The organism is Vibrio limimangrovi, from assembly GCF_054064025.1.
Genome location: NZ_JBSUGF010000005.1, coordinates 173,015 through 334,738, shown reverse-complemented (window position 1 = coordinate 334,738; position 161,724 = coordinate 173,015). Strand labels below are relative to the sequence as shown.

Below are 161,724 nucleotides of genomic sequence, written 5' to 3'. Positions count from 1 at the left end.
GTTGTACGTCTTGTACAATATCAATACGTTTAGTTGATGGCTCACCTTGGGCAATCGGTACAGGTGCTACGTAGGCTCCACCTTTTGTAGACTTCTTAGCAACTGCTGGGGCAGGTTCACCCTGAGCTTTAATCGTCGGAGTAGCTCTTGGAGTAACTACTTGTTCAGGAGTTTGTGCAACCACCTGTGGATTAGCTGTAGGAATGGCATTTGGCTCACCTTGTGGTTTCAAAGTCGGAGTAGCCATAGGCTTATCGAAGTGCTTAGGTGTTTGAGCCGTTACTTCAGGATTAGCCACTGGGATTGCATTAGGCTGACCTTGACCAATTTGGTCAGGAACAACATAAGCACTACCTTTTGTAGACTTCTTAGCAACTGCTGGTGTAGGTTCACCTTGGGCAACCTGTTTAGGTACTGCGTAGGCTTCACCTTTTACAGTTTTCTTAGTAATAGCAGGTGTTGGAGTGCCTTGAGCTATTTCAACCGGAGTTTCAGGTATCATTAATTGAGGATGTAAACCTGAAGGATTAGCCTTGTTAGGATCATGTTGGTTGCCATTAGGAGCAATTACTTTAGTACCTACTGATGTATTAGTAACAGACATCACCACACCAGAACGTTCATGTGTTACTGTAGCAGTACGTTGTATATCCTTCTTCTCAGACTTAGGAAGTATAGTATCCTGTGGTGTTTCAGTTGATACAGCAGTTGTATCCTCTGTAGGTGGAAGAACTTGATTATCACTACCACCTTCATCTCCTCCACCACAACCAGATAGGATTGCTGTAATCGCAGCTGCTACTAACAAATTTCTTTTTTTCATTTCAGTCATACCTTTGTAGAACCACCATGCAAGAAATAGCTAACGAAGTTTACTTGCCTGGTCGTTTGGGTTAATTCGTATTCTCTGAATGAAAAGTACCTAAGTGTTTAAAATTAAATGATTAATTAAATTTAATAATCGATTATGAATGTTAATTTTGGTCAAAGTGTGGATTGAACGCCGGTTATTTCAGATTCGTCATTGTGCCAAAGTCATCTGGTGAGAGGGTTTGTTATGTAGTAGCGTTAATTCTAGTGGTGTTGAATTAAATTATGCAGTAGCGGGATTTCTGATAGCGTCCGGTATCGTTAGAGTGAAATATGTGAAGTAAGTTGTATACTTGTCAGGTTTGTTTTTATTTTCTGGTTTATAACTATATGAAATGTATAAGAGAGATGAGACTGATATGGATAACGATATCAAGGTAAGTTGTGGCGAAGAAGGAGGAAGCTACTTCATTACTGTCGATGACGTCAGATATAAATGTTCGTATGCTGAATCAGCGATTCTGAATAAGCTGTTGCAGAACAAAGGTAATTTTTACTCCAAAGAGGAATTGGCGACAGTTGGTTGGCCTGGAAAATTGGTGTCAAAAAACTCTGTTCCTGTTTCTATGGCTAACCTTAGGAAGATCTTTAAGAATCATACGAAATTAGACGTTATCACGAATGAAAAGAATAAGGGCTATGTCATAATCGTCGATAAAGTCAAACTAACAGAAACAACCATAACCGAAATACAACATGAACAACCTTCCGTACCTAACGTTAATATTGCTCCTCCGGCACTAATAGATAGTGTTAATAAATCAAAGCTAAGTAACATTAAACCTTTTATATCAAAAGGTTTGGCGTATCCACTTCTTGTTGTAAACATTGCTTTTCTTTTATTCGTGCTTTTCTACAACGAACGTGATTTAGAGCCTTTCCAGGTAAATGTAATAAAGAGTGATAACTATATTGCTGTTTCTACGAACGATAGCAATTTTCTGACACGATTAAACAAAGATAAGATTCATCAAGAAGCTGAGCACGATAATTTTACCAGCATTGAGAACGATCTGATGATGGCAAAACAAGAAAGTAAAAATATCCTTTTTATCAATTCATTGGGTGATAGAGTAGTGATCGATTGCCTTGTCGAAGATAAGTTAGTTTCCTATTCCGGAGACGATATTGACGCGATAATCAGTGAGCTGAACGAAAAAGGATGTGAGATATGAAGTACTTTAAATGGTTCAATGCACTTTGTTTTATCATCCTGATTATCTATGTGATCTATCCTCATGATGAAAACGTATCCCCTGTTGATGGTTACTTTAAAAGAAATGAAGTTATTATCACTAAGGGAGAAGACCGAATCGCGCTTGAAACTAACGCAGATTTTCTTGCGAAAGAAAAAAAGTATACGTCGATTGTCACTGTGACTGATGTGGACAAAGTGGAACAATACAGCACGTTCTCTATAGATGGTGATATGTATAGTAAAAATGGTCTTATTATATCTAAGACAAATAAAGTAGAAGAAACCGATCAGATCAATAAGGAGGTTGTCTTTACTGCATCTTCATCACCTATCGTCAGTCAAATTCAAAAGTCATTTTTAGGTATTGATATATACAAAGAGCGACGGTATCAATACATACTCATCAACGACTTTTTTTGCTACTACGATATCGATAAACACATAGCGCGTTGTATGGAGTAAGCTTTCTTCACTGTAATAACAGTAATTGGGATAAGTGATATGGTGGTTGGTATCCGTTGTTTGTCGACGAATGTATTAATCATACTCTTGCGCTTGTACAGGAGTGACGTAAGCGCCTCATAACCCCCAAATTCTAATCAATATCGGTACGTTCTAAGATCAAATCTCGCAACCTCAAGGAGATCTGAAATGGCAAAACGGCGTACCGACCAATAATGGCAAACCCTGTTCAAGAAATACGAATCCAGTCAAATATCTCAGCGTGTTTGCTGCGAGAGCCTGTCCTGTGGGCGTCTTGGGTGACAACTCTGGCTACCTGAAAAGTGATGGGTACGATGCTTATGGCGGATTAACGAAAGTCACCAATGCAGCTGCTTCGCTCACAATTTATTTATGCTTAGTTTCGTTTTTGTTTATCTTCAATTTCTTCAAGTAACTGACTTAGTTGCCAGCATGTGTAACCAACTTCATCCAGCTTGTACTTCATGTAGAATCCACCTAATTGCTCATCGGTAGTATTCTCGAATGTTTTATTCGCATCAAGCATGTATTGTATAACTTCTTCCGTAGCTTCTGCTTTACTCATTCCAAAGTTCGACATATTGATGTTCACCGCAGCTTGGAGAGAACTCACCGCAGTCTCACTGAAATTTTCTGCAACTTCAGTCTCTCCAGCAATCCCAGCTCGCTTACTGATAAGATTGGCTACAATACTGCAATTAGCTAGGGCATATACCATAGCAAAAGCAGATGAATCCTCAGGTGGCACGGTATCCGTTTGGTTGTTTGCAACTGGTAATGTTTGGGTAGTAGATTTTGTCGATTGACAGCCAGCTAACGAACTCGTTACAAAAACTGTTGCTAGTGTGAGTGTTATTAGTTTCTTCATTATGATTACTCATGTTTTATTTGTGGATCGATTGTTATCAATGCTTCTATTTCTGCCAGAATCCAATCTAATTACTTGCGTTTGTTACGCGTACGATGTTCAGCACATTTAGCTGCTTGGTTAGAAGTCACAGTGCCTTGTGGATTAGCGGCAAAGACTGTGTATGAACCGTTGTAGTTACCACCTTTCATAGTTAGTTACCTTGCTTAGATAGTTGTTTTCAGTGCTTTGATATGAGCATCAATGATAGCGCGTCTAACTTCTTGGTTACGTAGCATGTTAAGTGGTAACCGATAACAAAGAAGACAACGAAACCTACCGCGATGATTACGATAGCAGTTAGCATTATTAACTCCTTAAAAGTTATGTGTGATTGGACAGAGTTGCGTTGCACCTATGTATAGCTCTCTGCGTGAGCCTAGTACGTTGTAGATACAGACTCTATCAAAGCCATCTACATAAGATGTCTTGAGATAACCTTGCGCGGCATGAGCCGCACCTGACAGTAAGATAGTTAGCAAGATAATGACTGGTAGTACGATTGATGTGATTGATAGTTTCATGGTGCTATTCCTCTAGGTTGGTAGAAAAGAATTTTCCGTTTATCCAACCTTTAAATCCTCTAATTAAAATTAATAATCGAGTCAGAATAAGGAATTATCACTTTGTACAGCCTGAGTTTGTTGTGTAATGCTTTGAATACTGGGGGAGAGGGATTGCAGTGGCCTAGTGATATTGTCCACCTGATTAGAAGCGTTAAGATGCTCCTGATAGCATGACAGTTAAACTATGACCAACCAAGCGTACCAGACGTTAATACATCAAAAGCTAATTTAGCAAAGTTACTAACTCAGAAAATGTCTAGCGTTACATCTTAAAAATAAACTAGCCGCTCAATAAATAAACGAATGAACGGTGATCACAAACAAAGCGCTTTGATTTGAATCAAATTGTTATATTATAACGTTCAAGTTTGTTTCATTGTCTGTATCGTGTATTACTTCCATCATCTTAAGCTAAAGAAATTGCTGCTCCTTGCGATGCTCTTGATCCCTCTGGGATTGAGTGCGATTTCGCTTGCGCATGCGATGGAGATGGATCAAAACGTTCACGAACATCATAGCTGTGAAGTTTATGAAGCAATTTGTCACGCTTTAAGCTCGCAATCGACGATGGCCTCGCACTCTGATAAAGCGCAATGCTATCAGAGATTCGATATCCTGTTTACGACACTGGTTTCTTCAGAGCTTCCTCGAACTCGCTCTCCACCTCAACTCGTCTAACTCCCTCTCCGTTAGGAGAACCCATCATTTTTCATATTTTTACCCAAATAGCCTCTAAATCTTTGGTTTAGCGAGGTTGCGTCGGCTTGTGCTTGTAAAACGGATTTCAAGCAATATGGGCAAGAGCTTAAGCCGGACAAAGAGAGAGACTGGCTCGATGCAACCCGTTATTTGGGGAAATAGCGTTTTAAAAATACGTTAGGGATTGTTATGACCGAAATTTCTTATGCTTCTGTCGCAAGAACGAAGAAGCTTATTCGTGGCCTGGGCTTGGCTACCTTACTTGCAGCAGGTGCTGCTATCGCATTCATCAGTAATCAAGAGACTTCACCGGAGCAAGTTACGCCAAACAAGAACAATACATTATCTATTAGTGGCCCTTGGGAGATCTCCAGTTTAGATCCTTCGAAACAGGGATATATGTTGATCCGAATGCAGGTAATAGAAACGCTGCTTAATGTTAGTGAGAACGGAGTAATCACCTCTGGGCTCGCGACCAAATGGCAAAGCAGCGAAGATGGTTTATTGTGGAAGTTTTCACTTCGCGACAACGTAACTTTTCATGATGGTTCTAAATTGGATGCAGCAGCGGTCGTTCGCAGCCTTGCTTTTGCTCAACGCAAACACGGCGCACTCAACAAGGCAGATATACGCAGTATTTCCGCGATTAGTGACAATGAGATTCTAATCGAATTGAGTAAACCTTACGCTGCATTTGCCTCTTTATTGACCAACTATGCCAACGCTATTTTGTCGCCGGAATCTTATGAACCTAGCGGTACAGTAAAAACACTTTATGGCACGGGACCATACCAAATGGAGAGCTTCGCACCTCCTCACAAGTTTACGGTTAAGAAGTTTGAAGGTTACTGGGGTGATGAAGCAAAAATCAACTTTGCCACTTACTTAACGGGCCACCGTTCAGAAAGTCGATTGCTACAGGCGAAGTCTGGTGAAGCCGATATTGTCTTTAACCTTGAACCATCAATGTTAGATCAGCTAAAAAGTGGTAGTGAGGTTAAAGTTCACAGTGATCTGATCCCAAGAACCATGTTTGTAAAAGTGAATGCTGGTCACCCGTATCTGAATGACGCGAGAGCCAGACAGGCATTGAGCATGGCAATTGATCGTGCGTCGATAGCAAAAAATGTACTAGGTGTGGCGGGCTCAGAAACTTCCCAGCTTATGCCAAACTCAATGTCTCAATGGTTTATTGCAGGTGTTAAAGACATTGATTTTAATCTAGAACAGGCGAATGCAATATTAACTGATCTCGGCTGGAAGCGTGGTGAAACTGGCGTTCTGGAGCGTGATGGGGTGCCATTCAAACTTACGATGATGACGTACGCGGATCGTCCGGAACTCACTACGGTTGCGACGGCGATTCAGGCACAATGGGCAAAGCTTGGCGTTGAACTCAAAGTTGATGTAACAAACTCAAGCATGATTCCTGCAAGTCACCAAGACGGCTCTCTACAATTGGCGTTGATTGCTCGCAACTTTGGTATTAACGCCGATCCTCTGCCTATCATCAGTTCTGATTTTGCCAATGGTGGTGGTGACTGGGGGACGATGAACTGGAATAACGTTATCGTTGATGATGCGATAGCGGAGCTTCTTCATAGTCAGGATAAAGAACGTGCTTTTGAACTTAGCCAACAAGTCGCGAAAGAGATTTATCAGGACACTCCGGTCATTGCGATATCGAGTTACAGCCAACATACGTCAGTGAATGAACGCGTTAAAAACTTCAAGTTTGATCCGTTTGAGCGTAACTATTTCATCTATCAGATGGAAATCAACTGATGCTGTGGGGTCTTCTAAAAAAGCGCTTTTACCAACTCGTTTTGGTGGCCTGGGGAGTAGGTACACTCACATTTGTACTTATGCGCAGCTTACCGGGAGATATAGCATATCGAATTGCAGCGAGTCGTTATGGTCAGGATAACGTAGATTCCGCAGCGGCTGAGCTGGTTCGCCAGGAACTCAATTTGGATCAAGGATGGTTCAGTAGTTATGTAAGCTGGCTGGTTGATCTGCTGCAACTCAATTTAGGTCATTCGCTTGTGAGTGGTTTGCCTGTCAGTGAAGCCGTTGTGCATCAGCTAGGCCACTCTTTGCTTCTGGCTGGATTTGGTATCGCTCTATCGGTTTTGCTTGCGCTCCCACTTGGAGTCTGGTCTGCAAAGAAGGGTGGGTTGGTCAACTCTCTCGCTGTGTGGTTTTCGACTTTTACGCGAGCAATGCCAGTGTTTGTACTTGGGTTATTAATGATCCTCATTTTTGCAATAAGCTGGAAATGGCTACCCGTTGCGGGGTTCGGTACCTGGCAACATTTGGTGTTGCCAGGTCTTACATTAGCCATCAGCTTAGCCGCAGTGTCGAACCGTGTTGTTCATAGCAGCGTCAGAAACGTTTTGAGATCTCCGTTCTACACGTTTTCGCGAGTCAAAGGCTTGAGTGAAAGACAAACTTTCTTTCGCCATGGCATAAGAAACATGGCAGTGCCCATTGTGGCATTTGTCGGCATTCAGTTAGTCAGTGTGATTGAAGGCATTGTGATGATTGAATCTCTTTTCTCATGGCCGGGTGTTGGCCATGGTCTCGCACACGCGATTTTTGCCCGTGACATTCCCGTTATTCAAGGGTGCGCGCTCACGATGGGTATTCTATTTGTGCTCCTCAATAGCATTATTGATGTGCTGTGCTATTGGATTGATCCAAGAGGTCAGCAAGAGAAATGATGAAACAATTTAGATTAAATCAAAAGCTCGGATTACTAATCTTACTGGGCTTGTTTAGTTTTTCACTTTTTGTCGGGTGGCTGTCTCCTTACTCTATTGATGAGCAAAATCTTGCTATTCGATTATTGCCGCCAAACGGTGAGCACTGGTTTGGTACCGATCATTTTGGTCGAGATATGATGACGCGTCTTGCTAGCGCCATTGGCCTGTCATTTACCTTGAGTGTGTTGTGTGTCATCAGCTCTTCGACGTTAGGCGTTACCCTTGGCGTTTGTTCTGCATGGGCAGGAGGGCGTGTTGAGCAGGGGCTCGATGTTGTCGTTAATATCCTATTAGCGCTGCCTGGACTTGTTTTAGTTCTGCTGTTGTCCGCTATTGCACCGGGATCGTTTTTGGTTATGTATCTGGCGATTTCATTGGTTCAGTGGGTTGAATACTACCGGGTTAGCCGTGCTATCACACGTACCGTCATCAATAGCCCTGAGCGACAAGTATCCGTGATGATGGGATTCGGCAAATGGTATCAGTTCAAACGACATATCTGGCCGGCAATTTCTTCTTCTGTCTTTACTATGTCGGCCTTTGGCGGAGCAAATGCCATTTTGATGATGGCTTCTCTCGGATTTGTTTCGGTGGGTATACAGCCACCACTAGCAGAGCTTGGCCTGATGAGTGTCGAACTGTTCCCGTTCTATGTTGATGCGCCTTGGGTCTTAGCTCAACCACTACTGGTCGTAGCGTTGTTGGTATTGGGCTTTCATTTATTAGCAGGAGCGAGCCGTGAATCTCTTAATTCAACTGACTGATTTGTCGATCAACGCAAAAGAAGTCGAACTTCTGCAGCCTTTGTCTCTTAAGCTTTACCAAGACAAACCTGTCACCATTCTTGGCCAGACAGGATCGGGTAAAAGCTTATTAGCTCAGGCAGTAATAGGTCTTCTGCCAAGTGCACTCACACAAAACGGAACAGTGGAAGTCTTCGGTAAAAGCCATAATAAACGCTCTCTGATAAAACTTTGGGGAAGAAAAATTACCATGCTTCCTCAGGAGCCCTGGCGCGCGCTTGATCCACTCATGCCCGCATACAAACAGGTGGCTGAGGTTTATGAGTGCGTTCACGGATTAGACGAAGAGTCTGCTTTTAACCGAGCAATCGATGATCTAGATAAGATTGGACTTAAAAGCAGTGCTTATAAACGTCCGGGACAGCTTTCAGGCGGTATGGCTCAGCGCTTAGCCGTATCAGCGGCGACATCGGCAGGAGCTATGCTTATTTTGGCAGATGAGCCGACAAAAGGTCTCGACGTAAGCCGCCGGGACGACATCATTCGTTTGCTGTTGGAAAGTGCTCAGGGTGGCGGCTTGCTGACTATCACTCACGATATTGAAGTTGCGCGCCAAATAGGTGGTGACATCATTGTGATGAAAGAAGGTGTTGTTGTTGAGCAGGGATCGGCGGACCAAGTGTTGAATCACCCTCAGCACGCCTATACGCAAGCTTTGATTGCCGCCGATCCAAAACACTGGGTTGCAAGGGCAAAGTACTTGAGTGAGCCGACGCCCGTGTTAAACGTTGAGAATCTTGCCATAGGACGAAACCGTAAAGCTTTATCACGAGAGATTAACTTTACGATACATACGGGTGAAGTGATTGGTGTTGTTGGTGACAGTGGCTGTGGTAAGAGCACGCTGGGGGATACATTACTTGGTTTATTACCACCCGTTGAGGGGAAAGTTGCCAAGCTGTCTCCGAATACAAAGCCGTATCAATGGTTGAAGCTATTTCAAGATCCTCCGGCTGCGTTTACTTCTAGTGTGACGCTTGGTGTGCTATTGGATGATTTGGTCAAGCTGCATAAGATAGATAGGGACAAAATCACGCCATTAATGAAAAAGCTAAAGCTCGTTCCCGAGTTGTTAGAGAGAAAAAGTACTGAAGTCTCTGGCGGAGAACTGCAGCGCTTTGCCATTCTCAGGGCTTTATTATTGGATCCGGTGTTTTTGTTCGCAGATGAGCCAACATCAAGGCTCGACCCAATTATTGCTCAAGAGGTGACCGACTTGTTGGTTGATCTGGCAAAAGAGCAGGGCTGCGCCTTGTTACTCGTCAGTCATGATCCAAACCTGATTGAAAAGTGCTGTGATACCGTTATTCGCTTAAGTTAAGCTTGGGAATATAAAAAACGCCTTTGATTGATTAAATCAAAGGCGTTGTTAAAGTGTCGTACTTCTTCGATTAATTTAACTCAATTTTACGAATTGTATTGGCTTCAATGTCCTCATTTGTATAGAGCACGTTTCGCCACTCTAACTCACTATAAAGTTGAGTCTGGTCGTCAAAGAAATCTGACTCTGGGTCATGGGACTGACTGTAGCTCAAAAACATTTGCGCATTTGGACCCGTTTCATTGAACTCCAGTGCAAAAACAAAGCTGGAACCGTAATTGATGCGATAGCGTGCAGTCGAACCACTTCCGTCTTCATCTAAATCCGTCAGTGGGGAGTCGCTACGAGGCGCACCAACTACGACGGTTGCTAACTCAGAGGTCGAACGGGAAGGCACACTACTTTCAGCCATATTAAACACGCCTTCGTAACTGTTTCCTCCGGTAATAGGAACCGCAGTTTTGCCTTGCGCTTTAATCACGTATTGGATTGACCCTAGTGGCGCATCTAACGCAATGCCAGCGTCTGATAAGCGTTTAGTGGCTGTGGCTAATGCCTGAAGAATCGGGTCATTGTCCACATCATTTGTGTCTATCGCTTTTAAACCTGAAGGGGTTGTTGAAGGCGTTAGTGGGTTAAAAGGTACTTCAAACAATTCGTCGTTTAGCGATCGATGTCCTGACACAATGAAACTTGCTAAAAACTCTCTCATGACTTGCGCGCCAGTACTTTGCAAATTATACGTGCCATCCCAAACGCTAAGTGAGTTACATGCTGGGGTGAGATTAAATGGTTGACCATCTACCTGAATACTTGGGTAGAGTGTACATCTCGAAACTAACTCGTTACGGAATTCGCTGGAAAATAGTGAGCCATTATGAGTCGCTACGGATTTAAGCTCTTCTAAAGAGAATCGACCGTCTGCACCAGATAAGCCAGTTCCTGAATCATCACTAATGAGCTGAGCATTGTAGCGAGTACGAGGGCTGCGGATAGTTTGGTCTGGGCCATACATCAAACTGAATCCTTCTAACGGCGCATCCAGATTACTTAGCCAATAGCTGCTGTTAGCGTTGTATTCGTAATCCGTTCTGGTTTGTTGAGGAGCATTGGCGAATGGAACTAATCCCGGAGCACCGGCATTACCACTATCTACCCACTCATAAACCGAGCTGTTTCCGGGTAAAAGAACGTTGCCGGAGCCATCTTGCCAAATAGGTGCCAATTGAGGGCTCTGTGATGCGAGCGCCCAATAGCCCTCAGCTGTCGGACTTAACTGAGGAACTTGGGTTCCATCGATGTAAGACGCGGTACCATCGTCGGTTATCATCAATGTATTAACCCATGGAATTCCCTGATTGTTAGCAAAAGCATCAAAGAACTCTTGTTTTGATTTCGCTTTTCCCATGGCCAACCATTGAGACAACATACGTGTATTGGCTGAGTTTGCATCGCGGTAAGTAATCGCACTAGAACTCGTCCACCCTAATGCAGGTGAGATCGACGCCAAATTAACAATCGGCCCAAAGTGACTGTAATAAACGGTATGAGGGACCTCGACTAAGGAACCATCAGCTTGCTTCACTGTAACATTGAATGTTTTGGACGTGATGTCTCTGTATTCGCCATCATAGCTGTAACGGAGCGGATCTTGTGGGTGAAGATCAAGTTGGTATAGAGTAAATCGCTTGGATTGTGAAACCGTATGCGTCCACCCCAAGTTCTGATTAAATCCGATAACAACGGCAGGCAAACCAATCATCCCAACGCCAGTCACGTCCATTTCGCCAGGGATCGTCAGATGCTGTTCATAAAAGCGTAACTCGCCATCCCAGGGGAAATGAGGATTTCCAAGTAGGGCAGATTTAGCGTTCTCCACTTTATCTTCTCCCAAAGCCCAGCCGTTACTTCCGATACCCTCTGAAGTGAATACTGTCTTCGCGTCCAGCTGTAGATTAAAGTTCGTGTTAATCTGCGTGCTGGCCTGTGCGGTTACTGGCGGTGTCGCCGCTGCTATGGCTGATATGAAGTTTCGGGAACTGGCTAAAGCGGCTATATCAAGTTGATAGGCGAGCAAATCCTGAGGGGTAATTGGTGTCACCCATTCAGCGTCACGGCAGGGAGAAGGGTAGTTACTTGGATCTGAGCGCTCACTGAGTAATTGGTTAAACCCTTTTGCGTATCCTTCTAGCAACGCCTTTTCATCGGCAGGAATATCGGTGTAAAGAGTATTTGCTTGTTCTGGATAACCTAGTGCTAAGTAACCCGCATCGGATAAAAAGTTTGAATAGTTTTCACCAACACCCAAATAGCGGGATTTCTGAGATTTTAACTTCATCAATTGCTCGGAAAGCGTGCAGAGATTCTCTTCAGCTTGTGCGTAGCCAATTCCATATCCTAAGCCAGCATAGCTATCTGCCTTAATGTGAGGAACGTTATGATCCGTGTAAGTAATGGTTGCCTCATACGAGTTCTTTGAAGAACTGTCGTCGTTACAGGCTGATAATATCAACAGGCTCACGATCCCCAGTGTGGCCTTATTCAGTTTTGAAACTCTACATTTGTGACTCATTTATGCTCCATTCATAAATTAGTATAACAACTCTATAACATTATAGAGTCATCAAGAGCTGTCAATTCTCCTTAAAGAGATTCATGATGGAACGCAAGGTTCTAAAAGTTAATCTTAATTTCCTTGAACGTATTTGGATTATCACTCCCGTCTATCTTAGAGACGATTTAGCGCTTTATTGTCACTCAGCGCTCTTCCCATTCTAAGTTGATGCGCCTTGGGTTTAACTCAGCCATTGCTGGTCGTAGCGTTGTTCGCAGATGAGCCAACATCAAGGCCCGACCCAATTATTGCTCAAGAAGTGACAGACCTGTTGGTTGGCCTAGCAAAGCCGCAGGGATGCGCATTGTTACTCGTCAGTCATGATTCAAACCTGATTGAAAAGTGCTGTGATACCGTCCTTCGCTTAAGTTAAGCATTGGCATACAGAAGCAAAATCGCCTTTGTATGCATAGTCAAAGGCGTTTTGTGATGTTAACTAGCAGTTCGGATGATAAATAGAATCATCAAAGTTATTTCATACAACGTACTATTTATTTGTGTAAATGGTAATAACAAAAGAAATTATCGACCTTTATTGGTTGGTAGAACCTTTCATTGAAGACGTTAACACCAAGCAAAGATTTTTGAACCTGGCTAACAATAGAAGATGAAGAAGCAAAAAAATAACAGGCTTATTGACGGAATCTATTTCCTCAACTTTGTTAGTTTTAGAGATCAGAAAGCAATTCTTACTATACATATCACCATCGATAGAGAATGAATTGTATTTATTTTCGGTATCTACGTCAATGATATTAATAATTGATGTGTGCTTATTTTCATCAGAGAAAACATCAATATTAGTGGTCAACTCTATTTTTATTCACCTTTAGTCATAATGATCCCTGTTCTCTTGTAATCATCATCGACAGGTTGTTTATCTTTGGTATTACTGGTAAAAAACAAAGAGAAGAGAGTGATGAAAACGACGATGTTTACATTCTTTAAATATTTAATATCTCACTTGCTTCTAAGTTTTTCTACTTCAGTTAACAAAAATAATACTATAAAAACCGTAAATTATCCTGAGTGAAACTGGTAGTGATAGGCTTCGTTTCATATATTTTATAGGTGGTTATTTAGCCTGAGTGTATTTCCTCAGTGTACGCTGCCCAACAAGATTCAACCAAGCTGATACCTGTCAAAACGAACATAGCCTGAATGTGATTATTGGTCTTGTTCCATGCCTAATGCTAAACCTACTTCGTCAAATTTTCTAGATTATTAATTATTTACATTTACTTAAGTTATTGAAATATATGAACATTAGTATTATTAATTTTAATTAATCCACTAATTTTTACCTATAGATAAAGTAGCAACTGTTGATTGAAGCATCGTTCAACACCAAACGAACTGTAGATATTGTCGTTATAGATAAATTAAATGTAAGTGAAATTGTTTGATTTCTCTTTTTTTATTTATGGTTAATGACCAATTTATAATTTTGATAAAATCATTCTTACAATGGAAATATAGTAATGAAAAAATTTGTTATAGCAGCGATAGTTACTGCTGTATTAGCAGGCTGTAATGCCAAAGATGCGGAAGATGCACTTTCGACCGGATTGAATAGTTCAGAAGCTAGAGATGCAGCCGATGATATTTTAGAGGCGACGAGTATATTAGTGGATGACATTTTAAATAAATGTAATGTTTCTTCTAATTTGAGTGACTGTGCTATGAATTATTCTCCGGAGTCTCTTGGCGATTTTGAAGATAATGATGCGGATTTAAAGATTACGACTAAAAATAGTGTGATAACGATCTATTCAGATGATTCAGGTAAATATTTTCAATTTAAGCCAGAAAATTTACGTATCTCTTACTCTAGTGGAGGAAGCTTAGAGCATGCTCTTAAAATTGATATAAGTAATTATCCGGATATTACAGTGGATTTTGATGCTCATATAATAAATAACGATGGTAACTTTGGAACAAGCGCAACAAAGTTAGAATATATAATAAATGGGAAGGGTTTTCTTAGTGGTACTGTCGAGGTGTCTGAAGATGAGTTCACCTGTACCTTTAATGAATGCTAATTATCTAGAAATAAATAACTGGGAGATAGTAGTCTCCCAAGTTATTCCTTATATATAAAGTCACTTTATATATAAAATGGGTTGCTACGAGTAGAAGGATATAAGTAACACCACATACGGATATGATTATTTATTACTGTCTAATGAGAAGGTTTTTAATGAAGACTATCCTGAATATACTCGTTCTTATGTTTGTGGCGATACAATTTTCTAATAATGCATATGCTGATTCAACGATATTTATGAAGAGTAATGTTATTGCTGGGGCCATAAATGGTCGGCGTGGTGACGGCGAAGGACTACCTAAATATGATGCTTCTACTCGTTACAATAATGTTCAGCAAAGTACAAATGAGACAATGCGAGAGTTCTCTTTTGCAACGAAACGAGCTAAAAAAAAGCGCTTAAAAAGCTTTCATGATTTTGCTCTCGATATCGCGATAACTCACCTTCGTGCGTACGGTACGAACTACATGTCTGATTCTGAAATAGAGGTGCTTTTTATTGAACGCCCAGATGTTCTTAGTTCGGTTGCTTCAGAGCAAGTCACACTTTCGGAATATCAGGTAGCGTTGTACAAATGCCATGACCAATGGATCCGAAGTGACAAATACAAGCGTGGCTACATCGAGTACATTAATGCGCTGTGAGTAAGTGTCGCTATCAATCTGCTTACTTATCCTTTTTTACTCCTTAATTCCCTCACATTGACTGGTTATGTTGGTTTGCAATACGTAACAAACAAGACGTCATCACGGAGGTCAATGTGATGATGTTTAAGTTTAATTAAGGGTGTTTCAAACGAACATGCTGATTAAATTTACCCCAAATTGGTAAGTTAAATTAAATATGAAAGCGGTAAAAATCTCTTGTATTAGTTATTTTTTGTTAACGGCTGCCCAATCTCAGGCTGCCTTATATCAGGTGATAGAAGTGACGCCTGATACAAGTTATAGCTACGGCAGTGCTTATGGCGTTGCGATACAACCAGCTACAGTCACAGGTGAAAGTGATAACTGTTTTGAGTCATCTTATGTTGAAGGGGACGGGATCTCTTGTTCCGCCTTTACACTGGCGGGAGAAACCCGATTAAGTGAATCAAGCGAAGGCAAGGCCGTCGATGGTTTGAGTTATCGTGAAGAAACGCCATTTGGCATCGATAACCGCTTTATGTATGTTCAAGATCAAGATGATTTTGAAAATTACTGTGACGCCCAGTTATTGTACGGAACCTGTGAATCTTGGGCAGCACTGCACTGGGAGCAATGGAGTGATGAGATAAATGGCAGCACTGATCCAAACTCAATAGCGTTTCTTGGTGAATCTGATACCGGCACTGCGTATGACGAAAGCTATAACATTGTGATCAACTCACTGACGTCCGACGCTCAACCCGTAGGGATTTTGCATGGGTTAGGGGATGTGACAAGTTATCTAAGAAACTATACCCAAGCCCTTGATGATGCCAATCCAATTACAGATTCTTACCTACAGTCGAGAGCCTGGAAAACCGATGGTGAGTACACCATAGGCAGCGTATCGACAAGTGCATCGAATGACTATGGTGATTTCTATTCTTCTAAAGCGGCAATATGGAGCTCGTCTCAGGGTTCATTAGTCGAACTAGGCTGGGGAAGTTCGGTTTCTGATACCGCTGTCTATAACGACAGAACGGCGCAAGGAAGCCTGAGAGATTTTGTTATCGTCGACAATAAGCTTTACAGCGTTGGCTATAACACCTATCTCCATGACTCTTACTACTTTATGGAAGCGACGGTCTTTTCTGTTGATTTAGAGAGTGATGTTTTTGACGCTGATAACTGGGAAACTAAGAAAGTGTCTGGTGCAGAGGTAGAAAGTGATGACGACTACATTTACAGCAATACACTTTTAACTGGCGTAAACAGCAATCTGGTAGCAATCGGTGAAGCAAAACGTTCCGGCAGTTACCCATACGAAAATGCCGCATCAAATAGAATGTATGTTATCGATGATATATCAGAGAATTCCCTATCGGCGGACTACTTAAGTGATGGTATCTTCTTCGACGGTGTTGGCGGCAAAGTTCGTTCTATAAACAACTTTAATGAAATTGTTGGTCAAGTAGATGCTGAAAATACCAACGAAAGTAGTGGTAAGCCAAGGAGAAAACGCGGGTTTATCTATCCATACGATGGAACTGGTACGAGCGAGACACGTCGTTCAAGATTCAGTGATCAGGCTTGGTGGTTGGATGATTTGACCAATGGTGGCGATTATTCGGAAGCTAATAACCAGTATCGAATTATTGATGCATCAGGGATCAATGATGCAGGTGTGATTTCCGCTACTGCGTTGAAATGTGAATCCGGCTATGACGACACCAGTCACTTTGCGACATGTGGTAATGAAGAAGAGGACGAACAGGTTGTCGCCGTTAAGCTAGTGCCTATCGTTGGTGCTACCTCTGACGATATTGAGGAACGAAATGATGAAGAAGACGAGACGACCACAAGCCGTTCAGGTGCAAGCTTAAACTATTTCTTATTGTTTACTTTAAATGTTCTGTTCGGACTTCGAATCTTCTCAAGAAGGCAGGTTCGAAGAAATAAAGACCAGTAAACATAGAACCGTCTTGTTGCCCCGGCTAAATAATTAGTTTGTTTAAACTATAGACTTTAGCCATTTAAAGCGAACTCATAACATGGGTTCGCTCTTTTTCATTTTTCTAATCTATTTGCACATTCTTACCGATTCGTTGAGCTGTGCTGACTATTGCTAAAACCTACCAATCCTACCTTTCTCCATAATCTGCTCACATTGTTTCGTTACATTGAGGGTCGGTTAAAGAGGGCAGTCGTGCGTATAAATCGCGAGACTGTTTTAATGGAGAAAAGAGATGAAAAAAATTGTATTAGTCGCAACCACATTAATGTTGGCATTCAGTTCTATGTCCGTATTCGCAGATGATCGACCTGCTCCACCACCTAATGGTGATCGACCAGAACCACCTTCATTTAGTGATATTGATACAAACGGCGATGGTGTGTTGACTAAAGACGAGTTGAAAGGCCCTTTCCTTCAAGACTTCGATAAACTTGATGTCGATGGTAGTGGCTCACTGACTGAAGATGAACTACCACAACCACCTGAGCCTCGATAAACACAAATAGTCCATTTGATCTAAGAACGGCTAAGGGGGAATTCAGTCTGTGAGGTTAAAGACACTTGCTTATACAGAAAAATTAAAGCAGCATCACTTTAATTCAGTCCTGGTGAAAGAACGCTAAGCGCTGTAATTCTCCCGTTTGTTAGAAACGTTATCATTGTATCCTATAGGTCTTCCGTGCGTATTTCTCTGTTTCAAAAGCTGTTTTCTGCGTTATTACTTAGTAGTGCTCTTGTTATCGTGATCATGGCGCTGCAAATTAATGCGAGCTTTAAAGATGGCTTCCAACAGTATTTGAATCAAGAAGAAATCGCCAAAGTTCGTTTATTGTCTGAAAGAGCAAGTCAATATTATTCCCAGTCAAAAGACTGGTCGCGATATGAAGACTCTCCACACTGGTGGGAAGATTTTCTGATGCTGTCTGGAGAAATGCCTCCTCCCAGAGACGACATGCTTCCGCCAAATGAAAGAAAACCCTCGTGGCGCGGAAAACCACTTAAAGAGCCGATTATGATGCCGCTGAGTGGAAGGTTGAACCTATTAGATGTGAACGGAAATGTATTGTTCGGCCACGCAGAAAACCTCGACGTGAAAGAAGGGATGCATTTGCATAAAGTGGAGATTCTTTTTGAAGGTGACGTGATCGGCTATCTTTCTATTTTGCAGAGCGATTCATTTAATAATCATTTAGCCGATCAGTTCTTAAAATCGCAAACAAAGAACCTGTTGATCATCAGTGTTGCGGCAATTTGCGTGAGCTTGCTCTTTGCTCTTGTCTTTGTGCGTTACTTGTTGACGCCGTTACGAGCACTTCACCAAGGTGCGAATGCGGTACGTGATGGAAACCTCGATTATCAGATTGAGTATGACAGTAATGATGAAATCGCCGATGTGACCCAGGCCTTTAACCATTTGGTTGAATCCTTGAAATATCAGGAGGAGATGCGCGAACGGTGGCTGTCGGATATTTCGCATGAGTTACGAACACCATTAGCCGTGCTTAGAGGGGAGCTCGAAGCGCTTCAAGATGGTATTCGGCGTCCTGAGCCTGCTTATATTCAATCCTTACATCAACAAGTGTTAACGCTTGCTCAGTTGGTGGAGGATTTACGCGCTTCTGCAAAAGCAGACATCAAGTTGCATCTGAAAAAAGAGATCGTGAATGTACGGAATGGGGTTGAAAATGTTCTGGTCAGTCATTTAAACCGCTTTGAAAAAAAATCGCTGAACTTGAATGTTGATTTTGATATCGACCCGAATGCGACGGTGTATGTGGACAGGCAGAAACTGAGTCAGGTGCTGAATAACTTATTGGAGAACAGCTTCCGATACACAGACGAAGGTGGAAAAGTTAACGTCTATTTAGAGCAGGAGCAAAACTCAGTGCTACTCTCCATAGAAGATAGCTCACCAGGCGTGCCGAATGATGCGTTACCAAAGCTTTGCGACCGATTATACCGGGTCGATCAGTCCCGGAGTCGAGCTTTTGGTGGTTCGGGACTGGGACTGTCAATTTGTAATAACATCATCCAAGCTCATAAGGGTGAGCTGAAACTGGAGCATTCTGAGTTGGGTGGTTTGAAAGTTTCTGTTCGTTTGCCCATCGAATAGGGCACAAGCTTCAGTTACGAGTAATTAGGATAAGTAAAAAAAGCCATGATATTAATTGTCGAAGATGAGCCGTCACTGGCAAACGTTGTTTCGGATTATTTGATCCACAATGGTTTTGAAACCCATATTATCGGCGATGGTAATGATGTGATTGATTGGGTTAAGAACAATAACCCAGAACTGATTTTGCTGGATTTGATGCTACCAAACCGGAGCGGATTAAGTCTCTATCGGGAACTCAGAACCTTCAGTGATATTCCTACCATTATGGCGACTGCGAAGGTTGAAGAAATCGACCGATTATTAGGTCTGGAACTGGGAGCTGATGATTACGTTTGTAAGCCATACAGCCCACGAGAATTGGTTGTGCGTGTGCGAAACATTCTACGCAGATACAACTCGACCAATAAACCAGTGACCGAAAATGAGAGCGCTCCGGTTCTGATCGATCAAAGCCAGATGAAAGTATGGGTAGATGGTGAGTTGGTCACGCTTACATCAGTGGAGTTTAAGTTGCTGACTCATTTTCATAAACACGAGGGGCAAGTATTCAGTCGTGAGCAGTTGATGAATAAGATCTACAGTGATGAAAGAGTTGTTACGGATCGAACCATCGACACTCATATAAAAAATCTACGCAAAAAGATCTTTGCCGCTAACGCGGATTATGACTGGATAAAAGCCGTGTATGGCGTGGGTTATCGTTTCGAGATGGAATAAGCCAAACTCAATTGTTGCTTAGACCATGCCAGTACAGTTTATTCGTAATTCTCGTTCGTTAGGCTATCGTCAGCATTTGGTGAAATCATATTGCTTTAGTGGGGTTAGACTATTGCTATCTGACTCATGCGTATAGAATCGTTTTTGTATGCAATGAATAAGTAAGAGCTAGCAATTGAAGACAAAAATTAAAGCAAAAATCTTTGCCGTTTCTGCCGCAGCGTTGCTGATTAATGGCTGCGCTAGCTACAGCATCACTGAGCGGGATATGAATCAATATCTCCAAGATAAAGCGACCATTAACCAATCCGTCGGGGTTGAAAATGTCATGTATGCACAAGTTTCCGTTGATGATCTTGAAGTAAAAATTGGCCGTGTTAATGATGACCGTATATCGGTGTTTGCTAATACAACGGCGAATGTACAGTTTTTTACTCAACGCACTCTAGGGTTGGATCTCGATCTGGAATTTAGCGCTATTCCTAGGTATGACCAAAAGACCGGTGAAGTGTTTCTGCAGTCGCTGCGTTTGGAAAGGTTTGAAGATAAAAGTAATTTGCTGACACCGGAAATCACCAACTTAATTAAACCTGCTGTTTCGATGATCGGTTACGCTCTATCAAATCAACCTGTTTATAAGCTTGAAAGTGATAAAGTTCAGTCAATTCTGCTGAAGTCGACGAATCCAATCTTAGTTATCAAAAACAACAAATTAGTGATTGAGCTCTTCAACTAACCGACCTCTCATTCGTGATCCGCTGCTGACTTAGCTGCTCAGTCACAGCGGATGCTATAGCAACAACTTCTATTCGCTTCGGCGTAAATTATTGTCTAATTCGAGACACAATACTCGTAACGCTTCAATGCTCTCTGCCGACATGCTCGAGCGTGACTCAAGCTTTGCGGTCAACTCTTGAGCATCTTCCTGCAACTGACTGCCTTTTGGTGTCAACGAGATGACTTTCTTACGTTCATCCAAATCGGAGACTTTCCGAGTAAGTAAGTTTTTTAATTCCAATCGCTTAACAATAGGCGTCAGCGTACCTGAATCTAAATGGGTATCTTGAGAAAGTTCTTTCAGACTAACGTCGCTTTTGCACCAAAGCGAGTGCATCACAATGTACTGTGGGTAGGTTAGATCGTATTCGTCAAGCAGTGGTCGAAACGCACGCACCAGCGAATTGGTCGCGGTGTACAAAGCAAAACACACGTTATCTGATAATTTCTTGGCCATTAGTGAATCCAGTTTTAAACAAGACGACAATGTTAACAAATTTTATGCCATTTAAAAAACATTGCGCGCAAAATAATTTTAAGCAAAATCGGTGGGTTTGTTGAGTAAGTGGGGCAGTGGATTTAACGTGTTAAGTTAGCAGTAAAGGTGGGCAAAAGCTCACCTTTTTGTATGAATGTCGCCAAGCATTGAGGTTCTGGATCATGGAGAAAGGACGGACTAAGAGGAAATAGCTAGCCTAACTGCTCGATATAGTCTTGCTACGGTAATATTGAACACCCATTTTATAAATTTGTATGAAAGGTCGGTAATTTCATTGACGACTTTTCCGGCAAAAACGAGCATATGACCAAGTAAGCCTTTGGTTTGCTCCGCCAACTTCTTCGAAGATTTGCATACTTTTTCCAATGCTCTAGCTATGAGATCGTAGAAGCTCATACCTGCTATCGCTATGCCTTGTGCTGTGATCAAAGATCCATACCCGGCATCTTTTAGCAATGTAATAATGGCCGAGGCTATCTTGTCGGACCAACGTTGGCTAAAGGTGACTTGATTACGGTTATGGAAGCGAAAACGTTCAGGGCGGCTTAACGTTTTGAATGACACTTTATTTAAGTGGCTCCAGCTGTCAGACTTTAAAGTTTTGAAGTAACCTATGTCTGAATGCAATTTATGCGTTTTAAAGTTGATGCCAATAGAATTGTCCAACCTGTACTCGGGCTTGTCTATGGGCGCATGCGTAAAAGGCCATAGTGGCACCATAGGAACAGGATCAGAACCGTTAGTGCAACGAAAGATCTTTACATTTGAATGAGAGGATTTGATTGCATAAGGTCTTAAACCCACTCTTGGAGATCCAAATGTATAGAGAAATACTTGAATTTTATATGTGGCCCGAAGCCAATCTGCACAAATTGAGGCAATAGCTCCGCCTAAGCTATGGCCGACACAATGAATAACTTTTATTCTTCCAATTGATTTTGACATATAGCTTGATAGCTGGCTTTTCACGCTATTTAATACATTTACGAAGCCAGCATGTGCTAGTGAACCATTTGGGCTACCTTTCAAATCTACATGAAAATCAGTTAGGACATCAGCTGCATAGCCAAAGTTAGTGCCACGAAAAGCTAAAACTAAACTGCTTTCATGTTTACTCTTTGGTTTCCCTTCAGCTGCTAACACAAACTTTGATTTACGACCTTTGAAACTTACTCCAGTTTCGGCATCGAAGTAGGTCTGAGGAAAATCGAATAGATTATTTAGCCTGGGTACCGGTTTAAAAAATCTAGATTTGAACTCAGTTTCATATGCTTGGTCAGCAAAATCAAGCGCACATTTTGGAGAAAGTGAGTTCATTAATAAAGCCCTTTATATTCTAGGTCGTTTAAATTACATATACTGTATACCGCACTCTCAATAGAGTTATTTGTTCCATAATTTATAGAATATACTTTAAGCGGAGAGTTTATATCGCATCGGAGCGTATTTAGATTTTCGGAGATTTTCTCTAGCGGAGATAGTGAGAAGATAACTGAGTGCCAAATTTTTTTATCTTCACCGTCAATATTTGTACATATATAAGTAATAACTCGTTGCTCGTCCAATGGGTGTAGAGGCTTTCTGGTTTCATATTCATGAGCTGAAAAATGAAAGTATCCGTTTGGATCGGTGACAGTTGTTTCCTCATACATCTGACCATAAGCGATCCCTCGCTCTACTGTCACACCACTAAGAGGCTTATCGCCATCCATCAATCGCCCGTTTATTTCCGGGCACAAATGTACCAGTCTTTTCTTAAACATATTTATCGAGTCCGCTTTAGCTAGTATAGGAAAAGTCAAAATAGAAATGAGGACGTGAATTAATAGTATTATTTTCACCAAGGCCTCTTGATTCACAACTCATGTCACCTAAATTACTATGTGGATTTTTTAATGAAAATACTCAATAAGATTGAAGGATTAATAGCTAGTATAAGCTCGAAAAATTAAGAAATTGATAAGTTTATAGATTGTTATTTTATTAAGCGCCATCGAAAAAAGGCGAACCAATTTGGTTCGCCTTTGAATTTTGTTTCGTGCTTAGCTTTATACGAAATTAGTCTTCGTAATTATCGATGCTTGGGCACGAGCAGATTAGGTTACGGTCGCCGTAAACGTTATCTACGCGGTTTACTGTTGGCCAGTATTTCCAAATCTTAGTTGCTTTCGATGGGAAACAGCCAAGTTCACGAGAGTATGGGCGATCCCATTCTGCTGCTGCAAGATCCACTTGAGTGTGCGGTGCGTTTACCAGAGGGTTGTTCTCTAGTGGCCATTCACCGTTTTTCACTTTCGACATCTCTTCACGGATTGAGATCATCGCATCGCAGAAACGGTTTAGTTCTTCTAAATCTTCTGATTCAGTAGGTTCAACCATTAGCGTGCCAGCAACAGGGAATGACATAGTCGGAGCGTGGAAACCGTAGTCCATTAGACGCTTCGCGATGTCTTCTTCGCTGATGCCTGTCTCTTCTTTAAGCGGACGAATATCAATAATACATTCGTGTGCTACGCGGCCGTTTTTACCACGGTACAGAATCGGGTAGTGCGGACGCAGACGCTCCATCACGTAGTTAGCGTTAAGGATTGCAACTTTTGTTGCTTCTTGCAGGCCAGCTTCACCCATCATCGCGATGTAAGCCCATGAGATAGGCAGGATAGATGCGCTACCCATATCCGCTGCAGAAACTGCGAAGTCTTTGCCTTCAACACCGTTCTCGATGTGACCCGGTAGGAACGGAGCCAGGTGAGATTTAACACCGATAGGACCCATACCTGGACCGCCACCACCGTGTGGGATACAGAAGGTTTTGTGTAAGTTCAGGTGAGATACGTCAGAACCAATGAAACCTGGAGACGTTAGGGCAACCTGTGCGTTCATGTTAGCGCCGTCCAGGTAAACCTGACCACCAGCTGCGTGAACCATTTCACATACTTCTTTCACTTGCTCTTCGTATACGCCGTGCGTAGAAGGGTAAGTGATCATGATGCTTGATAGGTTATCTTTGTGCTTCTCGATCTTATCAGCAAGATCACCCATGTCGATGTTACCGTCTTCATCACACTTAACGACAACCACTTTCATTGACACCATTGACGCTGTCGCAGGGTTAGTACCGTGCGCAGAGCTTGGGATCAAACATACGTTGCGGTGACCTTCGCCACGGCTGTCGTGGTAGCGTTGAATCGCGATAAGACCAGCGTACTCACCAGATGCGCCAGAGTTCGGCTGTAGTGAGAACTCATCGTAACCAGTGATTTCACATAGCTTCTCTTTTAGATCTTTCGCTAACGCTGCGTAACCAGCAGCTTGCTCCAGAGGAGCGAACGGGTGAATAGAACCAAACTCAGGCCACGTCACCGGAATCATTTCTGCGGCTGCGTTCAGTTTCATCGTACAGCTACCCAGTGGGATCATACCGTGAGTCAGCGAGAAATCTTTGTTCTCTAGCTGTTTCAGGTAACGCATCATTTGCGTTTCGCTGTGGTGCGTGTTGAATACTGGGTGAGTCAGGAACTTAGAAGTACGGCGTAGCGCCTCTGGAATTGAAGCAAACTCGTTACTTGCGATTTCTGAAGACAGCGCGTTAACGTCTTGTTGTACGCCAAATACTGCGAATAGTGCTTCGATATCATCAATGGTGGTTGTTTCGTCGAAGCTGATACCTAGTTTGCCATTTAGCTTACGTAGGTTGATGTCTGCAGCTTGTGCTTTTGCATAAAGCTCTTCAGTTTTACCTTCAGTGTTGATTGTGATGGTATCGAAGAAGCTATTGTGAGCAAGCTCGTAGCCAGACTTAGTCAGACCAGCAGCCAGAATAGCAGTCATGTGGTGAGTACGACGAGCGATAGTGCGTAGGCCTTCTGCACCGTGGAATACAGCGTAGAAAGACGCCATGTTTGCTAGCAGTGCTTGCGCAGTACAGATGTTCGATGTCGCTTTTTCACGGCGGATGTGTTGCTCACGAGTCTGCATTGCCATGCGTAGTGCCTGGTTGCCGTTTACATCAATAGAAACACCGATTACACGACCTGGCATTGTACGTTTGTGCGCATCACGAGTTGCCATGAATGCTGCGTGTGGACCGCCGTAGCCCATAGGTACGCCGAAGCGCTGAGCAGAACCGATAACAACATCAGCACCCATCTCACCTGCTGGTTTAAGCAGAGTTGAAGCAAGTAGGTCAGTTGCAACCGTCACTACTGTTTTGTTTGCTTGTGCTTTTGCGATGATGTCTGTTAGATCACGAACTTCACCAGTTGTACCTGGATATTGAACTAGAGCACCAAATACGTCTTGTTGTGGTAGTGATTCAAGTGAACCAACTAGAACTTCAAAGCCGATGTACTTCGCACGAGTTTTTACAACTTCTAATGTTTGTGGGTGAACATCGTCAGCCACGAAGAATACGTTACTTTTGCTCTTACCCGCACGCTTACATAGCGTCATCGCTTCTGCTGCTGCAGTTGCTTCATCAAGTAGAGAAGCGTTCGCGATTTCCATACCAGTCAGGTCCATAACCATTTGCTGGTAGTTTAGTAGCGATTCAAGACGACCTTGAGAAATCTCTGGCTGGTAAGGTGTGTATGCTGTGTACCAACCTGGGTTTTCTAGTACGTTACGTAGAATAACATTTGGCGTGAAGGTGTTGTAGTAACCCTGACCGATGAATGTACGTTTGATTTGGTTTTGATCTGCAAATTTGCGCATCGCGACAAGCATGTCTGCTTCGCTTTTCGCTTCTGCTAGCGCTAGCGGTTTTTCCAGACGAATTTGTGCAGGAACCGTTTCTTTGATCAGTGCGTCAAGGTTAGCAACGTTGATCGCTTCCAACATTTTTTGTTGGTCAGATTTATTTGGGCCGTTGTGGCGAGCAACGAACTCATTTTGTGTGCTGAGGCTTTGAAGTAATTCAGTCATTGTCCTTTACCTACTCCATAGTTCGGGTAACGTATCGGGTCGCTACTAAGGTCCGAACATTGAAAAAAAGCTGCCTTCCGGGCGGGGGCAGCTTTGCAAATCTTCCTAATTACTCTTCTTCAATTGAGTTTAGGTATTCTTCTGCGTCTTTCAGATTGTCTAGTTCTGATGGGTCAGACATCTTAACTTTAACGATCCAGCCGCCTTCGTATGGTTCTTCGTTGATTAGCTCTGGGCTATCTTCAAGGTCTTCGTTGATTTCTACGATTTCACCGCTGATTGGTGCATAGATATCTGAAGCCGCTTTTACAGACTCAACTAGAGAGAAGCTATCGCCAGCTTCAATTTCGTCTTCCACTTCTGGTAGGTCAACGAATACTACGTCACCTAGCATTTCTTGTGCGTGCTCAGAAATACCGATAGTTACTGTGCCATCGCCATTATCGCGTACCCACTCGTGGCTATCTGCAAACTTCAATGTGTTGTCCATTGCTTAATCTCCAAAAAATAACTGCGTTTAATTTAAATTGTTTATTGGTAAAGAGGGAAGCGACCACACAGTGCTTTCACTTCTTTGCGAACGCGCTGTTCTACTTCTGCGTTACCTTCAGGGCTTTCGACTAGCCCATCCAATACATCGCCAATCCAATTACCGATGAGCTTGAATTCTTCTGCGCCAAAGCCGCGGCTTGTGCCTGCTGGTGTACCCAAACGGATCCCAGATGTAATCATAGGCTTCTCTGAGTCAAATGGGATGCCATTTTTATTACATGTGATTCCCGCACGCTCGAGAGCCTCTTCTGCTTTGTTACCTTTCAAACCCTTAGGGCGAAGGTCAACCAGCATCAGATGAGTATCAGTTCCGCCAGTCACAATGTCGCAACCGCGAGTCTGCAATACTTCAGCTAACACTTTTGCGTTATTGATCACTGAATTGATATAAGTCTTAAACTCAGGGCCAAGCGCTTCACCAAATGCGACGGCTTTTGCAGCAATCACGTGCATTAACGGGCCGCCTTGAAGGCCAGGGAATACCGCTGAGTTGATTTTCTTAATGATTTCTTCGTGGTTAGTTAAGATCATGCCGCCACGTGGACCACGCAGTGTTTTGTGTGTTGTTGTAGTCACAACGTGCGCGTGTGGTAGTGGGCTTGGATGAGCGCCAGTCGCGATAAGGCCTGCGATGTGCGCCATATCAACCATTAGAATTGCATTAACTTCGTCTGCGATTTCGCGGAATTTAGCGAAATCGATAGTACGCGGAATTGCACTACCGCCAGCGATGATCATTTTTGGCTTGTGTTCTAGTGCCAGAGCACGAACATCTTCGTAATTAATTTCTAGTGTTTCACGGTCAACACCGTACTGTACCGCGTTGAACCATTTACCAGAAAGAGCAGGGCGAGCTCCGTGTGTCAGGTGACCACCCGCGTCCAGTGACATACCTAAAATTGTGCCACCAGGCTGAAGAAGTGCCAGCTTCACTGCGCCGTTTGCCTGAGCGCCTGAGTGAGGTTGAACGTTTGCGTATTCACAATTAAAAAGTTTTTTCGCACGTTCGATAGCGATTGCTTCTACGGTATCAACATGCTCACAACCACCGTAGTAACGACGGCCAGGGTAACCTTCAGCGTATTTATTTGTTAGGCAAGTGCCTTGAGCTTGCATTACCGCTTTAGAAACAATGTTCTCAGAAGCGATAAGTTCGATTTGTTCGTTTTGGCGAGCGAATTCCGCCTGAATTCCGGCAAAGACAGCATCATCTGTCGCAGAGAGGTTGGTAGAGAAAAAGTTTTCCAAGCTGTGGTTAGGGTAACTCTTATTCATGGTAGTTGACCTTCCAAATCTGAAAATGAACCCGCAATAGATTGAATTATTGGTTTGCGGTTAGGTTCATTTGTCCTCAAAACAGCTGTACTGCGTAGCAGAACAGAGCGAACATCCAGCCCTAAATGTGGGCAAAAACTCCGTCGGATTTTGCGTTACTATTCCAATCTCTCACGCCTAATCGTTTACGGAAAAGTGCATCTCTACATCTAACAAGGCTGTAACATAGCGCTTGAGAAAGGAACAATCAACAAAAAATTTCCTATAGGAAACACGACTTCGTTTTTTGTTAACAAGCGCACACTTTAATTAACCTGGTGGACTTTTATCCATTATATGGTTCATGCACAATGCGTATAAGGAGAGAGATAAGAACATTTAAAGAGGGAATTATGGCAGGAAGTATTTATGATGAATACCCATCGATGACGTTAACGAAAGATAACTATGATGAGAACATAGAGCCACTTAAGCTCGGTCAGCGCATTAAAGACATTCGCTCGAAGTTGGGTATTACACTCGAAGAGGCGAGTCAAAGAACTGGCCTTGCGCGCTCTACACTTAGTAAAATTGAGAACGAGCAGATTTCACCTACGTTTCAGGCGATGCAAAAACTGGCTCTTGGTTTACAGATTGATATGCCGCAACTGTTTGAACCACCTAGAAAAAAGGTTGCTACTGGCCGTAGGGATGTCACCAGAAAGAGTGAAGGAAAGCCGCATCCAACCCAAACCTATGAGCACGAACTTCTTGCTACTCAACTTTCCAATAAGAAAATGATGCCGTTCAAAAGTCAGATTCGTGCGCGTAGCTTTGATGAATACAAAGATTGGATTCGCCACGACGGTGAAGAGTTTTTACTTATCTTATCTGGTGAGGTGCGATTCTACTCAGAGTTTTACGAACCAGTGGTATTGGGCGAAGGTGATAGTGTTTACTACGATGCAAACATGGGTCATATGTTGACCAGTGTTAGTGAGGAAGATGCACAGATCCTTTGGGTCACTGCCAAATAATGATAAAAAATTGTAAATTTCCTATAGTGAAGGCAAACGATTGCCATTGGTTTTAAATTCGTTAAAATGGCGCTCTATTGACGATTCATCACTCAATGTAGCGCCTTTTTTCAGCATTTTGTTGTGATTAAAATGTTAAAAGTCACACTTTTGAAAGCCAACAGTCGTCTTGTTCGTGCAAAATGGAATCAAGCGTGTTTATTATTGGAAACATAGAAAGCGAATGCCGACAGCATTCTCGGGTCTATCTAAATGGAGACGAACATGACTCAAGAACTTCTGAAAACACCTCTGCATGCACTTCATATTGAAGTTGGCGCAAAAATGGTCCCGTTCGCGGGTTACGATATGCCTGTTCAGTACCCACTAGGCGTAAAAAAGGAACACTTACACACTCGCGATGCCGCAGGTCTGTTCGATGTTTCTCACATGGGTCAACTTCGTTTGTTTGGAGAAGGTGCGGCGGCATTCCTGGAAACATTGGTTCCAGTTGATATCATCGACCTGCCACAAGGTAACCAACGCTACGCTTTCTTCACGAACGAACAAGGCGGAATCATGGATGACCTGATGGTGGCTAACATGGGTGATCACTTATTCGTGGTTGTTAACGCGGCGTGTAAAGAGCAGGACATCAATCACCTAAAAGCTCACCTTCCTGCTGACGTAGAGTTAGAAGTCATTGAAGATCGCGCGTTACTTGCTCTTCAAGGACCAAAAGCAGCACAAGTACTTAACCGCTTTAATGCTGAAGCTGCAGATATACTATTTATGGACGTGAAGAAACTAGAGATTCTGGGCGTTGAATGCATCGTGAGTCGCAGTGGTTATACGGGTGAAGATGGTTACGAAATCTCAGTTCCTAACACTCATGCTGAAGAGTTGGCACGTAAACTAACCGCAGAAGTTGAAGTTGAGTGGATTGGTCTGGGTGCTCGAGACTCACTGCGTCTGGAGTGTGGTCTGTGTCTATACGGCCACGATTTGGATACAACTACAACGCCAGTTGAAGCAAGCCTTCTATGGGGTATTCAGAAAGTTCGCCGTACTGGTGGTGAGCGCGAAGGCGGCTTTCCAGGTGCTGACGTTATTCTAAAGCAGATCGAGACTAAAGATGTTGCGCGTAAGCGTGTTGGTTTAGTTGGTCAGACGAAAGCGCCAGTTCGTGAAGGTGCGGAACTGTTTGATGCTGAAGGTACGTTGATTGGCGTAGTAACTAGTGGTACTGCTGGTCCTAATGCTGGTAAGCCTGTTTCAATGGGTTATGTAAGAGCAGATTTAGCAGAAATCGGTACAGAGTTATTTGCTGAAGTACGTGGCAAAATGCTACCTATGACGGTTGAGAAAATGCCGTTCGTTCCTCAACGCTACTACCGTGGCTAATTGGATTAGATGAAAAAATGCCGAGCTAGTGAGCTCGGCATTTTTTATTTTTGACTGGAATACTAAAGTTCTTCGCCTACAGCTTGATCAATCGCACAACACATATCAATAACTATATCTTCCACCTTAACAGGGTGGAGCATGTCTTCTTTTTTGATACTGAATTGACTCGCAATGATTGTGTTAAACAGTTCCCAGTGTCTTAACAGCATCTTTTCACGATCATCAGCAATATCAGGCCATGTTTGCTGCATCAACGGTGCTAATGTCACTGCCCCATGAGCAAACAGGATCATTTGCCATTTTGATTCCCAATGATCCACTGGCGCGTCAGGGAACTCAAGGTTGTACTCTTCAAAGATGTGAGCAAAGATTGATTCAAATTCCCTCTTCGTTCGCAGGAAGTAATCAAACAGAGCGTTGTCATCCTGACGAATAGAGTCCGCAATCATCTGTACGGGGTGCGGATTGACTAAGGTAAACGCCAGCATACGAACGATAAATAGATAAATTTTATTATTAGATGGTGTGCCTTCTGGCATTTGGTTGATCAATTCGGCCATGTAGTCTTGCATGTACTCGTCCATTGCATCGCTGACCGCTTGCCAAATCTTCTCTTTGCTTCCGAAGTGATGTCTGATCAAACTATGTGAAACACCAGCTTTTTCGCTGATATTTCTTAGCGAGACGCGCTCGTAACCAAGCTCAGAAAACATATCTGCTGCAACTTTTAGGATTACGCATTTAGTGTGTTCTGCTGCTTCTGCACTTCGTCGGCCTTGCTTTCTTTCATTCATACTTCGAATTTCCCGAATATTAATCAACGCGTTACTTTTTACCAGAATCAGGCCTATTTGACTAATTAATTTACTATACAAATGGAAAATATGTTGATCTAACTCAATTTGTGAATATACTGCACATCTGTGTAGTAAAATAGCTTATGGAGATAACGGGTGCGTAAACAAAATCTAAAACGCACTTTGGTTGGCGCTGTTGTGACATTGAGTCTCTCCGGTGCGCTGACCGGGTGTAACAAAGCAATATCTGAACCTGCCGAGCCTCTGATCAAACCCGTAAAACTACTTGCGGTGAAAGATTTGTCTGTAGCAGATTCTGATGCGTTCCTAGCACGCATCGACGCAACACATCGAGCACAGCTTTCATTTCAAGTTGATGGTGAAGTGGACCAACTGTTAGTCAGAATGGGTCATGAAGTCAAAAAGGGTGATGTTTTAGCTACGCTTGACCCGAAAGATCTCCAATTAGCTCTTGACTCATCTCAAGCTCAATACGCACTGGCTAAAACTCAGTGGCAACGTGCAAAGAGTTTGTACGGCAAAAAACTGATAAGCACTGACCAATATGATCAGCAAGAAACCCAATATAAAGCGGCTTTAGCCAACTTCGAACAAGCAAAAACGGATCTGAGCTACACCAAAATTCATGCGCCATTTGATGGCGTGGTTTCTTACACGTATGTGAAACCATTTCAAGTGGTTGGTGAAAAGCAGGAAATTTTGAATCTTATTGATAACAGCACTTTGGATGTTTCATTCACATTGCCAGTGACTTATGCCGAGTCTGTTTCCCTTGCTTCACTGCGAAATGCAGACATGTGGGTGACGATGGATAGCGCGCCAGATGAGCGTCTAGCGGGCAAATTCAAAGAGATTTCTACTCAGCCTAATAAAGACACCAATAGCTACGAAGCTATTGTGACTATCACTCGTCCTGCTGACCGTAATTTGCTCACAGGAATGACGGGACAAGTTCATATCGCGAAACAGAATTTATCTCCTGCTATGACGTTGCCTGAAACTGCGTGGCTAAATAGAGACACGCGTCAAGGAGAGGTCTGGGTGATGGACGGTGCTACTCAACAAGTTCAAAAGGTGACATTGTCACTTAATGATAGTGGTAGTGTGGAAGCCGGATTAGATACCGACGATTACGTCGTCATAGCAGGTGTTGAGCGTTTGGTCGAAGGCCAAGTTGTTAAGGCTTGGGTGCGTGAGGGAGGCATTTAATGAAACGTTCTTTATTTACAATCTCAGCTATTGCTATTGCTGTACTTACCGGATGTCAGGCTGATAACCAAAATGTTTCCGAGCATCCCCTCTACGTTTCAACTGTATCGGTTGATGCTCCGGTAAAAAGTCAGTTTCGCGCTTTTAAAGGCATCGTGGTCCCGGCAGAGCAGACGCCCATCGCATTTCGACGAGCGGGTGAAGTGCGTCATGTCCTCGTGCAAGAGGGAGATGTGGTTAAGCAAGGCCAAATGATCGCAAAGCTAGATTACAGTAAAGAGAAGCAAGCGGTAAACGATGCGGAAGCACAATATACCTTGGCAATTCGTCAGTTGAAGCGTGGTGAGGAACTGCATCAACGTCAGATGATTTCTAAAGCGGAACTTGATGAACTGACAGCAAACAAAGAGCTTTCGGAAGCGAACTTCTATAGCGCGACCAACCAGCTGAACTACACGCGTTTATTTGCCCCATTTGCAGGTAAAGTTTCTGACGTCTTAAAAGAGCGTTTTGAGCGTGTCGCCGCTGGTGAGACCGTACTTAATCTGTATCAAAATGATTTGGTCTACGTGCGTATCGAACTCTCAGATAACGTTCTTGCACAAGTTAACCCAAATACAGAGAACATGAGCTACAAGCCTAGAGCTACTTTTTCCGGTGATACCAATTCGTATTCGTTGGACTACTTGGAGCACACAAGTGAACCCAATTCAGAAACTCAGACTTATGAAATGTATCTGACCATGCCACAACCAGAAAAAGAGATTTTGCCCGGAACTAGCGTCAGCGTGATGGTTGACATGGTTGAAGCGGGTATCACATCAATTGACGGCTACAACATTCCCGTCACGGCTCTTCAGGCGGAGAGTGGGAGTAATGCATTCTCTGTTTGGAAACTTAATGGTGACGTTGTCACCAAAGTGCCTGTGAATATTTCGCAAGTTAATGGTGAAGGCGCAATTATCTCATCTGGCGTTAATCAAGGAGATGTTTTGGTTAACTCTAATTTACGTAAATTGCGTGAAGGAAAACAAGTGGAAGCTGTGGAGAAGATCCAATAATGAACATTGCTGAGTATTCTATAAAAAATAAAGTCATCAGTTGGCTGTTCATTGCTATTCTTGCCGTTGGTGGTGTTACTTCATTTCTTGAACTCGGCCGATTGGAAGACCCAGCGTTTACCATCAAAGACGCAATGATCGTTGCGACTTATCCCGGTGCGACTTCAAAAGAAGTGGAAGAAGAGTTGACGTATCCGCTTGAAAAAGAGATCCGGAAACTTCCTTATATCGATAATATTACGTCAACGTCTTCAGACGGCATGTCGCAGATTATGGTGAGCATGAAGATGGACTACGGTCCTGATGAGTTGCCACAAATCTGGGACGAAATGCGCCGGAAGATAAATGATCTGCGACCAAATTTACCTCAGGGTGTGCAATCTCTTCAGATCATTGATGACTTCGGTGACGTTTACGGTGTGATGCTGATGCTGACAGGGGATGATTATAACTACGTCGAGCTCAAGCGTTATGCTGATCACCTGACTCGCGAATTGGAGTTAGTCGATGGTGTCGGAAAAGTCGATGTGGCTGGCGATCAACAAGAAATGCTGTTCGTCGAGATTTCATTGGATCGTCTTGCTGCACTCAACATGGACATGAACGTAATTTCTAACTTGTTAAACCAGCAAAATAATGTGGTTTCAGCGGGTGAGGTCATGGTGAATGGCGAAAGCCTTATCATTCGCCCAAGCGGTACGCTTAATACTATCGAGGCACTGGGCAACCTGATCATTCACGGACGTGATACTGGTAACCTGATCCGCTTAAAGGACGTGGCGACCATCTCTCGTGGTATTCAGGAAAAGCCAGGCAACGTCATTCTGTATAATGGCAAAAAAGCGATCAACATTGGTATCTCATTCGCGTCAGGCGTAAACGTGGTCGAAGTCGGAGAGCGTCTAGATGCTGAGCTTAAAAGCCTAGAATCAATCAAGCCTGCGGGCATCGATTTAAGCTATTTCTATAATCAGGCGAATGAAGTTGATGAGTCTGTAAAAGCGTTTGTTGTTAGTCTGAGTGAAGCCGTTGCTATCGTAATCATTGTTCTTCTGTTCACGATGGGCTTACGAAGCGGGGTGATCATCGGTGTTGTTCTCTTGTTGACGGTATTCGGTACCTTCATCTTAATGAACTACAACAATATAGAACTGCACCGAATTTCTCTTGGTGCTTTAATCATTGCCCTGGGTATGTTGGTTGATAACGCGATTGTCGTTGTCGAAGGGATACTCGTCGGGCTGAAGAAAGGGCGCACGAAGCTACAAGCTGCCGTTGATATTGTTAAACAGACTCAGTGGCCATTGTTGGGCGCTACAATAATCGCGATTACCGCTTTTGCTCCAATTGGGCTTTCACAAGATGCGACAGGCGAATTCATGGGCTCTCTGTTCTGGGTTCTATGCTTTTCGCTGTTCTTGAGCTGGGTTACAGCAATTACACTGACCCCGTTCCTTGCTGACCTGCTTTTAAAAGAAGAGGACAAAGATTCGGGCTCAGACGACGAAGACCCTTATAAAGGTTGGTTGTTCGTTGTGTTTGGCGCATTTCTTAAGTTTGCTTTACGATTCCGTTGGTTAACGGTGATTAGCATGGTTGCAATGTTAGCGGCTGCGGTGGTGGCATTTGGAAGCGTAAAACAGCAGTTCTTCCCGCCATCAAATACACCAATGTTCTACGTAGATATGTGGATGCCGGAAGGGACTGATATCCGTGAAACGGTCAAAGAAGCAGAATCAGTTGAAAACTATATCAGACAGCAGGACGATATTGATTTTGTCTCGGTATCGATTGGTCAAGGTATGCAACGTTTTGTGCTGACCTATCAACCAGAGAAAAGCTACGAAGCCTATGCTCAGTTCCAGGTTAGGACGACTGACCGTGAAAACATGTTTAAGCTTCTCCATAAGTTGGATGAACACTTAGCGAAGGAATTCAACGAACCGACATTCCAATTTAAGCTGATGGAGTTTGGTCCGTCACCAGCATCGAAGATTGAAGCTCGAATTACCGGCCCTGATCCTCAAGTACTACGCGACTTGGCGGTAAAAGTGGAAGATATTCTACATACTGATCCTGGCGCGAGAAACATTCGTCACGATTGGCGCGAACGCACTAAAGAGTTGGTTCCGGTATTTAACGAATCGAAGGCTCGTCGTCTGGGGATTTCGAAAGAAGATCTCTCTAGTACATTGCAGATGTCATTTGGCGGTAGCACGCTAGGTGTATTGCGTGATGGTACACATACGCTGCCAATCATGACGCGTCTTCCTGAATCGGAACGTGTGGATTTCGAATCGCTACAAAACGTGACTATCTGGAGCCCGTCACTTCAAACCTATATCCCTGTGGATCAGGTAATAGATGGTGTGAATCTGGATTGGAGCGAACCGCTTATTCAGCGCCGAGATAGAAAACGTACGCTGACGGTTTTGGCTGACCACGATGTACTGAGTGAAGATACTGCAGCTAGCCTGTTTGCACGTGTTCAACCAAAAGTGATGGCATTACACCTTCCTGATGGTTACGAAATTACATGGGGTGGCGAATATGAATCTTCAAAAGATGCGCAAGAAGGTCTGTTCGGTTCACTGCCGATGGGTTACTTGTTGATGTTCATCATTACCATCTTGTTGTTTAACTCCATCAAAAAGCCACTGGTTATTTGGTTCACCGTGCCATTGGCTATCATTGGTGTGTCATTTGGTTTATTGGCGACAAATATGCCATTTAGCTTCACCGCTTTCTTAGGCTTATTGAGTTTGAGCGGGATGATTTTGAAAAACGGTATTGTGCTACTCGATCAAATAAACCTCGAATTGGAGTCAGGCAAAGATCCATACATCGCGATTGTAGATAGTGCGATAAGCCGTGTTCGTCCGGTAAGTATGGCGGCGTTAACAACAATTTTAGGAATGATTCCACTCGTTTTTGATGCCTTCTTTGGCTCAATGGCGATTACGATTATGGCAGGACTTGGTTTTGCAACAGTATTGACACTCATAGTTGTGCCAGTAATGTTTGCGATTCTGTATAGGATTAAACCGACCACTGCATAAGGACTCCTGACTTTTTTAAAGTCAGTTTCCTGCCTGGCCCTGAAGGATTTCTTCAGGGCTTTTTTGTTTTAAGAACCAGTGAATACGCATCGATAAGTTACTTAGTCTATTGTGTTGATTGTCTTTGTTGATTTCTAGCTCCGGTTATTTCTGTATACTTGTCAACTACACACATAACAAAGCGAGAAAGTATGAACAATCGCGTATTAAAAGGGATTTACCTTCTTGGCTCATTATCACTGGTTGGCTGTTCATCTTGGGATAGTACGTCGACTGAAACACAATTGAGCGAAGCGGGAGTGAACCAAGCGTCTCCTGAGATGATTTCGTCATGGGTTGAAACTCAAATTTTATCTCCAGCCGGTTTGTCGTTGGAGGAAGACAACATTCGCTATTTAACGGGTAACGCCGATCTAAACAGTGATGGAAGTGCCGAGCACATCGTTCTTATGCAAGGTCGCTATTTCTGTGGAAGTGGCGGTTGTACCGGATTCCTTTTCGATAACAACGGTAAATTGATTAACAATATGAGCGTTGTCAAAACGCCGGTTGTATTAGCGAACAGCTACAGTCATGGCTGGCAGGATTTTATGGTGTGGAGTAATGGCTCATACCGACTAATGAGTTTTAACGGTGAAGCTTATCCAAGCAATCCATCACTTGAGCCAGCAGTGAATCGTGACGCAGATATGCAAGCCGCGATTGCCAACGTAATGGCGTCGGAACTGTATCAGGAAGATGGTTATGACATTCAGCCTGCGCAGGAGAGTGAGTTGTGGACACCTGCGAATGTGTATTTCTTTACGTTCAAACATTCTGGCGATTCAGACCGTATTTATCGCGCCAGGGTAGACATGAACAGTGGGGATGTGAAAATCGAAGCTGAGCCAGACGCGAAATAAAAAAACGCCTCTCTCAACCGGAATTTGAGAGAGGCGTTGGATGCCAAAGTGGAGGGTGGCGTTTTTTAAATTGTTTAAATCAGATTAAGCAGTAACTTCTTGTTTTGCTTCTGCTTTGCTTTTTAGGAAAGCGTACGAGAAACCTGTTACCGCTGTACCAGCAGCAATCGCCACTAAGTACATCAATACAGGAGTGATTGCGTTAGGGATAAGTAGCACGAACAGACCACCGTGTGGTGCCATCAGTTTTGCACCGAACAGCATCGAAAGCGCACCTGTTAACGCGCCACCTGCCATACAGGCTGGGATAACACGCATTGGGTCTTTTGCTGCGAATGGGATAGCACCTTCAGAGATGAAGCACAGACCCAGTACAAATGATGCTTTACCCGCTTCACGCTCGTTCTCTTCAAATTTGTTCTTAGCAATGAACGTTGCCAGACCCATACCCAACGCCGGAACCATACCTGCCGCCATGATTGCAGCCATTGGCGCGTAAGTTTGAGAAGCCAACAGACCAACACCGAACGCGTAAGCCGCTTTGTTTACCGGACCACCCAAGTCGAAGCACATCATCGCGCCCAGAATAATACCTAGTAGAACCGCACGATCTGAACCCATGTTGTTCAGGAACTCAGTCAAGCCGTTCATAATGCCTGCAACCGGACCACCAACGATGTAAATCATTACCAAGCCAGTGAACAGAGTTGCGATGAATGGAATGATCAGAATTGGTTTAAGTGCTTCCATTGACTGAGGAAGTTTCACTTTATCAGCGAGGAATTTCGCCGAGTAACCCGCAATGAAACCTGCTGCGATGCCGCCTAAGAAACCTGAACCGATAGAACTAGCCAGCATACCGCCAACTAAACCTGGAGCCAGACCTGGACGGTCAGCAATAGAGAATGCAATGAACCCAGCTAGAACAGGAATCATCAGAGCAAATGCAGAGCCACCCCCGATATTCATTAGAGCTGCAGCTAAAGTGCCTTCTTCTTTAAAGGCTTCGATACCAAATACGAAGGATAGGGCGATAATCAAACCACCAGCAACCACAACAGGAAGCATGTGCGATACACCAGTCATCAGGTGTTTGTATACGCCTTTCTTCTCTTCGGTTGCAGACGTAGCAGCAGAACCCGAGTGTTGATACACGGTAGCTTGCTCAAACGCTTTGTCCATCTCTTCCGCTGTTTTTTTAAGCGCAGGACCAGTCTTGGTACGGTACATTTTCTTACCGTTGAAGCGATCAAGTGGTACTTCGATGTCAGCTGCAATGATAACTAAATCCGCTTCTGCAATTTCTTGCTCGGTCAACTGGTTCTTCGCGCCTACTGAGCCACGAGTTTCAACCTTAATTTGGTGACCACGACGTTTGCCTTCTTCGTCAAGTGCTTCTGCTGCCATAAACGTATGTGCAACACCTGTAGGGCAGGCTGTGATTGCGACAATTTTTTTAACAGAAGAAGAAGCCGTGCTTTCTGCTGGCGCTGAAACGGTTGTTGCTTGATCGAGAGTAACGGCACTCTCTACAGCAGTCTGAAGAAATGCTGTGGCATCTTTTGCTACAGCGCTAATCTCTGCTTGATAAACCTTTTTACCAACGAAACGAGAGGTATCTACAGGAGTATTCGCTGCGATGACGATAGCTTCAGCCTGCTCGATGTCGGCGTCGGTTAGCAATGTCGGTTCAATGATACTTGATTGGCATTCAATTTTTGCGTTCCAACCAAGTTTAGCGATCGCTTGTTCTAATAGTCCTGCTGCCAGGATGCTATTTGCTACACCGCTTGGACAGGCTGTAATAATGGCAATATTCATACTGATAACCTTCTGTTCCTTAGTTGTTTTCTAAGTTTGTATTGGTATTAAGCTCGTTAACCTGAGTTTGTAACTTAATGTTCTCCAGTTCTTCCTGACTGGTAAGTCCTACACCGACCTGACTAACTGCGAGTGCAGATAGTGCGGTGGCGAAGCGTAATAAATCGATTTTTGGCATTACTTGCATGTGACCCCAGCACAAACCAGCAACCAATGTATCTCCGGCACCTACGGTACTGACGACATTCATTCTTGGTGGTTGAGCACGTAACCATTCACCCTGGTTGAGCCACATCACACCGTCGGCTCCCATCGAGACCACGATGTTTTCGATACCTTTGTCGCTAAGTGTCTGCGCTGCTTTTTGGCACTGCTCTGGTGTTTCCAGATGCTCGCCAACAAAATCACTCAACTCTTCATCGTTGGGTTTGATAAGCCAAGGGTGCGCTGCTATACCTGCGCTTAGCGCGGCTTTACTGCTATCAAACAGAACCTTTTTGCCAAGTTGGTGCAGTTTTTCAATCCATGCAGCGCATAACTCTGGTGTCACACCACCCGGAAGGCTACCAGCAAGAACAAAATACTCGTGTGTTTCTGCCAGACGGAAAAGGGTTTCTTCAAAACGGGCAATGTCTGAAGCGGTAACCTGCACACCCGGGAAGTTGATGTCGCTGACTTCACCGTTCGATTCAACAAGTTTTACGTTGATGCGAGTAGAGCCTGCAACTTCAACAAATTCGTCTTTTACGCCAAGTTCTTCAAACAACTGATGGAAGAGCTCAGGGTTATCTTTACCCAAGAATCCTGTAACCGTAACGTCTGCACCCAAATCACTAAGGACTTTCGCTACGTTCACGCCTTTACCAGCGGCATGCAGATTGCTTTGCTTAACCAGGCTTACTGAACCGACTTTTAACGCCTCTACTGAGCCGGTAAGATCCAGCGCAGGATTCAGCGTAATCGTGACGACTTTGCTTGTTTTTGTGCTAGTCATATTCACCCCTTAACCTTCGCCAAGGCCAGAAGCAATAGCGTTACCGATGGACTCAAGCGCTTGAGCTGCATCAGGGCCTTCAGCGGAAAACTGAAGTTGGTGACCGTGTTTAACACCCAGAGCAATCACTTTCATTAAGCTTTTCGCGTTTACGACTTTACCGTCACCATCTAGGTTGGAAACGCGAATCGTGGATTCAAATTTCTTCGCTTCTGCGACCAGCATTGCTCCCGGACGAGCGTGCAGACCGTGCGAGTTTTTGATTTTGAATACAGCGGTGTTGCCATCTTCAGATGCGGCAGGTGCCATCTCTTCCCCTTTAAACAGGGCAAGAATTTGTTCCGCAGAGGCATCCAACAATTTGCTGTGCTGTTTGTTAAACACAATATTTGAGATGGTATTCAAGATAGACTGGTGTGCGTTGTTACATGCTGCAAAAGCGATAAGCGCGCGTACTGGCTGACCTTCGTATTCACAATCATTTGCAGTTGAAACAAAAGAAACACCAGTGCGAGATACTTGTTTGTTACTGCCTACCAGCCATAAGCCATTACCAAGATCGGTTGGCGCTTTAGTCACTAGGTCTGCAACAAATTGTTTGTCTGCACATCCAGTGTTAGTCAGTAGACCTCCCGCAACTGCACTCATTTGAATCATGTCGCTTGCAGGGAATTTCAGTTGGATAAGCGATGCATCAAAATCAGCTTCTAGCTGAACATCACCGTGAAGTAGGGCGATAATGTCATCTTCGCTCTTAGCATTTCGCAGACGTTCTTCAACACCGTCAGCACCAAGAACTTTGGTCAGTTGTTTTAGAATACCAAGGTGTTCGTCAGACTTGGCTGCAATGCCAATAGCAACGAATACTTTGTTGTCATCTCCCCAGTCAACGCCTTCAGGGAAATGATGAACAGCAACACCTGTGGTTTTTACCATCGAGCGTGTATCAGTTGTTCCGTGAGGAATTGCAATGCCGTTGCCCAAAAAGGTTGAGTTTTGGTTTTCACGGTTAAGCATTCCTTCTACATAACCAGCTTCGACCAAACCTTTTTCCGTCAGGCTTTGGGCAATGCTTTTAATTGCTTGAAACTTATCTGTCGCGGATTGTGATAGGGTAATGTCGTTCTTACTTAGCTTAAGCATGGTGCTTCTCCAGCCTTAACTTATCAATTTAAAATATGTTTCGGTTGAGCGGCTAAGCGTCGCCTTTGTAGACAACTGTGCCAGCGATCAACGTCTATAATTTTGCTTTCGTTCTTTGTCTCTATACATGAAGCTGAAACGATTCAGCTTTACGATAAATTTTTTAAGCTACTCAGCAAAATATCTTCTCATCAAACGGTAGCCATCGCTTTTAATCCTAGACTAAGTCTTTGACGACTTCCGCTTTTTGGTGATTTAGGTCAATTTTTAAGTTTTTGCTGAATCCTTTCAGCTTTTATACTGAATCGGTTCAGCATATAATTCAACTTATCGTAGGATCATTGATGTATTAATATGATCGCGCGCACAGAATAAGGTGAAGAATATGACACTGGATGAAATAGCTAAATTAGCAGGCGTTTCCAAGACCACTGCAAGCTATGTAATAAACGGGAAAGCACAGAAATACCGCATCAGTGAAAAGACGCAAAAAAGAGTGATGGAAGTGGTAGATGAATATAACTATCAGCCCGATCATGCTGCTTCGGCATTGCGTGCAGGAAACTCGCGTTCATTTGGGCTTATCATTCCAGACTTAGAAAACACCAGTTACGCACGTTTAGCAAAACTTATCGAACAAAATTCTCGCAAAGCGGGATATCAAATTTTGATCGGTTGCTCAGACGACGACCCGGATACTGAGCAAAAAGTTGCGGAAGCGTTGATCAGTCGTCGAGTTGATGCGCTGTTCGTTGCCAGCGGTATGCCATCGGCAAATGAGTTCTATCTAAAATTACAAAACTCAGGGACACCGGTAATTGCTCTCGACCGTCCGATGGATGATGAACATTTTAGCTGTGTGATCAGTGAAGATTTTGATGCCGCATTAGAACTGACGGAATCGGTGCTTTCACAGGAGATAACTTCAATCGGTTTGATTGGAGCATTAAAAGATCTACAGATTTCTAAGGAGCGTGAACTCGGCTTCCGCTCTGCTTGTGAGAAAGGCGATAGAGTCATTATGGTCGGTTATGGTCAACACTTCTCTCGAGAAGAAGGGAAAAAGGTAATCGCGAAATGGCTGGCTGAAGATAATCTTCCCGATGCTATTGTCACCACTTCCTACACTTTGCTTGAAGGCGTGTTGGACATGATGTTAGAGAAACCTGATTTGATGAGCAAAGTGCGTTTAGCGACATTTGGTGATAATCGATTGCTGGATTTTCTGCCCGTCAAAATTAACTCACTACCTCAGCAATTCGAAGTGATTGCGGACAGCGCAATGGAATTAGCCTTGAATGCTTCGGCAAAGCGTTATAAACCGGGTGTTGAGTTAATCCCACGTAAGATAGTGAAGCGACAATAATACCGTTACTACAAAGCGTGTTTAGATAGCCGATGGAAATGGAATTCTTATAGTTTTATTTCCACGGTCAGTGCCACAAACGCGTGGTCGCTGGCATACTTGTCTCGTTGATAGGATGGATTAATCAAATGCTCGTCCAGCACTTCATAGTCGACCACTTCAGCGACAGAAACCTCTGAATGAGCATCAAACTCCTGTGAAAGAAGGATGTAGTCGAGCACATTTCCTTGTGAAAAATGGTAGTGAGTCGCAGGACGATCAGCCAAGGCTGGGGTGACCTGTAAATCCCATCCATCTCGCAGCTGTAGTTCAGTGACGCTGTCACCAAAAGGTTCGGTTAATACACTGTTCACGCCATTTCGTGTAATGGGTTGATTCATGTCGCCCATTAATACCGTTGGCATGGGTTTGTCTTTATATTGATTCTGCATCGAATCCCTCAGCATTGCAGCTTCCCACCCTCGTTGTTGTGTCGATAGCCAACGAGCCATGACAGGGCTCGCATATTCGGTATTGTTTGAATCTGCAGGGCGTTGAGACTTCAAATGGGTGACATAAACGGCAATGTGACCAAGCGTTGGGTGAATGACCTGCGCATAAATCGGCTTACGGCTAAATGCTGGTGCGGTATTCAGTCCGAATGGAGCGAGGGAATCACTATTGAATGTGACGGGTTGTACTTGCTCTATCGGATATCGAGATACAATAGCAACGACAGGATGTGTGTAAATATACTCGTCTTCCACATGTGGATTGTCTACAGTTGCAAAGTAAGGATACCCCAGTTCATGAAAGTAAGATCTGGCTTGTTCAATGCTGAATACTTCTTGTAGACCGATAATGTCAGGCTCGAGCTTTTCAAGTTGATTTTGAGTCCAGCTTAGTTTTCCTTGCCACTGCTCACCTGAGTAGATATTTTCAAAATCATAGTAAGCGTCAGGTGGTGCAATAAAATTAAATAGATTTGCAGTAACAAAGGTTATCTGGCTCGGTCTGGACAAAATGTGTTCTCGTTTTAGAAATTATTTGGACAGTATATACCTAAATAACCTCAAGATGTTTGGTTCAGCGAGAATGACTTGGCTAACAGAAACAACACGTTAAACTTTAGTCTGTGACTCGTCTAAAATTACGCTTAGGTATCTATTTACCTGCAATCCGTTTAAACTCCCGTGCAACAAGTTAAATGAGTAAAGAACATGACCCAAGATTACGACCATGAAGCCCATTTAGATAACGAAGAGCTAGAAGGCGAAGAGATTGAAATCGAAGCAATAGGTATCGAGGTCGATGCGCATCCGATCGAGTTGTATAAGCTTTTTAAAATCGCAAACTTGGTTAGCGGTGGTGGTGAAGCAAAACATATTATCGATGAAGGTTATGTTGCCGTAAACGGAGAAGTTGAAACCCGTAAGCGCCGTAAAATGTACGATGGTGACTTTTTTGAGTTTAACCAGGAGTACTATGTTGTTGTCTGTGATGCCCCTGTGACTGAGCCTGAAGCAAAAGAGGCGAAACCTAACCAACAAGCAGCGAAAAAACAGCAGAATAAATCTCAGCCTTCGTCTAAGAAACAAAAGCCAGCTAGCAAGTCAAATAAAGGCAACCCAGATAAAGGTCATAAGGCGGCTAAGTCAAAGAACAATAAAAAGAACGCAGCGGAAAACAAACCAAAGCCGAGTCGCGATCCAAAAAGCGGACGTAATTCTATCGACTTCTTCTGATACTTCTCTCAGAGCACAAGAATCAAAAAAATAGGCGCCGACATTATGCTCGGCGCTTTTTATTTCTGTCATTGAAATCAGAAAGAGTAAGACTTCGATTTTTTCTCGACATAGCGAAAAAAGAGCGAGAGTCCAAAACAGACTAAGAAGTAGGTTAACCCTACAAACAACCAAATTTCAAAAATATAACCTGATGAATTCGCAATTTCTGTTCCGACGAAAGTCATCTCCTGGATAGAAATCAGAGAGACGATCGAGGTGTCTTTGACTAGAGAAATAGTCTGTCCAGCGAGTGCGGGCGTAATCGCTTTCAGAACTTGCGGGGCGATAATAAATCGATACTTGACCCAACGTGGGAGTCCTAAGGAATCCGCCGCTTCCCACTGGCCTTGAGCAATACTCTGTAATCCGGCTCGGATGACTTCTGCAATGTAAGCTGATGACAATAAACCAACACAGAGCACGCCTGAAGCGAGGTTTTCCCATAATTGAGCGGGACCAAACAAAAAGTTCTGGAAGGTGTTTGGTTCACCTCGGTAATTTCGCAGCAATGCTTCAAGTCCGAGTAGCGGGATTATTTGGTTTGAGATAAAAAAGTAAAAAATGAAGACGAACACCAACGGGGGGACATTACGTACCAATTGGATAAACGCATTAGCAGGTGTTTTCAGCCATACCGATTCGGAGAAGCGGGCTAATCCAAGCAGAGTCCCTAAAACCAATGCAAAGGCGAGTCCCCAAAGGCTTAATCTTAGCGTGGAAATTAAGCCCTGAAAAAAATAAGGGAGGCTGCCGTCCGCTCTTGGCGTAAACAACAATGCAAATGCTTCTGACCAGTGCCAAATGTAATTAACTCCAACCGTCGAGCGGTAGTAAAGCCAAAATACAAATACTGCACAGAGAACAATCAACACCATATCGAGTAGATTAAGCCGTGTCAGTAACGAGCTTGACTTATCTCTGCTAGGTGAGAGTCGAGTTCCGGTTTGTCCGCTCAAACTATCTGATTCCGATTTTATTAACATTGGCTTTGGCTCGCATTTAAGCGAGCCACGTAATGCTATTGCCCTTGAGCGACTTGATCTTGCCAGTCTAGCGTCGAGAACCAGTATTCATAACGATCTTTTAACCAACCATCTTGAGTACGGGCTTCAATCCACTTATTGAAGAACTCTTTCTTATCTTCTTCGCCTAAACGTACAGCAAAGGCCTCATTGCCTTTTGAAAGACGCTCAGAAAATGGCAGGAATAGCTTATCACTGTGTTTAACCGTCTCATGCTCTGGCTTAGGGCTTGAGGCGATAACCGCGTATGCATTTCCGTTTAGCACTTCCTGAAACGCTTGAGCATCATCATCGAACTGTAGCATCTTCGCTTTCGGGAAAGTTTCTCTGGCCACCTGAACGGTAAACGCGCCGCGACGAACAGCGATATTTACTCGGCGAGAATCAAAGTCTGACAACTGAGTAAAGCCTGAAGCTAGCTCTTTATTTGCCGCTACCTGAACGCCAGAATGGGAATACGGATCGGTGAATAACACGCTTTTTGAGCGCTCTGGCGTGATAGACATACCACCGATAATGACATCAAATTTCTTAGCAAGAAGAGCAGGGATAATGCCATCCCATGCAGTAGGAACAAACTCGACTTTCAGATCAGAATCTGCCGCCAAGCGTTTTGCAACGTCAATTTCAAAGCCAATCAGTTCTCCTTGCTTGTTGCGCATTGCCCAAGGAACAAAAGTCGACATACCAACGCGTAGCGTGCCTCGCTCCTTGATTTGGTCTAAATTTGGTGTTGCTGGTTCTTCACTTGCTAACGATGGTACAGAGAGAGCAAGCCCTAATATTGCAGTAATGGTCGCTTTGAATAACTTCATGTTATCTCCTTATAATTTGCGCCAACTGGCTCCTAATTTGTGTTCCAGCAAAGCAGATAAGCCGGACAATGAGAGTGTGAGAGCAAGGTAAATCGCTGCCACAGTAAACCAAATTTCAAACGGCATCGCCGTTTCTGAAACAATATTTCTCGCTTCGGTTGTCAGGTCGAAGATGGCCATCACGCTGACGATCGAAGAGTTTTTTATCAGCGAAACAACTTCGTTTGTTAACGGAGGCAGTGTACGTTGTAAGACCTGAGGCAAGATGACGTCTTTATAACTATAGAATGGTGAGAGACCGAGTGTTTTGGCTGCTTCAAATTGCCCTTTAGGGATACTGTTTAAACCCGCACGAAATATTTCTGCGGTATAGGCACCCTGAAAAAGTGATAGCGCCAATACGGCGGTGGAGAATCTGTCGAGTCCGATGACAGGACCAAATACGAAGTAAAGTAAGTAGATTTGCACCAACAGTGGTGTGTTACGGATTAACTCAACGTAAGCGCTGCCAATGGCTTGACCGATTTTTGAATCGCTTAGTCTAAGTAGTGCGGTGACCAAACCGAATACTAAAGTGAAAACTAAACTAATGGCGGATATCTTGACTGTTACTAGCAAACCGCTTATCAGTTCTGCAGACCACCATTCGCCATCTTCATAAAACGCGATGTAATCAGGCACACGTTCCCACTGCCACTGATAACCCATGGATTGTGCGCCGGAGTCAAGTAGCCAAGCAATGGCTGCAAACAGGACCACTATTTGCGTCAGGGCTTGGAATGCTGGTTTGAATACTCGTCTTATCATCAATAGCTTAAAATCTGGTTTAAAAACGCGCGTGTTCTGGGGTGCTGAGGTGTATCGAATAAGGCAGCAGGGGAATTGATTTCCACGATTTGACCTTCATCCATAAACACGACACGGTGTGCTACTTTTTTCGCGAAGCCCATTTCGTGGGTTACGCAAATCATTGTCATACCGGTTTGAGCAAGCTCAACCATGACATCAAGCACTTCATTGATCATCTCTGGATCAAGCGCAGAGGTCGGCTCATCAAATAATAGCAGGTCTGGTTCCATGCATAAGGAACGGGCTATCGCGACGCGCTGCTGTTGCCCTCCAGAAAGCTGAATAGGGTATTTGTTTGCTTGTTCTTCAATGTCCACGCGTTTGAGGTAGTGACGTGCTTTTTTCTCGGCTTCTTGCTTGGATAATTTTAGTGTTCGCATTGGCGCAAGGGTGAGGTTGTCGAGCACGGTCAGATGGGGGAAAAGGTTGAAGTGTTGGAACACCATGCCAATTTTTCCGGGTTTGATTGCTTTTCTATTCGAAGGTTGGCCAAAGATATAAAGTTGTCCCTCTTGTATCGACTCCAAAGCGTTGATGCAGCGGATCAGCGTTGATTTACCTGAACCTGATGGGCCACATACTACAACGATTTCACCAGAGTGAATCGATAAGTTGATATCTTTGAGAGCGTGGTAATCACCATACCATTTGTTTACGTTGCTAAACTCAACGATGGGCGTATTCTCTTTCAAAAGTTCGCGCTTTTAGGATAACGATTACCTAAACATAGCAAGTGATGAACTTGATTTCAGTTAGTACGAACACATATTCGAACTAAAAGCGGAACAATGAAAAAGGACCTGCCAGATGGCAGGTCAATTCCCTGTGGAGCAATTATCGGGGGGAGAAATTCAAGATCGATCTTGAATAAGGGTGATAGGGTATGGGCTTGTCTAGGCGGCTACGGGTTGTTTAACTTTGGGTGCCGCACATAATTTAAGTAGGCGACAGGCGTTAATCTCTCCCATGCCTTCAATTGAGTCTAACTGAGTCATCAAAATCGAAGAAATACTCGCGTTTTCAGCCTTTTGGCGTAAACACTCGACAAGTTGTGGAGCAATGTCGGCAGTCTCTTCTGTCACTTTGAAATACAGAGGCTCAACACCACGCAGTATCGTAAGCTGAGCGAGTAGCGAAGGGTTATCACTGAGCGCCCAAATCTGCGTTTTACTTTGACAACGAGACATCAACAGAGGCGTTTCACCATCCTTAGTTAAAATGGCGACACCAAGATCTTTATGAACTCGCGATGCGGAAATCATAGAAGATAGGGCGAAGCTTTTACCCGGCTCAGAACACAAATGGTGCAGTGTATCCCAACAGCCATTGTTGAATTCGAGTTCTTGCTCTGCGCCACTGGCAATGCGTACCATGGCTTCTACGGCTTCTATAGGATATTTACCTGCAGCAGACTCAGCAGATAGCATGACTGCATCAGTGCCATCAATAATCGCGTTTGCTACATCTAACACTTCAGCTCGAGTTGGAAGTGGGTTTTCTATCATCGACTCCAGCATCTGAGTGGCTGTAATTACGGGTTTTCCCCAGTATTTTGAGCGATCGATAAGCGATTTTTGTACCATTGGTAATCGTGCGTCACCAATTTCTACGCCCAAATCACCTCGCGCAACCATGATGATGTCTGATGCTTGAATGACATCGTCCATTGCGGCTTTTGTCTCAACAACTTCAGCGCGTTCAACCTTTGCGACAATTTTTGCATTGCAGCCCGCTTTTAACGCCAGACTGCGAGCGTAGTTGATATCTTGAGCGTTGCGAGGGAAGGAGATAGCGAGAAAGTCGGCACGTAGTTTAGCTGCGGTCTCGATATCCTGAATATCTTTTTGAGTTAGTGCAGGAGCTGATAAACCACCACCTAATAGGTTGATGCCTTTACGATTTGAGAGTTTTCCACTATTCAGAACCGTTGTTTTAATCGCTTGATTATGGCGCTCTACACTGGTTACTTTAAGTTGAATACGACCATCGTCAAGTAGAAGAATGTCACCCTTAGCGACGTCGTTAATGAGTTCTGGATAGTCAAGGCCAACCATTTCCTGGTGACCTGATTGTGCATCTAACGTGCCGCTTAATGTGAACTCGTCACCTTGCTTCAGTTGAATTGCACCTTGCTCAAAACAAGATATGCGGATCTTTGGTCCCTGAAGATCAACCAGTACACCGACATGCGTATTTAGCTCTGCAGCAATTTCACGCACCATGTTAGCCCGAGCAATATGCTCTTTTGCTGTGCCGTGTGAAAAGTTCAGTCTGACCACATTTGCGCCGGCTTGTATCAGCTTCGTTAGTGTCTCTCTGCTTTCACTAGCAGGGCCTAAAGTCGCCACAATTTTTGTTTTACACATTTTTCACCTCAATCGACACGTAAAATAGAAATTAAACTAGGGGTAATTTCAATCTCATAAATGCACTTTACGAGCGCACTTATGGCATTGAAGTTATGGCTTTAGGCGTTGTAATGTGAGCCTCATTTGCGTCGAGAAAAGGCGGAAGTGTTACCTCCCGCCAAGAGAGTCATTAGTGACTAGGACGAGCTTCTAGCTCTTTATCTTCAACTGGATCGATGTCTACAACTTTCTTAGCATTCCAAACCGTGAGTGCAAGAAGTAGTGAAACAACACCAGCTGCTAACCAGAAGTACTGAGCTTGCGCGAAGTCGTACTTAGTTACGCCATCAACTTCAGTGATCTTGATAAGTGATGCAGAGATAAGCTCCTGACCTGAAGCGGCAATGTAAGAGAACAGACCGATAAAGCCTTTCACAGCGCCAACGGCGTTCTTCGGCATCAGGTCACAAGCAGTCAGACCTGCTAGGAATACCACTAGGCCACCAATTGCAAAGCCAATTAGACCTAGCGCAACAGCGTCGATAATACGGTTGTCAGGACCAAAGAACATCAAGCACATACCTGCGATGTTCGCCAATCCGTAAAGTAGCGTAGGAATGTGGCGGTTAGAGTTAAACAGTTTGTCCGAAACAATACCCGATAGGATTGCGCCCGCCAGACCCGCGATAGGGTATGTAGACATAGCGAAACCTGCGTCAATCAATGAGTAACCTTTTGCTTCCTGAAGGTAAAGTACAGCCCAAGAAGACATCGCGTAGCGAGAGATGTACATTGCTGCACACGCAGCTGCAATTAGCCAAACGACAGGTTGCTTAAGGATAAACATTTGCGCACGGCGAGTTGCTTTTGGATCGTTCTTTTTCTTGAACTCTGGCTCTTCGCCGAATGCTGTTGCTGAATCAGGCAGGCCGTATGTTTGTGGACGATCTTTCAAAACAAAGAACATACAAAGAGCTGCCGCAATTGCCGCGATACCAGCACCGATGAAACCTGCACGCCAGCCGAAGTAGCTCACTAGAGAAGCAGTCAGAATCCAAGTGATACCTTCACCGATGTTACGTGAACCACCCCAGATTGAGTAACGGCTACCACGTTGCTTTGGTGAGAACCACTGGAATAAAGACACACAAGAAGGTGCTGAACCGACAGATTGGAACCAACCGTTCAAACCCCATAACAGTACAAAGAAGAACGCAGTGGTATTAAGACCCATAAAAACGGCAGTAACACCTGACAGAAGTAAGGAGAACGACATAAATCGGCCAATGTTGGCATAGTCAGAGAGGAAACCGTTCGAGAACTTACCAAAGGCATAAGTAAAGAAGAAAGCCGAACCCATGATACCGAGTTCTTCAATAGTCACGATACCAGCATCCAGCATAGGCTTTTTAACTACACCTAAACTCATACGTACTACGTAGAATACGGCGTAACCAAAAACCAGTCCTAAGAAAACTTGCCATTGATAACTTTTGAAACGCGATTGCATTTCGCTTTTAGACCGATCCGAAAGCGGGAGGTCTGGGCGTGTTTTAAAGAAATTAAACATCTTGCACTCCAAGTTTTAATCACAAATGTGTTGTTGCATCGCTATCTTGGAGTGACAGGTAGAACAGTACAAAAGCACAGATTTGAGACACAATTGACCCATATTGATATTTTTGTTGGGTCAAAAATGGGAATTTAGAACGTCGGAGCGTAACGAGTTACTGATAGAATACACAAAGTTTCCGTTGAAGTGCGTCAATAGTGACTCAAAGCCACAGAGTAGAAATTGTTTACTATCTGCCATAGATTTGAGTTACCGCACATTATTTATGGTTTTTGGTGGTTTTGATGGTTGGTTTTCACAAATTTGGACTGAGCTTACTATTTTGTATCGCGCTTTATTCGCCGCTGACAAAAGCAACGGATAACGAGCTGGTGATACTCACGACATTCTCTCAGGCACCAGTCACGGCCTTGGTGAATGACTTTGCTGAACATTATCCGCAAGTGGCAGTTCGAGTTGTTCACCGACGTACACATTCTAGCCTTCAGCTGTTAAGTAAGAGCTACATGCAGGATATTGATCTAGTCCTTAGCTCATCACCGTTTTTGATGCAGGAGTTGGCAAATCAGCACCGCTTGGCGGATATGCCCTCTCTTGTGCAAGTTCCAGAATGGTTGTCTTCATACTTATTGCCGAACAAAAATCAGGTGGTCGCATTTGGTTATTCGGGGGCGGGAATTGTATGGAATAAAGACTATTTGGCAGCCAATCATCTACCAGAACCTACCCGTTTTCAGGACCTGATTAGCCCAGTCTACTTTGGCCACGTCACCATGAGTACGCCAAGTCGTTCGGGAACGACGCAGTTGATGGTGGAAAGTGTGCTCAGCCAGTACGGATGGCAAGAAGGATGGCGAATTCTGCTCAATGTTGGGGCAAATCTGGCGACCGTCTCTTCGCGTAGTTTTGGGGTTGCGGATTACATTGCCAAAGGGAAGCTAGGCTTAGGACCGACTATCGATAGCTATGCGTTAATAGCCCAGCGAAAATTCGATTACGTCGGCTTTTCATACGATAAAGATTTTACACTCATGCCGACATACATTGCGCAAATTAACCGAGGCGAAAGAGATAAATTGGCTGAATCTTTTGTCTCCCACTTGCTTTCTTCAAGGGTGCAGGAACAGATGGAAGCGAGCACATTTTCCAAAACGGCCTTAAGTGATTCTGCACGATACTACGGGGAAAACCCAGTTCTCGATATGGAGCAAGTGCTACCAAGAGAAGCACTAATCAATCAGATCTTTGATACTGCCATTACCAAGCGACTTCCAGAGCTTCAGGATGCCTGGCTTACTCTAATCAAATTGAATCAACAAGTGGCAGGAAATCCGAAGAAACAGCAAGCGCTTAAAGAGATTGAGATAAAGTTATTTGAATTACCGATGAGTATCGAAGAAGTCACCTCAACGGCAAAGAAGTTAAGTTCCTTAGATAAAAACTCAGAAGTCGGTATGACACACTACCAGGCATTGCTTGCTGAGTTTTCCCACGAGTTGGGCCGTGCGATTTCCAATAAGCTGGATTCAGTGAATAATGAACTTGCTCAATGGCGAGGAAAAGAGAAACAGTGATAGACCCTAAGTACAAGACCATTGGTGCGCGTTTAGTTGCCGCGTTTACCTGCAGTACTCTCTTACTGACTATTGTGTGTTTAGTGGCATGGGCAACATGGAATAGTTTAGATAATCAGGTACATACTTTGTTAGAAGATAGCGTGCCTAAATATAACGCCAGCTTTTTTCTAGAAAGTAAAACAAGTGAGATTAATCGCCGAGTTGAGGCATTACAGACGGTCGGCAATAAAGTTCAGCTAGGAGAGCAGGCAATGCAGATAAATGCGCTATTGGCATCTATCTCTGCCGCCCTCAATAGCAACAAGATGAGTTCGGAATTTTATCAGCTCTTGGATTCGGAAGCCGGACTGGCGTCTTTGTTAGAGACCTATGTTGATATGATCTCTAAGCGAATTGACCAAACTCGCCGTATTGATCAGCTCATGGAACAAATTGATTGGCTACATCAAGATATTCGCTCAGAGCTAAAACCTGTTCGTCAGGAAGTGCATTGGCAAATTGAACGAATGAGCGATTCAAAAGGGATACAGAAGCTACTGGCTCAGCTTAGTACGCTGCAGCGTGTGATTGATATCGAGTCTGCGGTATATGACATGGTACTTGATGTTGCGGACGCATCCATGCCTGAGCAGGTGGATAATGGCATGAAAGTTATTCATTTTCGTTTGATTGATCTTCAGGAAAGTAGCCAAAGCTTGATGAATCAACCAGCTTCTATTGCTTATCAGCAGTTACTACAAGAACTGGTGGCCGTGCTTGGTACGAATGGTGACTTCGAGAATCAACTTATGTCATTGGTTACTTTGAACGGTGATATCCAGCAGATGCAAGATCAAATTTCTCACAGTATGGAGGCGATTCACCAACAAATTGGCGAGTTGGTTTCAACTGCCGATGAAACGTTTAGACAGGTCAAGAGTGAAACGGCAGAGCGGGTGTCTTATGGCAACCATGTACTTATCGTCTGTTTTAGTCTTTCCATACTCACAAGCTTGTTTTTGACGTATTACTTTATCAACCGACGAATTGTCTCGCGCTTGATTGGGTTGGGGGACAGCATTGATGCGATCATTAAAAATGATCACTCGCATCCCGTCGTAGTTGACGGTAATGACGAGATTGGCCGTTTAAGTGAAAAACTCATTGAATACGGCGAAAAGGTCCAAGAAATTCAGCGAACCAACGCGCTCAGTCTGATAAACAACACGACTGCAAGCCTTATCACGAGCGACTTAAACGGCGTGGTTGAATCCGCAAACCTAAGTGCCCGTAAACTGTTAAAACTCGGCGACGTAACCGAAAGCCATCCTATCTGGGAATATTTTCCCGAGCACTGTCGCGACCAACTTATCAAGGTATTTGACCGCTCACACTCATGGATTGAATTGGGGAAAATGCATGTAACTTTGTCCCTTGGCGACGAAAAACCAAAATACGTGCGCTTTGATATACGTCCGTTCACCCATGGCGTCGATAACAAATTGATTATGACGATTACGGATGTGACGTTACAAGAGGTGACTACCCGCACTCTGGAAAGTCGAGTGTTAGAAAAGACACAAGATTTGTTGATCAAAAACCAGCAATTAGAGAATGAAATCGAAGAGCGAATTCGTACAGAAGAAAGCCTTAAGAAAACGCAAAACGAGTTAATACAAGCAGCAAAAATGGCTGTGGTTGGCCAAACAATGACGAGCCTGGCACATGAACTTAATCAACCTCTTAACGCGATGTCGACATACTTGTACAGCGCTCGAATGTTTTTAGACCAGCAGTCGACAGACAAAGTGAGTGAGTCGATTACGCACATAGAAGGTTTAGCTGCACGTATGAGCAAGATCATTAATAGCTTGCGTCAATTTGCTCGCAAACCTGAGGGAGAGAGAAAAGTAAGCCCGGTCTCTATTCATGAAGTGGCGGAACAAGCGGCTACTATCGTCAATACACGTGCTAAACGTCAACAAATTAAGATTGAAAACCAACTGCCAAATGGGGTGATGGTGCAAGGCGAGATGTTGGCGTTGGAACAAATATTTATCAACCTGCTGGTTAATAGTTGTGATGCGTTAATGGAAAGCACCCGAGAAGAGCACAAGAGGGTGGCGATTGAACTGCTGGAGGAGACGAGTGGATTAACTATGATTGCCATTAGTGATAACGGTACTGGTTTTGGAGAAGACATCGTACAACGTATTTTCCAACCTTTTGTTTCTACTAAAGAGGTCGGTCTGGGTTTGGGTATGAATATTTGTAAGTCGTTGATAGAAAAACATAATGGAAGTATTTACCTCGCATCTTCGTTAGAGAAAGGTGCGATGGTTGTGTTGGAGTTACCAAATGAGCAATAACTCATATTCAGTATTGTTGGTCGATGATGACCAGGATGTACTGGACTCATATTCTTATTTGATGAATATATCCTCGATTAAGTCAAAAGCGATCAACGACCCGACACAAGCGACACAGTACCTCACACCTAAATGGGCGGGGGTGGTTATTCTCGATATGTATATGCCTCAAATGCACGGCTTAGATTTACTCAGAATGATCAAAAACATCGACGAGAGAATCCCCGTAATTGTGATTACGGGACACGGTGATATTCCAATGGCAGTGGATGCCGTCAAGCAGGGGGCGTGTGAGTTTCTCGAAAAGCCAATTAGTCCTCCAGAATTATTAGCGTTAGTAAAACAACAGCTTGAAACTCGTACTAGCCAAGTTGAAAGTCTACTTCAAGCCGAGAAATCGATCTCACGTTCTTTGATTGGCAAGTCTGCCCATATGGAACAGATCCGTAAGCTGGTGGCACAGTATGCGCTATTGGATACGCACGTTGTCGTTTATGGTGAGGCGGGTACCGGGCGCCATAGTGTCGCTGGGTTGATCAAAGATATGATGTCTCAAAATAAAGAGACTGAGTTTAAAACACTTTCGTTAAGCAGTGCTTCAACGAAACAGTGTATCGATGAAGCAACGAATACTCAGAGCACGAAGGTTCTTGTCCTAGAAAATTTACCTGAACTGGCTGAGGTAGAGCAGAGGCACTTGGCACAGACGCTGTTAACTCGTGAACGTAATGGTAAAAAGAATCTGCGTGTCATGACTATTTTTGATGCAGAGCCAGAAGAATACATCACGAAGAACCAATTATTACCAGAACTATACTATTTGCTTAACCAAGGTGTCGTTCATGTTCCTCCTCTAAGACACCGTCCTGATGACATCGTGACAATATTCCACTATTTCCTGAAGTTGAGCTGTAAGAAATTAGGCAAGCCGTTACCAAGTGTGGACACAAGTTATCTTTCATTACTGAGAAACTATCCTTGGCCTGGAAACATCCGAGAATTAAGAAACATTGCTGAGCTTTATGCGATAGGGATAGTCAAGCTTACAGGGAAGGAACGCATCTATTCTCAGAACGAAATTCAACTTCCGCTTGATGAACTGGTGGATGACTTTGAAAAACAGCTGATTGAAGACGCGCTCTTTTTACATTCTGGACGTATCAGCGATGCTGCGAGTCACCTGCAAATACCGCGTAAAAAGCTCTATTTGAGAATGAAAAAGCATGGTATCGAGAAAGGCAATTACAAGCCTCGATAACATAAGGTTTTATGCATTAACAACCGTTAGATCGGGCGTACGAATCTCAATGGCTATTACCGACATCGAAATATTAGATTGCGTTAAGTAGTAAAGTCACCATGACCAGATGGTTTGGCACGAAAGCTCAGAACCATTTTTTGTGACATAAAACCCACTTTTTTGATTTGATAATATTGCTATTTTTAGCTTTTTTGAATGGGTTTTTCAGCGCTCTTTTAAATTAGAGTATGAATTAACCATTTGTATTTTAAGGATAAAAAATAATTCATTTTGGGTTTTACATTGATGTGCTTAACCGAACTATGCTAAAAATGAATGATGTTCACCTAAATTGGAATGGAAAATGAGTTAGGTATGTAAATAATGTGAACACTTGTTCATTATTGGTTAAAAATTGGTAATAAGATAACCAACTAAATGAGTTGAAAGGGAAAATCTAGCCGCACGTTGCACAGAGCCCATTTTGGCTTGTTTAATTTAGCAGTTTAAATACTTGTAATTAGTAAAAAGATAACCTTAACAAGGACGTGAAAATGAGAAGCACATTTAGCAAATCTATTATCGCATTGTCGACACTATGTGTAAGCATGGTAGTGAATGCAGCCGAATACCCATCAAAAAATATCCAAGGTATTATTCAGTGGGGCGCTGGAGGTTCAACAGATACCGTTATGCGTGCAGTAACGCCAGAAGCGGAAAAGCTGCTTGGCCGTGATGTGATTCTGACCAACCGCAATGGTGGTGTAGGTGCAATCGCGACTAAGTATGTGAACGCCAGACCTGCGGACGGTTACACCCTGCTAATGGGTGCCGAAAACCCACAGATGTATAAAGTACTGGGCTTGGGTGATATTGATTATAGCGATATGATCCCTATTTCTGTACTTGCTCAAGGTCTATCCATTTTCGTCGCTCAAAATGATGCGCCGTACAACAACCTTCAAGAAATGGTTGAATACGCAAAAGCTAACCCAAATGATGTAAAAGTTGGTTCGACTGGCCCTGGAGGCTTGCCTTCTGTTCTACTCGCGATTTTACAATCAGCTGATAAGTTTGATGTTACTTCAGTCCCATACCAAGGTGATGGCCCAGCCCTAACGGCGTTACTTGGTGGCGCAATTGATGTGATGCCAGCTGTGTATGGTGCCGCACAAGAATACATTCGTGCAGGAAAAATCAAAGTAATCGGCCTAATGGATACAAAACCGAATACGCACCTCCCTGATGTCAAACCGGTTACCGATTTCTACCCACAATTAGCGCCACAACTACCATACAGCCCATTTTTCGGCATTTGGGTGAAGAAAGGTACACCTGATGACGCGGTTCAAAAACTAACTGAAGCTTTCAACACCTCTGCAGCTCAAGATGAATTTAAAGGTCTGCTTGATAAGCGTGGGTATGTTTTCTTAGGCCTGAAAGGTGATGAAGCGAATGAATTCCTTGAAAAGTTCCGTTCTGTTTCATCTTGGATTGCTTATGACTCGGGTGTGGCGAAATTCTCTCCTGAAAAATTTGGTATTAAGAAAATTGATTAATAATTTGCTTTAAATTAGCTGTTTATTCAACCACAGGGATATGAATAAATTTTAATTATTATCATATCATTTGGCGCTATGGTTATTTTCTATAGCGCCAAAAATGAAGTATCTGTAGTTTTAAAAAGGAGTATTTACATGGCTGAGATAAAAACCGAAACTAAAATCGCAGACAAAAAGCCAGGTGAAGTCGTTTTTAATGGACTAATGCTGTTGTTAAGCGTTGTACTGTTATGGAAAGCGATTGATATATCTGGATTTAGCGGTTTTAGTGAACCGGGTACGTTTCCCATGAGTGCAGCATTAATTATGTTAGTATTTTCTAGCATTACATTGATGAAATCCATAAGAAAAAATAATATAGGGCACGAGATAACTCTATTTTTTAAACAAATTTTACCACCACGCATTCTAGTTATGATGGTAATGGTTGTGGTGTTTTCTCTTACTATTGAAAATATTGGATTTTTAATTAGCTCATTCATTTTGTTAACACTTTCATTTTTTATTTATTATAAGAGAAATATTTTACTTGCCATGTGCATCTCTATTGCTGCACTCATTGTAGTGTATGTTATTTTTCGCTTGGTGTTTTTGGTTATATTGCCGGAAGGGGTTATTCCGGAATCAGAAATATTGGCTTATTTTTCAGATTTAATTTCTTGAGGAATAATTATGGAAGCAATTAATTATTTTCTTAGCTCGTGGTTATCAATAGAGTTATTAGCACTAACTGCACTCGGCACATTTTTAGGTGTTTACATTGGCGCGATTCCAGGGCTATCTGTCACCATGGCAGTGTCCATTTTGATTTCTTTTACCTTTCCCTGGGAACTTCATAACGCACTATGCCTGATGGTTGGCGTGTATATGGGTGGCGTCTATGGTGGGTCGCGTACTGCTATTTTGCTAAACATACCTGGTGCACCTTCTGCAATTGCAACTGCATTAGATGGTTTCCCGATGGCTCAGAAAGGCGAAGCGGGACGCGCGATTGGTCTGTCAACAGTCATGTCAGTCATTGGTGGTTTTGTCGGCATTTTTGTGCTGTCATTTGCTGCGCCAGTAGTGAGTACTTTCGCTATAAACTTCCAGCCGCGTGATTATCTGATGATCGGGATGCTCGGAATTATGCTGATTAGCTCCCTTTCTCAAGGCAGTTTTTCGAAAGGGATGTTTACCGGTGCTTTAGGTATTTTAGTTGGTACAGTGGGGCTAGATTCTTTAACTGCACAAGAACGTTTTACTTTCGGTGTTGTTGAATTATGGGATGGCATTAGCCCAGTTGCAGTGATGATAGGGATGTTTGGTCTATCTGAAGTCTTAAACCAACTTCATCACTTAGATAAAGCGGTTGTTAAGCAAAATCTGACTAAAATTATGCCAGCATGGATGGATGTTCGCCGTTATTTACCATTGAGTATTAAGTCATCTTTAATCGGTGTTACAGTTGGTGCGTTACCTGGAACTGGGGGCGATATTGCATCACTCATGGCTTATGATTACGCCAAGCGAACCACTAAAAATCCTGAAGTGCCGTTTGGTGAAGGAGCAAAAGAAGGGCTTATCGCGCCAGAGTCAGCGAACAATGCTGCTGTCGGTGGTGCATACATTCCAATGCTTACTCTAGGTATTCCAGGAGACGCAGTTACAGCGGTATTTATCGGGGCTCTCTTCATTCACGGTCTAAACCCTGGTCCGCTATTATTGGCAGAAAATCCAAGTATGTTTTGGTTTACTGTTGGTAATTTAACATTAGCCAATATCTTCGTGCTGATATTTGGTTTAACTGGTATCAAGATATTTAGTAAATTAGTGAGTTGCCCGAAAGGCATATTAATGCCGCTCATTGTTATTTTGTCTGTCGTGGGTGCTTATGCCATAAATAACTCAATCACGGATGTATGGTGGATGATAGCCTTTGGCGTAATTGGTTATTTCATGCGTATGTACAATTATCCAATTGCTCCTGTTATTCTGGGTGTAATTCTAAGTGATTTAATGGATCAAAACTGGCGTCGCGCCATGATTTCAGAACAAGACAGTATTATTGGTTTGTTGCAAGGAATTTTCACTAGTCCATTATCTATTGTTTTATTTTTCTTAATTATCTTTATTTACCTATCTCAAACCCCAATTTGGGGGAAATGCAAAACTAAATTTAAATCTGCAAAAGTAAATTAATAAATAATGTGGCGGCCAATGTCGCCACTTATTTAAATTCCCAAAAATTTAAAAAATTCACCAAGCCCAAAAAACCAAAGTTTCAAGGAGTAGATATGAAATTAGGATTAATCGGTCATCATATTCAAAAAAGCCGTTCTCCAGAGTTGCACATTTGGTTAGGTAAACATAATAAACAAGAAACTACATACGAACTATTTGATTGCGAACTGGAAAATGAAGCAGCCTTACTGGAGTTATTATTAGAGCTCAAAGCGAAAGGATATCGTGGGGTCAACGTGACACATCCATACAAAGTTTGGGCGTGGAACCTTATTCAAAATAAAGAGCGTACAGATAAAACGCTTGGTGCGTTGAATACTGTTGTGTTGAATAAAGACGAATTAGTAGGAATGAACTCTGACTGCACGGGTTTTAAACGTGCTTACCAAGATCATTTTGCACAACAAGCGCCGAAAAAAGTATTGTTGAAAGGGGCCGGAGGTGTCGGGCGTGCGATTGCTTTTGGCTTGGCGCAGTTGAATGTTGAGCATATCTACATTTTTGACTCTTTTAAAGATAGCCAACAATCACTAATTGACGATTTAACTGCTATTGGTGTTTCGGCAAGCGGCATAGACGAATCGCAAATTAAAAACTGTTCAAAAGAATGTGAAGGCTTAGTGAATGCAACGCCTGTTGGCCATTACGCTACACCAGGTGCGTCTTATACTGCCGAAGAAATCTTCTCGCCAACATGGATTTTTGACGCAGTTTACACGCCAGTTGAAACGGAATTTGTGCAACTCGCACAGCAGAAACAGGCAGAAGTAATCAGTGGTTACGAGTTGTTTACTAACCAAGGGATTGATGCTTACGAAATGTTCGTTGGGCACGATATTGATAGCACAGGTGTTTATGACGCTGTTCCTATTGACGGCCCTAAAGCATAGTTTTTTATAAGGATATATTAATATGAAAACAGGCATTGCCACAGTTAGTCTAGCTGGTTCTCTCTCTGAAAAAATGCATGCCGCGGCAGAGGCAGGTTTCGATGGCATTGAAATTTTTGAAAATGATTTAACGCAATCGAACTTATCTCCAAAACAAGTAAAACAATTAGCGGAAAGCCTTGGACTTGAAATCATTACGTTACAGCCATTACGAAATTTTGAAGCGATGCCTGATGCGCTTAGGAAAAAAAACTTTTACCGGGCACAGAAAAAATTTGAATTGATGCATGAGCTGGGTACCAAGCGCTTAATGATTTGCTCGAATGTGTCGCCACATGCGATAAACGATCCATCTCGAGCTGCTGCTGATTTGCATGAACTTGCAGAAATGGCAAGTAAAGAAGGCTTTAATATTGGTTATGAAGCGCTCGCATTCGGGCGTCATGTCTATGACTACGATCAAGCGTGGGATATTGTCAAACAAGCCTCGCATCCAAACTTGGGCATTTTGCTTGATAGCTTTCATCAATACGCACGCGGTAATACTTTAGATGTACTGCGTGATGAGATTCCAGTGGAAAAAATTGCTTTTGTACAAGTGGCCGACGCGCCGAGCTTACAAATGGATATTTTAAATTTTAGCCGTCATTTTCGCTGCTATCCCGGTCAGGGTGACATGCCAATAGTTGAGTTTATGCAATGCTTACTCGATAAAGGTTACGACGGCTATGTGTCGCATGAAATATTCAATGATGGCTTCCGCGCATCCTCTCCGAAAGAAAAAGCAATTGATGGTATGCGTTCGTTAATTTGGCTTGGAGAAAAAACGCAGCAGGCAATGTCACCAAATCCTGTACCGACTATTGATGCCGCACCTAGCATCGATGAACTGGCTTTCATTGAATTTGCGATAGCGGACGAAGAAACGGCAGCGCTAGTCAAAGTGCTTGAGCAGCTTGGTTTTTCAAACACGCATAAGCATAAATCGAAGAACGTCACTTTGATGCGTCAAGGTAATATTAATCTTGTATTGAATCATGAGGATGAAAGCCAAGCGCATCACTACCATCAGAAACACGGTGCTTCAATTTGTGCGATGGCCTTTGCCACCAATGACGTAACTAAGATGATTCGCCGTACTCGCCATTACAATTGTCCGCGTTTTAACAATCAGGCTGGTGAAGGCGAACTGAATATTCCTGCTATAAAAAGTGTCGGTGATCAATTGATTTATTTTGTCGATAGCCTCGCTGATACACCATTTTATAATATTGATTTTGTTGAAGTTGCCGAGAATCAAAAGAAAAAGTCGATTGGTTTGAAACAGTTTGATCATATTGGGCAAACGGTGCTTGATACAGATGTGCTATCGGCAACATTTTTCTATAAATCACTATTTGATTTCTCAATTGAACCTAGCCAAGATTTGTCAGATATCAACGGACTAGTAACAAGTCGAGTCGCAGAAAATCAGCAACGTAATGTTCGTATTGCGATAAACACGTCGTCGGCGAGAGACTCTGCAGCGCAACGATTTGTGAATATGCGCAAAGGTGCTGGTATTCATCAAGTTGCTTTTAGCTGTGACGATATTTTTGCGACGGCAAAAGGGGTAGATATGGATTGTATTTTACCGATCCCTGATAATTACTACCGTGATTTAGATGCTCAGTACCAGTTGGATCCAAAACTGATAGCGCAATTTAAAGCGTACAATATTCTTTATGATGAATCAGAAGAGGGGCAATTTTTCCACTTCTACACAAAAGAAGTACATGGCGTGTTCTTTGAAGTACTTCAACGTGTCGGAGGTTATCAAGGATTTGGTGAAGCCAATGCACATATCCGTTTAGCCGCCCAAGCGAGAGAAAATAGTAAAGCGGTGTGATAAAACCTGGGAAAAGGGAAGCGTCAAGGAGTATCAATGGCGACAGTCTTTGCTGTTATATCACCGATTTTTATCGTGATTTTACTGGGCTTTCTTTGCGTGAAAGCAAATATGCTCAGCGCAACCAGTATTTCACAAATGGGGAAATATGTACTGTATATTGCGATGCCTTCGGTCATTGTCTCCACCATTTCAAAGCTTAACTTTGAACAGGTTTTTAACCTAACCTTACTGGCGGCGTATATGATACCTGGCTTATTGATGCTCAGCCTGGGTTCTGTGCTCTATGCCAAAGTGCTGGGTATCCCTAAACTGGACACCGCGATAATGATGACTGGGTCTGTTGTTCCGAACAGCGCATTTATTGGTTTTCCGATTTTAATGCAGATGATGGATAACCCCAAAGTCAGCACGTTTGCCATTGCGTTACTGGTAGAAAACATTGTAATTTTCCCGGTTTGTTTATTGCTCCTTGACTGGTTCAATCATAAATCGCAAAAAAATGCGTCTTTGAAAGAGCAGCTTGGTATGATTGGACGGCGGGTGATGAAAAACCCAATGTTGATTGCGATTGTCATAGCGCTATTCATTAATGTTATGTCGATCCCAATCCCTTATGTGTTTGAGCGGGTGCTTGATATTTTCGCACCTTCAGCGGTTGCGATTGCATTGTTCTGTATTGGTGGTTCGCTTGCGCAAGTAAAGTTGGCTCAAACCAATTGGAAGTGGGTTGGTATGACGGCATTGAGCAAATTGCTCATTCATCCGTTATTGGTGGGTGTCAGTTTATATTTTTTCATACCGGAGGATAAAGTGTTGGCAACGAGCTTAATGTTGATTGTTTCGGTACCTATGCTGAGCATGTATACGTTGATAGGCGATATGTATAATCGGCAAGAGTATTGCGCTTCAACCCAACTCATTACCAGTATGTTGGCAATTTTTACTATTCCAGTTGTGTATATTACGTTCGATTTATTGTTTTAATTAACGGATATAAAAAGCGCGTTCAATATGAGTATTGGACGCGCTTTTTGTTGTTCCAGAACGACTGATTTCAGACTATAGCTCGGTAATTTTTTCTAACTTTTGGCTCTGACAGGCTTTTTGAATGGCATCAATCACCAGTAAATTTTGCAACCCATCATGCATGCTCACAGTTGGGGCAATGTCGTTTTGAATGAGATCACAAAAATGGCTTAACTGTAAGTAAAGTGGATCCTGACGTTGAAGATGGTGCTGTTCATTGATCGTCGGATTCCACCAAGAAGGCTTGATGTCACTGGTAAAGTACTTCAAGCGCATGGTTGGAATGGACAAACTGCCTTGAGTCCCCGCAATATGGTAGCAATCTTCATCGTTATAAGTGGTGTAACTTGGGTTTTCCTGTGATGTCTGTTCCCAGCTTTTGGGGCTTACACAAGTGTCTGAAACCACAAAGCTCCCCAACGCACCGTTTTTAAATTGCAGATTGATGATTGCGGTATCTTCGACTTCAAATCCTCTGGTATGGTTAGTTGAAATTGCCTGTACCGACTCTATATCACCCATAAGAAAGCGCATATTGCCAATTTCATGAATCATATTGATAAGAACTGGTCCTCCACCACTTTTTGTCCGCCATTCTGCTTCATTAAAATAGGAATCGGGTTTAAAAAATTGGGCAGAACCTTGAATGGACACTAACTGACCGAGTTTTCCGCTTTCTATAAGGGCTTTTGATTGGCTTAAAATCGGACTGTAAGCTCGATGGTGGCCAACCAAGACCTTGGCTTGTTTTTCTACGCTGAGTCGATATAACTCAATTGCTGATTGAATGGAATCGGTGACAGGTTTTTTTACTATCACAGGCACGTTGGCAAGGATACACTGTGCTGCTTGTTCGGCGTGCAGAAAATTGGGTGAAGCGAGGATTACACCATCTAATTTGTCCTCTTGCAGGATATCTTTAAGCTGTTCAAACAGGGGAGCTTGATATTGTTCTGCCACGTTTTTTGCTTGCGGGCTTGGATCGACGATGGCAAACAGTTGGCAATTAGGATGATTGTTAATTAGCTCAATATGGGTTTTACCTATTACACCTGCGCCAACGACCGCAATGTTTAAGATTGAATTGTTCATTTTGGGTCTCATTTTCTTACTATCTGCACGATTGGTATTAACGCGTGAGGTGCGTATTACGTTGTTCACAAATGTTTTTTGCACCTTGGTAGCAGCGAGCGATCCAAGAATCCATCTGTGCATTGGATAATACGCCACTTGGAGCAGAAGGGACTTCAACACCGATACCAATATGCGGTTCGACGCGGTTAAGAATGCTGATTAAATCAATGCTACCTTGACCCGGAACGCAACGATCTTCTCGGGCAGTATGTAACAATTGTTCTGTGGTGTAATGAGCTTGTACCAGTGCGTCACAGAGATGAACCATGCCAATAGAGCCCTTAGGGGCAGTTTCAATATCGGCCAGGCTCGAATTTGAGCGGTTGAAATGCAATACATCTAACAAGACTTTTGCCTGTGTGCCTTGAATCAGGTCGAGGGAAGAGGGCAAGTCGGGTAGGCATGTCCATGGGAAAAACTCTATCAGGGTTTCTAGTTGATATTGCAGCCCGACTTCGGCAATTTTGCCTAAATTAGCTTTTAAACGTGATAAATCATCGTCATAGGGAGCAGTGATCAACTGTTTGGCCCCCAACTGTTGGCCCATTTCCAGATAGGGTTTGATATCGTTAATGTCAAAGTCTGGGGTGATTTTAAAAAACTCAATGTCATTAACCACGACGCCAGTATCTTGTAATGCTTGCAGGGTTTGCTTTAATTCTAGGCTACCTTGGGGCAACGGATAACCAGGCGACGTTTCTGTTACTTTGACTAAACGTAGTCCAACAGCATCATATCCAGCGTGGGCAGCAGAATGAATCAGTTCTGGTGGTGTAAGATCTACGGCGGTCAAATGTGCAAGAGAAATTGTCATGTCGTCATTCCTTTGAGGTAGTTGTTTCTCGTATTTATTCTTACTGGCCAAGTATCTTGACGATATTTGGCAGAGGCCGCCTTATTCGTCTTCTTTTTCAAAACGCCATGACGTTTCCCATTCTTTAACCTCGGCTGCATGTCTTGCAGCAATATAGCCAAAGGTGAGTGCAGGGCCGAGATTGATACCACCTGCCGGGTATTGACCGCCCATTATGCTGGCTAAATCACAACCTGCTGCATACAGGCCGGGAATAGGTTGGTTGCCTTCATTAAGTACTTGAGCGTGCTCGTTTGTCTTAAGTCCGGCAAACGTACCAAAGCTGCCTGCCTGTACGCGTACGGCATAAAATGGTGGTTTGCTTATTGGCGCCACACAAGGATTGGATAAATTACGGGTAGGGTCACCTTGATAGCGAGTGTATTTCGTTGAGCCACGATGAAACTCAGGATCGTCTCCGTGAGCTGCATGTTGATTCCAATTGTTAATGGTTTCGTGCAAACCACTAGGATCTATACCTGTTTTGGAAGCCAATTCTTCAATGGTATTGGCTTTGGTTAAATAACCTGACCGTATAACACCCCATGTTGGAACTGGGGTTGGACGGGCAATACCTAAGCCATATCTGCGTTGAAAGGTATGATCACAAATCAACCAGGACTCTAGTGTCGTTCCTTCCGGCGTTGCTTGATACATGTTAGTGACGTAGTCGTGATATCCCAGTCCTTCATTGCAAAATCGCTTGCCGTTTTTTAGCACACCAATGATGCCAGGTTTTCCTCGTTCGATAATATGTGGGAACTGTCCCGCTGCTTGATGCCGATAAGGAACGAAAGAAACCGGACACCAGGCGCCTGCATGCGGATAGTCTGTTTCTACCTGTGCTCCAATCGCTTCGGCGGCCGTCAAGCCTCCGCCAGTGGCTTCTGGCACAGCAAGCGTTAAATGGTCCTCCTGGTCACGAAACATTGCTTGTCGACGTGCAGTATCGTGGGCAAATCCACCAGTGGCTAATACCACTCCTTTCTTTGCGAATATGGTTTGTCGTCCCGTTGGAGTATCAAATACTGCTCCGGTCACTGTTCCTTCTTCTTCAATGAGTGAAATCAGGTTGTATTGGGTTTGAATGGTTACGCCAAGTTGTGTTGCTGATGCCAGCAGCCGAGCAGCGAGCGCCAAGCCGTTTCTCATCGACATGCCACGCTGGTAACGGACGAGGTCCCATGTATGTTTCATGACTCGTTTGGTGGCGTAAGCAAAGTTGGAAAGGCTACGAGTCATGTTCATAAAAGCTCTGAGGTCAGGGCCAGCTTGAATCGTCATGCCATGAAAGGTCGTTTCTTTTGCGGGTTTGCGTAAAATCGACAGCTTGTCTCCGAGTTGACGTCCATCAAATGGTTTTGCGATCACTGAGCGACCACCTGTACCCGCGTTCGGTTGTTGGCTGTAGGTGTCTGGAATGGTGAGGCCACCATCAAATTGCAATTGGGTGTGCTCGTTAAAAAACGAAACCATATGAGGTGCATGGTTTAGAAATGACATCACACGTTGTTCGTTGAATTTATCTCCGACAACGGCTTTCAAATATTCCGCGACATGGGTTGGCGTTTCTTTAATGTCATTTTCATAAGCGATATGATTGCACGGTGCCCAGATCCAACCACCCGACCATGCGGTAGTACCGCCAACGACATTCGATTTTTCTGCGACGATGACATTTAAACCATGAAATGCGGCCGTTGTGGCGGCAGAAAGTCCAGCCGCGCCAGATCCAACAATAAGAAAATCACATTCTTTAAATGTGTCGTGAGTTGAATGCGAAGAATGCTCGGCTTTCATTAACCTATCCTTGGTTTTTTATATGACGTTATTAGCTTGTTTTCGAAAAGATAGCTGTGTGTCTATTATTGTGAGCAGGCTATTTCAAAGCTAATTCAAAAAAAGATCATCGTATTCAAAAATGATAAAAAAGGTGTTGGTAGGGCATTAAATACTTGCTATCTCCATCTGTTTTAAGCGTTTAGTCATGACGTTATTTAGGAATATAATTTACTTTTTTTAACTTTCTTATTAATTTGCGACGCACTTATTTATTTGCTCCACGAAATTAGTCCTTAGTGCCAAATGTTGAGTGTTATGTTGCAATATTGTAATGAATTATTGAGAGGTGGCAGCGAAAACACGTAAGTTGATAGTGTGAAATTTCAAACTTGAACTTAAGTTATTTTACGTCGAAATAAAAGTGTAAACGCGTTGAATAACCGCGTTTATTATTGTTTTAACAATAACTTAAGGAAAAGCGACTATGCACCTTAAAAGCGGTAAAGCAGTAAAAAGTGTCTTTACATTAAGCACATTAACTGCGTCTTGTCTTATGGCATTCAATAGTTATGCGGCTGTTGATTGTGCCTCTTTAGCGGTTTGGGAATCATCAAAAGTCTATACTGGTGGTGATCAGGTTCAGTATGAAGGTAATGCTTACAAAGCGCGTTACTGGACTCAAAATAGCAATCCAGCTCAATCTGGCCAATGGGGGGAGTGGGAAAGTCTCGGTGCGTGTGATGGCACTGGTCCTATCGACCCGCCACAAAATGAAGCTCCAACCGTTGCGTTAATTTCACCTGCTGCATCAGACACAGTTACCGCGGGAGAGGTGGTTAGGTTAGCCGCTGATGCATCTGACTCAGACGGTACCATCAGTAAAGTAGAATTCCTTGTTGATGGGGTTATCGTTGGTCAAGCGACTTCAGAACCTTTCTCAGCACCGTGGACTGCGACAGAAGGTCTGCATGAATTTTCAACTTTAGCGTATGACAATGCTGGAGCGGTAAGTACAGCAAGTAGTGTAACGCTCACGGTGGGCGCTACTCAACCTGCTAATGAAGCGCCAACTGTCGATGTCGCTCTGTCGGCAGCATCCATTGAGTTAGGTGGTTCTGTAACGCTTACTGCAAACGCTGCAGATGCCGATGGCACAGTGGCAAAAGTGGACTTCTATGTAGCAGGTGCATTAGCGGGTACAACAACAAGCGCGCCATACACTTTGGAATTTACTCCTTCAAAAGCGGGCTCTTTGGCTGTCTACGCGAAAGCAACGGATGACGCTGGCGCAACGACAGATTCTGCACTTGTTACTCTGATTGTGAATGGTAGCGCAGTAGCATCTAACTGTCGCCCTGACGGTTTATATCAAACTTCTGGTTTAGATGTGCCTTACTGTACGATTTATGACGAAGAAGGCCGTGAGAAGATGGGGGCAGACCACCCTCGTCGTGTGATTGGTTACTTCACAAGCTGGCGTAGTGGTGATGATCCACAAGCCACTTACCTGGTGAAAGACATTCCTTGGGAGCAGTTAACACACATCAACTATGCCTTCGTGAGTATTGGTTCCGACGGAAAGGTTAACGTTGGTGATGTGAACGATCCAAACAACCCTGCAACAGGTAAGACGTGGCCAGGCGTAGAAGTTGATCCAACATTAGGCTTCCAGGGGCATTTTGGTGCGCTGGCAACTTACAAGCAAAAACACGATGTTAAAACCCTCATCTCTATCGGTGGATGGGCTGAAACAGGCGGGCACTTTGGTACGAACGGTGATCGTGTTGCTGATGGTGGTTTCTACACGATGACGACCAATGCTGATGGTTCAGTCAATCATGCTGGTATTGACAAGTTTGCGGCTTCTGCTGTTGAAATGATGCGTAAGTACAAATTCGATGGTCTGGATATCGACTACGAATATCCAACCTCAATGGCTGGTGCGGGCAACCCTTACGATAAAGACTTCATGGAGCCTCGCCGAGCTTACCTTTGGGCGTCTTACCAAGAGTTGATGAAAGTACTGCGTGAGAAGTTAGATGCGGCTTCGGCACAAGATGGCGTTCACTATATGTTGACCATTGCCGCTCCATCGTCAGGTTACCTATTGCGTGGTATGGAAACCTTCGACGTAACTAAGTACTTGGACTATGTAAACATCATGTCTTACGACTTGCATGGTGCCTGGAACGATCACGTTGGACATAACGCAGCGCTTTTTGACACCGGTAAAGATTCTGAGCTTGCTCAGTGGAACGTGTATGGTACGGCTGCTTACGGCGGCATTGGTTACTTGAACACGGATTGGGCTTACCATTACTTCCGCGGTTCTATGCCAGCAGGTCGTATCAATATTGGTGTTCCTTACTACACTCGTGGTTGGCAAGGTGTGACTGGCGGAGATAACGGCTTATGGGGCCGAGCTGCATTACCAAATCAGTCTGAATGTGCGGCAGGTACTGGTGAAGGCGAGAAAAACAACTGTGGTCACGGTGCAATGGGCATCGACAACATGTGGCATGACTTAGACCCTGCTGGAAATGAAATGGGTGCGGGCTCTAACCCAATGTGGCATGCGAAGAACCTGGAGAAAGGCATTTGGGGTTCTTACGCTGATGCCTACGGCCTGGATCCTGTTAATGATCCTAGTGATCAACTAGTGGGTGCGTACACGCGTCATTATGATTCAGTTGCGGTTGCGCCTTGGTTGTGGAACTCTGACAAGAGCGTGTTCCTGTCTACAGAAGATAAAGCCTCTATCGAAGTCAAAGCGGACTACGTTATCGACCAGGAAATCGGTGGCATCATGTTCTGGGAGCTGGCAGGAGACTACAACTGCTACGTACTAGATGCAAACGGCAACCGTACGACTGTTGATACAACTGAACAGGCGTGTGCGGCAGGGAATGGTGAATATCACATGGGTAATACCATGACCAAAGCAATTTACGACAAGTTTATGTCTGCGACACCATACGGCAATAAAGTGGCGACGGGTGCAATTCCGACAGAAGCTGTCAATATTACAGTGAGTGTTGGCGGGTTTAAAATTGGTGACCAAAACTACCCGATTAACCCAAAAATCACGTTTACCAACAATACTGGTCAAGCGATTCCAGGAGGTACAGAGTTCCAGTTTGATATTCCTGTATCAGCACCGGATAACGCGAAAGATCAGTCTGGCGGTGGTTTAAAAGTAATTGCGTCTGGCCATACTCGTGCAAATAACATTGGTGGTTTGGATGGTGTAATGCACCGTGTATCCTTCTCTCTACCTGCTTGGAAAGATCTTCCTGCTGGCGGAACGTACGAACTGGATATGGTTTACTACCTGCCTATCTCTGGACCAGCAAACTATTCGGTAATCTCTGGTGGTAAAGAGTTTGCCTTTAAGTTTGAACAACCTGATCTACCAATCGGTGATTTAACTTCAGGTACTGGCGACACGACAGAACCAGGCTCTTGTAACAAAGCTGGGTTGGTAACGTACCCTGATCTTCCTCAAACGGACTGGGCTGGGAATCCAAGCCACGCTAATCAAGGCGATAAGGTCATTTACAATGGCGTGGTTTATCAAGCTAATTGGTGGACTTCTTCCGTGCCGGGTAGTGATGGAAGTTGGTCTACGGTATGTAACATCTAAGTTTTAGCTGTACCAATTCAATGTAAAAGCGCACGATGACTATCGTGCGCTTTTTAATTGGGTGCTTATTGAAAACGTTTAGAATTCGTAACTTTCAGGAATAACGACAATGCCTTTTTCCGAAATATGGAAGCGTTTCGCATCTTCAACTTTATTGATACCGATTTGAGTATTCGGAGGAATACGAACGTGTTTATCGATGATACAGTTCACCAACTGACATCCTTCACCAACTTCCACATCATCAAAAAGAATACTGTCGGCAACAGTTGCGCTGTCATGGATTCGGACATTGCAGAAGATAATTGAGTGGTGAACGGAACCGCCTGAATTGATTACGCCATTCGCAATAATAGAGTTAATAAAGATACCTTCATTGCCAGTTGCCGAAGAAACCGTTCTGGCTGGTGGAAATTGGGGTTCGTAAGTGCGAATCGCCCAGTTAGACTGATACAAGTTCATCGGTGGGACAGGTTCGAGCAAATCCATATTCGCTTCATAGAAAGAGTCTATCGTACCTACATCACGCCAGTAGCAGTCTTTATCAACACGACCTTTACTTCCACAGAACTTATAAGCGTAAACCGACTCGGTATCGATTAATTTAGGGATAATGTCTTTGCCAAAGTCGTGACTAGATCCTTCTTGTTGTGCATCTTCACGTAAAGCTGCTTTAAGGACATCCATATCAAAAATGTAAATGCCCATCGACGCGAGGCTTTTAGAAGGATCATCAGGCAGAGTAGGTGGGTTTTTTGGCTTTTCTATAAAGGATTTTACTAGTCCGTTTTCTGCTATTCCCATAACACCAAATGCTGTTGCTTCTTCTACAGGGACATCCATACACGCGACCGTGAGTTTTGCACCTTTCTCTTTATGTTCTTCAAGCATTGCCGCGTAATCCATTCGATAGATATGGTCGCCGGATAATACGACAACGTACTTTGCATCATTTCGGGACAACAGCCATAAGTTATGATAGATGGCGTCTGCGGTACCTTCATACCATGCACCACCTTTGCGCATTTGCGGAGGAACGGCTGTGATATATTCACCAAGTTCGGGATTGAAGATAGACCAACCATCACGAAGGTGTTTTTGTAGCGAGTGCGATTTGTATTGTGTGAGGACTAAGATTTTACGTAAACCTGAGTTCAGACAGTTGGTCAACGTGAAATCGATGATGCGATATTTGCCGCCGAATGGCACAGCAGGTTTGGCACGGTCATCAGTAAGTGGACTAAGTCTGGAGCCCATACCTCCAGCTAGAATAACAGCGAGTGCGTCTTGCATAGTGTTCCCTTTCCCTTTTTTAACATGACCCAAAATAGTGCTTAACCGGGGAGAATAGGTTAAAGAAAGCGATACTTTGAATGTCATTTACTTGTGTGTTGATGTTCTACTGCAAACTTTAGTACAAGAATCGCGCCATAGAATTAATTTTTAAAAATCAAAGACATTAGTTTAAGTAATGAAGTGTGTTGCACTAAATCAGGGAAAGGGTATTGTAGGAAGCACTAATTAGGTGCGTATTTATTGGTTAAAAAAATGTGACTGAAATTTACAATGTAAAGTAGCGAAGAAACAATAAGATAAAGAGAGCACATTGCTCCCTTTATCATTAATGCTTTAATCAATTCAACGTGAAGTTATTGTCCTAAGAAAGACCGATAATGTTGCCATCGTCGTCTAAGTCTAGGTTCATAAATGCAGGCTTATCAGGCAGTCCCGGCATCGTCATTACACTACCAGTCAGTGCATAGACAAATCCCGCGCCAGCACATAAGCGTAATTCACGAATCGGTACCGTAAAGCCTTTAGGTGCTCCCTTGACGCTTGAATCGGTCGTAATTGAAAGCGGTGTTTTTGCTACGCACACCGCCAAGTTATCGAACCCAAGTCTTTCGAATCGTTTCAGTTGCGATGCCGCTAACTCACTCAGTTCTATATTAGCTGCGCCATAGCCCACTTCACAAACAGACATTATCTTCTCTTTAAGGCTTTGCTCTTTAGTGTAAAGCGGTCGGAAACTCGTTGGAATGTTGCACGCGTCAACGACAAATTGAGACAGTTCTCGAGTACCTTCGCCACCTTTTGCAAAAGCGTTACTGAGGGCGACTTTTACACTCGGATTAAACTCATGGATTAGCTTCTTAAGTGTTGACAACTCATCTGCACAGTCTTGTGGGAACTGGTTGATGGCGACTACGGCAGGGATACCATATTTGTGGACGTTGTTAATGTGCCATTTCAGGTTTTCGAATCCAGCTTTTAACGCAGACTCATCTGGATTAAATAGGGAATCAGGGATAGGCGTACCCGGACGAAGATCATAATGTCCTGAGTTTGCTTTTAGTCCACGAAGCGTTGCAACGATCACTACACAGTCGGGAGCAAGGTTTGCTGCAGCGGCTTTTATATTGCACGCTTTTTCGAACCCCATATCAGATCCAAAACCCGCTTCTGTGACAGTGTAACTAGCTAGTTTTAGGGCGATTTCATCAGCGATGATAGAGGAATTGCCATGGGCAATATTAGCGAAAGGGCCTGCGTGAATTAGAGTCGGAACGCCTTCTAACGTTTGCATCAGTGTAGGAGCAATCGCTTCTTTTAAAGTCACAGCCATCGCTCCGGCGACTTGAAGATCTTCCGTTGTAACTGGTTGCCCATTCACATCATAAGCGACAACAATCCGTCCAATTCGTTGGCGTAGATCTTTTAAATCTTTAGCCAGAGCGATGATAGCCATCAATTCGGACGCAGCAGAAATATCGAAACCTTCATCACGTTCATTTCCATTGATGCTCTTGCCTGGCTCATTTAAACCGATTTTTACCATTCGTAAAGCGCGGTCGTTATGATCCATAACGCGCTTCCAGGTTATGCTGTTAAGGTCTATTTTTAGTGCTTTTAAACCTGTGCGAGTTTCAAATGCGTCATAGCCTTCACGTTGCTCGTGGTAAAGACGTGCATCAAGTGCAGCTGAAGCAAGGTTATGTGCCGCAGTCACGGCGTGAATATCGCCCGTTAAGTGTAAGTTAAGCTCGTCCATTGGTGCTACCTGGGAGTAGCCACCGCCTGCTGCGCCACCTTTGATACCAAAAACTGGTCCCATAGATGGCTGCCTGATACAAGCAATTACAGATTGATTCAGTTTTGCCAGCCCTTGAGCAAGACCAATAGTGGTCACGGTTTTCCCTTCGCCAAGTGGAGTGGGAGTGATAGCAGTAACCAGTACTAATTTACCATCTTCATTGTCTTTTAAGCGATTGAGACAATTGGGGTGCACTTTGGCTTTGTATTTGCCGTGTGTGTCATATTCATGAGGCTCCAGACCCGCATTGGATGCGATAGTCTTAATGGATGATAAAGGTGTGTTTCGGCAAATTTCAATATCAGACTGCATGGATACTCCCAAAAAGTGGCTAACACGTGGTGTTTAACTTCAATCTATCTGAAAAGCTTACGATGTTTTGCGCAAACGTTTGCGCGAGAATAATACTGGTAAGAAAAAGAGTGTAAAGAATTTAATGCGACCTAATGTGCTACACAATAGCAAATTCAACCAAACAATGCGCTAGATCAAAACAAAAAGGCCACCAACCGATGGCCTAAGTATCCTTTTTATTCTAAGGTTCAGAATTTAGCGATCCCAGTAGGTCTCTTCTAAACTGTCTTCGCGTTCCGGTAGTGCTCGTGACAGTCGAGGTGAATGCTGAGTTAATACTTCATAGCTCACTCGATTCGAGTATTTACAAATTTGTGATAGTGATGAGTAAGTCAAACAACGAACTTGATGTTTCTCTGAATTTGGAACTTCTTTATGATGGAAAGAGTTTGCTGCCATGTCATGAAGAAGGGCAGAGAGCGCAGCATCGCCGGCACCGTTGGTATTCTTGATTTTTAGTGGGCCACCCAGATATGGTCCAATATGAGAATAGACTTTTATTGGGTTCTCACAGTCATCTTTACGCATAGCACGGCTGAATTCAAACTTGTTAAAGGCTTCAATCGAACCTTCTAGCATGTCGTGAGTCGTTTCGCGTTTTACCTTGTCGTCCGTGTAACCCGCCATGTAAAGGCCATTTGGACCTGCAGTGCACAGTACTAGGTCAACCCAATCGAGTGCTTTATCTGCAGCTGCAAGTGGATCTGACAGTCCTGTAAGAGCCGCACCTTCCTCTTCATTCATCGCAACAACAGAAACATTCTCACGAATATACTCCTGCCACCACTTTGCATTACCTTCGATGACGTATTTAGTGCCTAGTGTAAGTACAACAGGAACATCGTGCTTCTTGGCAAAATCTATCGCTCTTTGAACGGCCTTTGGCATTGGATCTTGTTCTTTTCCACGCATTAGGTACGAAGAAACCACAAGAGCAGACGCTTTGCTGAATATGTCTTCAGGAATACTTTCAGGCAGAAGTTGGTTCATGTGACCTTCATTGATTGCGAAGGTACGCTCACCATCTTGTGTAATAAGGGTATAACAACGACCAATAGGGCCGTCTACCGTCTGTAGATGATTGAGATTCATGCGAGAAGATGTGCGGCAGAGGTAACGATATGCGAATGAACCGACTTGAATATTCTTCGACATCACACCAAGCAGGACTGATTTACTATCAGCTAGCACAGAGTAGTTGTGCAGCGTGTTCCCGATTGTATCCCCTGGATATTGGTGAGTAATCAGGCCTTGTTCAACGAGGTCTTCGTACAGGGCATCTGCTTTGGTCTCTTCAAGAACAAGCGAGTGCCCTTTACTTAAGTTGTACTTTTCTAAAAATGCGTCATCTACCCGAGCTTCGATATCTACGATGGTCTGACCGACACCAATAATGGTTGGGCGGTATAGCTTCGGAGCTTGACGAATTTGATTAACTAATGGATCTCTGGCGTGAGTGGGGAAGTAGTGTTTAGATTTACGCTGACCAGGAAACTTCATGCTTGTTCTTGAGTGAGAAAAAAAAGAGGCGGGATTCTATCACAAAAAAATGAAATTAAATGGATTATGTTGCAATAAAACGTGCCCACCAACACATTTGGTGGGCTAGATAGGAGCAGAAATCAGATGAGGCTAATTTATTTTTGCTTCTGTTGGCTGAACGTATGCTTTTGTACCCCATAGTGGTACTGTCGATAAACTATGCTTAAAGCTACCTGAGGTCTCTTTGGTTGAGTACGAAAGGTACATCAAGGTTTGATTTTCGGGATCATAAATTCGACGAATTTTCATCGACTTAAAGAAGACACTTTTGGACTTCTTAAACACGACTTCACCAGACTTACTTTTATCGATGTTAGTGATCATCTCAGAGGTGATTTCACCAGTTTGACGGCATGAGATTGAGCTGTCACTTGGATCGGCCAGACTAAAATCCGCTTCAATACTGGCAACGTGACAAGTTACGCCTGGTACTTCTGGGTCGACAAGTGTATTCAACTTGATGTCTTTCAAAGTAAACATACCAAGTGACACATCTCCGACTTCATCACTACCACACCCAGCGAGCAAGGTAAGTAAACTTAAAGCAAGTAAGCGTTTTTTCATTATTTGGTCCTTAACGAGAAAAGTTTATTGGCTCAATCTATCAGACGATCGCATGTAAAACAAAATTTGGCGTTACCTCAGGACTTTAGCTAGGTTTGTTATAGGCTTCATGCTAAGGTACCGCCTTAAACGAATGGCTTCTTTAACGTTTCCCAACTACAGAGATCAGTGGGGGCCCAGTTAGCACTCGTTTTTAACTCGCTAGCGTTTTCTAGCCTGTGACAGTTAAGGTATTTAAATGAATGAACAACAGTTAGTCAGCGTAGAGCGAAAAAATGCATGGCTGCATGATCTGGTCGAAGTTGAGTTTCCCACTCCTGAAAGTTTGAAAGGGCGAGAGATCTACTTTCAGGCTTTAGATCATCAGACCTACCAAGTAGTTGATAAAGACACGTTGTTAAAGGGCGACCCGGAGTGCAAAGCTGAAAATATTTTCCTGGTTGACTTTCACCGACTCACCGTCATGTTTTCTATTCTTCAATCACAGCGCTGGGATGCTCAGTATGACAAAGACATGATTGTCGAATATCTTACGCAGATCATTTTGACGCCAGATTTTGAACTGTATGTTGGATTCCTGGATGGTAATCCAGTTGGAGCGGCTATCGTCAGTCAATTTGGCGGTAATACATTGATTTCTGATGTTGCTGTGTCAGGTTCACTGGAAAAAAGTCAATTTATCTCTGATGTTGCAAAACGATTAGACGTTGAACAAAAACTGCGTGAATCCGTTGTCTGCGAATGTTAACCCAAGCTCGTCTCATTCTTTGAGTGGGACGTGATTGTTGCGATGGTTCCATCGTTTACCGACTTCTCCTCGCACAAAGTATCAAGGAAGTACCTCAATTTTCCCGGTGCCGGGCATCTCATTGAAAAGAACACGGTTTCACTGCTATATAGAGAGAAATCGGTGATCTTGCTTTAAAAATAGATAATTGTTCGATGCCATTTATGTGAAATGCCAAGCCCATCGTTTAAACAATCCTAAACTCAAATATTATTAACCTACAAAATAAAATAGGTCAGCGACATTTTTGAGGCGTTCGGGGGAGTTCTATGGCTACTAACAATATAAAATGCGTGATTTTTGATTGTGATGGAACACTGGTTGATAGTGAGCGTTTGTGTTGCCAAGCGTTGGTCAATGTATTTCGCCAGCACGGCGCTCAGTTGACTATGCAAGAATGCTTAGAGCATTTTAAAGGTGGTAAACTTGCCGATATTCTTCTTGAGACTAAAAAGTTAATCAATATTCCTGTTTCTATTGATGTTTTAGAGCCCCAGTACCGCCTAGAGGTACAAAATCTATTTGTGCGTCACTTACAACCCATGGATGGTGCCGTCCGTCTGCTTGAATTTTTTGATGTAAACAACATTGAATATTGTGTCGTATCTAATGGACCAAGAGATAAAATTGAGTACGCCCTTGAGCTAACAGGTCTGTCAGAATCCTTTAAAGGAAAGGTGTTTTCTGCTTTTGAGGCAAATAGCTGGAAGCCTGAGCCTGATTTGCTCATGTATTGTGCGATGAATATGGGATTCCTGCCTGGCGACTGTCTTTATATTGACGATACGCCAAAGGGAGTGGAGGCAGGGCTGAATGCTGGTATTAAAACCGTACAGTTATTTAACGGCTCGGAGGTTAATCGTGTTGATGACGAACGAGTTATCCAAATCCAGCATTTAGACGAATTAAAAGAGCAACTTGTAAGCTGCTCAATTTAAGATTTAGTGGTGAATTCGGCTCAAGCTATGAATGTACTTCAGTTTAGATTGTAAGTACGGTGTTTGATGTAAGCACTGAATTGAAGAAAAGTTTTTGGTATGGAATCCGCAAGCCGCGCATGTGAATTTTTCTCCATCCGCAGATATCAAATATTCGTCACATTGGCATAGCGGGCAGTTTAGGTTTTCATTGTCTTTTGTATCGTTGTAATTATTCATATTATTTTTCCAGCAGCAAATTGGAATTGGTATGTTCAAGCATAGCGGAACAAAATCTTGTTGAACATTATTTCATCAGATACAAGTGTTTCTTTCGATTCACTTCAAAAAATTGATTTAGGTCAACTGGTTGTACTGTTCAAAAATAGTTGAGTGAATATTTGGGATTAATTTCCGTCTCTCTGAATAGTGCAATCGATTACTTTTGGTTTTGTGCAAAGGATTAAAAATCTTTACTTCTCACTGTCATAAATATGTCTTATAAAGACTATAAAAAGGAATCGCTGATACAAAATTGGAAAGATAAGTGTCAGTTGGAAGAAGCAAGAACGCTTCATAATTAAGTAAAGGAGGTCACAATGAGCGACCAATACCAAAATGATGAGAGTCTGGAGCTGCTTGATGCGCTTGAAATTGGCATTCTCTTATCTGAGTACTTCGGCTCAGAAAACGAAGCCGAATAGTACTGCACGTATTCTCAATTCATCATCGTAGACGTTATACTAAGTTCATGTCGCATCAGTCTTAAAAGCGAACATGGCATCGAATGAACTTTCTAGCCCATTTACACATCGCAGACCACTGCAATAGTCATTTATTAGGAAACTTGCTTGGAGACTTCGTGAAAGGAGATCCAAGCAAGCAGTACCAATCTGATATCTCTAATGGCATCAAACTCCACCGTTTTGTTGATCGCATCACCGATCAACATCCAATCGTTGACGAGTGCAAACCACACTTTACTGGTGTAGCTCGCAGATTCGCTCCTATTGCTCTGGATATGTTTTGGGATCACTGTTTAGCCAAGCATTGGGAGCTCTACTATCAGGAACCACTTAATCGGTTTGTTGATTATGCTTACCAACAGGTCGACCAAGAAGTAATTGATGGCTTACCGCCTCGATTTCTATTGCTGCACAGCAGGATGTGGAGTGGTGGATGGCTTCAGTCCTATCAGGATCTGGAAAATATAGAATTTGCACTGCACAGAATGTCTCAGAGAAGTCCGAGAATGGCGGATCTTACGACTACCTTTTCGGTGTTAGAGGAAGAGTATGAGGTTTTAGACGCAAAATTTCCTGTCCTCTACCAAGATATTCTTGTTCAGGCACTTGAGTATCACAAGCAAATAATCAATGCATAGAGTCAAAAGGTAGTATGGTCAGGAGCGCTCTGGTAAACTCTGCGCTCCAAAAATTATGAGGTTTATCATGTCCGTTAATTTTGCTGACCTTGGCATTGAACAAAAATTGGTAGAAACCCTGAGCAATTTAAATATTGTCACGCCAACACCAGTACAAGAAAAGTCGATTCCCCATGTACTTGAAGGTAAAAACCTTCTTGCTGCGGCGCAAACTGGTACAGGTAAAACGGCTGCGTTTGGTCTGCCTATTATCCAAAGGGTTCAGCAAGAGAAATTAAACGGAACACCTCAAGCATTGATTTTGGTGCCTACGCGCGAGCTGGCGCAGCAAGTCTTTGACAGCCTGACTCAGTACGCATCAAAAACTGAGCTACGAATTGTATGTGTTTATGGTGGTACGAGTATTGGTGTACAGAAGAACAAACTCGAAGAGGGTGCAGATATTCTGGTTGCCACGCCAGGTCGTTTGTTGGATCACTTGTTTAACGGCAATGTAAACATTTCAAAAACGACCACGCTTGTTTTGGATGAAGCAGACAGAATGCTGGATATGGGGTTCTGGCCAGATTTACAACGCATACTGCGTCGTTTGCCGGCAGAGAAACAGATCATGCTATTTTCTGCTACATTCGAAAAGCGTATTAAAACTATCGCTTATAAGCTGATGGAGTCTCCGGTGGAAGTCGAAGTGACACCGCCAAATACGACTGCCGAAACGGTTAAACAGATGGTTTATCCCGTAGATAAAAAGCGTAAGCGTGAATTACTGGCTTACTTAATCGGTTCACGCAACTGGCAACAAGTTCTCGTTTTCACGAAAACCAAGCAAGGAAGTGATGAACTTGCAAAAGAGTTAAAGTTGGATGGCATCAAAGCGGTGTCGATCAACGGAGACAAATCTCAAGGTGCTCGCCAGCGCGCTTTAGACGAATTTAAACAAGGTAAAATTCGTGCATTAATCGCGACTGATGTCGCAGCTCGTGGATTGGATATTCAGGAGCTGGAGCAAGTTGTCAACTTTGATATGCCGTTTAAAGCAGAAGATTATGTTCACCGAATTGGTCGTACCGGACGCGCTGGAAATTCTGGGTTTGCTGTGTCTCTGATGAGCCGAGACGAAGAATATTTGCTGCATGCGATAGAAAACCTGCTGGACCAACGATTGCCTCAAGAGTGGTTAGCTGGATTTGAACCAAGCTTAATCGAAGATGCAGAACCTGAGAACAACGGTGGTGGGCGTCGTAAAAGTCGCTCTTCAGAAAAGCGTAAGTTAAAAGCCAAACTCGCTATTCACAAGAACCGTGGCAAAAATCGTCGCTAACTAAATGGTTATTCCTTAGCCCACTTGGCCTTTCAGCTGCTAAGTCATCAGGCTGTTTTTACTTGATCATAGACCTCTAGGGGCTGTGGGAGCGCAAGAAAATAACCTTGATACATATCAAAACCGAGTTTTTTCATTAAATTAAATTGATGCTCGGTTTCAATTCCTTCAATAACGGTTTTAGAGCGTAAATGCTTTGCAAGCAAGAGAGCGCTCATTAAAGCAGTGAAGTCACCATCTTCGTATTTGAGCAACAGCGATCTATCCATCTTAATGATGTCAGGTCGGACGCACTTCACTCGCTCAACCGTTGAAGCGTTTATTCCAAAGTCGTCAACGGCGAGATTAAATCCTCTCCGACTGAGTTCATTCGTAGCTTTGCAAAGAAATGATTCTTCGCTCGCATCTAATTCTACCAGTTCCATCACAATCTGGGTTGCTGTAAAGCTTGATTGGCGGATCGTTTGCTTAAGCAGATGACTATACGATAAATCCTTAACCATCATTTCGGCGGCTTTGGGGAGGACGTTAAGAAACAGCTTTTTATTATAGAAGCGCGATTGCCCAAAGTTTTTTACGTGAATTAGGCGGCTTAAACGATCGACATTTAATAACTCTGAGGCAGGAATCGTCTGCGAATGGAAAAACTGATCTGGTCGAAGCGTTAAGCCGTTAATGTCATTGATCCGGACAAGAGCCTCAAGACCCACAATGGTGAGGTCATTATTATATATAGGCTGGTATACACTTCTAAGCGTCAAATTTTGGTAGTGCGCGATGTACTGTCCATCATCTTGTGTCGAGATGCAGCCAATTAGCTGCGATGAGCTCATCATTATTACAACCTGGTTCAATGCATATCAACGATGTGACTACATCAATGTGACTTGAATTAGGAGAATCTAATCGTTTAGCACTAGATGTGGCAAGTGAGTTAGAACCAGTTCGCCTAATTTATCGAGCTGTATCAAACTAATAGTCTTGATTCGTTTATGTTTACCTTTTGATGCTACCACTGAAGTACTGCGTATAGTTGCAGGTATCTACGTACCAATTGCTGCTTGTTTGCACGACGTAAAGGATGACCAAATTTTATGTAGCAGGGGTTGATATCAAAACGTGTATTTAGGGATTGAGTCAGTTGCGATTCACTTGTATACAGGGTAATGCCTTGATTTGTGTATTCGTTGATCGGCTCTGGCAGCTCGCCCATCCACCAATGCAACAGTTCTCGGCTTGTTTTACTTCTGCTTAACCAATGATCACACACCAAAAAAAGCAGATCGTTCGGCTGTAATGCGTATCCGTATTCACTTTGCCATTCGGTAATAGAAGAGAGCATCTTTTCACGACAAGATTTACCCGCGCTGACCATGTGGTAGCTTAACACCCAGACCGTCCCAATCTCAGAGGTAATTCGATAATGGTGTGGCAAGTCGGGGCCATTGAGTACTTCGATTGGTTTGATGACGCTACTGTGGCCAAAATGGTGAAGCGTCCGTTCCATACGTCTTGAGAAAGCCAGCCCCAGATGGTGTTCGCTCATACCCTGATTGTGAACGGCAGGATAATGCTTTTCACAGATTTTAAGGCAGTCTTCTTGAAAGTCATTAACACTTTGTATTACTAAGTCGAGTAGCAAAGATTATCCCTTAACGATTATTGAAACGAACGGCAAAAGGTTAGCATAGCCTTTTTAGCATAGACTAATTTCGTTCGGCAACTTCTTGATCTAAACATCAAAATTCGGAATGCTACCTATCAACGTAAGAAAACGCCGCAGCGACGATATGTTTAAAAATAAATTTCAAAGACACAAAATAATTGAACTCCAATATGCAGAGGGCAACCAATGATTAAACTCGATAGGGTGCAAAAAGAAACGCTAGCTACAGCGATTCAAGACTATATGCAAGATGAATTGAGTCTTGAAATTGGTCAGTTTGACAGCGAATTTTTGATTGATTTCATAACAGATAAACTTGGTGCAGTGTACTACAACAAAGGGGTCGAAGATGCTAAGGCAGTTATCGAACGCCGTATGCTTGAATTATCTGATGAACTCTATGAAATAGAAAAAGAAGTGAAACTATAAAATTCAAAAATTCTTACATTTTAGTTGTTCTAAATTTTCGAACAGGTTGGTAGATAAGGTGCAATTGGCTGGATGTAAATAATGGTAAATAATCTGTTTCATATACGGCAAATAGGTTAATGTGATGTTTATTGCTCAACATTAACATAGAAAACTTCTGGGAATTGAGATGGGCACATCTGTAAAGAACTACAACGCTTTTACTCGCGTACTGCATTGGTTATCTGCCATATGTATTGTTGGCTTGTTCGCCGTCGGTTTATGGATGGTCGATCTAAGTTACTACAGTGAGTGGTATCGTACAGCGCCTGACTATCATCGCTCTATCGGTATTTTGCTAGCGATAACTACTCTGGTGAGAATTATATGGAAACATCTTAGCGCATCACCTCAACCAGAAGGTAAGACTTACGAAGTTGTTGCCGCTAAGTTGGCGCATAGCTTGATGTATTTACTGCTAATCACCATTTTTGTATCCGGCTACCTGATATCAACATCTGACGGTCGTGGTATCGAAGTATTTAATTGGTTTACAGTACCAGGAGCAGGTGAATTATTCCCTAATCAATCAGACCTTGCTGGTGCAATCCATTTTTACGCAGCGTGGGCAGTTATCCTGATCGCAGGCTTGCATGCTCTTGCTGCACTAAAACACCACTATATCGATAAAGACAACACATTACGAAAAATGTTAGGAGTTTCAAAATGAAAAAGTCACTATTTGCTACAGGATTAGCGTTGGCGATGGCACTACCTCTAGGTGCGCAAGCTGCGGATTATGTTATCGATACTAAAGGGGCACACGCTTCTATCAACTTTAAAGTTAACCACCTTGGTTACAGCTTCATCAAAGGTCGTTTTAATACATTTTCTGGTGACTTTTCTTTTGATGAAAACAACATCGCTGATTCTAAAGTGAACGTTGTTGTTGATACAACGAGTCTGGACTCTAACCACGCGGAGCGTGATAAGCACATTCGTAGCGGTGATTTCATTGACGCAGGCAAATTTGGTCAAGCGACTTTTACGAGCACAAAAGTGACTGACAAAGGCGATGGTAAACTGGACGTTGCGGGTGACTTAACACTGCACGGCGTAACTAAACCTATCACTATCGAAGCTGAATTTGTTGGTGCAGGTAACGACCCATGGGGTGGAGAGCGTGCAGGTTTCATTGGCCAAACTCGACTAGAACTTGCTGACTTTGATATTCCTGTAATGGGCGCTTCAAGCTACGTAGATATGGAACTTCATATTGAAGGTGTTAAGAAGTAATTTATTGTTTTAACGGCATAAGTTTAAATAAAAACAAACAAAGCGCTCTTCTGGTGAAGAGCGCTTTTTTCGTGCCAAATGGCTATATTTATCAACTGACGATGTTAGCGTTTTATTTTTATGCTGATTCTAGTTCGTCTTGCTCAACGAGATTGAGTCGCTCACCGTAAACAGGGCGTAACGCATTAAGCACTTCACTACGCGTTACTACACCAACCATTTGTCCATTCTTCAGCACTGGTAATACTTGCGGCTTACTCACTCTCATACTCTTTGCTCGCTCCTCTAAAGAGAGAGAAGTGAAACGTGTCGCAATGCCCATATCGCTTGTTGGAAATAGCTTGTCTTTATCAATACAAAGGAACTCTACAACATCCACTAATCGATCATCCGCATCAATCGCTACAACGTCACGACTCATTAAATCAACCACTTTCTGCCCTTTAACTGGAATGTAATCTTCACACCATAGATCTACCATTACATCGTGCGCAGAGAAGAAACCAACCAAACGATTGTGGACATCAACAACAGGAGCACTGGAAAGGTGGTTATCAAGCAAGGTATCAAGTGCTGTTACAATCGGCATTTCTGCATTGATAGTGATTGGGCTAGGATTCATGATGTCCTTAACAAATGAACTATTTTTCATGTTGGATTCCTTAACTGACATGAGTGGTGTTGTATGTGTAATAGATAAAACGTTGGCTGCTTTTAGCTCTGGTCGACGGAAAATACACCAGTTAGCTAAGCCAACTAATACCGCGCCGCCGACGATATTTCCGAGAGTGACTGGTATTAAGTTTGCCGTAATAAAATGGGCGACATTTAAGTCTGCATATTGCGAAGCCGGAACGCCGACTGAAGCCCAAAATGATTCCGGAGCAAAGTTTGCGATCACGATACCTAGTGGCACCATAAACATGTTGGCGACACAGTGCTCAAAGCCGCTGCTAACAAACATTGCTACAGGTAAGATAGTCATCACTGCTTTTGTCATAGCGTTAGCTGAGCTAAATGTTAGCCAAATGGCCAGACAAACCAGTAGGTTACATAAAATACCAAGTGCAAATGCCTCAACTAGTGTGTGATGGAGTTTATGCTGAGCGATATTGAGTGCGTTCAATCCCCACTGCCCACCATCCATCTGATACAAGCCTGCTGCAGTGACTAGAGCAAGAAGAAGCATTGCTCCAATAAAGTTACCAACATAAACTTTGCCCCAGATTGATAGCATCTTGCTGAACGTGATCTGTTTGTTTGCCCATGAGATGCTTGAAAGCACAGAGCTGGTAAACAGTTCACCGCCACAGATGACGATAAGAATCAACCCCATACTGAAAGCAATACCTCCAGCAAGGCGGCTTAATCCCCATCCAGCACCTGCGCTGCCTGTTGTAACAGTGATATAGAACAAGAATGCTAAGCCGATAAATGCACCTGCCATCGCGGCAAGGCTCAGCGTCATACTGCTGGTTTTTTGGGATTTACTTAGAGCAAATTTTTCCGCTTCAGCCATCATTTCTTTCGGAGAAAAATACTGGTGATTATTTACGCTACTCATCGCCATACTGACCCCTTAGGTTTTGATGCCATAAAAACTCCTTGATTTATAAACTCAAAATTTAAATTATTGTTTTTCTTCCTACGGCGTTCCTGAGCCGCACACTCAGGCTAATCGGAAATGTCCTACAGGGAAAATTGATATTGTTTAAGGTGTTTATCAATTCAATTGATAACTGGCCAAAGAAGAGTAAAATGAATTCCGTTGCGTATATGTGGCTAACCAGATGAGTAGTAAAAGGCTCAAGAAATGGGTTGTTTTGAAGGATTGCAAACCGCTTAGTCTCGCTTTATGACACAATTCAGTTGTAATAATTTGTTTTAAAAAATAGTGGAGTATGAATACTCACTCGTAAAGGAGGACACGTTGCGCTATTCACTTAAGCAGTTGGCAGTTTTTAATGCAGTAGCCGATTCCGGTAGCGTAAGTCAGGCTGCAGATAAACTGGCACTTACACAGTCCGCGACAAGTATGTCACTGGCTCAGTTGGAAAAAATGTTGGGAAGGCCTTTATTCGAAAGGCAGGGAAAACAAATGGCTTTAACCCATTGGGGAATGTGGTTGAGGCCAAAAGCGAAACGATTATTACAAGACGCTTTGCAGATTGAAATGGGGTTCTATGAACAACATTTATTAAGCGGTGAAGTCCGTCTTTGCGCAAGTCAAACCCCAGCAGAACACTTAGTGCCCGACCTTATAAGTATTATTGATAATGACTTTCCTGAAATGAGGATATCTCTCGATGTAAAAAGCACAAAAGGTGTGCTTGAAGGTGTCCTGGATTACAAGTATGACTTAGGAATCATTGAAGGCCGTTGTGACGATAACCGTTTAAACCAAGAAGTCTGGTGCCGTGATCACCTTACTGTTGTGGCGGCATCCCATCATCCGTTTGCTAAAATTAAAACGGTCAGTTTGGCTCAGCTAGAGCATGCAAAATGGGTTCTGCGTGAACAAGGATCGGGAACACGTAAAACTTTTGATAGCTCGATTTTTCAACACATCGAAGAGCTTGATGTATGGCGTGAATATGAACACGTACCGGTACTTCGCAGTTTGGTTGCGAATGGACAGTATTTAACCTGCTTACCTTACTTAGATGTCGAGCGCTACATTAAATCTGGTTGTCTTGTCGCATTAGATGTGCCCGAATTGAAAATGGAGCGTACGCTTTCATTTATATGGCGTGCTGATATGGCAGAAAATCCACTCGTAGAGTGCATTAAGCGCGAAGGGTTACGAATGATGAAAGGTAAGCCGTCCGTGTTCTAGTGCTTGCCACCGCTAGGTTTGTTACTCAATCGCAAATCGTTAAGAAAGATTTGTGAGGCAAAATTCAGACTGAAGATATTTACTAAATCTGTTGTTTTATCGTTTGCGTATAACTTTTAGTGCAATTAATGTAATTTTCAGTGGTATCATTGTGATCAATGTCACCGATAATGCGGGGAGATCTCCTTAGTATCGGTTATTGATTTCAATGTATGAAGGCTGTTATCAAACCGGAAAGGTCTGATACAAGCTGAACAGGTACCAATACCATGACGACACTTTTAGCTATTTCAATTACGACTGGGATTTTGTCTGGCATTTGGGGTTGGATTGCAATCTCCCTTGGCCTTTTATCTTGGGCCGGATTCTTAGGTTGTACTAGCTTTTTTGCTTCTCCGACGAGTGGGCTGAAAGGGCTGGCGACGAGCCTGATTACCAATTTAACTGGCGTGTTCTGGGCAATGGTCATTATCTATGGCTCAACTTACGCTGGACTAGAGCTCCTTGGCTATGTAATCACAGCTGTTGTGGCATTTTTCATGTGTATTCAAGCTAAGCAAGCTTGGTTGTCGTACATTCCTGGTACTTTTATTGGTTCATGCGCGACTTTTGCTGCAGATGGTAACTGGCAACTTGTTGTTCCATCACTAATATTAGGTGGTGTATTTGGCTATCTGATGAAAACGACTGGTCTTTGGCTGCACTCGAAATCAACCGCTACTTCTGCTTCGCTTACCGAGCAAGTACAGTAGGGCTTTTCCGATCTTTTTGGCATCTGATAAATACGGGCTATTATCCCGCTCAATACCATTAATCAAAAATATTGATATTAGATAGAAGCACGCTTTAATAATGTACTTGGTTTTACTTAAAATTTTCCCGTATTAAGTATTTCCACTGGCCATGGACACGATGCGTTTCAGTGTCCAGCGCAAAAGTACCGGTATGCATTCCACGCCATTTTCTTCACAATGAGAAACGATCGCTAAGGCTAAGTCCGGTTTGGCATGTTTTTTCAGTACCCGGTTTACGACTTTCTTGGCCGGAATCTGATGATCGTGAGGCACTTTGATCATGTCCTTAAAGAAAAGCTCGAAGCCATGATTGTAAAGGAAATGCTCAATATCCCGGTCAGGCAACTCGGTTAGGCGATGACGCTCCTGATCGTGTTCTAACTGTGAACGAACGGTGTGAGCGTATTTTTTACCTGCCGCATCGCCATCGGTTACAACGTGCCAGTCGATCCCAAACTCTTTAGCGACTTTGATAATTGATCGCAGTCCGGATTGTGCGAACTCTACGATGTGAACACCTTCTGCAGCCAAGTCGTAACCGCATTGCCGAGCTAACTCATTAAAGAGCCATACCTCTGTTTCACCTTCAACCAGCAACCAGCAACGTGCAAATAGAGAACCGGCGCGATGGAATCGAATATGAAATCCGATGCGTCTAAGTTCATCGCTCCCAAATTTAGAGGTATTCAGGCTCTTAGCGATGGTTCGATCGGAAAGACGATACAAGCGTCGTATAGAATACAGAGGTACAGAGCTGAGTAAACTGCCACTATTGGTGGTCAGAATCTTTTGCATGGGTAACAGTTGAAGTAGCGCCCAGGCTCTTGCTAAATGAGTCGGATGCAAGCGACCTTCTGGGTCTTCGATGATCAATATTGGTCGCGAACAGCGTCTTAAATCCGTGGGGCCCTTTGCTTGAAGATAAGCATTGAGCATCCCCATTAAAAGCAGTCGACTCTGTTTGTCATTCGTTTCTTTTAGGTATTGGCTTAAGCTTTTATCAGAAGGATGGCTGTTGTAAAACAGACCATCTCTGGGTTTTCTTGGATTACCTCTGTTAGTACTGCCAAACGCAAAATAGTGATCGACCAGGGTTTGCATCGAAGACAGGCTACTGCGAATTTCACCTTTGTTTACTTGACCTGGCATTGCCGATAATCGTCGGCAGGTGTTATCAATACGTTTTTCAATCCGTGCGTTTTTACTGTCACCATTAACATGAGAAAAGTGAGGGAAGCGACGGGAGTCCCTCAATCGGATAACAGGATGCAGTGTCATCAATTCGATAGCGAGTTTCTCGGAGTGATGAATTTGCTTTGATTGCCCATTTTCATCAAGAAAACTGTATTGTGTCGTAATGTCATGGTCAATTCGTGATCCACTGATTCGGTAGTAGATAACATGTTCGCCATTATTTTTTGTGCACCAGGCAGGCTTGATACGCCGATAACGACCAGCCTTCAGTTCTTGCTTATCTTGTGATTTAAAACAAAGGATAATTTCAATATGTTGCGATTGTGGGTGAGCAATGGAGTAATCAACGTGAAAATCTCTTAGTTCAAACTCGTAGAGTTTTCCATCTGTTGGTAATGCGATAGATAAGGCATCAAGTAATGAAGACTTACCCCATGTATTTTCACCAATCAGCGTTGTGATTTCATCAAAAGAGAGCGAAAGGCGCTTAATGCCTCTAAACCCGGAGATTTCGATGCGTTCTAGTTTCATCTCAATCCTCCTTGCAATTATTTGAATTATCGAGAGTTATATTGTTTCTAAGCATATATTAATTCTACGATGTTGCTATAAACTCCGCTCACAAATTTACGAAAGCCCATGTAACAAGTAAGCTGGCACATTTTTAAATGTGGCTGTAGATCTTTGCAAGGTCACGTAAATATGAAATGGAAATTCACTGTTTCATAAAATTCATGATTCTGTCATCATTCACTTCTTATTATTATAAGGAATGAAAAGAGAGAAGATGAAAATGAATAAAAATCATAAGCCAGTACGAATTAAACTGGCACACATCAATGACACTCATTCCTATTTTGAGCCAACGTCATTACAGCTAAAACTAAAAATCAATAACGAAGTCACCCTAGATCCTTATGTCAGTGCAGGCGGCTTTTCACGCATCGCGACTCGTGTGGAACAACTGCGTGATGACGCACAACGTCAAGGGCATGGCATGCTATTCCTTCATGCTGGTGATTGTTTTCAGGGCACCCTATATTTTTCTCTGTTTAAGGGTAAAGCCAATGCAGATCTTCTTAACGCGTTGAAGATAGATGCGATGGCATTAGGAAACCACGAACTCGACATGGGTAACGAGCCTGTGGCACGGTTTTGCCAGCGAGCAAACTTTCCTTTACTCGCAGGCAACTGGGACTTATCCAACGAGTCAGATGCTAAGGCTCATCGAGTCAGTGATTGTGGCAATGTATTGAGTTATCAGCCTGAAACTCAAACCGCTCAATATTTGGTGAAAGAGTTCGATGGGCAAAAGGTCGCGATTTTTGGTCTATCAATAGACAAAATGAGTGATATCGCCAATCCTGATGCTGACACACCGTTTGTGACGGCGATTGAAACCGCTCAGGCGACGGTTGAACACATCCATTCTACAGGGATAAAAAACATCATTTTACTTAGCCACCTTGGATATGAAGGTGACATAGAGCTCGCAGAGAGAGTGGAAGGTATTGGTATTATCGTAGGCGGGCACAGTCATCGATTACAAGGCGATTTTTCAGCAATAGGCTTAGGCAAAGATGATCACTACGGTGTGCAGATTAATGGTACCTATGTCGTACAAGCCGGTTATCACGCGTTAACGATGGGGCATTGTTTGCTTGAATTCGACCAAGAAGGCAGAGCGACAATGTTAAATGGCCAAAATGAGCTATTACTCGGCCGCCGTATATTCTGGGATTCATCGCTAAACCAGCAGTTGGACCAGGGCATGTTCGAAACGGCTTGTGACTTCATTCATGGACAACCCAATGTCGTCGTATGTAAAAAGCACCCGGAAACTCAAGCGATTTTGACTGAAAAGTACATTCCACGAGTGCGAGCATTGCAGTCACAAGTGATAGCCAAAGTAGAGAATAAGAAGCGACATGTGCGTATTCCCGATGAATTTGGTGGAAGCGAGCTTGCTTCCGCCGTTGCTCGTTCATTTCTGCACAGTTTAAATCAGCGTGGGCACGATATTCAGTTTGCGATACATAATGCTGGCGGTGTTCGCACATCATTGAATCCAGGCAATATTACCATTGCCGACATTGCCGGACGATTATTGCCATTCGCCGTTCCAATCGGATTTTATGACGTTCAGGGCAGTGTTATTCGCAGAGCGTTGGAAGGGGCGATAAACAACGCACTGAACAATGGAGTAGAAGGAACGGGATCGGGAAGTTACCCATACACGTACAACCTAAACTTTGAGTACGACGCGGACCTTCCTAAAGGAAAACGCATCACGGTATTAGAAATCTTTAGCGGTAGTCATTGGATTAACGTTGACGAAGATGCTTGGTATCGTGGTACATCATCGGCGTACACGATGAAAGGCAAAGAAGGATATGACGCATTACTCGATATGGCAGGAGAAGGTAGTGTGAGCAACTTATCTATGGCGGATTGCTTCATAGAATTACTTACTGATGAGCCTAACTGTTTGAACCTAAGTCACAAATTTTACTCACAGCAGCAACGATAGCTATGTGCTGTATTGCCTGGATAGTCGCTGGGTTGCTTACATAGGTAATCTCAGTGATTAAGCAAAAGTCGAGTCAATATTACTAATCAAAAATAGGGAGGGTTTTGTTGATTGAAGAAGATTTAAATTAATTTTAGTTAATGAAATGTTGCAGTATGCATATTTTTATTCCACCTAAATACAAGTTATTCAACCAAAAATCGACATAAGTGAATTAATATTCACACGGTGTGCATTTTTACCTTTCCTCAGTGTAAATAGATTGTTTCATTAGAAAAACTAATTTTAGTCGCTAAATTTTGTCATTTTTTAAACCAAAGCTAAGTGACTAATATACAAGCAACAAAACATACAACTGCTTGAAAGAGAGGCAATCATGGCACAAGCAATGCAGATGACAAATGTAGCTTTACCAACCTCTATGGATAAGAAGACCTATACGGTTAACTTCAAAGGACTGATTGCTCACTTATTAGACATTCTTTTCGTAGATAACTCTGCTCCTCGCAGCTACTATGCAGAAGATTTGTCATCTCACATTCAGAGAGATATCGGTATGTACCGTTAATCTGAATTCAGTAAGATAAGAAATAATGCCAGCGTAATCGCTGGCATTTTTGTATTTTCTTGACTTTAACGCTTTGACATCGCAGTTAGTAATCTTTACCTTGCCTCAAATAAAAACAGGGTCCCGCCTGGAACCCTGCTTGATATCTAATCAGTCTGAACGTATACAGTACTGGGTATTACTTCTTACGGCAGTATTCAGCGATCACGTACATAGACTGGCCGCCATTTGCCTTACCTGAAATCAGTTTTGGATCGCTACCAAGGCTGATACCGCGGATAACCGTACCTTGCTTGATTACTTGGTTAGTCCCTTTAACTGGCAGGTCTTTAATAACCGTTACATCGTCACCTTTTTTCAGTTCAGTGCCGTTGCAGTCAAGAGTTTTGTCGTCAGCAGACATTCCAGTCATTGCCCAAGTCTTTTGCTCTTCTTCCATGTACATCATATCAAGAGCGTCTTGAGCCCAGTTTTCTGAGTTTAGGCGAGTTAGTTGGCGCCATGCAGTAACTTGTACTGCTGGAACCTGACTCCACATGCTGTCGTTTAGGCAACGCCAGTGATTAATGTCTTTAGGTTCTTCGATCTCGCTCAGGCATTTGTCACAAACCATAATAGCGGTATCAACCGTTACGTGGCCGTGTGGTGGTACAGCGTAAGCAGTTAATGGAGATTCGGATGAACATAGTTCACATTTTGACTCGCAGCGTGCAAGCAAAGTAGCTTCGATAGACATAAGGACTCACCTTAGTAAAGTTATTTTGTGGCGGTATTATCCACTTTATCCTGACAAATAAAAGGGTGTTAGGGAATTAAGTCCAGATTTTTACAACATTGCAACCTGAATAATTGAAATGGGTAATAAAAATAGTATTTGAAATATAGAAGCTTTGTTTAATTACTTTGAGTGATTAATCGGTCACTAGCTGGCTGATGCAAACCGCAGAGTTTGGGGAGCAGTTGAATCTGTGGATGGCTTAAAAATGGGAAACAGCTAAAAAGCCCAGCCGAAGCTGGGCGTGGAATGTAAGACGAACTAAGTAAGGTTTACTTCAGAACTGACGTGTTAGACACGGCGGATAACTCATTATCCATTAAGAAGTCTACGTTCTCTGTTTGCATCTCAATGTGGTGATCCAGGTCAGCCAAGGTACCATTCGGTGAAGCAAAGGTGCTGTGTGTTGCCGTCGAGTTAAACTGAACGAAGCTTGCGGTTGGTGACACCTGGGTGTTGGAAAGGTTTACTGCCATTAAGCCTAGCTTTGCAGCCAATGGCTCTGTACCTGCAAACGGTGCATTGGTCACATTGTTTGGAACAGTATCATCACCATCAGCTTCTGTCATAAAGAACGGTGTAGATAGTGTGCCGGAAGACATCAAATCACTTGCGTTGGTGAATGGGTCAACGGTATCCAGCGTTGTTTGTGCTGCATAGATGAATTGAGAGAAGCCTGAATTTAGCACGGCAAGTTGTTCTGACGTCGCCAGCCCTTCAAAGGTCTCATAACAGGTTTTGGTATCTAATTCGCTACATTGTGCGTCAGCATATGACATGTAATCCGCTGACGCCGAATAAGCCACGCTATGCTTTATCTGAGGTCCGAATTTTGGAGAACCCAATAACAAATTTCCAATTTGGCCACCTGAGTTCTGGATCGAAGCCGCACTAAATGAATAGAGCGCATCTGCCGTCGGGCTGCCTAGTGTATTGTTTGCTGCGGCAACTGCTGATGTACCAACGATGCCACCAAGAGAGTGCCCCAGCATTTTAACCTGCGACCCTGCCATTGGATTGAATCCCTGAAGAGGCCCTTCAGCTAACAAACCACCTTGTGCAGACACAACCAGGCTGGCACGAAGACCTAAAACATCCAGAACACTTTGACGAAGGTTGTCGCGTGCCACTGCTAAGTTCGACAGGTTCAAATAAGCAAGCACGTTTGCGTTCGCAGAACGTTGTTGATCCAGACTACGAGTGCCATGCAACGGCAAGTCTATCGCAATAACGGCGACACCAGCTTTGACCATGTTGTATGCGAATGCATACGCGTTTTCTTTAGATGACGTAATACCGTGTTGGTAAACGACAACATCCGTTGCGACACCTGATTGCGGCGTGAACAGAAGGAACTCAACGTCTTCAAGCGACTTGACTGCTGGTACAGGCGAGTAGCGTGTAATAACCCGTTCACTATCTAACTGGCTGCCGTCTGATAGATACAGGGTAGAACCAACCAACTTTATTTGTTCGGTAGGATCACTTGCTAGCTTAGTTACATCCACCGGGTTTTCAGCAAAAGAGCCTGTGGAAAGCTGTTGAACCATATTGGCTTGTTCAGTCGGATCTGCAAGTGCAGCGCTAAGCTTAGCCAGACTCGGCATCGCAGAAACCATTGGTTGCATATTCCAGTCAGCACCTTTTTCAAGGTAGTAAGGCAACTTTACCGAACCTTGTGTGACATTTACGCTAGCACCAGACGCATTGTAAAGGCCTTGAATCGCGGTCTTAGCCGCGTCTAGGTCACTTACGTATTGATTGAAGTCTAGGTCACTATCCAGAGCTGTTACAAAATCCTGCGTAGTGCCAAAGGTCATGGTATAAGCGGTAGAAAGATCAACTGAGTTGTCGTTTGAACCCATTTTGTACACATCATTTAGCGTGTTTGCACCGGTAGAGAAGCCCGTTGCGGTAACACCTTTAACGGCCGCTAGCGTATCACCAACAGATTGAGTGCTGAACCAAGATGAATAAACAATATCATCCGGGTTAACACTTGCTAAGCCAAAAATACCTTCCACGGCAGTCGTAACTGCTTGCACAGACGCCAAATCGCCAGTTTCGTACACGACTTCCTTACTTTTCGCGATGGCATAGTTTGAAGAGGTACCGATTGGATCACCGTTAACGTCAGTGATGTCTTGTGTTACCGCAAAAATATATTCACTTGATTCGTCCAATGCATCCATAAATTGAATGTAAAGCGAGTTGCCCTTTGTTTGCACGACGTAATCTGTGCCGAGTGTAAGAACTTCTTCAATTGGATTAGATTGACCGTCCCATTCCGTCAAGCGTGTATTGATTTTGATGACTTTGACACCCGACGTCACCATGCCAGAAGAAAAACCCACGCCATCAAAGTTCAACACGATAGGCATTGAAGTTGACCAACCATCCATAGTGTTCATTGAAGCTCTTGGGTTGCTAAGCGCGTTGTCACCACCAGTCGGCAAACCCAAAGTCCCATCAGTGGAATCCATCAGTAGGTAAGATGGTGCAGGAACCACGGCATTCGCGCCCTGAAGGGTAAATTGAATCGAAGTCTGGCGGTCAAGCAGTGCCTGAACCGCTGGTTCAAAGCCTACTTGTTCCGATGTTCCAAGACTTTCGGATTCGTCACCACAACCAGCCAGGAGAATCGCAGAACAAAGCAGAGATAATTTAAAAGTATGTTTCATTGGTTTACTCCGTTAAACCTACTAGTTGAAGGTGTAATTCATTTGGATTGAACTAATATACGCAGCGCCCTCTGCATCAAACGTGAGTTCTTGACCAGACGCGTTAGTTTCGGTGAAAGAATTATCGTCAAATTGTATTAAAGCGAAACCAGCATCGAAAGACAGGTTGTCGCTCCACGCATAGGTTAAACCAGCGGTGTACCAGTAGCGATCGGTATCTGGGATACTCAATGTTGGCTTACCTGCTTGTTCGTCGTAAGCAACACCTGCTCGGAATGTCCAATTCTTATTCAGCGTGTAAGTAGCACCAAGTGCATAACGGCTATTATCTTCGTACTTTTCTGGTTTAGAGAAACATACTCCGTCGTTACATTGATCACTGGTCGCGCGCAGTTCCGTAAATTGACTCCATGTGGTGTACATCCAGCTATAATGAAACGCCCATTGTTCATTAACCTGATGAAAACCAGACAGTTCCAGGATAGAAGGAAGCTTCATTTTAATGCGTCCGTCGACTTTTGCTGCAGTCGCAATACCAGAATCGTAACTACGGAATTCACCTTCTTCAAAATCAAGGTCTATTTCTGAACGATAGCCAATACCAAAGCGGTTGTTATCATTCACTTCATAGAGAGCTCCGAGGTTCCAGCCCCAGGCAAACGTATCATCATCCATACCAATAAGCTTGTCAGATTTCTCGCTTCCTGGTCCAAATAGCGGTGCTAATGACCCTTTGTGGCGAGTTAATTCTGCCTCTGCATAGATCAGGCTAATACCACCAGCGATGCTAAATGAATCATTGAGACGATACGCAAGGTTTGGGTTTATGCTAACCGACATTAACGACGTGTAACCAGCGAGATCGCCCGCAGAGATGTCATCCGGGTAGTCCGTTGCAACACCATACGCTGAAAACATGCCTATACCCCAAGCAAACTGTTCGTTGATTGGACTCACATAGTAAGCGGCAGGTACAGCAGCTACCGGTGCTATATCGTTAGAGTGTTCATCATAGAAACTGTCGTAAATGTCCACTTCAGGATCAACGATGCTTATAGCGCCTGAAAATTGTGCTTGTTTAAAAAGTGTCATTGCGGCTGGGTTTCGTGCCAGAACGGCAGCATTGTCTGCAACAGCAGCTTCTCCTGCAAAAGCTCGTCCAAGACCAGATGCTGAATGTTCAACAACCTGAAAACCCGCTGAATGGGCATTACACGCAAACAATATTGAAATTGTAAGCAGAGAGCAGCGCTTCTTGTTCATCCTTGACCCTCCTAGGGTATCCTTATGTAGACTGAAGTCTTTGTAATTATTGTGTAGTAGTACGACCAATTAGTTTGTTATTAAACGTGTATATAATGTAAATGCAATGTTAAACGAGTGTTTAATAAATTGTCAAAGATTGTGTAAGTGTGGAAGTTTAAATTTGATGCATTGGTCAAACGCCGAAGGATAACACTATGTATTAATGTTATATTTTTTTAATGAATGGTTAGACCAGAAGTATTTGGTAACACTAATGGTTAAATATTGTTCAAATGGTCGTCATTAAGGCTTTACGATAGTGATACGACCTCTGATAAACTTGGTATTCTGAATTTAAGGTCACTTAGGCTCGCTAACGCATTAGGAATTGCATTGGAATTACTATATATCGAATTTTTAGGACGTCCGCTACGCTTAGAAGGCTCAATGGCGGGATGGCAGCAGTTGTATTGGGGGGACTCGTTAGTCTCTCAGATTGATGCCAGCAGTAAAGAGTCCAAGGTAAGCACACACCAGTTTAAACTGATGGCGGGTGATGATACTTTGCTATGTGAGTTACGTTGTGAAGTGCATTGGCAGCCGTTTATGTTGTCATACCGTGTAAAAGTGAACGACGAATTAGTAACAGAAGGTTCGCGAAACGAGAAAGACATAGAACGCCAGACACCACAAATCGCGCCACCAAGTGAAAAACGTTTGAGCTTAATCGGTATTGTTTCATTAGGTATGAAGGCGTTAAAAAGCGCTAAAGTAATTAAAGTGGCTTTAGCGTCTGCGAGTTTGGCAGCCTATTCTTGGCTATTTTCTGTCGAATTTGCTCTTGCTTTGATTGCTTGTCTTGTGTTCCATGAATGGGGCCACATTAAAGCGATGAAATACTTTGGTATGAAAACGAAAGGTATCTATCTGATTCCATTTCTGGGTGGGCTTGCTTTAAGCGATGAAAAAATCAACACACGCTGGCAAGACGTGGTTATCTCAATCATGGGACCATTTTTTGGCTTGGTGTTGAGTATTATGTTTACCATTCTGTATTGGATGACCGGAGAGGTGACGTTTGCTGGTCTCGCAGTGTTTAACGCGTTATTAAACTTATTTAATTTATTACCAATTTTGCCTTTAGACGGTGGTCATGTACTTAAAAGCATCACGTTCTCAATGAACACCTGGGTTGGATTGGCTGGCAGTGTAGTGACGGCGATACTCGGTATCGTATTGAGTTATTCGCTAGGTTTAACGCTACTGGGCTTTTTATTGATTATGGGGATGCTGGAAGTGGTGATGGAATGGCGAACCCGTCATCATAGTCACTTGTTACCGTTGACACGCTATGGCCAGTTATTCTCTTTTGTATGGTATATCGCATCCGTCGGCGGCTTCGTGACCATTATCTGGTATTTCGCAGGGCTGGGAGATAGCTTACTCAGTCTGCCGATGCAGATTTTAGGAACGTAACACTCTCTCCCAAACTGTAAAAACCCAAATTGTAAAAAGCTCCAAAATGGAGCTTTTTTATTCTCACTGAAAGGGAACGATTTCTCAGTGACCGTTAGCCACATTTTGGCGCTTTAACGTTATAATTCGGCAGTTTATTTATCGTTGATTGTAGCTCTTTAATCCGCGAGCTGTGTGAAGGGTGAGTCGAGAAAAACTCAGGCGGTTGAGCGCCACCCGATGCCGCACTCATGTTTTTCCACAAAGCGATACTCTGGTTTGGATCGAAACCAGCTTTTGCCATGTAATCTAAACCCACAACGTCAGCTTCCGACTCCTGAGTACGTCCATATGGCAAAATCACACCGTATTGAACACCGGCCCCTAATGCCGCCATGGTCATATCTTGATATTGGCTATATTCTGAAGAGCCAATAAAAATATTCGCGAGTGATAGTCCCGTGTTTGCCAATTGGCTTTGGGACAAGCGTTCATTACTGTGATCAGCTAATACGTGCGCCACTTCGTGACCAATCACCGTCGCCAGTTGATCCTGGTTTTTTGCAACGCCCAGAAGACCGGTATACACACCAATTTTTCCGCCCGGAAGAGCAAAGGCGTTGACCTGTTTACTGTCAAACACGACGACTTCCCAGCTTTGGAACCCTGGTTGGGAAGGAATAACATCGGTCACGTATTTAGCAACACATTGAACATAGGTGTTCAACTTTTTATCTTTACTGATAGGCGTGTCTTTCTTCATTTGCTCAAAAGATTTCGCCCCGAGAGACGACATCTCTTGATCAGAAAACATTAAGATTTGGTTACGACCAGTAGGAGAAGCGCTACACGCTGTCAAACCTGCGATGGTCAAAAGAGCAGAAGCTTTAATCCATACCTTCATATTGGGTTCCACGTATTTATTTCTATGTTGTTCAACAGTATATACGGAATTATCGCTTATTAAAGCGCATCTTGCCTTTGGACTTAAACCTTGAAGTCAAGATGTAATAACGACTATGCTAGTCAACTCCTAATCCATAACTACCCATATTTAAAAATAAGAGCAAAAAATGAGCATTTGGAAAAAGCCAATCAGTGTAGAGATACTTAATGCGACATCAAAGAATACAATGATGGAGCACCTGCAAATTGAATATACCGGCTTCACAGACGAGTCGATTAGCGCAACGATGCCAGTGTGCAGCTTTACACATCAACCATTAGGGATGCTTCACGGAGGCGCGTCAGTTGTACTTGCAGAAACACTGGGGTCCGTTGCCGCGAACTTTTGTGTCAACGAAGGAAGCTACTGCGTAGGTTTGGATATTAATGCCAATCACGTCAGAGCAATGCGCAGTGGTTACGTGATCGGCACGGCTAAGCCGTTGCACTTGGGCGTATCAACTCAGGTTTGGCAAATTAATATTACTGACGAGCGCGATCGTTTAGTTTGCACCAGTCGTTTGACAATCGCTGTGAAACAGCAAAAAGCGAAATGAGTTCAGGCTAAGATGGTGATTGAGTTTTCGCTGGGTAAAATCATAGCGACCCAGCATGAAATTGTTATTAAATTATCCGGAGCCTCCATGGCCACGCTACAGGCACAGACTGATGCGGTCCAACTTCTTGGTCGGGGAGCCAATGTTGTGTTGAGTCATGGTGCTGAATGTAAGTGGTCTATTAAGTTGGATAACGAAGAACAACTTATTCAGATTGCACAAGAAATTGGTATAGATATTCAATAAATTACCTATCTATATTTGCACTTTCTTATAAAAATGAGGAAACTTGGTTTATCGACTTTTAAACAAGATTTTCCTCTTTATGAGTAGTCCACGCCTACGTGTTCAATTTGAAACACTATTTGAAAAGTTTTCTGGAAACGATACGGAAGTCCAGCTCGAAGATATTACTGAAACGCTCTTTTGTACGCGCCGTAATGCTCGTATTGTTCTCAATAAATTAGAAGAAGAGGGTTGGATCGAGTGGCACCCTGCCGCTGGTCGAGGAAAGCTATCCAGGCTGGTATTTAAGCGCAATCGCAGTGATGTCAGTGAAAATCTGGCGAGACGATATTTAGACGAAGGCAAAATTGGTCAGGCACTGGAAGCGTTAGATAACGATGCGACCAGATTAACTCAGGTGATTCAAGGCTATCTTGGGCTTCAACACCGCCAAGGTGAACAGGTCATTCGTCTGCCTTATTACCGTCCACTGGCGATGCTCAATCCACAAAAACCCATGCGTCGTTCAGAACAACACATTGCAAGGCAAGTTTTTAGTGGACTCACACGTCTTGATGAAAACGAGCAGCTAAAATCAGATTTAGCCCATACGTGGGAATCACTAAGTGATACACACTGGCGCTTTTATTTGCGTCGAGGCGTGCGCTTTCACAATGGAGAACCTCTGACAACAGATTGTGTGCTGGAGAGTATTCGGTCTCTGAGTAATTTAAATTTGTTTGCACACATTTCGAACGTATCGTCGCCACTGCCCTGGACAATCGATATTGAACTCATGCGCCCGGATCGCTACTTACCGCTGGCATTAAGTGAATCTCAGGCAAAGATATTACTACCAAAGGCGTTGCGAGCTGAAAACTTTGACAGAGAACCCGTCGGCACAGGGCCGTTTCAAGTTAAAGTGAATGACGATAAACGCCTTATTTTGACAGCGTTCGATGGATACTTCGGATTCAGACCGTTATTGGACCAAGTTGAAGTTTGGGTGGTAGATGAGGCCTATTCATCGATGGTTTATCCAAGTCTGTCAAAGCCTCAAATGGACAAACATTCATCATCAGATGAGGTGGAACTCGACCCAGGTTGTACCTTCTTGTTGCTGAACAAAAAAACGGGTCTTGCCAACGATCCTCGTTGGGCTGAATTTTTAAGCCAAACGTTAAACAGTCACCAGATATACGGCCATGTACCTCAAGATAAAGTCATGGACCTTGGCGTTTTGCAGGCGTTTGGAATTAAACCTGGTTGGATTGATTTGAGACCCACTCTGGCTGGCTCGGTACCCCAGCAAGGGAAAACCATATCGGTCGCGTATCAAAAGAAGCATCCGATGTTTCCTGTGATTGCTAAAGCCATTAAGAACCTGATTAGAGCACATGGAATCGAGGTCGAATTTATTCGCTATGACAGTCAGCCACCGGATCCCACAGAGGTCGATATCTGGATTAAAGCGATGGGCATCGCAACAAACCGCGATGATGCACTTGCTGGTTGGCTACTGGACTACAGTGATATAGAGACTTTCAGTTCTGGCAATGATTTTTCTGACTGGTCGGCATTAGTTGACCAGTGGAGGGCAGGTGTATACCAAGAGTTTCCGGCTCGTGAGCTTGGGCGACAATTGGTGAAAAGTTGCCAGGTCGTTCCTATGTTTCACTGTTGGCTTGGCGTAAATAAAGACCATAGTGGTGCTTTACAAAATGCAAAATGTAACGCATTGGGCTGGTTTGATTTTAGTAATGTATGGGTAAAACCTGATATAAACGACGATGGCGAAACCGAATAAGAAACCACCGACGAAAACCGTCGGGATCTATTGCGCGAAATGCAAAACTCAGCTGTTTAAATATCGTAAAGGCGGTAAAGGAGCACTGGTTAAATGCTTTAAAGAACGTATCACCGAAGATTTCACATTGACACCTTGCATCTGTCCCGGTTGCCAACAAGAGTTTGCAAGAGACACATTGGTGAGAGGCACTCCCGCTTATAAAATGATTGGCGGCAAAGTAACAATGAAGTAAGGACATATGATGACGGTAAAGAACGATTACTGCATAGTGTTAAGTACCACAGGCAATGAGCTAAACCGAGATCAAATCATAAAAGGGCTTTTAGACGCGGAGCTGGCAGCATGCATTCAAACCATGCCAATTGAAAGTCATTACGTATGGAAAGGAGAAATCTGTACCGACACTGAGTGGCTTTTAATTATTAAAACTCGCCGTGAACTGTATGAATTAGTTGAAGAGAAAATCGAGAGCTTGCACGAATATGAGGTTGCTCAGATCGTGCAAGTACCGATTGTTGACGGCTTTAATCCGTACCTAGAATGGCTTCGCGAGTCGACGTTGAGTCGTCATTAAAACCAAAGACACAATTGCTCCTAAAGTGTCACATAATATGTCTTTCTGGGCGTCCCAGATGTCTCCTTGTGAGCCCAGAAATGCGATTCCTTCTTCACCACCAGCAAGCACTGCATACCACCATTCAATGATTTCATAACCTGCCGCCAACGACATAATTGCAAACAAAGCAAACCAACAAGAAAACTTTACGTTGAATTTTTTCTTATAAATTAAATATTCAGCGATTGGGTAGGCGTACAGACCAATAGAAAAGTGTGCTACGCGGTCAAAATTGTTCCTTTCAGATCCGATCAAGTTGTTAAACCAGTCAAATGGGACTTCTGCAAAGGTATATTTAGCCCCGACTGTGTGAAGGCACAGCCAGACAAACATCAGGATATAAGAGGTGTTACTAAACTGGTAACGAATCGAAATGACCCATATAGAAATAAGGATACAAATCGCGGGGAAAATTTCAGCAAACCAAACGGCTCTTGAGTTCGGTTCTAACGCTGAGAACAAAAAAACGATGGCATAAATAATCGTCAACCCCAAAAGTGTAGAAGTGCTTTTCATAAATTTTTCGATCCTTCACATGGTTTCTTACGAAAAGTCGAACTGAGGGAGCATCGTTCAACTTACGCGACATATAATTACATCGAATTGAACGCTGTGCAATTGTTTGTTTTTAGGTGCGAATTGATCACGATAATTGTTGAATAGTACATATGAAGCTCAACAATGAACCGTTTGTGCATACACATTTCATTAAAGTTTGATTTACAACATATCCATCCATAGAATCCGAGATCCAATCTAATAAAAAAGAAGTAAAGTCATGAAACTGGAAACTGTCGATTACCTTGCTGATGATGCTGCCCAACAATTTGTTGCATCGCTACGCGAAACCGGATTTGGTGTGTTAAAAAACCACCCGATTCCTCAAGAGTTGGTGGAATCAATTTATACAAATTGGCATGAGTTTTTCTGCTCAGAGCAAAAAAATGATTTTCACTTTAACGTAGAAACTCAAGATGGTTACTTTCCTCCTTCGGTGTCTGAAGTGGCAAAAGGGCATAGCGTAAAAGATATCAAAGAATATTTTCATGTTTATCCCTGGGGACAGATTCCAGAGCAGTTGAAAGCTGAGATCCTAGAATACTACGAACGTGCTAATGCATTTGCGCAAGAGCTTTTAGGCTGGGTTGAGCAATACGCGCCGAAAGAGGTTCAAGAAAAGTTTTCAATCGAGTTGTCAGAAATGATTAACAATAGCCAGAAAACACTACTTCGAGTACTGCATTACCCACCGATGACTGGCGAAGAAGAACCAGGGGCTATCCGTGCTGCTGCGCATGAAGACATCAACTTACTTACTGTACTACCTGCTGCGAATGAGCCGGGTCTACAGGTTAAGAGCCGAGAAGGTGATTGGATTGATGTACCTTGTGATTTCGGTAACTTGATCATCAATATTGGTGACATGCTACAAGAAGCGTCGGGTGGGTATTTCCCATCGACAACGCACCGAGTGATTAATCCGACTGGCGGACGTCAAGATAAGTCTCGCATTTCATTACCATTGTTTTTACATCCTAAACCAGACGTCGTTCTATCAGAACGTTACACCGCGCACAGTTACTTAATGGAACGTTTGCGCGAGCTTGGTGTTATTTAATACCCAATTTGAAGCAAAAAATAAGGCAGCTCTCATGGCTGCCTTTTGATTAAACGCATCGTGTCGTTTAATGAGATGGTTTGAACTGAGATTTACGCATGCGGTTTAGAGCCGCCATCACATCCAAAGTACGAGGTTTTGCTAAGTCACCCTGTTTTGGTAATGGTGCATGCCATTCACCAGATAGCATTTCTTCGATTTCTTTCGCAGGATTGTTACACCAGCCAGGAAGTTGTGCTAACTGGAACCACAGCCAACCAATGGTATTCACTTCGTCTGCGGATTCTAACTGCTCTAACGCGCTTAGATCGGTAAATTCTTTGCCGAATCGAAGTGAATCTTTTCCTTTTGCATTAATGCGGAATTTTCCATCAGTGAGAATGTTCATTAACGCCACACGGTTAAGAGCTCGAGGGCGGAACGTTTTCAATGCTTCTTCACATTCGTTGTGACGTTGAGTAGGGTGCTGGTCGATAACCTGCTTAGCTTTCTCTGTCACGTCAACTGCTTGGTAGTCATGCATTTGAATCACAGTGTTGGCAACATCAAGGTAGTCACCAGAGCCACCCATTACGATGATTGTTGAAACATCCAGTTCATCACGTAGCTGACCAATACGGTCAACAAGTGGTGTAATTGGTTCATCGCCTTTTGCAACCAGCGCCTGCATGCGTTCATCACGAATCATAAAGTTCGTTGCTGAAGTATCTTCGTCGATCAGTAGCGACGTTGCCCCAGCTTCAATCGATTCTTGCAGCCACGCAGCTTGAGAAGTAGAGCCAGATGCATCTTGGGTAGCGAAATCAGCGGTGTCTTTCCCCATCGGAAGATGGTTGATGTAATTCGACAAATTCAGATGATGGACACAGCGACCGTCTTCAGCACGAATCTTCATCGCTTTGTTGTCTGTGACAATATACTCGCGACCATCGCCTGGGATGTGATCGTAAATCGAGCGCTCAATGGCATTCAGTAAGGTCGACTTACCATGGAAACCGCCGCCAACGATCAAAGAGATACCTTTAGGAACACCCAAACCGGTCACATAACCCTTATTGGGAGCATGCAATGTAACTTGTAGCGATTCTGGCGCTCTGAATTCAACGGCATCTTTCATCGGTAAATCGCAGTTACCAGCGACACGAGGTAGAATACTTCCATTAGCAACAAACGCGACTAAGTTGTGCGCTTCTAATTGCTCTCTAAGTGCTTCCTGATCTTCTACTACCTGGCAGTGCTTTAACATCGCTTCTTTATCTAACTCGCGTTCTAGCGTTGCGCGACGAATGAATTTAGGCAAATGGAACGTCAGTATGTTGTTGGCTTTTTTGCCTAGTACAGAACGGCCTTCTGCTGGAAGGTCGACTCTAAAACGTAATTCAATACCTTCTTCAGTAAATAGAACGGCGGTACTATCCAACACGGTTTGGCCACTTAGCGCGATCGAAACGGCATTCTCCTGCTTGGCGAACTGCTCAAAACTTCGAGCAATAAAATCGCGAGCAGCACGTTGGAAAGCTGGTGATTCATCTTTCAGCCACTCTAGGCCAGTTAAAGACCACGCTCTGGTTGCTCTTAGACGAGATGCTGACGCGTAAGGGTCACCTTGAACATGATCGATAAACAGCGTGAAATCAGTAAAGTCATATTGACCTTTGATTTGCTGGTAAGCACGGTAGTTCTGCTTTTCGATTTTCTTTAGTGCGGCAGTTAACTGATCCATGAAAATATTGGCCTTTTAATTAGAAGCGGGCGGCGATTATAGGAATCACCGCCAAGAGAGTAAAGCAGTATACCCGATTGACTTAATTATGGGATATCAATGGCACAAACCGATACAGATAAGCGGGACTTTGAACTTATTTCGGCAGAAGCTCTGGTGGATAAGTATACTCTCCACCTAAAGGTCGTTGATTAAGCAAACCTTGTTCAAACTCATTACAAGCCATGGGTTTACCATAGAGAAAACCTTGTGCAACATCGCAACCTTCCTGAATCAAAAACTGTTCCTGTGAAGTTGACTCAACACCTTCTACAACAACTTGCAAATCGAGCTTTTTGGCGATGTGAATAATAGAGCAAATGATAGCGCGATCATTGTCCGACTTTTCCATTTGCTGGACAAAACTCTTGTCGATTTTTATCGCATCGAACGGATACTTTTTCAAATAGCTAAAAGAAGCAAAGCCTGTACCGAAATCATCTAGTGACAGCGTCACTCCAATCTTATGCAATTTATCCAATGTGGTAAGAGCGACGATTTCATCTGCGATTAAGGCACTTTCCGTTATTTCTAATTCAAGGAAGTGAGCGGGAAGATGATAGGTTTCTAAAAGGTGTTCCACTTGCTCGGCGAAGTTAACATTTTGTAGCTGAACCGGTGATACATTCACCGCGACTTTGAAGTTATTGACCAGTTCTGACCACTGTTTTGCTTTTGCAATCGCGGTGCGAAGCACAAATAAACCAACTTCAAATATCAGCCCGTTCTGTTCTGCCATTCGTATTAAGGCTTCATTAGATACATCACCTAATACAGGGTGACGCCAACGCAATAATGCTTCAGTGCCAATCCACTTGTGCGTCTGCAGGTTAACTTTTGGTTGAAAATAGAGCATCAGGTCATCGTTGCGAACCGCTTGCAACAAGTAACCTTCCAATTCACTGTGGTTGTTAAGTTCGTTTGAGTGACCCTCAAAAAAGTATCGGTACGCTTCTCCTGATTCTTTACAAAGCAACATGGCATAGCAGGCATTTTGGAGCAGTTGTTTAGCGTCACTTTTTCGATGAGCCTTAACCACACCAATGTAAGAGTGCAGGTGAATTTCAGTCGCGTTGATGTGAAAATCGCCTAAACTGACGTGGGTAATTTCTTCGAGTAACTTGTGTAGTTTAGTATCTACATCGTCTCCCCAAATTAATAACACCAGATCATTTGAACTAGGGCGACCAGTGACAAAACTGGAATCATGTTGGCTTAGTCGGGAATGAAATTCTTTGAGTATTTCATCGAAGGCTTCGAATCCGAATCGCGTTTGTATACTGCGTGCGTTACTAAAACCTACATTAATAACGATGAGTGATTGTTGATCGTCTTCAAGTGTACATAGCATGTTTTCAACAACCCTCTCTAATGCTGATCTGTTTAAAAATCCTGTCCCTTGATCGTGTGTCTTTTGATAATCGACTTGTTTCTCGGCCGCTTTACGTCGGTCGATTTCTTTACTTAGTGAATAACTGAGCTGGGCAAGGTCTGTGGTGCGATTATCGACACGATTCTGCAACTCATGATTCAATCTTAATAACTTGTGTTGCTGGAATACTACGGAGAGTTGCGCTTCAACGGAGTCTTTAAATTTGGTTAACAATTGACGATAAGTATCGTTGAAATCATTTGCCTTTGAATCAAGCATACAAATGGTTCCGAAAACTTCGCCATTTGGCCAGAGTAAAGGCAGACCCGAATATGAAATCATGCCAAATTTTATATCTGGGTTGTTACTCCAATTTTCATCTGACAGGGCGTTGGGGACGTTGAGTTCACATTTGTTGTTGATGACATATTCGCAATACAAACCACTACCCAGGTTCTCTTTATCACCGGACTTAAATGGATTGTCAGGCGACTCACTCGACGTATTGACTTCAAGGTACTCATCGTGGGCTCTCATAATGAGCGCTGTCGGTACTTCACCGATTTGACCAAGCAGATTGACAATATCCTGCCAGCTTTTCTGCATGGAGTCGGGGATTTGATAATCCAGAGTCTGAATTCTCCTCATAAGTTCGTCCTTTAAAATGAGTACACATCCTGTGAATCGAGGCTTGGTTCAGTTTTTTGTTTTTTATAACACTACTTGTACTTGTTAAGTATAGAGGTGGGTCATCGCGAAACAAAAAAAAGTCCTGAAATCGATTCAGGACTCTTAATTGTTGCAAGCGTTCTCAAAGATGAAACATTAAGGTGAAGTTTAAGGTTCAAGTGACTTTAGATCTTCTAACGAAATATCTTGCGAGTAATCAACGTTGTCAAAGTTAAAGCCATTGAGTTTCATAAACTCATCTTTAAAACCTTGGTAGTCGCCAATCTGTTTGAAATTTTCGCCGTTCATTTGCTCGACAAGCTGTTTCACTTCTTGTTGTACTTGCGGATCAAGCTCCAGATCGTCTATACGAATCAGTCTCTCACCATCCAAAGGTACTTTTGACTCAGTGTATAACTTCGTTGTGAACAAACGCTGCATCTGTTCTATGCATCGCTCATGCGTACCTTTGGCCTTCATGACTCGATAAAGCGCAATCATATATGGGGACATCGCCGGAATGAAAACACTCGCTTTCGTTACCAACGCCTTACACACGGTTGCGTAAGCGCCACCATCAAAGTTTGCCATTTTAAGGTTTAATGCATGGCTGGTTTGGTGTAAGTCGATTTTTGCTCGCCCTAGCGTTCCGTCTAAATAGATCGGGTGGGTAAGTTCAGGACCCATGTACGAAAATGCAATAGTTTTACAACCTTCGGCAAGGGATTCCGCATTAATCAACGCATCAATCCAGCTTTCCCAGTCTTCACCACCCATCACTTTGATGGTTGCCGCTGCTTCGTCCTCTGTCGCAGGCTGTAGAGTGGTCTCTACCCACTGGTCATTTTCGAGCAAGATAGAAGACCCCGTTACAGGTTCGCCTATCGGATTAATAACACTACGCCAGAAGTCATCGCTATGTGGCTTTGGTCGAACACCTGTCGCTATGCTGTAGATGACTAAATCTACCTCACCTTCAAAATAGGTTTCTATTGCTTCGATAACGTCGTTGCGTACCGATTCTGAAAATGCATCGCCAACGATGTTGATCGCCGTGCGACCAGCGTTATTTGCTTCTTGCTTAAAAAAAACATTGTTGTACCAGCCTGCGCTGCCACCCCCTTTTTCTGATGGACCGTGCTCGAAAGAAACGCCAATGGTGTCAGCGTTTGCGCCACCAAAGGTAAGGGCAATACGAGCCGCTAGCCCGAATCCAGAGGATGCACCAATAATTAATACTCGCTTTGGACCATTTTTGATCTGTGGCGCTTGTTTTACGTAATCAATTTGCTCTTTTATCGATGCATGACATCCATATGGATGCGCAGAACGAGCAACAACACCTTGAATTAAAGGTTCTATTCGCATGTTGTTATCTAACCTCGATGAATGAAATCTTGACTAGAATAACGTAAAGTAAGATACCACTTATTGAGCTAGACCATTAAAACTATAAATGTTTGATCAATTCTTGAGCGACGAAATCGGCGATCCAAGGCTGTGCTTCTTGTTTTGGGTGTAGTCCGTCGTCCATCATCCATTCCGGCTTAGTGACTAAATGTTCTAAGAAGAAGGGCATTAATTTTACTTGCTGATTTTCTGCCAATTGCGGGTAGATGTCGTAAAACATATCACTATAGCGGGTACCATAGTTTGGTGGAACACGGATTTGCATCATGATGACTTGCGCGCCAAATTCTTTGACCATAGTAATCATTTGTGAAAGGTTTGCCGTAATAAGATTTGGTGGGAATCCACGTAGTCCATCATTTGCACCCAGTTCAATCAAGACGATGTCTGGAGCATGTTGTTCAAGAAGCTGTGGGAGGCGAGCCAAACCGTTACCTGTAGTATCTCCAGAGATACTACCATTAATAACTGTTACATTTTGACCATGTTCTAACAGCACTGCGGGGAGTAAGCTAGGCCAACTATTCTCAATTGGCATATTGTAGCCAGCACTCAGGCTATCACCCAACACAAGCAGTTTTTCGTTCGCGTGTGCGGTAATAGAAAGACAGAAAAAGAGAGCTAAGGAAAGTAATCGAATCATGCAAACACCTGTACTTAAAGCACCTATTGTTCAAGCGAATTTAGTTTCTAAACAAGTCTCTACTAATAACGAACGTTTAACAATCCTTAAAGATGTAAATATTGACATCAGGAAGGGTGAAAAAATAGCGATAGTTGGCACCTCTGGTGCTGGAAAGTCGACATTGATGACGCTGCTTGCTGGGCTTGATACACCGACATCTGGTGAAATTACCTTACTTGGCAACGAACTGTCGAAATTGGACGATGAAGCTCGTGCGAGGATTCGGGCAGACTCGCTGGGCTTCGTTTTTCAAAGTTTCTTACTGATTCCAAGTCTGACGGCGCTACGTAACGTTACTTTGCCTTGCTTATTGAGAGGCGAAGTCGAAGATGAAACGAGGGCAACAGAGTTATTAAAGGCGGTTGGATTAGAAAAGCGACTAGACCATCTACCTAGCCAGCTATCTGGCGGAGAGCAACAGCGAGTTGCATTGGCGCGCGCATTTATGACTCAACCAGAGCTGCTATTTGCCGATGAGCCCACCGGCAATCTTGATCACCAGACGGCCGATAGAGTCATTGAGTTACTCTTTGATCTCAATGAGCAGCATGACACAACTCTCATTTTGGTCACTCATGATAGCCATTTAGCAAGTCGATGTGATCGCATTTATCGCATGGAGGCGGGTGAGCTTAAGGAGGCGGTGTAATGTCAGTAGTATCTTCAAGTGACCAGAGCTCGACTGAGCAAGGCATAAGTCAAAAGCATTCTCCAAATAAAAGCCTGATTCGTTGGAGTTTTAGTGAAATAAAACAGGGGAGCCTTTGGCCGATAAGCGTGGCTCTCGTGTTGGTGATTGCGAGTATTTTTGCGTTGTCTGCTTTAGCTTCTCGGATGGAGCAGGTGATCGTTAAGCAGGGCAAAGATGCTTTGACCGCTGACGCGGTATTTGTGTCGGCTAATCCAATCCCAGAAAAGTTGCTCACATCGACAGACAAACTTGAACGTTCCACTATGACTCGTTTTCCAACAATGGCTTTCAGTGAAAAAGGCATGCAGTTGATATCGGTACGAGCGGTGGACGATTACTATCCACTGATGGGCGAATTAGCCCTAGATGACAACCCATCAGGCCGGGTGAAACCTGGTCAGTTATGGCTTGATGAACGAATCATGGCTCAATTGGAAGTTCACAAGGGTGACACTGTCACTGTTGGAGATGCAGATTTTACCGTTTCGGGCGCAGTGATACTGGAACCTGGTTTAAGCTTTAATCCCTTCCAGCAGATGCCTTCTGCTTATATACATCAAAGTGATGTTGCTAAAACGGGAGCGATACAAGTTGGAAGCCGCGTACAATACCGTTTGTTCTTAAAAGCTGATGACAATACATTAAAGCAACTGCAAGAAACAACAGAGCTATCGCCAAGTGATCGCTGGCGTACGCAAGACAGTGCAAATCGCAGCAATGAAATCTTTGAAAGAACGACACAATATCTGTCGTTAACTGTTGCGATTGTCATCATTATGGCGTCAACAACCTTGGTGCTAACGTGTCAAAACTATGTGAATAGCCGCACTCAAACAATCGCGATGCTAAAGAGTTTGGGGGCCAGTCGCCGTTGGATAGAGAAATGGCTGTTTATTCAGGTGGCAATACTGCTCCTGAGCGCAAGTGTTATTGGCTTACTTTTAGGAAGTGGGCTTGAGTATCTGCTACGTATTCCATTAAAAGATCTGTTACCTAACCCATTACCTGGTTATGGTGTCACTCCATTTTTGGTTGCTTTCACCTCCGCTGTGCTGATTACTGTTCCTGCATTGGGAATTCCATTACTCGGGTTAATTAAAACGCCAGCATTGGAAGTATTGCAGCAAGGCAATGCACAACGATCCTGGAAACGGATGCTGCTCGTTTTGGTTCCCGTAGTCCCATTGTTAGTTCTATATGCAAGCAACATATTAGTTTGGATTGTTCTCACTGGTATTGCTGTGTTGTTCGTTGTCTTGGCGGCATTGAGCGTTACTCTGACAAAATTGGTCGCACGCTTTTCAACACAACCCGCAATAAAATTGGCACTAAGCAGAATCAACCGGACGCCAGTGACTAGTGGCTTGCAATTTGGTGCTCTGTCACTGTCTTTAATGTTGTTATCTATCATTTGGTTAGTGAGAAGCGATATTCTTGCGGATTGGGAGAGAACGCTACCAGCAGATGCTCCAAATGTATTTGCCTTAAATATTGCGGAGTATGAGCTTGCTAACTACCTAGAAACACTGGATAAAAATGGTGTTACGCGGTCACAACCATTCCCTATAATTCGGGGGCGATTAACCGAAATCAATGGTGAAGATGTCAAAGAGATGGACCATGAAGGAGAGGGCTCAGACGCCATTCGTCGCGAACTCAACTTAACGTGGGGTGACCATCTGCCAGAGTACAATGAGGTACTTTCCGGTGTTTGGACGAATAAAGAAAGTGTCTCTGTAGAGGCTGATGTTGCGCGGGATTTGGGAATAAAGATTGGTGACACGCTAAGGTTTGTTATTAATAGTCAAAATTTTGATGCTACCGTCGATACTATTCGCCATGTAGAGTGGCGCGACATGAAACCAAACTTTTACTTCATATTTTCTTCTGATGTGATGGCAAGTATGCCGGGCTCATACCTTATCAGTTACCGGATAAAAGAAGAAAACCAACAATTACTAACCACGATGTCACGCGCGCACCCAACTGTATCTGTATTAGACATCCGAACAATGGGGCAAAAAATTCAAGCGCTGATCCAGCAAATCGTCTCTGCGATTACGATTCTTGCCTTATTAGGGGTAGTGGCCGGCTTACTTCTGATTTTTACACTATTGCGATTGAGTTTGTCGCAGCGCCAGCAAGAAATTCGTTTGTATCGCACTTTAGGGGCGAGCAAAAGGCGGATTAATACCACCTTGTGGGTTGAGTATGGGATTATGGCGTTGGTAGCCAGTAGCGTTGCTGTATTGGCATCAGAACTATGTGTAGCTGCTGTCATGTTGTATGGACTTGACCTAAGTTCCCAAATTCACCCTGAACTATGGTTAGCTTTACCGCTAGCCACCTTTATAACACTGGCACTTGTGGTCATGAGTTTGCTTAAAAGATTGTTAACACCAATACACAATTAATGTGTATAGATCTAAAAGAGTTATAGCTGCTCCATGACACTTTTATTTTAGTTATCCACAAAAACAGTGGATAACTTTTTGGATAACTGAGAAGGACTAAAAGGGCAGGAATTCGAGAGGCTTTATGCCGTGGGTCTTGTAGTCAATATCTTATACACAAAGGCAGAAAAAACGCCGCCATACATAAGGCCGTCAAGTACTTTTTCTTAATTTTTTTTCTTTTAAAAAACAAGTTTTGGGGCTAATGCAAACCCATGAACTTTTTGTGATTTTAATCATGCTCAAAGACGAGTAGAATAAACCGATAGTAAAGAATTTTCCTTATAAAGTAATCAGTGAAGCAATGAAGTCTGAGTTTTCAAGTTACAAACAAAAACACATCGTTGTCGTTGGCGGCGGAGTTGCCGGTGCAACAGCGGCGATTCATTTTGCAGAACTAGGTTTTAAAGTATCCGTAATAGAAAAAGGCGTGTCACTGGTGAATGGTCCTCCCATCTGTCACCTGCATGCTGGCGGCAACTTATACCGAGAGATCTCTGAGCAACAGTGTTTAGACTTGCTTTCTCAATCTATAGATACCATTCGTTTATATCCGCGTTCGCTGAATATTCGCCCGACAATCATAGCGGTTCCCCACTCAGATGGCGGAGATCCTGCAGCGCTAATCCCTCGCCTGGAGGTAATAAAAAAAGCTTACCAATTACTGGTTAATAAAGATGCCAGCAACAAAGTGCTAGGCGAACCTGACGAGTATTACAAGCTTTACTCAAAAGAAGAGTTGATGGAATTGGCGAAGTGTACTCAACCAATTGAGCCATCTACCTTTGATGACTGGTGCATTCCCTTTGCCCAACACACAGACTTAGACGAATTAAAATACCCTGTCGCGGTTGTGCAAGAATATGGCTGGAGCGTTTTTCGCCTTGCAGCCATTGCCAATCTGACACTAGGGGAACTACCGAATGCCGATGTATTTACCCAAGCAGAGCTTAAACAAGCGGAATGGAAGGGCGATCATTGGCAACTAAGTTATGATCACAACGGAACCCTACATATTTTAACGGGTGACTATTTAGTCAATGCTTGCGGTTTCGAAACGGGTTCTGTTGACAATGTTGTTGGTGCTAAGCGCGAACGTTTGGTTGAGTTTAAAGCAGCCTACATTACGCACTGGAAAGATTGTGACCAGCAATGGCCCGAAGTCATTTTCCACGGTCCTCGCGGAACTGAAAAAGGAATGGCACAGTTAACGCCTTATGGTGACGGCTATTTCCAACTACATGGTATGACAAAAGGAATTACCTTGTTTGACGATGGTTTGGTTGCGAGCACGAGCGAATCTGCTCAACCCGAGCTCCCTAAGCTTTTATTGTCCAAGATTCGTGTTGGCTGGAAAGAAGAAGCATTAGAAGAGCGAACGTATAATGCCATTCAGCATATGGCGCAGTTTATCCCTGACTACCGATCTGCTGTAAAAGGTGGGAAAGCACTCTTCGGTGCACAACAGATCCCGGGAAGTGATCCGGTTTTAAGAGCCGCGGATGTCACTTTCGAGCCAAATAACTATGCTCGTATTGAAATCGTAAAAGCGTCTTCTACATTAGTCGCAGCACAAAAGATGCTGCAACATTGGTTTGATATTGAGCCTCAGCGTAATGTCGAATTACAACATCCGGTTGCCGTGCATTGGAGCGAAGAGGAAGTCGAGCAATACGCGATACAACTTACACAAGAGCGCGACTATCCGAGATCTTTAGCGGAGCGTTACGGTATGTAACTCTTTTTGGCTTAATGTTATTCCCGAGATGGGCTTAGTATCCGAAAAACTGAGCCCATTGGCACCACAAGTCTTGCAGTTTCCATCTGTCACCTTTAACAAAGTGTACCTTTTGACCAGGTTTCGCCTGCGCCAACCTAGGTAAGTCAATCCTCGCAACGCACCCAAGTTTTGGATATCCACCGATAGTTTGATGGTCGTTAAGCAAAACTATCGGATTGCCGTCATTTGGAACCTGAATTGCACCAAGCGCAATGCCCTCCGAAAGCACACCATTATACGGAGGATTAATGGTATTGCCCTCCAAGCGATACCCCATACGGTTTGAGTCTGGCGAGATGGAAAACTCATTTGAGTAAAAAGTGTCTACTACTTCTGAATCAAAATCTTCATATTGGTAGCTTTCTATTACGCGTAGCTTTATCGGTAAATTGTAATCAGGCTTGAAACGGAAGGTCATTTGTCTTGGTTTATGCTGAGGCAGATGATGAGCTGTAAACCTCAGAACATCGCCAGATTTCAGTGAGCTTCCGTTAGTATCGAGTCCACCAAGTGATTCTCGCGTTACGGTCGATGAGCTTCCAAGATGTTGTGGAACATCGAACCCACCTTTAACTGCAAGATAAGCACGCAACCCGTTTTTAGGCATTCCAAAGTGAAGCTTTTGGCCTTTCCTTAATGAAAAATCAGACCAATTTGAGACAGGAGTACCATCAACCGTCGCGTTTAAGTCACCACCACAGATAGCGAGGTGACAATTGTGCAATGCGACAAAGCTAGCATTTCCTAAAGTAATTTCTATTGCAGAGCAATTTACAGGGTTCCCCAAAAGATAATTTGCCCAATTATAAGCGTACCCATCAACAGGGCCACCTTGCGTAATACCAAGATGCGCTAGACCAAAACGACCAAAGTCTTGGATCAGTGAGAGTGGACCAGGTTTCTCGACCAATAATCCCGCATCACTCATAAAACGCCTCCTAATTCAATAAACTCTGGTTTAGATATAGAAGTAAATGTCACCCTGTCACCAACCTCAAATGGAATGAAAGGTGGAATATCAGAAAATAAAGCCACTGGACTTCGACCAATAATGTTCCAGCCGCCAGGGCTGTCAGAAGGATAGACGGCAGTTTTACTGTCTGCGATTCCAACACTGCCAGCAGGAACACTGATTCTTGGGGTAGTCAGCCTTGGCATGTTTAGTTCATCACTTACGTCTGAAAGAAACGCAAATCCCGGAGCAAACCCAATAGCGGAAACAGTATAAACCGTTTGGGTATGGAGATTGATGATATCTTGCAACGACAAACCACGCTCGTTGAATCGCGTTAAGTCCAAGGCAGTTTCTTCTGCATAGTAAACAGGGATAGCAATAGTTTTAGGCACAGGGCAATTATGCATTTCAGGGTCAAACTGACTGATAATCTTGTTTAATGTCTCTATCAGAGTCGTCTCATCAATTCTAAAGGGCAAGTAATCAATCAAAATCGTTCTGTAGGACGGAACGACATTCATGATACAACTTTCCAACTGCTCCCTTATTCGGTGTGCCACTTCGCCAACGACATTCTCCGGATAGCTCTCGTTAAATTTGATAAATACACTGCATTCTGAAACAAGTGAAAGACTAAATTTTTCCTGATGCATCAATTCCCTCCAGTGTATAAGCTCTGACGGATTTTCTTGATCAAAGCAATGGATTCTTCATTGTCTCCATGTACACAAATCGTGTCTGCTTCGAGAAGGATATAATTGCCAGATGCCGTTTTGACTCGGCCAGACTCCGCAAGCGTTCTCACTTGTTCAAGGATTGCGTGTTCTGATTTTAGCACGGCATTAGGCTGAGCCCTTGGAGTCAGCATTCCATCATCCTGATACAATCTGTCAGCAAACGCTTCAAATAGTAACGGAACATCGAAATCGTCTGCGATTTCTAAATATTTTTCATTTTCCTGTGACGCTAGGATCATCAGCGGCACTTTAAATAGCGCAGCGGCTTTTACAACTGCTCTAAACACCGAATCACTTTTCATCATGTCGTTATACAGCGCTCCATGAGGCTTGATATAACCGATGTCCGTATATTGTGCGCGACAGAGCGCTTGTAACGCACCAACCTGATAAACAACCATATTGGTAATTTCATCACTTGCCATGCTCAACGAGCGTCTTCCAAAACCCTGCAGATCGGGATAGCCTGGATGAGCACCGATTTCCACATCATTTATATTGGCCAGAGTGATCGTGTCATGCATGACGTTCGGGTCTGACGCATGGAAACCGCAGGCGATATTAGCTAAATCCACATGAGGCATAACTTCTTCATCAGAGCCCATTCTCCAGGAACCAAAGCTCTCGCCCATATCGCAGTTTAATGTAAGTTGTTGTTTATTCAATGTCATAGGTCTGCTTTTACCCAAGTTGTTACATCACAGCTGGAAACATCCTTGGGTTTAGTCAATGAGTTCATTATTCCCAAATTAGTGTGCGTTTAGCGAGTTTAGTCTCGATACACTAATAAGTTATCCAATTTTCGATCTTTTTCGAAGTTTAACTTAATTCATTCAAATTCAACCTATTTTTTTCTGAGGTTGGCAATGATTTGTATGTCAGTTAGGTAAGTCTGGTGCCCTTGAAGCTGATAATCGCATAACAATCGTCTACACGGCCACACATTAATCGTTGCGGCTAAAGCTCATTCGAGAAACACGACGTTTTACGCGCAACATCTCTCATTTAATTAAAGTTGCGCTTGTCGCGAACAACAAGCAAAAGCAGAAACTATTGTGGATAAAATCACGTATCAAACTAAAGAATCAGGGGAAGAACGCGTGACATAATCGGGATACGAATAATAAGAGAGTGTTTAATTTCAATCAGTAAAGCTTTAAACTCATTCTATTCGCGTCAGAAGGAAATAACAAAATGAAAGTACTTGTTACAGGTGGTATGGGATATATCGGAAGCCATACTTGTATCCAAATGATTGAAGCTGGTATGACACCAGTCATTTTAGATAATCTATATAACAGTAAACTTGCTGTGTTAGAGCGAATAGAGAAAGTATGCGGGGTACGCCCAGTTTTCATTCAGGCAGACATCCGAGACAAAGCTACTTTAGTGGATGTACTTAAATCAAATGATATAGAAGCTGTTATTCATTTCGCTGGCCTCAAAGCGGTCGGAGAATCTGTCGCTAAGCCTTTAGAGTACTACGACAATAACGTAAACGGCACATTGGTATTAGTCGACGCGATGCGAGAAGCTGGTGTTAAATCACTGGTGTTCAGCTCTTCGGCAACGGTTTACGGTGATCCAGCTTCAGTGCCTATTACTGAAGATTTTCCAACGAGCGCCACAAATCCTTACGGACGCAGTAAATTGATGGTCGAAGAGTGCTTAACCGACTTCCAAAAAGCAAATCCGGATTGGAGCATCACACTTCTGCGATATTTCAATCCTGTAGGTTCTCATCCAACCGGAGAACTGGGTGAAGATCCACAGGGTATACCGAATAACCTGATGCCATTCATCTCACAGGTTGCTGTTGGTCGCAGAGAATTTCTATCAGTATTTGGCAGTGATTATCCAACAAAGGATGGAACTGGAGTACGTGATTATATTCACGTAATGGATTTGTCTGACGGGCACGTTGCTGCATTAGATAAAGTAGGCCGTAAATCTGGTTTACACGTTTATAACCTAGGTACTGGTAATGGTTATAGTGTTCTGGAGATGGTCGAAGCATTCAAAAATGCCAGTGGTAAGGACGTACCTTACCAATTGGTTGAACGTCGACCTGGAGATATTGCAGAATGCTGGGCTGACCCTAATAAGGCAGCTACTGAATTAGGCTGGAAAGCATCACGCACACTTGAAGAGATGACTGCCGATACATGGAGATGGCAGTCTAATAATCCACAAGGATATCCTGACTTCAATTAATGCATTTCACATATTAATAACAAAAAAGGCGCATTATTGTGCCTTTTTTGATCTGAATCGTAAAAATCGTAAATTTGAAGTTAAAAGGTAGCAACGAATATTAGACCTGCTAGAATATGCACGACTTTTAAATTTGGTCTTTAGTTTTATCTTCATTATTGGAGTTGTTTATGGAGTTAGGTCTAATCATCGTATTCATCGTTGCGGCAGCAGTAATGGTGAAAAAAGAGATGGCACAGCAGTAAGTTTTCATTTTTCATACTTTTATCTACCTTTTAAAAGTGAAAACCGTTAGAAAAGCCAGCTTTATGCTGGCTTTGTTGTATCAAAAGCTCAAACAACCATTAAAATTTAAGTCATCGCCTTAGAATTGATAGTCTACTGCCTCGCGATTGCGACCTTGCCGAAAGTAGAAATCTGTATTCTCCCGAGCTATCCTCAATGAATCAATCTGTTATATTATTTACTCCAGTTTTTGACAAAGTTGTCCAAATACCATCAATGCGATTCGATTCACATAAAGGGAGCAAATGTGCATAGCCCGATCACTTTAGAGGCACTCCATATACTGGATGCAATCGACCGAAGAGGAAGTTTTGCTGCTGCAGCCAATGAATTAGACAGAGCGCCTTCATCGCTCAGCTACCAAATTCAGAAGCTTGAACAAGATTTAGATATCATTATCTTTGACCGCTCAGGTCACAAAGCTCACTTTACTGAAGCTGGCAAACTTATCCTTGAAAGAGGAAGAGATATCCTTAAAGCCAGCGAAAAGTTAGTCAACGATGCAACCGTATTGGCAAACGGGTGGGAACTCGATATTACCATCGCATTCGATGGGATTATTCCAATCTCAAATTTTTTCCCGATGGTGGATGCGCTCGCTGAGGTCAGCTCTACCAGAGTTAGACTACAGGAAGAAATATTAGCGGGTAGCTGGGAAGCCTTGAACACCGGTCGTGCCGATCTTTTGATTTGCCCGTCTTTAGACACACTTCCACAGGAAGTTAAGTCAGAAAAAATCGGTAAAATGACCATGTATTGGGTAGCGGCTGCAAATCACTACGTGCATAAGCGTAGTGGGGAGTTTGATGATGCTGCGCGCGAAAAATATCGGATCATTGCGATTGCAGATACTGCACGAGAACAGCCAGCACTTTCTATCAATATAATTCAGAAACAACCAAGATTAACGGTTACCAATTTTACCGCTAAAGTTGATGCACTAACTGCAGGATTAGGCATTGGCACGCTTCCAAGTCAAATCGCCCAACCTATGATTGATAGTGGTGTGTTGAAGAGAATAGAGGGTACTGAGCCTATACCTATGGATATCATTCTTGCATGGCGAAGAAACACCATGGGAGAGGCAAAGTCCTGGTGTATTCAGTATTTAAAGAAAAATTGGGCATTGAAGTGACATCATCACTTAAAGAGTGCGAATACCTATTTATTCGCACTCTTTTTAATCGTTGGCCCTCTGCTTGTAAGGCTTCAGTCTTGCTTCGATGCTTCGATGCTTCTAGTTCAGAGGTAAAACCATATCCGCAGTGCCATCCTCAAACTGCACATCAATCTTAAAACCAAGGCTCTGGGCAAGCATCAACATTCCACGGTTAGTTGGCATCGTCATGCCTGAGATTTGTTTGGTTCCTTTTACTTTGCAATAGCTGATGATTTTTTGCATAAGAACTTTGCCTAACCCTTTGCCTTTAAGATCTGAACGGATAAGGATCGCAAACTCGGCATCACTATTATCTGGTGTAATCAGTGCTCGAGCCACACCTATAATTGATGGACCGTTACTATCAAATGCGACCGCTACAAATGCCATTTCCCGGTCATAATCTATTTGTGTAAAGTTCGCCAGAGCTTCATGGTTGAACTCTCCGACTTCAGAGAAAAATCGTTTATAGAGATCTTCTCTTGAAACGCTATTTATAAATTGCGCATGAAGTGGTTCATCTTCGGGCAATATAGGGCGAAGTAATACGGGCTGGCCGTCGCGTAACGTTATGGTTTCGACAAACTCGGCAGGGAAAGGGCGAATAGCCAGGCGCTTTTGTGCATCGCCTTCGTACTTCGTTAACGTAACGTCAGCATCAATGATTGTTAGGTCACTGCCAGATACTAAAACTGGATGGATATCCAGTCTTTGTATTTCAGGTAACTCAACCGCCATTTGCGAGATACGAACTAAGAATTTCGAAAGCTCGGTAATATCGAGGGCATCTTTATGCTTCTGTAAGCGAATTTTCCCTGATTTCAGTGCGACGACAACCAAATATCGAGCAAGTGTCATATTCAGAGGAGGTAAGGCAGCAACAGCATCTTGAGCAATGTTCCATTCAGACCCGCCTTGTCCAAGTAAAATCACTGGCCCAAATACTTTATCAACGGCAATACTAATTCGTATCTCTTCTGCGCTACCTAGTTTTGCCATGCCTTGCACTAGCAGGCCATGGACGTTTGCAGATGGATAACTGAGTTTCACTGAGTCTAAAATAGAATCAGAGGCTGCTGAGACTTCACTGCTGTTTCGCAAGTTCAACGCAACCCCATGTACATCCGACTTATGTGGGATGTCGGGAGAGCGAAGCTTTACCGCTACCGGGTAGCCGATATTTTCCGCCATATGAACTGCTTCTATAGGGTCTGAAGCAATCCAGGTTGGTAGCACTTTAAAACCAAAGTACTTAAACAGAGGGCTAGTTTGGTGTGTATCTAAAGAAACTGTATCTTTATCCAGTAGTCGTTCATTTACCCATTCAATTGCAGAATTCACGCTACCTGAGTGTAATGGTTCTGCTGTTGTCGGCGTCTCCATTAATTGCTTTTGGTTTCTTCTGTATTCCACAAGGTGCATGTAAGCAACGACGGAACTTTCGGGTGTTCGATAAGTAGGAATCCCCGCCTGTGTAAAAGCCAGACGAGCTTCACGAGACGTTTGTTCACCCGACCAGTTAGTCAAGATGTTGAAATGTTTGTGTCTTGGGTGTGATTTTATCGCTTCAATCACGGCGTGAGCCGTTTCTAAAGGATCGGAAACTGCAGACGGGCTATGCATAATCAATATTGCGTCTGCACAGTCGTTGTTCATCAAAGCATTTACGGTGTCGACATAGCGTTTTTTTGTCGCGTCGCCGGCAAGGTCTATAGGGTTAGATTCCCGCCAATTTAAAGGTAAGACGGATCTCAATTGTCCGGTTGTTGCTTCATCAAGTATCGCTAAATTACCGCCGCGCTCGAATAGTGTATCCACCGCCATCACAGCGGGTCCGCCACCATTAGTGATGATCGCCAAACGTTCTCCACGTAGTGGCACAGAATGAGTTAGGGTCTCTACCGCAGCGAAAAGCTCATGGGTGTTACTTACACGCAACATACCTGTTCTTCGAATCGCCGTATCATAGATAATGTCTAAAGGGTCTCCATCTTGCTGTTCGATCGTATTCTTTGCCTTAGAACGGCCCGCTTTTAATACGAGAATTCGGCGGTTTCGAGAAGCGGCTCTGGCTGCAGACAAGAAGCGACGGGCATCTCGAATCGAATCGACGTAGAGCAAAATGGCCTCCGTATGACCATCCATACTCAAATGATCTAGCAGATCTGCGAAATCGATATCCTGACCGCGTCCAATGGAAATAAATGAAGAAAAACCAATGTTTTTGTCGTTTGCCCAATCGAGTACCGTGGTACAGACAGCAGCCGACTGAGAAATAAAGGCTATCTTGCCTGGTTTGGCTGCTACAGGAGAGAATGTACAGTTAAAGTGATGCCAAGGCAGAATGATTCCCAAACTATTCGAGCCTAAAACTCGAATATTGAGAGACGAAACATCAATAACTCGTGCATCGTCGGAGATAACGATGGCAAATTGCGTCCCACGTTCATCTAACTCTTTTAACAATTGTTCGTTGCGTGAAGCATTGGTACAAAGAATTGCAATATCAGGCGTATAGGGCAGGGAGGCAATGTCTGGATAAGCGATAACCCCTAACACACTTTTGTATTTTGGCGTCACTGGCATAATCGCTCCACCAAAACCACTTTGAAGCAGATTACGCATAACCACATGACCAGCGCGTAATTCTCTTTGTGATGCGCCTACTACCGCAACTGAATCAGGTTTAAAAAGCTTATGTAGTTTATTCATGCAGATTCCTTGCCTTTAACACGAGACTGGGCAGAGCTTTATTGTCCGGACATCAATAATCATAAACGAATAACTCGTAGATAAAACACGCTCACAATGAACATTGAAGAAAATCTGTACCAAGCTTGCGTAGTTTGTGTCACTCATCACATCAAATAGGTAGATTATTGTATTTGATGCTTGATAATCGAGTCTGCTATCGGCATGATTTATCTTAATATTTATTCAGAGCGTTTGTAAATTCATGAAAAAGACCGCAATCATCGGCTTAACCCTTATTCTGTCCGCTTGTGCATCTGAAACTTACATTACCGATGTGAGCTCAGAGAGTTATCAAGAGGAGTTCACTCCAGACGTAATATCGAAACCTATCATGACATCAGAGAATGCCGTGGTTGAGAAAGACGTTGCGCCAAAAGTGGTTAAAATGACGGCTAAGCCTGAAGAGAAAAGAGTCGTAAAACTTTCCCCGAAAGAGCAGGTAAAACCAGTTAAGATCTTGCCGCCAAGCAGTGAACAGTCGGGCATTCAACGTTTCGGATATACAATTCAGGTTGTGGCGGTAGGTAGTGAATCAAAAGTAACTGAATTTGCAAATAAATTACCGAAGAACGACCAGCCAGTCTGGGAAAATTACAAGATGGTTAATGGCACTAAATGGTACTCCATCTTATACGGTGATTATGCGACAAGTGCAGAGGCTCAGCAGGCTATCTCAACACTTCCAACTCAGTTCCGTCAGCTAAAGCCTTTTGTTAAAAGTATTGATACGATTAAAAATTCAGCGTACCCGACACTTAACAAGCTGAACTGATCAAACGAAACCGGGGGCGTTTTGCTCCCTTTTTTATTTGTTTAAATCGTACCCGAACGAAACACCTCACAGTAAAATAACTGTACGTTACTCCTCAAAGGGTTATCATAACGGCTAGTATCTTTTGTAGGTCACGGAAAGATTGATTCATGATTAAAAATATTCTTCTATTATGCGGTGGTGGTTCTTCAGAGCATGAGATTTCATTGCTGTCTGCTAATTTTGTTGAACAACAATTAAACCTTATTGAGAACATCAGCGTAACGCGCGTAGAAATCAAAAACGAAGGTTGGATGACTAACCAAGGCGAACTGGTTTATTTAGATCTTAATACCAAACGCTTATGTTCTGACACTACTAATCAGGCAATCGACTTCATCGTACCATGCATCCACGGTTTTCCTGGAGAAACCGGAGATATTCAGTCACTGTTTGAAATTGCCGGTATTCCTTATCTAGGTTGTGGACCTGAAGCTAGCAGCAACAGCTTCAACAAAATCACATCGAAGCTTTGGTACGATGCTTTAGGAATCCCGAACACGCCATATTTATTCTTAACCAAAAATGATGAACAGGCACATATCAAAGCACAGCAAGCTTTTGATAAATGGGGCAAAGTGTTTGTAAAAGCTGCCAGACAAGGCTCATCCGTAGGGTGTTACAGCGTCACTCAAAAAGAAGCGATTTCCGATGCAGTTAATGCAGCCTTTGGGTACTCAGAACAAGTTTTGGTAGAAAAGTCCGTTAGACCTAGAGAGCTAGAAGTGGCTGCTTATGAAATGAATGGTCAACTGCATATCACCAAACCAGGCGAAATCATTGCACCTGATGGAGCATTTTACTCATATGATGAGAAATACAGCAGCACTAGCCATTCACTAACAGAAGTAGAAGCAAAAAACCTTTCGCAAGAGCAAATCGACACGATTAAACAAGAGTCAGAGACTGTGTTTAAACAGATGAATCTTCGTCATCTGTCTCGTATCGACTTCTTCCTGACTGAAGATGGGGAAATCTACTTAAACGAAGTCAATACGTTCCCAGGCATGACGCCAATATCAATGTTTCCGAAAATGCTTCAAAATAATGGCCATAAATTCCACGAGTTTCTTGAAGACTGTATCAATAGCACAATGTAATTAACGTCACTTAGAAATACACTGTATTAAGACGTACAACAAAAGAAATGACAATATGACATTAGTATATTCAACGGAAACAGGTCGAATCAAACCGGAAGAAGAGAAAACCTCTCGTCCTAAAGGTGACGGCATCGTGCGCATTCAACGCCAAACAAAAGGCCGCAAAGGCAAAGGCGTTTGTATTGTCACGGGTTTAGATCTCGATGATGCGCCACTTAAGTTACTTGCCGCAGAACTCAAGAAAGTTTGTGGCTGTGGTGGTTCAGTTAAAGACGGCAACATTGAAATTCAAGGTGACGCTCGAGATAAAATTAAAGCGCACCTGGAAAAGAAAGGCATGACCGTAAAGCTCGCTGGCGGATAAGCAATTAGAATGAACAAAAGCGTCGATACCGACGCTTTTTCTTTCTGCATCTACGGTAAGTGTCACAGACAGCACACGTTAAGTTTGGTGCTTTTGGAAAGCTAATTGAAGATTGAGCAATCGCAGATTGATAGATCGATATTAGCTATTTTATGGTAAATAGCCGTTATGTTTAATCAAGCCCCCAACGCCATACAGTTTGGATGAGCACAAATTTAAATTTAAAATCTGAGAGGGATAGGAGACTTAACTGAACAAGTTTTCACGTAGCGTAACATTATATTTAACATAATATACATAATGCGAACTTAAGGTACGAGCTATTTTAAAATGTCCTCTTATACTTTTGGAAATACATTCTTTTGAGGACATCAACCGAATGCTGATTGCTATGAGTGAACGTGATATTCAGCGATTTAAAGTGCTTAATGATCTACTTGGCCTTCTGAAATGACACAACAACAGTAAGAGACGAATTGCTTTCAATCATTAAGCTAAACTTTATTGAGCTTGCTACTCATCATGAAGGTATACAACTAATAAGTCAGCTTCTACAGCATTGGCAACTTTGGGTACAGAGGAGAAAAATCGGCTCAGTAGATTGTGGTGATGGCCACACACGACCAAATCTATTTCGTCCTTTTTAACTATTCCTTGCAACTTAATGTGGAGATCTCCGATCACTACAGCAATGTCAGCGACTGGATAACCGCATTCGTCTGCAAGAGTTTGTAGATTTTCATGTAACTTTTGTTCTTCTCTTGCCTCGAAGATTACTCTGTCAACATCGACGTATACGAAGGAAAGCTTACTGTTTGATTCTTTTGCCTGGCTAATTGCTTTATCTATAACGGTTTTGCTAGATTGAGATAAATCGACAGCGACTAGTATATGCTTGTAGCTCATAATTTTCCCCCGATTTGTAGTCATATACGTACCCTAAGTCTAGTTCACTTAGACCAAGCCGTTATATACGAAACCCTACAATTACCAATTATCTGAGCAGTATCTCAGAAGCCTGTATCTTTCACAGCGACGCAGTTTTACTACGTAACTTTTCGCTACCAATCAAATCTCTATGACTTCACTCATAAGATCAGGTGCAAGTGCTCACTGTTTCTAATCCTACTGGTCTTACGACGAATATACTTTAACTCTAGGTTATTACGGTGTAGCATTTCTCAAGATGCAGAATAATCCACTACCACAAATCAACCTTGGCATTCAGCATGTAATTAAATTACAAAATGCTTTTTGGTTAAAATCAACAACAGAACATTAGCCTACATTAAGTTACTGTTATTTATGGTTTATTATTTATTTCGCTCGGATTTAAAGATTAAAATTATAACTGGATAGAAAGCTGGAATAGACTGAAGTAGGCAAACTTTAATTCGAACGCAACTAGTGATCGTTACTGTTTTGAACTTACATCTTAAAAAGTATGTGACATTGTCACTCGTGTGTATTTGGAAGGTTTATGAAGGTGGATTGAATAATCAAATTGTTGTGGCATTAAAAAAGCAGGGTCTGTGCCCTGCTTCTTTGATTAATTCTGTTTCTGTTTTTCGGCGTATTTGGCTCGAATCTGTCCAGCAACAATTTTTATGGCTTCTGCGGTACTTGTGCCTTTCGCCATTAATTCTTGAATCTGCTCTACAGCTTGCTGCTGTTCTTCGTGCGATAGAGGGGGTAAATCGTCAAACATAAAAAAGCTCCTCATAATGAGGAGCAGACTATAACGATTCGTTTAATGGCTCGCAAGGAAATTCATCTTAGCCAGCAAGCTGTTTTCGATGGTTGATATCGCAACACTGTCTCCGGTATATCTTTAGCTATTCATCTTGAGAAAGGTCGTAAGTACGGCTAATAGTCTGAGATTGCTCAACGATAATGTCTCCCTGCCAACGACGACTATTTATACTAACGGCTAGAACATATCTGTCGTTAGGAACACCTGCAAGTTCTAGCGAGTCTGGATAATTTGATTCATAAGTCTTATTCCACATTTGCTCATACTGTCCATCAACGTAATCAAAAAGCCCGACTTCAAGTTGAGGTAATGGACAATGCGGGTTTCTTAATGCGCTCTTTTCAACTTTCCAGTTCTCTTTTGAGGTCCAGCGCACGTATTGGCTTGAATTACTATCACCAAGAATTACCCACGTTCGGTATTCCTGTTTATCCTTGGCGACAACGGATAAATGATACAAACCAGATTCCAGGTTTCCTGTGAGATTGTAACGCTTTAAAAAACTACGCTCATTGGCAATTTCGGTATCTTCTGGCATTTCTTCGATTCCAAAAGAACTATCAGCTGAGATCGAAGTATCGACCCAACGATTAAAAGTAATCTGCTCAATGTCTTTAGTAGCTCTGAGTTTAATAACCAGTCTAAAAGTATCTCTTCCTGGACTTTGAATAGTTTGGCGAATAACGTTCACCCCACTGATCCAGTCAGGTAAAGTGACGCCTGTAAGAGACTTGCCACAGTCTTTCGTCAGAGACTGACTGAACAAATCATTCAAGTGAGTGGTCAATTCTCTACTTGGCTCAGTTTGCCAAAGTTCCACTAACGTGTTGAACATTGAGGCAAGGTCATCTTCAAGAAGGTGCTGATGTGCCTGTGTTAAAGGGGTATTAGTTTGAAACCAATCCATTGCCTGGACTGGTTTCACTAACACTAATGACAAAACTACCGGGAGTAGTATTTTCATTATTCTTTATGCTTTCATTTTGTAGCCGACGCCACGGAGTGTCTCTATTTCCAACCCAGGAAGCTTCTGACGGAGTTGGAGTACATGAGTGTCTACGGTACGAGTTGTCGGGAAATGATTGTAACCCCATACATGGTCAAGCAATTCATCTCGGGTGAATACTCGACCTAGGTTTGATGCTAAGAACAGCAACAAATCGAACTCTGTACGCGTTAATGTAATCAACTCACCTTTAAAAACGACTTCACGGGTGGCACGATCAATCTCTAGATCTTTTGTGACTACTTTGTCAGCACCCCCCTGCTCTCCTGCATCTGGAGAACGCAGTTGAGCACGAATTCGAGCAAAGAGTTCGGCTTCCGCAAAAGGTTTCGTTAGATAATCATTTGCACCGGAGTCAAGTCCAGCCACCTTATCTTTTACAGTAACAAGTGCCGTTAACAAGATAACAGGCACGTCTTTGATCTTTTTCCATTCCGGGAGATATTGTACTGAGTCGCCATCAGGCAACTGGCGATCCAGTATGACTAAATCGGCTTTTTTCCATTGCGGTTCAACGTCGGCAATACGCTCCACATGTAAACACTCATATCCTGCTTGTTCCAGGCTTACTAACAGGCCGTCAGCCAAGTTTTTATCGTCCTCAACGAGAAGCAGTGTCTGTTTCACAAGGTATCTCCAATATAAAGGTTGTAGGTGGTCCAATAAGGGACATTTTTCCGCCCATGCGGCCTACCATAGATTCAACGATTGTCAGTCCAAGTCCTAGCCCGCTCTTACTTACGAACGGTTTTTTTAAATTAGTCCAGTCTTTTGCGGTCAAACCACCGGCATCACGGACTTGGAAAACGATTTTATCTTCACTGGTTTGAACATTAAGCTCAACCGGTGGAACACCATACTTAAGGGCGTTACGAAGCAGATTATCAATGCAGGTCCCAAGCCAATATACATTAACTTTAGCAGCAACATCTTCGTTTATGTTTAAAAGTACAGCGTTATCAAACTCTTCTTCAATCTTATATTCTAACCACTCCACAACCGACGGCACCCAGTCGGTTGCAAGCATTTGGTTATCAGATTGCAAATAATCTTTACTTGCCTCCGCTAACTGACGCAAACGTCGAGTATCTTCGCATAGTCTACGAAATTCATCATATACACTCTCTGGTAAGTGTTCGAATTCTCGACGAAAACCTTCAACCGTTAATGAAAGAGACGCAATTGGTGTTCTTAATTCGTGAGTAAGTATTTGTAATACCAACATACGGCTGCGTAGATCTTCACGTTTACTGTTCCATCGATATACTGCCCACCCAATCACAAGAAGAATGTTCGCTATGACCAAGATGATCATACTTATGCGTAGAATTTGTGAATGATCTTCTACATCCCAGCAAATATTACCGCGTTTAACAAAGCAACTCTTGTTTTCTGACGCTAAAGTATAAGACAGACCTGCCTTAGCGACATTTTCTTGCCATATCTCTTTCTCGAACAAGAAATAACGGTCACCGCGACGAAGCCAAAACTCGTTTCCTTCGATGAACATATTCGCACCAGAAATTAACGCATTGATGGCGTCGTCGTTCATGTTTTGCAAGCTTGCAAGTAATTCATCACCCTCTTCGTTGTCACGCTCTTTAATGTGCATGTACTGAGCCAACTTGGCTTTGAATTCTGGGTATTTATCTACATAGCGTGCGGCATAAGTACCACCACCAGGGTGAATTAATCCACTACGAGAAAACCAACGTGGTGTAAGAGCTGTACCTTTACAGATAGCTCGTGTGAATACAAGTGGTTCAGTGATCAAAGGGCTAAGTGGAAGCTTACCTCGACAAGTTTTATCTAAACTATAAAGCTGTTGTATGTCTTTTAGCGGGTAGTCTGCCGTTTGCGGAAGAAGTGAATCAGGCGCAAGTAACTTTGTAGGATAATTTGATTGCAGAATACGAATATCATACGACTTCAGAGCTGTTTCATAGTTAAACAGCTCAGTGAACGTATCTATTCTTTCTGGTAATGAATCGGCTGATGCATCTGCCGAAAAAATAGGCAGTACCAATGCAAAACCGAGCAAAATCTTGTTAATCAAACTGTTACCGTTACTTATTAGATTAAGGCAAACTATACAGCAAACCAGATTCAATTGACATCTGGTAACTTCAGGATTTGCATTACTATTACATTGATGCGAAATAAAAAAGGGCCAGCAATTGCTGACCCTATATCATTTTAAAACAGTAAATTGTTACAATGCTTTAAAAATGTTCTCCACGCTTTCTTTCGCGTCACCAAATAACATCGATGTATTTTCTTTAAAGAACAACGGGTTTTGAACGCCAGCATAGCCAGTATTCATTGAACGCTTGAATACAACCACGTTTTTCGCATTCCATACTTCCAGTACAGGCATACCTGCGATTGGGCTGTTTGGATCTTCGAGCGCGGCTGGGTTTACTGTATCGTTCGCACCAATGACAAGCACTGTGTCAGTCTCAGGGAAGTCATCATTGATCTCGTCCATTTCTAGAACGATATCATATGGAACTTTCGCTTCTGCTAACAACACGTTCATGTGGCCTGGTAGACGTCCAGCAACTGGGTGAATACCAAAGCGTACTTCGATACCTTGTGAACGCAGTGCGTCAGTGATTTCATGTACCGGATATTGTGCTTGCGCTACAGCCATGCCGTATCCTGGAGTGATAATCACTGATTTTGAGTTCTTCAACATTTCAGCAACTTCTTCAGCCGTAGTTTCACGGTGTTCACCCTGCTCTTCATCACCTGAAATGATGATCTCCTGACCAAAGCCGCCAGCGATAACACTGATGAAAGAGCGGTTCATTGCTTTACACATGATGTAAGACAGAATCGCACCTGACGAACCAACCAAAGCACCTGTTACGATAAGTAGATCGTTTGCCAGCATGAAACCTGCCGCCGCCGCCGCCCAACCAGAGTATGAGTTCAGCATCGAAACCACTACTGGCATGTCTGCACCACCGATTGACGCCACTAAGTGGTAACCAAACGCAAATGCAATCAAGGTCATTACGATCAAGGCGAACATGCTGCCGTCTGCTTTAACGAAATAAATCATTAGAAGCGCAGAAACAACAACCGCTGCCAGGTTCATTTTATGCTTATGAGGAAGGTTAAGCGGTGAAGAAGAAATTACACCACGTAACTTACCAAATGCAACAATAGAACCGGTAAAGGTTACAGCACCGATAAATACACCAAGGAATACTTCTACAAGGTGGATAACATGCTCAGCGTGAGTTGCAGCTTCAGGTGCGTCCAGGTAGCTGTTGTAACCTACTAAAACGGCAGCCAAACCTACAAAGCTGTGTAGAATCGCAACCAGTTCTGGCATCTCAGTCATTTCTACTTTCTTGGCGTAGAAAATACCGATCGCACCGCCGATTGCCATTGCAATAATGATCCAACCGAATCCTTGCGCATCTGGGCCAAAGATCGTTGCGATCAGCGCAATCGCCATACCAGCGATACCGTAGTAGTTACCGTTACGTGCAGACTCTTGCTTAGAAAGTCCCGCCAAACTCATGATGAAAAATAATGCAGCAACAATGTAAGCTGCTTGTACTAATCCTGCAGACATTGTGACCCCTTATTTATCTTTACGGAACATTTCAAGCATACGCTTGGTGACGGTGAAACCACCGAAGATGTTGATACTCGCGATCAACACAGCAATAAACGACAGGAAGGAAACAACACCATTCCCTTGCCCAATCTGAAGTAACGCACCAACGACAATAATGCCTGAGATGGCGTTAGTCACGGACATCAGCGGCGTATGCAGAGCATGAGTTACGTTCCAAACTACGTAGTAACCCACCACACACGCCAACACAAATACAGTAAAGTGAGATAAGAATGCAGCCGGAGCAACCGATGCAATCCATGCGAAAGCGCCAACAGCAACTACCAAACCAACCAGTTTTTTCGTTGGTGAAGTTGGTTCTTTGACTTTTGGTTCTCTCTTCGCAACAGGTTCTTGCTTCGTTTGAGGTTGAGCAGAAACTTGGATTGGTGGAGCAGGCCAAGTGATTTCACCTTCTTTAACGACAGTCACACCACGTAGAACTACGTCTTCAAAGTCGATATCAATGTTGCCGTCTTTCTCTTTACAAAGCAGTTTCAGAAGGTTTACAAGGTTTGTTGCGTATAGCTGAGAAGATTGCGTTGGTAAACGACCTACCATGTCAGTGTAGCCGACAATTTTAACGCCGTTATCTGTCATGAAAACCTGGTCTTTCACTGTGTATTCGCAGTTTCCGCCATTCGCCGCCGCCAGGTCAACAATCACGCTACCTGCTTTCATGCTGTCGACCATTTCTTTGGTGATAAGCTTCGGTGCAGGTTTTCCTGGGATCAATGCCGTTGTAATGATGATATCAACGTCTTTTGCTTGCTCAGCATACAGCTCAGCGGCTTTTTTGTTGAATGCATCAGACATTTCTTTCGCGTAGCCGTCGCCTGAACCTGAGTCTTCCTGGAAGTCTACTGTCAGGAACTCTGCTCCCATTGACTCCACTTGCTCTTTAACCTCAGGGCGAACGTCAAATGCACGAACAATCGCACCAAGACTACCTGCAGCACCGATAGCAGCCAGACCAGCAACCCCAGCACCAGCAACCAATACTTTTGCAGGTGGGACTTTTCCTGCTGCAGTAATTTGCCCAGTGAAGAAACGGCCAAACTCATGAGCAGCTTCAACGACCGCACGATAACCCGCAATGTTTGCCATAGAAGAAAGTGCATCCAATGCTTGAGCTCTAGAGATACGTGGTACCGAATCCATCGCCAGAACGTTAATATTCTTGCTTGAAAGCTGTCCCATTAGTTCTTCATTTTGAGCAGGCCAGATAAAGCTTATTAGCGTCGCACCGTCTTGTAGTAACGCAATCTCGTCGATGTTTTTTTCGTCATCTACGATTGGTGCGTTCACTTTTAGGATAAGACCAGATTTCCAAACTTCATCACTAGAAACGATTTTCGCTCCTGACGCTTCATAAGCGGCATCATCGAAACTCGCTAGCACCCCCGCTTGAGATTCGATAGCGACATCGAACCCCAATTTAATTAACTGCTCAACCGAACTTGGCGACGCAGCCACTCGCGATTCACCCGCGAGTATCTCTCTAGGTACACCGATTTGCAAAACGCATACTCCTTGTATACATATCAATTAATGAGCCCCAAAAAGAGCTTTGCTCTACTCTATTTCTTTTTTATTTCTATCTGTTTAAGACGCAAGACAATTGCAAATAAAACAACGATGTTTTGGGTTCACCCATTTGCACAGTAATACCTTGACAAACAGTCCTGCTATATTCATTTTGTATCTAACGCGTCACTCGACTTCAAGTGTTTTGTTATATAAATACAAAATTTCATTACATATAACACTAAGTAATCAATAATTCTCTCTATGACCATGGCAAATTCGGGAATTTAAAATAGCAACTCAGAGGTCTAACCAGGTTATTTCTAATTCTTTAATTAACAGTTGTTTAAGTCTTAAAAAAAGAAGAGCCATCAGCATATATACTAATGGCTCTGATAAAGATGATTCGTATCAAGTTACAGCGATTTGTTAATCGAAGATTCTGTCACCCATTTGATCAATAAACATTTGCGATTTTTTCAGCATCAATTCGTTGGCATCGTCTTGCATGCCTAGTAAATCTGAACGAATAAAGCGATGGCTTTTTATCTCACCATCCACATTTTTTTCTATTCGACCTGCAATTCGAAATTGTCCACCTTCAGCGATACTTTCCTGATAAATCAGAAAACCTTTGTACTCAACTGGATCTACAGTCTTTACTTCGACAGTTTTTTCACTGCCACCAAACAAACGCGAAAAGAATCCCACTGTGCCTCCTTGGATCAACTCGTTATGCCTAAGTGACGAGTTGATTAAAATTTAGGTTAAAAATTAGATGTTCATGCCAATTCCGATCTCTTGAACCATCATAGCGGGTGTATGAGAAAATTACAGGCACTTCATGACAACAAGTTATGCACCAGCCATGTTGGATCATCGACACTGAGTTTCCCAGTGCAACATCGGTTAAGCAATGGATTGCTAAATTGCTTTACGTATTTACAGCATCATAAGCAAAAGTTGCTAATGACCAATTTCCTTATTCCAATGTCGTTCAGAACTGTACTTCATAGATGACGTCCCATGCCTGATTGTATACAATTATTGAAGTCGAAGCGGCCAACAAGCTATGAGTAGCGCACAGGGAATGTCCGTCAAGATCAACAATGAGGAATCAGCCTTAACACTTAATTAACCACATACGTGTACTTATTGTTGAAAATTGTTAAGATACTGAAACCATATAATCTACAATGTTAATATCAACATGGTGCGTATTGTAACCTATTTATGTAATCAACTATTTTTGCAGGCAATTTTTTGAAATGTCCTCATCATTAATCTCATCGTCAGGTTTTAAATTTGCATTCCCGATAGCGCTATTGGGATTGGTCATTTCTGGCATGAATAATATCATTCAGATGACCCAGTCAAATTGGGGAATCGCTGCAAATTTACCTTACGTATTGTTAGGTTGTGCACTCCTGCTCTGTTACTCGTTCAAACAAGGGCGGGAGTCGATGATATGCGTCGCTATGCTGCTAGCTTATTTTATTATTCAACAGCGACTACAAGTCCCGCTTCAAAGTGGTACAGCATTGATTGAGTTGACGATGCTGGCAACACTCCTGCCTATTTCGTTTCTTGCCGTATTCCTCTTCAGTAAAGATGGAGCTAACTCAAAAGCAATGTTTGCTTACATTTTTATGCTGATAATATTTTTACTCTGGTCTTACATCACCCTTAGGTTTCACATTAAAGGGCGATTTGAGGATTGGACAAATGGCATATTGTTTATTGTCCCTAGCATTTCAAAACTGCCTTTTATTCTTGTCCTGTATTGTATAGGCATTGTCTGCAGTCTTGGTATCCTGGTGCTCAGGACTAACAAAACCATCCATGCGATGACCTACTCCGCTATGGCGCTCTCCTCAGCAACTTTCATTTTTTTCGATGTACAATACATATCGAGTACCATGTTTTCTCTGGCAGGGTTACTTATGCTTGTTTACTCCGCTACCGCCAGCCATCAACTCGCGTTCACAGACAGCTTGACACTGATTCCAAGCCGAAGAGCACTCGACTTAGATCTTAAGCATATGGATGGGAAATTCACGATTGCGATGTTAGATGTCGACCATTTCAAAAAGTTTAATGATACATATGGGCATGATACCGGGGACAATGTCCTCAAATTAGTCGCGACTCTGTTAAAGAAAACACGAGGAGGAGCCAGGGTTTACCGCTTTGGTGGTGAAGAGTTCACGCTCGTGTTTAAAGGTAGATATGCAGAAGAGTGCCTTAAGCAGCTAGAAGAAGTACACAAATCAATAGCAAATTATAATGTCATCCTACGTGACGTGTCTTCTCGTCCAGATGACAATAAACAAGGGGAAATGAAGCGTGGAGATGGCCCGGTAAAAAGAAAATCGGTGTCAGTAACGGTCAGTCTTGGGGTAGCAGACAGTCGAATTGATCTGGAACCAGAAGAGGTTCTCGCACTGGCGGACGAAGCACTGTATAAAGCGAAAAATGCCGGACGCAATTGCATAAAACTCAATAAATAACAGTCGGATCAGGTCCTAATAAGTCCAGGTAAAGTGACAGTGCAACGTCTATAGGTTTTCATTCATATCATTGATTCAATTCATATTAATCAGAGTGTACCTGTCCCGCCCCGAAGATTTAGAAATATAAAGTGCTCTATCTACTGTTGCATACAACTCAACAATACTCTCCTTTCCTGTTGGTTCAAAAACGAACACCCCTTGTGACATTGTCACCTTATCGGAGACATTTGAATATTCATGTGGATAATCGAGTAAAGACATCGCCACTTGAATTCGCTCAGCTTCTTTTACCGCCGTCGTGCCGTTGGTGCTAGTAAGCAGGACTACAAACTCTTCACCACCATAACGCCCGACATACTCACCAGATCGACAAAATGTCGCTTTAAGCTGATTTGCGATAGCTTGCAAGCAACGGTCGCCTTCTATATGACCGTAGTTATCATTAAATGGTTTGAAAAAGTCAACATCCAGCAGAATCATAGCCATTACCAGGTGACGTCTTCCGTGCCATGCCACCATGGATTCGAGTTTGTGATCAATATATCTACGGTTATAAAGCTTAGTTAAACCATCTTCATTTGCCTGTTGGGTGAGCAATTGATTCGCTTTTTCTAGCTGTGCTGTTGCTTGCTTTAGCTCTCGTCTCATATGAGCGATGCGCTGCATTGCAATAAGCTTGGAATTGAGTACCAATTTATCAACGGGTTTTGTTAAATAATCATCTCCCCCCGCCTCTATTGCTCTGGCGATGATTTCAGGTTCTTCATGGCTACTTAGAAAAATGATAGGAATCCAGTCTGGGAAGGTTTCTCTGATAGTTAACGAAATTTCAAAGCCGTTCATTTCCGGCATAGAGATATCAAGTAATACTAACTCGGGATCAAAGCTTTCATAGATACTTAAAGCCTCCGCACCGCTACCCGCAGTTTTTACGATATGGCCAAGTTGTTTTAGACGGATAGCAAGCTGCATTCTGTCCAGTTGAACATCATCAACCAGGAGAATTCGCATTGAGGTTCCGTTTGGCAGCATATCGTGTCTCACTTTTTATTTATTGCTTCAATAACCATATATCATATTCATTAACATGGTGCATTGAACTAATAATTAAGTGCTATATTTTTGTTTAACCATCGCGGAATCAAATAACAGTAATGGTAGATATTTGAATCATTTGGTATTACTATTCCCGCCTTTTTGTAACGAGAGACACAGCATGTCAGAAGCAACTAACACCGAAAGCAAAAAAATCGATCTAGAAACCATTTCTCCAGAACTGCGTAAAGTCATCGAATTCGACGAAGTTCCAGAGCAAATGTTCGAAATGGTTACCTCTATCCATGAAGTGTCTGAAGAAGCGGTTCGCTCCTCTTGGGATGAGATGCCAGCTAGCGCTCAAAACATTCTGGATAACTTTGAACAATTCCATGCTTTAGTAACGGTTGGTCAGGCATTCGCCGGCATTAATGTGATGGAAGAATTCCCGACTCTTAAACTGCCAGAAAACATGACAGATGAAGATAAAGAAGAGTACCGTGCACAACTGCTTGATAGTGTTTTACACAACTGTGTAAAAGATATGGTTAAGCAACTGAAGAAAGCGCGCCGCGACCCTCTTCTAAAGCGTGAATTCAAAGAAGTATTCGCGAAATAACACTGAGTTTTAATAACGAAACGGCCGCAATTTTAGCGGCCTTTTTTAACTCTGAAACTTAGAAATTGTAATAAACATCAGTGCTCTGAGTGAGGAGCAAATGCGACGTCACGCTGTGTAACACTGACCCCTTTTACTTGTGCATATACCTTGTCACCAACTTTAAGGTTGAGATCGTCCAATGCCCACGGCGTGATTTTTGCCCATAAGTGACAATTCTCATCTAACTGCAATGACACCGTGATGCTCTGCTTACTCTCGCCGACATTATATTCTTCTATAGAATAGACAATAGCAGGCAGTACATTTCTGATCGAAGTGGCTATCGGGCGTTCCAACGCTATAGACACATCATTTGCACGCACCTGAAGCCTAATCGCTGTATTCGGTTCAGCGTCGATTTTTTGCACCCAGAGGGAAGCATTGGGTCCAAGTTTGACTGAAGTAAGCGCATATTGTTGATGATGATTCTCGATTTTACCTTCAAATAAGCTACTGTGTTCCGAGAACGACTGCCACGGTCTCATGATCTGTGACGCCCAGACATCTTCAAGCTTCCCACAGGTCATGACCTGACCATGTTCAATAATCGCTAAGTTCTGAGCAAGCCTGATGATCTCTTGCAGGCTATGCGTTACATACACGATAGGAATGTTAACCTTATCTGAAAGTTCTTCAAGAAAGGGCATCACTTCCCTTTTTCTGGGCATGTCGAGTGATGCTAACGGTTCATCCATTAACAATAAGTTCGGCTTAGACAAAAGCGCTCGAGCTATCGCAACGCGTTGTTTCTCTCCACCAGAAAGTGAAACCGGGAAACGCTTCAGTAACGGCTTTATGGAAAGAAGATCGGTGACAGAGTCAAAGTAAGCGTCGTCTTTCTCTTGAACTCCATACTGCAAATTTCCCTGCACGGTGTAATGTGGAAACAAACGAGAGTCCTGAAAAACGTAACCAATTTTTCGTTTGTGGGTTGGGAGATTTATTCCCAACTCACTATCAAACAGAACATGTTTACCTACTTGTACCTTTCCCTGCTCAGGAGTAACCAATCCACTGATTACATTGATTAACGTTGTCTTTCCTGCGCCTGAGCGACCAAATAAAGCACTTATACCGTTACGCGGTAACTCCAACCTAATATCAAAGTCAGTCTCGCCAAGAGATTGCTTAAATTGAACTTTAATACTCATCTCTTAGCCCCTAATCGACGAGAGGCCCTACGATTCAGCCATTCGGACAACATCAATGTTGATAACGCCAGTGCAATTGAAATGATACAAAGGCGAGCCGCTTCCATCTCTGCTCCGGGCGTTTCAATAAAGTTGTACATTGCGAGAGGTATGGTTTGCGTTTCGCCGGGTATGTTCGCAACAAAGCTAATCGTTGCACCAAACTCCCCTAAACTGCGCGCAAACGACAGCATTGTACCAGTAATAATACCGGGAATTGTGAGAGGTAACGTTATGGTGAGAAAGACTTTTAACGGTGAGGCGCCAAGTGTCGAAGCAGCATGTTCAAGTTTCGGATCCACATTGTCCAAACTGAGTCGAACAGAGCGAACCATAAGAGGTAGTGCGACGACAATACAAGCGACGACCGCACCTTTCCAGTTAAAGCTAAATACCAACCCAAAATACTCATACAACCAGCTTCCCAAGAAACCTTGACGTCCCAAGCTCACCAGCAACAAATAGCCAATCACAACCGGTGGTAACACCAGCGGCAAATGGATCAAACTATCGAGGATCGTCTTACCAAAGAACGATTTCCGAGAAAGTAACCAAGCGAGCAAAACCCCTAACGGAATAAGCCAAAGCACGGCATAAAAGCCGACTTTCAAGCTTAACATTAAGGCTTGGTATTCCAGTTCTGTCACTCTGTCTCCTTACTACTGAAAAACCGTACTACTTCTGACAACCCGCATTACTTCTGAAAACCATAGTGTGTAAAGACCGCTTTAGCTTGATCCGATTTCAAGTACTGGAAGAATTGCTTAGAGTTTGTCGAATCACTGACCATTGCGGCTGGATAAACGATAGCGGTATGTGTATCACTAGAAAATTCTCCGACGACTTTTACTTTATCTGTCAGTGTTGCATCGGTTTTATAGACCACACCTAACGGAGCTTCCCCACGTTCAACTAAAGCCAAAGCAAGACGGACGTTTTTCGCAGGTGCAATTTTATCTTGAATACCATCCCATACGCCCAGTGAAGTCAGTGATTCTTTAGCGTACATTCCAACAGGCACAGAAGCCGGATTGCCCAGAGCAAGACGACCACCATTCAACGCGGCATCCCAGGCTTTTCCACTTGAGAAATCGAAAGTGACGGCACTCGAAGATGTCGGAGCTATCAGAGCTAAACTATTACGTACCAACTCAGTGACATTGTCACCTTTTATGACTCCTTCATTCACCAAATAGTCCATCCATTTAGTATTTGCTGATATATAAATATCCGCAGGGGCACCGTTCAGGATTTGACGAGCAATTGATGATGAGGCTCCGTAAACAGGCGTGACATTCACATTGTATTTCTCTTTAAAATCTTGAGCGATATCATCAATGGCATTCGTCATGGAAGACGCGGCATATACTTTTAGATCATCTGCTGCGTTTACTGTAAATGAAATACTTAATAGTGCTGTAAGGCAAACATGTTTCTTCCATACATTCATTGCGTTACTCCTTTTCTAGGCAAGCTGAAGATTAATTAAAATATGGGGTAGATAAAGCAATTAGCGGAACAGAAAGTCGAGATTCATATGCTGTTCTATCGCATCGGCTATGCGGTTAATTCCACGCTCTTTAAGTTCTTCGAAGTTCTGTTGTTTCACTTGTGATCCATTGACCCACTCAGTGATAAGGTTCAGGACTTCTATTTCATCAAAGAATCCGTGCAAATAGGTACCCATGATTTGGCCACATTCACTGATCGCACCATCATAACCACCCAGGCTAATTTGCAGTGGCTGCTCTCCTGATACTTCGCTTCTTCCAACATGAATTTCGTAGCCCTTTGCTTTGGCACATTTGCCATTGATAGTCACGACTGCTTCAGTTTTGGTGAGCTGCTTACTACCCGTAAGAACGGTATGAACATTGAGTAAACCAAGTCCTTCACTCACTCCGGATTCACTTTCAACACCATCCGGGTCATCAATGGTTTTGCCTAACATCTGATAGCCACCACAAATGCCAATCACTTTCCCACCCAGACGAATATGGCGCAGTATGTCTTTATCCCATCCCTGACTTCTCAGATACTCTAAATCGTCACGTACAGACTTTGTTCCAGGCAGAATAACCAAATCCGCTTTATCAATTTTTTCACCTTTTCCAACGTAGCGTAAATTGATATCAGGGTTCAGGCGTAATACGTCGAAATCGGTATGATTGCTGATGCGAGTGAATACTGGTACGACAACATTCAACTTTACGTCGGAACTTAGTTCTTGTTGCTCGGTAATCGCATCCTCCGCTTCAAGATTAAATCCGTGTAAGTAAGGTAATACGCCCAACACAGGCTTACCCGTTTTTTCCTCTAACCAATCAAGACCTGATTGCAACAAGCGGATATCCCCGCGAAAGCGATTAATAACAAAACCTTTCACTCGTGCCCGTTCAGATTCAGACAGTAGCGCTAACGTGCCATACAGGTGGGCGAAAACACCGCCTCGGTCTATGTCCGCGATAATGATCACTGGAACATCCGCTGCTTCGGCGAAACCCATGTTGGCTATGTCTCCCTCTCTTAGATTGATTTCTGCGGGACTACCTGCTCCCTCAATCATGATCGAGTCAAACTCTTGTGTCAGACGCGAAAAGGAGTCAAGGACGGTGTCCATTGCCACTTTCTTATAATCATGAAACCCTGCGGCGTCCATATCAGACAGGGCTTTACCTTGAAGAATAATTTGTGCGCCCGTATCACTATTCGGTTTTATTAGAACAGGGTTCATGTGCACACTGGACTCAATATTACAAGCTTGTGCCTGTACTTCTTGCGCCCGGCCAATCTCGCCTCCATCTTTCGTGACTGCGCTATTGAGTGCCATGTTTTGCGGTTTAAACGGGGCGACTTTGACCCCTCTTCTCGCTAATACTCGGCATAATCCTGCCACAAGTACACTTTTACCGGCATCCGAGGTGGTGCCTTGAACCATTAAAGAAGGAATAGCTGATTTCATGAATATTCGTAAGAGACAAAATAGATGAGCAATCATAACGTTATCGTTACTGGTTACTCAAGCAAATGAACTGAATATCAAAGTGAATAGTGATTATTCAGCAGATTTTTTGATCTCGAGATAACGATAGGAAGGATTTTCATCGGCTGGTTTAAATTGAAAAAAAATGGCCTCCGTTGTGGAAGCCATTTGTTTCTTAGTTTGGACGAACGTTACTTCTTGCTTGGTTTATCCTGCACGTATTTTTTCGACACGTCCACAACCGCGATATCTCTGAAAAAGCTGCGGCCTAACAGCATAGGAAACGTCATATGTCCACGCTCGGCTAGAGTAAACTCCGTCTTCTCTTTGTAATCTCCAACCTGAATGTAAGCCATTACAACCGCACGTTTATTTACATCATCAGAGGAAGACTGTTTCACCTTCGCCCATCGCTCTACAGGGACTTTAAACTCTTTACTCGCCTTGTCACCAAGATCGACTTTAAACTGCACCCAGTCTTTCCCATCACGTTCAAATGGAACAATATCAATGGCACTGATTGAAGAAGTTGTCGCGCCAGTATCTACGCGTGCTTTAAACGTTTCATCGATACCCGGAACATAAACCCACTCTTCTGAACCAAGAATAAGCATACCATCAGGTGTTTTTTGTACCTTAATAACGGGCTTCTCTGGCTTTGGTTCTGGTTTCTTTTCTGGTTCCGGTTCTAGCTTAGGCGGCTGCACTTCCGGTACAGGCTCAGGTACAACCTCAGGTGTTATTTCTGGTTCAACCTTTACAGGTTCTTCTACTTTTGGCGTCTCTGGCTCAACAGGTTGCGTTGTCGTTTGAGTTGACGTACAAGCAATTAAACTACCGCTCATCATAAGCGGTAGAATCAGTTTCCAGTTTTTCATCCACACTCCGAATTAAAGTTGAGAGACTTTCTTGATCGCGTCAGCTACGTAAGGAATATGAGTTTCAGTTAGGCCCGCGATATTAATTCGGCCATCACCTACACCATAAATGCCATAGTCTTCACGCAGTTGCGTCATTTGGCTTTGAGTAAAGCCTAGCACAGTAAACATGCCTTTGTGACTCTCAATGAAGTTAAATTGATCTGTATTATGCTTGTTTCTCAATTCGTAACACAAACTATGACGTAGATTGACCAATCGCTGCTGCATTTCGCTAAGTTCTTGCTTCCAAACCGTTCTCAGGTTGGAATCCTGAAGAATCGTTTTTACCAGCGCAGCACCGTGATCAGGTGGCATCGTGTAAGTAGAACGCGCTAACGTTAACAATTTACCTTTGGCATTAGTGACGTCTTGAGTATTTTTTCCGACGACAATCGCAGCTCCGGTGCGTTCGCGATACAAACCAAAATTCTTCGAGCACGAAGTCGTGATTAACATCTCTTCAACGTTATCAGCCATAAATCGAAGACCTTTCGCGTCTTCTTCTAAGCCGTCTCCGAAACCTTGATAAGCAATATCAACAAACGGGGTGAAACCATTCTTCTGTGAAAGCTCTGTAATCGCTTGCCAGGCAGCAAAATCGATATCTGCGCCCGTTGGGTTGTGGCAACAACCGTGTAGTAATACAACATCAGAGGGACCTGCTTTTGACAGATCATCGATCATTTTAGCGGTGTCGACTTGTTTGGTTTCTGGTGAGAAGTACTGATAAAACCTCACCTTGAGGCCTGCTGCTTCCATCACGGGTTTGTGGTTTACATAACTTGGATTAGAGATCCAAACCGTAGTATCTGGCTGCGCAACTTTCATTAAGTCACCCAACATACGTAAGGCACCACTTGCTCCTGGTGTTTGAATGGCAGCAACACGTTCCATTGCAGACGTTCCGGTTAACAAAAGATCAACCATGCTTTGGTTAAACTCTTCACAGCCAGCAAGCCCAACATAAGCTTTGGTTTTTTGAGTTTGAACAACAACATCTTGCGCCAACTGAATCGCTTTCATGATCGGCGTTTCACCTGCGCTGTTTTTGTAGACGCCAATACCAAGGTCAACCTTGTTTGGACGTTCATCGTTACGGTATGCAACGGATAGAGATAAAATAGGATCTAGTACGGGAGTCGGTAGATTAGAGAACATGAAAGTCACAACCCTTTGAAATTCGAGTATGGGCTTCAAGTTAACATTTTCATTTAAATTGGCGAAACAATTTTTAACTGATTACGTCAATTCGGTGACAAAAATCTTTATGGAATGAATATCTGTGCATCTTATTGGTTATAAATAGTACAAATTACTGCTCTGTATCTACTTCAAGGCGCCCATTTCGTCGGAACTCTCGGGGCGTCATTCCCGACCAGGATCGAAAGCGCGTACTAAAGTTAGCACTGGTTGGATAACCTACAATTTCACCAATTTGTTGAATCGGCCACTCGCTAGAGCGTAGCAATCGTGCGGCATATTCCATTCTCATACGCGTTAAATGTGCCATCGGACTTCGTCCAAATTGCTGCTGGGTGACTCGATAGAAATGCGCTTCTGAACAAGGATATAGTGCCGCTAATTGCTCTACATTCCACTCTTTGTGTAGTTGTCTCTGGACAAGATCAAATACGCGGCGCAACTTCAATAGATTACGGGAAGCAGATTCGGACTGTGGCATGTTTAGAATCAATTCCAGTTGAGAGACGCTGTGAGCGCCTACCTTACAACCATAGTCAATCGGTAAATTGATACTCCTTAGAAGCGTTTGAATACACGCATACATGACTTCTGGTGCAGGTGTGAGTTGGTAACTAATTTCATCACCTACCATTGACCAGTCTGTATGTTGTGAAAGAAAAACCCATGCGATTTGCCACGTTTCGTCTTCCATACCAAATCCATTTTCAACGCCCGCAGGAACGATAACCAGAGAGCCTGGTTCTAGTTCATAGCGGCATTCTTTGCTTTCTAGCCAACCTTTTCCACGCACGGTATAGAGCAGCATGTGTTTTTTTTGGTTTTTCCTGTACACCGAAAAGAAATCACGGCAGGTTGCGATACCGCATTGAACGATTCCCCGTTCTTCTAACGCCAAAACACGTGTGTGGTCGATCATTTCCTGATACGTTTTTTCGGAAATGGAGTAACACTCTTGTTTTTCTTCCATATTTCGATGTCTCACACTGTATTTATTGCGTCTTAGCAACATCAGATTTAACGGCTCAAACGAATTGAGAGTTTTGCAAAAGATTTGGATGCCTTTGAAAAATACAATGCGAAATCATGGGGATAAACTACTCGCATTATTCTTAATGGAGAATTGCGATGCTCTTAACAAGTGAGTACATCAACAAAGCATTTTGGAAGCGGCTTATTTCAATCGCCCTCCCTGTTTCGCTTCAATCTACGCTGTTTGCTTTGCTCGGCGTTGTCGATATTTTTATGGTGAGTCAATTAGGTGAATCCGCAACTGCAGCCGTCGGTGTTGGCAACCGTATCTTTTTCTTCAACCTTGCAGTGATCCTAGGACTTAGTGGTGCGGTAACGGTGTTGTCTTCCCAGTACTATGGGTCGGGTAACATTGGCGGAATACGCAGGACGCTGGCTCAGTCTTGGTTTTTTTCAATCATTGTAACAGTCCCGTTTATCATCATTTATCTGATTTTTGATCATGAAATCGTCTCATTCATGTCCGAGAATCCTGAGTACGTTGCCTATGCCCGCGACTACCTAGTGGTTACCGGAATAAGCCTGATTTGTACGGCTATTGTTGTGCCTATAGAGTCGGTACTTCGTTCAGTTGGTGAAGCAAAACTGGCAACAAATGTCAGCATTTTTGCCATCATAATTAATATTATTTTTAACTCAGTCTTAATATTTGGTTTATGGGGATTTCCACAATGGGGGGTACTTGGTGCCGCCGTAGGAACGTTCATCTCCCGCTTTATGCAAACTGCGGTATTGGTCTATTTCTTTTGCAAACGATACGCTCACTTCCTGCCAACAAAGTTCGATTGGGCTCAAGGTGCGCTTAAGCCGTATCGCAAGAAGTATTTAACAATATCACTGCCAATGCTCATCCATGATTCACTATGGACTGGCGGATTAATCGTCTACAGCATCTTATATGGTCAACTTGGGGTGTCGGAGCTGGCGATTATCTCATTCCTTTCACCTATCGAAGGGGTATTTATATCAACCTTTATGGGTTTTGCTGTCGCTGCATCTGTTCTACTGGGCAATGACATCGGTTCAAAACAGTACGACAGAGTTGAAAAAACCGCGTGGTGGTATGTTTTAACCAGTTCTGCGTTAGCGATAACCTTGTCCCTGCTGGTTTGGGTTTGTTCCCCTTTAATATACAAATTATTGGAACTCACTCCTCTTTCCAATACAGAAATGGCACTCAACGTTTGTCTTGTCATGGCGCTTGGTATGATACTACGCGTGTTTAATATGGTTGGTATTGGTGGCGTTCTTAAAAGCGGAGCAGACATAAGATACAGCATTTTCATCGACACCTTTGGGCAATGGGCAATAGGTATACCACTTACCTACTACACAGGTATGGTATTAGGCTTGCCATTGCATTACGTACTGATGGCTTTGCTTGTTGAAGAATTTGTGAAAGGTTTACTCACCACTCAACGTATTCAGTCCAAACGATGGATAAACAATATGGTTGACGATGACCTAACCGTGACAGCGTAACTATAAGTGACCTGGACAATAATGAACTCACACCAAAAGGGCACATTCGAGATGTACGATTGTGCCCTTTTCATTTTACGGTTAGTTGAGCATTCAACTTAAAAATGGTGAATGATCTGGTTAGAACTGCCGCGCCATTCCAAATTGAGATCTTTTTTGTCTTGCTCAAACTTTCCATCGATCAACACATCGATGTATTCAGTGATTTCTCTTTGCGCCGGAGTCAGTTCACCTAGCGTGTACCCTGTCCAAACCCAAATATCTTTGCCCGGACACTCTTCTCTTACACGTTTAACCAGCTTGAGAATATTTGGCACGTTTGCTGGGTGGAGTGGATCACCTCCTGACAGAGATAAACCTCTACGTTTGATTCGCGGGTCGTTAAGATCGGCAATGATCTTATCTTCCGCCTCTTGCGTGAAGAACACACCAGAATCCAAACGTTGCGTCGATTGATTGTAACAACCTCGGCATTGATGCACACAACCGGAAACAAACAGCGTGCAGCGGGTACCAGGCCCGTTTACAACGTCAATTGGATAGTATTGGTGATAATTCATCGTCGCGTCTCATTGCGTTTGTGACAAAAGAAAATCAACCCGAAACAGGTTGATTTTCAATGTGCAGTTTCGAGTGTTGATTAAAGGTGTTTCACTCGGCGTTTAACTTCTTCTTGTTTACCGAAGTTAAACGGACGTGCATCCGGACTGCCTAAGTAACCACAAACGCGGCGCGTCACTGATACTTTTGTAGAATCGTGATTGCCGCAACTTGGGCAGGTAAATCCCTTACTGGTACATTCAAATTCACCGTTGTAGCCACACTCGTAACACTCATCGATTGGCGTATTGGTACCGTAGTAAGGTACTCGGGAATAACTGTAATCCCATACGTTTTCCAACGCCTCAACGTTTCGCTGCATGTTCGGGAATTCCCCGTAGCAGATAAAACCACCGCTCGAGATTTCTGGGTACGGCATTTCAAAATCAATCTTATCGTACGGATTGACCTTCTTCTCTACATCTAAGTGGAAGCTGTTGGTGTAGTAACCTTTGTCTGTTACACCTTCGATAACACCAAACTCTTTGGTATCAATACGGCAGAAACGGCTACATAAGTTTTCACTTGGCGTTGCGTATAAGCTGAAGCCATAGCCCGTATCTTCAGTCCACTGATTTACCGCATCTTTCAAGTGTTTAATAACTTCAACGGCTTTTTCACGTAAAACAGCATCGTCATACACATGTACTTCTGTGCCAAACAGTGCATTTATTGTTTCATGCAGACCAATGTAGCCAAGTGAAATGGATGCACGGCCATTCTTAAATATTTCAGCAATAGGATCATCCGCTTTCAGACGCACACCACAGGCACCTTCCATGTACAGAATAGGAGCAACACGTGCTTTCACATTTTCCAAACGCGAGATTCGTGTTTCTAACGCTCTGCGGGCCAGACGTAAGCGGTCATCTAGTAGCTCATAGAATTTCTGCTCGCTACCTTTTGCACGAATAGCGATACGTGGCAGGTTCAAGCTGACTACACCAAGGTTATTACGGCCTTCATGAACAAGCTCACCATCTTCTTCATATGTTCCCAAGAAGCTTCGGCATCCCATTGGCGTTTTGAATGAACCGGTTACTTCTACTACTTTGTCGTAGTTGAGAATATCTGGATACATACGCTTAGACGCACACTCGAGTGCCAGTTGTTTGATGTCGTAGTTTGGATCTTCAGATTTATGGTTCAGGCCGTCTTTAATACCGAATACCAGTTTCGGGAATACCGCCGTTTTACGGTTTTTTCCAAGCCCGGCAATACGGTTCTTCAGAATCGATTTCTGAATCAGGCGTGACGCCCAACTTGTCCCTAAGCCAAAACCAAAAGTCACAAATGGCGTTTGACCGTTTGCAGTGTGTAGCGTATTTACTTCGTACTCCAGCGATTGGAACGCGTCGTAACACTCTTTCTCTGTGCGCGCTTTTGCAAACTCTTCTGGCTCAGAGATGTCCCACTCTTTCGCGATTTTTAAATGCTTCTCGTAACTTGTCATTACGTAAGGCGCTAACACTTCGTCAATGCGATTGATCGTTGTGCCACCGTAAATATGGCTTGCAACCTGCGCGATGATTTGGGCCGTAACTGCCGTTGCTGTAGAAATCGATTTTGGCGTATCAATTTCAGCATTACCCATTTTAAAACCGTGTGTCAGCATGCCTTTTAGATCAATCAGCATACAGTTAAACATCGGGAAGAATGGTGCGTAGTCTAAGTCGTGGTAGTGAATGTCGCCAACTTCATGTGCTTGTACAACATCGCGCGGAAGAATGTGAGTTTTCGCGTAGTGTTTCGCTACGATACCAGCAAGCAAATCACGCTGAGTTGGGATAACTTTTCCGTCTTTGTTCGCATTTTCATTAATAAGGTCAAGATTGCTTTCTTCTATCAGACCTTCAATTTCACGTGTTAGAAAACTTTGTTTCTCACGGGCAATATCGCGATCATGGCGGTACTCAATGTAAGAACGAGCGAGAGATTTGTAAGGACCTTGCATGAGTTCATTCTCAACCAGATCCTGAATTTCATGAATATGAACTTCATCGTAATCTTTTAGCTGTAATTCGACAGCAAGAGCAACATTTAGAGCATAAATGGCGACATCTTTATTTTTATGTTCCGCGGCGGCTTCTACTGCTGCCTGGATACGATCTCTGTTGAACGGAGCTCTTGAGCCGTCACGCTTGATTACGATTGGTTTCACTTTCTTCTCCTTCCCCCAGCATACTCACAGAGTTATCCACAAACACACTATATGGGGTTATTTTTTATTCTTTAGACACAATATATTGTGGCGTATTTAACGAAAAGCACCAGTCTAAAACATTGATTTTGATCAACAAAAATGGGGTGAAGGATAAGAAGAAATCGATCTTATTGCTGAGGCACTTAATTGAAAAGTAATCGATGAAAATTTCAAAACTTGGACGTAATCCACTTGCTTTTTTTAGAGGACTTGTAGAATAAAGGTTGAAACGGTAACCATGAAAACACTGGAGTGAAATCAGCCGATATGCGATCACTTTTTGCAACAACCTTGTTAGTATTTTGTTCCTCATCATTTGCTCAAAACTCAATCAACTTAACCAGTTGGAATATTGAATGGCTAGCCATCAACGGCGGAAAAGTATCCAGAACAGAGAAAGATTTTGAGAAACTCAGTCATTATGTGGATAACTTCCAACCCGATGTATTGGCATTCCAAGAAGTAGATAGTGAAGCCGCAATTAAGAAAGTCGTTGGAAGCGACTATCGCATTTATTTCTCCGATAGAGCTGAGCGGAAAAATAAACACCTGCAGTTTTCAGACACAAACCAGTACACAGGCTTCGCAGTTCGTAAAGGACTGAATGTGTCTGACCCATCAGACTTTTCTATTACGCAAGGTAATAGCAAGTTGCGTTTCGCGAGCTATATTGTGTTAAACCCCGATGAGAAAAGTGAAACTCACCTACTTTCAGTCCACCTAAAAGCAGGATGCAGCGGAGCATTTCAGAACAATAGTGAATGTAAGATTCTCAAACAACAAGGCCAAACATTGGCAGAATGGATACAAACGCGTGAAAAGAACCATCAGCAATATGCGGTGTTAGGCGACTTTAACCATAATTTGGCTTATCAGGGAGATTGGCTTTGGTCGACAATGACATCAAACACCAACGCCAAACTTGTTACTAAAAGCACCAAAGCAGACTGTAAGGTTCGTTCTAATCGCAACCCAAACCAAACTCACCAGTTCCGCTCTATTATCGACCATATCATTGTGAGCGACCAATTAGATATTAAGCCAGCCAAGCAAAGCGTATTTAAATCGCAAGACGTTTTGGATTACCAATTAAGTGATCACTGTCCAGTGAGTGCGATGATAAGGCTTCCTAATAATTGACATACACTAATTTCACCCACATGAGTCATTCCAGCGAGCCCTCGCGAGACTAGGAATCTAAGATCAGCGTGCTAAAAAATATTAGAAATCGTTTTAGTAAAAACATGCTCGGAAAGTAGATCCTGAATCTCGCTCCTTCGTCGCTGTTCAGGAAGACGGGTTGATTAGAATATGCCGCTCGCGGTTAATCGAGCGGCATTGAGCAGATTACTGTACGCTTAATCCATCCAACATTACATCTCTCTTGGATTGAGAATTACAACATCGCCCTGTTTCAGCCCTGTCCTTACTCGATCCATATCACCCAACTGAATTAATCGCGTTTCTACTTCACCATCTTCTTGCAACACCTTCACGTAGTCCAGTTGTCCCACTTGATACACCGCCTCTTTGGGAATTCGCAGAACCACGTCGTCTGTTAAGGTTAGAGAAACTTTGGCAAATGTACCCGGATAAACTGCGGTTGGTGATTTAAATTGCAATTTGACGGTATAACTTCGCGAGTTAGCATCTGCAGAAGGTGTCACTTCTTTGATAGTCGCAGAAGCGTTCACATCGTATGAAGGAAACACCACGTCCACCTGTTTATCGTAACTGACATAAGGCATTACTGATTCGGCGAAATTAACCTCTATTTCTAGTGACTCTGGGTTATACATCGACAGTAAAAGTGCGCCGGGTGTCGCTGTGTCCCCCTTATTGATCGGTTTCTGCGTAATTAGTCCGTCAAAAGGCGCAGTGATGATACTGTAACCAAACGTTGTCTCTGCTTCTGACACCGCTGCCTGGGAACGATTGAAGTTTGCTTGCGCGGTTTGCAAGGTACTTTCGGCTTGGTCGTATTGCGACTGTGGGATTAATTTTCTGTTCAATAACGCTTTAACCCGCGCGAATTCTTTGCGTGCGGCATTGAGCTGAGCTTGTGCTGAAGACAGCGCTTGCTCACTCTGACGAACACGAGCATCAAGATCATCACTTTCCAATCGTGCTAAAACGTCTCCCTGCTTTACTTGATCGCCAACTTTAACCAGAACCTCTACAACTGAAGCCGTTAGTCGAGCCGCAATATCGGCTTGCTGATCAGCGACCACTACCCCCGGGAATTCACGCACAACAGGCTCGCTGGTGAGTATCATCTTATGGGTTTCTACCGAGTTAACATCAATTACGTTAGTTTTAGCTGAATGTTCAGTCGGCAGTTTTTCTGAAAAAAAACCAGCCATATAGAGAAAAAGAAGCGCAAGTAGGATACATAAAATGACGCCCAACCATTTGTTATCTAATTTCATTGCTCTTCCTCCATCTGAGGTAATCCGTGTCCTTTCGTGTTCTGGTAGGCAAGGTTATACACCACCGGAACCACAAGCAGAGTGAATATCGTCGACGCGGTAATACCAAATATAATTGCCCACGCAAGACCGTTAAATATTGGATCCAGTGTGATAACGACGTTCCCTAAGAGCGTAGTACCTGCCGTCAGTAGTATCGGCCTCATGCGAACAACGCCAGATTCAATTAATGCATCATGCAAACTGCTGCCAGCTTCAAGCGATTGCTGAATAAATTCAATAAGAACTAATGAATTACGCACAACAATGCCAGCCAGAGCGATCATCCCAATCATAGCCGTTGCAGTAAACAACGCAGGGTTTGGGTAGTTTCCAATGTCACTACTTAAAACATTCAATATCCAGAACCCCGGCATGATACCGATGACGGTAAGCGGGATGGCTAACATGATGATTCCGGAAACCGCTGGCAAACCAGTCTGAATCAACATAACAACGAATACACCCAACAACGCAGCACCGTAAGCGATACCGAGATCGCGGAATACATCCACAGTAATTTTCCACTCGCCTTCACCACTCCAGACAACATTAATATTCTCTGGGACACTCCAGGCAACGCCAGCGCCATTGCTTAAATAAGTGCGGTCTTGCCAGTGAACGTGAGCGTCACTCGCATGATCGGTATCTTGATCGGCAATAACATCAGCAATGATTTCGCCGGGTACACGACCTACTACTTCGGCATACACGTAAACCAACGGCTTGAGGTTTTTATGGAATATTGGTTTATCCGCTGCGCGTTTAACAAACTTACCAATTTCTGATAGCTGGACGAGTGGTTGCGGAGCATCAACGACCGCACCACTTACTTCCACTTTTGCTATCCCCGGTCTTCCACGTACATACAACTGTTCCAATCGATTCAAATCATCTCTGTCTTCTCTACGAAGCTGAACTTCTATCGGCAGCGGACTCAGTTCCCGTCGGTCGGCAATGTGTCCAAGGACTTTGGCGTTAGCCGCCGTGATTAAGGTGTTGTTAACTTCCGCAACAGATACGCCTGATAACGCCGCTTTTTCCTGATCAACGATAAATTGCCAAGTTTCCAAATCGCCCTGAACACTGGTATCCACTTCCGACACCAACTGCTCTTTGCGCAGACGATCCGCCGCTTTCTGAGCCTGAACCATTAATTCGTCATAAGAGGTAGTCTCGTCACCGTAAACTTCCGCGGTAATCGTCGCAATAACTGGCGGTCCCGGTGGGACTTCTACCAATTGGATATCGGCGTCAAAACTCTCCGCTAATTGTTCTAAATCACTACGTAGTCGAGTTACGATTGCGTGAGATTGCATGGAGCGGTTATTTTTTGGGGCTAGTACGATGCGCAGTTCTCCTTGATACGGTTCGCTGCGCATAAAGTAGTGGCGCACCATACCGTTAAAGTCCATTGGTGATGCTGTGCCAGCAAAACCAGACACACTGGTGACTTCAGGAACCGTCATCAGGTAATCAGAAAAACTGGATAACGCATTGGACGTATCTACAAAGCTCGATGATTCTGGCATGTTCAACACCAGTTGGAATTCGTTCTTGTTGTCATAAGGCAACAGCTTGAGTGGCACCAAACGTAACGCGGGCAACAATGCGGCTAAGGCGAACAAGATGGCCACCAATCCGAGGAAAGCCCAGGCCTTTTTGCGGCTCTCCAATAACGGAATTAACACACTTCGGTACAAACGATACATGGTTGATGACTGGATATCGTAATGACCACTTTCTTCAGCACCTGTGAGGATTTTTTTCGCCAGCCAAGGCGTGATCATAAAGGCCACGACGGTACTGAACATCACACTTATCGGTACGTTGAAAGCCAGAGGTGCCATGTAAGGCCCCATCATCCCGGTAATGAAGAACATCGGTGTAAACACAATGACAATCGCCACTGTAGACATTAATAGTGCGCTGCGAATTTCAGCCATTGCCAGAACAATCGCATTAGTACGGGTTAAGTCTTTGCGTTTTAAGAAGCGTTCTATGTTATCGATACTTGCTATTGGATCATCAACGATCAAACCTAGCGCTAAGATCAACGCAAACAGCGTCACACGGTTAATCGAGTAACCAAAAAGCAAGTCCATCCCCAGCGCGGCACCATAGCTGATCGGAATCGCTATCCCGACAACCAATGCACTTCGCCAGTCGAGAAACAGTCCTACAAACACCACAACGGTCAGAATTGAAACACCAAGACTGGAAACCAGATTGTTCACTTTGGCGTTCGCGGTTTCGCCATAGTCACGAATGATGGCAACCTTAACCTGAGGTGGGAACTGCTCTGATTGAAGCTCGGCTAATTTGTCATTAACGGCCTGAGCAACATGAACCGCATTGGAGCCTTTTTGCTTCGCGACTGAAATGAAGACGGCAGGGAGAGCCTGACCACTATTTTTGTCTCTGTACCAAGTATCGGATGTGGCCTCTCCCGGACCATCATAAATTCTCGCCACGTCTTTTAAGTACACAGGCTTGCCATTCAACACCGCAATCACAAGGTCGCCCACATCTTGAGCACTGGTAAGATACTGGCCGGATTCTAAAGTAAAGTTACGACCGTTAACCCGGACATTTTTGCCCTGAGTTTTGGCGTTACTGTATTGGATTGCTTGTTCAAGATCGTCGATGGTGACTTTAAAGTTAGCCATAGCGACGGTATCGAGTTCGATTTGAATTTTTCTCGGTTGACCACCAATTACTTCGACTTGGTTGGTCGCATCAAGAGATTTAATACCTAAGGTTGCTTGATCAGCTATTCTTCCCAGTTGGTGACGGTCAAGGAGCGATGGATCCGACGAATAAATCGCGGCTACCACAATAGGCACGTCATCAATTTCGACCGGTTTGACTAACCAGCTGGATACAGAAGGTGGGACTTTGTCTAAATTGGAGTAGAGTTTGTTGTAAAGCTTAACTAATGCGTCTTCACGGTTTTCACCGACGTAAAAGCGAACGATGACTTGCGCAGCGCCTTCCATCGACGAAGAATAAACGTATTCAACGCCATCAATCTGGCTGACTAATTTTTCTAACGGTTCTGTGATTTGGTTTTCGACTTGTGAAGCGCTAAGCCCCGGTGCTGATACAAGAACATCGGCCATCGGTACCACAATTTGCGGGTCTTCTTCTTTCGGAGTTAACCATAACGCTGCGGCACCGACCATAAAGGCCAACAAGATCATGATCGGAGGGAAAAAGCTGTTCATCACAGACTGAACAAAACTTCGCTTTTGATTTGCGGGCATCCTTTTCCCTCCAGTTTTTGATCACATAAACTATGCTTTGGCTGTTTTCATTTTCTCTTCACGAGAGTTAATCAACAGTTTCGCAAATATCGACCCTGCTAGCATCGCAACAAAGAACAGAACAATACTTACATTACCTAAAGCCAGGCTTGCCACTGCAGGGCCAGGACAGATTCCTGCCAACCCCCAACCTAAACCGAAGATGGCAGCACCAGACAACAATCGAGCATCGATTTTAGTGTTAGTCGGTGTACACATTTCTGCACCGCTAACTGATTGTTTTCTCGGCTTGATGATTAAAAAATAGCTTGGCATAAACACAGCCAGTGCGCCACCCATCACAAAAGCTAAACTTGGATCCCAGTTTCCAGAAATATCTAAAAATCCAATGACTTTGTCGGGATCGATCATGCCAGAAACGGCCATACCCAACCCAAATAAAATACCGCTTACAAGCGCAGCAATACGAAAAATAGTGTTGTTCATGGAATCTCTCTTATATAAGGGTCTGTTAACCTTTCGAGGTTAAATTTTGTTCGCGATAAAAGCGTTTTAATCGCGGCGAGAGGTTTGTAGCCTAGTCATTCTAAGCAAAATACCTCTCAACAAAGAGTAAAACGCTTTTAGCCGAACCCTTCGGGCAGCGTTTGTGGAGCCTTTCTACCGCGTTATCGGCTTTTCAGGTAGTAGAACTACACTTCAAATCCTCTGCCTTGTATAAAGGCCCCACAAACGCTGCAAAAATCAGCTCTAAAGGTCAACAGACCCTAAGTGAAGTCGAACAAAAACGGTTAAGCCAGCAACAGCCATAAAAACACATGTTGCAACGATAGAGCGCTTAGACAAACGCCCGATGCCACAAATGCCATGACCACTGGTACATCCGTTACCTAGTCTGGTTCCGATACCAACAAGTAAGCCAGCCGCTAGCACCAAACCGACAGACAGATTTGCTGTACTTGGTACTGCTACGCCGAGCAATAAAACACTAACAAGTCCACCTGCAATCATGCCGACTACAAATAGAAGTCGCCATGAATAGTCACCTTTCTGAGGTGACATAATGCCATTCATAATTCCACTTATTCCGGCAATTTTGCCGTTTACCAACAATAAAATAGTGGCTGAGATTCCCAATAAAATGCCACCAAACAACGATTCCCATGGAATAACGTCTAACATTATTTACCTCTGTAGTTTTCGAGCCAGTTGACCCTTGTTAGTTAATTTATCTGATTTAACTAAGCGATAAGCACGGATTAGGGCAAGTTGTTACTCACCACAAAAAACGCCATGCAGTGCTTTAATTAATGACTCAACTCTCGGTTCAGCCAACGAGTAAAATACCTGCTGTGATGACTTCCGTGCGCTGATTAAGTTGTGCTTACGCAACACGGTTAAATGCTGCGAAAAGGCTGACTGGCTCAGAAAAGAGTGTTTTTGTAACTCACCTACCCCAACTTCACCTTGAGTTAGCTGACAAAGAACCATCAGTCTTTCTGGGTGCGCCATCACTTTAAGTAGATCTGCGGCTTCAATTGCGTTGCCTTTCATTTCCGCTACGTCCATTGCTGTATAGCTCATGACTCACCTCTACATAAAAAACTAAATTAGATATTACTAAAAAACAGTATTTAGTCAACACTAAATTAGTAATTGTGAATTTAGGCAAATTAACATTAGACATATCTAATTTAGATGTTTATAGTGATTTTAATAAAGGATGGCTGTTTCAGAACAACAGTTCTAAGGAGAAGAGGTATGACGTTAGAAAATGCTGTACGAGTCTTTGCTGGCATTATGGTTTTGGTTTCGGTCTTGCTCACCGTATACGTCCACAGTTACTTCATGTGGTTCACTGTCTTTATTGGCGTAAATCTAATACAAAGTGCTTATACCGGAATCTGCCCTGCGGCATTTATGTTAAAGAAATTAGGATTTAGATAACCTAGTTCACACGGAATTCTCGAGCTGGCTCTACAATAGGAGTCAGCTCATCTCAAAACTTGGAGTTAATAATGACTAAAATTTTGATCGTCGGTGGTGTCGCTGGTGGCGCATCTGCAGCAGCGCGTGCTCGTCGTCTGAGTGAAGACGCAGAAATTATCATGTTTGAACGTGGCCCATTCGTTTCTTTTGCTAACTGCGGCTTGCCATATCACATTGGTGGCGATATACAGGATCGCAGCAAACTGTTATTACAAACACCAGAAAGCTTTCTTGCACGCTTCAACGTTGATGTTCGTGTCATGAACGAAGTGGTATCGGTAAACCGTCAAAACAAAACGGTCACAATTCAAAATCTTCTGGATGGCTCAGAATACGAGGAATCTTACGATTTCTTACTACTTAGCCCAGGTGCAGGCCCTATTGTTCCTCCAATTCCTGGTCTTGATAACCATCTCACTCACTCGCTACGTAATATCCCCGATATGGATCGCATCATTGAAACGATCCACATGAACAAACCTGAACACGCGACTGTCGTGGGCGGCGGCTTCATTGGGTTAGAGATGATGGAAGCCTTCCATCAGTTAGGTATCAAAACTTCGCTGATTGAAATGGCTGACCAGGTCATGACGCCTGTTGACCGAGAAATGGCAGGTTTTGCTCACGCTGAGATTCGTCAAAAAGGCATTGACCTGAAACTGGGTGTGGCTCTTGAATCTGTTCAGTTCATACCTAACGAGCATGTGGCAAGCGTCGACGCTGGTGAAAGCGAAAAGCACCAACACTTAGAAGGTGAATTGGAGCTAACGCTTAATAACGGTGAAAAGCTCACGACCGATATTCTTATTATGGCAATTGGTGTCCGTCCGGAAACGAAATTGGCAAAAGAAGCTGGCTTAAAAATCGGTGCTCTAGGTGGTATCTACACCAATGAATATATGCAAACCAGTGATCCATCGATTTATGCAGTTGGTGACGCGGTAGAAGAAAGAGATTTTGTTACAGGCGAACAAACATTGGTACCTCTGGCTGGCCCGGCAAACCGTCAAGGCCGAATGGCAGCAGACAACATGCTAGGTCGCAAAGAGATGTATCAAGGCACACAAGGTACTGCGATTTGTAAGATCTTTGACCTTGCTGTGGCTTCAACGGGTAAGAACGAGAAACAGCTAAAACGTGCGGGTATTGACTACGAAAAAGTCTACGTACACACGGCAAGCCACGCGAGTTACTACCCTGGCGCAGAAGTCGTGTCATTTAAAATGTTGTTCGATCCAAAATCAGGCAAGATTTTAGGCGCTCAGGCCGTTGGTAAAGACGGCATCGATAAACGTATCGACGTCATGGCCGTTGCTCAGCGCGCAGGTATGACTGTTGAGCAGCTACAACACTTAGAATTGACGTACGCGCCACCGTACGGCAGTGCAAAAGATGTGATCAACCAAGCTGCGTTTGTCGCAAACAACATCATCAAAGGTGACGCAACTGCAATTCATTATGATGAAATGGATTCATTAACTGATGACCAAGTGTTACTCGATGTACGTAACCCAGGTGAGCTAGAAAGCGTCGGCTTTATTAAGGATGCGATTAACATTCCTGTCGATCAATTACGTCACCGTATGGACGAATTACCAAAAGACAAAGAGATTGTGATTTACTGTCAAGTTGGCCTGCGTGGTAACGTTGCCTATCGTCAGCTCGTCAACAATGGCTTTAAAGCACGTAACCTGATTGGTGGTTACCGCACTTACAAGTTCGCGAAAGCGTAATTGAGAGAATGAATTAGCAGTCGGCTGTTAATAAATAAAAAATAAAACGGCTGATAGTGTCTATCAGCCGTTTTTTCTTATCCCGATTTTTGTAGCGCGATGTCCGTTAACTATTCTGCTGCTACCAGAGCTATCTTATCTGATGTCGATTTTTCTAGCTTGATAGCTATAAACTTGGATGTTGGTGTAAATGTTCTGTCACCATAGCTGTCCAATGGGACTAATGGGTTGGTTTCAGGGTAATAAGCGGCTGCCTGACCCGCTGGTACATCATAAGACACCAGAGTGAAACCACTAACACGGCGTTCTACCCCATCTTCCCACAGTGAAACCATATCGACTTTATCACCCGGTTCAAACCCAAGTTTCTTGATGTCTGATTCGTTGATAAACAACACTTCGCGCATACCAAATACGCCGCGGTAACGGTCATTCAAACCATAAAGTGTCGTATTGTATTGGTCGTGTGAACGCATAGTTTGCAAGATTAAATCTGGCTTTTCTCCCTTCTCAAGCAAAGCCTCACTAAGCAACTGTTTTGGCAGTTCACTGTTGCTAAACTGAGCCTTTCCACTTTGCGTATTCCATCTGCGCTCTGCCGCTGGATTGACCAAATGGAAGCCACCCGGATTTTTAATCTTTTGGTTAAAGTTCGTAAAACCAGGGATCGTGTCGGCGATAAGATCGCGAATACGATCATAGTCTTCTATTGACCAATTCCAATCAATTGGATGAGCGCCTAACGTCGCGTTCGCGATACCAGCAATGATTGCTGGCTCTGAACGTAGGGCTTGAGAGCGAGGTTTCAACTGACCATATGAAATGTGCACCATGCTGAATGTATCTTCTACGGTTACCCCTTGTGGACCATTCACTTGAGTGTCGATCTCAGTGCGTCCTAAACAAGGAAGAATCAGCGCGTCTTTGCCCGTTACTAAGTGCGAACGATTCAGCTTAGTTGAAATATGTACGGTAAGGTTACAGTTTCGCATCGCATTGTGAGTGCGTTCTGTATCAGGCGTCGCTTGAGCAAAGTTCCCGCCTAAACCGATAAACACTTTCGATTGCCCTTCTTCCATCGCTTTAATCGCCTGAATGGTGTTGTGTCCGACACCACGAGGAACTTCAAAGTTAAATCGACGCTCAATGCTATCTAGCAATAGATCAGAAGGCTTCTCATCAATGCCCATTGTTCTGTCGCCTTGAACGTTACTGTGGCCACGCACAGGTGAAAGTCCAGCGCCTGACTTACCAACGTTACCTCGTAACATTTGCACATTAGCGACTTCTTTAATCGTCGGTACAGAGTGGCGATGCTGAGTTAAGCCCATTGCCCAACACATGATCACACGCTCAGCACGTCGATACATGCGAGCAACCGTTTCAATTTCACTCAGGTCTAAGCCAGATTGCTCCGCAATATGTTCCCAGGATGTTGCATCCAGTTCTGCCAAATAATCATCAATACCTGTTGTGTGCTGTTGAATAAACTCACGATCAAATACTGCTTCGCCACCCGTTTCTAGAGCTTCACGCTCCCATTGCAATAAGTATTTAGCAATACCACGGAATACCGCCATATCCCCACCAAGCGCCGGACGCAAATACGCAGTATTGGTTGGCTCAGAACCGTTACTAAGCATTTCGATTGGCATTTGTGGGTTTTGGAAACGCTCCAAACCGCGCTCTTTTAGCGGGTTAAAACAAATCACTTGTGCACCGCGCTTAACCGCTTCACGCAAAGGCTCTAACATACGTGGATGGTTGGTTCCTGGATTCTGACCTATAACGAAGATAGCATCCGCTTCCTCAAAATCGTCAAAGATAACCGTACCTTTGCCTACACCAATCGTGTCTTTCATACCAATCGCACTGGCTTCATGGCACATATTTGAACAGTCAGGGAAATTATTTGTACCAAAGGCTCGAACAAATAGCTGATACAGGAAAGCCGCTTCGTTACTGGCGCGACCCGAGGTGTAAAACTCAGCCTGGTGTGGAGAATCAAGATCATTGAGGTGTTTAGCCACCAGCTCAAATGCCTCGTCCCAAGAGACCGGAACATAATGATCAGACTCTGCATCATATCTCATTGGATGCGTGATACGACCCTGGTACTCGAGCCAGTAATCAGTTTGTGTAGAGAGAGAAGATACGCTGTGGTTAGCAAAGAATTCCGGGTCCACTAAACGATTAGTCGCTTCCCAGTTTACCGCCTTCGCACCATTTTCGCAGAAGTTAACTTTACCGGCGTCTGGAGATTCTCCCCATGCACATCCCGGACAGTCAAATCCGCCATTTTGGTTAGTTTTAAGCATAGTGCGGATATTTTTGACCGCATTTTCACTTCCCCACCAGCTTCTTGTCACTGCTTTGAGTGCTCCCCAACCGCCAGCTGGGCCTTTATATTCTTTTATCTTCTCTTTTTGGTTCACGACTTTACTCCTCGCATACTAGGAACAACAGCAAACAGGTTGCCCTTAGAAACAAGCGCGTTATATAAATAATGCGGAAGTAATGAAGGGGCGTTTTCCAATCAAGACAAGTGAATACTCTGATTCGATTCAGCCTTAGTATTTACTTGTCCTGATTGATAACCGTTCTGATACCCGTCTACTGCTTTAAGACTTTCAGACACAATCTTTAATGTTGCGTGTTGATCTAAATCAAAGGTTAAGGCGTTATTTATTATGCGTCCAATTGATATCCCTGACCGAGTGATAGATAAAATCTATTACTGCAGTATTAATTAGGTTCGTGTCACATTTTCAATCAATTTTACTTATCAGAATATTCACATATTGAGAGTTAACACCAAGTCGAGGTGAAGGACATCAATAAAACCGGTCTAAAATGCAATAGACAACCTCTATCACACTATAGATAGTTTAAATTTGACCTCGTAAAGATTCAGGAATAGCCTTGATTCAGATCAATTTTATATGCAGTTCTGCTCTTGACTTACTTGGAATGTAACTCTTTAAATCGAATTTTAAAGTAATGAAAATACGAATTTGCTTCCTCCCAATGAACTAACTGCACGTATCTGTGAC

General features: G+C 43.3%; 135 protein-coding genes. 65 read left to right on the top strand and 70 right to left on the bottom strand.

All coding sequences use genetic code 11. From position 1 onward, the window contains the following. Positions 1 to 823 (bottom strand): hypothetical protein (locus ACWYU8_RS05900; protein WP_457517964.1); only part of this gene is annotated, 823 nt, incomplete at its 3' end. Positions 824 to 1,229: 406 nt separating this feature from the next. Between ACWYU8_RS05900 and ACWYU8_RS05895 the strand changes: the two genes are divergently transcribed. Then, positions 1,230 to 2,045 (top strand): winged helix-turn-helix domain-containing protein, encoded by an 816-nt coding sequence (locus ACWYU8_RS05895; protein WP_457517962.1) that lies wholly within the window; start codon positions 1,230 to 1,232, stop codon positions 2,043 to 2,045. After that, entirely contained in the window at positions 2,042 to 2,530 is a 489-nt protein-coding gene (locus tag ACWYU8_RS05890) for a hypothetical protein (RefSeq protein WP_457517960.1), read from the top strand. Before ACWYU8_RS05895 ends, ACWYU8_RS05890 begins: the two co-directional genes overlap by 4 nt. Positions 2,531 to 2,927: 397 nt before the next feature. On the opposite strand, the gene ACWYU8_RS05885 is transcribed toward ACWYU8_RS05890, so the two are convergent. The 3 genes from ACWYU8_RS05885 to ACWYU8_RS05875 form a co-directional block, all read right to left on the bottom strand. After that, a complete protein-coding gene (locus ACWYU8_RS05885) occupies positions 2,928 to 3,419 on the bottom strand; it encodes a hypothetical protein (RefSeq protein ID WP_457517958.1) in 492 nt (163 codons plus the stop codon). A gap of 220 nt (positions 3,420 to 3,639) precedes the next feature. Then, entirely contained in the window at positions 3,640 to 3,765 is a 126-nt protein-coding gene (locus tag ACWYU8_RS05880; protein WP_457517956.1) for a hypothetical protein, read from the bottom strand. A gap of 10 nt (positions 3,766 to 3,775) precedes the next feature. Further along, on the bottom strand, positions 3,776 to 3,982 hold the full coding sequence (locus ACWYU8_RS05875; protein ID WP_457517954.1) for a hypothetical protein: 207 nt from the start codon (positions 3,980 to 3,982) through the stop codon (positions 3,776 to 3,778). A 387-nt stretch (positions 3,983 to 4,369) separates the two neighbouring features. Between ACWYU8_RS05875 and ACWYU8_RS05870 the strand changes: the two genes are divergently transcribed. The 5 genes from ACWYU8_RS05870 (at position 4,370) to ACWYU8_RS05850 (ending at position 9,612) form a co-directional block, all read left to right on the top strand. After that, entirely contained in the window at positions 4,370 to 4,702 is a 333-nt protein-coding gene (locus tag ACWYU8_RS05870; protein WP_457517953.1) for a hypothetical protein, read from the top strand. Between the two features lie 210 nt (positions 4,703 to 4,912). Then, positions 4,913 to 6,508: an ABC transporter substrate-binding protein gene (locus ACWYU8_RS05865; protein ID WP_457517951.1), complete on the top strand. Its 1,596-nt coding sequence runs from the start codon at positions 4,913 to 4,915 to the stop codon at positions 6,506 to 6,508. A gap of 2 nt (positions 6,509 to 6,510) precedes the next feature. After that, a complete protein-coding gene (locus ACWYU8_RS05860) occupies positions 6,511 to 7,446 on the top strand; it encodes an ABC transporter permease (RefSeq protein ID WP_457517976.1) in 936 nt (311 codons plus the stop codon). Then, the gene (locus ACWYU8_RS05855; protein ID WP_457517949.1) at positions 7,446 to 8,252 is read left to right on the top strand and encodes an ABC transporter permease; all 807 of its coding nucleotides are present in this window, start codon (positions 7,446 to 7,448) and stop codon (positions 8,250 to 8,252) included. The genes ACWYU8_RS05860 and ACWYU8_RS05855 overlap by 1 nt, the downstream gene beginning before the upstream one ends. After that, positions 8,227 to 9,612: an ABC transporter ATP-binding protein gene (locus tag ACWYU8_RS05850; RefSeq protein WP_457517947.1), complete on the top strand. Its 1,386-nt coding sequence runs from the start codon at positions 8,227 to 8,229 to the stop codon at positions 9,610 to 9,612. Before ACWYU8_RS05855 ends, ACWYU8_RS05850 begins: the two co-directional genes overlap by 26 nt. A 70-nt stretch (positions 9,613 to 9,682) precedes the next feature. On the opposite strand, the gene ACWYU8_RS05845 is transcribed toward ACWYU8_RS05850, so the two are convergent. Further along, the gene (locus ACWYU8_RS05845; RefSeq protein WP_457517945.1) at positions 9,683 to 12,184 is read right to left on the bottom strand and encodes a penicillin acylase family protein; all 2,502 of its coding nucleotides are present in this window, start codon (positions 12,182 to 12,184) and stop codon (positions 9,683 to 9,685) included. Between the two features lie 217 nt (positions 12,185 to 12,401). On the opposite strand from ACWYU8_RS05845, the gene ACWYU8_RS05840 reads away from it, so the two are divergent. The 8 genes from ACWYU8_RS05840 (at position 12,402) to ACWYU8_RS05805 (ending at position 20,483) form a co-directional block, all read left to right on the top strand. Beyond that, on the top strand, positions 12,402 to 12,599 hold the full coding sequence (locus tag ACWYU8_RS05840; protein WP_457517943.1) for a hypothetical protein: 198 nt from the start codon (positions 12,402 to 12,404) through the stop codon (positions 12,597 to 12,599). A gap of 1,108 nt (positions 12,600 to 13,707) precedes the next feature. Beyond that, positions 13,708 to 14,268 carry a hypothetical protein gene (locus ACWYU8_RS05835; protein ID WP_457517942.1) on the top strand — a complete coding sequence of 187 codons (561 nt, stop codon included), beginning with the start codon at positions 13,708 to 13,710 and terminating at the stop codon, positions 14,266 to 14,268. A 242-nt stretch (positions 14,269 to 14,510) separates the two neighbouring features. Beyond that, entirely contained in the window at positions 14,511 to 14,918 is a 408-nt protein-coding gene (locus tag ACWYU8_RS05830) for a hypothetical protein (RefSeq protein WP_457517940.1), read from the top strand. A gap of 199 nt (positions 14,919 to 15,117) precedes the next feature. After that, a complete protein-coding gene (locus ACWYU8_RS05825) occupies positions 15,118 to 16,869 on the top strand; it encodes a DUF3466 family protein (RefSeq protein ID WP_457517938.1) in 1,752 nt (583 codons plus the stop codon). 277 nt (positions 16,870 to 17,146) lie between these two features. After that, positions 17,147 to 17,410, top strand: a complete 264-nt coding sequence (locus ACWYU8_RS05820) for a hypothetical protein (RefSeq protein ID WP_457517937.1) — start codon at positions 17,147 to 17,149, stop codon at positions 17,408 to 17,410. Positions 17,411 to 17,593: 183 nt separating this feature from the next. Next, positions 17,594 to 19,027 (top strand): ATP-binding protein, encoded by a 1,434-nt coding sequence (locus tag ACWYU8_RS05815; RefSeq protein ID WP_457517935.1) that lies wholly within the window; start codon positions 17,594 to 17,596, stop codon positions 19,025 to 19,027. Between the two features lie 45 nt (positions 19,028 to 19,072). Next, positions 19,073 to 19,747: a response regulator gene (locus tag ACWYU8_RS05810; protein ID WP_457517934.1), complete on the top strand. Its 675-nt coding sequence runs from the start codon at positions 19,073 to 19,075 to the stop codon at positions 19,745 to 19,747. Between the two features lie 175 nt (positions 19,748 to 19,922). Further along, positions 19,923 to 20,483, top strand: a complete 561-nt coding sequence (locus ACWYU8_RS05805) for a DUF1439 domain-containing protein (protein ID WP_457517932.1) — start codon at positions 19,923 to 19,925, stop codon at positions 20,481 to 20,483. Positions 20,484 to 20,552: 69 nt separating this feature from the next. Here ACWYU8_RS05805 and ACWYU8_RS05800 read toward each other — a convergent pair whose 3' ends face one another. From ACWYU8_RS05800 to ACWYU8_RS05775, 6 genes are all read right to left on the bottom strand, one after another. Next, positions 20,553 to 20,981 carry a MarR family winged helix-turn-helix transcriptional regulator gene (locus tag ACWYU8_RS05800; RefSeq protein ID WP_457517930.1) on the bottom strand — a complete coding sequence of 143 codons (429 nt, stop codon included), beginning with the start codon at positions 20,979 to 20,981 and terminating at the stop codon, positions 20,553 to 20,555. A 219-nt stretch (positions 20,982 to 21,200) separates the two neighbouring features. Further along, a complete protein-coding gene (locus ACWYU8_RS05795) occupies positions 21,201 to 22,340 on the bottom strand; it encodes a lipase family protein (RefSeq protein WP_457517929.1) in 1,140 nt (379 codons plus the stop codon). Beyond that, positions 22,340 to 22,786 (bottom strand): DUF6795 domain-containing protein, encoded by a 447-nt coding sequence (locus ACWYU8_RS05790; RefSeq protein ID WP_457517927.1) that lies wholly within the window; start codon positions 22,784 to 22,786, stop codon positions 22,340 to 22,342. The genes ACWYU8_RS05795 and ACWYU8_RS05790 overlap by 1 nt, the downstream gene beginning before the upstream one ends. Before the next feature lie 295 nt (positions 22,787 to 23,081). Further along, on the bottom strand, positions 23,082 to 25,946 hold the full coding sequence (gene gcvP, locus ACWYU8_RS05785) for an aminomethyl-transferring glycine dehydrogenase (protein ID WP_457517926.1): 2,865 nt from the start codon (positions 25,944 to 25,946) through the stop codon (positions 23,082 to 23,084). A 109-nt stretch (positions 25,947 to 26,055) separates the two neighbouring features. Beyond that, the gene (gcvH, locus tag ACWYU8_RS05780) at positions 26,056 to 26,436 is read right to left on the bottom strand and encodes a glycine cleavage system protein GcvH (protein ID WP_444494431.1); all 381 of its coding nucleotides are present in this window, start codon (positions 26,434 to 26,436) and stop codon (positions 26,056 to 26,058) included. Positions 26,437 to 26,477: 41 nt separating this feature from the next. After that, complete coding sequence (locus ACWYU8_RS05775) at positions 26,478 to 27,773, bottom strand: serine hydroxymethyltransferase (RefSeq protein WP_457517924.1); 1,296 nt, start codon at positions 27,771 to 27,773, stop codon at positions 26,478 to 26,480. 392 nt (positions 27,774 to 28,165) lie between these two features. Between ACWYU8_RS05775 and ACWYU8_RS05770 the strand changes: the two genes are divergently transcribed. Both ACWYU8_RS05770 and gcvT read left to right on the top strand, forming a co-directional pair. Beyond that, positions 28,166 to 28,789, top strand: a complete 624-nt coding sequence (locus ACWYU8_RS05770) for a helix-turn-helix domain-containing protein (protein WP_457517922.1) — start codon at positions 28,166 to 28,168, stop codon at positions 28,787 to 28,789. A gap of 264 nt (positions 28,790 to 29,053) precedes the next feature. Further along, positions 29,054 to 30,172, top strand: a complete 1,119-nt coding sequence (gcvT, locus tag ACWYU8_RS05765) for a glycine cleavage system aminomethyltransferase GcvT (RefSeq protein ID WP_457517920.1) — start codon at positions 29,054 to 29,056, stop codon at positions 30,170 to 30,172. 62 nt (positions 30,173 to 30,234) lie between these two features. On the opposite strand, the gene ACWYU8_RS05760 is transcribed toward gcvT, so the two are convergent. Then, positions 30,235 to 30,969: a TetR/AcrR family transcriptional regulator gene (locus ACWYU8_RS05760; protein WP_457517918.1), complete on the bottom strand. Its 735-nt coding sequence runs from the start codon at positions 30,967 to 30,969 to the stop codon at positions 30,235 to 30,237. 159 nt (positions 30,970 to 31,128) lie between these two features. Here ACWYU8_RS05760 and ACWYU8_RS05755 point away from each other — a divergent pair, with 159 nt between their 5' ends. From ACWYU8_RS05755 to ACWYU8_RS05740, 4 genes are all read left to right on the top strand, one after another. After that, complete coding sequence (locus ACWYU8_RS05755; RefSeq protein ID WP_457517916.1) at positions 31,129 to 32,202, top strand: efflux RND transporter periplasmic adaptor subunit; 1,074 nt, start codon at positions 31,129 to 31,131, stop codon at positions 32,200 to 32,202. Beyond that, the gene (locus ACWYU8_RS05750) at positions 32,202 to 33,263 is read left to right on the top strand and encodes an efflux RND transporter periplasmic adaptor subunit (RefSeq protein WP_457517914.1); all 1,062 of its coding nucleotides are present in this window, start codon (positions 32,202 to 32,204) and stop codon (positions 33,261 to 33,263) included. Before ACWYU8_RS05755 ends, ACWYU8_RS05750 begins: the two co-directional genes overlap by 1 nt. Further along, positions 33,263 to 36,322 carry an efflux RND transporter permease subunit gene (locus tag ACWYU8_RS05745; RefSeq protein WP_457517912.1) on the top strand — a complete coding sequence of 1,020 codons (3,060 nt, stop codon included), beginning with the start codon at positions 33,263 to 33,265 and terminating at the stop codon, positions 36,320 to 36,322. Before ACWYU8_RS05750 ends, ACWYU8_RS05745 begins: the two co-directional genes overlap by 1 nt. A gap of 191 nt (positions 36,323 to 36,513) precedes the next feature. Next, positions 36,514 to 37,224 carry a hypothetical protein gene (locus tag ACWYU8_RS05740; protein ID WP_457517910.1) on the top strand — a complete coding sequence of 237 codons (711 nt, stop codon included), beginning with the start codon at positions 36,514 to 36,516 and terminating at the stop codon, positions 37,222 to 37,224. An 84-nt stretch (positions 37,225 to 37,308) separates the two neighbouring features. Here the strand turns inward: ACWYU8_RS05740 and fruA are convergent, their stop codons facing one another. Genes fruA through fruB form a run of 3 tightly spaced genes read right to left on the bottom strand, consistent with a single transcriptional unit; the run spans position 37,309 to position 41,182 of the window. After that, the gene (gene fruA, locus ACWYU8_RS05735) at positions 37,309 to 39,045 is read right to left on the bottom strand and encodes a PTS fructose transporter subunit IIBC (RefSeq protein WP_457517908.1); all 1,737 of its coding nucleotides are present in this window, start codon (positions 39,043 to 39,045) and stop codon (positions 37,309 to 37,311) included. A gap of 19 nt (positions 39,046 to 39,064) precedes the next feature. Next, on the bottom strand, positions 39,065 to 40,039 hold the full coding sequence (gene pfkB, locus ACWYU8_RS05730; RefSeq protein ID WP_457517906.1) for a 1-phosphofructokinase: 975 nt from the start codon (positions 40,037 to 40,039) through the stop codon (positions 39,065 to 39,067). A 9-nt stretch (positions 40,040 to 40,048) separates the two neighbouring features. Beyond that, entirely contained in the window at positions 40,049 to 41,182 is a 1,134-nt protein-coding gene (gene fruB, locus ACWYU8_RS05725) for a fused PTS fructose transporter subunit IIA/HPr protein (RefSeq protein WP_457517904.1), read from the bottom strand. Positions 41,183 to 41,567: 385 nt separating this feature from the next. Between fruB and cra the strand changes: the two genes are divergently transcribed. Continuing rightward, a complete protein-coding gene (gene cra / locus ACWYU8_RS05720) occupies positions 41,568 to 42,548 on the top strand; it encodes a catabolite repressor/activator (protein ID WP_457517902.1) in 981 nt (326 codons plus the stop codon). 47 nt (positions 42,549 to 42,595) lie between these two features. Here cra and ACWYU8_RS05715 read toward each other — a convergent pair whose 3' ends face one another. Next, complete coding sequence (locus ACWYU8_RS05715; RefSeq protein ID WP_457517900.1) at positions 42,596 to 43,549, bottom strand: endonuclease/exonuclease/phosphatase family protein; 954 nt, start codon at positions 43,547 to 43,549, stop codon at positions 42,596 to 42,598. A 198-nt stretch (positions 43,550 to 43,747) separates the two neighbouring features. On the opposite strand from ACWYU8_RS05715, the gene ACWYU8_RS05710 reads away from it, so the two are divergent. Then, on the top strand, positions 43,748 to 44,272 hold the full coding sequence (locus tag ACWYU8_RS05710) for an RNA-binding S4 domain-containing protein (RefSeq protein WP_457517898.1): 525 nt from the start codon (positions 43,748 to 43,750) through the stop codon (positions 44,270 to 44,272). A gap of 77 nt (positions 44,273 to 44,349) precedes the next feature. Here the strand turns inward: ACWYU8_RS05710 and ACWYU8_RS05705 are convergent, their stop codons facing one another. The 6 genes from ACWYU8_RS05705 to ACWYU8_RS05680 all read right to left on the bottom strand — a co-directional run bounded on the left by ACWYU8_RS05705 (position 44,350) and on the right by ACWYU8_RS05680 (position 50,918). Continuing rightward, complete coding sequence (locus ACWYU8_RS05705) at positions 44,350 to 45,270, bottom strand: amino acid ABC transporter permease (protein WP_457517975.1); 921 nt, start codon at positions 45,268 to 45,270, stop codon at positions 44,350 to 44,352. Positions 45,271 to 45,332: 62 nt separating this feature from the next. Beyond that, the gene (locus tag ACWYU8_RS05700) at positions 45,333 to 46,151 is read right to left on the bottom strand and encodes a transporter substrate-binding domain-containing protein (RefSeq protein WP_457517896.1); all 819 of its coding nucleotides are present in this window, start codon (positions 46,149 to 46,151) and stop codon (positions 45,333 to 45,335) included. Positions 46,152 to 46,160: 9 nt separating this feature from the next. Next, positions 46,161 to 46,958: an amino acid ABC transporter permease gene (locus ACWYU8_RS05695; protein ID WP_457517894.1), complete on the bottom strand. Its 798-nt coding sequence runs from the start codon at positions 46,956 to 46,958 to the stop codon at positions 46,161 to 46,163. Then, the gene (locus tag ACWYU8_RS05690) at positions 46,958 to 47,692 is read right to left on the bottom strand and encodes an amino acid ABC transporter ATP-binding protein (RefSeq protein ID WP_457517892.1); all 735 of its coding nucleotides are present in this window, start codon (positions 47,690 to 47,692) and stop codon (positions 46,958 to 46,960) included. The genes ACWYU8_RS05695 and ACWYU8_RS05690 overlap by 1 nt, the downstream gene beginning before the upstream one ends. Positions 47,693 to 47,893: 201 nt before the next feature. Next, positions 47,894 to 49,366, bottom strand: a complete 1,473-nt coding sequence (gene pyk / locus ACWYU8_RS05685; RefSeq protein ID WP_457517890.1) for a pyruvate kinase — start codon at positions 49,364 to 49,366, stop codon at positions 47,894 to 47,896. A 172-nt stretch (positions 49,367 to 49,538) separates the two neighbouring features. Then, positions 49,539 to 50,918 carry an MFS transporter gene (locus tag ACWYU8_RS05680; protein ID WP_457517888.1) on the bottom strand — a complete coding sequence of 460 codons (1,380 nt, stop codon included), beginning with the start codon at positions 50,916 to 50,918 and terminating at the stop codon, positions 49,539 to 49,541. 287 nt (positions 50,919 to 51,205) lie between these two features. Here ACWYU8_RS05680 and ACWYU8_RS05675 point away from each other — a divergent pair, with 287 nt between their 5' ends. The 9 genes from ACWYU8_RS05675 (at position 51,206) to ACWYU8_RS05635 (ending at position 63,636) form a co-directional block, all read left to right on the top strand. Next, on the top strand, positions 51,206 to 52,495 hold the full coding sequence (locus ACWYU8_RS05675) for an ABC transporter substrate-binding protein (RefSeq protein WP_457517886.1): 1,290 nt from the start codon (positions 51,206 to 51,208) through the stop codon (positions 52,493 to 52,495). Further along, positions 52,492 to 54,846: an ATP-binding protein gene (locus ACWYU8_RS05670; RefSeq protein WP_457517974.1), complete on the top strand. Its 2,355-nt coding sequence runs from the start codon at positions 52,492 to 52,494 to the stop codon at positions 54,844 to 54,846. The genes ACWYU8_RS05675 and ACWYU8_RS05670 overlap by 4 nt, the downstream gene beginning before the upstream one ends. After that, a complete protein-coding gene (locus ACWYU8_RS05665; protein ID WP_457517884.1) occupies positions 54,836 to 56,104 on the top strand; it encodes a sigma-54-dependent transcriptional regulator in 1,269 nt (422 codons plus the stop codon). The genes ACWYU8_RS05670 and ACWYU8_RS05665 overlap by 11 nt, the downstream gene beginning before the upstream one ends. A gap of 536 nt (positions 56,105 to 56,640) precedes the next feature. Then, positions 56,641 to 57,645, top strand: coding sequence for a tripartite tricarboxylate transporter substrate binding protein (locus ACWYU8_RS05660; protein WP_457517882.1), 1,005 nt, complete (start codon positions 56,641 to 56,643; stop codon positions 57,643 to 57,645). A gap of 138 nt (positions 57,646 to 57,783) precedes the next feature. Beyond that, the gene (locus ACWYU8_RS05655; protein WP_457517880.1) at positions 57,784 to 58,311 is read left to right on the top strand and encodes a tripartite tricarboxylate transporter TctB family protein; all 528 of its coding nucleotides are present in this window, start codon (positions 57,784 to 57,786) and stop codon (positions 58,309 to 58,311) included. Between the two features lie 9 nt (positions 58,312 to 58,320). Then, a complete protein-coding gene (locus tag ACWYU8_RS05650) occupies positions 58,321 to 59,829 on the top strand; it encodes a tripartite tricarboxylate transporter permease (protein ID WP_457517878.1) in 1,509 nt (502 codons plus the stop codon). 8 nt (positions 59,830 to 59,837) lie between these two features. After that, positions 59,838 to 60,761: a shikimate dehydrogenase family protein gene (locus tag ACWYU8_RS05645; protein WP_457517876.1), complete on the top strand. Its 924-nt coding sequence runs from the start codon at positions 59,838 to 59,840 to the stop codon at positions 60,759 to 60,761. A gap of 22 nt (positions 60,762 to 60,783) precedes the next feature. Continuing rightward, on the top strand, positions 60,784 to 62,649 hold the full coding sequence (locus ACWYU8_RS05640) for a bifunctional sugar phosphate isomerase/epimerase/4-hydroxyphenylpyruvate dioxygenase family protein (protein WP_457517874.1): 1,866 nt from the start codon (positions 60,784 to 60,786) through the stop codon (positions 62,647 to 62,649). A gap of 36 nt (positions 62,650 to 62,685) precedes the next feature. Continuing rightward, a complete protein-coding gene (locus ACWYU8_RS05635; protein ID WP_457517873.1) occupies positions 62,686 to 63,636 on the top strand; it encodes an AEC family transporter in 951 nt (316 codons plus the stop codon). Positions 63,637 to 63,711: 75 nt separating this feature from the next. Here the strand turns inward: ACWYU8_RS05635 and ACWYU8_RS05630 are convergent, their stop codons facing one another. The 3 genes from ACWYU8_RS05630 to ACWYU8_RS05620 form a co-directional block, all read right to left on the bottom strand. Continuing rightward, positions 63,712 to 64,893, bottom strand: coding sequence for a Gfo/Idh/MocA family protein (locus ACWYU8_RS05630; protein ID WP_457517871.1), 1,182 nt, complete (start codon positions 64,891 to 64,893; stop codon positions 63,712 to 63,714). Then, on the bottom strand, positions 64,808 to 65,626 hold the full coding sequence (locus ACWYU8_RS05625) for a sugar phosphate isomerase/epimerase family protein (RefSeq protein ID WP_457517869.1): 819 nt from the start codon (positions 65,624 to 65,626) through the stop codon (positions 64,808 to 64,810). The genes ACWYU8_RS05630 and ACWYU8_RS05625 overlap by 86 nt, the downstream gene beginning before the upstream one ends. An 81-nt stretch (positions 65,627 to 65,707) precedes the next feature. Next, a complete protein-coding gene (locus ACWYU8_RS05620) occupies positions 65,708 to 67,465 on the bottom strand; it encodes an FAD-dependent oxidoreductase (RefSeq protein ID WP_457517867.1) in 1,758 nt (585 codons plus the stop codon). Between the two features lie 466 nt (positions 67,466 to 67,931). On the opposite strand from ACWYU8_RS05620, the gene ACWYU8_RS05615 reads away from it, so the two are divergent. Next, positions 67,932 to 71,090: a chitinase C-terminal domain-containing protein gene (locus ACWYU8_RS05615; RefSeq protein ID WP_457517865.1), complete on the top strand. Its 3,159-nt coding sequence runs from the start codon at positions 67,932 to 67,934 to the stop codon at positions 71,088 to 71,090. 78 nt (positions 71,091 to 71,168) lie between these two features. On the opposite strand, the gene glgC is transcribed toward ACWYU8_RS05615, so the two are convergent. The 4 genes from glgC to ACWYU8_RS05595 all read right to left on the bottom strand — a co-directional run bounded on the left by glgC (position 71,169) and on the right by ACWYU8_RS05595 (position 76,644). Beyond that, entirely contained in the window at positions 71,169 to 72,383 is a 1,215-nt protein-coding gene (gene glgC, locus ACWYU8_RS05610) for a glucose-1-phosphate adenylyltransferase (protein ID WP_457517863.1), read from the bottom strand. 364 nt (positions 72,384 to 72,747) lie between these two features. After that, positions 72,748 to 74,496, bottom strand: coding sequence for a formate--tetrahydrofolate ligase (locus tag ACWYU8_RS05605; protein ID WP_457517861.1), 1,749 nt, complete (start codon positions 74,494 to 74,496; stop codon positions 72,748 to 72,750). A gap of 237 nt (positions 74,497 to 74,733) precedes the next feature. Further along, complete coding sequence (locus ACWYU8_RS05600; protein ID WP_457517859.1) at positions 74,734 to 76,038, bottom strand: inosine/guanosine kinase; 1,305 nt, start codon at positions 76,036 to 76,038, stop codon at positions 74,734 to 74,736. Positions 76,039 to 76,170: 132 nt separating this feature from the next. Beyond that, on the bottom strand, positions 76,171 to 76,644 hold the full coding sequence (locus ACWYU8_RS05595) for a CreA family protein (protein ID WP_457517857.1): 474 nt from the start codon (positions 76,642 to 76,644) through the stop codon (positions 76,171 to 76,173). Between the two features lie 238 nt (positions 76,645 to 76,882). Here ACWYU8_RS05595 and ACWYU8_RS05590 point away from each other — a divergent pair, with 238 nt between their 5' ends. The 4 genes from ACWYU8_RS05590 (at position 76,883) to ACWYU8_RS05575 (ending at position 81,053) form a co-directional block, all read left to right on the top strand. Beyond that, positions 76,883 to 77,392: a flavodoxin gene (locus ACWYU8_RS05590; protein ID WP_457517855.1), complete on the top strand. Its 510-nt coding sequence runs from the start codon at positions 76,883 to 76,885 to the stop codon at positions 77,390 to 77,392. Between the two features lie 308 nt (positions 77,393 to 77,700). Next, positions 77,701 to 78,369, top strand: a complete 669-nt coding sequence (locus tag ACWYU8_RS05585; protein ID WP_457517853.1) for an HAD-IA family hydrolase — start codon at positions 77,701 to 77,703, stop codon at positions 78,367 to 78,369. Between the two features lie 766 nt (positions 78,370 to 79,135). Further along, positions 79,136 to 79,732 carry an acyl carrier protein phosphodiesterase gene (locus ACWYU8_RS05580; RefSeq protein ID WP_457517851.1) on the top strand — a complete coding sequence of 199 codons (597 nt, stop codon included), beginning with the start codon at positions 79,136 to 79,138 and terminating at the stop codon, positions 79,730 to 79,732. A 67-nt stretch (positions 79,733 to 79,799) separates the two neighbouring features. After that, a complete protein-coding gene (locus ACWYU8_RS05575; protein WP_457517849.1) occupies positions 79,800 to 81,053 on the top strand; it encodes a DEAD/DEAH box helicase in 1,254 nt (417 codons plus the stop codon). 47 nt (positions 81,054 to 81,100) lie between these two features. Here ACWYU8_RS05575 and ACWYU8_RS05570 read toward each other — a convergent pair whose 3' ends face one another. Continuing rightward, positions 81,101 to 81,889 (bottom strand): EAL domain-containing protein, encoded by a 789-nt coding sequence (locus tag ACWYU8_RS05570; RefSeq protein WP_457517847.1) that lies wholly within the window; start codon positions 81,887 to 81,889, stop codon positions 81,101 to 81,103. Positions 81,890 to 82,062: 173 nt separating this feature from the next. Next, the gene (locus ACWYU8_RS05565; RefSeq protein ID WP_457517845.1) at positions 82,063 to 82,695 is read right to left on the bottom strand and encodes a hypothetical protein; all 633 of its coding nucleotides are present in this window, start codon (positions 82,693 to 82,695) and stop codon (positions 82,063 to 82,065) included. Between the two features lie 210 nt (positions 82,696 to 82,905). Between ACWYU8_RS05565 and ACWYU8_RS05560 the strand changes: the two genes are divergently transcribed. The 3 genes from ACWYU8_RS05560 (at position 82,906) to ACWYU8_RS05550 (ending at position 84,423) form a co-directional block, all read left to right on the top strand. Further along, entirely contained in the window at positions 82,906 to 83,148 is a 243-nt protein-coding gene (locus ACWYU8_RS05560; RefSeq protein WP_457517844.1) for a DUF2164 domain-containing protein, read from the top strand. 169 nt (positions 83,149 to 83,317) lie between these two features. Further along, positions 83,318 to 83,857, top strand: a complete 540-nt coding sequence (locus ACWYU8_RS05555; RefSeq protein WP_457517842.1) for a cytochrome b — start codon at positions 83,318 to 83,320, stop codon at positions 83,855 to 83,857. Beyond that, entirely contained in the window at positions 83,854 to 84,423 is a 570-nt protein-coding gene (locus ACWYU8_RS05550) for a YceI family protein (protein WP_457517840.1), read from the top strand. The genes ACWYU8_RS05555 and ACWYU8_RS05550 overlap by 4 nt, the downstream gene beginning before the upstream one ends. Positions 84,424 to 84,541: 118 nt before the next feature. Here the strand turns inward: ACWYU8_RS05550 and focA are convergent, their stop codons facing one another. Next, positions 84,542 to 85,993 (bottom strand): formate transporter FocA, encoded by a 1,452-nt coding sequence (focA, locus tag ACWYU8_RS05545; protein ID WP_457517839.1) that lies wholly within the window; start codon positions 85,991 to 85,993, stop codon positions 84,542 to 84,544. Between the two features lie 360 nt (positions 85,994 to 86,353). Here focA and ACWYU8_RS05540 point away from each other — a divergent pair, with 360 nt between their 5' ends. Both ACWYU8_RS05540 and ACWYU8_RS05535 read left to right on the top strand, forming a co-directional pair. Then, positions 86,354 to 87,259, top strand: coding sequence for a LysR substrate-binding domain-containing protein (locus ACWYU8_RS05540; RefSeq protein ID WP_457517838.1), 906 nt, complete (start codon positions 86,354 to 86,356; stop codon positions 87,257 to 87,259). A 269-nt stretch (positions 87,260 to 87,528) separates the two neighbouring features. After that, a complete protein-coding gene (locus ACWYU8_RS05535; RefSeq protein ID WP_457517836.1) occupies positions 87,529 to 88,011 on the top strand; it encodes a DUF1097 domain-containing protein in 483 nt (160 codons plus the stop codon). 132 nt (positions 88,012 to 88,143) lie between these two features. On the opposite strand, the gene ACWYU8_RS05530 is transcribed toward ACWYU8_RS05535, so the two are convergent. After that, entirely contained in the window at positions 88,144 to 89,778 is a 1,635-nt protein-coding gene (locus ACWYU8_RS05530) for an ATP-dependent endonuclease (RefSeq protein ID WP_457517835.1), read from the bottom strand. Positions 89,779 to 90,034: 256 nt separating this feature from the next. Between ACWYU8_RS05530 and ACWYU8_RS05525 the strand changes: the two genes are divergently transcribed. After that, positions 90,035 to 91,777, top strand: coding sequence for a bifunctional metallophosphatase/5'-nucleotidase (locus ACWYU8_RS05525; RefSeq protein WP_457517833.1), 1,743 nt, complete (start codon positions 90,035 to 90,037; stop codon positions 91,775 to 91,777). Between the two features lie 376 nt (positions 91,778 to 92,153). Further along, a complete protein-coding gene (locus ACWYU8_RS05520; protein ID WP_457517832.1) occupies positions 92,154 to 92,345 on the top strand; it encodes a hypothetical protein in 192 nt (63 codons plus the stop codon). A 178-nt stretch (positions 92,346 to 92,523) separates the two neighbouring features. Here the strand turns inward: ACWYU8_RS05520 and ACWYU8_RS05515 are convergent, their stop codons facing one another. The 3 genes from ACWYU8_RS05515 to ACWYU8_RS05505 all read right to left on the bottom strand — a co-directional run bounded on the left by ACWYU8_RS05515 (position 92,524) and on the right by ACWYU8_RS05505 (position 97,064). Then, entirely contained in the window at positions 92,524 to 93,081 is a 558-nt protein-coding gene (locus ACWYU8_RS05515; RefSeq protein ID WP_457517830.1) for a PhnA domain-containing protein, read from the bottom strand. Between the two features lie 311 nt (positions 93,082 to 93,392). Beyond that, positions 93,393 to 95,801, bottom strand: a complete 2,409-nt coding sequence (locus tag ACWYU8_RS05510) for a VolA/Pla-1 family phospholipase (protein ID WP_457517828.1) — start codon at positions 95,799 to 95,801, stop codon at positions 93,393 to 93,395. Positions 95,802 to 95,822: 21 nt separating this feature from the next. Next, the gene (locus ACWYU8_RS05505; protein WP_457517826.1) at positions 95,823 to 97,064 is read right to left on the bottom strand and encodes a porin; all 1,242 of its coding nucleotides are present in this window, start codon (positions 97,062 to 97,064) and stop codon (positions 95,823 to 95,825) included. 429 nt (positions 97,065 to 97,493) lie between these two features. Here ACWYU8_RS05505 and ACWYU8_RS05500 point away from each other — a divergent pair, with 429 nt between their 5' ends. After that, positions 97,494 to 98,522, top strand: coding sequence for a site-2 protease family protein (locus ACWYU8_RS05500; RefSeq protein ID WP_457517972.1), 1,029 nt, complete (start codon positions 97,494 to 97,496; stop codon positions 98,520 to 98,522). Positions 98,523 to 98,616: 94 nt separating this feature from the next. Here ACWYU8_RS05500 and ACWYU8_RS05495 read toward each other — a convergent pair whose 3' ends face one another. After that, entirely contained in the window at positions 98,617 to 99,405 is a 789-nt protein-coding gene (locus ACWYU8_RS05495) for a M48 family metallopeptidase (RefSeq protein ID WP_457517824.1), read from the bottom strand. A 169-nt stretch (positions 99,406 to 99,574) separates the two neighbouring features. On the opposite strand from ACWYU8_RS05495, the gene ACWYU8_RS05490 reads away from it, so the two are divergent. From ACWYU8_RS05490 to cutA, 5 genes are all read left to right on the top strand, one after another. After that, positions 99,575 to 100,003 (top strand): hotdog fold thioesterase, encoded by a 429-nt coding sequence (locus ACWYU8_RS05490; RefSeq protein ID WP_457517823.1) that lies wholly within the window; start codon positions 99,575 to 99,577, stop codon positions 100,001 to 100,003. Between the two features lie 12 nt (positions 100,004 to 100,015). After that, positions 100,016 to 100,249: a DUF3389 domain-containing protein gene (locus ACWYU8_RS05485; RefSeq protein ID WP_457517821.1), complete on the top strand. Its 234-nt coding sequence runs from the start codon at positions 100,016 to 100,018 to the stop codon at positions 100,247 to 100,249. Positions 100,250 to 100,328: 79 nt separating this feature from the next. Beyond that, the gene (locus ACWYU8_RS05480; RefSeq protein ID WP_457517820.1) at positions 100,329 to 102,035 is read left to right on the top strand and encodes an SgrR family transcriptional regulator; all 1,707 of its coding nucleotides are present in this window, start codon (positions 100,329 to 100,331) and stop codon (positions 102,033 to 102,035) included. Next, positions 102,019 to 102,270, top strand: coding sequence for a hypothetical protein (locus tag ACWYU8_RS05475; RefSeq protein ID WP_457517819.1), 252 nt, complete (start codon positions 102,019 to 102,021; stop codon positions 102,268 to 102,270). Before ACWYU8_RS05480 ends, ACWYU8_RS05475 begins: the two co-directional genes overlap by 17 nt. Before the next feature lie 9 nt (positions 102,271 to 102,279). After that, entirely contained in the window at positions 102,280 to 102,612 is a 333-nt protein-coding gene (cutA, locus tag ACWYU8_RS05470) for a divalent-cation tolerance protein CutA (protein WP_457517817.1), read from the top strand. On the opposite strand, the gene ACWYU8_RS05465 is transcribed toward cutA, so the two are convergent. Continuing rightward, positions 102,574 to 103,170, bottom strand: a complete 597-nt coding sequence (locus ACWYU8_RS05465; protein WP_457517815.1) for a DUF2238 domain-containing protein — start codon at positions 103,168 to 103,170, stop codon at positions 102,574 to 102,576. The genes cutA and ACWYU8_RS05465 overlap by 39 nt on opposite strands. A 262-nt stretch (positions 103,171 to 103,432) precedes the next feature. On the opposite strand from ACWYU8_RS05465, the gene ACWYU8_RS05460 reads away from it, so the two are divergent. After that, positions 103,433 to 104,272 (top strand): isopenicillin N synthase family dioxygenase, encoded by an 840-nt coding sequence (locus ACWYU8_RS05460; RefSeq protein ID WP_457517814.1) that lies wholly within the window; start codon positions 103,433 to 103,435, stop codon positions 104,270 to 104,272. Positions 104,273 to 104,339: 67 nt separating this feature from the next. Here the strand turns inward: ACWYU8_RS05460 and ACWYU8_RS05455 are convergent, their stop codons facing one another. The 4 genes from ACWYU8_RS05455 to ACWYU8_RS05440 form a co-directional block, all read right to left on the bottom strand. Beyond that, positions 104,340 to 105,995 (bottom strand): P-loop domain-containing protein, encoded by a 1,656-nt coding sequence (locus tag ACWYU8_RS05455; RefSeq protein ID WP_457517812.1) that lies wholly within the window; start codon positions 105,993 to 105,995, stop codon positions 104,340 to 104,342. 136 nt (positions 105,996 to 106,131) lie between these two features. Further along, the gene (locus ACWYU8_RS05450; RefSeq protein ID WP_457517811.1) at positions 106,132 to 108,054 is read right to left on the bottom strand and encodes a bifunctional diguanylate cyclase/phosphodiesterase; all 1,923 of its coding nucleotides are present in this window, start codon (positions 108,052 to 108,054) and stop codon (positions 106,132 to 106,134) included. A gap of 189 nt (positions 108,055 to 108,243) precedes the next feature. Continuing rightward, the gene (gene fabV, locus ACWYU8_RS05445) at positions 108,244 to 109,443 is read right to left on the bottom strand and encodes an enoyl-ACP reductase FabV (protein ID WP_457517809.1); all 1,200 of its coding nucleotides are present in this window, start codon (positions 109,441 to 109,443) and stop codon (positions 108,244 to 108,246) included. Between the two features lie 82 nt (positions 109,444 to 109,525). Continuing rightward, a complete protein-coding gene (locus ACWYU8_RS05440; RefSeq protein ID WP_457517808.1) occupies positions 109,526 to 110,128 on the bottom strand; it encodes an arylesterase in 603 nt (200 codons plus the stop codon). Between ACWYU8_RS05440 and ACWYU8_RS05435 the strand changes: the two genes are divergently transcribed. The 3 genes from ACWYU8_RS05435 (at position 110,127) to ACWYU8_RS05425 (ending at position 115,052) form a co-directional block, all read left to right on the top strand. After that, complete coding sequence (locus ACWYU8_RS05435; protein ID WP_457517807.1) at positions 110,127 to 110,819, top strand: ABC transporter ATP-binding protein; 693 nt, start codon at positions 110,127 to 110,129, stop codon at positions 110,817 to 110,819. The two genes, ACWYU8_RS05440 and ACWYU8_RS05435, sit on opposite strands and share 2 nt — an antisense overlap. Next, positions 110,819 to 113,275 (top strand): ABC transporter permease, encoded by a 2,457-nt coding sequence (locus ACWYU8_RS05430; RefSeq protein ID WP_457517805.1) that lies wholly within the window; start codon positions 110,819 to 110,821, stop codon positions 113,273 to 113,275. The genes ACWYU8_RS05435 and ACWYU8_RS05430 overlap by 1 nt, the downstream gene beginning before the upstream one ends. A 331-nt stretch (positions 113,276 to 113,606) precedes the next feature. Further along, positions 113,607 to 115,052, top strand: a complete 1,446-nt coding sequence (locus ACWYU8_RS05425; RefSeq protein WP_457517970.1) for an FAD-dependent oxidoreductase — start codon at positions 113,607 to 113,609, stop codon at positions 115,050 to 115,052. A gap of 34 nt (positions 115,053 to 115,086) precedes the next feature. Here the strand turns inward: ACWYU8_RS05425 and ACWYU8_RS05420 are convergent, their stop codons facing one another. Genes ACWYU8_RS05420 through ACWYU8_RS05410 form a run of 3 tightly spaced genes read right to left on the bottom strand, consistent with a single transcriptional unit; the run spans position 115,087 to position 117,457 of the window. Further along, positions 115,087 to 116,022 carry a 5-oxoprolinase subunit C family protein gene (locus ACWYU8_RS05420; RefSeq protein ID WP_457517803.1) on the bottom strand — a complete coding sequence of 312 codons (936 nt, stop codon included), beginning with the start codon at positions 116,020 to 116,022 and terminating at the stop codon, positions 115,087 to 115,089. Beyond that, entirely contained in the window at positions 116,019 to 116,702 is a 684-nt protein-coding gene (locus ACWYU8_RS05415) for a 5-oxoprolinase subunit B family protein (RefSeq protein ID WP_457517802.1), read from the bottom strand. Before ACWYU8_RS05415 ends, ACWYU8_RS05420 begins: the two co-directional genes overlap by 4 nt. Continuing rightward, positions 116,702 to 117,457 carry a 5-oxoprolinase subunit PxpA gene (locus ACWYU8_RS05410; protein WP_457517801.1) on the bottom strand — a complete coding sequence of 252 codons (756 nt, stop codon included), beginning with the start codon at positions 117,455 to 117,457 and terminating at the stop codon, positions 116,702 to 116,704. The genes ACWYU8_RS05415 and ACWYU8_RS05410 overlap by 1 nt, the downstream gene beginning before the upstream one ends. Positions 117,458 to 117,980: 523 nt before the next feature. Between ACWYU8_RS05410 and galE the strand changes: the two genes are divergently transcribed. Together galE and ACWYU8_RS05400 are read left to right on the top strand one after the other, a co-directional pair. Beyond that, the gene (gene galE, locus ACWYU8_RS05405) at positions 117,981 to 119,000 is read left to right on the top strand and encodes a UDP-glucose 4-epimerase GalE (protein WP_457517799.1); all 1,020 of its coding nucleotides are present in this window, start codon (positions 117,981 to 117,983) and stop codon (positions 118,998 to 119,000) included. Between the two features lie 532 nt (positions 119,001 to 119,532). After that, positions 119,533 to 120,420, top strand: coding sequence for a LysR family transcriptional regulator (locus tag ACWYU8_RS05400; RefSeq protein ID WP_457517798.1), 888 nt, complete (start codon positions 119,533 to 119,535; stop codon positions 120,418 to 120,420). 102 nt (positions 120,421 to 120,522) lie between these two features. Here the strand turns inward: ACWYU8_RS05400 and ACWYU8_RS05395 are convergent, their stop codons facing one another. Then, positions 120,523 to 123,156: a bifunctional acetate--CoA ligase family protein/GNAT family N-acetyltransferase gene (locus ACWYU8_RS05395; protein WP_457517796.1), complete on the bottom strand. Its 2,634-nt coding sequence runs from the start codon at positions 123,154 to 123,156 to the stop codon at positions 120,523 to 120,525. Positions 123,157 to 123,400: 244 nt separating this feature from the next. On the opposite strand from ACWYU8_RS05395, the gene ACWYU8_RS05390 reads away from it, so the two are divergent. The 3 genes from ACWYU8_RS05390 to yciH all read left to right on the top strand — a co-directional run bounded on the left by ACWYU8_RS05390 (position 123,401) and on the right by yciH (position 125,476). Then, positions 123,401 to 123,970: an SPOR domain-containing protein gene (locus ACWYU8_RS05390; protein ID WP_457517794.1), complete on the top strand. Its 570-nt coding sequence runs from the start codon at positions 123,401 to 123,403 to the stop codon at positions 123,968 to 123,970. Positions 123,971 to 124,119: 149 nt separating this feature from the next. Beyond that, entirely contained in the window at positions 124,120 to 125,109 is a 990-nt protein-coding gene (locus tag ACWYU8_RS05385; protein WP_457517793.1) for a D-alanine--D-alanine ligase, read from the top strand. Positions 125,110 to 125,164: 55 nt separating this feature from the next. Beyond that, a complete protein-coding gene (gene yciH, locus ACWYU8_RS05380; protein ID WP_012842285.1) occupies positions 125,165 to 125,476 on the top strand; it encodes a stress response translation initiation inhibitor YciH in 312 nt (103 codons plus the stop codon). A 513-nt stretch (positions 125,477 to 125,989) separates the two neighbouring features. Here yciH and ACWYU8_RS05375 read toward each other — a convergent pair. The 8 genes from ACWYU8_RS05375 to ACWYU8_RS05340 form a co-directional block, all read right to left on the bottom strand. After that, positions 125,990 to 126,382, bottom strand: a complete 393-nt coding sequence (locus ACWYU8_RS05375; RefSeq protein ID WP_457517790.1) for a universal stress protein — start codon at positions 126,380 to 126,382, stop codon at positions 125,990 to 125,992. 643 nt (positions 126,383 to 127,025) lie between these two features. Next, complete coding sequence (locus tag ACWYU8_RS05370) at positions 127,026 to 127,184, bottom strand: YoaH family protein (protein WP_457517788.1); 159 nt, start codon at positions 127,182 to 127,184, stop codon at positions 127,026 to 127,028. A 127-nt stretch (positions 127,185 to 127,311) separates the two neighbouring features. Continuing rightward, entirely contained in the window at positions 127,312 to 128,193 is an 882-nt protein-coding gene (locus tag ACWYU8_RS05365; RefSeq protein WP_457517786.1) for a DUF2861 family protein, read from the bottom strand. A 6-nt stretch (positions 128,194 to 128,199) separates the two neighbouring features. Then, on the bottom strand, positions 128,200 to 128,862 hold the full coding sequence (gene vxrB / locus ACWYU8_RS05360; RefSeq protein WP_457517784.1) for a response regulator transcription factor VxrB: 663 nt from the start codon (positions 128,860 to 128,862) through the stop codon (positions 128,200 to 128,202). Then, positions 128,837 to 130,291, bottom strand: coding sequence for a sensor histidine kinase VxrA (gene vxrA / locus ACWYU8_RS05355; RefSeq protein ID WP_457517782.1), 1,455 nt, complete (start codon positions 130,289 to 130,291; stop codon positions 128,837 to 128,839). Before vxrA ends, vxrB begins: the two co-directional genes overlap by 26 nt. Before the next feature lie 156 nt (positions 130,292 to 130,447). Then, entirely contained in the window at positions 130,448 to 131,824 is a 1,377-nt protein-coding gene (gene pntB / locus ACWYU8_RS05350; RefSeq protein WP_457517780.1) for a Re/Si-specific NAD(P)(+) transhydrogenase subunit beta, read from the bottom strand. Positions 131,825 to 131,833: 9 nt separating this feature from the next. Further along, a complete protein-coding gene (locus ACWYU8_RS05345; protein WP_457517778.1) occupies positions 131,834 to 133,390 on the bottom strand; it encodes a Re/Si-specific NAD(P)(+) transhydrogenase subunit alpha in 1,557 nt (518 codons plus the stop codon). A 435-nt stretch (positions 133,391 to 133,825) separates the two neighbouring features. Beyond that, entirely contained in the window at positions 133,826 to 134,107 is a 282-nt protein-coding gene (locus ACWYU8_RS05340; protein ID WP_457517776.1) for an HlyU domain-containing protein, read from the bottom strand. 557 nt (positions 134,108 to 134,664) lie between these two features. Between ACWYU8_RS05340 and ACWYU8_RS05335 the strand changes: the two genes are divergently transcribed. Continuing rightward, complete coding sequence (locus tag ACWYU8_RS05335) at positions 134,665 to 135,906, top strand: GGDEF domain-containing protein (protein WP_457517775.1); 1,242 nt, start codon at positions 134,665 to 134,667, stop codon at positions 135,904 to 135,906. 75 nt (positions 135,907 to 135,981) lie between these two features. Here the strand turns inward: ACWYU8_RS05335 and ACWYU8_RS05330 are convergent, their stop codons facing one another. Next, a complete protein-coding gene (locus ACWYU8_RS05330) occupies positions 135,982 to 136,941 on the bottom strand; it encodes a diguanylate cyclase (protein ID WP_457517773.1) in 960 nt (319 codons plus the stop codon). A 184-nt stretch (positions 136,942 to 137,125) separates the two neighbouring features. Here ACWYU8_RS05330 and ACWYU8_RS05325 point away from each other — a divergent pair, with 184 nt between their 5' ends. Further along, complete coding sequence (locus ACWYU8_RS05325; protein WP_457517772.1) at positions 137,126 to 137,563, top strand: DUF3069 domain-containing protein; 438 nt, start codon at positions 137,126 to 137,128, stop codon at positions 137,561 to 137,563. A gap of 77 nt (positions 137,564 to 137,640) precedes the next feature. Here ACWYU8_RS05325 and modC read toward each other — a convergent pair whose 3' ends face one another. The 7 genes from modC to ACWYU8_RS05290 form a co-directional block, all read right to left on the bottom strand. Continuing rightward, a complete protein-coding gene (gene modC / locus ACWYU8_RS05320; protein ID WP_457517771.1) occupies positions 137,641 to 138,756 on the bottom strand; it encodes a molybdenum ABC transporter ATP-binding protein ModC in 1,116 nt (371 codons plus the stop codon). Continuing rightward, entirely contained in the window at positions 138,753 to 139,442 is a 690-nt protein-coding gene (gene modB / locus ACWYU8_RS05315; RefSeq protein ID WP_457517769.1) for a molybdate ABC transporter permease subunit, read from the bottom strand. The genes modC and modB overlap by 4 nt, the downstream gene beginning before the upstream one ends. Before the next feature lie 47 nt (positions 139,443 to 139,489). After that, positions 139,490 to 140,245: a molybdate ABC transporter substrate-binding protein gene (gene modA, locus ACWYU8_RS05310; RefSeq protein WP_457517767.1), complete on the bottom strand. Its 756-nt coding sequence runs from the start codon at positions 140,243 to 140,245 to the stop codon at positions 139,490 to 139,492. 60 nt (positions 140,246 to 140,305) lie between these two features. Continuing rightward, a complete protein-coding gene (locus ACWYU8_RS05305) occupies positions 140,306 to 141,757 on the bottom strand; it encodes a cobyric acid synthase (protein WP_457517765.1) in 1,452 nt (483 codons plus the stop codon). Positions 141,758 to 141,969: 212 nt separating this feature from the next. Continuing rightward, positions 141,970 to 142,656 (bottom strand): ATP-dependent zinc protease family protein, encoded by a 687-nt coding sequence (locus tag ACWYU8_RS05300; protein WP_457517763.1) that lies wholly within the window; start codon positions 142,654 to 142,656, stop codon positions 141,970 to 141,972. A 12-nt stretch (positions 142,657 to 142,668) separates the two neighbouring features. Continuing rightward, positions 142,669 to 143,856: an amino acid aminotransferase gene (locus ACWYU8_RS05295; protein ID WP_457517761.1), complete on the bottom strand. Its 1,188-nt coding sequence runs from the start codon at positions 143,854 to 143,856 to the stop codon at positions 142,669 to 142,671. A 154-nt stretch (positions 143,857 to 144,010) separates the two neighbouring features. Next, the gene (locus tag ACWYU8_RS05290; protein WP_457517759.1) at positions 144,011 to 144,868 is read right to left on the bottom strand and encodes an AraC family transcriptional regulator; all 858 of its coding nucleotides are present in this window, start codon (positions 144,866 to 144,868) and stop codon (positions 144,011 to 144,013) included. Positions 144,869 to 145,026: 158 nt separating this feature from the next. Between ACWYU8_RS05290 and ACWYU8_RS05285 the strand changes: the two genes are divergently transcribed. Then, a complete protein-coding gene (locus ACWYU8_RS05285) occupies positions 145,027 to 146,412 on the top strand; it encodes an MATE family efflux transporter (protein ID WP_457517757.1) in 1,386 nt (461 codons plus the stop codon). A gap of 98 nt (positions 146,413 to 146,510) precedes the next feature. Here ACWYU8_RS05285 and nrdG read toward each other — a convergent pair whose 3' ends face one another. Both nrdG and nrdD read right to left on the bottom strand, forming a co-directional pair. After that, positions 146,511 to 146,972, bottom strand: a complete 462-nt coding sequence (gene nrdG, locus ACWYU8_RS05280) for an anaerobic ribonucleoside-triphosphate reductase-activating protein (protein WP_457517755.1) — start codon at positions 146,970 to 146,972, stop codon at positions 146,511 to 146,513. 80 nt (positions 146,973 to 147,052) lie between these two features. Next, on the bottom strand, positions 147,053 to 149,173 hold the full coding sequence (gene nrdD, locus ACWYU8_RS05275) for an anaerobic ribonucleoside-triphosphate reductase (protein WP_457517754.1): 2,121 nt from the start codon (positions 149,171 to 149,173) through the stop codon (positions 147,053 to 147,055). 309 nt (positions 149,174 to 149,482) lie between these two features. Here nrdD and ACWYU8_RS05270 point away from each other — a divergent pair, with 309 nt between their 5' ends. After that, positions 149,483 to 150,355: an endonuclease/exonuclease/phosphatase family protein gene (locus ACWYU8_RS05270; protein ID WP_457517752.1), complete on the top strand. Its 873-nt coding sequence runs from the start codon at positions 149,483 to 149,485 to the stop codon at positions 150,353 to 150,355. A gap of 233 nt (positions 150,356 to 150,588) precedes the next feature. Here ACWYU8_RS05270 and ACWYU8_RS05265 read toward each other — a convergent pair whose 3' ends face one another. The 5 genes from ACWYU8_RS05265 to ACWYU8_RS05245 all read right to left on the bottom strand — a co-directional run bounded on the left by ACWYU8_RS05265 (position 150,589) and on the right by ACWYU8_RS05245 (position 156,533). After that, positions 150,589 to 151,644, bottom strand: coding sequence for an efflux RND transporter periplasmic adaptor subunit (locus tag ACWYU8_RS05265; protein WP_457517750.1), 1,056 nt, complete (start codon positions 151,642 to 151,644; stop codon positions 150,589 to 150,591). Next, a complete protein-coding gene (locus ACWYU8_RS05260) occupies positions 151,641 to 154,949 on the bottom strand; it encodes an efflux RND transporter permease subunit (protein ID WP_457517748.1) in 3,309 nt (1,102 codons plus the stop codon). The genes ACWYU8_RS05265 and ACWYU8_RS05260 overlap by 4 nt, the downstream gene beginning before the upstream one ends. 30 nt (positions 154,950 to 154,979) lie before the next feature. Further along, positions 154,980 to 155,435 carry a DUF6691 family protein gene (locus ACWYU8_RS05255; RefSeq protein ID WP_457517746.1) on the bottom strand — a complete coding sequence of 152 codons (456 nt, stop codon included), beginning with the start codon at positions 155,433 to 155,435 and terminating at the stop codon, positions 154,980 to 154,982. 264 nt (positions 155,436 to 155,699) lie between these two features. Beyond that, a complete protein-coding gene (locus tag ACWYU8_RS05250) occupies positions 155,700 to 156,131 on the bottom strand; it encodes a YeeE/YedE family protein (RefSeq protein ID WP_457517745.1) in 432 nt (143 codons plus the stop codon). A gap of 90 nt (positions 156,132 to 156,221) precedes the next feature. Beyond that, positions 156,222 to 156,533, bottom strand: a complete 312-nt coding sequence (locus ACWYU8_RS05245; RefSeq protein ID WP_457517743.1) for a metalloregulator ArsR/SmtB family transcription factor — start codon at positions 156,531 to 156,533, stop codon at positions 156,222 to 156,224. 177 nt (positions 156,534 to 156,710) lie between these two features. On the opposite strand from ACWYU8_RS05245, the gene ACWYU8_RS05240 reads away from it, so the two are divergent. Together ACWYU8_RS05240 and ACWYU8_RS05235 are read left to right on the top strand one after the other, a co-directional pair. After that, positions 156,711 to 156,896 (top strand): YgaP family membrane protein, encoded by a 186-nt coding sequence (locus ACWYU8_RS05240; RefSeq protein WP_457517742.1) that lies wholly within the window; start codon positions 156,711 to 156,713, stop codon positions 156,894 to 156,896. A gap of 71 nt (positions 156,897 to 156,967) precedes the next feature. Then, entirely contained in the window at positions 156,968 to 158,671 is a 1,704-nt protein-coding gene (locus ACWYU8_RS05235; protein WP_457517740.1) for an FAD-dependent oxidoreductase, read from the top strand. A gap of 110 nt (positions 158,672 to 158,781) precedes the next feature. Here ACWYU8_RS05235 and ACWYU8_RS05230 read toward each other — a convergent pair whose 3' ends face one another. Further along, positions 158,782 to 161,106 (bottom strand): FdhF/YdeP family oxidoreductase, encoded by a 2,325-nt coding sequence (locus tag ACWYU8_RS05230; RefSeq protein ID WP_457517738.1) that lies wholly within the window; start codon positions 161,104 to 161,106, stop codon positions 158,782 to 158,784. Positions 161,107 to 161,724: the final 618 nt, after the last annotated feature.

Coding starts and splice junctions, on each gene's coding strand:
- ACWYU8_RS05260 (WP_457517748.1), bottom strand. CDS start 154,949: ATGCCCGCAAATCAAAAGCGAAGTTTTGTTCAGTCTGTGATGAACAGC.
- ACWYU8_RS05875 (WP_457517954.1), bottom strand. CDS start 3,982: ATGAAACTATCAATCACATCAATCGTACTACCAGTCATTATCTTGCTA.
- pyk (WP_457517890.1), bottom strand. CDS start 49,366: ATGTGTAAAACAAAAATTGTGGCGACTTTAGGCCCTGCTAGTGAAAGC.
- ACWYU8_RS05490 (WP_457517823.1), top strand. CDS start 99,575: ATGAGCATTTGGAAAAAGCCAATCAGTGTAGAGATACTTAATGCGACA.
- ACWYU8_RS05600 (WP_457517859.1), bottom strand. CDS start 76,038: ATGAAGTTTCCTGGTCAGCGTAAATCTAAACACTACTTCCCCACTCAC.
- ACWYU8_RS05265 (WP_457517750.1), bottom strand. CDS start 151,644: ATGAAATTAGATAACAAATGGTTGGGCGTCATTTTATGTATCCTACTT.
- ACWYU8_RS05790 (WP_457517927.1), bottom strand. CDS start 22,786: ATGTTTAAGAAAAGACTGGTACATTTGTGCCCGGAAATAAACGGGCGA.
- ACWYU8_RS05455 (WP_457517812.1), bottom strand. CDS start 105,995: ATGGATCAGTTAACTGCCGCACTAAAGAAAATCGAAAAGCAGAACTAC.
- ACWYU8_RS05535 (WP_457517836.1), top strand. CDS start 87,529: ATGACGACACTTTTAGCTATTTCAATTACGACTGGGATTTTGTCTGGC.
- ACWYU8_RS05395 (WP_457517796.1), bottom strand. CDS start 123,156: ATGAATAAACTACATAAGCTTTTTAAACCTGATTCAGTTGCGGTAGTA.
- ACWYU8_RS05435 (WP_457517807.1), top strand. CDS start 110,127: ATGCAAACACCTGTACTTAAAGCACCTATTGTTCAAGCGAATTTAGTT.
- ACWYU8_RS05640 (WP_457517874.1), top strand. CDS start 60,784: ATGAAAACAGGCATTGCCACAGTTAGTCTAGCTGGTTCTCTCTCTGAA.
- ACWYU8_RS05585 (WP_457517853.1), top strand. CDS start 77,701: ATGGCTACTAACAATATAAAATGCGTGATTTTTGATTGTGATGGAACA.
- ACWYU8_RS05630 (WP_457517871.1), bottom strand. CDS start 64,893: ATGCACAGATGGATTCTTGGATCGCTCGCTGCTACCAAGGTGCAAAAA.
- ACWYU8_RS05410 (WP_457517801.1), bottom strand. CDS start 117,457: ATGACATTGAATAAACAACAACTTACATTAAACTGCGATATGGGCGAG.
- fruB (WP_457517904.1), bottom strand. CDS start 41,182: ATGCTTAAGCTAAGTAAGAACGACATTACCCTATCACAATCCGCGACA.
- yciH (WP_012842285.1), top strand. CDS start 125,165: ATGACATTAGTATATTCAACGGAAACAGGTCGAATCAAACCGGAAGAA.
- pfkB (WP_457517906.1), bottom strand. CDS start 40,039: ATGACTAGCACAAAAACAAGCAAAGTCGTCACGATTACGCTGAATCCT.
- ACWYU8_RS05675 (WP_457517886.1), top strand. CDS start 51,206: ATGGTTGGTTTTCACAAATTTGGACTGAGCTTACTATTTTGTATCGCG.
- ACWYU8_RS05390 (WP_457517794.1), top strand. CDS start 123,401: ATGAAAAAGACCGCAATCATCGGCTTAACCCTTATTCTGTCCGCTTGT.
- ACWYU8_RS05555 (WP_457517842.1), top strand. CDS start 83,318: ATGGGCACATCTGTAAAGAACTACAACGCTTTTACTCGCGTACTGCAT.
- ACWYU8_RS05820 (WP_457517937.1), top strand. CDS start 17,147: ATGAAAAAAATTGTATTAGTCGCAACCACATTAATGTTGGCATTCAGT.
- ACWYU8_RS05760 (WP_457517918.1), bottom strand. CDS start 30,969: ATGAATGAAAGAAAGCAAGGCCGACGAAGTGCAGAAGCAGCAGAACAC.
- ACWYU8_RS05710 (WP_457517898.1), top strand. CDS start 43,748: ATGACCCAAGATTACGACCATGAAGCCCATTTAGATAACGAAGAGCTA.
- ACWYU8_RS05890 (WP_457517960.1), top strand. CDS start 2,042: ATGAAGTACTTTAAATGGTTCAATGCACTTTGTTTTATCATCCTGATT.
- ACWYU8_RS05835 (WP_457517942.1), top strand. CDS start 13,708: ATGAAAAAATTTGTTATAGCAGCGATAGTTACTGCTGTATTAGCAGGC.
- ACWYU8_RS05655 (WP_457517880.1), top strand. CDS start 57,784: ATGGCTGAGATAAAAACCGAAACTAAAATCGCAGACAAAAAGCCAGGT.
- ACWYU8_RS05495 (WP_457517824.1), bottom strand. CDS start 99,405: ATGAAGGTATGGATTAAAGCTTCTGCTCTTTTGACCATCGCAGGTTTG.
- ACWYU8_RS05570 (WP_457517847.1), bottom strand. CDS start 81,889: ATGATGAGCTCATCGCAGCTAATTGGCTGCATCTCGACACAAGATGAT.
- ACWYU8_RS05795 (WP_457517929.1), bottom strand. CDS start 22,340: ATGAACTCACTTTCTCCAAAATGTGCGCTTGATTTTGCTGACCAAGCA.
- ACWYU8_RS05810 (WP_457517934.1), top strand. CDS start 19,073: ATGATATTAATTGTCGAAGATGAGCCGTCACTGGCAAACGTTGTTTCG.
- ACWYU8_RS05330 (WP_457517773.1), bottom strand. CDS start 136,941: ATGCTGCCAAACGGAACCTCAATGCGAATTCTCCTGGTTGATGATGTT.
- modC (WP_457517771.1), bottom strand. CDS start 138,756: ATGAGTATTAAAGTTCAATTTAAGCAATCTCTTGGCGAGACTGACTTT.
- ACWYU8_RS05595 (WP_457517857.1), bottom strand. CDS start 76,644: ATGAAAAAACGCTTACTTGCTTTAAGTTTACTTACCTTGCTCGCTGGG.
- ACWYU8_RS05530 (WP_457517835.1), bottom strand. CDS start 89,778: ATGAAACTAGAACGCATCGAAATCTCCGGGTTTAGAGGCATTAAGCGC.
- ACWYU8_RS05895 (WP_457517962.1), top strand. CDS start 1,230: ATGGATAACGATATCAAGGTAAGTTGTGGCGAAGAAGGAGGAAGCTAC.
- ACWYU8_RS05770 (WP_457517922.1), top strand. CDS start 28,166: ATGGCAGGAAGTATTTATGATGAATACCCATCGATGACGTTAACGAAA.
- ACWYU8_RS05300 (WP_457517763.1), bottom strand. CDS start 142,656: ATGAAAAACTGGAAACTGATTCTACCGCTTATGATGAGCGGTAGTTTA.
- ACWYU8_RS05285 (WP_457517757.1), top strand. CDS start 145,027: ATGCTCTTAACAAGTGAGTACATCAACAAAGCATTTTGGAAGCGGCTT.
- ACWYU8_RS05660 (WP_457517882.1), top strand. CDS start 56,641: ATGAGAAGCACATTTAGCAAATCTATTATCGCATTGTCGACACTATGT.
- cra (WP_457517902.1), top strand. CDS start 41,568: ATGACACTGGATGAAATAGCTAAATTAGCAGGCGTTTCCAAGACCACT.
- ACWYU8_RS05665 (WP_457517884.1), top strand. CDS start 54,836: ATGAGCAATAACTCATATTCAGTATTGTTGGTCGATGATGACCAGGAT.
- ACWYU8_RS05305 (WP_457517765.1), bottom strand. CDS start 141,757: ATGAAATCAGCTATTCCTTCTTTAATGGTTCAAGGCACCACCTCGGAT.
- gcvT (WP_457517920.1), top strand. CDS start 29,054: ATGACTCAAGAACTTCTGAAAACACCTCTGCATGCACTTCATATTGAA.
- ACWYU8_RS05415 (WP_457517802.1), bottom strand. CDS start 116,702: ATGCATCAGGAAAAATTTAGTCTTTCACTTGTTTCAGAATGCAGTGTA.
- ACWYU8_RS05575 (WP_457517849.1), top strand. CDS start 79,800: ATGTCCGTTAATTTTGCTGACCTTGGCATTGAACAAAAATTGGTAGAA.
- ACWYU8_RS05695 (WP_457517894.1), bottom strand. CDS start 46,958: ATGATAAGACGAGTATTCAAACCAGCATTCCAAGCCCTGACGCAAATA.
- ACWYU8_RS05880 (WP_457517956.1), bottom strand. CDS start 3,765: ATGCTAACTGCTATCGTAATCATCGCGGTAGGTTTCGTTGTCTTCTTT.
- ACWYU8_RS05370 (WP_457517788.1), bottom strand. CDS start 127,184: ATGTTTGACGATTTACCCCCTCTATCGCACGAAGAACAGCAGCAAGCT.
- ACWYU8_RS05650 (WP_457517878.1), top strand. CDS start 58,321: ATGGAAGCAATTAATTATTTTCTTAGCTCGTGGTTATCAATAGAGTTA.
- cutA (WP_457517817.1), top strand. CDS start 102,280: ATGACGGTAAAGAACGATTACTGCATAGTGTTAAGTACCACAGGCAAT.
- ACWYU8_RS05480 (WP_457517820.1), top strand. CDS start 100,329: ATGAGTAGTCCACGCCTACGTGTTCAATTTGAAACACTATTTGAAAAG.
- ACWYU8_RS05865 (WP_457517951.1), top strand. CDS start 4,913: ATGACCGAAATTTCTTATGCTTCTGTCGCAAGAACGAAGAAGCTTATT.
- ACWYU8_RS05235 (WP_457517740.1), top strand. CDS start 156,968: ATGACTAAAATTTTGATCGTCGGTGGTGTCGCTGGTGGCGCATCTGCA.
- ACWYU8_RS05525 (WP_457517833.1), top strand. CDS start 90,035: ATGAAAATGAATAAAAATCATAAGCCAGTACGAATTAAACTGGCACAC.
- ACWYU8_RS05680 (WP_457517888.1), bottom strand. CDS start 50,918: ATGTTTAATTTCTTTAAAACACGCCCAGACCTCCCGCTTTCGGATCGG.
- ACWYU8_RS05615 (WP_457517865.1), top strand. CDS start 67,932: ATGCACCTTAAAAGCGGTAAAGCAGTAAAAAGTGTCTTTACATTAAGC.
- ACWYU8_RS05750 (WP_457517914.1), top strand. CDS start 32,202: ATGAAACGTTCTTTATTTACAATCTCAGCTATTGCTATTGCTGTACTT.
- ACWYU8_RS05845 (WP_457517945.1), bottom strand. CDS start 12,184: ATGAGTCACAAATGTAGAGTTTCAAAACTGAATAAGGCCACACTGGGG.
- ACWYU8_RS05440 (WP_457517808.1), bottom strand. CDS start 110,128: ATGATTCGATTACTTTCCTTAGCTCTCTTTTTCTGTCTTTCTATTACC.
- ACWYU8_RS05460 (WP_457517814.1), top strand. CDS start 103,433: ATGAAACTGGAAACTGTCGATTACCTTGCTGATGATGCTGCCCAACAA.
- ACWYU8_RS05620 (WP_457517867.1), bottom strand. CDS start 67,465: ATGAAAGCCGAGCATTCTTCGCATTCAACTCACGACACATTTAAAGAA.
- galE (WP_457517799.1), top strand. CDS start 117,981: ATGAAAGTACTTGTTACAGGTGGTATGGGATATATCGGAAGCCATACT.
- ACWYU8_RS05465 (WP_457517815.1), bottom strand. CDS start 103,170: ATGAAAAGCACTTCTACACTTTTGGGGTTGACGATTATTTATGCCATC.
- ACWYU8_RS05830 (WP_457517940.1), top strand. CDS start 14,511: ATGAAGAGTAATGTTATTGCTGGGGCCATAAATGGTCGGCGTGGTGAC.
- ACWYU8_RS05430 (WP_457517805.1), top strand. CDS start 110,819: ATGTCAGTAGTATCTTCAAGTGACCAGAGCTCGACTGAGCAAGGCATA.
- ACWYU8_RS05295 (WP_457517761.1), bottom strand. CDS start 143,856: ATGTTCTCTAATCTACCGACTCCCGTACTAGATCCTATTTTATCTCTA.
- ACWYU8_RS05335 (WP_457517775.1), top strand. CDS start 134,665: ATGTCCTCATCATTAATCTCATCGTCAGGTTTTAAATTTGCATTCCCG.
- ACWYU8_RS05605 (WP_457517861.1), bottom strand. CDS start 74,496: ATGCAGTCTGATATTGAAATTTGCCGAAACACACCTTTATCATCCATT.
- ACWYU8_RS05590 (WP_457517855.1), top strand. CDS start 76,883: ATGAATGAACAACAGTTAGTCAGCGTAGAGCGAAAAAATGCATGGCTG.
- ACWYU8_RS05520 (WP_457517832.1), top strand. CDS start 92,154: ATGGCACAAGCAATGCAGATGACAAATGTAGCTTTACCAACCTCTATG.
- ACWYU8_RS05290 (WP_457517759.1), bottom strand. CDS start 144,868: ATGGAAGAAAAACAAGAGTGTTACTCCATTTCCGAAAAAACGTATCAG.
- ACWYU8_RS05515 (WP_457517830.1), bottom strand. CDS start 93,081: ATGTCTATCGAAGCTACTTTGCTTGCACGCTGCGAGTCAAAATGTGAA.
- glgC (WP_457517863.1), bottom strand. CDS start 72,383: ATGCAAGACGCACTCGCTGTTATTCTAGCTGGAGGTATGGGCTCCAGA.
- ACWYU8_RS05475 (WP_457517819.1), top strand. CDS start 102,019: ATGGCGAAACCGAATAAGAAACCACCGACGAAAACCGTCGGGATCTAT.
- ACWYU8_RS05255 (WP_457517746.1), bottom strand. CDS start 155,435: ATGAACAACACTATTTTTCGTATTGCTGCGCTTGTAAGCGGTATTTTA.
- gcvP (WP_457517926.1), bottom strand. CDS start 25,946: ATGACTGAATTACTTCAAAGCCTCAGCACACAAAATGAGTTCGTTGCT.
- ACWYU8_RS05365 (WP_457517786.1), bottom strand. CDS start 128,193: ATGAAAATACTACTCCCGGTAGTTTTGTCATTAGTGTTAGTGAAACCA.
- ACWYU8_RS05855 (WP_457517949.1), top strand. CDS start 7,446: ATGAAACAATTTAGATTAAATCAAAAGCTCGGATTACTAATCTTACTG.
- gcvH (WP_444494431.1), bottom strand. CDS start 26,436: ATGGACAACACATTGAAGTTTGCAGATAGCCACGAGTGGGTACGCGAT.
- ACWYU8_RS05625 (WP_457517869.1), bottom strand. CDS start 65,626: ATGACAATTTCTCTTGCACATTTGACCGCCGTAGATCTTACACCACCA.
- fruA (WP_457517908.1), bottom strand. CDS start 39,045: ATGAATATTGCCATTATTACAGCCTGTCCAAGCGGTGTAGCAAATAGC.
- ACWYU8_RS05325 (WP_457517772.1), top strand. CDS start 137,126: ATGTCAGAAGCAACTAACACCGAAAGCAAAAAAATCGATCTAGAAACC.
- ACWYU8_RS05505 (WP_457517826.1), bottom strand. CDS start 97,064: ATGAACAAGAAGCGCTGCTCTCTGCTTACAATTTCAATATTGTTTGCG.
- ACWYU8_RS05740 (WP_457517910.1), top strand. CDS start 36,514: ATGAACAATCGCGTATTAAAAGGGATTTACCTTCTTGGCTCATTATCA.
- ACWYU8_RS05375 (WP_457517790.1), bottom strand. CDS start 126,382: ATGAGCTACAAGCATATACTAGTCGCTGTCGATTTATCTCAATCTAGC.
- ACWYU8_RS05500 (WP_457517972.1), top strand. CDS start 97,494: ATGGCGGGATGGCAGCAGTTGTATTGGGGGGACTCGTTAGTCTCTCAG.
- modA (WP_457517767.1), bottom strand. CDS start 140,245: ATGAATGTATGGAAGAAACATGTTTGCCTTACAGCACTATTAAGTATT.
- ACWYU8_RS05885 (WP_457517958.1), bottom strand. CDS start 3,419: ATGAAGAAACTAATAACACTCACACTAGCAACAGTTTTTGTAACGAGT.
- focA (WP_457517839.1), bottom strand. CDS start 85,993: ATGGCGATGAGTAGCGTAAATAATCACCAGTATTTTTCTCCGAAAGAA.
- pntB (WP_457517780.1), bottom strand. CDS start 131,824: ATGTCTGCAGGATTAGTACAAGCAGCTTACATTGTTGCTGCATTATTT.
- ACWYU8_RS05245 (WP_457517743.1), bottom strand. CDS start 156,533: ATGAGCTATACAGCAATGGACGTAGCGGAAATGAAAGGCAACGCAATT.
- ACWYU8_RS05800 (WP_457517930.1), bottom strand. CDS start 20,981: ATGGCCAAGAAATTATCAGATAACGTGTGTTTTGCTTTGTACACCGCG.
- ACWYU8_RS05270 (WP_457517752.1), top strand. CDS start 149,483: ATGCGATCACTTTTTGCAACAACCTTGTTAGTATTTTGTTCCTCATCA.
- fabV (WP_457517809.1), bottom strand. CDS start 109,443: ATGCGAATAGAACCTTTAATTCAAGGTGTTGTTGCTCGTTCTGCGCAT.
- ACWYU8_RS05550 (WP_457517840.1), top strand. CDS start 83,854: ATGAAAAAGTCACTATTTGCTACAGGATTAGCGTTGGCGATGGCACTA.
- ACWYU8_RS05825 (WP_457517938.1), top strand. CDS start 15,118: ATGAAAGCGGTAAAAATCTCTTGTATTAGTTATTTTTTGTTAACGGCT.
- ACWYU8_RS05450 (WP_457517811.1), bottom strand. CDS start 108,054: ATGAGGAGAATTCAGACTCTGGATTATCAAATCCCCGACTCCATGCAG.
- ACWYU8_RS05420 (WP_457517803.1), bottom strand. CDS start 116,022: ATGAGTGATGCGGGATTATTGGTCGAGAAACCTGGTCCACTCTCACTG.
- ACWYU8_RS05745 (WP_457517912.1), top strand. CDS start 33,263: ATGAACATTGCTGAGTATTCTATAAAAAATAAAGTCATCAGTTGGCTG.
- ACWYU8_RS05250 (WP_457517745.1), bottom strand. CDS start 156,131: ATGTTAGACGTTATTCCATGGGAATCGTTGTTTGGTGGCATTTTATTG.
- ACWYU8_RS05485 (WP_457517821.1), top strand. CDS start 100,016: ATGGTGATTGAGTTTTCGCTGGGTAAAATCATAGCGACCCAGCATGAA.
- ACWYU8_RS05580 (WP_457517851.1), top strand. CDS start 79,136: ATGAACTTTCTAGCCCATTTACACATCGCAGACCACTGCAATAGTCAT.
- ACWYU8_RS05240 (WP_457517742.1), top strand. CDS start 156,711: ATGACGTTAGAAAATGCTGTACGAGTCTTTGCTGGCATTATGGTTTTG.
- ACWYU8_RS05560 (WP_457517844.1), top strand. CDS start 82,906: ATGATTAAACTCGATAGGGTGCAAAAAGAAACGCTAGCTACAGCGATT.
- ACWYU8_RS05510 (WP_457517828.1), bottom strand. CDS start 95,801: ATGAAACATACTTTTAAATTATCTCTGCTTTGTTCTGCGATTCTCCTG.
- ACWYU8_RS05700 (WP_457517896.1), bottom strand. CDS start 46,151: ATGAAGTTATTCAAAGCGACCATTACTGCAATATTAGGGCTTGCTCTC.
- ACWYU8_RS05385 (WP_457517793.1), top strand. CDS start 124,120: ATGATTAAAAATATTCTTCTATTATGCGGTGGTGGTTCTTCAGAGCAT.
- ACWYU8_RS05635 (WP_457517873.1), top strand. CDS start 62,686: ATGGCGACAGTCTTTGCTGTTATATCACCGATTTTTATCGTGATTTTA.
- ACWYU8_RS05775 (WP_457517924.1), bottom strand. CDS start 27,773: ATGAATAAGAGTTACCCTAACCACAGCTTGGAAAACTTTTTCTCTACC.
- nrdG (WP_457517755.1), bottom strand. CDS start 146,972: ATGAATTATCACCAATACTATCCAATTGACGTTGTAAACGGGCCTGGT.